The following is a 223,344-nucleotide window of genomic DNA, read 5'->3' as shown; positions in this document are numbered from 1 at the left end:
TGCGCCCCTGGCCCTCGAATGGGACAAGGCAAAGACTTTCCCCGCCGACGTGATCCGCGAAACCGGCCCGCTCGGTTTCGGCGGCCTCTATGTACGCGACGATGTCGGCGGCTCGGCGCTCAGCCGGCTCGATGCCGTCCTCGTCTTCGAGCAATTGGCGCAAGCCTGCCCCGGCTTCTCGTCCTTCATCTCGATTCACAACATGGTCGCCTCTATGATCGACCGGTTCGGCAGCGAAGAGCAGCGGCAGCGCTTCGTGCCGAAGCTGGCGTCGATGGAATGGCTGGCAAGCTATTGCCTGACCGAGCCGGGTTCGGGTTCGGACGCAGCGGCACTGCGCACCCGCGCCGTTCGCGACGGCGACCACTACGTCATCAATGGCGCCAAGCAGTTCATCTCCGGCGCCGGCGACAGCGACATCTACGTCGTGATGGTGCGTACGGGGGCCGATGGGCCCAAGGGCATCTCGACGCTGGTCGTGCCCAAGGACGCGCCCGGTCTTTCCTTCGGCGCCAACGAGCACAAGATGGGCTGGCACATGCAGTCGACGCGCCAGGTGATCTTCACCGACTGCCGCGTGCCGGCCGAAAACCGCCTGTCCGACGAAGGCGCCGGCTTCGGCATCGCTATGGCCGGGCTCGACGGCGGCCGACTCAACATCGCGGCCTGCTCGCTTGGTGGCGCCCAATCGGCGCTGGACAAGGCACTTGCCTACACGGCCGAGCGCAAGGCATTCGGCCAGACCATCGACCGCTTCCAGGCGCTGCAGTTCCGCCTTGCCGACATGGAGACCGAGCTTCAGGCCGCCCGCCTGTTCCTCTATGCCGCGGCCTCCAAGCTCGACCGCAAGACGCACGACGCCTCAAAATGGTCGGCCATGGCCAAGCGCTTCGTCACCGACACCGGCTTCGACGTCGCCAACAATGCGCTGCAACTGCTCGGCGGCTACGGCTACCTGCACGACTACGGCATCGAAAAGCTGGTCCGCGACCTGCGCGTGCACCAAATTCTCGAGGGCACCAACGAGATCATGCGCGTCATCATCGCCAGGCATCTGATCGGAAGATAGCGAATAGGGGGTAGCGAATAGCGAGTAGAAGGCTGGCCTTTCGGGTTCGTCCTTCGCTGTTCGCTCCATCCCGTTCCTTGTTCGCTATTCGCTACTCCCTATTCGCTATCCCGGAGGAACCACCAAATGACCATCATCGCCTTCATCGGCCTGGGCAACATGGGCAATCCCATGGCTGCAAACCTCGTCAAGGCTGGCCACGCCGTCCAGGGCTTTGACCTAATGCCTGACCATCTCGACACCGCGCGCGACAATGGCGTCACAATCATGGCGAATGCGGTTGCGGCAGCCAAGGATGCCGACGTGGTGATCACGATGCTCCCGGCCGGAAAACACGTGCTTTCCGTCTACGAGGACATTGCCCCGAAGGTGAAGAAGGGCGCGCTGCTGATCGACTCCTCGACCATCGACGTCGATTCGGCGCGAAAGGCACATGCCATCGCAGCCAAGCACGGCCTGCTTTCCGTCGATGCGCCCGTTTCCGGAGGCACCGGTGGGGCCGCGGCCGGCACGCTGACCTTCATGGCCGGCGGCTCCCAGGCAGCCTTCGACAAGGCCGAACCGATCCTCAGGCCGATGGCGGGCCGCATCGTCCATTGCGGCGACGCCGGCGCAGGCCAGGCCGCCAAGATCTGCAACAACATGATCCTCGGCATCTCGATGATCGGCGTCGCCGAAGCCTTCGTGCTTGCCGAGAAGCTCGGCCTTTCGCATCAGGCGCTGTTTGACGTCGCTTCGACATCGTCGGGCCAGTGCTGGTCGCTGACCTCCTATTGCCCGGTGCCTGGTCCCGTGCCCAACTCGCCGGCCAATCGCGACTACCAGCCCGGCTTTGCCGCAGCCCTCATGCTCAAGGACCTGAAGCTATCGCAGGAAGCCGCCCAGCAGGCAGGTGCCGTCACCCCGCTCGGGGCCGAGGCAACCCAGCTCTACGCGCTCTATTCGGCGCTCGGCCATGGCGGTGCGGACTTTTCCGGCATCATAAGATTTCTGCGGGGCGAGCAGTCCTGAAAAAGCACTTCCCTCAATACTTTAAGTCAAAAAAGTCTAAAATTTAGAATTGATTAAGCTCTCGCTAACCACGCGGTAACGATGTCCGGTTAAAACGGTTTGCAAGGGCGGTCGTCGCAGCCGCCCGGCGCTCCGGATCAGGTCTTGCGTACCGGAGCCGTAACCTTCGCCAGTCAAGCGTTGCGAAGGGCCATGCGTTCAAGTGGCAAAGCCGCGTTCCCATCAGGGGCGCGGTTTTTGCGTTTTACCCCCCCGTTCAGCCCAACTTGCCGCCAGCCTTCGTCGCCAACCTACGAAAATTGGCCTTCACGCGCCGGCCTGCCGGACGCAAGGCCGCTGTGGCGGACCGCTGCACCGCCGCGCCGTTCAGCATCGAAGGCATGTGTCCCGACAGGATTTCTGGCCAAAACAACATTGCCGACCGGAAATAGGCCATCTGCGCGGCGAAAACCCCTTCGGCAAGAGCCGTGGCTTTTTCCGTGACCGCGGTCAGTCCTTCCCCGCGCAAGATGGAGTCGCCGTTAGCTTCCATTGCAATCAGGGGCAGTCGCATCGCAATGACCATCGGCGCCAGCATCAGATTGCCGGCAATGGCAGTGGATTGGCGCGAGGCCCTGAGCATTCTCCGACGTGTCATGCAAAGGCGCTCCCTGCCTGGGAATCAGAGCCACATCGGCCGACAACTGCAGCCGGCATCTATTGTGCGGCGCAAAATGTACGTCGCAGGCGTGTCATGAACAAGCAGGAAGCGTTCAGCCCTTTGGCTCGAACGCCGCGTCCACCGGCGGGCGCAGCGCATTCGCCAGCCGGTTGGTCTCGTTGGCCATGCCGACGACGGCGAGCAGTTCCATCAGTTGCGCCTCGCTCATGCCCTTGGCCCGCGCTGACGCCGTGTGGGAAAATGTGCAGTACTCGCAACCATTCGTCGCCGAAACGGCGATGTAGATCAGTTCCTTAGTGAGCGGATCGAGCGCGCCCGGCGCCATGACGTCGCGCAATGTTTCCCAGGTCCGCTTCAGGTGCGCCGGATCATGCGCCAGCACCTTCCAGAAATTGTTGATCCAATCGACTTTCCGGGTCGCCATGATGTCGTCATAGACGGCGCGGACGACATCGCTCGCATCGTCATACTCGATCAACGGCACGATCGGCCTTCCGCTCATCATGTCCTCCCTTCGAAAAAAGCCGGGCAGGATCACCCCTGCCCGGCCTGAAGTCGTCAGACTTTCCTGAGATCGGCCTCGGCCAGGTCGAGCGCTTTGAGGATGCGGTCGCCGGCCATGTCGATGGTGTCGCGCGTCCAGATCAGCGGCGGCGACAGGATCATCGAGTCGCCGGTCGCACGCATCATCATGCCGTTGGCGATGGCATGATCGCGCACGATCACGGCGGCGCTACCGCCTGGCGAGAAACGCTCCTTGGTCGCCTTGTCCTTGACGATCTCGATTGCGCCCATCAGGCCGACCGAACGCACCTCACCGACGAGGTTGTGGCCCGAAATCCGCTCCTTGAGCATCTGGGCGAAATACGGGCCCGTATCGTTCTTGACCCGCTCGACCAGCCCTTCGCGTTCGATGATCTCGAGGTTCTTGAGCGCCACCGCGCAGGCCACAGGGTGACCGGAATAGGTGTAGCCGTGGTAGAACTCGCCACCCTTTTCGACCAGCGTCGCGGCGATACGATCGCCGACCAGAAGTGCCGACAGCGGCTGGTAGCCCGAAGTCAGCGCCTTGGCGGTGGTGATCGTGTCGGCTTCGATGCCGAATGTCTGGGCCGCGAACCATTCGCCGGTACGGCCATAGCCGGTGATGACTTCGTCGAGCATCAACAGCACGTCGTATTTGCGGCAGATGCGCTGGATCTCCGGCCAGTAGCTGGCCGGCGGAATCTTGACCCCGCCCGCCCCCATGATCGGCTCGCCGATGAAGGCCGCGACATTGTCCGCTCCGGCTTCCAGGATCGCGTCTTCGACAGCCTTGGCGGCGCGCAGGCCGAAATCGTGGTCGCTCTCGCCCGGCATGGCCAGTTCATAGGCATAGGGCATCATGACATGGACGATATTGGGCACCGCCCCGCCGAGCTGGTGGTGCATGCCATCCATGCCGCCGAGCGAGGTGCCGGCAACCGTCGAACCGTGATAGGCCATCTGGCGCGAGATGATGCGGTTCTTCTGCGGCTTGCCTTCGAGCGCCCAGTAGTGGCGCACGAGCCGAAGGGCCGTGTCGTTGGATTCCGAACCCGACGAGCCGTAGAACACCTGGTTGATGTTTTTCGGAGCCAGTTCGGCAAGCTTCTTGGACAGCAGCACCGGTGTCGGCGTCGAGCATTTGAAGAACGAGTTGTAGTAGGGCAACTCCTTCATCTGGGTGTAGGCCGCTTCCGCCAGCTCGTTTCGGCCATAGCCGACATTGACGCACCACAGCCCGGCCATGCCGTCGAGCAGTTCGGCACCTTCGGAATCATAGATGAACGGCCCCTCGGCGCGGGTGATCATGCGCGAGCCGATTTCGCGCAACTCCTTGTGGTCGGTGAAGGGATGGAGATGATGCGCGGCATCGATCTGCTGAAGCTGCTTCAGCGAATAGTTCTGATAAGTCATTGACTTGTGCCTCTCTCTTGAATCAATCCGGCAGGGGCCGGGGCGAATTCAGAGATGGCTGGGCGGCGAGTAGCCAATACGCGCGCAAAGCCGCAGAAGCTCGGTATGCCGCGTGCGCGGCGACGGCTTCGAGGCAGCTTCCTGCAACCGGATATGGGCGTGAGATGCGCTCATGGCCGCACTCTAACCCGGAGCTTCGGGCGACGACAAGCGCCAAGCGATTTCATCGCCCAATGCAATGGGAACACCGCCCCGCAACGACCGTTATGGAGGCGTGCGCCGGCATCTTGCGCCCGGCCACTGCAAAAGGGAGCGATCATCATGAGAACGATACTCTCAGCATTTGCAGTTTTGCTCGCGAGCTCGATTTTTTCCCTGGCTGCCGAACCCGCCAAGGTGATGGACACTAAGGACGGGAAGGTCTTCACCACCGACGAGGGCATGGTGCTCTACACCTTCGACGAGGACGGCAAGGACAAGTCCAATTGCAGGGCGACCTGCACCGAGACCTGGATCCCCTTCAAGGCGCCAGCGGATGCCGCGGCGGAGGGTGACTGGTCTATCGTCACGCGAATGGACGGCTCAAAGATGTGGGCCTACGACGGCAAGCCGCTCTACAGATTTGCCCTCGACACGAAGCCCGGTGAGATGAACGGCAACGACATGGGCGGAAAGTGGCACGTCCTCAAGGCTGAATGACTACCCCCTCGCTGCGCCGACCCAACATCGACTCTACGGTGGAGACCCGAACCACGGCACGTTGCCATGCATTGGTGCTGAAGGTGGACGAGTGTGGGCATTTCCGCCATGCGTGATGTCGCTTCCTTCGCGCTACTGGTCGCCGCCACCGCAATGAGCGCAATTTGCCCGGTCCATTATGCCCGCGACATTCGCCCTTGCCGTGAGGATTCCCATGACCGTGGCCCCGCTTGCGACCGAACCGGCACCCGCTGACGACCGAACCCGCCGCGGCGGCCGTGCCGGCAAGCGGGCGGGAGCATCGTCGGCCTTCGAGCAGCCGCCCTTCCGCCAACTCAAGATCCCGTTTCCGCCAACCAAGCTGATTTCCGACGACGAGCTTGAATCGATCCATCTCGCTTCGCTCAGGGTTTTGAAGGAGATCGGCGTCGACGTGCTGCACGACGAGGCACGCCGCATCATGAAGGCGCATGGCGCGGACGTGCGCGACGGCTCCGAGCGGGTCCGCTTCGATCCCGACATGATCCTCGAGCTGATTTCGCATGCGCCGGCGGAATTCACGCTCCATGCCCGCAACCCCGCGCACAACGTCCGCTTCGGTGGCAACAATGTGGTCTTCTCGCAGATGGCCTCGGCGCCCAACTGCTCCGACCTCGACCGTGGCCGGCGACCCGGCAACCAGGCCGACTACCGCAATTTCCTGAAACTCGCCCAGATGCACAACATCCTGCACACCACGGGCGGGTATCCGGTCGAGCCGGTGGACATCCACCCCTCGATCCGCCACCTCGAATGCATCCGCGACCTCGCCACGCTGACCGACAAGGTGTTCCACATCTACTCGCTCGGCAAGGAACGCAATGTCGACGGCATCGAGATCGCCCGCATCGCCCGCGGCATTTCCCGTGAGCAGATGATGGAGGAGCCCTCGGTCTACACCATCATCAACACCAACTCCCCGCTCAAGCTCGACGTGCCGATGATGGAAGGCATCATCCAGATGTCGTCGATGGGCCAGGTGGTGATCGTCACCCCCTTCACGCTTTCAGGTGCCATGGCACCAGTGACCATTGCCGGCGCGCTGGTGCAGCAGAACGCCGAAGCGCTTTCGGGCCTGGCCTTCACCCAGATGGTGCGCAAGGGCGCGCCCGTCGGCTATGGCGGCTTCACTTCCAATGTCGACATGAAGTCTGGCGCACCCGCCTTCGGCACGCCGGAATACATGAAGGCGCAGTTGATCGGCGGCCAGCTTGCCCGGCGCTACAACATTCCCTACCGCACCTCCAATGTCTGCGCCGCCAATGCTGTCGACGCGCAGGCGGCCTATGAAAGCGTCTTTTCGCTTTGGGGTGCGATTCAGGGCGGCGCCAACTTCATCCTGCATGGCGCCGGTTGGCTCGAAGGCGGCTTGCGCTGTTCCTACGAGAAGACGATCCTCGACATCGACCTGTTGCAGATGGTGGCGGAGTTCCTGACCCCGCTCGACCTGTCCGAGGACGCGCTCGCCATCGACGCCATCCGCGATGTCGGCCCGGGCGGCCATTTCTTCGGCACCCGGCACACGCAGGACCGCTACAAGAACGCCTTTTATCCGCCTGTTATCTCCGACTGGCGCAACTTCGAGACCTGGGCCGAGGCCGGCTCCCCCACTGCAGTGGAGCGCGCGAACCGTATCTGGAAGGAGCGCCTGGCGTCGTACGAGGAGCCATGGATGGACCCGGCGATCCGCGAAGAGCTCAACGCCTTTGTCGACAAGCGCAAGGCCGAGGGCGGCGCGCCGACGGATTTCTAGGGAGGGCTATATGCACAAGCGCGAAATCAACTCGCCCGATGCGCCGGCACCCGCTGGCGGCTACGCTCAAGCGATCGAGGTGACGAACAATGCACGCACGCTGTTCATCTCGGGCCAGATCCCGGTAGCGAAAGACGGAACCGTTCCCGCCGATTTCGAAGGCCAGTGCCGACTGGCCTGGCAGAATGTCGAGGCCCAGCTACACGCCGCCGGCATGAACCTCGACAATCTGGTCAAGGCCACGATCTTCCTGTCCGACCGCGCCCATGCGCTCGACAACCGGCGCATTCGCGCCGAGGTGCTCGGCGACCGCAAGATCGCGATGACCGTCATCATTACCGGCATCTTCGACGAAGCCTGGCTGCTGGAAATCGAAGCCGTGGCGACCGCCTGATTCAATCACTGAACTCCTTGATTCATTTTTGACACGACTGGACCTAAGCTGATGAAATCCCATGTGAAAGCAGTTGTCATTGGTGGCGGCGTGGTGGGCTGCTCGGTGCTGTTCCACCTCGCCCGCGCCGGCTGGACCGACGTCATGCTGATCGAGCGTTCGGAGCTGACTTCCGGCTCGTCCTGGCATGCCGCCGGTGGCTTCCATACGCTGAACGGCGACCCCAACGTCGCCAAGCTGCAGGCCTATACGGTTCAGCTCTACAAGGAACTGGAGGAGATCTCCGGCCAGTCCTGCTCGCTGCACCTGACCGGCGGCGTCATGCTCGCCGACGGCCCGGAACGCATGGACTTCCTGCGCCTTGCACATGCCAAGGGACGCTATCTCGGCATGGACACCGAACTGATCACGCCGTCCGAAGCCAAGAAGATGTTCCCCCTGATGGACGAAAAGCACTTCGTCGGCGCCATGTGGGATCCGGTCGAGGGGCATCTTGACCCATCCGGCACCACCCATGCCTATGCCAAGGCGGCAAAGAAGCTCGGCGCCGAAATCGTGCTGCGCAATCCGGTCAAGGAGCTGACGCAAGACCCTGACGGCACCTGGAACGTCATCACCGAACTCGGAACGGTAAAGGCCGAGCACGTTGTCAACTGCGGCGGCCTGTGGGCGCGCGAGGTTGGCCGCATGGTCGGCGTCGAGCTGCCGGTGCTCGCCATGGAGCACATGTATCTGCTCACCGAGCCGATGCCCGAGGTCGAGGCCTTCAACCGCGAGACCGGCCGCGAGATGATCGGCGTGCTCGATTTCAAGGGCGAGATCTACACGCGCCAGGAGCGCAACGGCATCCTGCTCGGCACCTATGAGAAGGCCTGCAAGCCATGGTCACCTGTTAACACGCCGTGGAATTTCGGCCACGAACTTCTCGCGCCGGACCTCGACCGCATCGCCCCTTCGCTGGAGATCGGCTTCCAGCACTACCCCGGCATCGCCAATGCCGGTATCAAGCAGGTCATCAACGGCCCCTTCACCTTCGCCCCCGATGGCAATCCGCTGGTCGGACCGGTGCAGGGCCTGACCAATTTCTGGTGCGCCTGCGCTGTCATGGCCGGCTTCAGCCAGGGCGGCGGCGTCGGCTTGGCACTCTCCAACTGGATGGTCCATGGCGATCCCGGCTTCGACGTCTGGGGCATGGATGTCGCGCGCTGGGGCGAATGGGCAAGCCTGCGCTACACCAACGCCAAGGTCCGCGAAAACTATTCGCGCCGCTTCTCGATCCGCTTCCCCAACGAAGAGTTGCCGGCGGCACGCCCGGCGCAGACCACGCCGCTCTACGACACCATGGTCGCGCAGAACGCCGTCATGGGCGACAGCTGGGGACTGGAAACACCGCTCTGGTTTGCTCCGCAAGGCACGGAACCCAAGGATGTCGTCTCCTTCCACCGCTCCAACGACTTCGAGCACATCGGCAACGAGGTCCGCGCCACGCGCGAGCGCGTCGGCGTCACCGAAATCGCCAACTTCGCCAAATATGAAGTCTCCGGCGCGGGTGCGGAAGATTTCCTCAACCGACTGATGACCAACCGCATGCCGAAGAAAGGCCGCATCGTGCTGACGCCGATGCTCAACGAGTTTGGTAAACTGATCGGCGATTTCACCATAGCCAGGACCGGCGACGACAAGTTCATGATCTGGGGCTCGTCGGCGGCGCAGAAGTACCACATGCGCTGGTTCGAAAAGCATACGCCTAAGAATGGCCCAAGGGGGGCAGAGGTGCGCATCCACCGCTTCGACCAGACGCTGGTTGGCCTGTCGATCGCCGGTCCGAAGTCGCAGGCGCTGCTGCAAAAGCTGGTCGACGTCGACGTGTCGAGCAAGGCCTTCCGCTTCATGGACTTCCGCGAGATGGCCGTCGGCGGCGCACCCTGCATGGTCAACCGCATCACCTATACGGGCGATCTCGGCTACGAAATCTGGATGCAGCCGGCCTACCAACGCCTTGTCTACAAAGCGATCAAGGACGCAGGCGAAGAGTTCGGCATCATCGATTTCGGCATGCGGGCGCTGCTGTCGATGCGGCTTGAAAAGAATTTTCCAACATGGTTCCGCGAACTCCGTCCGATCTACGGGCCGTTCGAAGGTGCGATGGAGCGCTTCATCAAGCTCGAGAAGAACGACTTCATCGGCCGTGAGGCGGCGGCCAGGGAACACGCCGAGGGTCCGAAGCTGCGCCGCGTCTCCTTCATCGTCGACGCGACCGACGCCGACGTGATGGGCGACGAGCCCATCTGGGCGAAGGTCCCGACCGACTACGGCACCGTCGAGAAGCCACATGGCTATGGCGCGCCGAGATTCGACGAAACCGGCAAGGAGGTCTCGGGCTCCATCGCGGCCGAGGGCGCGTCGGCGGTGCGCGGCATCGTCGATGGCGAGTGGCGCGTCGTCGGCTGGGTCACCTCGGGCGGCTATGCCCACTACGTCGGCAAGTCCATGGCGCAGGGTTATGTGCCGGCGGCACTGGCCGAGAACGAGACGGGCGGCCTGTTCGAGATCGAAATCCTCGGTCATCGCCGCCCTGCCCGCATCAATGTCGAACCGCCCTTCGATCCGTCAGGCGAAAAGATGCGGGGCTGACGGCGCCGTCCGACGCCCCGATTGATGGTGAAAAGAAAACGCCGGGGACGGGCCCCGGCGTTGTCATGTCGGCTATGGCAGCGGCTCAGGCCTTCTGCGTAGCGGTTTCCTGCTTCACGTCGGGCTCTTCCATGCGCGAAAAATAGTTGGCCACTAGCGCGCCCGAGATGTTGTGCCAAACGCTGAACACCGCGCTCGGCACTGCCGCAAGCGGCGAGAAATGCGCGTTGGCAAGAGCTGCGCCCAGGCCGCTGTTCTGCATGCCGACCTCGATGGCGATCGCCTTGCGCTTGGCGAGCGAGAGGCCGGCGGCGCGGGCAGCGAAGTAGCCCAGCAGCAGACCGAGGCCATTGTGCAGTACGACCACGGCGAAGATCACCAGGCCCGACTGCGCGATGTTGGCCTTGTTGACGGCGACGACTGCCGACACGATCAGCACGATGCCGACGACGCTGACCAAGGGCAGCATCGGCTCGGCTGCCTTGACCAGCGACGGCGCGAGTTTCTGCAGGATGAAGCCGAGTGCCAGCGGAACCAGGATAACCTTCACAATCGACAAGAACATGCTCATGGCATCGACAGGCAGGTACTGGCTGGCGAACATCCACACCAGGAACGGCGTAACGATCGGTGCGAGCAGCGTGGTCACGCTGGTGCAGGCGACGCTCAGCGCCACATCGCCCTTGCCGAGATAGGTCATCACATTGCTGGCGGTGCCGCCAGGGCAGCAACCGACGAGGATAACTCCGGCGGCTACTTCCGGCGACATCGGGATCAATTTTGTCAGGATAACTGCCAGCAGCGGCATGATGATGAACTGGCCGAGCACGCCGATGGTTACATCAAAGGGACGGCGAGCGACCTCGGAGAAATCCTTGGCCGATATCGTAAGGCCCATGCCGAACATGATGATACCAAGCAGCACCACGATCCATGGCGCAAAGATGCTGAAAGTTGTGGGGAGCACGAAGCCGAGCACGGCGAACACGATCACCCAGATGGCGAAACTGCGGCCGATGAAGTTGGAAAAAGCAGCAATGGTTTTCACGAAGGACGTCCTTGGGGGGATTCTTATTGGGAAATGGCTTTCGCCGCGGCGCGACAGAAAGTTGCGCGCTTGTCCCTCTAAATTAGCAAATCCGCAATCAAAAACGCCGGGTTGCGACTTTTTAACAATGACGCAACGTTAGGAAAATCAAGAACTTGGAGAGTGAACGAAACACTCCGGCGGCACCGAAAGCGCCGCGATGTAGGGCAATCCCTTGCGCTTGGCAGTCCAACCGACGACAGTGAGTTCGTCGGCAGCCGGCTCGAAGCGTTGCGCCAGGTGCCAACTGCGGCAGTCGATGGTCGCAACATCGGCGCGGCCCTCGGCGATGGCCACGATCGAGGCGCGATGGCCGCCGCTCTCGATGCGTTCGGAGAACATTTCCAAGCCTTCGCCCAAGCTTGCCAGATCCCTGGAAATGCCGAGATAGCCGGACATGGAATCGTGGCTGTTGAAGACAAGGCGCTTGCCGCAGATCAGATCGCGCGGGATCGAGGGGGCATTGTCTGCGGGGGCTACGGCATGCCTCGAGGCAATGTCGCTACGTCGCATGACGATGGCGCTGGAATAGAGTTCGCCCCGCCCGCCCTCAACGTCGTCATAGCTCGGCTGGCCGATGACGCGAACCAGCGGCGCAAGCCCCGTGGTCTCCATGGGGCCCCAGCAGGTCTGGCCAAGCAGCAGTTTGGGGTGCCGCCAAAGCGTCGGCAGATCGAACTCGTCGGGCGGTAGGGTGGACGGATCCGGCGCAATCACCCTGCCCACAGCATCGCGAATGCCGCCCGGCACTGCCGGCACGTCGGCATTGCGCCGGACGAGCGTTTCTGGCGCGTCCACGCCCGCCTTCCGCAGGGCGCCGCACAGCTTTGCCCATTGCGCATCGACCTGATCGCGCAATTCCGGCCAGTCATACATGGGCAGCGCGGCAATGAAATCGCTCATGGCGTCACTTCAACTGGGACAGCATGGAAGCGCAATCGGACAACGGCTATTCTTTGGGTGGCTCAGCTGGCACCGGCGCGGTGCCCAGGCCGTTGACATTGCGGGCCCGGATGCGCGGCGCAAATGCCCTGCCCGGCTCCGGCGCCCGGCGCAACACCGGATGCACCACCGGTTCCTTGACCCGGAAGGCATAGGCGCGGACGAGCGCGAAATAGTTCGGATAGGCATAGCCCTTGTTCATCCTGAGCCATTCGCCGCGACGTTCGCGAAACAGCGCCGGCAGCCTGTACCACGCCACCGTCGGGCTCTTATGGTGGACGAAGTGCAGGTTGTTGTTGAGGAACAGCAGCGACAGCGGCGAGCGCTCGACGATGATGGTACGCCCCTCCGGATGCTCCGACCATTGATGCTCGGCAAAGGTGCGGATCGCAATCAGCGACTGTCCGAACCATACGGGCCCCAAGACGTAGAGCCACAGCGGCAGCCCGAAGCCGAAATGCACGAGCGGCAGCACGATGAGAAGACCCGCGCCATGCAGGATCCAGGCTGTCCTTATGGCCTTGTTGCCGGCACGGATCGCCCTGAAATCACCAAGGATGAAGCCGACGGATGACAGCAGAGGTCCGATCACGAAGCGGCCGGCCATGGTGTTATTGATCCGCAGCATCAGCCTCATCGCTTCGGGAAGGCCCTCATGCTGCCATAGCGCGCAATAGTAGCTTTCGGGATCATCCAGCGGATCGGTCAGGCGCTCGTCGGCATGGTGGCGCAGATGCAGGGCCTTGAAGCGGCGATACGGCCAGACGAGGCCGATCGGAAGCGATACCAGCGCCTCGTTGACATGCGCATTGCGCGTCGGGTGCCCATGCAGAACCTCATGCACCAGCGACGACTGCAGCGCCACCGTCAGAGTCATTACCGCAAGTGCAATTACCGGCCACGCCGGCCAAATTACCAGCCCCGCGACGAGCCAGGAGCCGTAGCAGGCGACAATGAGAAACACTGTCGGCCATTCGACCGCCATGGTCGTGCCGCGTTTGTTTCCCCGCTTTGCCATGCTGTTTGTCCCATGCCCCCTGGAACGCGACGGTTCCTGACATAACGTTGTCAGTAATCAAACGATACTTCAACGCGACAATGCGCACATAGCGTTTACATTGCGCCGCATGGACATCAAACGTTGTACTTAGTAAACACGTGAGGCGATCTGTTGGTCCTGGTGCACCAAGTTGCCGCCAGGGCAATCCGAACCCGGACAGCTGACCATGGACAAACGCGACCTATCGGAAGTCTTCAGGGAACGTCTCAAGGCGCTTGTGCAGCGTTCCGGCCTGAACCAGTCGGCATTTGCGGCGTCGGTCGGCATCGATCGATCCGCCCTTTCGCAATTGCTGTCGGGCGCCACGACCAGGCTGCCCCGCGCCGAAACGCTTCTGACCATCGCCTCCACCCGCAATGTGTCGCTCGACTGGCTGCTCGGCCTCAGCCAGGATGAAGGGGTTACCGGAGAGATCCGCGAAAGCCTGGAGATCGAGGAGGCGTCAGGCGGCTTCGAACGCACGCTGCTTGCCAAATGGCATGCCGAGGCAGCCGGCACCAAGATCCGCTACGTTCCCGCCGGCATTCCCGACCTTCTGAGAACGGAGGTTCTGGTCGACTACGAGGCCGACATCTCGAACCGCAACCGCGAGACGCAGGCAGGCGAGACGCAATACCGGATCGACTACAATCGCCGGCCCGAGACCGACATGGAGGTCTGCATGCCGCGCCACACGCTTGAGATTTTCGCGCGCGGGCTGGGTGTCTGGTCGGGCTTGCCCGATCGCGAACGAAAGCAGCAGCTACACCACATGGCCGACCTGCTCGACGACCTCTACCCCACCTTCCGCCTGTTTCTCTATGACGGCCGCATGCGCTACTCGGTGCCGTACACGATATTCGGCCATCTTCGCGCCGCCATCTATGTCGGCGACATGTATCTCGTCCTCTACGCCACCGAACCGATCCGCACGCTGACGCGCCATTTCGACAATCTCATCCGCGCCGCCGACGTCAACGCCCACGAGGCGGCAGCCTATGCCAGAGGCCTGGCGGAAACGCATTTCGCCACCTGACACAACCACGCCGATTGACCGGATATAAAGAGTTCCTTATATCTTTATCTATCCTCTTCGCTGAAGGCCCCCTGATGAACAACCCGATCGATACCCTGCTTGCCGAGAAAGGCATCCTGCTCGCCGACGGCGCTACCGGCACCAACCTTTTCGGCATGGGCCTCGAGGCCGGCGAAGCGCCGGAGCTGTGGAACGAGAGCGCGCCGGAGAAGATCACGGCGCTGCACCAGAAATTTGTCGAGGCCGGCGCCGACATCATCCTGACCAACTCTTTCGGTGGGACGCGCCATCGCCTCAAGCTGCACCATGCGCAGGACCGCGTCCACGAGCTCAACAAGCGAGCCGCCGAGATCGCCCGCGCGGTTGCCGACAAGGCAGGGCGCAAGGTTGTCGTCGCAGGCTCGGTGGGGCCGACCGGCGAGCTTCTGGTTCCGCTCGGCGCGCTGACATATGGCGAGGCGGTCGACGCTTTCGCCGAGCAGATCGAGGGCCTGAAGGCCGGCGGTGCCGAAGTCGCCTGGATCGAAACGATGTCCGCACCCGACGAGATCCGCGCCGCTGCTGAAGCCGCGATCCGCGTCGGCCTGCCCTACACCTATACCGGCTCATTCGACACAGCCGGCCGCACCATGATGGGCCTGCTGCCCAAGGACATCCACGGCGTTGCCGAGGGCCTTGCGGAAGCGCCGCTCGGCGTTGGCGCCAACTGCGGCGTCGGCGCCTCCGACATCCTGGCTTCCCTCCTCGACATGACCGCGGCGAAGCCGGAGGCAACGGTCATCGTCAAGGGCAACTGCGGCATCCCCGAATTCCGCGGCACCGAGATCCACTATTCCGGCACGCCTGAACTGATGTCGGACTATGTCCGCCTCGCGGTCGATGGTGGCGCCAGGATCATCGGCGGCTGCTGCGGCACCTCATTCGAGCACCTCGCCGCCATGCGCAAGGCGCTCGACGGGCATGTAAAGTCGTCGCGCCCGACGGTCGAAACGATCGTCGAGCGTATCGGCCCGATGCGCAACAAGCTTGCCGACGCCAATGCAGGCGAAGGCGAAGCTCGCCGCGAGCGCCGCCGCCGGTCCTGACCGCAATGCCGGAACGAACAAGGCCGACGAGGTGCTCCTCGCCGGCCTGTTTTTTTGCGACAGAAGTTCGCCAGCTAAGCCACCGGCAATGTTCAGCTATTCGCTGTTTTCCGCATAGATTGCGCGGGCCGATTGGAAATCGGTACCCCCTCCATCGACACGGCGCATCAACATCATCGCATCGGATGTGCCGACGTCGCTCAGTTGCTCCAGCACATGCCGGAAACGCTCATTTTTTAGCGCCGACCATGCTGTCTGGTGGGCATTTTCGACATCCTTGTCGACCGTCCTCGACGAATTGGCAAAGCCGAGCGTTGCTCCAGACGCTCCGCGCGCGGCAAATGCAGACTCCTTGGACGGCACGTGAATGTGGCTCGGACGCTGCGACGGCCCCTGTGGTCCAACATTCGACCCTACTTGCGACGCGGCAGGCGACACGACTGCCTCGACCGCGCGTACTGTCTGACCGGTTCCCGAGGCCAGACTTCCAATATGCATCATCGACTCCAGTCACATTACATTCCAACCGGGCGTAGCAGCGACCTCTTACGATCTTGTTCCCGGTCAGGATCACAATTTACATAAATCTTACGGATTTGCCGTGCGAGCTTACAAATGACAGCTTGGATATGGGCAACACCAGACTGCAAGCCACTTTAGTAACAGCTTTCTTTGAAAACATCAGACTGTTTGCCCGGCCGCCCAGCCGGAAGACCAGGCCCACTGGAAATTGTAACCGCCGAGCCAGCCGGTGACGTCGACGACCTCGCCGATGAAAAACAGGCCTGGTACAGATCTCGCCTGCATCGTCTTCTGGTCGAGCGCCTTGGTGTCGACTCCGCCAAGTGTGACTTCCGCCGTGCGATAGCCTTCCGAACCGGCCGGCTTGATGCGCCAGGCGTTGACAGCGGCGTCGATCATTTTCAGCTGGGCATCGCTGAGGTCGGCAAGGTGCCCTTCAAACCCAGCCCGCTCGGCGACCAGTTGCGCCAGCTTCTTCGGCAGATGGGGTGCCAGCGCGGTCTGCACCGCCTGCCGCCCGTTGCTGCGCCTGGCATCGCGCAGCAGGCCGAGCACATCCGTTCCCGGCAGCATCGAAATGCTGATCTCGTCGCCCTCGCGCCAGTAGGACGAAATCTGCAGGATCGACGGCCCGCTGATGCCACGATGGGTGAAGAGCATGGCCTCCGAAAACCGCGTCTTGCCGCAGGCGACTTCCGCATCGACCGCGACACCAGCCAAGGGCGTCAACCTCTCCAGCGTGTTCGCGTCGAAGGTCAGCGGCACAAGCGCGGGGCGCGTTTCGACGACAGGCACGCCGAACTGCGCAGCAAGCTCGTAGCCGAAGCCTGTCGCCCCCATCTTGGGGATCGACTTGCCACCACTGGCTACGACGAGCGATTGGCAGGCGATCCGGCCGGTGCCCAATTGAAGCTCGAACCCGGCCTCGGATTTGCCGACCCTCTCGACCTTGGTCGCCAGACGCATCTCGACGCCAACGCCGCGCATTTCCTCGACCATCATGTCGATGACCTGGCGCGCCGAACCATCACAGAAGAGCTGGCCGAGCGTCTTCTCGTGATAGGCAATGCCGTAACGCTCGACGAGCGCAATGAAATTCCGCTGCGTGTAGCGGCTCAGCGCCGAGATGCAGAAATGCGGGTTCTGCGACAGAAAATTCTTCGGGCTGGCATGGATATTGGTGAAGTTGCACCGCCCGCCACCAGAGATACGGATCTTTTCACCAGGGGCTGCGGCATGGTCGAGGATCAGCACTGAGCGGCCGCGCTTTCCGGCTTCGGCGGCACACATCATGCCGGCCGCGCCGGCACCGATCACCACGACATCATAGGATTGCATTTCGGACTTGTACCCGCAGTCGACTGGCGACGCGCGGTTCCCTGCTTTTCGGCTGGACTGCTCGCATGCCTGATAACCGACCCAGCACGAATGGCAAGATGCGGCTCTAGCCTAGCGTTTCGGCAAAAAGCGTCGTCAGCCGCTTCCAATGACGTTCCGCACCGGCTTCGTTGAAGACTCCATGGTCGGGCACGCACCAACCGTGCCCCATGCCGACATAGTTCTCGATGATGTGGTCAACTTCCGCCGATCGCAGCGATGCGGCAAGCAATGCGGACTGTTCCGGCGGAAAGCTGCCGTCGACGCCGGCGCAGCCGACATAGACGCGCGCCTTGATCTGCGCTGCGCTCCGATGCGGGCTGTCGGGCGCATCGCTGGCGAGATTGCCACCATGGAAGCTCGCGGCCGCAACGATCCAGTCTGGATAGGCTGCGGCCGCGTTGAGAGCACGGGCGCCGCCCATGCAGTAGCCGACCGCGCCGATCGGACCCGAGATGCCATGCGAGGCTAATGCGGCAATGAACGCGCCGCTATCGCGCATGGTCATGCCCTGTGTCGTTTCAGCGATGATGGCGCGCAGCTCGGTGCGGGTCTTTTCCACCGCAAATGCGGTCTTGGCATCGAACGGCCCATAGGCACCGTGCCGGTAAAACAGGTCCGGCACCAGCACCGCATAGCCATGCCCGGCCAGCCGCTCCGCCATATCGTCCAGGGCCGGGCGCGGCCCGAAGGCGTCCATGTAGAAGATGACCCCAGCCCGCGCGCCCGGTTGACCAAACAGCCCCGCCTCGGCAACGCCGTCAGGGGTCTTGATCTCGATCTGTCGCTTGGTTGCCACGGGACGTCTCCTTCCTGCGTTTCAGGCGAGAAAATAAGGGTTTCGCCGGCCGCTGCAATACCAGGTGCGGCACCCGTCAGCTGTCGCCCTCAATCCGGACGGTCCTTGCCCCAACATGCAGCGCACGGCCAGCACCAATCCCCATGACCGCAGCTACAAGGCCTAGCCCCACGAACAGGAACGCCGTGGCGGCGAAGCCACCGGTCCAGCCGCGGATCAACCCGACAACCAGCGGACCGAATGCCGCCAGCACATAGCCGACGCCCTGCGCCATGCCGGACAGATGTGCTGCGACATGCGAATCCGGCGAACGCAGTACGATGATCGTCATGGCCACCGCAATCAGACCGCCCTGCCCGATGCCTTGCAGGATTGCCCAAAACAGCACCGTCGAAGTCGGCGCGAAGAGAATACCAAGCAATGCGATAACGGCCGCGGCGACCGAGGCGACGGTGACGCCACGCTGGTCCTTGCAGCACACTGCGAAAGAAGGCACCGCCAGGCAGGTCACCACCTGCGCCATCACCGACACAGAGACGATGGCTCCGGCAGTGGTGGCATCAAAGCCGCGCTCGCGCAGGATCGGCGCGAGCCAGCCGAAGACACAATAGGCGAGCGCCGACTGGAAGCCCATGAGCAACGTGATCTGCCAGGCCAGGCGATCCCGCCACAGGCCGACAACGCGAAAGCCGCTATGGCTCGCCTGCCTCCGACTGCCAAGCGCCTGCGGCGTCCAGATCATCAGCACGATCATCGCCGGCACGGCCCAGGCAGCGAGCGCACCGGACCAGGAACCGGTCAGATGGTGTTCGATGGGCAACGTCAGGCCGGCGGCACTGGCAGCCCCCGCGCACAGCGCCATTGTATAGAGCCCCGTCATGATGGCCGCCTTGTCGGGGAAGTCGCGCTTCACCAGGCCCGGAAGCAGCACATTGCCGATGGCAATTGCGCCCCCCGCCATGAAGGTGGCGAGGAAAAGCAGCGGCACAGATCCGAACCCGCGCAAGCCCGTCCCCACAGCCAGCAGAAACAATGCGCCGAGCAGCGTGCGTTCGGCGCCGTAACGCTGGGCCAGCTTCGGCGCGAAAGGTGCAAACAGGCCAAGGCAGAGCACCGGCAGCGTCGTCAGCAGGCTGGCACCTGCGGTGGAAAGCCCGGTTTCCTGCATCACCTCCGGCAACAACACCGACAGGCTGGAAAACAGCGGCCGGAGATTGAAGGCGATGAGCACAAGACTTGCGCCAAGCACGAAACGCGCACTTTGGCTGCGCAAGGCGGGTGGTTGCGGCTCGGGCAGGCTGTCGGCTTCAGCGTCGACGAGTTGGCCGTCCAGTCCCTGAACGGTTGTGTGGCGAGCCGTCGGCTCCGATTGACGAAAAGTCTGGTTCATTGCGCAAGAAGCCGATCAAGTTCGAGTAGTACCGGCGCCATGAAGGCGCGGACGGAGGCGGCGGCACGGTCGGGGTCGCCCGAAGCGACCGCCTCGACGATTGCGACGTGGGCGTTCTGGTCCGGTTCGGGCAGATCGCCGCCGAGCGTGGCCTGGATGGCTTCGGCTATGGCGGCGGTGAAGAAGTCGTAGATCTCGATCATCGCCCTGTTGCCGGACGCCTCGACGACCGATCTGTGAAAGGCGATATCGCGACGAATGAAAGCGTCGCTGCCGATGTCGGCCACCGTGCCGCGTGCGTCGAGCAAGCGGCGCATGTTCTCGAGATCGGCGGGCGTGTGGCGCAACGCTGCAAGCCGTGCGGCCTCGACGTCCAGCGCCGCACGCGCCTCCCACTGATCGCGCAATCCGGTGCGCTTGACCCGTTCGAGGGCTGCGGTGGGGTCTACTGCGGAACGAACATAGGTGCCAGAACCCTGCCGGGTCTCCAGAAGCCCTTGCGAGACCAGCGCTCGCACTGCCTCGCGCACGGTGCCGCGACTGACCGACAGAAGCTCGGCGAGCGCCGCTTCATTGGGTATGCGCGCGCCGACGGCCCAGCGGCCGCTGACGATTTCGGCGCGCAGGCTAGAGGCTGCGCTGTCGGCAAGGTTTATGCGGGTAGCAGGCTGCATCGGCCTATTCATCAAGTCATCGGATGACTTGATGAATAGTCTGGCGAGTGGTTGCGGTCAATGGGGCAGTTTGAGGTGGCAAGGCAACACAGGACAGAACAGCGGCCCGCACACTGCCTAGATCAGCCTGCTGCGGCCGCAAAACTTGCCATATGGAAAGCCTGCACGTCGGCCGGATAGCGATAGGCCGCGCCATATGGACAGGCGTTGCGATCAAGGCAACCACCGCCCCGGCAGGCTCCGCCTTGCGGCCCACGCACATGGCCGAGACAGGCCTGATAGGCGAATCCGGTTTCGGTGTAAGCGTCCACCGGACAGGCTTTCAGACAAGGTTTCCCGGGACATAGGTCGCAAAGGTGAATCGGCTCGTGAGGAACCTGAAACGGAATTTCGACGTCGAACAGCAGCGCCCCGCGATAGGCGTGCCACAGGCCGTATTCGGAGTGCATGAGGATGCCAAGCGGCGACGGCTTCAGCCTCTCCGCCCGCCTCGCCCATTGCTGGAACGGCATGTAGGGCCTGTCCGAAGGTGAGACGGCACAGGCACCGAATTTTTGCGCCACTGCCCCGATGACCTCGCGCGACCAGCTATCGAGCGGATTTTGCAACTCCGCCGGCTGAGTTTTCCGCCAGCGCTGAAAATGCGGCCATGGCGCCGCTCCCGCCTGCCCGACCAACAGCACCGACCTGGCCGGCAAACCGGATGGACCGGGTGGAGCGTCGTCGGCTTCCCCGAAAGCAAAACCGCCGCGCTGAATGAGCCCATGCCCGGCCAGCGCGGCGGAAATATCTTCAAGCTTGAAGAGCGACAAATGTCACCCCTTCGGGCCCGGGTCGGAGAATGCGCTCCGCCAGACTTCCTTGTGAATTATGTTGGCGACTTTAGCCCCGCCTGTCACGGGCTCCTTTCAAGTGAAGGCGTCGGGCATCGACGCCTTCTTGCTTGCCATGAAGTCCTTCAGGCCGTCATCGATGCTCGGATCAAGATATGGCGCCTCATAGCTTTCGAGCCAGCGGCGGGCCAGTTCGTTGGCGCGCTGGGGAGCCGTCTTCTGGCCCTCGGCGAGCCATTGCTCGTAGGAATTGTTGTCGGCGATGTTGGAACGGTAGAACGCCGTCTGGAAATTCGCCTGGGTGTGATCGCAGCCGAGGAAGTGGCTACCCGGGCCGACTTGGCGGATGGCGTCCATCGCCTGGCCGTTTTCGGAGAGGTCGACGCCTTCGGCAAACCGCTGCTGCATGCCGAGCTGGTCGATGTCCATCATGAACTTTTCATAACAGGAGGCGAGACCGCCCTCGAGCCAGCCGGCCGCGTGGAGCACGAAATTGGTGCCGGCGAGCAGCGTCGAGTTGAGCGTGTTGGCGCTCTCATAGGCCGCCTGCGCGTCCGGTACCTTGGAGGCGCAGAGCGAACCGCCGGTGCGGAACGGCAGCCCGAGACGACGGGCGAGCTGGGCGGCACCGTAGGAAACCAGCGACGGCTCCGGCGTGCCGAAGGTCGGGGCGCCCGACTGCATCGAAATCGACGAGGCGAAGGTGCCGAACAGGACGGGCGCGCCCGGCCGGATGAGCTGGGTGAAGGAGGCCCCGGCCAGAACCTCGGCCAGCACCTGCGTCAGCGTGCCGGCGACCGTCACCGGGCTCATCGCGCCGGCCAGGATGAACGGCGTGACGATGCAGGCCTGGTTATGGCGCGCATAGACCTTGGCCGCCCCCAGCATGGTCTCGTCGAAGACCATCGGCGAGTTGGCGTTGATCAGGCTGGTCAGCACGGTGTTGTTTTCGACGAAATCGTCGCCGAACACGATCTTGGCCATGGCCACCGTATCTTCGGCGCGCTCGGGTGCAGTCACCGAGCCCATGAACGGCTTGTCCGAATATTTGATGTGGCTGTAGACCATGTCGAGATGGCGCTTGTTGACCGGAATGTCGACCGGCTCGCACACCGTTCCACCCGAATGGTGGATCGACGGCGCCATATAGGACAGTTTCACGAAATTGCGGAAATCCTCGATCGTCGCGTAGCGCCGGTTACCGTCAAGATCTCGCACGAAGGGCGGGCCATAGACCGGTGCGAAGACCGTGGCATCGCCGCCGATCTGCACCGAACGCTCGGGGTTGCGCGCATGCTGGATATAGGTCGACGGCGCGGTCTTGAGCAGTTCGCGGCAAAGGCCTTTCGGGAAGTGCACGCGCTCGCCCTTGACGTCGCAGCCGGCCTCTTTCCACAGCTGCAGCGCTTCAGCGTCGTCGCGGAACTCGATGCCGATTTCCTCGAGCACCGTATCGGCGTTCCGCTCGATGATGGCGAGGCCCTCTTCGTTGAGCACCTCATAAACATTCACCTTGCGCTTGATGTAGGTGAGCTGGGTGCCGGGACCGCCGCCCGAACGCGCCGCACGTCGTGCTGCCGCCCCACCGCCGCGGTCGCCGCGCGCCCGCCTGCCGCCTGCCTGTTCCTGATCGACTGACGGGTTATCGCCCATGGCCGTTTCTTCCCTGAATCGCGTGTCGGCCGCCTGTACGGCCTCTCGCCGGATCGTAGCCATGCACCCGAAGCGAAACGGCTTGCCAGCGCCAAGACCTGTCGCAATTTCGACAAGAAACCACGCGCGGATGTCGGTCGCTTTCGTCGCGCAGGAAGTCGCAAATCAGCTATGGATTTGCGACACTTGCACGCTAGGAATAGCATAGAAGCCGCACGCCGCTGACGGGTGCAGCCCTAGGGAGCCTGCGAAATGTCCGACGACGAAATCATCCTGTCCGAGCTTTCCGACGACGAACTCGTGCAGCAGATGCACGACGACCTCTATGACGGGCTCAAGGAAGAGATCGAGGAAGGCACCAACATCCTGCTCGAGCGTGGCTGGATACCCTACAAGGTGCTGACCGAGGCGCTGGTCGAAGGCATGCGCATCGTCGGCGAGGACTTTCGCGACGGCATCCTGTTCGTTCCCGAAGTGCTGCTCTCGGCCAATGCGATGAAGGCCGGCATGTCCATCCTGCGCCCACTGCTCGCCGCCACTGGTGCGCCCAAGCAGGGCAAGCTGGTCATCGGCACGGTCAAGGGCGACATCCACGACATCGGCAAGAACCTCGTCGGCATGATGATGGAAGGTGCCGGCTTCGACGTCATCGACCTCGGCATCAACAACCCGGTCGAGAACTACCTCAACGCCATCGAGGAGCATCAGCCCGACATCGTCGGCATGTCGGCGCTGCTGACCACGACCATGCCCTATATGAAGGTCGTCATCGACACGATGAAGGAAAAGGGCATCCGCGACGATTTCGTCGTGCTGGTCGGTGGCGCGCCGCTCAACGAGGAGTTCGGCAAGGCCGTCGGTGCGGACGCCTATTGCCGCGACGCGGCAGTCACGGTCGAGACCGCCAAGGACTTCATGAAGCGCAAGCACAATCTGCGCGCTTCGGCCTGAGACTAAAAGGCCGCGCCTCGCAGCGCGGCCCCTTTGATACGATTTGGAATGGCATGGTCCGCCCCTAGCGGACGGTATCCTGGATGGCGTGTGCCGTGCCTTTGACATCCTGGCCGACGCCGCGGATCGTGTTGGCGCATGAGGCAAGCGCCAGCGCGCAGGCAATGACGGCGATCGGCGCCAGACGTGACAGTTTCATGGACGGTGTATCCCTCACTCCGTAGACTCGCCCCCTAACCCCTGCCGGACTGGGTCGCATGAGCGCGCCGCAAAAACAACGAGACAAAAACGCCGACAGGCTGCTGGTCATCGGCTGCGGCATGATCGCGCGCGAGATTCTGGCGGTCAAACAACAGCTTGGCCTCGACCATCTTGAACTGACCTGCCTACCGGCCGACTTCCACTTCCGCCCCGACCGCATCGCCCCTGCCATGGACAAGGCGATCGCCGAGGCCAAGGCTGAAGGCTACCAGCACATCTATGTCGGCTATGCCGATTGCGGCACCGGCGGCCTGCTCGACCGCGTCTGCGAGAAACACGGCGTTGAACGTATCGCCGGCCCGCATTGCTTCGCCTTTTACCAGGGCGCCGCTGCCTACGCGAAGGTCGGCGAGGCCGACATGATGTCGTTTTACATGACCGACTTCCTGTGCCGGCAGTTCGACGCCTTCTTCATCAAGCCGCTCGGCCTCGACTGTCACCCTGAACTGGTCCACGACTATTTCGGCAACTACGAGAAGCTGATTTACCTAGCCCAGACCGACGATCCGGCGCTCGACAAGGTTGCCGAGGATGCAGCCAGGATGCTTGGGCTTGTCTATGAGCGCCGCGCCACGGGCTACGGCGACCTGCCGGCAGTCCTTGCCAATGCTGCAGCCGCTGCGGCAGATCACGAAAGCGCCTGATTCCGCCTGCGGTACAAATCCAGGCTGGACATTGTGAACTTCCGGCGCTGACATTGCATTCGGCGTCCAGCGACATCACATTGCAACCCTCCGGCGCCATCAATGGTTAACCTGACCGTCGCAATCTGCGACGCGGGCATCATGGTGCCGGTGCAGAGGCAGATGAGCCGGGAGCTTCATGAAACAGGACGCGGACGGGTTCGAGGACGACAAGGGCAATCAGGCAGGTCCGAGCCCCCGGCGCGGCCGTCGTTTGTCGGAGATTTTCGCCAAGCTCGCCCGCGAAGCCAAGGACGACATATCCATAGGCGATATCAGGGACGCGCTTGGTAATCGCAGCTTTGCGCCGTTGCTCGTTCTGTTTGCAGCCTTCAACCTGCTGCCGCTGCCGCCCGGTGCGTCAGCCGTGCTCGGCCTGCCGCTGCTGATTGTGGCAGCACAGATGGCGTTCGGCAGCAATAGGGCATGGTTGCCAGCCTTCATCAGCAGGCGCTCGCTCTCGCCCGAGCAGTTTCGTACCGTCACCGACTGGACCGTTCCCAGGCTGATACGCCTCGAAGAGGTGATCCGGCCGCGCTACTGGCCTTTCTGGCGTAGGCAGGGCGACCGCGTCGTCGGCTTCATCGCTCTTATCCTGTCCGTGTCGATCACGCTTCCCATTCCTCTCGGCAACTGGCTACCGGCCTTTGCAACCGCACTTTTGGGCCTGGCACTCTCGGAACGAGACGGCATCCTGTTTGTCGTGGGCAGCATGGTCGGCGTGGCTTCGCTGGCCGTGATCAGCGTCGTGGTGGGCGGCGCGGGGTTTGCGACACATGCCTTCATGGTCTGGCTGGGCTAGCCTGAATAGACCGTTGGCCCAGCAGCTTTGCCAGACGCGTCCGCCAGGCCTCCCCTCGCTCCACCCTGTCTTTTGCGCGACAGCCTGCCGCGTCGTTTTTGAAGGCGCGCGCGTCGTCCCATAACAAGCGGCACCCCTGTGGTTACGGCAATGCTCAGCCAACTGAAAGCGAGAGCGAAATGGCCGACCTGATCATCGTCTACTGGCGCGACATCCCGGCACAGGTGATCGTCAAGAAGGGGCGCCAGAACGCCAAGCGCGAACTGCCGCTGCGCTTCACCGAGGCGATCGACATGTGCGCGATGCGCACCGGTGCCGGTGACACCGACGCCTATCTGGCAGAGTGGCGCAAGGCGGACCCGGTTCCGGTCGGCGACGACCTCGAGGCCGAGGCCGACAAGGCCATGGCCGAGATCGATGCGAAGTTCACCCGGGAGCGCCTGGTCGCTCTCGTCAAGGCAGGCGGCAAGGCAGATGGTTGATACCCAGCCGACGGTAACCCAGGCAACGCTGGTCAAGAAGGCCGCGCCCAAAAGCGACTACAAGCCGGCCGACGTATCGCCGCAGCGGCGCGTCCAGCGTTCCTTTGCCGTGCGGCTTTGGTCGGTCCGCCATTCGCGCGCACTGGAATGGGTCTATTCGCGTTTCGCCGACGCGTTCCTCACGCTGCATCCGCTGTGGAAGAAGATCGGCTACGGCCGCGTCGAAGCCCCGGTGAAATTCGTCGAAAGGCACGTCAAGGGCTTCATGTTCGACTGCCGCATGTGTGGCCAGTGCGTGCTTTCCTCGACCGGCATGTCGTGCCCGATGAACTGCCCCAAGCAATTGCGCAACGGGCCCTGCGGCGGCGTGCGCGCCAACGGCAATTGCGAGGTCGAACCCGATATGCCCTGCGTCTGGGTCAAAGCCTGGGAGGGTTCGCGCAACATGGTCCATGGCGACGCCATCCTCAACGTGCAGAAACCGGTCGATCAGTCGCTGCGCGAAACCTCGGCATGGCTGCGCGTGACCGCACAAGCCGCGGCCGCCCGCGAAACCGCCAGCAAGGAAGTCGCATGACCCCGCCGCGCCCGCGCCAACAGGATGAAAATCCCGCCGGCATCGACCTGCCGCTCGACCCCCTGCCCGGCCATTCGTCGCGCGGACGGCTTGAGCGCGTCCTTCGTCGCGGCGAATTCGCCGTCACGACCGAACTCAATCCGCCCGACAGCGCCGATCCCGAAGACGTCTACAACCGCGCCAAAATTTTCGATGGCTGGGTCGACGGTATCAACGCCGTCGATGCCTCAGGCGCCAACTGTCACATGTCCTCGGTCGGCATCTGCGCGCTGCTGACGCGCATGGGCTACGCGCCGATCATGCAGATCGCCTGCCGCGACAAGAACCGCATCGCCATCCAGGGCGATGTGCTGGGTGCCGCTGCCATGGGCGTCGCCAACATCCTTTGCCTCACCGGCGACGGTGTGCAGGCTGGCGACCAGCCCGGCGCGAAACCGGTATTCGATCTCGACTCGATGTCGCTGCTCGAAACCGTCCGCATCATGCGCGACAACGGCAAGTTCCTGTCCGGCCGCAAGCTGAGCACCCCGCCCCAGCTCTTCCTAGGTGCCGCGGTCAACCCCTTCGCGCCGCCCTTCGATTTCCGGCCGGTTCATCTCGGCAAGAAGATCGCCGCCGGCGCGCAGTTCGTGCAGAGCCAATACTGCTTCGACGTGCCGATGTTCCGCAGCTTCATGGAGCGGGCACGCGACCTCGGCCTGACCGAGAAGGTCTTCATCCTGTGCGGTGTCGGCCCCCTCGCCTCGGCCAAGACAGCCAAGTGGATCCGCTCCAACGTGCCCGGCATCCACATCCCGGACGCAATCATCAAGCGGCTCGAAGGTGCTCAGGACCAGAAGAAGGAAGGCAAGCAGCTCTGCATCGACATCATCAACGAGGTGAAGGAAATCCCCGGCGTGTCGGGCGTCCATGTGATGGCCTACCGCCAGGAGGAATATGTCGCCGAGATCGTCGATGAATCGGGCGTGCTGAAAGGACGCCGGCCATGGAAGCGCGAAGCCCGCGCCGACGATCAACTGGTCGCCAAGCGGCTCGACCATATCCTGCATGACAACGTGACCGAGTCCCAGGTCGACATGGTCAAGACCGCGCACTGAACGAAACACTGATAACGGCACAGCATTCCTTATATCCCCACGGAGAGGATTTATGACCCGCACGATCGTTGCCTCGGCAACCAAGGAAATCATCATCGGCTTCGATCAGCCCTTCTGCGTGATCGGCGAGCGCATCAATCCGACCGGCCGTAAAAAGCTGGCGGCGGAGATGGTCGCCGGCAATTTCGACACCGTCATCAAGGACGCGCTCGAGCAGGCCGCCGCAGGCGCAACCATGCTTGACGTCAATGCCGGCGTGACCGCCGTCGACCCCAACGCCACCGAGCCGGCACTGCTGGTGCAGACGCTGGAGATCGTGCAGAACCTCGTCGACCTGCCGCTGTCGATCGACAGCTCGGTGACGGCGGCGATCGAAGCCGCGCTCAAGGTCGCCAAGGGCCGCCCTCTGGTCAACTCGGTCACCGGCGAAGAAGAGAAGCTTGAAGCCATCCTGCCGCTGGTGAAAAAGTACAACGTCCCGGTGGTCGCCATCTCCAACGACGAGACCGGCATCTCGATGGACCCGGACGTGCGCTTCGCCGTTGCCAAGAAGATCGTCGAGCGCTGCGCCGACTACGGCATTCCCGCGCATGATGTCGTTGTCGATCCACTCGTGATGCCGATCGGCGCGCTCGGCGACGCCGGCCGCCAGGTCTTTGCCTTGCTGCGTCGCCTGCGCGAGGAGCTCAAGGTCAACACCACCTGCGGCCTGTCCAACATTTCCTTCGGCCTGCCGCACCGCCACGGCATCAATGCCGGTTTCATTCCGATGGTCATCGGCGCCGGCATGACATCCGCCATCATGAACCCGGTGCGACCGCAGGAAATGGAAGCGGTGCGCGCTGCCAACGTGCTCAACGGCACCGACGCCAACTGCACCAACTGGATCAAGACCTACAAGGACTACAAGCCGGGCGAGCATGCCGCCCCGGCTCCCGTAGCGGTTACCTCACCCAGCGAAGGCGCGGCCAATGGCGGCCGCCGGCGTGGCGGGCGTGAAGCCCGGATGGCAAGGGGGTAGAGAATTGGTGCGTCCTTCGAGGCTCGCTGCGCTCGCACCTCAGGATGAGGATGGTTTGCGCGTGCCCGCATTGCTGAACTGCTTTCGCTCGGGCATACGGACTCCGAAGGACGCCGACCGCCGAAATACCTTGGATCAAAGAGGCCTCCGCCCGACGTGTCGAATTGTCGGACGTCGTCGCACATACATCCCTCATCCTGAGGTGCGAGCGCAGCGAGCCTCGAAGGACGCACGACCATGAACTCTCCCGCCAACATCACCGACCCGCTGGTCCTGTTCATGCCCTCGGGCAAGCGTGGGCGGTTCCCGGTGGGAACTCCGGTGCTCGATGCGGCGCGCCAGCTCGGCGTCTATGTCGAGAGCGTATGCGGCGGGCGGGCCACCTGCGGCCGCTGCCAGATCGAGGTCCAGGAAGGCAACTTCGCCAAGCACAAGATCGTCTCTTCCAACGACCACATCTCGGCCAAGGGCCCGAAGGAGGAGCGCTACGATCGCGTGCGCGGACTGCCCGAGGGACGGCGCCTGTCGTGCTCGGCGACCATCCTGGGTGATCTCGTCGTCGACGTACCGCAAGACACCGTGATCAACGCGCAGGTGGTGCGCAAGGCTGCCGTCGACCGCCATATCGAGCGCAATCCCGCCGTCCAGCTCTGCTTTGTGGAAGTCGAACAGCCCGACATGCACAAGCCGCTCGGCGACCTCGACCGGCTCAAGGCCGTGCTCGAGAAGGACTGGGGCTGGAAGGACCTCTTGGTCGCCCCGCACCTGATCCCGCAAGTGCAAGGTATCCTGCGCAAGGGCAACTGGGGTGTCACCGCCGCGATCCACCGCGACACGGAGTCTTCGCGCCCCTTCATCATCGGCCTGTGGCCGGACCTCAAGAACGAAGCCTATGGCATTGCCTGCGACATCGGCTCGACCACGATCGCCATGCATCTGGTGTCGCTGCTGTCGGGCCGCATCGTCGCCTCCTCGGGCACGTCGAACCCGCAGATCCGCTTCGGCGAAGACCTGATGAGCCGCGTGTCCTACGTGATGATGAACCCGGACGGACGCGAGGCCATGACCAAGGCCGTGCGAGAGGCGGTCAACTCGCTGATCGGCAAGGTCTGCGAGGAAGGCGGCGTCGACCGCCACGACATCCTCGATGCCGTCTTCGTTGCCAACCCGATCATGCACCACCTGTTCCTCGGCATCGATCCGACGGAACTTGGCCAGGCGCCGTTTGCGCTCGCCGTCTCGGGCGCACTCCAATATTGGGCGCATGAGATCGACATCGACGTCAACAGGGGCGGCCGCGTCTATCTCCTGCCCTGCATCGCCGGCCATGTCGGAGCCGACGCCGCCGGTGCGACGCTGTCGGAAGGCCCCTACCGCCAGGACAAGATGATGCTGCTGGTCGATGTCGGCACCAATGCCGAGATCGTGCTCGGCAACAAGAACCGGGTCGTCGCGGCGTCGTCCCCCACCGGCCCGGCATTCGAAGGTGCCGAAATCTCGTCGGGCCAGCGCGCCGCACCCGGCGCCATCGAGCGCGTGCGCATCGACCCTGATTCACTGGAACCGAAATTCCGCGTCATCGGCGTCGACAAGTGGTCGGACGAGGACGGTTTCGCCGAAGCCGCCAAAGCTGTCGGTGTCACCGGCATCTGCGGCTCGGCCATCATCGAGGTCGTGGCGGAGATGTATCTCTCCGGCATCATCTCGGAAGACGGCGTCATCGACGGTGCGCTGATGGCCAAGAGCCCGCGCATCATCCAGAACGGCCGTACCTTCTCTTATCTGCTCAACGACGGCGAGCCGCGCATCACCGTCACCCAGAACGACGTGCGCGCCATCCAGCTCGCCAAGGCAGCCCTCTATGCCGGCATCAAGCTTTTGATGGAAAAACAGGGTGTCGAGGCCGTCGACATGATCCGTTTCGCCGGTGCCTTCGGCACCTTCATCGATCCGAAATACGCCATGGTGCTCGGGCTCATCCCTGATTGCGACTTGGCCGAGGTCAAGGCGGTCGGCAATGCCGCCGGCACCGGCGCGCTCATGGCGCTGCTCAATCGCGGCCATCGCCGCGAGATCGAGAAGGAAGTCGGCCGCATCGAGAAGATCGAGACCGCGCTGGAGCCGCATTTCCAGCAGTTGTTCATCGACGCAATGGCGCTGCCCAACAAGGTCGATCCGTTCGCCAAACTCGCCGAGCAGGTCAAGCTGCCGCCGCGCAAGGCAACGAGCGCCGAGGGCGAAGCCGCGGACGCCTCCCCGCGGCGACGTTCGCGCGAGGAGCGTGCCGCCCGCCGCGCCCGCGATTGATTTAGAGCCTTTCATTCGATTTTTGGCGTCACCGGTGGAGCACATCCTGCTCCGCTGGTGGCTGATTCGTAGTATGATTTCGCGTTTCGGCTGTGTTTCCATCGCGTAACCGATCTACTTGCGGTTGCTGTACGAACGAACTCGATGCGAAACACAAGCGAACTATCTTTCATCGATCGAAACCACCGCTTGCGGAGCATTTCCGCTTCGGCCGAAGATGAAAGGAACACACCAATGTCGATCATGGGTTCGATCGGCCGCTATGGTGCGGCCATCCGGAAAGCGCATCGCAATGCGAGATCCATCCGCCATCTCAACAGCCTCCCGCCAGAGATCCAGAAGGACATCGGCTGGCCGGTGGAGAATGATGCGCGCGCAAGATCGCTCTATTCGACGGTCCTCCCGGGACACTGAGCCTGCCGCCACAACCCGTTCTGTGTTTCCGGGCGCATCCCAACTTGAAACAAAATCGCGTCGAAGCGGGATCAAACTGAAACACAAGCGAAGGTAAATTGCGCACTGGCCGGCGACGCATCAAGTCTCGCGTGGCGTTGCCGGCCCATCACTCCCAGGAGACGACCATGTCCATCATCGGAGAGTTCCATCAGTTCGGAGCCGTGCTCAGGCATGCGCGCCGCGACAGCCATATCGAAAAGATGATGGATGGCCTGCCGCGCGAACTGCAGATCGAACTCGGCTGGATCGACGGGCCCAATCCGCATGGCTCGGGCGTCGCCGGTCAGTTGCACAAATACGGCCGCGTCGCACTGCTGATGAACAAGCTGCCGCTCGACATCCAAGTCGAACTCGGTTGGCCGGTTGGTCCGCTGGCATCGATGAACAATGTGATTGCATTCGACCGGCGGAAGCTTCGCTGCGCATGACCCTCGCAAGGGCTACTCGCCGACTTGGCACCTCCTCGGTTCCGGCTGGCCGAGTGCAGCCGACCGGCACGATTGCTCGTTCCCCATGGTATCGCAACGCACTGGCTGACCTGCAAATTCACGACTATTGACGGAAGAGCACGATGCCACTTTTCGACGATCTCGGACGCATCGGCGCGCGCTACAGGCTGGCGCGCAGCGCCCGCAGGACGGCGCGCATCATGAACGCGCTGCCGCCGGAGATCCAGCGCGACCTCGACTGGAACCCGCCTCCTTCGCTGATGGCCAAGGTCTACCGTTGGATGGCCTATTCCGTGCGTCGCTGACGCTTAGAGCGCCGCGCGTCCATTCGGACGCGCGGCGCTCTAACACTTTGAATCTGCGCATCGTGCTTGCCGAAAACCGATTCCGATTTTCGGGCCGATGCGCTAGCGTCAGGCAATCTCCATGTCGAAGCAGAAGACCCCGTCCAGCCCGCCTTGCGCGGCGGCCAGCAACCGCTCGGTGATCGGCAAATGGTCCGGATGGGTGTTGTAGGCGCTCTGCACCGCGGCATCGCGAAAGTCGATGATGAAGCCTTCATCGAACCCCCAGGCCAGCCTTTCGGTATTGACGTTGGGACCGGACCAGACACCATCCAACCCGTCGATTTTCTGCTTGAGGCCGCGTAGCGCCTCATAGATCGCTTCTCGCTCACTCCGCGAAACCTCGGGGCGAAACTGGACGAACACGCAATGCCTGATCATTGCTCCTCCAATCCGCCCGCGACGCCTGCACGCAGATGGGCTCCGGAAGGCAAACGAGCGCGTAAGAGCAATATGGAACGGCTCAGCTCAACTGCAATCCGCGACCGCAGCCAGCCCTGCTATTTTATTGCTCAGAACTTGCCGGTCGCGCTGAAGGTCTCGAAGGCAGCGCGGATATGGTCGGCAGCCGCCTTGACCGGCGCGCTCGCCTCCGGCGCCACGATCATTGCGAGGCTGTAGTTGCCGATCTCCGGCATTCCGTCCTTGGGGCCGAGTTCCACCATTTCCTCGCCGAGGAACGACTTCGGCAACGGAGCCACGGCCAGATCGGCAAGGATGGCCGACCGCTGGCCGGTCGTGTGCGCGCTCATATAGGCGACGCGATAATTGCGTCCATCGCGCCCCAGCGCCTCGAGCGCTCCTGCCCGCCAGGCGCAGCCTTCCTCCCATATCGAAACAGGCAAGGGTTCGCGCATGTGGGCGCATCCACCCTTTGCGCCGGCCCAAACGATCGGCTCGGTCAAAAGCACTTCCGCACCCGCCGCGACCGCCTTGCAGGAATTGGTCAACAGCGTGATGTCGAGTGCGCGGTCGTCCATCCGGCGGCGCAGGTTGGTGCTCTGGTCGATGATGACGTCGACGGCGATGGACGGATGGGTCTGGGCGAAGCGCTTGAGCACATGCGGCAGGACGCGTTCGCCGAAATCGTCAGGCGAACCCAGGCGCACAACACCCACGATATCAGGAATGATGAACTTCGACACCGCCTCGCGATTGATGGCAAGCATCCGCCTGGCATAGCCGAGCAGCATCTCGCCATCGGTCGTCAGCGCCACCGAACGGGCATCGCGCAGGAAAACGGAGCGGCCGAGAATGTCCTCGAGCTTCTTGATCTGCATCGAGACGGCCGATGGCGTGCGGTACACCGCATTGGCCGCCGTCGTGAAACTGCCGGTCTCGGCGATGGCCACGAAGGTGCGGAGCACGTCGAGATCGAGCAATGGAAGGGGATGATTGAGCGGTGCGTTCATGGTCTCATCCTTCAATATTTCTGATCGACGCAATCACTTCATTTCGTTTGATTGAATCTCATCCATGCGCGATAGTCAACGGCATCGAAGCAGGCGTCATTTGCCGCTTCCAACGGCCCGGAATGCAAGCGCATCGGGTTGCGCAAAACGGTTGAAACCAGCGGTGCCCACCGGGCGAGCACCTCAAGCCGACCCTGACCGGCAAGCAGGAAAGGAAACCGCAATGTCCATTTTATCGACCATTGGGCGCATCGCCAACGAATTCAGCGCCGCCCGCGCCCGCTACCAGACGGAGCGTTCGATCCGCGCGCTGCCGCTCGAACTGCAGAAGGACATCGGCTGGCCGGAGGCACTCGACTCCAGGACGGAGTATCGCAGCGGCCGCGGCTAGTCGACCATGGATTGCGCAACGGGCCTGCCGCAAAGGCAGGCCCATTGCACGTCTTTGATGTCACATGATCGCGACTGCTGGCGATCGCGCGCGGTGTCGCATTCAAGGCGTGGCACTTCGCTTTTGCAGCACACCAAGCCCCGCCCAATCACTATATCCGCCACAGAAACGAGCTGCCCACTCCACCACGCGAAGGCACCCCGTGTAGCTGGGATGCATGGAGACGTGTCATGAAGATTTTCGCCCGCCTGTTCGGATTGCGCCGCGACGCGTCGCTGGCCACCGTGATCGAACGCCAGCGCCTTGCCAGGACCATGCCCGGCCAAACCGCAGCTATGGCCGCCAACCGGCTCGGCATGCTGGTCAGCTGAACTCGTCCCGGCCACACCACACGGCCAGGTAGTGTCGGGCATGTCGCGGATAAAGTTCCAGAGACAGCCGTAACCCCATTGACAGCAAACGATTTTACTGATGTCGCTATGCTATTAGCGACATCATGTCGCGCCATTTGCCGTCAACGTGAGGCTTACTTGAACGCCATCAACCATCCGATCAAAAGATCGCTTGTGTTCTTCCTCGTCCCTGATTTCACAATGGTCGCATTTGCGACGGCGCTGGACCCGCTGCGCATCGCCAACCGGATGCTGGGCTACGAGGCCTACAAATGGCGGCTGGCAAGCTACGACGGCAAGCCGGTGCGTGCCTCGAACGGTGTCGAATGCGCCGTCAACACCTCGCTCGAGGACGAGCGCAAGAAGATGGCAGGGCCCGATCGCCCCTCGATGGTCATCGTCTGCACCGGCATCAATGTCGAGACCTATGCCAACAAGTCGGTCTTTGCCTGGCTGCGCGAGGAGTACAATCGTGGCGTCGCCGTTGGCGGACTGTGCACCGGCGCATATGTGCTGGCCAATGCAGGTCTGCTCTCCAACAAGCGCTGCGCCATCCATTGGGAGAACCTGCCGGGCTTTGCCGAGGCGTTTCCCAAGGCCAATGTCTATGCCGATCTCTTCGAGGTCGACCAGAACATCTACACCTGCGCCGGGGGCACCGCAGCGCTGGACATGATGCTCAAGCTCATCGGCGACGATTTCGACGACCATCTGGTCAACCGCATCTGCGAGCAGGTGCTGACCGACCGCGTCAGAAGCCCGACAGACCGCCAGCGTTTGCCTCTGAGGGCACGTCTCGGCGTGCAGAACTCCAAAGTGCTCACCATCATCGAACTGATGGAGGCAAACCTTTCCGAGCCATTGTCGCTGATCGAGATCGCCGACCACGTCGGGCTGTCGCGGCGCCAGATCGAACGGCTGTTCCGCACCGAGATGGGGCGTTCCCCTGCCCGCTACTATCTCGAGATCAGGCTCGACCGCGCCCGCCACCTGCTGATCCAGTCGTCGATGCCGGTCGTCGAAGTCGCGGTCGCCTGTGGCTTCGTCTCGGCCTCGCATTTCTCGAAATGCTACCGCGAGCTCTACGCCCGCTCGCCGCAGCAGGAGCGCATCGATCGCAAGCAACTGATCGCCGCGTAATTTGCCCTGCGCCGCAGAGTCTGCGCAGGTCACGCCGGGGCGCAGCGAAGCCTGCTCACCTGTTTTCCCAAAGCCATGTCCGGTCGCGCCACAGCTTCTCACCGATCAGGCAATCATATTTCGGCTTGTCTTGGGCGTGGATCACCGGCGGATGGGCCGCCTCCATGGCTGCCCATTGCCGCGAACTCGGACCGGCGAGTTCGAGCACCAGCTTGCGCCGGATCGCTTCCGGAAACTGCGACCAGTCATTGACCGGAATCATGAAGGCGCCCGGTCCGCCGATGACGCAGTCGGCGTAGTAGCGGTCGAGATCCGCAACCTCGTAGCCGTTGCCGAACCCGCCATTGGTCATTAGCGGCAGGCCGTTGATGGTGATGCCCTGGGCAACCACCTCATTACGGATGACATCGATCGGCGGGCCCTGATTGTTGGGACCGTCGCCCGAAATGTCGATCACCCGCTTGGCGCTGGTAAAACTGCTTTCGACAAACAGGTCTCTGCCAAAGTCGAGGGCGCTCGAGATCGACGTCCGCCGGGCACTGTTGGGCGGCTTGGCCGACAGTTGCTTGACCACGCGTTCCGCATCGGTGCGATTGGCTATGACTGTCCAGGGCACGACGACGATCTGAGAGGTCGTGCCGGCCCACTCGACGTAAGTGACGGCGATCTTGCCGTAGACACCTTCAGCTATCGCTTCCAGAACACGGTCGTCGGTCAATGCGGCGGCATAGCCATGGCGTTGGATTTCGAGTTCGTCGGGCGACATCGACAGCGACACGTCTACCGCCAGCACAAGTTCGACATCGACCTGTTCCGCCGCCATCGACCGAACCGCCAGCCCAAGCACCAGCGCCAAACTGGCGCTGCCTGCGAGGAGAGCTTTCGTCACGGCAGACATGCCGCAAGGGTAAGCGACAATGGCGCGGTTCAAAAGAAAAGCCCGGCCACAAAGCCGAGCAAGTCATTCACAATTTCGGGAACGTCGGCGATGGTCAGCCCAATGGCCTGCAATACCTGCGAACCGCCAGGATAAGAAAGTCGCCTTGTCGCGGGACGTCAGCTCCGCGGCTTGAGGTTCTCCGGATCGTAGAGCGGCTTGTAGCCGATGCTCGCCACTTCCACGGGGTAGGTCTCGCCAAAATATTCGACCGTGAGCTTCCGACCCTCCTGGCAATAGGACCAGGGCAGATAGGCGAGCGCGATGTTCTTCCCGATCGTCGGGCCGTAAGCAACCGAGGTCGTGAAGGACCGGCGGCCAAGTTCGTCGACCAGCGTCTCCCCCGTATCTGGGTCCATCACCGGCATGATACCGACCGGGTAGCGGGCAACGCCCTTGGGGTCGACATTGTCGGTCATGACGAGCGTGCAAAGCATCGCCGGCTGATTCTTCCGCGCGCGGTACTCCTCATGCTTGGCTTTGCCGCGGAAATCGGCCTCCTTGACCTTCGGACGCGCGAGATCGGCCTCCAGGAGATTGTACTCGGTCAACAGGTCCGCGTTCTGCAGGCGCAGGCTCTTCTCCATGCGGCGGCTGTTGGCATAGGTCTCGACGCCGAAGGCCATCACGCCAATCGCCCGCAACGCGTCCCAGACGGCAAGCGCATCCTCGTAGCGCATGTGCAGTTCCCAGCCCTGCTCACCCACATAGGAGATGCGGAAGGCAGTGACGTCCTTGCCGGCGATCCGGATCGGCTTGATTGCAGCGAAGGGGAAGCTTTCGGGCGAGAGCCCATCGGGGGCGTCCACGACCTTCTGCAGTGCCGCGCGCGCGTTCGGCCCCCAGATGCCGAGGGTGACGTACTTCTGGGTGACATCCGTGATCGTGACGTCGAAGCCTTTGTCCTCAGCCACCCGGCGCATGTAGTGGAAGTCGCGCGGGCCGGCGTCCGCCCCGTCGATCACGCGGCAGCGGTCGGCCATGCGGATCACGGTCAGGTCGGCACGCACCATGCCCTCGTCGTCGAGGAAATGGGTGTAGATGCCCTTGCCTATATTGGCATCGCCGCCGATCCTGGCAGCGCACAGCCACTCCATCAGCGCGACATGGTCGGGGCCTTCGACGTCGATGATCGCGAAATGCGACAGGTTCACCATGCCGCAATCCTCGCTCATGGCGAGATGCTCGGCATTGGAGACGCGCCAGAAATGGCGGTTGTCCCACTCGTTTTCGCGCACCGGCACGCGGTCGCCGTACTTTTCGAGCAGGTGCTCGTTGGCAGCATAGCCATGGGCGCGCTCCCAGCCGCCAAGCTCCATGAAATAGCCGCCAAGTTCCTTCTCGCGCTCCCAGAAGGGCGAATGGCGCACGTCGCGGCCGGTCGCATAGGGCTCACGCGGATGAACGGCCGGATTGTAGATCTTCTGTGCGGCCTCGCCGCAGCGGCCCTCCACGAACTTTTCTTCCATCTGGTGCGGATAGAAGCGCGCGTAGTCTATTTTGGCATGGTCGATCCCGGTGCGCCCGTCCGTCATCCAGTCGGCGATGAGCTTGCCCATGCCGGGGCCGTCCTTGACCCAGATGGCAACGGCATACCATAGCCCGCGAACCTTCTGGCTCTCGCCGATCGAAGGTCCGCCATCGGCCGTCACCTGCAAGAGGCCGTTGAAGGAATGGCTTTCGTTGTAGCCGAGTTCGCCCAGTATCGGCGTCAGTTCCATGGCCCGTTCGAGCGGCGCGATGATCTGCTCCATATCGAGGTCGCGCTGCGAGGGGGACAGACGCGCCTCGTGCTTTTCGAGGAGCTCGCGCGGATGGCAAAGGCGCGGATTGGTCTCTTCGTAGTAGCCCCACTCGATCTGTCCGCCTTCGGCGGTCCTGGGGTCACCGGTGTCGCGCATATAGGCCGAGTTGCCCTGGTCGCGCAGCAGCGGCCAGCCGATCTCCTTGCCGGTGCCGGCGAACTCGTTGTAGGGGCCGAAGAAGGTGAGCGGATGGTCGACCGGCATGACCGGCAGGTCCTCGGCCGCCATTTCGGCGATCAGGCGACCCCACAGGCCAGCGCAGACCACCACGTGGTCGGCCATGATAGTGCCGCGGTCGGTCACCACACCCTTGATGCGGCCGTCTTCGATGATCAGCGACTTGGCCGGCGTGTTGGCGAAGGCCTGCAGCTTTCCGGCAGCAATCCCCTGGTCGACCAGCTTGCCGGCGACGGTCTGCGAGCGCGGAATGACGAGGCCGGCATCCGGATCCCAAAGACCGCCCTGCACCAGGTGCTCTTCGATCAGCGGGAATTTCTCCTTGATCTCGGCTGGTTCGATCAGGCGCGCGCGCGTGCCGAAAGCCTTTGCCGAGGCAACCTTGCGCTTGATCTCCTCCATACGGGCGTCGTCGCCCACGCGGGCAACTTCAAGACCACCGACGCGGGCGTAGTGGCCCATCTTGTCGTAGAACTCGACGGAATAGAGCGAGGTCCAGCAGGACAGGAAGTCGTGGCTGGTCATGTAGCAAAAGTCGGAGGCGTGTGCCGTAGATCCGATGTCGGTCGGGATTCCGGACTTGTCGATGCCGACGATATCGTCCCATCCGCGCTCGATCAGGTGATGGGCAACCGACGCGCCCACAATGCCACCCAACCCGATGATGACGACCTTCGCCTTTTGCGGAAACCCTGCCATTGCCCACGACTCCGAGATGATATTTGCGGGCAGACTATAGGGCGCTGCGATGCGATTGCAGCCTGTTTGCGACATTGCCAAAAAGCCGCGCGACCTCACGAAAATCAGTTTGCGGAACATGGAAAAGGCCGGGCATTGCCCGGCCTTCGAACATAATCGCAGCCTCGTGCCGGACTTACTTGATCCGGGCGGATCCGCCTGAGATCTCTACCGTTTCCGAACCGGACAGAGCTTCGCGGTCGCCGTTGGGCAACGTGACGAAGCAACCGCTCGAGCAGAACTCCACGGTTTCGCCGGCCGCTATCGCGAGTTCGGACTTGGAACCGCCTTCCGTCACGATCAGTGTACGCGGTTCGGAGTCGCGGTTTACCGCGCTCGCGGCAAAAGCCGCGCCCGACATGGCCAGGATTAGCGCGCCTGAGGCGACAAGGAACCTGTTCATTGCGTAATCGGTGTTTCCACCGCCTCTGTTCAAATTCACGTGGCATTCTCGCCCGTTGCGACAACCTTATATGACTTCGAAGCTGAACGGCAACTGAACGCCTTGTTCATGCCACAATCGAGCCTAGCTCGGGTGAGGCTTGCGCCGTCGCGCCTTGGTCTTTGCCTGTTCTTCTTCGGCTGCCTTGATCCTGGCTACTTCCTTCTCGGCGTATTCGGCCTCGGCCTGTTCGTCGTCCACCGGCCAATTTCCGGCCGGCTTGTCCCCAAGCACGCGGATATTGCGTTGTGGGAATGGAATATCGATGTGCTCGCGCGCGAAAGTGTCGAGAATGGCAAAGCGCAGATCGTTCTGCACGGTGGCGCTGTTGCCTACATCGGCAAGGAACACCCTGATCTCGAAGTTCATCGACGACTCAGCGAACGCCTGGAACAGCACAAACGGTTCAGGATTTTTGAGGACCAGGGGATGACTGCGCGCGATTTCGAGCAGCAGGGCGTGCACGCGTTTGGCATCAGAGCCATATGCAACACCGATCGGCACCTCGATGCGCCCGAGCTTGTTTCGGTGGGTCCAGTTACCGACCGGATTGTTGATCAGCTCCGAATTGGGCAGGATCACGGACTGGCGCTGGAACGTCTCGATCTCGGTCGCGCGCACGCTGATCTTCTTGACCGTACCCGACACCGCGCCAGCGACGATCCAGTCGCCGACCTTGAACGGCCGCTCGGCGAGCAGGATCAAACCCGAGACGAAGTTGGACACCACGTTCTGCAGGCCGAAACCGATACCTAGGGAGAGAGCACCGGCAACCAGGGCGAGGTTGGACAGGTTGAGCCCCGCAGCCGAAACCGCCATCAGCGCGGCGAGCGCTATGCCGGCATAGCCTACGGAAAGCCGGATCGAATTTCGTACGCCAGCATCGACCTTTCCGCGCGCCATGACCGAGCCGTCCAACCAGCCTTGGAACCAGCGCGTAAAAAAGTAGAGGACCGTAAAGACGAGGATGCCAGAAAGGATGCCGGTCGGTGAGAATGTGAAGGTTCCAATCTGGAAGCCGCCGGCAATCTTGTAGAGCCAGGTCATCATGTCGCCCGGCCGGAATCCCCACTGCATCAGGATCAGGGGGACGCCGACGACAAGCACCAGAAGGTTGATGACGATGCTGGTGGCAAGACCAAGCTGGTCGAGCGTGGTGTCGTCGAGATTGAAACGCCGCTGCAAGCGCCTCCCCACAGTCGTCTTGGCGAAGGCATCGTCCTCATTCATCGCTTGGGACGACAGGAAGCCGATATATATCGTGGTGAGGATCGCGCCGGTCACCACGATCTGCTGCGACACGAAACGTGCGAGCCCGACATAACCCAGCAGGGCCGCAAGGGTGGTGACCCCACCGAGCAGGAACAGAACGTAGCGCAAAAGCTGCGGCCACGGCTTCGGCTGACCATCTTCGCCGACGAACGGCTTGACCAGTCCGATCAGGATGACAAGCAGGCCGATGATGACGGTCGAGACCAGTGCCTCACCCACGGTCAGCGAAAGCGGTGCCCCTAGGACCTTGTAGACAGAGCTCAGGAAGTGATCGAGGCCGGTGAAGAAAGCCGTTGCGATGATCAGCATCACCAGCCAGCGCGCCGCGCCGCTTTCGACAGGAACAAGGCGCCAGTTGGGAAGCCTCGGCGACAGCACTGCCGTGGCCAGACGGGAAACGAAGAAGACAATAGCTATGACGTAGAACAGCGACGACAGCATCTCGCCGATGTCGCCACGCAGCACCTCGAAATAGTCGAACAGATAATAGGTGATGCCGAGGAACACGACGACCGCGCTCGTCTGCATCAGCGTCAGCCAGAATGCGACGGAGATCCTGCTGAGATAGGACGGTTCCTGCACTCTTGGATCGGGAATGAACAACCGCCCGAACATGCGCCGGCCGCCGATGATGATGACAGCAGCTGCGGCAAGGGCGAAGAAGGTCACCGCCAGCATCGACTTGAGCTTGAAGCTGACGACAAATCGCATCCAGGATGAAACGGCGCGATACAGATCGCCCATTTCGGACCTGAAGGCCTGCATGATTTCCGATGCCAGCGCGAAATTGATTTCGTAGCGCTTGGTCAGCACGTTTTGAAACAGCTGGCGACGTGTTTCGGAGATCTGCTCCACCAACGTATTGATGCGGATCGACTGATTTTCGGCCACCCCGAGCATGGCATTGATCTCCGCCTTCTCGGAGGCGAGAGCGTCGCGCTCGGTGGTGACGATCGCTGCCTCCGGCGGCTGGCCTTCAGCCGGCGGCTTGCCAAGTTGCTCCAGGCGCGTGTTGATCTCTGTGAGACGCGGACGGAACGCGACGCCGCTGTGCAAAAGCTCGCGCGACAATTGCTCGAGCTGAAGGCGGATGTCGACGAGGTGGGCATCGTCGTCCTGCCCTTGCTCAACCTTCTTTTGGAGATCGTCGATCTTTTGAGTGACCTTCGCGATCACCTGCTGCTGATCGGCGACAACGCCGGCCGGCGCCTTGCCGAGATCTTGCGCGGCGGCCTGCGCGACAAACGCGACCGCGATGAGGACCATCGATATGACGAGGCGCCGGACTGCGAATTTGAACATGAAAAATCTACGACTCACGGTCAGGATGGATTGCGCGAAGGCATCCCATTGATAAAGACGCGCCTTCGGACGGACAAGATGGGCTGAACCGGCCCATGGAAAAGTCGGCCTAGCGAAAGGCCATGGCGGAATATTGGCCTTGAACCATTGATGCTGCTTATAGTGTCGCCGATCAGCCCATAGGATGTTTTCACGATGGCGGAATATTCGGCCTTTTCGCTGCTCAGGAACGCGCTCTCGGGAAACCGCGACTGGAAGCCGGCATGGCGCAAGCCGAACCCCAAGGCCTCCTACGACGTGGTGGTGATCGGCGGCGGCGGGCATGGGCTTTCGACCGCCTATTACCTCGCCAAGGAGCACGGCATCACCAATGTCGCCGTGCTGGAAAAAGGCTATCTCGGCTCCGGCAATGTCGGCCGCAACACCACTGCCGTGCGTTCGAACTACCTGCTGCCGCAGAATACACGCTTCTACGAGCACTCGATGAAGCTGTGGGAGAATCTCTCCCATGATCTCAACTACAACGTCATGTTCTCGCAGCGCGGTGTGCTCAACCTGGCCCATACGCCCGGTCAGCTCGACGATCTTGCCCGCAGAGGCAACGCCATGCGCCATCTCGGCGTCGATGCCCACCTGATGACGCCGGCGGAGATCGGCCGCCGCGTGCCTGGTCTCGACATGTCGCAATCGGCGCGCTTCCCGATCTTTGGCGGACTGATGCAGGAACGCGCCGGCACCGCCCGCCATGACGCCGTCGCCTGGGGTTATGCGCGCGGTGCCGATCGGCGCGGCGTCGACATCATCGAGAATTGCGAGGTCACCGGTTTTCTGGTTGACGGTGACCGGGTCACGGGTGTGACCACCAGCCGCGGCGAGATACGGGCAAAGAAGGTGGCTGTCGCGGTTGCCGGCAGCACCGGTCGGGTGATGCAGCTCGCCGGCATTGAACGCATGCCCATCGAAAGCCACGTCCTGCAGGCCTTCGTGTCGGAATCGCTGAAGCCATTCCTCAACACGGTGGTGACCTTCGGCATGGGCCATTTCTATGTCGGTCAGTCCGACAAGGGCGGGCTGATCTATGGCGGCGACCTCGACGGCTACAATAGCTATGCCCAGCGCGGCAACCTGCCCATCGTTGAGGAAGTGATGAGCGAGATGCTGGCACTGTTCCCGAGCCTGGCGCCAGTGCGCGTGCTGCGCTCCTGGGGCGGTGTCTGCGACATGTCGATGGACGGTTCGCCCATCATCACCACCGGCCCCTTGCCCGGCATGTATCTCAATTGCGGCTGGTGCTACGGCGGCTTCAAGGCAACGCCGGCATCCGGCTGGTGTTTCGCCTACACGATCGCCAAGGACACGCCGCACGAATTCAACGCGCCATTCACACTGGACCGTTTCAGCCGCGGTACCGTCATCGACGACAAGGGCCAAGGCCCGACGCCGCGGCTGCATTAGGGGTTCGAATTCATGCTGATCACCTGCCCCTATTGCGGCCCACGCGACGTCTCCGAATTCAGCTACCAGGGCGACGGCAACCGGACGCGGCCCGATCCCGCCTCGACCGATCTTGAGGCCTGGAACGCCTATGTCTACGACCGGCAGAACCCGGCCGGCATCCACAACGAAATCTGGCAGCACGCCGGAGGCTGCCGCGCCCATCTGGCAATCGTGCGAGACACGCTGACCCACGAGATATCGAGCGTGCGCTTCGCCCGCGAACATGGCGCGCCGAAACATGGGCGTCGCAAGTCGGGAGCCAATGCATGAGCCCGCGCCGCACAGCGTCGGGCGGCCGCATCGACCGGCTCCGCACCATCCGCTTCACCTTCGACGGCACGGCCTATACCGGGCACCAGGGCGACACGCTGGCCTCGGCGCTGCTGGCCAATGGTGTTTCGCTCTTCGGCCGCTCGTTCAAGTATCACCGCCCGCGCGGCGTGCTGACCGCTGGCGTCGACGAGCCCAACGCACTGGTGACGGTTCTGCGCGGCGAGGTACGTGAGCCCAACATTCCGGCGACTATGGTCGAGATCCACGACGGGCTCGTCGCGGTCAGCCAGAATCGCTTCCCGTCCCTTGCCTATGACGTTGGCGCCCTCAACCAGATCGGCGGCAAACTTATCTCCGCCGGCTTCTACTACAAGACTTTCATGGGCCCGGTCATCGGACCGCTCAAGGGCACGCGCTTCTGGATGATGTGCGAGCACATCATCCGCCGCGCCGCAGGCCTAGGCCGCGCCGGAAGCACCCCGGACAACGCCCGCTACGAACGCATGAACGCCTTTTGCGACGCACTGGTCGTGGGCTCCGGGCCCGCCGGCCTTGCCGCGGCGCGCGAAGCAGCGGCATCCGGTGCGCGCGTCATCCTGGCGGAGATCGATCCGCAGTTCGGCGGCTCGGCCAACTGGTCCGGCGAAACCATCGACGGCGAACCGGCCGCGGCATGGGCAGCCGACATCGTCGGTGAGCTCAAGGACCAGGCGAATGTCCGCCTGCTCAAGCGCACCACCGTCTGGGGTTATTATGACGGCAATACTCTTGCCGCTATGGAGCGCGTCAGCGACCACAAGGCATCACCTTCCAAGGGCGCCCCGCGCCACCGCCACTGGACGATCCGGGCCAGGAAGGTAGTGCTGGCTACCGGTGCCTTCGAACGACCGCTGGTGTTTCCCGGCAACGACCGTCCCGGCGTGATGATGGCAAGTGCCGCCATGCGCTACGCCAACCAGTATGGCGTGCTGCCGGGCGACAAGATCGCCGTCCTTGCCAATAACGACAGCGCCTATCGCGCTGCGGCCGCCCTCGCCAAGGCCGGCGCGACGATCGTGGCCATCGCCGACCTGCGCCCTGATATCTCGGACGCCTGCCGCAAGCTCGGGCTGGAATGCGGCGCCGAGTTGCTCACCGGCCATGCGGTGGTCGGCACCGAAGGCGGCAAGAAGCTGACCGGCATCAAAGTCGCTCAGTTCCCGGTCGCAGCCGACGTATCGGCAGGCACCACGCGCAACATCGAGGCCGATTGCCTGATCATGTCGGGCGGCTGGTCACCGACCATCCACCTCGCCAGCCAGGCCGGCGCCCGACCGGTCTGGGACGCCGACCTGCAGGCCTTCCTGCCGCCTGAGCCCGAAAAGGGCTGGTGCGGTGCCGGCGCCTTCAAAGGCACATTCTCGACCGCCGACGCCATTGCCGAAGGCTTTGCAGCCGGCTGCAAGGCAACGGACCAGCCGGCGCTCGAGATCGAGACCTTGCCAGATGTCGTCCCCGTACCGCTCGATCCACGCCCCGCACCGGTCTTCGAGATCAAGGCCAAGGGAAAATCCTTCGTCGACTTCCAGCACGACGTGACATCAGACGACGTGCGGCTGGCGCATCTGGAAGGTTTTGTTTCCGTCGAGCACCTCAAGCGCTACACCACGCTCGGCATGGCCACCGACCAAGGCAAGGGCTCCAACGTGCCGGGTCTCGCCATCATGGCCGAGGCGGTAGGCAAGCCGATCCCCGAGGTCGGCACCACCCGCTTCCGCCCGCCTTTCGCCCCGGTTTCGGTCGGCGCGCTGGCCGCCGAGCGGTTCGGCCATCTCAAGCCGGAGCGGCTGACGCCAATGCATGACTGGCATCTGGACAACGGCGCCACGATGTATCCGGTGGGGCTGTGGTTCCGCCCGATGATCTATGGCGAACCGGGAGAGACCGTCGAGCAGGCTTATGTGCGCGAGGCCCAGACGACGCGCGAGACGGCGGGCATCGTCGATGTGTCGACGCTCGGCAAGATCGCGGTGCAGGGTCCCGACGCCGCCGAATTCCTTGACCGCGTCTACACCAACGTCTTTTCGACCCTGCCGGTCGGCAAGGCGCGCTACGGCCTGATGTTGCGCGAGGACGGCCTCGTGCTCGACGACGGCACGACCTGGCGGCTCGGCGAGAACGATTTCCTGATGACCACGACGACAGCCAATGCCGGCAAGGTCATGCAGCATCTCGAATATTTCCTCGACATCGTCTGGCCGGAACTGAAGGTCCATCTGACCTCCGTCACCGACCAGTGGGCGGGTGCCGCCATCGGCGGACCCAACGCGCGGCAGATCCTCGAGACGGTCGTGAGCGGCACCAGGGTCGACAACGAGACGCTACCGTTCATGGGCATCGTGCATGGCGAGATCGCGGGCGTGCCGGTAATGATCTGCCGGTTGTCCTTCTCGGGCGAAATGGCCTTCGAGGTCTACTCGGGCGCCGGTCACGGCACGCGAGTCTGGGAAGCACTGACCGAGGCGGGAAAGCCCTTCGGCATGGTGCCATACGGGCTGGAAGCGCTCGGCACGCTGCGCATCGAAAAGGGCCACGTCACCGGCGCCGAGATCGACGGCCGCACCTCGGCGCACGACCTCAACCTGCAATGGATGCTGTCGAAGAAAAAGCCCTTCATCGGCTCCGCCATGATGGACCGCGAGGGGCTTGTCGCCCCCGACCGTCTCGAGTTGGTAGGGTTAGTTTCGCTCGATGGACGCCCGCTGAATGGCGGCGCTCACATCGTCACTGTTGCCGATCCCGAAAACCCGCACGACTCGCTCGGCCACATCACCGGCGCCTGCTTCTCGCCGGCGCTCGGCAGATATATCGCGCTGGCGCTGGTTTCGGGCGGCAAGGCCCGCCACGGCAAGCGAGCCTATGTCTCAGATCCGTTGCGCAACCGCTTCGGCCCGGTCGACATCGTCAGCCACCATTTCTTCGATCCCGAAGGGAAGCGCATGCATGGCTGACCAGCTTTCACCGCTAGAGCCCGCATTCCGGCCCGGCTCGCACGGCAACTTCGCCCACGGGCACGGCGTCACGCTATCGGAACTCGCACCCGGCTCGATCGTCCAGGTCGCCGCCTGGCCGGGCGAGGAAAAGAAGCTGATCGCCGCCATCGCTGCCGTCACCGGACTCAAGCTTGCCGATGGCGCGGGCGCTGGTGTCGTTTCGGATCGCTACGCGGCATTCGGATTTGCACCGGGCAAATTCCTGGTCACCGACACATCGGAGGGCCTGGCGACAAGCCTCACCAGTGCCGTCACTGCCGATATCGGTACGGTCACCGACCTTTCGCATGGCCGCACGGCAATCCGCATCGCCGGTCCAAAGGTCGAGTGGGTGCTGGCGAAACTTTTCGCGGTCGACTTTTCGCTGGCCGCCTTCCCCGAGGGCTCCGGCATCTCGACCGCCCATCACGATATCTTCGCCCAGATCCAGCGCAGCGGCCCCGACCGCTTCGACATCTACGTCTTCCGCTCGTTCGCGCGCTCGTTCTGGAAGATGCTGTGTCACGCCTCCGACGAGGTCGGCTACGAGCTGAGGTGAGCAGCCGGCCGGCTACTTCAGGAACTGCACCCACTCTTCGAGCGGGGCGCGATCGGTGCGGAAAGTGTTTTCCGGCTTGGATGTGTCTTCATGGCCAAGTGCCATGCCACAGACCACGACCTCCTCGTCGGGAATGCCCAGGATCGGCCTGATCTGCCGGTGATAGGGTGCGAACGCCGCCTGCGGGCAGGTGTGCAGACCCCTCGCCCGTGCCGCGATCATGATGTTCTGCAAAAACATGCCGTAGTCGATCCACGAGCCCTGGTTGAGCCGGCGATCGATGGTGAAGATCATGCCGACCGGCGCATCGAAGAAGACGAAATTGCGGTCGTGCTGGGCGCGCATGCGGTCGACCTCGCGCCGGCCGATGCCAAGCGCGCTGTAGAGACCGAAGCCGTTGGCGCGGCGGCGTCCGAGATAGGGCTCGAAGAACTGGTCGGGATAGTATTTGTACTCGTCCCACACGGCCTTTTCGGCGCGGACGCCTGAATTGAGGATGGCGTCGCCGATGCGCTGCCGGGTCTCACCCGTGGTCACATAGACCTTCCACGGCTGCATGTTGGTACCTGAAGGCGCGCGCGCGGCGACATCGAGGATGTCGCGGATGACGGCTTCCTCGACAGGAATTGGCAGGAAGGCACGCACCGACCGGCGCGAGATGATCGCCTCGTCGACGATATCCGTCTCGTCCAGATCCTGTGGCTTGTTTTCCGGCGCCAGCATTGGCTGTCCCCATGGCATCGTTTCGGTTTCGGATCGCCCCCACCGCCCGTGCGAACCGAGCCTTTGCACTCTCGCCAGCAGTCTCGCAAGAGAAACTTGCTGGACCATGAAAATGCACTTGATGTTTTCATAGCCATGCCGCCTCATGAAATTCGCAAACAAAATTTCACGAGAAAGCCCATTTGAGTCCAATCGCAAACACTTCAGCGCGCAAGGAAAGCGGTGTGGCCGGCGATCTGCTCGCCGCCGACCTGCGCGCGCTACGCAAATCGCGCGGGCTGACGCTTACCGAGATCGCGCTGAAGCTCGGGCGCTCGGTCGGCTGGGTCAGCCAGGTCGAGCGCGGACTATCGGTTCCCTCCATCGGCGACCTCAGGGCCTTTGCCGATCTGTTCGGCGTCCCCGTCAGCCTGTTTTTCGCCCATGAGGCGCCCAGCGAGGCCGAGCGCGGCGCGATCGTCCGCGCTGGCTTGCGCAGGACACTTGGCACAAGCGATTCAGGTCTGGTGGAAGAGCTTCTGTCGCCGGATCTCGGCGGAAGTTTCGAAATGCTGCGCTCGATCTTTGCGCCGGGCGCCGAGTTGCGCGAGCCGGCACTGCGGCCCACCGAGGAAGCTGGCTACGTCGTGACAGGGAGCTTCGATATCGAGATCAACGGCACCTGGCACAGCCTTGGCGAGGGCGACAGCTTTCGCTTCGACCACAAGCCGTTCCGGTGGAGGAACCCGGGTACGGTTCCTGCGGTGGTCATCTGGGTGGTGTCGCCGCCGGTCTATTGAGCGGCTTTTGGGGAGGAAATGATGGCTGATCTGCCGAGCACGGCGCGCGTGGTGATCATCGGCGGAGGCGCGGTCGGCGTCTCCAGCCTCTATCACCTCGCCAAGGCCGGCTGGACCGACTGCGTGCTGCTCGAAAAGAACGAGCTGACCTCGGGCTCGACCTGGCATGCGGCGGGCAATGTGCCGACGTTTTCGTCGTCCTGGTCGCTGATGAACATGCAGCGTTACTCGACCGAGCTCTATCGCGGGCTGGCGGCCGAGGTCGACTATCCGATGAACTATCACGTCACCGGCTCGATCCGGCTGGCCCACACAAAGGAACGCATGCAGGAGTTCCAGCGCGCCAAGGGCATGGGCCGCTACCAGGGCATGGACATCGACGTGATCGGCGTCGACGAGATCAAGCGCCGCTACCCCTTCATCGAGACGCACGACCTCAAGGGTGCGCTTTACGATCCGAGCGACGGCGACATCGATCCGGCCCAACTGACCCAGGCACTGGCCAAGGGCGCACGGGACATGGGGGCGAAGATCATTCGCTTCTGCCCGGTGACATCGGTCCGCCGCGAAAATGACGAATGGTCGGTGAGCACCTCGCAAGGCGAGATCCGCTGCGAAAAGGTGGTCAACGCATCAGGCTATCGCGCGGCGGAGGTAGGAAAGATGTTCGGCCGCGACGTGCCGATGATGGTGATGAGCCACCAGTACATATTGTTCGACGAAATCCCTGAACTGGCTGCATGGTCGAAAGAGGCGGGCAGAAAACTGCCGCTGCTGCGCGACGTCGATACCTCCTACTATCTCCGCCAAGAGAAGAACGGGATGAATCTCGGCCCCTATGAGCGCAACTGCCGCGCCCATTGGGTAACGCCAGATGACCAGATGCCGGCGGACTTCTCCTTCCAGCTCTATCCTGATGATCTCGAGCGGCTGGAATGGTATCTCGACGACGCCGTCCGCCGCGTGCCGATCCTCGGCACGGCAGGACTTTCCAAGGTCATCAACGGCCCGATCCCCTATACACCCGACGGCAATCCGCTGATCGGGCCGATGCCCGGCGTGCCCAACGCCTTCGAGGCCTGCGTCTTCACCTTCGGCATCGCGCAGGCGGGAGGTGCCGGCAAAGTTCTGGCCGAATGGGTGACGCAGGGCGAGACCGAATGGGACATGTGGTCCTGCGACCCGCGCCGCTTCACCGCCTTCGCCTCGGCCCCCGATTGCGCGATTGCCAAGGGCAAGGAGGTCTATGGCCACGAATATGCCATCCACTTCCCGCGCCACGCCTGGCCGGCGGCGCGCAACCGCAAGCTCTCGCCCATCCACGACCGAATCGCCGCCCTCGGCGCGCAGTTCAACGCCTACAATGGCTGGGAGCGCGCAACATGGTACGCCCAACCGGGTGATGACACGTCGGAGGAAGCGACCCAGACCTTCGCCCGCTCCGGCCCTTGGGAGAAAAGAATCCGCGAAGAATGCCTCGCCGTGCGCGATGCCGCCGGCATTCTGGATCTGCCCGGCTTCAGCCGCTTCAATCTCGACGGTCCGGGCGCTGCTGAATGGCTGGAAACGCAGATCACCGGCGGCGTGCCCAAGGTGGGCCGCATCGGCCTGTGCTACTTCGCCGACGACAAGGGCCGCATCGTCACCGAAATGTCAGTGGTGCGCCACTCCGAAGACCTGATGACGCTGATCACCGCTGCCGTTGCACAATGGCATGATTTCGAGTGGCTCAAGTCGCACATGCCCGAAAAGGCCAGCTTCAAGCTGATCGACCGCACCGAGGAATATTCGACCCAGATCCTCACTGGGCCCCAGTCGCGGAAAATTCTGACCGAGGTCTGTGAGGCCGATCTTTCCAAACCGTGGCTAACCCACCAGGAGACCACCATCACCGGCCGCTGGTCCAAGCTCGTGCGCGTCTCCTTCGCCGGCGAGCTCGGCTGGGAAATCCACACCAAGGTTGCCGACACGGCCACGGTGTTCGACGCCATCTGGGCGGCAGGGCAGCGGTACAGCCTGAAGCCCTTCGGCATGTTCGCGCTGGATTCGCTCCGGCTGGAAAAGGGCTACCGCGCCTGGAAGGGCGACCTTTCCACCGACTACACCATCCTTCAGGGCGGGCTCGAACGCTTCGTCAAATGGGACAAGCCCGAATTCCGCGGCAAGGGGGCGTTGCTCAGCGAAAAGCAGCAAGGTGTGAAAAAGCGCTTCGTCACACTTGTGATCGACAATCCGGGCGAATGCGATGCGCCTTACATGTCGACGCTCTGGCACAATGGCCAGATTGTCGGTGAGACCACGTCAGGAGGCTGGGGCCACAGGGTGGACAAATCGATTGCGCTGGGCATGCTGCGGGCCGATCTGGCCGCGCCGGGCACCAATGTGGAAGTCGAGATTTTCGGCGAACGTTTCAAGGCGGCGGTCCAGGAAGACAAGCCCTTGTGGGATCCTGAAAACGAAAGGCTACGTTCCTGATGACCCTTCCCTTCCCTGATCGAGCTTTCGACGCCTTCATGTTCGACATGGACGGCACCATCCTGAGCTCGATCGCCGCCACCGAACGCGTCTGGACGACCTGGGCGATAAAGCATGGGCTCGAAGTCGAAACCTTCCTGCCGACCATTCACGGCGTGCGAGCGTACGAGACGATTTCGAGGCTGAATCTTCCTGGTATCGATCTGATGACCGAAATCGAGGAGCTGACCCAGGCCGAATTCGACGACGTCGATGGCATCGAATCCATCCATGGCGCCGCCACCTTCCTCAACGCTCTGCCTGCCGATCGCTGGGCGATCGTGACGTCTGCGCCGCGCAGGCTGGCGATCCGCAGACTTGAAGCGGCCGGCCTGCCGATTCCGCAGTTGATGGTCACTGGCGAGGACGTTGCTAACGGCAAGCCTGCGCCCGACTGCTTCCTGCTTGGCGCCGAACGGCTCGGCCACAAGCCGCAGGATTGCCTCGTGTTCGAAGATGCGCCGGCCGGCATTCGTGCGGCGGAAGCTGCGGGCGCGCATGTGCTGGTTATCACCGCCACGCACAATCATGCCGGCGGCACCCCGCATCCTTCCATCTCCGGCTACGGTGCGCTGACACCCCGGCTCGACAGCTCAAGCAGGCTGACGCTCGCCCGTCTCGCGGCCCTGCAGGATGCGGGAGCCTAACATGCCCAAACCATCCTCTCGCATCTCCGGCATCGTTCCCTCCGGCAAGGATGGCTGGGAGGTGCACTTCGCCGCCATGACGCGCAAGCAGGCCGGCGAGGACATCATCATGCTGTCAGTCGGTGACCACGACTTCGACACGCCGTCGGAGACGGTCGAGGCCTGTGTCGACGCTGTCCGTGCAGGCTACCATCACTACACACAGTTGCCCGGCCTGCCGCGCCTGCGCGCCGCCATGGCCAAGGTCTCTGCCCGCTGCACCGGTGTCGATACGGCACTCGCCGAGATCATCGCCACGCCAGGCGGACAGGCCGCTCTCTACGCCGCGGTGCAGGCGACGCACGATCCGGGCGACCACGCCGTGGTGGTAGCGCCCTATTATGCCACCTACCCCGGCACGTTCCGCGCGGCCGGCACCAGCTACACGGTGGTCGAGGCCCACGCCGCCGACGGTTTTCAGCCCCGAGCCGAGGAGATCGAGAAGGCGCTCAAGCCCAACACGCGTTCGATCCTGATCAACACGCCCAATAATCCGACCGGCGCCGTCTATTCCAGAAAATGCCTGGAAGACATTGCCGAACTTTGCATCCGGCGTGACCTGTGGTTGCTGTCGGATGAGGTCTACTGGACCCTCGGCGGCGGCGAGCACATGTCCCCGCGCGCCCTGCCCGGCATGGCCGAGCGCACGCTGGTCATCAACTCGATGTCCAAGAGCCATGGCATGACAGGCTGGCGCATCGGCTGGCTGACCGCACCCGCCGACCTCGTCTCGCTGATCATCAACCTCAACCTCGTCACCACCTATGGCTTGACCGATTTCGTCAGCCGCGCGGCGATCGAGGCGCTGGAGAACGAATTCGGTGTCGAGCAGATCGCCAGCACCTATGCCGGCCGCCGCACGCTTTTCGTCGACCAGATGCGTGGTCTCAACAACGTCACCGTGCGCGGTTCGGAAGGCGGCATGTATGTCATGCTCGACGTCAGCGCCATCGAGCCCGACTGCGAGAAATTCGCCTGGAACCTGCTCGAACGCGAGAAGGTCGCGGTGATGCCCGGCATCAGCTTCGGTGATGCCGCCGCCGGCCACATCCGCATCAGCCTGTGCCAGCCCGATGATGTGCTCAAGGAAGCAGCCGGCCGCCTGAGGCGCTTTGCCAACAGCTACGGGAGATCAGCCGCATGACCGAAATCCCCGCCCGTGCCCGCGCCGTCATCATCGGCGGCGGCGTGTCCGGCTGTTCCGTCGCCTATCACCTGGCGAAGCTAGGCTGGACCGACATCGTGCTTCTGGAGCGCAAGCAGCTCACATCAGGCACGACTTGGCACGCGGCGGGACTGATCGGGCAATTGCGGGCTTCCCAGAACATGACGCGGCTCGCCAAATATTCTGCCGACCTCTACGTCAGGCTCGAGGCCGAGACTGGTGTCGCCACCGGCATGCGTCAAGTCGGCTCGATCACGGTCGCACTGACGGAGGAGCGCAAGCACGAGATCTACCGCCAGGCCTCACTGGCACGCGCCTTCAATGTCGACGTGCGCGAGATTTCGCCCAACGAAGTCAAAGAGATGTACCCCCATCTCAATGTCTCTGACGTGGTCGGCGCCGTGCATCTGCCGCTCGACGGCCAGTGCGACCCGGCCAATATCGCGATGGCGCTCGCCAAGGGCGCACGCCAGCGCGGCGCGAGGATCGTCGAAAACGTCAAGGTCACCAAGGTCCACACCAAAGATGGCCACGTCTCGGGCGTGTCCTGGGCGCAGGACGGCGAACAGGGCATGATCGCGACCGACATCGTCGTCAACTGCGCCGGCATGTGGGCACGCGAACTCGGGCAGCGCAACGGCGTCACCATCCCCCTGCATGCCTGCGAGCACTTCTATCTCGTCACCGAGGCGATCCAGGGCCTCGGCCGCCTGCCGGTGCTGCGCGTGCCGGACGAGTGCGCCTACTACAAGGAAGACGCAGGCAAGATGATGCTCGGCGCCTTCGAGCCGGTGGCCAAGCCCTGGGGCATGGGCGGCATCCGCGAGGATTTTTGTTTCGACCAACTGCCCGAAGACATGGACCATTTCACGCCGATCCTCGAAATGGGCGTGAACCGAATGCCGATGCTGGAAACTGCCGGCATCCATACCTTCTTCAACGGTCCCGAGAGTTTTACGCCTGACGACCGCTACTATCTCGGCGAAGCGCCCGAACTCGGTGGCTACTGGGTCGCCGCCGGCTACAATTCGATCGGCATCGTTTCGTCAGGCGGCGCCGGCATGGCGCTGGCGCAGTGGATCCACGACGGCGAGGCGCCGTTCGACCTCTGGGAGGTCGACATCCGCCGCGCCCAGCCGTTCCAGAAGAACCGGCGCTATCTCAGGGAGCGTGTGTCCGAAACGCTCGGCCTGCTCTACGCCGACCATTTTCCCTATCGCCAGATGGCAACTTCCCGCGGTGTGCGACGCTCGCCGCTGCACGAGCATCTGAAAGCGCGCGGCGCAGTCTTCGGCGAAGTCGCCGGCTGGGAGCGCGCCAACTGGTTTGCCAAGTCGGGCCAGGAGCGCGAATACAAATACTCCTGGAAGCGGCAGAACTGGTTCGACAACCAGCGCGACGAACATCTGGCCGTGCGCAATGGCGTCGGCCTGTTCGACATGACCTCGTTTGGCAAGATCCGCATCGAAGGCCGCGACGCGCTTGCCTATCTGCAGCGCCTCTGCGCCAACGACATGAACGTCGAGCCGGGCAGGATAGTCTACACCCAGATGCTCAACCAGCGCGGCGGCATCGAAAGCGACCTGACGGTAACGCGGCTTTCGCCAACGGCCTTTCTGGCCGTTGTGCCTGGTGCCACGCTGCAGCGCGACCTCGCCTGGCTGCGCAAACATCTTCGCGACGAGTTCGTCGTCATCTCCGATGTCACCGCTTCTGAAAGCGTACTGTGCTTGATGGGGCCGAAGTCGCGCGAACTGATTGGGAAGGTCAGCCCCAACGATTTCTCCAATGACAAAAATCCGTTCGGCACGTGGCAAGAGATCGAGATCGGCATGGGCCTCGCCCGCGCCCACCGTGTCACCTATGTCGGCGAACTCGGCTGGGAACTATACGTGTCGACCGATCAGGCCGCCCATGTCTTCGAAGCCATCGAAGCGGCTGGGGCGGAGATGGGGCTGAAGCTCTGCGGCCTGCACAGCCTCGATTCCTGCCGCATCGAAAAGGCTTTTCGGCACTTCGGCCACGACATCACCGATGAAGACCATGTGCTGGAAGCCGGGCTCGGTTTCGCGTTGAAGACTGCCAAGGATAATTTTCTCGGCCGCGACGCCGTGCTTCGGAAGAAGGAGGCCGGTCTCGATCGCCGGCTGGTCCAGTTCCGCCTTACCGACCCGGAACCGCTACTCTTCCACAACGAGGCCATCGTCCGCGACGGCAGGATCGTCGGAACCATCACCTCGGGCAACTACGGCCACCACCTCGGTGGCGCCATCGGCCTCGGCTACGTGCCGTGCAGGGATGAAACCGAAGCCGAGATGCTCGGCTCGCGCTACGAGATCGAGATCGCCGGTGAGCGCTTCGCGGCGGAGGCGTCGCTCAGACCGATGTACGATCCTAGGGCCGAACGTGTCAGGATGTAGCCGCCCCTTACAAAAGGGACCACGCTGACATATTCAGTCGAATGCGGATTTCATTTGGCGAGGCCTGATTGTGACGAAACAGAACCGACGCGTCTGGTGGGGTGACTTCAAGGCGGGCGATTTCACCGGTCTCGATCCCGAAGCGACGATTGCCGTCATCCCGGTCGCAGCCATCGAGCAGCACGGCCCGCATCTGCCCGTCTCGACCGACGCTGCCATCATGGAGGGCATGCTTTCGGAGGTTTTCTCGAGGCTGCCCGAAAATCTCGACGCCCGCTTCCTGCCTATCCAGGCCGTCGGCAAATCCGACGAGCACATCTACGCGCCGGGCACGCTCAGCCTGCCTGCCAATATGCTGATCGACTGCTGGACGGAGCTCGGCGCCTCAATTGCCCGCGCCGGCATCCGCAAATTCGTCTTTGTCACCTCCCATGGCGGCAATGAAGAGGTGATGGGCATCGTCTCGCGCGAACTGCGCGTGCGCTTCGGCGCGCTGTCGGTGCGGTCAAGCTGGGGCCGTTTCGGCACTCCCGACGGCCTCTACCCTGCCCGCGAAATCCAGCTCGGCATCCATGGTGGCGATGTCGAGACCTCGCTGATGCTCCATTTCCGGCCCGAACTGGTGGACATGGCGCAGGCCGAGGATTTTGCCTCGAGCTTCACCCGGGCCGAGAGTGGATTCGAGCTTTTGCGGCCGCACGGCCCGCATGGCTTCTCGTGGATTGCGTCCGACCTCAACCCGCATGGCGTGGTCGGCAATGCCGCCATCGCCACCGCCGAAAAGGGCCGCCTGACCGCAGCCCATCAGGCAGACGGCTTCGTCAAGCTGCTGCAGGACATCCGCAAGGCAAGTCTCCCGGAGTGGCTGGCCTAGATTTCCAACCCGAACGGCACGCCCTCGAAGCAATCCGCTCCCCGGCCAATTGCCTGGATCGCCGCGATCATCCGGCCGCTGCGCCCAAGAATCTGGTCGGCGACCGCGATCAGCCGCGGATTGGGCGTTGCCGTCGGCGAAAGTCGGCGCAGCGTTGTCGCGAGTTCCGCCTCGTCGCGCGATGGCGAAAGGGCCGCGGCGATGATGTAGGCCGAGGCCGTCGAGCGGCTGACCCCCGCGTAGCAATTGATCGCCAGCGGCCGTGCCCGGTCCCAGCTATCGGTAAAACCGAGCAACTGCCACACATGCGCCTCACCGGGCAGGGTCATGCCGTCCTGCTCGACAGCAATGTCGTTCATCTTGATGAAAAGGTGGTTTTCGGCGCGAATGGCGTCCGGCCGCGTCATTTCGGTGCCAGCCGACAGCAGCGTGATCAGCCGCTCCGCTCCAACGCGCGTGACCGTGTCGCCGACCTTGGACAGCGGGCAGACATGGATCATCGCTTGGCCCCCTTCGCCGCCTGTCGGTCCTGCGCCCAGTCGCCCAGTGCCACATCCAGCCGCCGCCACTCGACTTCCGTGCCGGGCAGGCCACAGCGCAGCTGCGTCGGCCGGTCGGCGAAGCTGCGCACCAGAATGCCTTCGCGGCCGAGCGCCGCAAACAGACTTGCGGCGTCCTCGATATCGACATGGCGGAACAGCGATGTGCCGCCGGTGACGATGACGCCGGCGCGGGCAAAAGCCTGGTCCAGCCGGTGCGCCGCTTTCGTGAGGGTCGCCCGCATCTCCGTATGCCAGGCGGTGTCGGAAAGCGCCTTGATGCCATACTCGAGCGCCGGAACCGCGACCGCCCACGGCCCGAGTTCTTCTTCGAGCCGCTCCGCAATTGCCGGCTGTGCAATCGCAAAGCCAAGCCGGATTCCCGCCAGGCCAAAGAATTTGCCGAAGGAGCGCAGCACCACGATGCCGCCCAGGTCGACATCGCCGGCAACACTTTCGGCACGCGGACCGACATCCATGAAGGCCTCGTCGACGACCAGCAAGCCACCCTTGGCGCGCAATCGGGTGGCCAGGTCTAGCAGGTCGGCGCGCGACACTACCCTCCCGTCCGGGTTATTGGGATTTACCACGACGGCGAGGTCGGCCTCGAAAAGCCGCTCGAACGAACGCACCTCGGCCACCTCATGCCCGGCAATCGCGGCTGCGCGCGCGTGCTCCTGGTAGGTCGGCCCAAGCACGAATGCGCGGCCAGGCCGCACCAGCGAGGCGATGCGCGACAACAGGATCTGCGTACCCGGCGCTGGTACCACATTGGCTGCCGAAGGTGCGCCATAGGCTGTGGCCGCCACTGCAGCGAGGTCGCGTGCGCGTCCCGGCTCGGGCAGGCGCGACAAGGCGGTGGCAGGCAACTCGAAAAGCGGATAGGAGTGCGGGTTGATCCCGGTCGACAAGTCGACGAACGGCTGGGGCGCTTTCGGAAACAGCGCCCTCGCCCGTTCCAGGCTGCCGCCGTGGTCGATCGTTCCAGTCCTTCGTCCATCAAGAAGCGTCATGTTCGTTCCGCTCGCCTTCCTGTCGCTTCTGGTTGAACTCGGTCTCGGCTACCCCGACCGGCTGGTGCGGGCCATCGGCCATCCAGTGATCTGGATCGGCAAGCTGATATCCTTTCTCGACGACCGCCTCAACCGCGCCACCGATTCCGACGCCACGCGGCGTATTTGGGGCGTGGTCGCACTCGTCGTCCTCGTCTCCGTGCCCGCAGCAATCGCCTTTGCCGTCGAACGGCTTTTCGGGCTTGTGCCCTTCGGCATCTTCCTGACCGCCATCGCCGCCTCCAGCCTCGTTGCCCAGCGCAGCCTCGGCAGCCATGTGAAGGCCGTCGCCGACGCGCTCGACAGCGGCGGCATCGTCGCCGGGCGCAAGGCCGTATCGCAGATCGTCGGCCGTGACCCCGAACGCCTCGACGAGGCAGGCGTCTGCCGCGCGGCAATCGAAAGCCTGGCCGAGAATTTTTCCGACGGCATCACCGCACCCGCCTTCTGGCTCGCCATCTTCGGCTTCGCCGGTGGTGCCGCCTACAAGGCTGCCAACACCGCCGATTCGATGATCGGCCATCGCACCAAGCGCCACGAGGCCTTCGGATGGGCTGCGGCCCGGTTCGATGACCTCATCAACCTGCCGGCCTCGCGCCTCACCGCACTGTCGATCGTCCTCGCCGCTTTCCTCGTCCCCGGCACCGATCCAAAAGGCGCGTGGAAGGCAGTCTTGCGCGACGCTCGCAAGCATCGCTCGCCCAATGCCGGCTGGCCGGAAGCGGCTATGGCCGGCGCACTGGGCCTGGCTCTTGCCGGCCCGCGCGCCTATGGCGGGGTGATGGTGGACGACGCCTTGATGGGCGACGGCGGCCGGCGCGAGGCAAATGCCCGGGACATCCGCGCCGCACTCAGGCTCTACTGGACGGCAGACGCGTTGCTTGTCGGCGGCATGGGGCTGATTGCCCTGGCGCTGATCGCTTGAGTTCGAGCTAGAACTCGATTCCCTTCTGCGCTTTCACCCCTGATGCAAAGTGGTGCTTGGTCGCGCCCATCTCGGTGACGAGGTCTGCAGCCTCGACCAGCGCCGGCTTGGCATTGCGGCCGGTTACCACGACATGCAGCCCCTCGCGGCGCCCCTTGAGCGCTGCGACCACGGCGTCAAGATCGAGATAGTCGTAGCGCAACGCGATGTTGAGCTCGTCGAGCACCACAAGCGCGATCGTCGGATCGGCCATAAGCTCCTGCGCCTTGGCCCAGGCGGCCTCGGCGGCGGCGATGTCGCGCTTGACGTCCTGTGTTTCCCAGGTGAAGCCCTCGCCCATCGTGTGCCAGACGACGCGGTCGCCAAAGGCGGCGAAAGCATCCTGCTCGCCCGAATGCCACGCGCCCTTGATGAACTGGACGACGCCGACACGGTGGCCATAGCCGAGCATGCGCAATGCGAGCCCGAAGGCGGCCGTCGACTTACCCTTGCCGGGGCCGGTATTGACGATCAGCAGGCCCTTTTCGACGATGGTTTTTCCCGCCACTTCGGCGTCCTGCACCGCCTTGCGCTTGGCCATCTTGGCACGGTGGCGCTCGGCTTCGCTGTCGTTGATTTCCTTCATCTCACTTCACCTTCATCGGCAGGCCGGCGACCATGAACAGCACCTCGTCGGCAGCAGCCGCAACGCGCTGGTTGAGCCGCCCGGCGGCATCGCGGAAGCGGCGGGCCAGTGCATTGTCAGGCACGATGCCGAGCCCGACCTCGTTGGCGACGACGAACCATGGTCCGCGCGGCCGCGACAGGACATCGACGAGACGTGCACTTTCGGCTTCCACGTCATGTTCGGCAAGCATGTGATTGGTAAGCCACAGCGTCAGGCAGTCGATCAGCACCGGTTCGCCATCGGCGACGCTGTCGAGCGCGGCGACGAGATCAAGCGGCGCATCTAGTGTCCGCCAACCATCGCCACGCCGCGACTGGTGGATAGAGATGCGCTCGCGCATCTCCTCGTCATAGGCCTGAGCCGTGGCGATGTAGGTCCACGGCGCAGGAAATTGCGTGATCCGCTGCTCGGCATGCGCGCTCTTACCGGAGCGCGCGCCACCGAGCAGGAAGGTCAGCTTCTCAGGCAAGACGGCCATGCAACGCTTCAGGCTGCGCCCCCATAAAGCGGCTGCGCACCATGCCAGCGACAGCGCCAAGCACCACCCAGAACACCAGATTGGTGATCGTCACCGCAACGACGAAGCTGTGGTGCAGGTCGGCTGGCACAGGCGAATCGTGGCTCTCGGGCTGCGGTGCGCCCAAGATATGGGGAGCAACGATCAGCGCGACGCCAAGAATGGCCAGCGGCAGCGACTGCTTGAAGGCGATCAGCGCCAATCCGGCCGCAGTGGCTACCACCGTCATCGTCCACCAGATCTGGCGGGCACCGAGATCAGCCGCCGGCATCGCCGGCAGTTCGGGTGGCAAGCCCAGGCCCGGTGCCAGGGTAAAGACGGCAAAGCCGGCAAAGCCCCAGAACACGCCCTGGCGCCAGTTGGCGATGCCGCCGGCAAACTCCGAAGCAGCAACCAGGATCAGCGCAAAAGCCACGCCACTGATGATGTTGGCGAGAGCCGAATAGGCAAAACGCTCGAAGCCATCGGCAGGTCCCCAAGCTTCTTGCTCTTCGACTGGTGCGGCCGTTGCTGCCGCAGCCGGGGCAGTCGCCTCGGCTGTAGCCACTGGCGCGGCACCATGGTCATGGCCGCCGCCGGCATTTTCATAGGTTTCGGCCTTGAGGATCAGCGGAACGGTTGCATAGGTCTGCAGCGCGGCAAGGATCACGCCGGCCAATAGGCCGCTGATCGCCGCGATGAACACGACGTTACGAAAGACAGACATGGCGAAAACCCTACGTCAGTGGCAGGGGAAAGCCATCGAGTGGCGATAGTCGTGGGCAGCATTGTGCACCACTTCCATGTGCGAGAAGCCGAGGAAGCCGACGACGAAAAGGCCAAGCAGAGCAGCCAGGGAAAGCTGCATGGCGCGCGACTGCGAGGAAACGCCGGCACCGATTGCGGAAGAAACAGTGTTCATATCAATGTCCTTTCGCCCTCCACCCGAGGGCATAGAGAGTACTACTTGTCGCCGGCAGGTCTCCTGGCTTGCGGATCGACACCCTTCCCCGCCTTCCCGAAGCACGCTTCAGTGGCATTTGGGGAGAGCTAGCCGCACACAGTTGCGGGGGCAGCCGCGGCTTCGGGCAAAAAACACCCTCACCGCATTCCCTCTTGATTCCAAATGGAACCGACGACGGTCGCGACTATAGAAACAAAAGGCTCATGCGGCAAACCAAATTCCGACGCCGCAGCGCCAGAATGCGTCAAGTCCGCGCTGCCATTCGTTCTGCGACCAAATGCTGAAGCCGCCACAGATGCCGGTCGTGGATGCCGCATTCTTCGAGATTCGTTCGTCAGCGACTGGCGCGGCCAATCATGTCCCTGAACCCTGTGCATGACGGCAGCACTTCCCTCTTCTGCCCCGCTTCAACCATGATAGTGCTGCATGGGCGGCGCAACACCCGAAAAGACGAGCCATGGCCACGACGATGCATTCGACATCAGAGGACGTTCAAGTTTCCCCGCGGCGCGTGGCAGTCATCGACATCGCCCGCGGCATAGCCCTCGTCGCCATGGCGATCTATCATTTCACTTGGGACCTCGAATTCTTCGGCTATGCCGATCCGGGCATGACCGCCTATGGCAACTGGAGACTGTTTGCGCGCTGCATCGCTTCGAGCTTTCTGTTCCTGGTTGGAGTCAGCCTGGTGCTCGCGCACGCCAAGGGCATCCGTTGGCCGGGCTTCTGGCGCCGGCTGGCCATGGTGGTGGCTGCCGCGCTGGCAATCACCGCTGCAACCTGGGTCGCCACGCCAGACAGTTTCATCTTTTTCGGTATCTTGCACCAGATCGCTCTCGCCAGCGTGCTCGGCCTCGCCTTCCTGCGCCTGCCGCCGCTGCTGACGCTGGCCGTTGCCGCCCTGGTCATCGCCGCGCCGAACTATTTGCGTGCGGACTTGTTCAACCATCCGGCTCTATTGTGGATCGGCCTGTCCACGTTCAACCCGCGCTCCAATGACTTCGTGCCGCTGTTTCCATGGTTCGGCGCCGTACTTGCCGGCATTGGTGCTGCGGGACTGGCCTCGAGGGCCGACCTTTTTGGCAAGCTGGCGCAGTTGCAACCGGGCCGCTGGTCACGGCCGGTCGGCTTCTTCGGCCGCCACAGCCTCGCCTTCTACCTGATCCACCAGCCGGTGCTGATCTCGCTGGTCTGGGCCTATGCGCAAATCTTCCCCGCCACAATCGAAACCCGCGAAACAGGTTTCCTCCGATCGTGCCAGGTCTCCTGCGAACAGAGCCGCGACACCGATTTCTGCTCGCGCTACTGTGTCTGCATGCTCGACGACTTGCAGAAGGATAATTCGCTCGATCGCATCTATGCTGGTGACAAGAGCACGGACCTGAGGGCGCATATCGGCGACACCGCCCAGATGTGCACCGCACGGACCGACGGCGAAATGCCAATGGGAGGAGCGCAATGACCAATTTCCACGTCGCGCCCAACAGGGTGCCATGGCCGCCGATCATCTATCTGGCGGCGATCGCGGTGGCTGTCGTGCTGGGACTGATCTACCCGCTGCCATGGATCACGGAGCCGATTTCGGACCTGCTTTTCGCCGCCGGCTGGTTGGCGGTGGCGGGCGTGGTGGCCATCGAAGTGTCGGCGATGCGCGCACTCAAGCGCGGCAAAACGACCATACGCCCCGACAGGGCCTCCGACCATCTCGTCACATCAGGCGCATTCTCGTTTACGCGCAATCCGATCTATTTCGGCAACACGCTGCTGATGATCGCCATCGGGCTGATTGCCGGCAGCGTATGGTTCATCATCATGGCGCTGGTCGCCGCCTTCGCCACGCAGAAGCTCGCCATCGAACGCGAGGAAAAGCACCTGCAGGCCCGCTTCGGCAAGAAATACCTCGACTATGCGAGAAAGGTGCGTCGCTGGATCTGAGCACTCAGGTCGTGACGCCGAGCTCGACTAGCCGCTCGACGCAGGATTCTTCTGCCTGGTCCAGTTCGGCAAGTGTCTCTTCCAGATCGCGCCGCTTCTGGCGCAGATTTTCGCGCTTTTCCTCGATGCGCTTGATCATCAGCTTGAGTTGCCCCACCTCGCCGGGCGGCTCCTTGTACATCTGGATGATCTCGCGGATCTCGTTGATCGAGAAACCGAGCCGCTTGCCACGCATGATCTGACGTATGAGATGCCTGTCCGACGGCCGGAACAGCCGGGTGCGGCCGCGGCGGACCGGCTGAATCAGCCCCTCGTCCTCGTAGAAGCGCAGCGTCCGCGTCGAAATATCGAATTCGCGGGTCAGCTCGGTAATCGAATAATATTCCCGCATTGTTGCTCCACCCGACGGGCGATGCGCCGCCGCTTCCAAATACCGCCGAGGCATGAGCCGAGACGGCAACGCCATACGGCAGGCAATGCCGCGCAGCCAACGATATCCTCACGATTCCGTGTAAAGTCTCGCACGCGACTTACGTAAAAGTCAATTGACACTGCCGAACGCACCGGCTCGGAAATCGGAAACGATTCCCACACGAAACAACGTGCAGTTTCAATGGCATAAAGCGTCCGTTCTGACGCTGCGCCCTATCCGGCAGCCGCACCGAGATGCAGCCACCAGGTAGCCAGACCGAGAAAGGCCAGAAAGCCGATGACGTCGGTAATCATGGTCGTGAAGATCGACGAGGAAATCGCCGGATCGGCGCCGAATTTATCAAGCAATAGCGGAATGAGAATGCCGCCGAGCGCGGCAGCCAGCATGTTGAGGACCATCGCCGCGGCTATGACGAAGCCGAGATCGGGGTTGTGGAACCACAGGCCAGCGACCAGCCCGAGGATCGAGGCAATGATCGTACCATTGAGCAGCCCGACCATCACCTCGCGGCGGATGACGCGGCCGGCATTGTAGATGTCGAGATCGCGGGTGGCGAGTGCGCGCACCGTCACCGTCATGGTCTGGGTGCCGGCATTGCCGCCGAGCGAGGCGACGATCGGCATCAGCGCCGCAAGCGCCACCATTTCCTCAATGGTCGCGCCGAACTGGCTGATGACCGAGGCCGAGATGAAGGCGGTGGCGAGGTTGACGAGCAGCCACGGCACGCGGGAACGAGAGGTGGCGGCGACCGTGTCTGACAGCTCTTCGTCGCCGACGCCGCCCATGCGCAGAAGGTCTTCCTCGGCTTCCTGCTGGATGACGTCGACGACGTCGTCGATGGTCAGAACGCCGACCAGCCGCTCGTTCTCATCGACGACGGCAGCCGAGAGAAGGTCGTACTGCTCGAATTCGCGCGCCGCCTCCTCCTGGTCCATGGTGGCCGGGATGGCATGACGGGTCTCGTGCATCACCTCGTCGATCTTGACTGCGCGCTTGGTGCGCAGGATCTGATCGAGATCGACCGCGCCAAGCAGCTTGAAGGTCGGATCGATGACGAAGACCTGGCTGAAGCGGTCGGGCAGGTCCTTGTCGTCCCGCAAATAATCGATCGTCTGGCCAATGGTCCAGAACGGCGGCACCGCGACGAACTCGGTCTGCATGCGCCGGCCGGCCGATTCCTCAGGATAGTCGAGCGAGCGGCGCAGCCTGATGCGTTCGGTGAACGGCAGTTGCGCCAGGATCTCGTTCTGGTCCTCGGCGTCGAGATCTTCCAGAATGTAGACCGCGTCGTCGGAATCGAGTTCCTGGACGGCCTGCGCGATCTGCTCATTGGGCAGGTTGTCGACGATATCGAGACGGATCGCCTCGTCGACCTCTGTCAGCGCCGAGAAGTCGAAGTCCGACCCCATCAGTTCGACCAGGGCCAGGCGCTGCTCCGGCAGCAGCGCAACCAGCAGATCGCCGAGCTCCGACTGGTGCAGGCCCGAGACGTCGCGCTTCAGTGTCAGCGTGTCGCGGTCGGCGATCGCTGCGCCAATATGGGCAAGAAAAGACGCAAGGATGACCCCGTCGTCGCCGTAGATTTCGGCGCCGGTGGCGGTGGCGGCGTCAGCGCCGTGGATGTGGTCGTGCTGGGCTTCCATCGGCGCGTCCCGCTTGCGGCGTTCGGGATTCGAGATGGGTTACCCCTAGCCCGCAAAGCGCCGAAATATCAAATGAAATGCGCCCGCCCTCGGGCCCGCGACACAGGCATTCTCCGCATGTTTCAATCAGGCCACATGCTCGCTGGCACAATTGCTATGGTCGGCAAGAACTTCGATGATGCGGCAGTCGCAGATGCGGCCATGGCCGCATTCGTCGATCATGCGCGCCAGCTCTTCGCGCAGGGCCTGGAGCCGTTCGATGCGGCGGTCGACCTCGCGCAGATGTGCCTTGGCGATGCTGTCGGCCTGATGGCAAGACGCCTGCGGCTCCTGCGACATGGCCAGCAATTCGCGGATGTGATCGACCTCGAAGCCGAGTTCACGGGCATGGCGGATGAAGTTCAGCCGGTCGATCTCCGCCTTGCCGTAGCGGCGCTGGTTGCCCTCCGTGCGCGGTGGCGCTGCCAGAAGCCCTATCTGTTCGTAGAAGCGAATCGTCGGCACCTTCACGCCTGTCCGCCGCGCCAGTTCGCCGATCGGAATATTCATCGCAAGCCCCCTTGATCCTCTAGTGGCTAGAGATTCTAGCATTGCATCAAAGTGGATGAAAGGACCTGACATGAACGATGCCAGCACAGGCAAGACGCGCTTTCGCGTCGGTGGCATGGACTGCGCCTCCTGCGCGACCAAGATCGAGAACGCGGTAAGCCGCCTGCCCGGCATCACCGATGTCGGCATTTCGGTTTCTGCCGGCACGATGACGGTTTCTCATGAGGGCGCGGTCCCCTCGGGCGAGATATCGCGGCAAGTGAAGGCGCTGGGTTATTCAGTCGCCATGCTTGGCACGGCCCGCCAGCAGGATCGCCACGGCGACAAGCACGAACACGGGCCGTCCCGCAGCCATGATCACGCCGACCACGCTCATGGACATTCCGCCGGACATAGCCACGGTAGCGATGACGCGCGCGCAACAAACGCTGGGCACGACCATTTCGACCTCGATGACGGCCCCTGGTGGCAGTCGCGCAAGGCCAGGCTGACGATTGCTTGTGGCGTCGCGCTCGTGGCGGCTTATGCCATCGGGCTGTTGCTGCCGCAGATCGGGCACTGGGCGTTCCTGGCGGCGCTGGCGGTCGGGCTGGTGCCGGTAGCGCGCCGCGCCTTTGCCGCCGCCCTGACCGGCACGCCCTTTACGATCGAGACGCTGATGACCATTGCGGCAGTCGGTGCGGTCTTCATCGGCGCCACCGAGGAAGCGGCTATGGTCGTGCTGCTGTTCCTCATCGGCGAACTGCTGGAAGGCGTGGCTGCGCGCCGCGCCCGCGCCAGCATTCGCGACCTCGCCGACCTGGTGCCCAAGACGGCCCTGGTCGAAGAAGCTGGCGCGACACGCGAAGTGCCCGCTGATTCGCTCCGCATCGGCTCGCTCATCCTCGTCCGCCCGGGCGACAGAATAGCCGCTGACGGCGTCATCATCGAAGGCTCGAGCGCGCTCGACGAAGCGCCGGTGACCGGCGAGAGCGCGCCCAAGACCAAGGGCGTCGGCGATGCCGTCTTTGCCGGCACGATCAACACCGATGCCGTGCTCAAGATTCGCGTCACCGCCGCGGCTGCCGACAATACCATCGCCCGCGTCATCAAGCTGGTCGAGGAGGCCCAGGAGAGCAAGGCGCCAACCGAGCGCTTCATCGACCGCTTTTCGACATACTACACGCCGCTGGTTCTCCTCGTCGGCGCACTGGTGGCAACTGTCCCGCCCCTGCTCGGCCTGGGCCAATGGTCGGACTGGATCTACAAGGGCCTCGCCATCCTGTTGATCGGCTGCCCTTGCGCGCTGGTCATCTCGACGCCCGCTGCCATTGCCGCCGGCCTTTCCGCCGGCGCCCGCCGAGGCCTGTTGCTCAAGGGCGGTGCGGTGCTTGAGGGCATGCGCCGGGTTACCACCGTCGCCCTCGACAAGACGGGTACGCTGACCGAGGGCAAGCCTGTGGTTACCGACGTGATCGGCGTCGGCCGTCCAGAGGCCAAGGTACTGTCGCTGGCAGCAGCATTGGAGACAGGCTCCAATCACCCGTTGGCGCTCGCCATTCTCGCTCGCGCCAAGGCTGACGGCGTCCCCGTGCCGCCGGCGAGTGCCGCGAAGGCGGTCGCCGGCAAGGGCGTCACCGGCAAGGTCGGCGGCGAGGACGTCTTCCTCGCCTCGCCTGGCGCGGCCGGAGAGATGGCCACTCTGTCCGCCGAACTGAAGGACCAGATCGCTGCCTTCAATGCGGACGGCAAGACCGTCTCCGTACTGGTGGCAGGCAAGGAAGTCGCCGGCATCATCGCCATGCGCGACGAGCCGCGTCCCGACGCGGTTGCCGCGCTCGCAGAACTCAAGGCTCAGGGCATCGGCACCGTGATGCTGACCGGCGACAACGAAGCAACCGCGCGCGCCATCGGCAAGGGCCTCGGCATTTCGGTGCGGGCCGGCCTGATGCCCGACGACAAGCAGCGAATCGTCCGCGAACTGCAGCAGCTGGGTCAGGTCGTCGCCAAGGTCGGCGACGGCATAAACGACGCCCCTGCCCTTGCCGCGGCAGATTTCGGCATCGCCATGGGCGGCGGCACCGATGTCGCTCTGGAAACCGCCGACGCAGCGATCCTGCACGGCCGCGTCACCGACATTCCAGCCATGATCGCCCTGTCCAAGTCGGTGATGGGCAACATCGCCCAGAACATCACCATGGCACTCGGGCTCAAGGCGGTTTTCCTGGTGACAACGATTGCCGGCATTACCGGCCTGTGGCCGGCGATTCTCGCCGACACCGGCGCCACCGTGCTGGTGACCGCGAATGCCATGCGGCTGCTCGCCTGGCGCGGCCGCTGACCGACGCCAGCGCTTTCGAGAGGCCACCAACTCAAAGTCTTGCCGCGCCGCGTGTCCGACGGGATGCGCGGCGTTCTTTCATCTGCGCCCCACATGTCGGGCACATTGCCGCCAAGCGCCGAAACGCGCCGGCCCGACGACAAGAACAGTTGCGCAGGCCCACTTCAGCAAGTCTGCGTAATCCTCTGAAAAATCTTTGGAATTTGGCAGGCGTGTCGCTGAGGCCAAACAATGTCCCACCCCGGGTGGAACGCCTTACGCAGATGACTGGTGCTCATCTGAAACGACTGGTGCGGTCGAGAAGACTCGAACTTCCACGGGTTGCCCCACAGCGACCTCAACGCTGCGCGTCTACCAATTCCGCCACGACCGCACGCCGTGTAAGGGCCGGTCCGAACCGGCTCGCGGCATGTAGCAAATCGTTTTCAGGGAAACAAGCGCCCTGAACGATATTCTCCAATCATTCTTGCATACCGCAACGGAAGCTTGGCGGAAGGAGCCCAATAATCGACCCTAAAAGGCCGTCGCACTGGACCTTTCGGCCCCAAGCCGCCATATCAAACCGAAGAACGGACCAGAAAAATGACCGAACGCAGCCAGATCGCCACGTCTTTTCTTCCCATTCCGGGCTCAGCCCCTGTCGAATGGCGAATCGAATCGGGCCTTACCCCTTACGATCAGGCGCTTGCCTTCATGGAATCACGGGCTGACGAGATTCGCCGAGGCACAGCCGGCGAGATGGTCTGGCTGGTCGAGCACCCGCCGATCTACACTGCCGGCACCAGCGCCCGGCTGGAAGATCTGGTCGACCCCGACCGCTTCCCGGTGTTCAACACCGGCCGTGGCGGCGAATACACCTATCATGGCCCCGGTCAGCGCGTTGCCTATGCCATGCTCGACCTCAAGCGTCGGCGTGAGGACGTCCGCGCCTTCGTCGCAGCGCTCGAGGCGTGGATCATCAAGGCACTGGGCACCTTCAACGTGAAGGGTGAGCGGCGCGAGGATCGCGTCGGCGTCTGGGTGGTGCGGCCCGACCGCCCGCACCTGCCCGACGGCACGCCGGCGGAAGACAAGATCGCAGCCATCGGCATCCGCCTGCGCCGCTGGGTCAGCTTCCACGGCATCGCCATCAATGTCGAACCGGAGCTCGGCCATTTCTCCGGCATCGTGCCGTGCGGCGTCACGGAGCACGGCGTGACGAGCCTGGTCGATCTCGGCCTGCCGGTGACCATGGCCGACCTCGACGTGGCGCTGAAAGCTGCCTTCGAGGAAATTTTTGGACCGGCCAGCGCGACCACGCTACCACTCCACAAGACCACTTAGGTTCCCGCACCTCGGCAGCTTGCCGCGCCGAGGCCAGAAATGGACTGAGCGCTCCGGCAGTGCTGCCTGCAGCGCTCGCAGGACCTATTGGAGCGCTATGCGCCCATATGGACGCACGAGAGACGCCCCAACTCTGTCGAGCATCGTGCCGTCCGAGAACCGATTCCGGATTTCGCCTCGCAGAAGTTCGATTCGTGCCGATGCGCTAGATGCCGGCCACCCTTTGTGTCGCAAGCTTCGCTCGCGACACGCTTCATTCATCAACTGAAATAGCTTTTCTGAAATCGGTCTTCGCAGGCGAGACCAGGACGGGCACCCATATCAGAGCGCGCCAATCCACATAGCCATCGTGACAAGAAAGGCGCTCATGCACACCATCGAGACGACATCCTGGATCAGATCGGTCATAACTCGCTCCCGTTTTCAATATGTTCTCAATTTGTTCTAATTTTGTTCAAATGTCAACGAGGCCCATTGCACTCCTGCCAAAGGCGGAGGCCACAAGCGAATCGACGGTAAACGAAGGATTTATGCGGACATGCAGCTGCGGCCGCCCGTTAAGAATGGCGGCATGAGCTAAGGCAATATCCTGTCTGGGAACAACGGCGGCCGGAGGACGGCCGCGCACGCCGTATAGGCCCAGGGACGGCGCGACAGGCTGCTAGCGCAGCGTGACGACCTTGCCCTCGGAGAGCGTGACGCGACGGTCCATTCGTGCAGCGAGCTCGTGGTTATGCGTGGCAATCAACGCCGCAAGTCCCGACTGGCGGACGAGTGCCGAGAGGGCGTCGAAAACGTAGCCCGCCGTCACCGGATCGAGATTGCCGGTCGGCTCGTCAGCCAACAGCACCAGCGGCGCGTTGGCAACGGCACGCGCGATGGCCACGCGCTGCTGCTCGCCGCCGGAAAGTTCGGACGGACGGTGCTGGGCACGTTTGCCGATCTTCATGTAGTCGAGCAGCTGGGCAGCGCGTTCGCTCGCCTCCGATGGCTTCAACCCCTTCACCAATTGCGGCATCATCACGTTCTCCAATGCCGTGAACTCGGGCAGGAGGTGATGGAACTGGTAGACGAAACCGACGTCGTTGCGGCGGATCGCCGTGCGCTCGTCGTCGGAGAGGCGGCCACAAGCGCGCCCGTTGAGGATGACGTCGCCGGCATCAGGCCGCTCAAGCAGGCCTGCCGTGTGCAGCAGCGTCGACTTGCCGGACCCTGACGGCGCCACCAGCGCCACCATCTCGCCTGCCTTCAGCGAAAAATTGGCGTCGTTGAGGATCGTCAGCTTGCGCGATCCCTGTTCGTAATGGCGCTCGACGCCCTTGAGTTCGATGACAGCAGCAACCATCACTCGTACCTCAAGGCTTCGACCGGATCGAGCTTGGCTGCGCGCCATGCCGGAAACAGGGTCGCCAGGAACGACAGCACCAGCGCCATCGCCACCACTGAAATCGTTTCGCCGATGTCCATCTTGGCCGGCAACTGGCTGAGGAAATAGAGCTCGGGATTGAACAGAACCGTACCCGACAGCCAGGAGAAGAACTGCCGGATGCGCTCGACATTGAGGCAGATGACGACGCCGAGCAGCACGCCCGCGATCGTGCCGGTCATGCCGATCGCCGCACCGGTCATCAGGAATATGCGCATCACCGCACCGCGCGTCGCTCCCATGGTGCGCAGGATCGCGATGTCGCGGCCCTTGTCCTTCACCAGCATGATGAGGCCCGAGATGATGTTGAGCGCCGCCACCAGCACGATCAGCGTCAGGATCATGAACATGACGTTGCGCTCGACCTGCAGTGCCGAGAAGAAGGTCTCGTTGCGCTGGCGCCAGTCGGTCAGGAAGATCGGCCGCTGCGCCGCCTCCTCTACCTTGGGCTTCAGCGCGTCGATCTTGTCGGGGTTGTCGACATAGATCTCGATCGACCCGACCTTGCCTTCGGAATTGAAATAGAGCTGAGCTTCATTGAGCGGCATGAAGACGATCGATGAATCGTATTCGGACATGCCGACTTCGAAGATGCCGGTAATCTCATAGGCTTTCGCCCGCGGCGTCGTGCCCATCGGGGTAACGTCGCCATCAGGAGAAATCAGCCTGATCGAGTCGCCCAGCACCAGCCCCATGTTCTCGGCCATGCGCCGGCCGATGACCACGCCCTCCCCATCGTCGAAGCCGACGAGGGAACCCTGCTTGATGTTGTTGGCGACCAGCGTCACCTTCGCTAGGTCCGCGCCCCTGATGCCACGCACCAGCGCCCCGGAACCTGCCCCGACATTGCCCTGGGCCAGTACCTGGCCTTCGACCAGCGGGATGGCATATTTCACGCCGGCTACACCGTTGATGCGGTCGGCGACGGCGGCATAGTCCTCGAGCGGCGTGTCGATCGCCGTCACGATCAAGTGGCCGTTGACGCCGAGAATACGCGTCAACAGTTCGGCGCGAAAACCGTTCATCACCGCCATCACCACGATCAGCGTGGCAACGCCCAGCATGATGCCGAGGAAGGAGATCGAGGCAATGACGGAGATGACCGTCTCCTTGCGCTTCGACCGCAGGTAGCGCCACGCCACCATACGTTCGAAGACGGAGAACGGCCCAGCGCCTGCCGGTTTCGCCGCCGCTTTTTGGTTCATGCCTTGGCGCCCAGCTTGGCGAGCGCCTGCGCCACCGGCATCGTCTCGCGTTCGCCGCTCTTGCGGTTCTTGATCTCGACTTCGCCAGCAGCAGCGCCGCGCGGGCCGACGATCACCTGCCACGGCAGGCCGATCAGATCGGCGGTGGCGAACTTGCCGCCGGCGCGCTGGTCGGTGTCATCGTAGAGCACGTCCTTGCCCGCCGCCTCGAAGGCCGCGTAGAGCTCGCCGCAGATACGATCGCAATCGGCGTCGCCGACCTTCATGTTGATCAGGCCGACATCGAAGGGCGCAATCGACTCCGGCCAGATGATGCCGTTCTCGTCATGGCTCGCCTCGATGATGGCGGCGATCAGGCGGCTCGGGCCGATGCCGTAGGAGCCCATCGACACATAGTGTTCCTTGCCGTCAGGGCCGGTCACCTTGGCATTCATCGGCTTTGAATATTTCTCGCCGAAGTGGAAGATATGACCGACCTCGATGCCGCGCGCCGAAACCTGGTCGGCTTCAGGCACCGCAGCCCAGGCGGCATCGTCATGCATCTCTTCGGTTGCCGCGTATGGAGTCGTCCATTCCTTGACGATGCCGGCGATTTCGCCGTCATTGCCGAAATCCGTGTCGGCGCCCGGCACCGGCAGGGACAGGAAATCGCGGTGGCAGAACACCTGGCTTTCGCCGGTTTCGGCCAGGATGATGAACTCGTGGCTGAGGTCGCCGCCGATCGGGCCGGTATCGGCACGCATCGGGATCGCCTGCAGGCCCATCCGCGTGAAGGTGCGTAGATAGGATACGAACATGCGGTTGTAGGCGGCCTTGGCGCCCTCGTAGTCGAGGTCGAAGGAATAGGCGTCCTTCATCAGGAATTCGCGGCTGCGCATGACGCCGAAGCGCGGGCGCATCTCGTCGCGGAACTTCCACTGGATGTGGTAGAGGTTCAGCGGCAGATCCTTGTACGACTTGACGTAGGAGCGGAATATTTCCGTGACCATCTCTTCGTTGGTCGGACCGAACAGCATATCGCGCTCATTGCGGTCCTTGATGCGCAGCATCTCCTTGCCATAGTCGTCGTAGCGGCCGCTTTCGCGCCACAGCTCAGCCGACTGGATGGTCGGCATCAGGATTTCGAGCGCACCTGCCCGGTCCTGTTCCTCGCGCACGATGCGGCAGACCTTGTCGAGCACGCGCTTGCCCAGCGGCAGCCACGAAAAGCTGCCCTGCCCTTGCTGCCTGATCAGGCCGGCGCGGAGCATCAGCCGGTGTGAAACGATCTCCGCCTCGCGGGGATTTTCTTTCAGAATGGGCAGGAAATAGCGCGACAGACGCATCGAGTGTTCCATGAAAACGATGAAGCCGGAATCGGCGAACTAGAAAGGCTTGCTTGAACGCGCTTCATAGCCATTTCATGGCCGAATGGAAACCCGCGCGCATAGGTTACAGCGTCGCGCGTCGCTCAGGACGCACAAAGGACGCTGCAACACTTTGAATCCATGAAGGGTGCATCAGCCCCTCTGAAAGCCCTTCCTGATTTTCCGAGCCTTACAGTAGCCTAGCGCCAGAATGCCCTGCCTGGTTGATGCGCATGAGCTGCCAATCAATTGTGCATTGCAGCACACGAATGCCCGCTTGGAAGCAAAATTCCGCGTGACATTTCATTTCGGCTTAGTCTAATGTGCTCTGATAACCGAGAGGGCGGAGCAAAAATCCGTTCTCCTACGCGGTCAAAGTCTTGGGAGGATGCGATCTAGGCGCGATTACTCGCTGCCGCCGGTTACCGGAAAGCAGATCGGACGCGTTTAAATTGCAAGGCCTCGCGCCTTGCATTTTTTTTGGGCAAACAACAGCTGACTTTCGCTACCCGAAGGCGCTTTCAACACCGTTCAACTGGCACGGGGAAGGAAGTTCGGTATATCGTCGAAAGTAAATCCGAGCCCCCTGGTAACGCCATAGAACACGGCCATCACCAGCGCAGTGATCAGCGTCGTCCACAGCATCGCCCGCAGCATATGCGGCCCGCGCGGCGCACTCGCCTCGGTCCCCAGCGTCACGTTACCGTCATCGTCTTGCGTCTTCAGGCCAAACGGCAGGATGGCGAACAGCGTCAGCCACCAAAAGACGAAATACATCGCGGCGAAAGAAATCCAGTTCATGCCTGCTCCAATTCGACCAGCGTACCCTGGAAGTCCTTGGGGTGGAGAAACAATACCGGTTTGCCATGCGCGCCGATCTTGGGATTGCCGTCACCGAGCACCCGAGCGCCCGATGCCTTGAGGTGGTCGCGGGCGGCCAGGATGTCGTCAACCTCGTAGCAGACGTGGTGCATGCCCCCCGAAGCGTTCTTCGCGAGGAAGGCCGCGATCGGCGAGCCCTCGCCCAGCGGTTCGAGCAACTCGATCTTGGTGTTGCCGACGTCGATGAACACAACAGTCACGCCATGTTCGGGCAGTGCCTGCGGCTCGGTCACCTTGGCGCCGAGCGTATCGCGATAAACAGCGCTCGCCGCCGCGAGATCCGGCACGGCGATGGCAACGTGATTGAGGCGTCCGAGCATTGTTTCAAATCCTAGCGAATAGCGAATAGTGAGCAGGAAACAGGAAGAGACGACCTGACAAACAGTCCATTCGCTATTCGCTACTCCCTATTCGCTCACCTGGTGACGAAAACGGTCACCAGAGGTTTCTTGCCCCAGGCTTCGTTGGCCGCTCCGCGCACCGCGCGCCGAACCGCCTCCTGCACCAGGTCGAGGTCTTTTCGGCGCGCACGGGGTATCGAGTCTACAGCGCCTATTGCCGCATCGAGCATCAATTCCTCGAGCGCCTCGCCGCTGGCATCAGCCTCGGCCACGCCAATCGCCACCAGATCCGGGTCGCCTGAGAGTTCGTATTTGTCGTCAAGCACAACGTTAACGGCGACGTGGCCGGCAAAGGACAGCTTGCGCCGGTCGCGGATGCCCATCTCCTCGTCGCTGCCGATGAGCTTGCCATCCTTGAACACGCGGCCGAACGGCACCTGATCGATGATCTCAGCAGCACCGGGCCACAGCCTGAGCATGTCGCCGTCGCGGATCTGGGCCACTTCGGGAATGCCACACATCGCCATCAGCGAGCCCTGTCCGACTAGATGGGCTGCCTCGCCATGCACCGGCACGCCGATGCGCGGACGAACCCATTCGTACATGCGCTTGAGTTCGCTGCGGCGCGGGTGGCCGGAGACATGGACCAGCGCATCGCCGTCTTCGATGATCTTCATGCCCTGGTCGATGAGCAGGTTCTTGATCTCGAGGATCGCCTTCTCGTTGCCGGGGATCGTGCGCGAGGAAAACACCACCGTATCGCCGGGCGACAGCGCCACTTGTTTCATCTCGTCGCGCGCCAACTTGGCCAACGCTGCGCGCGGCTCGCCCTGGCTGCCGGTGCAGATGACGACGAGATTTTCACGCGGGATGTAGCCGTAGTCCTCTTCCGAGACGAATTCAGGCAGACCGTCCATGTAGCCGAGTTCGGTCGATACATCGATAACGCGCTTGAGCGAACGGCCCATGACCAGCACCTGGCGGCCGGCATCGCGCGCGGCTTCCGCGATCGAGCGGATGCGACCGACATTGGAGGAGAAGGTGGTGACGGCAACGCGCCCCTTGGCTTCCTCGATAACCTGGCGCAGTCCCTTGCCGACCTGTTGCTCGGAAGGCGAGTCACCATCGCGCAGAGCGTTGGTGGAATCGCAGATCAGCGCCAGCACGCCCTCGTCGCCATAGGCACGGAAACGCTGCTCGTCGGTCTTCGGCCCGATCGCCGGCTCCGGGTCGATCTTCCAGTCGCCGGTATGAATGACCGTTCCGGCCGGCGTCGTGATCGCAAGCGACATCGGCTCGGGGATCGAATGGGTGACCGGGATCGCCTCGATCTCGAACGGCCCGATCGTGAACTTCTCGCCGCCGCGGTAGACCGTCACTGGAATCTTCGGCGCGCCCTGCTCCGACTGCCGCTTGGCCTCGAGCAGGCCGGCGGCAAAAGGCGTCATCCACACCGGAGCCTTGAGTTTGGGCCAGGTGTCGAGCAACGCGCCATAGTGGTCTTCATGGGCATGGGTGATGACGATGCCGCGCAGATTCTTCAGATCGTCTTCGATGAAGCGCGTGTCGGGCAGAACGAGGTCGACGCCGGGCAATGTCGCGTCGGGGAACGTCACACCGACGTCGATGATGATCCACTCGCGTGCATCCGCCGGACCAAAACCGTAGAGAGCGAAGTTCATACCGATCTCGCCGACGCCGCCAAGCGGCACGAATACGAGCTCAGCGCTTTGCGCTTTCGCCATACCAGAAATCCTTTCAGGCCACTCAGGCCGCGCCGGCCGAAGCGACCGCGCCGAAATGCACATCGCCAGCGGCGATCTTAACCGTTTCACCATTGGCGTCACGGATTACGAAACGGCAATCCTCGTCGATGGTCTCGAAGACACCGCGCACGACATTACCTTCCACCCGCACAGCCACTTCGCTGCCCAGGCCCGCAGCACGCGTCAACCACTTCTTGCGGATGTCCCCCAGGCCTCGTCCCCCCGCCCACAAGCGCTCATTCTCGCTCCAGGCATCTGACAACGCGAGAAACAGCGTCTCGGCGTCGACGCCAGCGCCGAGGCTGGCAAGCGAGGTTGCCGGATAAGGCAGATCATCAGGATGGGCGACGACATTGACGCCGATCCCGATGGAAATCGCCAGCCGCTCCTGCGACAGCAGCGTCGATTCGAGCAGGATGCCGGCAAGCTTTGCACCGGACGCCAGGACGTCGTTCGGCCACTTCAGTTCGAAGCGCTTGACGCCCTGTCCGCTGCCGCCGTCGACACCCACAGAAAAACGCGCGTTGGGGGCGACCGCATCGAGCGCATCGGCCAGGGCGAGCCCGGCGACAAAACCGAGCGTCGCCGCACGCTGCAGATCGCGCTCGAGCACCATCAGCAGGGTTGCGGCCAGATTGCCCTCGGGCGTCGCCCAGACGCGGCCGCGTCGGCCGCGACCGCTCTCCTGCTTCTTCGCGACCACCCAGAGCCTGCCGGGGTCGCCGGCGACGGCGCGTTCCAGCGCCAGCGCATTGGTCGATCCTACCGTATCATGGGCTTCCAGGCGGAAGCCGTGAGCGTTGGCAGTCGGTGCGAGTTGGAATCCCATACCGTCAGAAGAAGGTCTTGGCAGCAGCTTCCGCCATCTGCCCGATCGGGCCGCCAATCAGGACGTAGAACAGCACGAACGCGCCGGACAGGCCAAGCACCAGGCGCAACTCGCCCGCCATCGGCTGGAAGCCGCCGACCGGCTCGTCAAACCACATGATCTTGATGACGCGCAGGTAGTAGTAGGCGCCCACCACCGACGACAGGACACCGATCACCGCGAGTGCATAGAGATTGGCGTTGATGGCTGCGAGGAAGACGTACCACTTTCCCCAGAAGCCGGCGAGCGGCGGGATGCCTGCCAGCGAGAACATCAGGATGGTGAGGATGGTCGCCATCATCGGATTGGTGCTCGACAGGCCAGCCAGATCGCTGATCTGCTCGACATTGCCGTCCTTGCGGCGCATGGCCAGGATGAAGGCAAAGGTGCCTAACGTCATCACCAGATAGATCAGCATGTAGATGACCACGCCGCGCACGCCGGCTTCGCTGTTGGCGGCAAGGCCGACCAGCGCATAGCCCATGTGACCGATCGACGAATAGGCCATCAGGCGCTTGATGTTGCGCTGTCCGATCGCGGCGAACGAACCGAGCACCATCGAAGCGATGGAGATGAAGACGATAATCTGCTGCCAGTCCAGGCCTATCGGCTCGAACGCGCCCATGGTGACACGCACAATCAGCGCCATCGCCGCCATCTTGGGGGCAGCGGCAAAGAACGCCGTCACCGGCGTCGGTGCGCCTTCATAGACGTCGGGCGTCCACATGTGGAACGGCACGGCCGAAATCTTGAAGCACAGGCCGGCAAGCACGAAGACCAGACCAAACACCAGCCCAAGCTGCCGCTCGCCGCCGGAAAGGGCTGCTGCGATCGCCTCGAACGAGGTGTGGCCGGTGTAGCCGTAAACCAGGGTGATGCCGTAGAGCAGCATGCCCGAAGACAGCGAACCAAGGACGAAATACTTGAGGCCCGCTTCGGTCGAACGCACGTTCTCGCGGTTGATCGCCGCAATGACGTACAGCGCTAGCGACTGCAGTTCGAGCCCGAGATAGAGCGCAAGCATGTCGTTGGCCGAGATCATCAGCAGCATGCCAAGCGTCGCCAGCATGACCAGCACCGGGAATTCGAACTTGTCGAATTTCTCGGCCTTGGCGAAGCCGACCGACATGATCAGCGTGACCACCGAGCCGAGCAGCGTCAAAAGCTTCATGGCGCGGGCGAAGGGATCGGAGACGAAGGCCGAGCCGTAGGCCTGACCGTCATGGCCGAACACCAGCATCCAGCCGCCGGCTGCGATAAGCAGCGCAACCGCCAGGCCGGTCACGGTCGTATTGGCCCGCTCCCCAGAGAAAACGCCAACCATCAGCAGCGCAAGAGCACCGACGGCAATGATCAGCTCCGGAGTGGAGAGCGAGAGGCTCGAAAGGAGTTCGGGCGTCATGGTTCGCAAAACCCCTGTCAGTTCGCCGCCGCGGTCTGCGCGGCGTCGATCGATACGGTTAGGTTGTTGATCAGCGCCTGCACCGACGTCGACGTGACGTCGAAGATCGGCGACGGGTAGACGCCATAGAAGATGACCAGGATGATCAGCGGATAAAGCACGACCTTCTCGCGGCCCGACAGGTCGAACAGACCCTTGAGGCTTTCCTTGGTCAGCGCGCCGAAGACCACGCGGCGATAGAGCCAGAGCGCATAGCCAGCCGACAGGATCACGCCGGTGGCGGCGAAGAACGCCACCCAGGTGTTGACCTGGAAGATGCCGAACAGCGTCAGGAACTCACCGATGAAGCCGGAAGTGCCGGGCAGACCGACATTGGCCATGGTGAAGATCAGGAAGACGACGGCATATTTCGGCATGTTGTTGACCAGACCGCCATAGGCCGCGATCTCGCGAGTGTGCATGCGGTCGTAGACCACGCCGACGCAGAGGAACAGCGCGCCGGAGACGAGGCCGTGGCTCAGCATCTGGAAGATCGCGCCCTGCACGCCCGCCTCGTTCATCGCAAAGATGCCCATGGTGACGTAGCCCATGTGGGCAACCGAGGAATAGGCGATCAGCTTCTTCATGTCCTCCTGCATCAGCGCCACCAGCGAGGTGTAGATGATGGCGATGACCGAGAGCGTGAACACGAACGGCGCGAAGAAATCCGAGGCCAGCGGGAACATCGGCAGCGAGAAGCGCAGGAAGCCGTAACCGCCCATCTTCAGCAGGATGCCCGCAAGGATGACCGAACCCGCTGTCGGCGCCTCGACGTGTGCATCCGGCAACCAGGTATGAACAGGCCACATCGGCATCTTCACCGCAAACGAAGCGAAGAAGGCGAGCCATAGCCATGTCTGCATGTTGGCCGGGAAGTCATGCGCCAGCAGCGTCGGGATGTCGGTCGTGCCGGCCTGCCAGAACATCGCCATGATGGCGAGCAGCATCAGCACCGAACCGAGCAGCGTGTAGAGGAAGAACTTGAAGCTGGCATAGACGCGACGCTTGCCACCCCAGACGCCGATGATAATGAACATCGGGATCAGGCCGGCTTCGAAGAACACATAGAACAGCACGATGTCGAGCGCGCAGAATACGCCGATCATCAGCGTTTCCAGGATCAGGAACGCGATCATGTATTCCTTGACGCGCTTCTCCACCGACTCCCAGCTTGCGAGGATGCAAAGCGGCATCAGGAAGGTCGTCAGGATGACGAACAGCATGGAAATGCCGTCGACGCCCATGTGGTAGGAGATGCCGGAGTCGAGCCAAGCGGCCTTTTCCACGAACTGGAAGCCGACTTCCGTCTTGTCGAAATAGATCCAGATCAGCAGCGACACCGCGAAGGTGAACACGGTGGTCAGAAGCGCAACATTGCGGATGTTGCGGCGCGCAGCGTCACCATCGTCCCTGATCAGCAGGATCAGGAACGCGCCGACCAGAGGCAGGAAGGTGATGAGCGAAAGAATGGGAACGCCAGACATCAGAAGGTGCTCCCGAGCATCATCCAGGTAACGAGGGCAGCCACGCCAATCAGCATGGCGAAGGCATAGTGATAGAGGTAACCGGTCTGCAGCTTGACGACCCGGTTGGTCACGTCGACGACGCGCGCGGAAATCCCGTCGGCACCGAAGCCGTCGATCAACCAGCCGTCACCCTTCTTCCACAGGAAGCGGCCGAGCCACTTGGCCGGGCGCACGAAGAGGAAGTCGTACAGCTCGTCGAAATACCACTTGTTGAGCAGGAAGGCGTAGAGCCCGCGGTGGCGCTGAGCCAGGTTCCTCGGCATCTCCGGCGAGCGGATGTAGAACAGGTAGGCCATGCCGAAGCCGATGATCATGGCGGCGAACGGCGCGAGCTTCACCCACATCGGCACGTTGTGGAAGTCGTGCAGGATATGGTTGGTGTCGAGCGTGAACAGCGCGCCCTTCCAGAACTCGGCATAGCCCTCGCCGATGAACTGGTCGTGGAACATGACGCCAGCAAACAGCGCACCAACCGCAAGGATGAACAGCGGCACCAGCATCACCGGCGGCGATTCATGCACGTGATGCATGACGTCAGCGGTGGCGCGAGGCCTGCCGTGGAAGGTCATGAATATCAGGCGCCAGGAATAGAAGCTGGTGAAGCAGGCGGAGATGACCAGGGCGATGAAGGCGAAAGTCGCGACCGCATTGTGGCCAACGAACGCGCCTTCGATGATCGCATCCTTGGAGAAGAAACCGGCCGTGCCGATGATCGTCGCGGGGATACCGACGCCGGTCAGCGCCAGCGTACCGATGACCATCATCCAGTAGGTGGTCGGGATCAGGGTCCTGAGGCCACCCATCTTGCGCATGTCCTGCTCGTCGGAAACGGCATGGATCACCGAGCCGGATCCCAAGAACAGCAGCGCCTTGAAGAAGGCGTGCGTGAACAGGTGGAAGATCGCCGCCGAGTAGAAGCCCATGCCGAGCGCGACGAACATGTAGCCAAGCTGCGAGCAGGTCGAATAAGCGATGACGCGCTTGATGTCGTTCTGGACCAGGCCGACCGTCGCCGCGAAAAATGCGGTGAAGGCACCGATGAAGGTCACGACGGTCAGCGCCGAGTGCGACAGCTCGAAGACCGGCGACAGGCGCGCCAGCATGAACACGCCGGCGGTGACCATGGTGGCCGCGTGGATCAGCGCCGACACAGGCGTCGGGCCTTCCATGGCGTCCGGCAGCCAGGTGTGCAGCGGCACCTGCGCCGACTTGCCCATGGCACCCATGAACAGCAGCAGGCAAACAACTGTGACCGCGACATGCTTGTCGAGTGCGTAACCGAGGAAGGTCAGGACGGTGTCGCCGTGCTCTGCGCCCTCAGCCGGCAGATATCCTGCGGCATTGGCGAAAATCGTGCCCAGATTGACCGAGCCGAACAGCACGAAGATGCCGAAAATACCGAGAAGGAAGCCGAAGTCGCCGACGCGGTTGACGACGAAGGCCTTGATGGCGGCGGCATTGGCCGAAGGCTTCTTGTACCAGAAACCGATCAGCAGATAGGACGCGAGGCCCACGCCTTCCCAACCGAAGAACATCTGGACAAGGTTGTCCGACGTTACCAGCATCAGCATCGCGAAGGTGAACAGCGACAGGTAGGCAAAGAAGCGCGGCCGGTGCGGATCGTGATGCATGTAGCCGATCGAGTAGATGTGAACCAGCGCCGACACCGTGTTGACCACGACCAGCATGACCACCGTCAGCGTGTCGATGCGCAGGGCCCAGTCGGCCTGCAGGCCGGCAACGTCCAGGAAGCGCAGCACCGGCACGGTGAACGCCTCGACGCTGCCGAGGCCGACCGTGATGAAGGCCACCCACGACAGAACGGCGGACACCACCAGCAGGCCGGAGGTGACATATTCGGATGCTTTCGCCCCGATCGAACGGCCGAACAAGCCGGCGATCAGGAAGCCGAGAAGCGGAAGGAAGACGATAGCCTGATACATTTTTGTCCCGTCAGCCCTTCATCATGTTCACGTCTTCGACCGCGATGGAGCCGCGGTTGCGGAAGAATACGACCAGAATGGCAAGACCGATCGCCGCCTCGGCAGCGGCCACCGTAAGCACGAACAGCGCAAACACCTGCCCGACCAGGTCGCCGAGCTGGGCCGAGAACGCCACGAAATTGAGGTTGACCGAGAGCAGGATCAACTCGATCGACATGAGGATGACGATGACGTTCTTGCGGTTCAGGAAGATACCGAACACGCCGAGCGTGAACAGGATCGCCGAAAGCGTGAGATAATGCGCAATACCGACAACCATGGTCAGATTCCCTTGCCCGTCTCGACCTTCTTGACCTCGATCGCGGTAGCCGGTGTGCGAGCGACCTGAGCGGGAATGCTCTGGCGCTTGACATTCGGCTTGTGGCGCAACGTCAGCACGATGGCGCCGATCATGGCGACCAGCAGGACAAGGCCGGCGATCTGGAAGAAGTAGATGTAATCTGTGTAAAGGATGTCGCCGAGCGCAGCAGTATTGTGGCGCGTAGCGATATCAGGTGTCGGCTGCGCGACCGCCGTTGCGAGCTTCGGTGCGAATGCATAACCGCCTGCCACCACGATCAGTTCAGCCGCCAGGATCAGGCCGATCAGCGCGCCGATCGGAGCGTATTGCAGCGCGCCCGACTTGAGTTCTGCGAAGTCGACGTCGAGCATCATGACGACGAACAGGAACAGCACCATGACTGCGCCGACGTAGACGACGAGCAGGATCAGCGCCAGGAACTCGGCACCCGTCAACAGGAACAGGCCCGCGGCGTTGAAGAACGTCAGGATCAGGTAGAGCACCGAGTGAACCGGGTTGCGCGCCGAAATGACCATGAAGGCCGACGCCACCGCGATGAAGGCGAAGAGGTAGAAAAATACCGCTTCAAGTCCGTTGAGCATGGGTTCCCCCGGGTTTCCTTTCGGGCAGTACGCCTTTGCGCCCTGCCCTGTTCACGTCCTTGCTCCGCCTTCGAAGCCGGCCGCGCGTTCCTTAGACGAGCCGACTTGGCCCGTCCATTGTTCAAGCGTCAGCGATACGGCGCATCCATAGCGATGTTGCGCGCGATCTCGCGTTCCCAACGGTCGCCATTCGCCAGGAGCTTTTCCTTGTCGTAGTAAAGCTCCTCGCGCGTTTCCGTCGCGAATTCGAAGTTCGGCCCTTCGACGATGGCGTCGACCGGGCAAGCTTCCTGGCAGAAGCCGCAATAGATGCACTTCACCATGTCGATGTCGTAGCGCACCGTGCGGCGGGTGCCGTCGTTGCGGCGCGGGCCGGCCTCGATGGTGATGGCCTGCGCGGGGCAGATCGCCTCGCACAACTTGCAGGCGATGCAGCGCTCTTCGCCGTTGGGATAACGGCGCAGCGCATGCTCGCCACGGAAGCGCGGGCTGACCGGACCCTTTTCATTCGGGTAGTTCAGCGTCTCCTTGGGCGCGAAGAACTGGCGCATCGACAGGAAGAAGGCGCCGACGAAGTCCTTCAGCAGCAGCGACTTGGCGGCTTGAGCGAGAGCGGACATCAGGCGGCTCCGGTAAGCTTGAGTACGGCAGCGGTGGCCACGACCATGAACAGCGAGATCGGCAGGAACACTTTCCAGCCCAGGCGCATCAGCTGATCGTAGCGGTAGCGCGGCACGAAGGACTTCACCATGGCGAACATGAAGAACACCATGCAGACCTTGAGCACGAACCAGATCACGCCCGGCACCCAGGTGAAGGGCGCGAAGTCGAAGGGCGGCAGCCACCCGCCGAGGAACAGGATCGTCGTCAGCGCGCACATCAGCACGATCGCCACGTACTCACCGAGGAAGAACAGCAGGAATGGCGTCGACGAATATTCGATCATGTGACCGGCGACGAGTTCCGACTCGGCTTCCACCAGGTCGAAGGGCGGGCGGTTCGTCTCGGCGAGCGCCGAGATGAAGAAGATCACGAACATCGGGAACAGGACGAGCCAGTTCCAGTCGAGGAACGAGTTGGGCAGGCCAACATGCGTGCCGATGCCGCCCTGCTGCGACATGACGATGTCGGTCAGGTTGAGCGAACCGGCAGTCAGCAACACGGTGACGATAACGAAGCCGATCGACACTTCATAGGACACCATCTGTGCGGCCGAACGCAGCGCGCCGAGGAACGGGTATTTCGAATTCGATGCCCAGCCGCCCATGATCACGCCATAGACCTCGAGCGAGGAAATGGCGAAGACATAGAGGATGCCGACATTGATGTTGGCAATGGCCCAGCCTTCGCTGACCGGGATCACCGCCCAGGCCGCGATTGCCAGCACCGCCGAGACGACCGGGGCAAGCAGGAACACGCCCTTGTTGGCGCCTGAGGGGATCACCGGCTCCTTGAAGACGAACTTCAAAAGATCGGCGAAGGCCTGCAGCAGGCCCCACGGGCCGACGACGTTCGGGCCGCGGCGCAGCTGCACGGCCGCCCAGATCTTGCGGTCGGCATAGAGGATATAGGCGACGAAGATCAGCAGGACGACGATCAGGACGACCGACTTCAGCAGGATGATCAGCGCCGGCAGGACGTAGAAGGAGAAAAAGGTATCCATGACAGCCCTTACTCCGCCGCCTGCTTGAAGCCGTTCTTGGCCAGTGCCGAACATTCGGCCATCACCGCCGACGCCCGGGCGATCGGGTTGGTGAGGTAGAAATCCTTCACCACGGAGGTGAAGGCGCCCTTGTTCAGCCGGCCGCCGAGCTTGGCGACCTTTGCGATGTCATCATTGTCGCCGGCATCGATGTGGTCGATGCGGGCAAGATGCGGGAACTCCGCATAGAGCTTGGCGCGCAGCTGCTGCAGCGAATCGAAGGGCAGCTTGTGGCCGAGCACGTCGGACAGAGCCCTCAGGATCGCCCAGTCTTCCTTGGCCTCGCCCGGCGCGAAGCCGGCGCGGTTCGTCTGCTGCACCCTGCCCTCGGTGTTGACATAGGTGCCCGACTTCTCGGTGTAGGCAGCCGCCGGCAGGATGACGTCAGCGCGGTGGGCGCCTGCGTCGCCATGCGTGCCGACATAGACCACGAAGGCATTGCCGGTCTTGGCCATGTCGAGTTCGTCGGCGCCGAGCAGGAACAGCACGTCGGTGTCGCCGAGCATCGCAGCCACGTCCATGCCCCCCTCGCCCGGCACAAAGCCGATGTCGAGGCCGCCGACGCGGGCTGCCGCGGTGTGCAGCACGGCAAAGCCGTTCCAGTCCGGCCGGCTCGCCTTGACGGCGTCGGCGAGCTTGGCCGCCTGGCCGAGCACGGCAGCACCGTCCGAACGCGCGATCGCGCCCTGGCCGACGATGATCAGCGGATGGGAAGCCTTCTTGAGAACCGAGAAGAACTTGCCGTTGCCTTCGACGAGATCCTTCAGCGTTTCCGGGCCCGAGCCCAACTGCTCGTAGTCGTAGCGCGTGTCGCCGATCTCGCCGATGACGGCGACCGGTACATTCGCTGCGCGCCAGTGCTTGCGGATGCGGGCGTTGAGCACTGAAGCCTCGAAGCGCGGATTGGCGCCGATGATGAGGATGGCGTCGGCTTTCTCGATGCCCTCGATGGTCGGGTTGAAGATGTAGCTGGCACGGCCGAGCGACGGGTCGAGCGCGGCACCATCCTGGCGGCAGTCGACGTTGTTCGAGCCGAGCGAGGTGATCAGGCCCTTGAGCGCATACATCTCCTCGACGGTGGCCAGATCGCCGGCAATCGCGCCGATACGGTCGGCCGAGGTCTTGGCAACAGCGCCCTTGATCGCCGCGAAGGCTTCAGCCCAGGTCGCGGGTGCAAGGCGGCCATTGTGGCGCACATAGGGGCGGTCGAGGCGCTGCGTGCGCAGGCCGTCCCAGATGAAACGGGTCTTGTCGGAGATCCACTCCTCGTTCACCGCCTCGTTGATGCGCGGCATGATGCGCATCACTTCGCGGCCTCTGGAGTCGACGCGGATGGCCGAACCCACGGCATCCATCACGTCGATGGATTCGGTCTTGGTCAGCTCCCACGGACGCGCCTGGAAGGCATAGGGCTTCGAGGTCAACGCGCCGACCGGGCACAGGTCGATGACGTTGCCCTGCAGCTCGGAGGTCATCGCCTGCTCGAGATAGGTGGTGATCTCGGCGTCTTCGCCGCGGCCGATCAGGCCGAGCTCGGAAATGCCGGCGACTTCGGTGGTGAAACGGACACAGCGCGTGCAGTGGATGCAGCGCGTCATGATCGTCTTGACCAGCGGACCGATATACTTGTCCTCGACCGCGCGCTTGTTCTCATTGTAGCGCGAACCATCGAGGCCGAAGGCCATCGCCTGGTCCTGCAGGTCGCATTCGCCGCCCTGGTCGCAGATCGGGCAGTCGAGCGGATGGTTGATGAGCAAGAACTCCATCACGCCTTCGCGGGCCTTCTTGACCATCGGCGTATTGGTGAAGATCTCGGGCGCCTCGCCATTCGGGCCGGGACGCAGGTCGCGCACGCCCATGGCGCAGGATGCCGCCGGCTTGGGCGGTCCGCCCTTCACCTCGACAAGGCACATGCGGCAGTTGCCGGCAATCGACAACCGCTCGTGGAAACAGAAGCGCGGCACTTCCGCGCCAGCCTCTTCTGCCGCCTGCAGCAGCGTATAGTGGTCGGGTACCGAAATCTCTTTCCCGTCGACCTTAAGCTTTGCCATAGCGCCTCAAATCCCGCGGATGATCCGCATTCCGTCCTGCAGAAAGCGCAGCTTGCGCTGCGCCCTCAAATCCTCAGTTCACTTGCCTGCGGCAAGTTTGGCCGCCTGCCCTATCCAGTCATCGCGTCCGATCCGGCCCTTGAAGCCGAGATAGTCGTCCGCCCAGGCAACCTCTTCATCCGTCCAGGCCGCGATCTGGCCATAAGTCCAGATGCCCTGCCCGTTCAACACCTGCTCCAGCTTCGGCCCGATGCCGGCGATCGCCTTGAGATCGTCAGGCGCTTCCGGCTTCGCAATCGCCGGCGGCTGCCTGAAATCCTCGGGCTGCAGCACCGCTGCTCCCTTGGCTCCCGCACCAACGGCGGCCTTCTTCCTGGCCTCGGCCGTCTCCAGCCTGCGTGCCAGCGTCTTGACCTCGGCGATCAGCGACGCTGCCGTGACCTCGGCCTTTTTCGACGCCGAGCGCTCCAACGGCTTCACGTCAAAAGCACCGGCGAAATCGCCGAAGTCCTGCGAGAGCATCCGTTGCGCTGTCCCGGAAACGCCGGCGACAGCCCCCATCCACACGCCCATGGCGTGGCTGGCAAGGCCGAAGCCGAGTGCAGAAGCGGCAGCGACGCCGGCAGCAGGGTGCGCCAGGAGATTTGCCGCTCCGGCAAGCTCCTTCGGCAGCATCGCCGCGAAGTCCCTGTTCATCTGCTCCAAACGTTCCATTTCAGACACTGCAACTTCGGGAATGGAAAATGTCGACATCGGTAGCCCCTTGTCGCCTTCGCCGTTCGCCTTTGCCTCGTCGTTTCCTGTTTCGCCTCGGGCCTTAGGCCCGCACTTTCTGTTTCCGTTTACTCTGCCGCCACAAGCACCGGCTCGGCGCGATGCGCGTTACGCGAGAACTCGTCGATGCGCCGCTCGATTTCCGGGCGGAAGTTGCGGATCAGGCCCTGGATCGGCCATGCGGCCGCGTCACCCAGAGCGCAGATCGTGTGGCCTTCCACCTGCTTGGTGACGTCGAGCAGCATGTCGATCTCGCGCTTGTGCGCTTCGCCGCGCACCAGACGCTCCATGACCCGCCACATCCAGCCGGTGCCTTCACGGCACGGCGTGCACTGGCCGCAGCTCTCGTGCTTGAAGAAGTAGCTGAGACGCGCGATCGCCTTCACGATGTCGGTCGACTTGTCCATGACGATCACGGCTGCCGTGCCGAAGGACGACTTGCGCTCGCGCAGGCCGTCGAAATCCATCGGGCAGTCGATAATGTCCTCGGCCTTGACGACCGGGCAGGACGCGCCGCCGGGGATGACCGCAAGCAGGTTGTCCCAGCCACCGCGGATGCCGCCGCCGTGCTTTTCGACCAACTCGCGGAAGGTGATGCCCATGGCCTCTTCGACCGTGCAGGGCGTGTTCACATGGCCGACCAGCATGAACAGCTTAGTGCCGACATTGTTCGGCCGTCCGATGGACGAGAACCAGGCCGCACCGCGACGCAGGATGGTTGGGGCGACCGCAATCGACTCGACGTTGTTGACCGTCGTCGGGCAGCCATAGAGGCCTACGTTCGCCGGGAATGGCGGCTTGAGGCGCGGCTGGCCCTTCTTGCCCTCGAGGCTTTCCAGCAGCGCGGTTTCCTCGCCGCAGATATAGGCGCCGGCGCCGTGATGGACGTAGATTTCGAAGTCGTAGCCGTTCTTGTTGTTCTTGCCGATCAGCTTGGCGTCATAGGCCTCGTCGATGGCCCGCTGCAGCGCCTCGCGCTCGCGGATGAACTCGCCACGCACATAGATGTAGGCGGCAACCGCGCCCATGGCGAAACCGGCAAGCAGGCAGCCCTCGACCAGCGTGTGCGGGTCGTTGCGCAGGATGTCGCGGTCCTTGCAGGTGCCGGGCTCGGATTCGTCGGCATTGACGACGAGATAGGACGGCCGGCCGTCGCTGGTCTTGGGCATGAACGACCACTTGAGACCAGTCGGGAAGCCGGCGCCACCACGGCCGCGCAGGCCCGACGCCTTCATCTCGTCGATGATCCAGTCACGGCCTTTTTCGATGATGCCGGCGGTGCCATCCCAGGCGCCACGCGACATCGCCCCAGCCAGCGACTTGTCGAAGCGGCCGTAGATGTTGGTGAAAATGCGGTCCTTGTCCTCAAGCATGTTCTTGCTCCTCAGACCGGCTTCTTGCCGGGGGCCTTGGCCTTTGCCGGCGCGGAATCAACAAGCTGCGACGCGGTTGCAGCCGGAGCGGTCGCGGCAGCCTTCGCAGCCTTCGACGCGGCCTTGGCATCCTTGTCACGGGTGCTCTTCAGGACCGACTTTTCGTCCACGAGCGAGGTGAACCCGGTCAGCGGCGCGGAATAGAAGCGACCGGTCTGCGGACCCGGCTTCACCTGGTCGCCCTTGCCCGCCTCGAACAGGTCAATGATCTCGGCCAGGCGTTCGGGGGTCAGGTCCTCGTAGGTGTCCTTGAAGATCATGACCATCGGCGCATTCACGCAGGTGCCCTGGCACTCGACCTCTTCCCACGACAGCGTGCCCGCCGCGTTGGTGTGGAACTGGTCGTGATGGATCTTGGAGCGGCATACATCGATCAGCTCTTGCGAGCCGCGCAGCATGCAAGGCGTGGTGCCGCAGACCTGCACATGGGCGCGCGTGCCGACCGGCTGTAGCTGGAACTGGGTGTAGAAAGTCGCCACTTCCAGCGCGCGGATATAGGGCATGCCGAGCATGTCGGCGACGTGCTCGATCGCCGCCCTGGTGACCCAGCCTTCCTGTTCCTGCGCCAGCATCAGCAGCGGGATCACCGCCGACTGTTCGCGGCCCTTGGGGTACTTCTTGATCCAGGTCTTGGCCTGCGCCGTGAACGCCTTGTTGAAGGCGAATGAGGCGGGCTGGACGCTGGCTTCTGCGAGACGGCGGACTGACATTTAGCGGTCGACCTCACCAAACACGATATCGAGGGAGCCGAGAACGGCCGAGATATCCGCCAGCATGTGGCCGCGGCACAGGAAATCCATCGCCTGGAGATGGGCGAAGCCCGGTGCGCGCAGCTTGCAGCGGTACGGCTTGTTGGTGCCGTCGGAAACCAGATAGACGCCGAATTCGCCCTTGGGCGCCTCTACGGCTGCGTAAACCTCGCCGGCCGGAACGCGATAGCCTTCGGTGTAGAGCTTGAAGTGATGGATCAAGGATTCCATCGAACGCTTCATCGCGGCGCGCTTCGGCGGAACCACCTTGCCGTCCATGTTGGAGACGGGGCCGGTGCTTTCCTTGCCGAGCAGAAGATCGACGCACTGGCGAATGATCTTTGCCGACTGGCGCATCTCTTCCATACGGATCAGATAGCGGTCGTAGCAGTCGCCGTTCTTGCCGATCGGAATGTCGAAATCCATCTCCGAATAGCATTCGTAGGGCTGGCTCTTGCGCAGGTCCCAGGCAGCGCCCGAACCGCGAACCATCACACCCGAGAAGCCCCAGGCCCAGGCGTCATCGAGCGACACCACACCGATGTCGACGTTGCGCTGCTTGAAGATGCGGTTCGGCGTCAGGAGATCGTCGAGATCATCGACCGACTTGAGGAACGGATCGACCCACTTGCCGATGTCCTCAACCAGCTTCTGCGGCAGGTCCTGATGCACGCCGCCCGGGCGGAAATAGGCCGCATGCATGCGCGAGCCGCTGGCGCGTTCGTAGAACACCATCAGTTTTTCGCGCTCGACAAAGCCCCAGAGCGGCGGCGTCAGAGCACCGACGTCCATGGCCTGCGTCGTCACGTTGAGGATGTGCGACATGATGCGGCCGATTTCGCTGTAGAGAACGCGAATGATCTGGCCGCGCTTCGGCACCTCGACGCCAAGCAGACGCTCGACGCCAAGGGCAAAGGCATGCTCCTGGTTCATCGGCGCGCAATAATCAAGACGGTCGAGATAGGGCACGGCCTGCAGGTAGGTCTTGGCCTCCATCAGCTTTTCGGTGCCGCGGTGCAGCAGGCCGATATGCGGATCGACGCGGTCGACGACTTCGCCATCCAGCTCGAGCACCAGGCGCAGCACGCCGTGCGCCGCCGGATGCTGCGGGCCGAAGTTGATGTTGAAATTGCGGACGGAGGTTTCAGCCATTTCGGCGCCTCAATTCGTCTTGGCTTTTTCGTCGCCCGGAAGCACGTATTCGGTGCCTTCCCAGGGAGACAAAAAGTCGAAATTGCGGAATTCCTGCTTGAGCTCGACCGGCTCGTAGACGACGCGCTTCTGCTCGTCGTCGTAGCGAACCTCGACGAAGCCGGTGAGCGGGAAGTCCTTGCGCAGCGGATGGCCTTCGAAGCCGTAGTCCGTCAGCAGGCGACGCAGGTCCGGATGGCCGGAGAACAGGATGCCGTACATGTCATAGGCTTCGCGCTCGAACCAGTCGGCGCCCGGATAAACCGAAGTCACCGACGGCACCGGAGTGTCTTCATCCGTGCTGATCTTGATGCGAATGCGGAGGTTCTGGCGCGGCGACAAGAGATGATAGACGACATCGAAGCGCTTGCGGCGCTGCGGATAGTCGACACCAGCCACATCAATGAAGGAAACGAACTGGCACTGCACGTCGTCGCGCAGGAAAGTCAGCACATCGACGATGTCGGCAGCCTTCACCGTCAGCGTCAACTCGCCATAGACGATGACGCTTTCTTCGATGTCGGCATCGAGCTTTTCCGCAATGTAAGCGGCAAGGTCGTTCAGGGCTTCACTCATCTGGGATCACCGCTCGATGGTGCCGGTGCGGCGGATCTTTTTCTGCAGCAGGAGAATGCCGTAGAGAAGCGCCTCAGCCGAGGGAGGGCAACCGGGAACATAGATGTCGACAGGCACGACCCGGTCGCAGCCGCGCACCACGGAATAGGAATAGTGATAGTAGCCGCCGCCATTGGCGCACGAGCCCATGGAGATGACGTAACGAGGCTCCGGCATCTGGTCGTAGACCTTGCGCAGTGCGGGAGCCATCTTGTTGGTCAGGGTGCCGGCAACGATCATGATGTCGGACTGGCGCGGTGAAGCGCGCGGTGCGATGCCGAACCGCTCGCTGTCATAGCGCGGCATGGCCGAGTGAATCATCTCGACCGCGCAGCAAGCCAGACCGAAGGTCATGTACATCAGCGAACCGGTACGGGCCCAGGTGATGAGCGCCTCGGACGAGGTAACGAGAAAGCCCTTGTCGGCCAACTCGTTGTTGATCTCGCCGAAGAAGGCGTCGTCAGAACCGATGGGCTTGCCGGTGTTCGGATCGATGATGCCTTTCGGCTTCGGTGCGATCAGGGTGCCGGAGGCGTCGTTCAATCCCATTCCAGCGCTCCCTTTTTCCACTCATAGATAAAGCCGATGGTCAGCACGGCCAGGAAGACCATCATCGACCAGAAGCCGAGCATGCCGATCTCGCCGAAGGACACAGCCCACGGGAACAGGAAGGCAACTTCGAGGTCGAAGATGATGAACAGGATGGACACCAGGTAGAAGCGGATGTCGAACTTCATGCGGGCATCGTCGAACGAGTTGAAGCCGCACTCGTAGGCAGACAGCTTTTCCGGATCCGGACTGCGGTAGGCAACCAGGAAGGGCGCCACGATAAGGGCTATGCCAACCACGAGCGCCACACCGATGAAAATCACGATGGGCAGATACGAACTCAAGAGAGCGTTCATGCTGCGAATTCCGTTGGTGGCCAATCCACCCAGAATTACAGCACGGGGTCCGTTTCCGGAAGCGCGACGCAAGATCGTCGCCTCGGACGAACGGTCGTGCTGCAACGCGGCGACGGTTAGCGCAGGCGGTCGGGCGAAGCAAGCCCAACCTTGTCCGAAAGGTGGCAAAGCGCACCGCTGGACCAAAATCCTGCGTGGATGACTCGCGTTTTATTTCTTTCTATTTTTACTCCACTTTACACTCCTGACAAGTCCTGGACCGCGGTCCTGCTAGCATCTGCAGCAAGAACTGATTCCACTGCCCTTGCGTCATCCACCTTGAGACTGCGATAGCTTGCCGCAATGAAGGAAAAACTCTCGCTTTCCGCCGCCCGCCGCGTTGCTTTGGCGGCCCAGGGTTTTGCCGACCCACGCCCTTCGGGTGCCATCACCCGACGGCACCTGCAGCGCGTGCTCGACCGAACCGGCCTGTTCCAGATCGACTCGGTCAGTGCCGTGGTCCGCGCACACTACATGCCGCTTTATTCGCGCCTCGGGCCCTACCCCATGGCGCTGCTCGACGAGGCGATGCAGTCGCGCAAGCGCCTGACATTCGAATACTGGGCGCATGAAGCCTCGCTGCTGCCGCTCGACACCTGGCCTCTGATGCGCTGGCGCATGGAACGCGCCGCCAATCACGACGGCATGTATGGCGGCCTGACCAAATTCGGCCGCGACAACAAAACCTATATCGACGAGATTTTTCGCCAGGTCGTCGATCGCGGGCCGATCGCCGCGTCCGACATAGAAGGAGCGAAAGGCTCCGGCGGCTGGTGGGGCTGGAGCCGCGAAAAACACGCCTTCGAATGGCTGTTCTGGGCCGGCCGCATCACCACCCATTCGCGCCGCGGCTTCGAGCGGCTCTATGATCTGCCCGAGCGCGTGCTGCCGGCGGCCATATATGATCGCCCCGTTCCTGCCCCGGCCGATGCCCAGCGCGAACTGCTGCGAATCTCCGCCCGCGCCCATGGCGTGGCGACCGCCGCCTGTTTGCGCGATTACTTCCGCCTGTCCCCAGCCGACATGAAAGGCCGCATCGAAGAACTGGTCGATTCGAGCGAACTGATTCCCGTGCGCGTCGAGGGCTGGGACAGGCAGGCCTATCTGCATGCCGAGGCGCGCATTCCGCGCAAGGTGCAGGCACGCGCGCTACTCGCGCCATTCGATCCGCTGGTCTTCGAACGTTCCCGCGCCGAAAGCCTGTTCGGCTTCCGCTATCGCATCGAAATCTACACGCCGGCGGAAAAGCGCCAGTACGGCTATTATGTGCTGCCGTTCCTGCTCGGCGAGCGCATCGTCGCCCGTATCGACCTCAAGGCCGACCGGCCGGCAGGCGTCCTGCGCGTCCATGCCGCCTATTCAGAGCCCTGCGCCCCATCGGAAACGGCTGCCGAACTCCATGAAGAACTGGAGCAGATGCGCGCCTGGCTCGGCCTCGAACGCATTGAGGTAACGCCAGCCGGCGACCTCGGGCCGGCGCTTCGCGACATTGCGGGTCGCTCGCTTGCGTTGACTCCTCCCCTCACGAAAGCCTAAATCGCCATCAGACGGTCCTTCGCCCGCAACGGCGGAGGCTAAGAGGGAATGCGGTGCGGCGCTTTGGCGTCAAATCCGCGGCTGTCCCCGCAACTGTAAGCGACGAGCCAAGGCCGGTAACCACTGGGATGTACTCCCGGGAAGGCGGTGCGAAGGCGACGACTCGCGAGCCAGGAGACCTGCCGTCTGCAACATTGATCCGATCGCCTGGCGGGTGTCCCAGGCAAGGAGCCTGGTATTTTGGAACTCGACGACAATCCCTCGGTCGAAATTGGGGACGCATCCAGCGGTGACGCCGACACGCGCGCAGCTGCGGTGACGATTCTCGTCTGCTCGTCCTGCCGCGACGAAACCGGCTCGGATGCGCATCCCCGCGCCGGCACCCGACTGGCCGAAGATGCCAGGCTTGCGGCCAGCGGCGAAAATATCGCCGTGCGCAGCGTCGAGTGTCTCGGCAATTGCAAGCGCCGCCTGAGTGCGGCCCTCATTCGCAATGGTTCGTGGAGCTACGTCTTCGGCGATCTCAGGGTCACATCGGGCGAAGACCTCGTCACCGGGGCAAAACTCTTTTCCACCTCGACCGATGGCCTGATCCCGTGGCGCGGCCGTCCCGACAGTCTCAAGCGCGGCCTCATCGCGCGCATCCCCCCACTTGCACTCATCAAGGAAAACAAATGACCGCCTCCGTCGAACGCGTTCCCTGCACCGTCGTCACCGGCTTTCTCGGCGCCGGCAAGACGACGCTGATCCGCAACCTGCTCGAAAATTCGAAGGGCAAGCGCCTCGCCATCATCGTCAACGAGTTCGGCGATGTCGGCATCGACGGCGAAATCCTGAAGGGTTGCGGCATCGACACCTGTCCAGAAGAAAACATCGTAGAACTGGCCAATGGCTGCATCTGCTGCACCGTGGCTGATGATTTCGTGCCCGCGCTCGACCAGATCCTGGCACGCACGCCGCGCGTCGACCACATCCTGATCGAGACCTCCGGCCTCGCACTGCCCAAGCCGCTGGTCCAGGCCTTCCAATGGCCGTCCGTCAAGAGCCGCGTCACCGTCGACGGTGTCATCGCCGTGGTCGACGGTGCAGCACTCGCGGACGGCAAGGTCGCTTCCGACATGGACGCGCTCGCCGCCCAGCGTAGCGCCGATGATTCGCTCGACCATGACGATCCGGTCGAGGAGGTGTTCGAGGACCAGGTCGCCTGCGCCGACCTCATCATTCTGTCGAAGAGCGATCTGCTCGACGCCAACGGCCATGCCCGCGCCAACGCCATCATCGGCGAGCACCTTGCGCGCGCGGTCAAGATCGTGCCGACAGCACTCGGCAAGGTCGATCCCTCCGTTCTGCTCGGCCTCGGCCTCGCCGTCGAGGACGACATCGAAAATCGCAAGACCCATCACGACGGCGCTTTCGACCACGAGCACGACGACTTCGACACCTTCGTCATCGATATCCCCTCGATCGCCCATCCCGATGAACTGGCCAAGCGCGTCGCCACCGCAGCCGAAGAAGAAAACGTGCTGCGCGTGAAGGGCTTCGTCGAGGTCGGCGGCAAGCCGATGCGCCTGCTGGTCCAGGCCGTCGGCCCGCGCGTCAACCACTATTACGACCGCGCCTGGACGGCCGAGGACGACCGCCGCTCGCGCCTGGTCGTGATCGGTCTCAAGGGGCTCGACCGCCCGGCCATCGAGCGCATTCTGGTAGGCTAGGCCGGATGCACATCCTCACCACCACCTCCGCCTCGCTCGACGATCTCATCGAGCCAGTCGATCTGCGGCAGCAGCCGGCGGATGTGGTGGCGCTGTCCTTCACCGACAGCGACCTGGCCGGCCTCGCCAGCGCCTGGAAGGCTGACGCCGAACGCCTCCCCTCGATGCGTCTCGCCAGCCTGCGCGACCTCAGGCATCCAATGTCGGTCGATCTCTGGATCGATAGCGTGGCTGCGCACGCCAAGGTGATTCTGGTTCGCATCCTCGGCGGCTATGACTGGTGGCGCTACGGCTGCGACCGGCTTGCCGCAATCGCGCGTGAAAAAGGCATCGCGCTCGCCCTGTTGCCCGGCGAAAGCCATGTCGCCGATATCAGGCTGATCGAGGGCTCGACCTTGCCGCACGCCGAACTCGACGCGTTGCTTGGCTATTTCCGACAGGGCGGGCCGGAGAACATGAAGGCGCTGGTCGCGCGGCTCGCGGGGCTGGCTGGTGGCAGCTGCACCGCAGTCGCGCCGGTGTCCGTGCCGAAAGCGGGTTTCTACGGTCCGGCCCGGGGCGTGATCGAAGCGCCAGCCCTTTACCTCCCCTCTTGTGGGCAGGGTAACACCCCTATCGTCCCGATCATCTTCTACCGCTCGATGTTGCTGGCCGCCGATGTCGCGCCCATCGATGCGCTGGTCGAAGCGCTGAGGGCACAAGGCCTGCGCCCTGCTCCGATCTTCGTGTCGAGCCTGAAAGACAAGGAATCGCTCGCCTTCGTCGAGAAGGCGCTTTCGCAACTCGCCCCCTCGGCCATCGTCACCGCCACAGCCTTCGCGGCAGGCGCCGAGCCTAGTGCCGAAACCCTGTTCGACCGCGCCGGCGTCCCCGTGTTCCAGGTTATCGTCGCCACCACCCGCCGCGAGGCATGGAAGGGCAGTCCGCGTGGGTTGGCCCCCGCCGATCTTGCCATGCATGTCGTCATGCCCGAACTCGATGGCCGCATCCTTGCCGGCGCCATCTCCTTCAAGGCGGAGAGCGAACTCGATCCCGCACTTGGCTTCCGCGCCGTCGTCAACCGACCTGAGTTGGACCGCGTAGAGCAGGTCGCTACCCGCATCGCCGCCCACCTGCGCTTGCAGCGCGCGCCGCGCGACAAACGCAAGCTCGCGATCCTCATCCCCGACTATCCCAGTGCCCCCGGGCGCACCGGCTACGCCGTAGGCCTCGACGTGCCCAATAGCGTGCTGGCCATGCTGCACGACCTGAAGGAAGCGGGTTATGCGGTTGAACGGATTCCCGAAACTCCGCGCGCACTGCTCGACCTGATCGAGGCCGGCGGGCATGGCCTGGCGCTTGAAGACTATGAGGTCATTTCCTCGGAATTGCCCGCCGAAGCACGTGAGACCATACTGTCCGCTTGGGGCCCGCCGAAGGCGGAGGCAACGGACAATATGTTTCCCTTCCGCGCCGCGACCTTCGGCAATGTCACGGTGGCCCTTGCCCCCGATCGCGGCCGCTCGGCCGACCGCCGCGCCGATTACCACGACCCGTCGCTGCCGCCGCGCCATACGCTGCTCGCCTTCGGACTGTGGCTGCAGAAGTCGCTCGGCATCCACGCGATCATCCATGTCGGGGCGCATGGCACGCTCGAATGGCTGCCGGGCAAGACGGTCGCTCTGAGCCAGACCTGCTTCCCCGAGATCGTCACCGGTTCACTGCCGGTGATCTATCCCTTCATCGTCTCCAATCCTGGCGAAGCCGCCCAGGCCAAGCGCCGCATTGCCGCCGTGACCCTCGGCCATTTGCCACCGCCGCTTACCGCTGCCGGACTCGACGAAAACCAGCACAGGCTCGAGCGACTGGTCGACGAATATGCCCAAGCCGACGGTCTCGACCGTCGCCGCCGCGACCGGCTGGCCAGGCTGATCGTCGAGACGGCGGCACAAACCGGCCTTGCCGCCGAGGCCGGCGTCGCCAGGACCGACGCACCTGACGAAGCGTTGCGCCGCATCGATGCCTGGCTCTGCGACCTCAAGGATTTCGCCATCAAGGACGGCCTGCATATCTATGGCCGCGCCATTGACGGCGAGGCCGACGCGATGCGCCGTCTGAGTGCTGCTGGAGAACGGGATGGGCTGATCGCCGCCCTCGACGGTCGCCACGTCAAGGCCGGGCCATCAGGCGCGCCAGCACGCGGCCGCACCGACGTTCTGCCGACGGGGCGCAACCTGTTCACCTCCGACCCGCGCACCATGCCGACGCCGACGGCTTTCGATCTCGGCAAGGCAGCCAGCGACGAGATCATGCGCAGCTATCTGCAGGGCCACGGCGAATGGCCGCGCGCACTGGTCATCGACTTGTGGGGCAGCGCCTCCTTGCGCACCGGCGGCGAGGAGATCGCGCAAGGGTTGGCGCTGATGGGCTGCCGGCCGCAATGGGACGCCGCCACCGGCCGCGTTACCGGCATCGAAGTGCTGCCGCCGGCAGCGCTCGGCCGCCCGCGCGTCGACGTTACCTGGCGCATATCTGGCCTGTTCCGCGACATGTTCCCGACCCAGATCGCATTGATCGACGCCGCTGCGCGCGCAGTTGCCGCCCGCGACGAGGACGATTCGGAAAACCCGCTCGCCGCCAGCGCCCGCGCAGCCGGCAGGATCGAGCCGCGCATCTTCGGCTCCTCGCCCGGAACTTACGGCGCGGGCCTCGAAGACCTGCTTTCCAGCGGCGACTGGAGCGCGCGGGAAGACCTCGGCCGCGCCTACCTCGACGCAGCCTCTCATGCCTATGGCGGCGCCGAGGGCGAAGGCATCTCCGCGCCGGGCGCCTTTGCCGGCCGTATCGCCGAAGCCGATCTTTTGGTCCACACCGGCGACGACCCCGGCCGCGACATCCTCGAGGGCTCGGCCGACGTCGCCTTCATCGGCGGCTTTTCAGCCGCTGTTGCCGCACTCGGCAGGAACGCCGACGTCATCGTGCTCGACACCACGGACCCGCAAAGGCCCCGCCCCCGCTCGGTGACCGAGGCCGTCGGCCGAGTCGTGCGTGCCCGCGCCATCAATGCCCGCTTCATTGAGGGACAGATGCGCCACGGCCCACGCGGCGCCTCGGAGTTCGCCGAGACCGTCGACAGACTGATCGGCTTTGCTGAAACCACCAATGCCATTCCAGGTGCCCTGATCGAGGCCGTCCACGAAGCCTATGTCGGCGATGAAGCCGTGCGCGCCTTCATGCTGCGCGAGAATCCGGCGGCAGCGAAATTCATCGCCGAGCGTTTTGCAACCGCCCGTCGGCGCGGCCTGTGGCATCCCTTGCGCAATTCGATCGATGACGATCTCGCCGCCCTGATCGCCGAAGCCTCGGCAAAGGAGGTCGCGGCATGACGACCTTCTCACGACGCGGTGCCTGCCCCGCGCTCTCGGCGCCGATGCAGACCGGCGACGGCCTGCTGGTGCGGCTCAATCCTCTGACTGGCGAAATCGCGCCCAAAACACTGATCGGGTTGTGCGAATCCGCCCTTCGCCACGGCAACGGCATCGTCGAGGTCACCGCGCGCGGCAGCATCCAGATCAGGGGCCTGACGGCTGAAAGTGCAGCGCTGCTCGCCGCCGAGGTCGATGCACTCGGCATCGCCGTCCGCACCGGCGTGCCCGTGGATACGAGCCCGCTCGCCGGCATCGATCCGGCAGAGATCGCCGATCCGCGACCTTTGGCGGAGACGATCCGGGCCGGCATCGCCAAGGCCGGCCTCGTCGAACGTCTCGGCCCGAAGGTCTCCGTGGTGGTCGATGGTCGTGGGCAAATCGGGCTCGGAGCTGTGATGGGCGATGTCCGGCTGGTGGCCGCCGACGCCATGCGCTGGCGGCTGTCAGTTGGTGGCGACGAGAAGGCCGCGACGTTTGTCGGCGAATTCGATGCCGATGCGGCCGCTACCGCCACGCTCGATATTCTGAAGGCCGTCGCGGAATTGGGGCGCCAAAGTCGTGCCCGCGATGTCGGCCTAGCAACGGTACATTCGGCAATTGAAGGGTCTGAGAGGTCTCATTCCGTCCCGCCCCCCTCTGTCCTGCCGGACATCTCCCCCACAAGGGGGGAGATCGGCAGCTTCGCCGGTTCCGCTTGTCTTGGAACTTTGCCGATAGGCGAAAGCGCAGATGCAGGCCTGATCTCCCCCCTTGTGGGGGAGATGTCCGGCAGGACAGAGGGGGGCGCGAATGAACTCAACTTCACCGACACGGCCACTCTCAAAGCTACTGATTCAAATTCTGAGCACTCTCCTGCAACCGATTCATCCCCCATCGGAATCCTCCAGCTAGGCGATAGCCAAATCACCCTCGGCATAGCCCTGCCCTTCGGCTCCGTCGACGCCGCAACGCTGGTTGCCTTCTGCGAATGCGCCATCGAATGCGGCGCAACCGGCATCCGCCCTGCACCGGGCAGAAGCCTGCTCCTCGTGGGCCTCGACCAGCCTGCCGCAGAAGCCCTGACTGACACGGCAAACAACCTCGGCCTCGTCACCGCCCCCACCGATCCGCGTATCCGCATCGCTGCCTGTCCCGGCGCGCCGGCCTGTGCATCCGGCATGATCGCCGCCCGCGACGTCGCCGCTGAAATAGCACAAACGCTCGGCCCAGCCCTCGACCCGACGCTGTCGCTACATGTCTCCGGCTGCGCCAAGGGCTGCGCCCATCCTGGGGTCGCCGCCCTCACCATCGTCGGTGACGAAAAAGGCGCGGCATTTGTCGTCGGCGGAACGGCGAAGGGACTTCCGGCAACCTACACCGCAGGATATGAAGCCGCGCAAGGCGTTCGCCGACTTGCTGCACTCGTCGCCGCCGAGCGCCAACCGCACGAGGATGCCACCGCCTGCCTCGCCCGGCTTGGCGCCAAGCGCCTGGCGCAAGCGTTAGTACAAGGATGATCATGGCCGCCTACGACTATATCCACGATGGCATGGCCATCTATGAGCGCTCCTTCGCCATCATCCGCTCGGAAGCCGACCTTTCGCGCTTCTCCGAGGCGGAAGCGGATGTCGCGGTGCGCATGATCCATGCCTGCGGGCTGGTCGAGGCAGCACAGCATTTCGTCTTCTCGGAAAATTTTGTCTCGGCGGCGAGCAACGCGCTCAAGGCTGGCGCGCCGATCTTCTGCGACGCCGAGATGGTGGCGCGTGGCGTCACCCGCGCCCGCCTGCCTGCCGACAACGAGGTGATCTGCACGCTGCGCGACCCGCAGACGCCCGAGATCGCGCAAAGGATCGGCAACACCCGCTCGGCGGCGGCGATCGACCTGTGGGCCGAAAAGCTCGCGGGTTCCGTTGTCGCCATAGGCAACGCCCCGACCGCTCTCTTCTATCTGCTCGAAAAGCTGCACGACGGCGCGCCAAAGCCTGCCGCCATCATCGGCATGCCCGTCGGATTCGTCGGTGCTGCAGAATCCAAGGATGCGCTGGCCGAGAATTCTTACGGCGTGCCTTACGCCATCGTGCGCGGCCGCCTTGGCGGCAGCGCCATGACGGCGGCCGCACTCAACGCGCTTGCGAGGCCGGGCCTGTGACGACTGCTCCCAAAGGCCGCCTGATCGGCGTCGGCACCGGCCCGGGCGACCCCGAACTGTTGACCGTCAAGGCCGTGCGCGCGCTGGCCGAAGCCGACGTGATCGCGCATTTCGCCAAGCGCGGCAACAACGGCAACGCGCGCACCATCACCGACGCGCATTTCCGCGCTGATGTCATCGAACTGCCGCTGCTCTATCCGGTGACGACCGAGATCGACAAGGATCACCAAGACTATCGCGCGGCGATCACCGGCTTCTACGAAGAGTCGGCCCAAGCGGTAGCCGCCCATCTCGACCAGGGTCGCACTGTCGCAATCCTGTCCGAAGGCGACCCGCTGTTCTACGGCTCCTACATGCACCTGCATGTGCGCCTGTCGCATCTCTATCCGACCGAGGTCATCCCCGGCGTCACCGCCATGTCGGGCTGCTGGTCGCAGACCGGCGTGCCGATCGTGCAGGGCGACGACGTGCTATCGGTGCTGCCGGGCACCATGAACGAGTTCGAACTGACCCGCCGCCTCGCCGACACCGACGCCGCCGTCATCATGAAGGTCGGGCGCAACCTGCCCAAGATCCGCAAGGCGCTGGAAGCCACCAGCAAGCTCGACCGCGCCATCTATGTCGAGCGCGGCACCATGCCCGCCACGCAGCACATGAGGCTCGTGGACAAGGTCGACGACAAGGCGCCCTATTTCGCCATCGTGCTGGTGCCCGGCTGGGCCGGCAAGCCGGGAACAGAGAGATGAGCGGCCGTCTCCTTGTCATCGGCCTCGGGCCAGGCAATCCGGATCAGGTCACGCCGGAAGCCAGCAGAGCCGTCGCGGAAGCAAGCTTCTTTTACGGCTACAAGCCCTATCTCGACCGGCTGGAGCTACGCCCCGACCAGACCCGCGTCGCCTCCGACAATCGCGAAGAGATTTCACGCGCACAGGCAGCGCTTGAAATGGCAGCAAGCGGCCACAAGGTTGCAGTCGTGTCCGGCGGTGATCCCGGTGTCTTCGCCATGGCTGCGGCTATTTGCGAGGCCATCGAGGCCGGCCCCCGAGAATGGCGCGACATCGAGCTGTCAGTCGTGCCCGGCGTCACCGCCATGCTGGCAGTCGCCGCGCGTGTCGGCGCCCCGCTCGGCCATGATTTCTGCGCCATCAACCTGTCGGACAATCTGAAGCCGTGGGAGTTGATCGAGCGCCGGCTGATTGCCGCAGCCACCGCCGGCTTCGTCATTTCGCTGTATAACCCGATCAGCAAGGCGCGGCCTTGGCAGCTCGGCAGCGCGTTCGAGACGCTGCGGGCCCACCTGCCCGCTTCAACCCCTGTGATCTTCGGCCGCGCCGCCGGCCGGCCCGACGAGCGTATCGAAATATATACGCTGGCCGAAGCCGACGCGGCCAAGGCCGACATGGCGACCTGCGTCGTCATCGGCTCGCCTGAGACCCGCCTCATCGAACGCAACGGCAAGCGTCCTCTGGTCTACACGCCGCGCTTTTCCGCCGGAGCGAGCTGATGATCGACCATGGCGAGCAACGCGGCAACGGTGGGAGCGGAAGGCACGTCGGGCAGTTCCGGGCGGCGGAACAGGATCACTGCGATGCCCAACTCCCGCGCCGCCGCGATCTTGCCGTAGGTCGCCTGCCCGCCGCTGTTCTTGGAGACAATGGCGTCGATCTTTTGCGCCTCGAGCAGCGCCCGTTCATCGGCTTCGGCAAACGGCCCACGCGAAAGAATGTAAGCGGCATCGGGCACGCCGAGCGGCGGCTCGATCGGGTCGACGCTGCGGATGACATAGGCATGCTGCGGCGCGGTCGCGAAGGCGGCCACCTCCTGCCGGCCGAGCGCGAGGAAAACACGGCGCGGGTTGGCACCCAGCGCAGCCACGGCCTCGTCGGCATCGTCGACCAACGTCCAGTTGTCGCCAGCAACCGGCTCCCAGGCCGGGCGACGCAACGCCAGGATCGGCACGCCAGAAATGCGCGCCGCCTCCGCGGCATTGGCCGAGATGCGCGCCGCGTAGGGATGCGTCGCGTCGATCAGCAGATCGATCTTTTTCTCACCCAGCCAATCCGCCAAGCCTTCGGCGCCGCCGAAGCCGCCCACGCGCACCGGCACAGGCTGCTCGACCGGGTTTTCGGTGCGGCCGGCCATCGACAAGGTGATGTCGAGATCGGCACGCACAGCGAGCTTCGCCGCCAGCTGCCGCGCCTCGGTGGTTCCGCCCAGGATCAAAATGCGGTGGGTCATCATGCCTGCTGAGTTCAACGCGCCGGTGGAAAAATGGCTGACCGTGGTCGGCATCGGCGAGGACGGTGTAGCGGGTCTCGGCGACGAGGCCAAGCGGGCGATTTCGGCAGCGGGTCATGTCTTTGGCGGCAAGCGTCATCTGGCGCTCGCAAGCGATCTCATCCGCGGCAAAGCTCGCCACTGGCCGACGCCGTTCGACAGCGAGATGCGTGACCTGGTCGCCCTGCGCGGTGAAAACGTCTGCGTTCTAGCCTCGGGCGATCCGTTCCTGCACGGCGTCGGCGTTACCCTCACCCGCGCCCTGCCATCAACAGAGATGCGCGTGCTGCCCGCACCTTCCGCCTTCTCGCTCGCTGCTTCGCGGCTGGGCTGGGCGCTGCAGGACATCGAGACGATTTCGCTGCACGGCCACGCCATCGATCTCATCCGCCCGCTGCTGCAGCCCGCCGCCCGCATCCTTGCCCTTACATCAGATGGTGACGCACCCGCGGCTATCGCCCGCCTGATTGCCGAAGCCGGCTTCGGCGTGTCGCGGCTGACCGTGCTCGAAGCCCTCGGCGGCGAAAATGAATACCTGCGTACCTCGGTCGCGGCCGCCTTCGATCTCGAAAACATCAATCCCCTCAACGTCCTGGCTGTCGAGGTTGAATCAAGTTCAGAGGCAAGAGTCCAGCCGCTGGCCTGCGGCCTTGCCGACGATCTGTTCGAACACGACGGCCAGATCACCAAGCGCGAGATCCGCGCGGTCACCCTGTCCACGCTCGCCCCGCGCCGTGGCGAACTGTTGTGGGACATCGGGGCCGGCTCGGGTTCGATCTCGATCGAATGGATGCTCTGCCATCCCTCGCTGCGCGCCATCGCCATCGAAACCAATGCCGAACGCGCCGCCCGCATCGCGCGCAACGCGAGCGCCTGCGGGGTGCCCGGCCTGAGCATCGTGCATGGCGCGGCCCCCGCAGCTCTGGCCGGCCTACCTGCCCCACACGCCATCTTCATCGGTGGCGGCGGGAGCGAACCGGGCGTGTTCGACGCCGCGATTGCAGCCCTGCGCCCCGGCGGCCGCCTCGTAGCCAATGCCGTCACGCTCGAAATGGAAACCCTGCTGCTCGCGCGCCATGCCGCACTGGGTGGCGACCTCATCCGTCTTCAAGTCTCCCGCGCCGCCCCTGTTGGCAACATGACCGGCTGGCGGCCGGCGATGCCGGTCACGCAATGGAGTTGGGTGAAGCCATGATGATTGCAGGCATAGGCTGCCGCAAAGGTGTCGCCCCCGAAGACATCCTTTCGGCCATAGAAACAGCACTTGAAGCCCACGGGCTCGCCGTCACCGCGCTGTCGGCGCTCGCCACCGCATCTATCAAAAGCGGTGAACAGGCAATCCTTGCCGCCGGGCACCGGTTCGACCTTCCCGTCCTTGTCGTCGACGACGCCTCGCTCGCGGCCGCGGCATCCCGAACGCTGACTCGCTCCGAAGCATCGATCGAAGCCACCGGCTCGCCGTCCGTCTCCGAAGCTGCAGCGCTCGCAGCCGCCGGCGAAGGTTCGACTTTGATCGGGCCGCGAATCGTCGTCGGTCCGGCCACCTGCGCCATCGCCATCAGTGGAGCCCGCATTTGACCGTCCATTTCATCGGCGCCGGTCCCGGTGCGGCCGACCTCATCACCGTGCGCGGCGCAAAGCTACTGGCCGCCTGTCCGGTCTGCCTATATGCCGGCTCGATCGTCTCGCCGGAACTGTTGAGCTATTGCGCGCCCGATGCGAGGCTGATCGATACGGCCCCGATGTCACTCGACGAGATCGAGGCCGAATACGTTGCCGCCCACGCCGCCGGCCACGATGTCGCCCGCCTGCATTCGGGCGACCTTTCTGTGTGGAGCGCTGTCGCAGAGCAGATCAGGCGTCTGGAAAAGCACGGCATTCCCTACACGCTGACGCCGGGCGTGCCCTCCTTCGCCGCTGCAGCTGCAGCACTCAAGCGCGAACTGACCATTCCGGAAGTCGCCCAGAGCCTGGTGTTGACCCGCACCTCCGGCCGCGCCTCAAAAATGCCGCCCGGCGAGACGCTGGCCGGTTTCGGCCGCACCGGTGCGACGCTGGCAGTTCACCTGTCCATCCACGCCATTCACCAGGTCGTGGCAGAACTGACCCCGCACTATGGCGCGGAGTGCCCGGTGGCCGTTGTCTTCCGCGCATCCTGGCCGGATGAACGCATTGTCAGGGGCACGCTGGCGACCATTGCGGCAGAACTGGTCAAGGATCCGATCGAACGCACCGCCATCATTTTCGTCGGCCAGTCGCTGGCAGCGGAGGATTTTCGCGAAAGCTCTCTCTACGACGCCTATTATCAGCGCCGCTTCAGGGGCCGCGACGGGTTATGAGACGAGGCGAAGGGCGCATATCCCATCAACTCACCCTCACGGTTGAAGACGAGGATTTCGAGCGCGATATCGGGAGCGTTGAGAGCGTCCGCGGCCGTGCGCCAGGCCGCCTTGGCGATTGCATCGCCGATGCCAATGCCCGCCTTGTTGGCCTCGATGAAGGCTTCCGCCACAGTGTTTGCGCCACGGATACGCGTGGCAAGCGCCTCGTCCGCGCCGGCCTCGACCGCCACGGCTGCCAGCCCTTCAAGGTCGGCCGATCCCCGGCTCGAATGCACGTCGAGCAGGCCTTGCGACAGCTTGGTCATCTTGGCGACACCACCGGCGATGGTCACCTTGGGCACCGGATGGGCGCGGATGTATTTCAGCATGCCGCCGACGAAGTCGCCCATGTCGATCAGTTGCACCTCGTGCAAACCGTGGAACTTCTGCACCGCCATTTCGGAGGCGTTGCCGGTCGAGCCGGCGACATGGTCAAAGCCCATGGCGCGCGCCACGTCGACACCGCGATGGATGGAGTGAATCCAGGCAGAGCAGGAATAGGGAATGACGACGCCCGTCGTCCCGAGGATCGAAATGCCGCCAAGTATGCCGAGGCGCGGGTTCAGCGTCTTGAGCGCCATCTCCTCGCCGCCGGCGACGGAGATCTCCACCTCGAAATCGGCCCCCTCGCCGAAAACCTCGGCAACGGCACCAGCGATCATCTTGCGTGGCACCGGATTGATCGACGCCTCTCCCGGCGGGATCGGCAGGCCCGGCCGCGTCACAGTGCCGACGCCCTTGCCCGCCTTGAAGGTAATGCCGCTGCCTGGCCTGCCCGGACGCACCGTGCTCATCACCAGCGCGCCGTGAGTCACATCGGGGTCGTCGCCGGCGTCCTTGACGATGCCTGCCATCGCGGTGGCGTCCAGAATTTCGTTCCGCGCCAGCGCAAAGGCAACCGTGTTGCCGCCCGGCAGTACAATTTCCACCGGATCGGGATACGCGCCCGTCTTCAATGCGATACACGCCGCCTTGGTCGCGGCGGTTGCGCAGGCACCGGTGGTCCAACCACGACGCAGGGGAGCTTCTTCGGAGGGTGCTTGTTCGGCGGTCATGGCGCAACCTATAGGCTTGGCGACGCCCCGCGTCATCGTCGAAAGCGGCATTCATGAGTCTCGAAAAAGCCATCGCACGTCTCAACCTCGAGCCGAAGGTGCTCGAACCCGGTCATGTCTGGCTGGCGGGTGCCGGGCCGGGCGATCCCGGCTGCCTGACGCTCGACGTGCTGTCAGCACTCGCCCAGGCCGATGCGCTGGTCCATGACGCGCTGGTGTCGCCCAAAATTGTCGCCGTCGCCGAACAGGCGGAAAAATTCTTCGTCGGCAAGCGCGGCGGCAGGCTCTCGATCCCGCAGGGCGAGATCAACGCCCTTCTGGTCAAGCTGGCTCGAGAAGGCCGCAAGGTCGTGCGGCTGAAAGGCGGCCATCCCTTCGTCTTCGGCCGCGGCGCAGAAGAAGCATTGGTGCTGACGCGGGAAAACATTCCCTGGCGCGCCCTTTCCGGCATCACCTCGGCGTTCGGCGGCCTGACCTCTGCAAATATCCCCGCGACCATGCGCGGGGTGAACGGCGCGATCATCCTTGCCACTGGCTTCGCCGCTGTCAGCGACGACCGCCCCGACTGGGCAGCGCTTGCCCGCACAGGCCAGCCCATCGTCATCTATATGGGCCTGACGCAAATGGCGGACACGGTCGCGGAACTGCGGGCGGCAGGCCTGCCCGCAGATACGCCGGCGGCATTCGTCGAGAACGCCTCGATGCCGCAGGAGCGCACGGTCACCACATCGCTTGGTACGCTGGTGGAAGCCGCCGCGCTTGAAAAAGTCGTTTCCCCTTCCCTCATCGTCATCGGCGGCATCGTTTCACTGCGCGCCGAACTCATGGGGCAAAAATGACCGCGCGCGGGCTGATCATCGGCGCACCGCGCTCCGGCTCGGGCAAGACCAGCGTCACCATCGGCCTGCTGCGCGCGCTCGCCCGGCGCGGTCTGCGCGTGCGCGGCGCCAAATCCGGCCCCGACTATATCGATCCCGGCTTCCATCGGGCAGCCACCGGCCTGCCCGGCGTCAATCTCGACAGTTGGGCGATGGCGCCTTCCCTGCTCAATCAACTCGCAACAGACGCTGCGACCGACACCGACCTGGTGATCATCGAAAGCGCCATGGGCCTGTTCGACGGCATACCCTCGGAGAAAGGCCGCTCCGGCTCGGCCGCCGATCTCGCGCGGCTCTACGGCCTGCCGGTGCTTCTGGTGCTCGACGTGTCCGGCCAGTCGCAAACATCGGCCGCCATCGCCAAGGGGTTTGCCACCTACGATCCCGATGTGCGCATCGCAGGCGTCGTGCTCAACCGGCTCGGCAGCGACCGCCACCGCCGCCTCGCCGGCGATGCCATCGAAGCGCTCAGCCTGCCGGTCGTCGGTGGCATTCTCCGCGACCCATCCCTTTCCCTGCCCGAGCGCCATCTCGGCCTCGTCCAGGCCGAGGAACACGCCGATCTCTTCGCCCATATCGACAAGCTCGCCGACATGGCCGAGCGCTCGCTCGATCTCGATGCAATCGTGGCACTCGCAACGCCGCTTGCGCCAGCCGGCGGCGACCAGAGCTTCGCTCTTTCGCCGCCCGGCCAGCGCATCGCCCTTGCCCAGGACGCCGCCTTCACCTTTCTCTATCCGCACGTCGCCGCCAATTGGCGCGCCATGGGTGCCGAACTGGTGCCTTTCTCGCCGCTCGCCGACCAGGCACCCGATCCTTCCTGCGACGTCTGCTGGCTGCCCGGCGGCTACCCGGAACTGCATCCCGGCCGGCTTGCTGCCGCCTCGAACTTCCTTTCCGGCACCCGCCGCTTCGCCTCGACAAAACCTGTCCATGGCGAGTGCGGTGGCTTCATGGTGCTCGGCGAAACCATCGAGGACGCCGATGGCGTCACGCACCCGATGCTCGGCCTGCTCGGTCACGCGACCAGCTTTGCCAAACGCAAGATGAACCTCGGTTACCGCCAGGCGCGGCTGTCGGCACCCTGCCCGCTCGGGGCCAAAGGCAGCGTCATCCGCGGCCACGAATTTCACTACGCCCAGACGATCAGCCAAGGCACCGACGCGCCGCTCGGCGAGATCGCCGACGGCCAGGGCAATCCGCTCGGCACGTTTGGAGGTCGGCGCGAGCACGTCAGCGGCACCTTCTTCCACGCGATCGCGCGAGGCTGAGCCATGGCCTCGCCGGCGAGCATCTTCGACGACATCCGCATCGGGCTGGTCTTCTTCACACGGTTGCCGCTGCCGCATTTCGAGGTGCGCGACCGGACCTTGGCCGACGCCATCTGGACCGCGCCGCTGATCGGGCTGCTCGTCGCCCTCATCGCCTGGCTGGCTTACGCCATCGCCAGCCTGCTTGGACTCTCTCCCGGCCTCGCCGCCGCGATCGCCATGGCTGCGGCGATGCTGGCTACCGGCTGCCTGCACGAGGACGGGCTGTCCGACACGGCAGACGGTTTTGGCGGCGGGCGCACACGGGAGAAAAAGCTCGAGATCATGCGCGACAGCCGCATCGGTACCTACGGCGCCTGTGTTTTGGTCGTTTCGATCCTTGCGCGCTGGAGCGCCATTGCCGAACTTGGCAACCCTGCCCACGTTCTTGTCGGGGTCGTCGTCGCCCATGTCGCCTCGCGTGCGCTCATCCCCACCTTCATGCAGATGCTGCCGCAAGCGCGCGTCGACGGGCTGGCGGCGGGTGTCGGTATGGTGTCCGATAGTGTCGTTCTGAGCGCACTGGGTATCGGCGCACTGGCACTGCTCTTGCTCGGCCTCAAGGGCGCAGTCGCCGCCGCCCTCTGCCTAGGGCTGCTGTTCTTCGCATTTCGCAAGCTTTGCCTCGCCCAGATCGGCGGCCAGAGCGGCGACACGATCGGCGCCCTGCAGCAACTGGCGGAAATCACGCTTCTGTTCGCCACATGCGCCATCCTTGCCTGAATCACTTTCGGAGACTTCGCAGCCATGGCCTTCAAATCGCTTGATGAATTGCGCGCCGCCTGTATTGACCTGCCGGCCGGAAACGGCCCCGCGGCGCAAGCCGTCGCCAACCGCCAGGAGACCCTGACCAAGCCGCGTGGCAGCCTCGGCAAGCTCGAATCCATCGCCGCCTGGCTGGCGCGCTGGCAGGGCCGCGACATGCCGAAGCTGGACAAGGTCAAGGTCATCGTCTTTGCCGGCAACCATGGCGTCACAGCCCAAGGCGTATCCGCCTATCCCTCCGAAGTGACGGTGCAGATGGTGGCAAATTTTGCCGGCGGCGGTGCAGCCATCAACCAGCTTGCCCGCGTGGCCGGCGCCGAACTGGCGGTCATCCCGCTCGAACTCGACCGCCCCACCGGCGATTTCACGCAAGGCGTGGCGATGGGCGAGGCCGACTTCCTTGCCGCTGTTTCATCGGGCTATGATTCGGTCGACCGTGACCTCGACCTCGTCTGCTTCGGCGAGATGGGCATCGGCAACACCACGCCAGCTGCGGCAATTGCCGCAGCACTGTTCGGCGGCACGGGGCGCGACTGGGCCGGGCGCGGCACCGGCGTCGACGATTCTGGTCTCTCCCGCAAATTCGCCGCCATCGACGCCGGCCTCGCCCGCCATGCAGCCAGCCTCACCGACCCTCTGGCGGTTGCAGCTAGCCTCGGTGGCCGTGAACTCGCCGCCATCTTTGGCGCCACCCTCGCCGCCCGTCATCTCAACGTGCCGGTTCTGCTCGACGGCTTCGTCGTCACCGCGGCCGCAGCCCCGCTGGCGAAACTGCACCCAGAGGGTCTCGCGCACGCGCTGTCCGCCCATGTCTCGGCCGAGGCAGGCCACCGGCAGCTGCTCGAAGCACTTTCACTGTCGCCGTTACTAGACATGGGCATGCGGCTCGGCGAAGGTTCCGGCGCCTGTCTCGCGGTCAACATCGTCCGTTCCGCGCTTGAGTGCCATGCCCGCATGGCGAGCTTCGCCGAGGCCGGCGTCACCGACAAATAGTCGGGATTTTCCGGTTCGACAGAGACACAACTGCCGAACCGGAAAACGATTTCTCCAGAAAGACTGCAGAGAGAGAAAAATTCTCCCGCTCTCGCCGGAGACGACCTGCCTCTGCCTCCCCGGCCTGCAGCCTCCCGACTATCTTGCGGCTCACTTTAGCCATTTGCCGCATGTCTCAGGAGAATGCCCCCATGAAACGCTTCCTTCTCGTCGGCGCAGCGCTCGCCGCGATCCTCGCCGGCCCGCTGCAGGCCCAGGCAGCCGACAAGCTGCTCAACGCCTCCTATGACGTCGCCCGCGAGCTGTTCGCGGCGGAGAACGCGGCATTCATCGCCGCCCATCCGGGTGTCACCGTCGACCAGTCGCATGCCGGCACCTCCAAGCAGGCGCGTGCCATCGTCGAGGGACTGGAGGCCGACGTCGTCACCTTCAACCAGGTCACCGACATCGAATTCCTGGTCAAGAACGGCTTCGTCTCCGACGACTGGAAGAAGGATTTCGCCAACCAGGCCTCGCCCTACTATTCGCTGCCATCCTTCCTGGTCCGCGCCGGCAATCCCAAGAACATCAAGGACTGGTCCGACCTCGTCCGCGACGACGTCAAGGTGATCTTCCCCAACCCCAAGACCTCGGGCAATGCGCGCTACACCTATCTGGCCGCCACCGCCTACGCCAAGGAGGCGTTCAAGGGTGATGATGCCAAGGTGAAGGAGTTCGTGACCAAGCTGTTCGACAACGTGCCGGTGTTCGACACTGGCGGCCGCGCCGCCACCACCACCTTCGTCGAGCGCAATATCGGCGACGTTTTGATCACCTTCGAGGCAGAGACCCGCTCGATCGCCAAGCAATACGGCTCCGACAAGGTCGAGAGCGTCATCCCCTCGGTCAGCCTGCTCGCCGAATTCCCGGTCGCCATCGTCGACAAGGTCGTCGACAAGCGCGGCTCGCGCGATCTGGCAAAGTCCTATCTCGACTTCCTCTACACGCCTGAAGGCCAGCGCATCGCCGCGCAGCACGGCAACCGTGTCCACGAACCGGCGGTCGCTGCCGAATTCAAGGACCAGTTCCCCGAAGTCCGCCTCGTCACCGTCGAGGACGTCTTTGGCGGCTGGGACAAGGTGCAGGCCGAGCACTTCGCCTCGGGCGGACTGCTCGACCAGATCTACGGCTCGCGTTGATCGTAGCCATCCATTGCCGTTGAAAATTGGAAAGCCGGTCAACACCGGCTTTCCTCATTGAAAATCTCCAGGAAGGCATATCAGTGGCGCGCCGCATTTTGCCGGGCTTTCCCCTCGCACTGGGGATAACCCTCGTCTACGTCTCGATCATCGTCGTGCTACCGCTCGGCGCGCTCGTCTTCAAGGCGGCGAGCCTCGGCTTCGAGGACTATTGGCGCATCGTCTCTTCGCCGCGCGCCGTCGCCAGCTATCGTGTCACTGCGCTTTCGGCACTTGCCGCTACCGTCTTCAATCTGGTCTTCGGCATGGCGCTCGCCTGGGTGCTGGTGCGCTACCGCTTTCCCGGCCGCCGCCTTGTCGATGCACTCGTCGACCTGCCCTTTGCGCTGCCGACCGCTGTCGCCGGCATAGCGCTGACGACGTTATTTGCCGAAAACGGCTGGTTCGGGTCGGTCCTTGCGCAAGCCGGAATCAAGGTCGCATACACCCCACTCGGCATCATGGTCGCCATGGCGTTTACCAGCCTGCCCTTCATCGTCCGCACCGTGCAGCCTGTTCTGGAAGATCTGGACCCCGCCCTTGAGGAAGCAGCGCAAACGCTTGGCGGGAGCGACCGTTCGATCTTCCTGCGCGTGATCCTGCCGCTGCTTATGCCCGCCCTGCTTGCCGGCCTGTCGCTGTCCTTCGCCCGCAGCCTCGGCGAGTTCGGCGCCATCATCTTCATCGCCGGCAACCAGCCGATGTCCACCGAAATCACAGCGCTCCTCACCTTCATCCGGCTCGAGGAATACGACTACCAGGCCGCCGCGGCGATTGCCTCGGTGCTGCTCATCGCCGCCTTCCTGATGCTGGCGGCCACCAACATCCTGCAGGCGCGTGCCCTGCGCTACACGGCGAGAGGCTGAGATGAGCGTTCCCGTCAAAGTCCGCCCGCCCCGCGTCGGCGACGCCCCGCTGTTCCGCCGCGCCCTCATCGGCATAGTGCTTGCGCTGGTCGCCATCGTCATTGTCGCGCCGCTGGCCGTCATCGGCGTCCAGGCCTTTTCGCAAGGCCTTAACGCCTACGCTGCCGCCATCGCCCACCCCGACACGCTGCACGCCATTGGGCTCACGGTAGTTACCGCGTTGATCGCCGTGCCGATCAACACAGCGTTCGGCGTGGCCGCTGCCTGGGCGATCACCAAGTTCGATTTCCGGGGCCGCCGCTTCCTGCTGGTGGTGATCGAAATACCGTTCTCGATCTCGCCCATCGTCGCGGGCGTTGCGTATCTCTTCGTCTATGGCCTGCAGGGTCTGTTCGGCCCGGCACTCGAATCCGCCGAGATCAAAATCCTGTTTGCACTGCCCGGCATCGTGCTCGCCTCGATGTTCGTGACCGCACCCTTCGTCGCCCGGGAGCTGATTCCGCTGATGCAGGCGCAGGGGCGCGATCTCGAGGAAGCGGCCACCTCGCTCGGCGCTTCGGGCTGGCGCACCTTCTTTTCGGTGACGCTGCCCAACATCCGCTGGGCGCTGCTCTACGGCGTGGTGCTGTGCAATGCCCGCGTCATGGGCGAATTCGGCGCCGTCTCGGTCGTCTCGGGCAACATCCGCGGCCAGACCAACACGCTGCCGCTGCATATCGAGCTGCTCTATCACGATTACCAGACCGCAGGCGCCTTTGCCGCCGCCTCGATCCTGGCGCTGCTGGCCGTCGTCACGCTGGTGGCAAAAGTCCTGCTCGAACGCCAGGGTGCCGGCCGTGGGCGCCGCCGCCCAGCCCTTGCGGCTCCCGCCACTGCCCCCAGAACCGCTTCCGCTGAGGTCTCGTCATGAAAATCCGCCTCGACAACGTCGCCAAAACCTTCGAGACCTTCCGTGCCGTGCGCGGCGTCTCTCTCGACATCGAAAGCGGCGAACTGGTCGCCCTGCTCGGCCCCTCCGGCTCAGGCAAGACCACCATCCTGCGCATGGTCGCCGGCCTCGAATATGCCGATGGCGGCCATATTCATTTCGGCGAAGAGGATGCCACCGACATCCCCGTGCGCGATCGCGGCGTCGGGTTCGTCTTCCAGCATTATGCGTTGTTCCCGCACATGACGGTTGCCGAAAACATCGCTTTCGGCATGAAGGTCTCGAAGGTGCGCCGCGACAAGGGCGCCATCGACACCCGCGTCACCGAGCTTCTGCGCCTTGTCCAGCTCGACGGGCTGGGCGAGCGGTTCCCCGGCCAGATCTCGGGCGGCCAGCGCCAGCGCGTGGCCCTCGCCCGCGCGCTTGCCGTCGACCCCAAGGTGCTCCTGCTCGACGAGCCATTTGGCGCGCTCGACGCCAATGTCAGGCGTGACCTGCGGCGCTGGCTGCGGGAGATCCACCAGGAACTCGGCATCACCACGCTGTTCGTCACCCATGACCAGGAAGAGGCGCTCGACCTCGCCGACCGCGTCGTCATCCTCGACAAGGGCAAGATCGTCCAGCAGGGCACGCCTGAACAGGTGTGCCGCAACCCGGCCTCGGCCTTCGTCATGAATTTTCTGGGCGACACCAATCGCTTTACCGCGACCGTTTCGGGTGGCCATGCCCGCCTGGGCGACGCGAAGATCCCGGCTCCCGGCATTTCCGACGGGCCGGCCGAGGTCTTCCTGCGCCCCAGCGATCTCGGCTGGAGCAGCGCCGGCGAAGGCATCCCCGCCACTGTAGCCCGCGTCATCGACCGGCCCGCCGGGCGGCGGATACTGGCCGTCACGGCCTCTGGCGAAGCAGTGGAACTCGACGTCGCCCCCGAAACCGAAGTCAACGCCCGCGAGCGAGGCATCATCACCATCGAACGGGCACGGGTCTATGCCGCAGCGTGATTTGGCGACAAAGTCCCAAGTCTTGCGGAAACCCAATGCCTTTCGGCTTGTCTAACCAGTCGCTGGCTTCTATCTCAGGTGAAAGCCGGAATGCGATGGGGACGAATCGTCATCCTGGGCCGTCTGCAACATGCTGCTACTGGCAGCCAAAGCCGGTGACACGTTCGCGCCATGCTGACTAAAAAAGGCAAATACGGCCTCAAGGCCCTCGTCTATCTGTCGCATCTGCCGTCCGGCCAACTCGCCTTTGTCGGCGACATCGCGACGGCCAACAACATTCCGAAGAAATTCCTCGACGCCATCCTGGGCGAACTGCGCAACGCCGGCTTTGTCCAGAGCCGCAAGGGCAAGGACGGCGGCTACCGCCTCGCCAAGCCGGCCGCGGAGATCAAGATCGGCCATGTCGTACGCGTACTGGACGGCCCGCTGGCACCCATCCCTTGCGCCAGCCGCACCCAGTACCAGCCTTGCGACGACTGCGACGAGGCCACCTGCCAGATCAGGCACATGATGCTGGAAGTACGCCAGGCGATTGCCGGCGTACTCGACAACCGTAGCCTGGCCCAGGTGCGCGACGCCGCCAATGACGACGTCCTTATCGAGGCGCTGCACCACGCCTGAGGCGGCTCCCGCATTCCTGGGCGCGGTGCCCTGCCCCAACGGGACTGATCGAATTCGCTGAATAGCCTTCTTGGGGATTGGAGACAGCGTCTGCTCTAGCCGATCAGTCCAAGCACCAGCGCCACGGTGAAGCCGAACGACGCCGCAAAGATGACATAGCAGGCGAGCTGGGCAAGGCTCACAGGCCGTGCCGGCGCTGCTGCATTCTGCGTGGCGCCGCCATTCGAGAGATACTGGGTCTGTGCCATCGCAATCTCCATCATTCCCATAGTCTATAAAACTAATAGACTTTGTCGATTGCTTTTTTCGTCGAAGGCCCGGATTCCTGTCCTGCGACCGCTAGCCGGCGCAGCATCTTATTCCATTCAGGCAGACCGGAGCGACTATTCTCCTCACTTGCCGCCTATTTCATCGGCGCGGCCCATTCATCGGGCCTCATCCTCGGTTTTCGTGCCTTTGCAGCGACAACCTCAAAGGCGCGGGCGCGCCTTTGAGGTTGTCAGAAATTCAGGCGTTGCGGCCGATCAATAGTAGCCACCGCGCGGGCAAGGCGCGATGTAAACCCGACCGTAGCGGTCGCGGAAGCGGCACTGATTGGGCTCGTTTGCCCGGCCGATCAGGGCACCGGCCACCGCGCCCACTGCACCTCCAACGAGTGCGCCTTCGGCCCGATTTCCAGGGGCAGCCACGGCGCTGCCGATCGCCGCCCCACCAAGACCGCCAATCGCAGCCCCCTGCTCGGTCTGCGAACACGCAGCCAAAGGCAGCAGCAGCGCAAGACTCAGAATCAGTTTCCTCATTATCGTCACTCCGAAACGATGAAGCGCCCGCCGGACCTACAATGCTCGGCGGCGCGATTCGATCCATCGCACCATCAGATGCGGGATCTCCATGTCCCTTCGAAGCGTTGGATGCACCGTCAATCAGGCTGCAATCGGGCGGGCGTGGACCGAACGGCTCAGCCGCTGGTCATGCGCTTCATAATCCCGGTCTTCCAGTAGAACTGGTGGATGACGGCGGCGCCGACATGCGAACAGATCAGAACCCACATCAGCGCCTTCAGCGGGCCGGAATGCACGAAGCCGGCGGTTTCCGAACCGAAATAGTATCGGGCGATGCCGGTCAGCGGCAGAATGAAGAAAAGCACATAGAAAGCGATATGCCCGATCCTGGCGGCAAGCTTGAGAACCGGCGGTTCGCCTTCGGGCTCGGCGGGCGCGCCCTGCAACAGCCGAAGGCCCAGGCGAAGGATCGCAAGCGCCAGCACCGCAATGCCGACATAGGCGTGGATGTTGGCCGACGCCACCTGGTCCGGCGTCGGGACCTGGCCCTGCCTGAGCAGATGGGCCCATTCGTTCATGCCGTCTGGCAGCAGCAGGTTGAAGACGATCAGAGCAGCCATCGTCCAGTGGACGATTCGCTGGGACAGGCTGAAGGCTACAGGCATTTCGCGCATACTCTTCTCCAATCGCGCAGCAAGCCGCGCCACTTCGAACCACGTCAAGAAATGATGTCGAATCTTCGACCGAACCGTCCGACGGTAGCACGCCTCAAGCGTAGCCAATCTTCGCCAAGCGCGTATGCCAGCGCGCGACGCGTTCGGCCCAGATTTTCGGAGAACAGTTCACGCTCTGAGCTTACGCAGGGCGATACAAGGACGCCCTTTAGTTCAAGAGACCAGCGGAACTATATGATCATTCGGGATAATTTGGTGGGTGCGACAGGGATCGAACCTGTGACCCGCTGATTAAGAGTCAGCTGCTCTACCAACTGAGCTACGCACCCACGCGATCGATGAGACGACCGTGGCCGCATATAGCCATACATTTTCGCGCTGTCCACCCCAACACCATCAGGAAGACGTCACGCGGGCCCGAAAAGAATGCCGACAATCACGGCGATGGCGGCGAACATCGGAGGGGCCGCCCACGGATGCCGCAGGCTCGCAGTTCGGCGACCCGAATCTGGAGTTTCGGATACGCTGTAAAATTGAATCAGCGGGTCGGAGCCTTGGCATTTCGCCATGCGACTCGCCTCTGCAGCGATCGGTGAATCGAATCTCCGCTCCTGCTCGCAGACGTTGCCGTCAAAGCCCCAGATTGTCGACGATCAGCTGCATTCGCAGCGCGAGGAATGCAGATTGCGCGGCCACCAATCCAGTGCACCAATCGGGCATAGCATTGAGCGGGAATTACAGGGCCGCTGTCAAAATTGACGACTTCCGTATAGACGAAATACTATTGTCTCAGCCAACAGAGCAAATATTTCAGGGGAATTAGTGGTGGGTGCGACAGGGATCGAACCTGTGACCCGCTGATTAAGAGTCAGCTGCTCTACCAACTGAGCTACGCACCCACACAGTCGTTTCAGCGACCGTGGGCGGCATATAGCCAAGCGATTTTGCGCTGTCCACCCCATCTGCCGCTTTTTCTTCAAGTCGGCAAAAATTCCTTCCTTCAGACCAGGAGAACGCCTTCGGATACCCTCACCGCGTGCCCCCCGACGCGCGCCGCAACCAGAATTCCGCCGGAAATGTCGAGCTCGAGCCTGATTCTCGAGGGGCGGCCCATTTCGATTCCCTGTTCGATCCAGAATCGCTGCCCGCCATCGGTCGGCCGATCGAAATGCATGATGGCGCCGGCAAAGGCGGCGGCGGCCGAGCCGGTGGCCGGATCCTCATAGGAGGGGCTGCCCGGCACGATCATGCGGGCATGGAAGGAACTTGTGTGGTCGACCGTCTCGCGGCTGTAGACATAGGCGCTAGCCACCGCGACATCGCTCTTGCGCGGCGCCAGCTCCATCCACGCCTCGTTGTCGAGCCGCACCTTGGCGGCGGCGTTGATATCGGCGACGGGCACGATGACATAGGGAACGCCCGCCGACCACAGCGACACGCGGTGATTCTCGAAGCCGATTTCGTGCGGCCCAAGCCCCAATGCCGCGCCGATCGCCTCGTCATCGGCCGACAGAGACAACTGCTCCGGCAATTTCGGCAGATCGAACTCGGCAAACAGGCCGTTGCCGAGCTTGTTCACCGCGCAGCGCACCAAGCCGATATTTTCCTCCAGCACGAAGATACCGGCGAGATCGTTGTCCGCGCCCATCTCTGAAAGGGCAATCGCCGTACCCACGGTGGGATGGCCGGCAAATGGCATTTCGTAGTCGGGAGTGAATATTCGAACCCTGGCTTTGTGAGCCGGATTCTTCGGAGGCAGCACAAAGGCCGTTTCAGACAGGTCGAATTCGCGCGCGATAGCCTGCATCGCCGCCGAATCCAGCCCGTTGCAATCCATCACCACAGCGAGCGGATTTCCAGCAAGCCTCTTTTCCGTGAAGACGTCATAGATGAAATACCTGCGTCCACGTGCCATGGCTGCTCCTTCCGGCTTCGGCGATGGTGAAGCTCACCGCCGATTTGCAATCCTAGAAGGATTTTGGGCGACCTTCAAAGGGAACTGGCTAAAGCGCAGCCTTGCGCGCAGTAACTGTCCCGGCGCAGGGCCACGCACCGAGCGATCACGGTGCGGCGCGTTCGGAGAAATGCCACTCCACCAGCGACCGCATGTGCGGCATCAGGCCTTCAGGCAGGTCGTGCATGCCGCGGATCACCACGGGCCCTTCGATCTCGGGATCGGGGTCTTGCGCCACGAACTGCCGAATCTGCTCGGCCAAGCCGTCGGCGGTCTCGGCCATGCGATAGCAGCGCACGATGACCGTGCCACTTTCAACCGACAGCGCATGGCACCGCGCCTCGCGGTGTGCTTGGCCAAGATCGAGACCGGTCTCCTCGCGCACCTCGCGCGCCATGTTGTAGTCGAGGTCGACCAGACCATCGCGAAAGTCCTCCGGCTCGAACGAGCCGGCGGCAAAATAGACCTTGCCGGCATTTGCCGTATGCGCGCCCATGCGGATCGCCACCAGCGCATTATCGCTCGAAATCAGCATGGCGTGCGCGAAGGCATGTTCAGCGCTCGTCACCGGCTTCAGCTTCCGCCACAGCATGAAGGTGGAATATCGGATGGCATGGCAGCGCCCCATTAGGCTGTTCTCCGCGTAGGCCAGTTCCGACAGCAGCACCATCGTGCCATCGAACAAGGCCGGTCGCGCGGCCTTTTCGGCCGCCCAGTTGGCCGCGATCGCCTCGGCATTGTCGCGTTCGAACGGATGCGGCCCCGAATCGAGCCTCACATCGACGACATCGACCGGCAGGATCACATTGCGAGGTATGTTGAAGGCCACGGTGTACTCTCTCAGGCGATATCGAGGGTGAACGCCACCGGGCAATGGTCGGAGGCTTTCGGACGGTCCCAGCCGGCACGCGGATAGCGCTCGACCTCTTGCCCCGGCGGAAAGATGGTGCGCCAAGGCTGGCCGCGGCGGACGATCTCGGGCATGGCCTGCACATTGGTCCGCGCCAGCGCCGGCGACAGCAGGATGTAGTCAAGCTGGCACAGATGCCGCTCCTGGGGGCCGCGCGTGTGATACAGCGTCCAGCGCTCCAACTCCGGCAGCCGTTCGACGACATTCTCGGCAAAACCATCGCCGAGCAGCACGTCGAGGCAGGAATTCGCTTCACTGACCGGCGTGAAGTTGTAGCCCTGATGCGAGTCACCCGCGATCAGTACCCTTTGGCGATAGTCGTTCATGTCGCCGCAGATCACCCAGCGCTTGTCGGCAGTGTGGTCCTTGCCGAAGCGGTCCTCGATGATGCGCCGCACCGCCTTCGCCTCGGCCATGCGGATCGGCATCGTGGCATCCCGACCGTTGAGGCCGTTGCGTGGCGAGCCCATCGACTTGAAATGCACCGAATAGACCGTCAGCGGCTTGCCGCCGATCTTGACGTCGATCTCCAGGCAGTCGCGCCGGAAAATGCGCTCGAACGGCTCCTGGCCAAGGGCCGCGAGTTCCGGCGTGTGCAGCCCGAAATCATCGAATGTGACATGCGCATGGCTGGTCATGCGTACGAACTCGATCGGCTGGCCGTGCGCGGTCTCCGCCCGCATCATCACCGCCACATCGATTCCGCGCGAGTCGTTGCCTGATGTCGTGTATTTCTGCTGGTAGCCCTGCCCCACCATCTTGAACAGGTAGCCATACTCGAAAGCCTTCAGCGCCTCGATATTGTCGACCTCCTGCAGGCAGATGATGTCAGCACGGGTGTCGGCAATCGCCAGCGCGGTCAGCTGCCGCATGTCGTCGGCGTGCGCGATGGCCCGGGCCTGCTCGAGCAAGCGGTATTCGGCCTCGCTGCGGATGTCGAACAGGGCGAGTGTCCGATCCTCGTTGAGCTGGTTCCGGTAGCCCGAAAAATCGAACCTGTTCATCAGGTTCTCGACATTGAAGGTGGCAAGGCGCAGCGACATGGCCGCGAGCATTGCCTTCATGTCAGGACAAACACAAGGCCCGGCGGCAGGCAAGGTCGGAAGGTGCTGTAGCTGGAACGTATCTATCCACGACGCGTTTATCCTCATCGTCGAGTCGCAGGCAACGCTACAGACCCAAACTGCATCGACGCGTTTTCCCTTGGAGACTTCCCTGGAGACCGCAGATGAAACCGAACCTGACAGGACTCGCGCGCTCGGGATTGATTGTCCTTGGCACGCTCGCCGGTGCCTCGTTGCCGGTGACCGCTGGCCCGATTTCGGTGCCACCCTTCAATTTTGCGCCTGCGCCTGCCCAGGCGCCGAATGTGCAGAACGCCCTTCTCACACACCCGTCGGGGAACGGGTATGACGGCATGGTACAACTCGTCGGCCGCGGTGGTGGCCGCATGATGCGCGGCGGCGGTGGCCGCCATGGAGGCTGGGGTGGTGGCGGCTTTCGCGGCGGCGGCTGGCACGGTGGCGGAGGCCGGAGTTTTCGTGCGAGCGCCTGGAGCGGCGGCGGCGGCCGCCACTGGAACGGCGGCGGCTTTCGCGGCGGCGGCTGGCACGGTGGCGGAGGCCGGAATTTTCGTGCTGCCGCCTGGAGCGGCGGCGGCGGCCACTGGAATGGCGGCGGGGGCCGCTGGCATGGCAACAACTGGCACGGCGGCTGGCGTGGTAACAACTGGCATGGCAATCGCTGGCATGGCAATAACTGGAATGGCAATAACTGGAACTGCTGGAACTGCGGATGGGGCGGCGGCTGGGATGATTCCTGGGCGGCCTGGGGTCTGGGCCTCGGTGTAGGTTCGGCATTGGCCTACAACAACTACAACAACTACTATGACTCTGGTCCCGGCTACTACGACTATGGCCCGTACTATACCTCGAGCTACACCCAGTCGGGCGGACATGTTCAGTGGTGCTACAACCGGTATCGTTCGTACCGGTCTTCGGACAACACGTTCCAGCCCAACAGCGGCCCGCGCCGGCAGTGCGTGTCGCCTTACGGCTGAGTGCGTCCAAGGCAATTGTCGCTGCGGCGCATTCATGCCGCCGCAGCGATACTCAGCAACATAACATGATGTTTACGACTGGCTCGTATGTGGTCGACGCGTGCGGACAAGTGCCTGCACAAGTGGACTGGAACGATGACCGAAGACGCCCCTAAGAACACGCCCCGCGAACACCGCAATCGCGTTCTCAAGGGAGCCTCCATCATCACCGGCGTCAACAATTCCGAGATTTCCTGCACCATCCGCAACATGCATCACAACGGCGCCGAGTTGCGCGTTCCGGTCGACGCCCGCATCCCCGAGCGTTTCCTGCTCTATGTCCCGGTGGACGGCATCGGCTACCGTGCGGTTGTCCGCTGGCGAAAAAGCGACCGCGTCGGTGTGCAGTTCGAAGGCACGGCGCCCAAGCCCGCCTGGCACTACGGCTGAGCGAACTGAAAAGGCCGGCGGATCGCTCCACCGGCCTTTTTTGTCTCGAAAGCCGAGCCAATTCCCCCTGCCACGCCAGATGGCCGGCAGGGTGAAACTGAAGCGATCGCCTTAGTTCTTGGCCTTGTCGACCAGCTGGTTCTTGGCGATCCCCCCGCGCGCCCGCAGGGCGAAGCCCGAGGACGCGCAGAAAGACAGGCGTGGAGCGCCCTTAGTTCTTGGCCTTGTCGACCAGCTGGTTCTTGGCGATCCACGGCATCATCGCGCGCAGCTTGGTGCCGACTTCCTCGATCTGGTGAGCGTCGTTCATGCGGCGGATGCCCTTGAAACGGGCTGCGCCCGAACGGTATTCCTGCATCCAGTCGGAGGTGAACTTGCCGGTCTGGATGTCGTGCAGAACGCGCTTCATCTCGGCCTTGGTCTCGGCGGTGATGATACGCGGACCCGTGACATACTCGCCCCACTCGGCGGTGTTCGAGATCGAGTAGTTCATGTTGGCGATGCCGCCTTCATAGATCAGGTCGACGATCAGCTTCACTTCGTGCAAGCATTCGAAATAGGCCATCTCGGGGGCATAGCCACCCTCGACCAGCGTCTCGAAGCCGGCGCGGATCAGTTCGACTAGGCCACCGCAAAGCACGGCCTGCTCGCCGAACAGGTCGGTCTCGCACTCTTCCTTGAAGTTGGTCTCGATGATGCCCGAACGGCCGCCGCCGACGCCGCATGCGTAGGAGAGCGCGAGATCGAGCGCGTTGCCCGAGGCGTCCTGATGAACGGCGACCAGGCAGGGAACGCCGCCGCCCTTCTGGTATTCGCCGCGCACGGTGTGGCCCGGGCCCTTCGGCGCGATCATGACGACGTCGACGGTCTTCTTCGGCTCGATCAGGCCGAAGTGAACGTTGAGGCCGTGAGCGAAGGCGATGGCAGCGCCATCACGGATGTTCGGAGCGATCTCGTCGCGGTAGATGTCGGCCTGCAGTTCGTCAGGCGTGGCCATCATCATCAGGTCGGCCCACTTGGCGGCTTCCGCAACCGTCATGACCTTGAGGCCGTCGGCCTCGACCTTCTTGGCGGTAGCCGAGCCGGCCTTGAGACCGACGACCAGTTCCTTGGCGCCCGAATCCTTGAGGTTCAGCGCGTGCGCGCGACCCTGGCTGCCGTAGCCGATGATGGCGACCTTCTTGCCCTTGATCAGATTGAGATCGGCATCACGATCGTAATAGACACGCATTGGTGGGTTCCTTCCCGTTTGCAGTCAAAGGGCCTTCGGCCCGGTTTTCGCTCCATATAGAGCCAGAAACTGCTGCGTCGCGCGCACGGCGTCGCCGTCGATCTCCGCATCAGCCAATTCGAGTCGGTCGCCGAGCAGCAGACGGATCTGCACGTCTCGCGCCACCAGTCCGAAGAACGTCCGGAACGCCGTCTCGGCGTCCTCGAAATCAAGAAAACCCGCTTCGCGGCCGGCCTCCAGCACCGGCTTCAGCCGCCGGCCGAGTGCGAAGCGGCCGCGCTCGAGCACGATGGCGCCAAGGTCGCGCTTGTCGGAACCGGCATGCACCACCGCCACCCGGTTGAGCGCAATCGATGTATCGCTGGAAATCACCCGCAGCCAGTCCGAAGCATAACGCTCCAGGCTCGCCGTGAGCGAGGCGAGGTCCAGCCCCTTGCGGTCGACCGGCGGCACACGCACCTTCGAGGCCTGCCACTGCACGGTGGCGCTAAGCAGGCCATCGCGGTCGCCGAACCACTTGTAGAGCGTTTCCTTCGAGCAGCTCGCGCGCCGCGCAACCGCCGTCATGGTCAACCGGTCGCCGTCCTCAACGAGCAGGCGCAGCACGGCATCGAGCACGTCCTGCTGACGCGCCGTCGGCCCCTCGCCTTCCATCATTTCAGACACTGCCTGCAGCATCGTTCCCGGCCACGAATCTCGGCTCGGCATCGTTCTCTTGTGCCGTACCGTACGTTACGGTTCGGCTTATCGCGCAAATCGCGATGCCCCGCAATGGACAATTTCAGCATCTTACGCTTTTGACGAAACAGGTGCGCGCAGCTTGCCCAGGATCGCCGTGAGCATCCCCACTTCGTCCTCGGACAACTTGTCCTCGAACAGGCTTGCGATAGCCAGCCCGTAGACTGCCCAGATCCTGCGGCGCATTTCGCGACCTGCCGGCGTGATGCGCACGGTTTGGCCGCGCCCGTCGCTTTCGACCATCAGCTTCTCGATCAGGCCATTGGCCTCCAGCCGCGCCAGAAGCCGAGAGACATTGTACTGCTGGAGCAGAATCCGCTCCGTCAGCTGGAACGGCCGCAAGCCACCCTCGCCTGCCTCGGCAAGTTCGTGCAGCACGTCATACCAGGCCAGTGCCGGCAGGCCCGCTGCCTTGAGCTGCTCCTCCACCGCATCCACCAGCTGGCGCGATACGCGCACAAGGCGCGCCCAGGCATTGATCGTCTCGGGTCCAGGCATCGCCAGAGGTATCGTCATCATGGCTGCACGCTACCACTTCGATGCACCTGCATCAACATTGACTCTACATGCATCTGCATCTATATCAATGCAACTGCATCGATATCAGGAGACGACGATGAAACACCAACTTTGCAGAATCGACGACATTCCCGAGACGGGCACGCTGCTGGTGCCGTTCTTCGGCCGCGAGGTCCACGTCTACAAAGTGCAAGGCAGAATCCGCGCTGCCGCGAACACCTGCCTGCATTTCGGCGGCCCGCTCGAATGCCGGGATGGCAGGCTGGTCTGCCAATGGCATGGCGCATCATTCGACCCGGCATCGGGCGATCGCCTCAAAGGTCCGGCACCGAAGGGTTCCAGGCTGATGTTCCTGTCGACCCGCGTCGACGGCGACGTGCTCAACTATGTCTGGGGAGAGTGAGATGTCCGGCCCCCTCACTCTCGTCAGCCACCACCTCTGCCCCTATGTCCAGCGCGCGGCGATCGCACTTGCCGAAAAGGCAGTGCCATTCGAGCGGCTCTACGTCGACCTCGCCAACAAGCCGACCTGGTTCCAGGCCATCTCGCCACTCGGCAAGGTGCCCCTTCTCAAGGTCGAACCGGCGGACGGCGACCCGGTCGTCATCTTCGAGTCGGCCGTGATCCTGGAGTTCCTGGAGGAAACGCAGCAAAACCCGCTGCATCCGCGCGACGCTTACGCCCGCGCCCGCCATCGAGCCTGGATCGAGTTCGGCTCGGCGACGCTTAACGCTATCGGCCGCTTCTATTCGGCGCCGACCGGTGCCGATCTGCGCCAGGAGGCCATGGCGCTATCGGCCATGTTCGAGCGGATCGAGGAGGAGCTTGCCAGCCGGGCTCAGCAGCCGGGGCCTTGGTTCGGCGGAGACGCATTCTCGCTGGTCGACGCCGTCTGGGCACCGATCTTCCGCTATTTCGACATGTTCGACGAGATCGGCGACTTCGGCATTCTCGGCGGAAAGCCGCATCTTGAGCGCTGGCGGGCAGCATTGTCGCAGCGGCCCTCCGTCAGGGCTGCAGTCAGCCCGGACTACCCGCAACGCCTGCGCGCCTTCCTGCGCGCCAAGCGCTCACATCTGTCCGAGCGTCTATTAGCGGCCGATCTGGCCATGGTCCCAGCCTGACTAGCAACTCTTCAACGCAGGTGCCGATCAGATCGTTACCTGCGTGCCAACTTCGACCACGCGCCCAGTCGGGATCTGGAAATACTCGGTCGCATCTGCCGCCGTCCGCGCTAGGCCGATGAACAGCCTGTCTTGCCACACCGGCATAGCGGACGTGGGCGACGCCTTCAGCGAACGCCGCGACAGGAAGAACGACGTCGTCATGATGTCGAACTTCCAGCCCTGCTTGCGGCAGATGGCAAGCGCCTTGGGAATGTTCGGCTGCTCCATGTAGCCGAACTTCAGTTTCACCCGCATGAACAGGTCGTTGACGGTCTCCATCTTGACCCGCTCGCTATCGGGCACCACCGGCTGCTGCGCCGTCACCACCGACAGGATGACATTCTGCTCGTGCAGCACCTTGTAGTGCTTGAGGCTATGCATCAGGGCCGTCGGCGCGCTGTCGGGATCACTGGTCAGGAACACCGCCGTGCCGGGCACCAGCTGCGGCTTCTTCTTGCTCAGATTCTCTGCAAGGAAATTGAGCGGGATCTCGTTCTTGCGTGTCTTGTCGAAGAGACAGCGGCTGCCGCGCACCCAGGTCCACATGATCGTCACGATGGCGAAGGCCACCAGCAGCGACGCCCAGCCACCCTCATGCACCTTGACGATGTTGGAGGCAAAGAAGCCGATGTCGATCAGGAGGAAGACGGCGATCACCGCCACGACGGCAGCCACCGGCCAGCGCCAGATGCGCAGCATGACGATCGACAGCAGCAGCGTCGTCACCAGCATGTTGCCGGTCACCGATATGCCGTAGGCGGCCGCCAGCCTGCTCGATTCTCCGAAACCGACCACCAGCATCATCACCACCAGCGCCAGTATCAGGTTGACGCGCGGCATGTAGATCTGCCCGAGCGTGGTTTCCGACGTGTGAAGGATCGCGAGGCGCGGCAGCATGTTGAGCTGTACTGCCTGCCGGGTCAGCGAATAGGCGCCGCTGATCACCGCCTGGCTGGCGATGACGGTGGCAGCCGTTGCCAATACGACCATCGGCACCAGCATCCAGCCTTCGTTCATCTCGAAGAACGGATACCCAACCGTGCCGCCATGCGACAGCACGAAGGCGCCTTGGCCGGCATAGTTGAGCAGCAGGCAGGGAAACACGATCGACAACCAGGCGAGCACGATCGGACGGCGGCCAAAATGGCCAAGATCGGCATAGAGCGCTTCCGCGCCCGTCACCGCCAGGAAGATCGCACCGATGGTCACGAAGGCCACTTCCGGCTGGTTGGCGAGAAAATTGTAAATGTAGATCGGGTTCACCGCCCAAAGGATCTGCGGATCGTCGGCGATATGGACGATGCCTGAATAGCCAATAGCCAGGAACCAGACCAGCGTGATCGGCCCGAACACGATCGCCACGCTGCCGGTGCCAAAGCGCTGAACGGAAAACAGGATCGCCAGAATGACCAGCGTGAGCGGCACCACATAGGGCTGGAATGTCGGGGTCACGACATTCATGCCCTCGACCGCCGACAGAACCGAGATCGCCGGCGTGATGACCGCGTCGCCGTAGAAAAGGGAGGCGCCGACCATGCCTAGCGCGAGGATCAACCCCGACCGCTTGGGCAGGCTGCGGCGCGCCAGTGCCATCAGCGACAGCGTGCCGCCCTCGCCCCGGTTGTGCGCCCTGAGCACGAACATGACGTATTTGATGGTGACTATGATCGTCAGCGCCCAGAATATCAGCGAGAGTACGCCGAGAATGTCCTCGCGCGATGCGACCTGCCCACCCGCCGACGCGACCAGCGCTTCGCGAAAGGCATAGATCGGGCTCGTGCCGATGTCGCCGAAGACGACGCCGAGCGCCCCGACCATCAATATCCTGATGTCTTGGGAATGGCCGTCCTTCTGGACTGCTAGCCCGCCTGTATCCGACTTACCAGCGCCGGTATCGGCCATGAACGACTCTCCGTGAAGCCGCGGGGCTCTACGCTTGCCGTATCGTAAAAGCAACAGCCATCTTGCGACAGCCCATGTTCAAGCCATGCGAATACGGATGGCCAGCTACCATCCGCAGGCCTTGAGGTAACGCGTGACCGTGCCGGCCATGCCGTATTCCAGCGCATCCGCCGTCAAGCCGTGGCCAATGGAAACCTCAGCCAAACCTGGGATGCGGCGCAACAATTGCGGCAGGTTGTCGACGACGAGGTCATGCCCGGCATTGACCTGAAGCCCAGCCGCGAGCGCGGTTTCGGCGGTCTTGCCGAGCTTCTCCAGTTCCATCGCCGCCTTTGCCGGGTCGGAATGGCATGCGCCATAAGGGCCGGTGAACAGTTCGATCCGGTCCGCGCCGGTGTCGCGCGCCGCAGCAACGCCGGCCGGATCGGCATCCGAAAACAGCGACACCCGGAAACCGCTCTTCTTGAGCCGGGCAACGACCGGCTTGAGGAAGGCGACCTGATTGACGAAATCCCAACCGTGGTCCGAAGTCGCCTGCGCTGGGTCGTCGGGCACCAGCGTCACCTGTTCGGGCTGGTGTCTTTCGACCAGTTGCAGAAAGTCCTCGCTGGGATAGCCTTCGATGTTGAACTCGGCCTGCGGAAACTCGTCGTCGATCAGCGCCCGGATTTCGGGCAGATCGGAAAAACGGATGTGGCGCTGGTCGGGGCGCGGATGCACCGTCAGCCCGTGGGCGCCGGCGGCAAGCGCAATGCGCCCCAGGCCGGTCACGCTCGGCCACGGCAGATCGCGCCGGTTGCGAAGCATGGCGATGGCGTTGACGTTCACGGAAAGCTTGGCAGGCATGGCAACTCGAACCGGTTATTCGCTACCATGCACCTATCATGGCTTTGGCGGGAACAGAGAGGCCTTTTATGTGTTCCAGGCAAATGCGGCCGCGCCGGATTCAGAAATCGACGCAGCGCCAGAAGTTCAGGAATGAAATCCATGGAAAACCCACCGGCCTTCCAGCGCATCGACACCGACAATAGCGAGGTTTACGCCTTTGAGATCGCAGGCCACTTCACCGCAGCCGACATCGAAAATGCCTATGGCCTGCTCGACGCCGCCTATGAAGGCCACGACAAGATCGACGTCCTGCTGCGTGCCACGGGCTATGACGGCTTCGACTGGTCGGCCCTGTTCGACGCGACCACGTTCAAGGGCAAGACGAAAGCGCTGCATCACATCCGCCGCTATGCTCTCGTCGGCGGGCCGATCTGGATGGGCCCGATGGTCGGCCTGATCGCTCCCTTCACTTCGATCGAGACCAGGCACTTCGCCGCCGCCGACGAGGCCAAGGCTTGGGAGTGGCTCGGAGCGAAACCGGCGGACGCATAGGATCTGCAGCCACAACGCAAGATCAGACGAAGCGCGGCTTCAGATTGCGTAGATTGCGGCGGAACCTGCGGAGTTGGCATTTGGCTACGACGCTCAACGGCGGCCGCAATGTAAATCTCGACAGATGCTTGGCCCAACGATCGCTGTCACCGGCCGAGTGGTCGTCATGATCGCCTTCCGGAGCAGGCAGAATAGCGAACCGTCGCCCCGGATGCACCTGTTCGATCAGTTCGGCTATCTCCTCCATATGCTCGGGCGGAATGGGTTTGCACAGAACGAAGAGCGTCGAGAGCCCGTTTCTCAAGGCACCTCGCGTGACCTTGCAGAATAAGTCGTGCCTTGCTCTTGCAAGTGGATAGAGTTCATCGAGAAGGCTCTCCGCCAATCCCTCGGGAAAGGCGTGCCTGTGCGAAGTGCCGAACCGCCGATTGCGAACAAATCTGTCTTCGATGACCAGGTCGCACCGTTCGAAAAGGCCCTGAAAATCGCGTCGGAGATATTCGATCACGGCGCCACTCGGAGTGCCCTGCCAATCAAACACGCCACGCTTCGCTTTGTATTTGCCGAGCAGGTTGTCGATATGGAACCGCGCCCGGCAATTCGGACCGAGGCTGATCACCTGCTGGAATTCGTTGCTCGTCATGACGCGACCGCCGAATGGCTGTTGGAACAGCCAATCTGCCACGAGCAACAGGGAATTCAACCAAGACAAGCGCCGATCGCACCGACGCTCGCTCTGATTGCATCAAAAAGTCGCGGCCTTGTGCCGACGCGCTATCTGACGATCGTCAGCCGCTCGGCGGCGCGGGTGATCGCTGTATAGAGCCAACGCTGGCGGGTGTCCTTGAACGCGTAGCTCTCGTCGAACAGCACGACGTTGTTCCACTGCGAACCCTGCGCCTTGTGCACCGTCAGGGCATAGCCGTAGTCGAAGTCGTCGAAGCGCTTCTTGGTGCCCCACGGGATTTCTTCGTCGGGGTTTTCGAACACCGCCTTGAGCAGCTTGATCTTGGCCACGCCGCGGTCGGGATCATCCTCTTCCGGCGAGACCAGAAGATTGATGCCCGGCTTCACCGTCTCGCGCGACGAGGTCATCACCTTCCACAACGAGCCGTTGAGCAGGCCCTTGGCCGGGTCGTTGCGCAGGCACACCAGCTTGTCGCCGGCCTGTGGATAGCCTGCGGTAAAGCCCTTGAGTTCGCGCAGCCTCTGATTGTAGCGCTTGCGCGTCCGGTTGGTACCGACCAGCACCTGGTCTGCATCCAGGACCAGGTCCTGGGTCACGTCTTCCTTGCCGATCACCTGGGCGGTGCCGTAGTCGCCGCGCATGAACTCGCGACCCTCGCGCACGTCGAGCGCCAGCCTGAGGATCGGATTGTCGCGCGCCTGGCGATGAATCTCGGTCAAAAGGAAATCGGGCTCGTGCTCGGTAAAAAAGCCACCGCCGGAGATCGGCGGCAACTGTGCCGGGTCGCCCAGCACCAGCACCGGCGTGCCGAAGGTCAAGAGGTCGCGGCCGAGCTGCTCGTCGACCATCGAGCATTCGTCGATGACCACCAGCTTGGCCTTGGCGATCGGGCTCTGGCGGTTGAGCGAGAAGGTCGGCGACATCGACGTCTTGCCGGTTGTCTCGTCCTCGACCGCTTCCTCGCCCTTCGGCCGGTAGATCAGCGAGTGGATGGTGCGCGCGTTGGTCGCGCCCTTGGAGCGCAGCACCTGGGCCGCCTTGCCGGTGAAGGCGGCGAACTGAACCTGTCCGTCGACATGCTCGGCGAAATAGCGCGCCAAGGTCGTCTTGCCGGTGCCGGCATAACCGAACAGGCGGAAAAGCTGCGGCTTTCCGGATTTGAGCCAGCGCGCCACGGCCTGCAGCGCATCGTCCTGCTGAGGAGAGAATTCCATAGGCCTGACTGACAGGATTCGGCGGTGAAGGGCAAGGGATTTGGCTCAATGGCGCGCCCATGTCCGCCTCGCATAACGAGCGGCAGGCAGCAGCCTCGCCCGGACCATCAGTAATCGTTTTTCAATCGGGAATGCCTATGGACAAACAATGATGCGTCGATCGCCCATTTTGCTTGCAGCAACAATCCTGCTTCCCTAGGCCGGCTGCAAAGCTTTTGAGCGAAATCACCATTTGAGTTTCGCGCCCTGCGGTATGGGGGTCGGCAGTATTGACTATGTCGCCGAAAAGACATGGGGAATCGGATTACCCAGCGATAACGAGACGGGTGTAATCGTCTACAATCTCCCTGAGGACGCTGTTAAGGCCATCGCCTCTCGAGGTATCGACTATCTTCGGCAACTACCCTGCAAAAAAGACAATCGTGATTCGCGTGGGCGCTATCATGCTTGGAAAGAGACGCCAATCCCGGCGGAGGGGAATTGGGCGGAATCTGCAGGCGGGGAAAAATCTGCGCTGCCAGAGGTTTCCAACTACCTGGATAAATATGGTTTCGGCATACGAATCTCCAAGTCAGTGGAAACCACTATAGGCAACGCAATCTCCGCGCCCGGAAGTTTCTTCGCATACGGTCGGAGTGGAGCAATGCTGGTCGTGCCCAGCAAACGCCAGGCATTCTACGTATATGCAGGCTGAATTTCACCCCGAAGGTACGCTGGGGCTCACGAGATGCTAGCTCGTCGCGGATCATTCTCCAACAGGATCGGCATGCCATGCGGCGTGGCATGCGCCGCCCTCTCCCAGGCTGCGGCCAGCGAATCCACTTCATCCTGCCCGGCAAAACCCTTTTCGGCCAGCAGGCGCTCTAGCGCGGCCAGCCAGCGCTCGTAGTAGTCGCTGCCGTCGACTGCGGCATCAGGCTTCTTGACCTCCGCCGAAAGCCGTTCGGCCCACTCCGCCCAGGTGAACAGGCCGCGCTCATGCAACGCGACCACCATGGCAAAGGCTTCTGCCTGCCACGGCTCGGAGAACACCGGCTCATCCAGGCCGGCCGGTAGTTCATGCCGGCTCAAGATAGCTCTCCCAGGCGTCGATGCTGACTTCCAGCGTCGGATCGGCGCCCTCGCCCCACAGTTCGGCTGCTGAAAAGACCACTGTGTAGACCCATCGCGGATTTTCGCCCTCGCCGTGCGCGTTGCTGTCAGGAAATACGAACCCCTCGCGCACCGCGTCGATCACGCCTTCCTTGCCGCGGGCATAGCGCGGCAGCCGCGTATGGCCGGTGGGGTGGAAATTCCTGGTCCGCACCCGCTGGCCGGCAACGAACCGCGCCGGCGAGGCCACCGGCCGATTGCAGGGCCCACCCTTGGCAAGCGCCGCCGGTACGTTTTCCGCCTTCAGCACCCGTTTGGGCGTAGCAGCCGGATCGACGGCGTCGCCCTCGGCCAGATCGCGCGTCGTGACAAAATCATGCCGCTTCAGCAGCGTCTCCAGCGCCTTGATCCAGATCTCGTAGTAGCTCGAGGCGTAATAGTCGGCCGGATGCAGGCTTTCACGCGCATGCCGGCTTTCGTCAATGTTCCAGGCACCCATGGCGCCGGCGCACAGGGTTACGCCCAGGGCGCGCTTTTCCCATTCGGCATGGAAGTAAGGCTCGTTTGTCTCGGGCGCTATCGGCCCGAAACCCATCTGGCCGCCGAGGTCCTGGGGACCGTTCATGTAGCCTCCCGCGCCAGGCCTGTGCCGATCATCGAATCGCGTGTCACCAGATCGGCCAGCCGTTCGTCGCTCCAGCCCTCGGTTCCCGCCGGCCGTTGCGGCACCACGAGATAGCGCAACTCGGCGGTCGAATCCCACACCCGGATCTTCTTGTCGCCGGGCAGAGTGAGCCCGAATTCCTCGAGCACGCCGCGCGGATCGATCACCGCACGCGACCGATAGGGCGGCGCCTTGTACCAGACCGGCGGCAGGCCGAGCACCGACCACGGATAGCAGGAGCACAGGGTGCAGACGACGAGGTTGTGGGTCTCGTCGGTGTTGAAGACCGCCTGCATGTGCTCGCCCTGGCGACCGGTGAAACCGAGCGAGGCGATGGCCGCCGTCGCATCCCGCTTCAGCCAGTCGGCAAAGGCTGGATCACTCCACGCCTTCGCGACCACGGCAGCGCCGTTGCGCGGGCCGACCTTGGTCTCGTAGGTGTCGACGATGACGTCGATTGCCGCCGGGTCGATCAGGCCCTTCTGCGTCAGGATCGTCTCCAGCGCCCGCACCCTTGCGGCCATTGGATCGAGTTCATTGTCATGGTCGTCGTGGTGATGATCGTGCGCCATGGCGGAAAGCTATGCTTGCATGCCCTGCTACGCAAGCAGCCGGCTTTGGGCCAGCTGGGATTTGCTCCGCAACCCCAAGGCTCGTTATCGTCGCCCGATGCGGGTTCTGATTCTAGGCGGCAACGGCTTCATTGGTGCTACGGTGGCGAGGATGCTTGTAGGGCACGGCCATTCCGTCACGGCGCTTGCGCGCGAGACCAAGGTCGCGATGCGCCGAAATCCCGACATAGACTGGGTTCGGGCCGACATTGCCAACCTGTCGCGACCTGAGGACTGGCGGCCGCTGTTGTCCGGCATCGATGCGGTGGTCAACTGCGCCGGAGTACTTCAGGACGGTGCGCGTGACGATGTAGCCGCCGTGCAGCTTACCGCCATGACAGCGCTCTACGAAGCAGCGCCCCCCTCCCTGTGCATGTTCGTCCAGATTTCGGCGCGGATCGATGGTGTGGCTGCCGAAAATCCGTTCTTCGCCACCAAGCGGCGAGCCGATGCAGCGCTCACGACGTCCGGCCTGCCATTTGTGATCCTGCGTCCGGCCGTGGTCGTCGGACGCACGGCCCATGGCGGCTCGGCGCTACTGCGCGCCCTTGCAGCATTTCCTCTCGTCACACCTTTGGTGTTCGGCCAAAGCCGGATGCAGTTCGTCTCACTCGATGATGTCGTCGAGGCCGTGCGTGAAGCGCTTGACGGAACGATTCCTGCAGGCAGCGACCTTGACCTTGCTACCCCGGAAACGCTGTCGCTCGCCGAAGCGGTTAGCCTCCATCGCCGATGGCTGGGGCTGCCGCCGAGCAGGATCCTCAATCTGCCTGGCTTCTGCGCCCGCCTGGCAGCCGGCGCCGCCGACTTCCTCGGTCATCTCGGTTGGCGCTCGCCCCTGCGCTCGACAGCGCTCGAGGTTGCGGCCGGCGGGGTATCCGGCCATTCGGCTGGCTACAGCCGAAAGCTTGCCGCGCTCGACGCCACCCTCGCCAAACACCCGGCCGGCTTACAGGAGTTGTGGTTCGCCAGGCTCTACTTGCTCAAGCCTGTCATATTCGCCACGCTTTGCCTCTTCTGGCTGCTCTCCGGCATCATCGCCCTCCTGCGCTTTGACGCTTCGACAGCGCATCTGGTGGATGCAGGCGCGCCCGTGGCAATCGCCCCCGCCATCACGCTCGCCACCAGCCTGGCCGACATCGCCCTGGGTGTCGGCATAGCCTTTCGCCGCTACGCCCATTTGGCACTGAAGGGCATGGTCGGTCTGTCGCTTGCCTATCTCGCAGTTGCCACGGCGCTTAGCCCAGCACTTTGGGCTGATCCGCTCGGTGCGTTGGTCAAGGTACTGCCGTCGATCGCTCTGGCCTTTGTCGCTCTTGCCATATTGGACGAGCGTTGACCCATGGAAGAACTGCTCCGCCTCGCCCACGTCATAGGCGCCACAGTGTTGCTCGGAACCGGCGCCGGAATCGCCTTCTTCATGGTCATGGCGAACCGGACGCGCAATGCCGCCACGATCGCCCATGTCGCCGGCACCGTCGTTGTCGCGGACACCCTGTTTACGGCGACCGCCGTCATTCTCCAGCCGATCACTGGCGCGTGGCTCGCCAATGAAGTCGGCTGGTCGCTGGGCGAAGGATGGATTGTCCTGTCGCTCGCGCTCTATGTCCTGACGGGGCTGTTTTGGTTGCCCGTCGTTTTCATCCAGATCGAGTTGAGAAACCTGGCCCGCACCGCAGCCCGCGAGAGCAGGCCCCTGCCGACACGCTACTTCCACCTTTATCGCATCTGGTTTGCATGCGGATTTCCGGCTTTCTTCAGCGTCATCGCCATCTTCTGGCTGATGCTGACAAAGCCGGCGATCGAGTTGTTCTGACTATTTCAGCATCGGCCACAGCGTCGCGGCAAGCAGCAGGCCCATCGCGATGTTGAACCATTTCAGCCGAACCGGATCAGCTAGGAAGCCGCGCAGCGCCATGCCGAAGCCGGCCCAGGTCGAAACGCTCGGCAGGTTGACCAGCGCAAAGGCCCCCGAGATCAACAGCACCGACAGGAACGGTGCTTCCGGGCTCGTGTAGACTGCCATGGCGGTGACCGCCATCACCCAGGCCTTCGGATTGACCCACTGGAACGCGACTGCCGCAAGGAAATTCATCGGCCGCGTCTGCGCGGCGCCGTCCTTGCCGAGCGAACGCGACATGCCGACACGCCAGGCGAGGTAGAGCAGATAGGCGCCCCCGGCGATCTTGAGCAGCGTATGCAGCGCCGGTAGAGCCATCAGCAGTGCGCCCAGGCCGAAGCCGACGCCGAGCAGAAGCGACAGGAAACCGAACCCGATACCGAGCATATGCGGGATGGTGCGCACGAAACCGAAATTCACACCTGAGGCCAGAAGCATGAAGTTGTTCGGCCCTGGCGTGATCGACGTCACGAAGGCGTAGACCAGCAATGCCAGAAATGCGTCATGAGACATCGTTCTTCGCCCTCGTTTTACGTCAGCATTATTGACCTTATTTACCCGGCTCCGAAAAATCCAGAACCCGGTGATGGAATGGGCCAGCCAAGCGCAAAAGTAAGCGTCATTCTCGAATCTCGCCTGTCGGTTGCCGTATTGACCGCAGACGGAACACGGCATAATCGAAGTACATGGCCCGATGACCACTCGTGGTTTCATCCGGCAAGATTGCAGGGCAAACAGCGATTCGTTGCAGATCGCGGGAGGGTGGAAGATGTCAGCAGTTGCCAAAGCAGAGCCAAGCAGCCTCGCGCGGGAACTCATCAGCCACGCGGTCGCCAGCATCGAGGCGGCCGACCGCTTCTCCGTGCCCTTCCCTCACATCTTTTTCCGCGACTTCTTCCCGCAGGATTTTTACGCCGACCTGGTCAAGTCGATCCCCAATAAAGGCTACGACCCGATCACGACCACGGGCACACGGATGGCTTTGCGCCTCTACGGCGACAATGTCGCCAAGATCGACGCCGAACTCCGCAACATGTGGGCGGCGGTCTCTGAAATGCTGACCTCATCCGAGATCGAGGCGGCGATCCGTCGCCAGCTTCACGAGGGCCTCGAAATCCGCGCCCGCGGCGACAAGGTCGCCAGCGTGGACGAACTCAGGCTGGTGGCCAAGCCGGTCCTCTACAACGACAAGGACGGCTACCAGATCAAGCCGCATCCCGACGCGCGCAAGAAGGTCGTCACGATGCAGCTTTACTGCCCACCCGACGAGAGCCAGCGCGATCTCGGCACGACGCTCTACCAGGCATCGCTGAAGGGCCTGCTGAATGTCGGCTCCTACTGCCTCGAGCCGGTCAAGACCCTGCCGTTCCTGCCCAATGTCGGCTATGCCTTCGTCGTCCTGAAGGCCTATCACTCGCTGACGAAAATGAGCTGGCACGGCCGTCCGAAGATCAAGACGACCATCGAGCATCCGCGCATTTCGCTGCTCAACACGTTCTACATCAACGAGAACGTCGGCTTCTGACGACCCGCTGGCATCGGCCCATAAACTGCAAAAGCCGCCATGCAATGCATTGGCGGCTTTCTTGTTCGCCCGAAGGGGAGATTACATCCCCTGCGGGCCGCGGTTCATCGCCGCCACACCGGTCCTGCAGACCTCGACCAGGCCAAGCGGCTTCATGATGGCGATGAACTGCTCGATCTTCGACACCTTGCCGGTCAGTTCGAAGATGAAATGTTCGGTGTTGGCGTCGATCACCTTGGCGCGGAACGCCTCGGCCAGACGCAGCGCCTCGACGCGGGCCTCGCCGGTGCCGGCAACCTTGACCAGCGCCAGTTCACGCGCAAGCGCGCCACCGGTGCCCAGTTCCTGCGCCATGACCGTCAGGTCGACCACGCGGTGCACCGGCACAATGCGTTCGAGCTGGTGCTTGATCTGCTCCAGCACATGCGGCGTGCCGCGCGTCACAATGGTGATGCGCGACAGATGCTTCTCGTGCTCGGTCTCCGAGACGGTCAGGCTCTCGATGTTGTAGCCGCGGCCGGAGAACAGGCCGATGACGCGGGCAAGCACGCCCGGTTCGTTGTCGACCAGCACCGACAGCGTATGGTTTTCCGGCAGCGCCGTTTCCTTGGCAATGAAGTAGGCCGATCCGGTGGGTTGTAGCTGTGCGTTCATAAGATGATCTCGATCTCAGGCGTTTGCGCCAACTCGTTGATGGTGCGGCGCTTCGGCCGCACGCTGTTCGTCACACCAGTTCGCGGCCCTTGGCGTCGATGGCGTTGGCCACCGCCTCGTCGGTCGCCTCGTCGGGCAGCAGCATCTCGTTGTGCGCCTTGCCCGAGGGAATCATCGGGAAGCAGTTGGCGAGCGTCGCCACGCGGCAATCGAAGATCACCGGCTTCTTCACCGCAATCATCTCCTTGATCGCATCGTCGAGCTCGTCCGGCTTGTCGCAACGAATGCCATGCCCGCCATAGGCCTCCGCCAGCTTGACGAAGTCGGGCATCGCTTCGGTGTAGGAGTGCGACAGGCGGTTGCCATGCAGCAGCTGCTGCCACTGGCGCACCATGCCCATGTAGGAGTTGTTGAGGATGAAGACCTTGATCGGCGCGCCGTACTGGATCGCCGTGCTCATCTCCTGGATGCACATCTGCACCGAGGCGTCACCGGCAATGTCGATGACGAGGCTTTCCGGATGCGCGATCTGCACGCCAAGTGCTGCCGGCAAGCCGTAGCCCATCGTGCCCAACCCGCCAGAGGTCATCCAGCGGTTCGGCTTCTCGAAGCCGTAGTGCTGGGCTGCCCACATCTGGTGCTGGCCGACCTCTGTCGTGATGTAAGTGTCGAGGTGCTTGGTCAGCTCATACAGCCGCTGGATCGCGTATTGCGGCATGATCACTTCATTGTTGTGCTTGTAGGCGAAGCTGTCGCGCGCGCGCCACTTGGCGATCTGCTCCCACCACGGATAGAGCGCCTTCTTGTCGGCCTTTACGGTCGCCCGCCACAACCTGACCATGTCTTCGAGCACGTGACCGACATCGCCGTGGATCGGCACGTCGACATGTACGTTCTTGTTGATCGACGACGGGTCGATGTCGATGTGGATCTTCTTCGAATTCGGCGAAAACGCATTGAGGCGGCCGGTGATGCGGTCGTCGAAGCGCGCGCCGATGCACACCATGACATCGCAGTCGTGCATCGCCATGTTGGCTTCGTAGCTGCCATGCATGCCCAGCATGCCGAGCCAGTTCTTGCCCGATGCCGGATAAGCGCCCAGGCCCATCAGCGTCGAGGTGATCGGGAAGCCGGTCAGGTCGACCAGTTCGCGCAGCAAATGGCTCGCCTCGGGCCCGGAATTGACCACGCCGCCGCCGGAATAGATGATCGGCCGCTTGGCGGTCGCCATCAGCGCGACAGCTTCCTTCACCTTCTCGAGATCGCCCTGGACCTTGGGCTGGTAAGAGGTGCGCGGCGCGGTCTGCGGCGGCGTATAGATGCCCTTGGCAAACTGCACGTCCTTGGGGATGTCGACAACGACCGGACCGGGACGGCCGGTCGTGGCGACATGGAAGGCCTCGTGCAGAATCGCCGCCAGGTCGTTGACGTCCTTCACCAGCCAGTTGTGCTTGGTGCAGGGCCGGGTGATGCCGACGGTGTCGCATTCCTGGAAGGCGTCGGAGCCGATCAGCGAGGTCGGCACCTGGCCGGTGATGCAGACCAGCGGGATCGAGTCCATCAGCGCGTCCTGCAGCGGCGTCACCGCGTTGGTGGCACCGGGACCCGACGTCACCAGCATCACGCCGGCCTTGCCGGTCGAGCGCGCATAGCCTTCGGCGGCGTGGCCTGCACCCTGCTCGTGGCGGACGAGGATATGCTGGACATCGTCCTGCTGGAACAATTCGTCATAGATCGGAAGGACGGCGCCGCCCGGATAGCCGAAAAGGTGCTTGACGCCATTGTCCTTCAGCGCCTGCACCACCATCTCGGCGCCCGTCATTTCGCGTCGTCCGCTGTCACTATGTCCGCTCATCGGTCCGTTCCGTCTTTCCTGCGCCGTTCTCGGCGGTTACTGGTCGTTTAGTCCTGTTTCGGGCAATAAAAAAGGCCCCGAGGGAGCCTTTGCATCTGCGCATGGGGGGATTTCGCCCGGCGGTTACACCGCCTTGCCCATGCGCAATCCTACTACGAGAATAAGTATCGTGTTCATGGCGCGGACGTTAAAGCGCAAGAAGGCACGCTGTCAACCGGCGCATACAGATTTTCCGCAGCGTCAGCCGATGTTCGATTGTTCGAATATTCCTCGTGTCCTTAACACTTACGACACCATCCGACCTCACCCCACCTTAACCGCCATGCGCTAGGCTTCACGACCAGGGGAATTGGGGAACCATGGCCATGTTCGTCGAACGCCATATGACCGGTGGCGAAGCCACCAACCAGGAACGGCGCGATCCGGAGCAGGACGACGCCCGCATTCTCGGCAATGTCGTGCAGTGCGATGGCGCGCGCGCCGTCATCAGCGCCTATGCCGACAACAGCACCGGTCCGGCCGGCCAATGGACCGTCGGCAAGATGATCTCGGTCAATCTCGGCGAAACGCGCACCATCGGGCTGGTCTACTCGATCACCAAGTCGGATCGTTCGTGGAGCAGCGAAGGCGACAACCCCATCGAAGTCGCAATCGAGCTGATCGGCGAGGTCCGCGATGCCGGGCCGGACAAGCGCCCGGTTTTCGATCGTGGCATCACCGCATATCCGCATATCGGCGCACTCGCCCATCGCATCCGCAGCCGGGACCTGCAGGCCGTCTACGATCTGGCCGGCCGCCACTCCGTCACCATCGGCCACCTGTCCCAGGACGAGAACATCGACGCCTGCATCGCCATCGACGAGACGCTGGCGCGCCATTTCGCCGTCGTGGGCACCACCGGCGTCGGCAAATCCACGGCGGTGTCGCTGCTCTTGCGCAAGACCATCGCAGCACGCCCCGACCTGCGCGTCCTCATCATGGACCCGCACAATGAATTCGCCGCCTCGCTGCCCGAATTCTGCGTCAAGGTCGACACCAACACGCTCGACCTGCCGTTCTGGCTCTTCCGCCTGGAGGAGTTCGCCGAGGTCCTGTTCCGTGGACGCGAAACCGAAGCCGAAGAGATCGACATGCTGCGCGACCTCATACCGGTCGCCAAGAACCTGTACCGCAACCCGCATGGCGGTGCGTTCCTGCGCCGCGGCGTAGATGCGTTGACAGCCGATACGCCGGTACCCTACCGGATCGCCGACCTCATCAAGCAGATCGACGAACGCATGGGCATGCTCGAATCCAAGAACGAGCGGCCGATCCTGAAATCGCTGAGGACGCGCATCGAATCCGCGCTCGCCGACCCGCGCTACCGCTTCATGTTCCATTCGCGTCTCATCGAGGACACCATCCACGAGACCATCGGCAACATCTTCCGCGTGCCCACCAATGGCCGCCCGGTCACCTGCTTCGAAATGGCCGGCATGCCCTCGGAAGTGGTCAATTCGGTCTGCTCGGTGCTCGCGCGGCTCGCCTTCGACCTCGCGCTGTGGAGCGAGGGCCGGTTGAAGCTGTTGCTGCTTTGCGAGGAGGCGCACCGCTATATGCCGGCCGACCATCGGCTCGGCTTCGCGCCGACCCGGCACGCACTGTCGCGCATCGCCAAGGAAGGCCGCAAATACGGTTGCTACCTCGGCGTCATCACCCAGCGCCCAGGCGAACTCGACCCGACCATCCTGTCGCAATGCTCGACGGTGTTCGCCATGCGCCTCGCCAACGAGCAGGACCAGGCAATCATCCGCTCGGCCATCGCCGATTCCTCCGCCTCGACCCTTTCGTTCCTGTCGTCGATGGGTCAGCGCGAGGCCATCGCCTTCGGCGAAGGCGTTGCCACCACCATGCGACTGAAGTTCGAGAAGCTTGCGCCCGAACTCATCCCCGGCACCGGCAAGCGGGCAGCGGAAGCGGCATCCGGCAACGGCGACGATGTCGACCTTGCGGCTGTCGTCGAGCGGCTGCGCAACGTGCCCAAGCCGCAGGCAGCAGCACTCGGCTTTGCCGAAGTCGTCGATGCCCAGCGCCAGGCCGGCGACAGCGACTACCGCAAGCCACCGGCCAAGCCGCAGCCAGACGACGATTTCGACACCCGCTTCGGCCTGCGCCCCACCACCTTCGGTGGTCGTACCAGCGGCTGAGACCGCCCAAGGGCGCTGGAAACGAAGGTCGGCATCACCTGAAGCGTCAGATGCCGCCCCATCGGAACAGATCCGCCGGACCATAAGAGTAGTTAGCGGATACGACGAAGGGCTGGAAAGGCCTCTTGTGCCAGCCCTTTGCCCACGCTCCGAACATCAAGCGACTTGATTGGACACAGCGCGTCTGTGGTGCGAAAATTACTCACAATGCCAATTCTGGGGGGACCAGCGCGCAACACTTCATAGCGATCAAGAGGAAGGTTTCATCATGGCAACCTGGCAACCTGATCCTTCATTCTATCCCTCGCCAAGAATGGCCGCGAAGGCCCCGAAAGAGACACTGGCCTATGTCGCCGCCTTCGACCCGGACCGCAAAATCCCCGACGCGATAGCCGTCGTCGACGTGAACCCCCAATCCCCCTCCTATTCCCAGATCGTCGGCAAGGTCGACATGCCGAATGCCGGCGACGAGTTGCACCATTTCGGCTGGAATGCCTGCTCGTCATGCCTCTGCCCCAACGCGCCGCACCCCCATATGGAACGGCGCTACCTGGTCGTGCCGGGCTTGCGATCGTCGCGGTTGCACATCATCGACACCAAGCCGGATCCCACAAAGCCGAAGATCGTAAGGGTCATCGAACCGGAGGAGATTGCGGAGAAGGCAGGCTATTCGCGGCTGCACACCATCCATTGCGGCCCTGAAGGCATCTACGTCAACGCGCTCGGCAACGCCGAGGGCAAGGCGCCCGGCGGCATATTCCTGCTCGATTCCACGAGCTTCGACGTGCTCGGCCAATGGGAGATCGACCGGGGACCGCAGCAGCTTGCCTATGATTTCTGGTGGCATCTCGGACACGACACGATGGTGACGAGCGAATGGGGAACGCCCGATACATTCGAGAACGGGCTCGTTCCGGAAGTCCTGCTGGGCAGCAAATATGGACGCAGGCTGCACTTTTGGGACCTGCACGAACGCAAGCACCTGCAAGAGATCGATTTCGGCGAAGAACACCAGCTCGTCTTCGAATTGCGCCCGGCGCATGATCCGACCAAGGCCTATGGCTTCGTCGGCTGTGTCATCAGCCTCAAGGACCTCTCGGCTTCGATCTGGACGTGGTATCGCGACGGCGACAAATGGGCCGTGAAAAAGGTGATCGAGATTCCGGCGGAACCGGCGGATCCGGCCCTTCTGCCCCCCGTGCTCAAGGGCTTCGGCGCAGTTGCTCCGCTGGTGACCGACATCGACCTGTCGATGGATGACCGTTTCCTCTACGTTTCCTGCTGGGGCACTGGAGACATGATCCAGTACGACGTGTCGGACCCATTTGCCCCGAAAGAGACCGGCAGGGTCCGCATAGGCGGCATCGTGTCTCGGGCAACCCACCCAAAGGCCAACAATGGCGCGCTCAATGGCGGCCCGCAAATGGTCGAGATCAGCCGGGATGGAAGGCGGGTCTACTTCACCAACTCTCTATACGGCGCCATCGACCCGCAGTTCTATCCCGAGGGCATCGACGGGTGGATGGTGAAGCTCGACGTGGGAGAAAATGGCGGCATCAAATTCGACGAGAATTTCTTCGTCGACTGGCCGAAAGGCCATCGGCCGCATCAGGTACGTTTGGAGGGAGGCGATTGCTCGTCCGATTCTTACTGCTACCCCTGAAGGTACAGGCATCCTCGCACAGAGTAGCCGGGTAGAATGATTTCCATCTCGCCCTGGCTGGTGCTTGCTGGCCTTGGTGCTTACCATGGCCTCAACCCTGCCATGGGTTGGCTGTTTGCGGTCGCATTGGGCCTGCACAGGCAAAGCAGACGGATCGCGCTGCAGTCCCTGGTCCCCATCGCCCTTGGGCATGCGGTTTCGATCGGTGTCGTTGCATTGGCGGTGTTGGCGCTCGGCCTGATCATAGATGAGCGCTTGCTGGAAGTGGCTGCCGGCATGGTGCTCATCGGCTGGGCCACGTACCAGGCCACATACGGCCATAGTCATAGGGTCAGGATCGGCATGAAAACAGGAATGATCGGGCTTGGCGTCTGGTCGTTCCTCATGGCGACCGCCCATGGCGCCGGGCTCATGCTGGTGCCGGTGCTGATACCGCTGTGCCTTTCGGGTAGCCCGGCGGGCGAGCTGACAGCGACTGGATCACTACCCATCGCGCTGGCCGCGATCGGGGTTCACATGGGCGCCATGCTTGCAGTGATCCTGATTGTCACTGTTTGCGTCTATGACTGGGCGGGACTTGCGTTCATTCGCCGCGGCTGGATCAATTTCGATCTCATCTGGATTGCAGCACTCGCGATCACCGGCATCATTCTGATTGTTTGAAATCGGGCGGCTGACCTCAGGAACTCAGTGATCGTGCTTCAGGCGCAAACACGGTTGCGGCCCATCCGCTTGGCTTCATAGAGCTGCTTGTCGGCGCGGCGATAGAATTCTTCTGCGGTCTCTTCGCGATCCCAAAGCGCCAGGCCGACGCTGGAAGTCACGTTGAGCTGGGTGCTGCCGGCGTCGATCGGCAGCATGGCGATCGCCTTGCGCATCCGATCGGCGAAACGCTTCAGAAGCTCCAGGTCCATGTTGGGCGCGACGATGGCAAATTCCTCACCGCCCAGCCGTGCGACGACATCGTGGTATCGCGTCATGTTCTTCAAGCACTTGGCGACCGACCGCAACACCTCGTCGCCGACATCGTGGCCGTAAGTGTCGTTGACCCGCTTGAAATGGTCGAGATCGAGGATCATCAGCCCGACGGGCCTGTCGATGCGGCGGAATTCGCCTAGATATTCCTTCAGCGCGTCGTCGAAATAGCGGCGGTTCTGCATGCCGGTCAGACCGTCCGTCAGAGCCGCCCTTTCGAGGTTGCGCGAGCGCGCGCTAAGCGATGCAGTCATCTCGCGCAGCTTGCCGCCTTCCCTCACCTGCGTGCGTATCTCAGGAAAGATGAAGAGCAGCCCGAACACCAGCGTCCCGGTCAAGATTGCTGCGGTGGTGAGCAACAGCGTCTGGAGGGATCCCAGCGTCTCGACCCGGCCTGGCATGTAGAGATCATCGGCCAGCCCCTCGAGCAGGCTCCAGCCATAGAAGATCGCGAGTGCGACCATGAAAATCAGCGCACTGAAAACGAAGAACGCGGCTTCAGCTTTGTGAAAGCGCATGGCGACCCTGGTTACAACTCCACCGAAATGATGCCACGCGGCGCCTTACGAGGAGTTAACCGATTATTGCAAATCCCACCATTCGGCACCTGCCCCGGCCAGTCCACCAGCTTCGCCGCCGATCCTGCGCCATTCGGATCCGAACTGGTTGCGAAACCACGTCGACTGCCGCTTGGCATATTGGCGCGTGGCGATCTTTGCCCGTTCGATCGCCTCGTCGAAGCTCATCTCGCCCGCCATTGCCGCCGCCAGCTCGCGCACGCCGATCGCCTTCATCGCCGGCAGCTCCGGGGCAAGCCGCATTGCGGTGATCGCCTTGACCTCGTCCAGCGCGCCCGCCTCGATCATCTTGTCGAAGCGCGCGTCGATCCGCCTGATCAAAAGTTCGCGCTCCGGCTCGATGACGATGAAGCGCGCCGTGGCCAGATCGATCACCGGGTGACCCCGGTCGGCCTGCCATTTCAGGATCGAGCGTCCCGACGCCTCCAGCACTTCGAGCGCACGTACGATGCGCTGGCCATCGCTGGCCTTGAGACGCATCGCCATCTCGCTGTCCACTCGCATCAACAGCCGGTGTAGCCTTGGCGCGCCTTCCTCGTTGAGGCGCCAGCGCCAGCGGTCACGAATCTCGGCCGGAATGTCCGGCATCGCCGAAATGCCTTCCGCCAGCGCGCGGAAGTAAAGTCCGGTGCCACCGACGAAGATCGGCGGCTTCTCTTCGAACAGTCCGCTATCGGCCAGCCTTGCCACGTCACGCAGCCAGGAGCCGGTTGAGTAGGCAATCGCCGGCGAGACATGGCCATAGAGAAAATGGCGCACCCGCCCGAGATCCTCTGCGCTCGGCCGTGCCGTCAGCACGTCGAGCACGCCATAGACCTGCATGGAATCGGCATTTACGATCAGGTCGCCGTCGCGCTCGGCCAGCTTCAGCGCCAGCGCCGACTTGCCGCTGGCGGTCGGCCCGGCTATCAGGGTCGCATTCTTGATGCGTCCCTCGCCTTGCCCGGAATTTACGATGCCGCTCGTTGCCACGCTGATTTCCCATCCGGACCGCGCACTGCTGGCTCCGTCACTTGCCGATAAGGCCTCCCGCGCCCTCGGTGCAAGCTCCATTGTGTGGCTAGATGCCGACATTGCCTGCGATCTCGCACTGCCATCAGGTCTTGCGGCCGAAGAGGGACAGGCAGCCCTTGCCGAAACGCTCAGCAGTGAAGCCGTCGATTTCGTCATCCAGGATAATGCCACCAGGCGAAAGAAGATCCTGATCGCCGACATGGATTCGACCATGATCGACCAGGAATGCATCGACGAACTGGCCGACGAGATAGGCGTCAAGGATCGCGTGGCCGACATCACGGCGCGCTCGATGAACGGCGAGATCGCCTTCGAACCCGCCCTGCGCGAACGCGTCGCCCTGCTCGCCGGCCTCGACGCTTCGATCGTCGACAGCATCATCAAGAACCGGCTGACACTCGCCTCTGGCGGCAAGGCGCTGGTCCGAACCATGAAGGCGCAAGGTGCCTACACGGCGCTCGTCTCAGGCGGTTTCGACGTCTTCACCTCCCGCATCGCCGCCATGTTGGGCTTTGACGAAAATCGCGCCAATCGCCTGATCGAAGCCGAAGGACGGCTCACCGGTGAGGTCGCCGAGCCGATCCTCGGCCGGGCCGCCAAGGCCGAGGCTCTTCACGAGATTTCCGCCCGTTTCGGCCTCACGCCCGCCGATGCGATTGCCGTCGGCGACGGCGCCAACGATCTCGACATGATCCGCCTCGCCGGATCGGGCGTGGCCCTCCACGCCAAGCCATCGGTGGCGGTGCAGGCGAAGATCCGCATCGACCATTCCGACCTCACCGCCCTGCTCTATCTCCAGGGCTACAGCCGCGCCGAGTTTGTCTGATGAAACCGATCCGCACCGAGCGCCTGATCCTGCGCAACTGGGAAGAGCGCGACCGTGCACTCTACCACCGCATCAATTCCGACGACACGGTGATGGAGTTCTTCGCCGTTCGGCGCAACCGAGCCGAGAGCGACGAGATCTTTGACCGTGTCCGCGACGCGATCAACCGCGACGGCTTCGGCTGGGCGGCGGCCGAGATCGCCGAGACAGGCGAGTGTATCGGCTTCGTCGGCATCAACCGCACCGACCTCGATCCGTTCATCCCCAAAGGCACGCTCGAGATCGGCTGGCGCCTGGCCCCCGAATACTGGGGCAAGGGCTATGTCACCGAGGCGTCCGAGGCCTGGCTCGCCCAAGCATTCGACGTCGTCGGCAACGACGAGATCGTCTCCTTCGCCGTTTGGAACAATCATCGTTCGACCGCCGTCATGCAGCGGCTGGGCATGCGCCACGATGCGGCCGGCGACTTCGACCACCCGCGCGTGCCCGACACGCACGCCCATCTCAGGCGCCACGTGCTCTACCGGCTCACGCGGAGCGAATGGCAGGAACGAAAAAAGGCGGCTGAGTAGCCGCCTTTTTCTTTGATCTCAACTAGATGTCGCCGTTGCCTGACTCAGTCCATGCGGATGGTGACGAACCGCAGCTCGCCGGTCTTGGAGGCCAGCATCAGCAGCGCGTTCTTGCGGCCCTGCTCCTTGAGCGCTGCGATCCGGTCCATGACATCTTTCGGCGTCGCCACCGATTCCTGAGCGATCTCGGTGATGACCTCGCCAACGACGATGCCGCGCTCGGCGGCAGCCGAATCCTTGGCGACGTCGGTCACCACCGCACCCGAAACGTCCGCCGCGATGCCGAACTTGGCGCGGGTTTCATCATTGACCTCGGCCACCGTCATGCCCAGCACGCTGGCCGTCGCCACCGCAGCACCCTTGTCGGCGCCTTCGTCCGCCTTGCTGCTCTCGCCCGCGGCCAGTTTCTCGCCGTCCTCGAGCCGGCCGAGCGTCACCTTAACCGTCTGCTCGACGCCCTTGCGCACGATCACCACGTCGACGGCCTTGCCGACCGGGCTCTCGGCCACGACGCGCGGGAGGTCACGCATCTCGACGATGTCCTTGCCGTCGAACTTGGTGACCACGTCGCCGGGCTGGATGACGCCGTCATCGACGGGCCCACCCTTGATGATGCCGGCGACCAGCGCGCCCTTGGCGGTCGTCATGCCGAGGCTCTCGGCGATGTCGTCGGTCACCGGCTGGATGCGCACGCCGAGCCAGCCGCGGCGGGTCTCGCCGAACTGCTTCAACTGGTCGACCACGCCGGCCGCGATTTCGGAAGGAATGGAGAAGCCGATGCCGATCGAGCCGCCCGACGGCGAAATGATCGCCGTGTTGATGCCGATGACCTCGCCTTCCATGTTGAACAGCGGCCCGCCCGAGTTGCCGCGATTGATCGCGGCGTCGGTCTGGATGAAGTCGTCATAGGGGCCGGAATTGATGTCGCGATTACGCGCCGAGACGATGCCGACGGTGACCGTGCCGCCAAGACCGAACGGATTGCCGATCGCCATGACCCAGTCGCCGATCCGCATCTTGTTGGAATCGCCGAACTTGACCGCCGTCAGCTTCTTGCCCTTCGGATCGATCTTGAGAACGGCAATGTCGGTCTTGGTGTCGGTCCCGACGAGCGTCGCCTTCAGCTTCGAACCGTCGGAGAAGTTCACCACGATCTCGTCGGCGTCGGCGATGACGTGGTTGTTGGTCACCACGAAACCCTGCTCGGCATCGACGACGAAGCCGGAGCCCAGCGACTGTACCTTCTGCGCCGCGCCATTGTCTTGGCCTTGGCGATTCTTGAAGAAGTCGTCGAAGAAATCCTGGAACGGCGAGCCTTCCGGCAGTTGCGGCATCGGAACCGCCTTCTCGCCTTCGATACCCTTGACGTTCTGAGACGTGGAGATGTTGACGACGGCCCCGAGCAGGCCCTCTGCCAGGTCGGCAACCGATTCAGGCCCCTGGGCGAAGGCTGGCGCGACGAAGGAGGGGGCAGCCAGCGCGCCGATCATCAGTGATGCGGTCGCTGCCAGAGAAGCCTTTCGCAGGGTGCGCAAAAGGGACGTGGAACTCATCTGGAAGCCTCCCGGGCTGCATTGGCGTTCATCGCGCCGGGCATTCCGGACGCGAGCGTCATGATGAAAATAAATAAGGCCTGTTTGCGGCTATTGCTACCGAAAGGGAATAAATCATCCGTTATCCCCTGATGAGCCAGACGATGCCGACGCCGATGGCAACGGCCACCAGCCCGAAGACCCGTAAAACGCTTTCCGGGATATCGGCCATCTGGGCCGCAAGTCGCTTCATCTGAACAGGAAAGCCGCCATAGACCAGGCCCTCGATGACGAGGACGAGGCCTATGGCGACGATAAAGTCCTGCACCTTTAATTGCTGGTGCTAGGGGCAGCGCCGGCCTGCGGGGCGGGCGTTGCCTTGGGCGCCTGGGCGGCGGCGCCGTCCGGGCTGCGGAAGTAGCGGAAGAACTCCGATTCCGGCGACAGGACCATGGTGGTGCCGTCGGCGTTCAGGGCGGTTCCGTAGGCGCTCATCGACCGATAGAAGTCGAAGAATTCCGGATCGCGCTTGAAGGCGTCGGCGAACACGGCGTTGCGCTCGGCTTCGCCCTGACCGCGGAGGATTTCCGACTCTTTCTGCGCTTCGGCAACGATCTCGACCACTTCACGGTCGGCTCGGGCGCGGATGCGCTGTGCCGCCTCTCGGCCACGTGCCCTCAGCCTTTCGGCTTCGGCCAGACGCTCGGCCTTCATGCGGTCGTAGGTCTGCTGCGACACTTCGGCGGTCAGGTCGGTGCGGCGGATACGGACGTCCTCGATCTGCAGGCCGAGCGCATTGGCGTCCGACTGCAACTGGTCGCGGACCTCGCGCATCATTGCCGCGCGCTCTTCCGAGAGCGCCGATTCAAAGCCGCGCACGCCATAGGCCCGACGCAGCGCCGCGTCGAAGCGGGTGCGCAGGCGCTGCTCGGCCAGTTCGACACTGCCCGACACCGTCTGGCGGAACTTGCGCGCATCGTTGATGCGATAGGCAATGAAGGCATCGACGTCGTAGAACTTGCCGCCCGAAACCTGGACGCGGATGTCGTCGAGGTCGAGCCGCAGCACGCGGTCCTCGATGAGTTGCACGTTGTCGGCCTCGAACATCGCGAACGGCGCCTTGAAGTAGATGCCGGGCTCGGTCTTGACGTCGACGATCTCACCGAAACGCAGAACGATCGCCTGCTGGCGCGCGTTGACCACGAAGATCGACGACCAGATGAGAAACAGGATGATAGCGGCGAAGATGCCGATGATGGGAAGACGATTGGACATCAGTTGCCTCCCGTCGCCGGAGCGCGCTTCTGCAATTCAGGCAGCGGCAGATAGGGCACCACGCCCTGGCCGTTGCCCTGCTCGACGATCACCTTGCCGGAGCCCTGGAGCACCTTCTCCATCGTCTCGAGATAAAGGCGCTTGCGGGTCACGTCGGGCGCCTTGGCATACTCGTCATAGACCGAGATGAAGCGCTGCGCCTCACCTTGGGCCTCCTGCACGACGCGGTTCTTGTAGGCTGCCGCCTCTTCGCGGACCTGCGCCGCCTGGCCGCGCGCCTGGCCGAGCTTCTGGTTGGAGTACTGGTTGGACTCCTCGACGAAACGGTCCTCGTCCTGCTCCGCACGCTGAACCTCGTCGAACGCATCGGCCACCTCGCGCGGCGGAGCAGCGTCCTCGATCGAAATGGCGTTGACCGAGAGGCCTGCGCCATACTGGTCGAGCGTCGCCTGGATGATGTCGCGCACACCGGCGGCAATGCCCTGGCGGTCATCACGGAAGACGTCCTGCGCCGGCCGTCGCCCGACGACCTCGCGCATCGCGCTTTCGGCGATCTGGCGAACCATCACGTCCGGTTCGGCGACCTTGAACAGATACGCGTTGGGATCGGTGACCTGATAGGCGACGGAGAATTTCACGTCGACGATGTTCTGGTCACCCGAAAGCATCAGGCCGGAAGACGTGCTGCCACGCACTTCGCCTATGTTGACCAGCTTTTCAGCAGTGTTGACCTTTTCCACCGTCTCGATCGGCCACCAATGGAAGTGCAGGCCAGGCTGCGACAGCTCTTGCTTGGGATTGCCGAAGCGCAGTTCAACGGCAAGCTCGTCAGGCTGCACGGTGTAGACGGCCTGGTAGGCCCAGAGCGCCACCAGACCCGCGGCAACCAGACCGAAAAGCAGAGCGCTCGAGCCGCCGCCACCCGGCAGCGCGCGCTTCAGCTTGTCCTGGCCGCGACGGATGATGTCTTCCAGATCGGGAGGCGAACCTTGCGGTCCGCTTGGCCGCGGGCCTTGTCCCCAGGGGCCACCGCCCCCGCCACCGCCGCCGCCGCCCCACGGGCCGCCGCCGCCTCCATTTTGATTGTTCCAGGGCATGAATGTCCTTTCGACTACGAAACCACGGCGACCGAGCCTGAGACGATCGCGAATTTACTGCCACCATCTATAGGGATGCAATCGCGCGCTTTCAACGCGATGCCGCCTGATCAGCCTGATTTCACTACATTGTATGAGAACTATCTTAATGCCGGCCGCTGCGTCTGCGGTAAACTGTATAGCGTGTCGCATGGCTGTCCTTTTCTCCAGCCGAGAAATCCTGCGAAGTTTCCACCACCCATTTGTCGGGCTCGATCTCAGGAAAACGCGTGTCGCCGTCCAGCGAGGCAAGCACATGGGTGACATGCAAACGGTCAGCCAGCGGCAACGCCTGCCGATAGATTTCACCACCGCCGATCACGCAGATTTCATCGGCACCCGGCATGCAGCGCGCCTTGGCAGTCGCCAGCGTGATGGCGTCTCCCACCGACTGCGCCGTTTCCGCGCCTTCTATCCTGTAGGCCGGATCACGGCTCACCACGATGTTGAGCCGGCCTGGCAACGGCTTGCCGATGCTCTCGAACGTCTTGCGCCCCATGATGATCGGCTTGCCCATCGTGTCGGCCTTGAAGCGCTTGAGATCGCTCGACAGCTTCCAGGGCAGACCGTTGTCGCGTCCGATCACGCCGTTTTCGGCTATCGCCACATAAATCACGACGTCCATTCTCGCCCTTCCCTGTTCCGGGCCGATCCGCCCGACCATTTTCGATTGCCAGCACCGCAGGGCTGCAGGATCAGAAGATCGATATCGCGCTCGGGATAGCAGGCCTCGTCCGCCATCCCAGCCGGTATCGCCGAGGACCGGGACGCAGGAGCATCACCGCGCCCGGTCAGACCGCAATCGGCGCGCGGATCGTCGCGTCGGCGACGTAGTTCTCGAGCCTGAAATCCTCGAAGCGGAAAGCAAAAAGGTCGTCGACCTCGGGATTGATCCACATGGTCGGCAGCGCCTTCGGGGCACGCGAAAGCTGCTCGCGCGCCTGGTCGAAATGATTGTGGTAGAGATGTGCGTCGCCCAGCGTATGGACGAATTCGCCCGGCTTCAGTCCGGTCACCTGCGCCACCATCATGGTCAGCAGCGCATAGGAGGCGATGTTGAAGGGTTTTCCGACATCATCAATCCCGGTTATTTTTGGTACCATCACGTCTTGTCACATGCCTCGCCATTGGAAGAGGTCGATTGGCCGAGTCAACCTGCCTTAGCGATCCGCATATCGTGAGCCGCTGACTAGGTGTTCACATCGGGCAGACTCATTACCCTATACCGGGCAACCTTGCGAACTGGAATGGCGCATCGCCGAGCATGCGGGGACGGCGCGTCCCTCAATAACGCCGTAGCCGTCCCCGCTTGCGACTGAAGCGCCGCCCAGGGTCTCCAGCTTGGGTTCAAACAGGTTCCCTTTTCGGGCCGAGCTTGGAAGGTGCGGTGGCAGCGCTGCAAATAAGGTCGTGACGCCTTGAACCGCTCTGACATCAGTAGAGCACCGGTTCCTGGCTCGAACTTATTCCGTCGATTTCGACTTTCGAAGCGCAATTGCAGGGCCGTGCTCGGCCGTTGACGGTAAGAACACCACTCCAGCTTTCTCCAGGGTTGTTCGGACTTTAGCGACGACGTCGAAGGCAACTCCCCTGCCGCCCGCTTCAATCCTGACAATGGTTTGACGGCCGACGCCTGCTCGCTCCGCCAATTGCTCTTGGCTGAGTTCCAGCATTGCTCGTGCAACGCGCATCATCCGGATTGTGTCGGAAAGGGAGTCCATTGCGCAACGGAGCAATTGCTCGGGACCCATTGTCAACTCGTGGTACATTTAGTACCAGAAAGAAATCAGAAGGATTCGCATATGATGCAGAACGAACATTGTCATTGTCGGCGCTGGGCTGCCGAATCGATGATTCGGCCGTACGGCAGAGCGAAATTGGTCGCCTCAGGTCTCATCTCGAAGATTGAAGAGTGCACGGCTTGAGTGACTGGCGTTCGAACTATGACCCTTTCCCTCTGTGCATTGCCCAACGCCTGTTCGACGATCGCATCATTTTTCTAGGATGCGATGCTTCACCGGCGTGTGAAGATTGCGGTTGAGGATTCGCGCGGGGCCCCGCTGTTCTGATCCTCAGGACTCGATGAGTGGCAACAGCGTCTCCGACGGACCTGATCCTTACGACAAGTCGACGGCGTCAGGTGCCCCCTAGCGACATCTTTTATCTCCGATCTGCAGATCGACACCTTGCAAATCACCGGATTCGTTCGCGCGGATCCTTGCCCTATTCCAGACAGAGACCTGCCAATGCTGCTGTTCACCCCGAGAGACCACCACCCAAGTGAAGCATTCGTCTGCGAGACCGAACGGCTGGCGCGACTCGTTGCCGACATGGAGCGCATCCGGCACGGCGACTTGCCGCAGGTACTGGCGGGTGGGGAGGATGCCCCGATCCTTGACCGCTGGACCCTTAGCCATCGACCGGCGCTCTGCTTGGCTGGGCTTTCGACCGGCCATCCCCGGCTCGCTGGGGTAAACCGGGCAATCGCAACGTCGGACGTGTGGCTGATGTCGGAAGACCGGACCTGGGCGCGAACGCTGTCACGCTGGTACCGGCTTGGCCGGCCGGCCGAGCAGTCTGGGCCGGATGCCTGAGCGGCGCCAAGATGACAGCCGAGGAACTTTCACAGCGCCGGCATTTCAGGCGCCGCCAGGATGCCGCGCGCGCCGGCCGCCACCTGCCGACCGAAGAAGAGCTGCTGCGTGGCATGGGCTTCTTCCGGGGCGAGCTCACGGCAGACATCCGCGAATATGCCGCGCGGCTGTTGGACTGGATTAGCAAGCGCCCCCACCCGACACTGGCAGCCCTTGCCGCCGCGCTGGACGAACTGACCATGGAGCCGAGCGAACATGCCGTCCAGAGCCTGGCGACCGTTCTTGCCGCGACGGAGGGCAAGGAGCATGCTGCGGTGGAGTCTGGCCGGCTCCGCTGCGAGTTCTACCTCGCCAACTTCGGCGATCCGGATTCGATGGCCCGGATTGCCGGAGAGATGGCCACGCTGGCGCTTGCCGATCTCCACGAATGCGATGAAGTTGAGCTGCTGTGGCGCGCGCTCGGCTGGAGCGCGCACTCTCGCTCGATCGCCCAGATGCAGCGGAACGACAGCGACCGGGATCGACAGACTGGATCGTTCTGGGAGCTGGACGGCCTGGAAAATCGGTTCAGGATGGCGATCGAGGGACAACAGTTGCTAGGCGCGGCGGTTGGCCCGTCCGCCAGCGACCTTGAATCCGGCGACGCGGAGACGCGGACGCAAGAAGCCGCCTCGCCGGGCGGGACTGCCGTCGTGTTTCGGAGCATCGGCAACGAAACCACCACCGAAGGCAAGAGAGTCCTCAAGGAGTTCGGGAACCTGTTCTGGCAGCCGCTACCACTTCCCCGCATGCCGAACCTAACGATCGTGCGGGCGCGGTTGGTTGCGGAATTTCCCCATGCGACCACGGTCATCGACGCCTTGCTGCAAAAGCTGGCCGGCAGGGGACACGTGCATTTGCGGCCGACCATTCTTGTGGGGCGACCCGGTGGCGGCAAGTCGCGGTTTGCACGCCGCTTGCTAGAGGAACTCGGACTTCCCTATGAGATGGTTCCCTGCGGCGGCATCGGCGACAGCTTCATCGGCGGCACGCCGCGACGCTGGACCACCGGCGAGCCGAGCATCGCGGTGATGGCCGTCCGTCGACACAGATGCGCTGGCCCGGCGATCGTCCTCGACGAGATCGAGAAGGTCGCGACCAGCCGGCACAACGGCAACGTCCATGACGTGCTGGTCGGTCTTCTCGAGGCGGAAACCGCCTCGCGCTGGTTCGATCCTTACGTCGAGGCCCATTGCGACCTTTCGCATGTGTCCTGGCTGATGACCGCCAACGAGGTCGAGAGCGTTCCTGCCGTGCTGCGCGACCGATGCCGCATTCTGCGCTTTCCTCAGCCCGGCCCCGATCAACTTACGGTGCTGGCCGCTCGCATCCTCGAGCGGCTCTATGTCGAGCTTGGCCATGATCCGCGCTGGGCGACGCCGCTCGACCCGGTCGAGATCGATGCGCTCAACGCCGCCTGGCCGGGTGGATCGATCCGCACGCTGCAGCGCCTCGTGGAAGGGCTCTTCGAGGCTCGGGAAGACGGCCGAGCGCGACAGTGAAGCACCGCCGACTGGATGGGGCAGACATGAGACGATGAGCCCCGGAAAGCGCGCTCCATTATGACCGCTTGGCATGAAGCGGCCCTCGAATGAACTCGGACAGGATCAAGGTGGTTCGCTCGAACGAAAGCGGCGCCGCATCACCGTTGCAGGGAATGCGAGCCAAGGATTCCTGCAAGTACCCAAGCACAACAAGAAAGGACGGCCATTGGCACAGTCAAATGATCACGCAGGCACGACGGGGCGGCTTTGCCAGGGATGCGGTCGATACCACGCGAGGGTGCACTCACCATCAAATCACCCCGAGGGTGATAAAGCGCGGCCACAAGGACCCGAAACGCCAGGCGGTTCGGCCGACCAATGCCTGAACGACGGCACCCCGCCGCTACGGTCGCTGTTGCTGGGGCAGCGCCTGGCAGTTCATCAGGCTGCCCATGCCGTGGGATGGCTCTGTCTCGGCCTGGGCACGATCGAGAAAATCACCCTCGAGCCCCCGCAAGGCGGCCTGGCCGTCGGAAACAGGGAAGAATTTGGCGATCTGACCGAGGAACTGCTCACTACGATGCTCGTATGGACCCTGAGCGGCCGCGCCGCCGAACAGGAACTCCTCGGCTCGGTCGCGGCCTGTTGCGTCGCGGAAACGCACGATGACGTCGAACTGGCGAACGAATTCGCCTTCGTCATGGCGGCAACGCCGAACTTCGCCCGCAAATGGCCTCTGTTCTATCGCCAGAAGGCCAATCGCACTCTGCTTCTCACGCTTGATCCTGCCCTGAGGAGCTTGGTCAATGCCCGGATCGACACGGCTTACGACGCTGCCCGCCAGCTGGTCGCTCGCCAGCAGGCCGCCATCGAGTTCCTGGCCGGAATACTGCTTGCGCGAAAGACCTTGGAGGGGCCGGAGCTCGAGCGTCTGTTCGAGGAAGTCAAGCGACACATGGCGCCGTAGGCGAACGAATCGTTGCAAAGACTCGAATAACGTCCGGGATTTATGCGCGGGCCAACAATCAGCCGCACGAGGAAGGTGCCACGCAGCAACGCGGCGAACCTAGCAACGCGGCGAACCTAGCAACGCGGCGAACCTAGCAACGCGGCGAACCTGACGCGTCACCGTACCTTGCTCAGCGTCAAGATAAAAATGTCCGGGCGCTGACCGGCCCGGGCGCCCCTCGTCCCGCTCTCATCTGGTTCACGATCGTGATACGTGAACCAGATGAGCTGGCGATGTTAGCTCAACCTACGATCGCCTTTGGCTCGAGGAATGCCTCCAGGCCGAATGAGCCGAATTCGCGGCCGATGCCCGAATGTTTGAAACCACCGAAGGGCACGGAATAGTCGCCTGCTTCGTCGTTCAGAAGCACACGCCCAGCCTCGAGCCGACGGGCAACCCCACGCATGCGCTCTTCGTTTGCTCCGAGCACATAGGACTGCAAACCATACTCGGTGTCGTTCGCAATCCGAACAGCATCATCCTCGTCCTGATAGGCAATCACGCTTAGCACGGGCCCAAAAATCTCTTCGCGGGCAATACGCATGTCGTTGGTCACATCGCCAAAGACAGTGGGTCTTACGAACCAGCCGCGGTCGAGGCCATCGGGTCAGCCCTCGCCGCCGGCGATAAGCGTAGCCCCTTCATTGAGCCCGAGGCGGATGTACGACTGGACCCGCTCCCACTGCTTGGCGCTGACCATCGGTCCGATGTCTGAAGACGGATCGCTTGATGGTCCGGCCTTCATCGAAGACACGGCCTCACCCAAACGCGCATTTACCTCGTCTAGCCGACTTGCCGGAACCAGCAGCCGGGTGCCTGCAATACAGGCCTGGCCGCTGTTGCGGAAAGCGGCCGCGGGATGTGCGGGAGCGCGTCGTCGAGATTGGCGTCGTCCAGCAAGATTTGCGGTCCCTTGCCGCCCAGCTCGAGCGTGACACGCTTGAACGTCTCGGCTGCAGCGCGAAGGATTGAGCGGCCTGTTCCAGTTGAGCCAGTAAAGGTGATCTTGGCAACATCCGGGTGCTGACTGAACTCAGCGCCCACCGTATTGCCATAACCATTCACGACGTTCAGCACACCGCGTGGGAGCCCTGCCCCATGTAGAGCCTCCAGCAAGGTTTGCGTCTGGATCGCACTCATCTCCGACGGCTTGATGGCGATTGTCGTACCTGCAGCGACGGCCATGGCCAGCTTCGAGCAGATGAACCCGTTGCTAGCATTCCACGGCGTGATGGCTGCGACGACTCCGAAAATGCACTGCGTCCCGGCTCCTCCGAGCTCGATCCCTCCATCCGCCCGATCAGCTGCAAATGGTGGTCGACGGCCATGCGATCGATTGTCGAAAGAGGAAGGTTGATGAAGGCCGTGATGCGGTTCTTCATGAAACGGGCCGCCGTACTGAGTGCACGCTCCTTCTCAATATCGCTTCCCGCGACTCTGGTCGGATCTTCGATGCCCCAGTGGGCTGTTACTGGCTGTCCCGGCCAGACCGGACAGCACTCCTCCGCGGCATCATCACAGACCGTGAAAACGAAATCCATTTCTGGAGCATCTGAAGCCGCGTATTCATCCCACGACTTAGATCGGAATCCGTCTGTCGGGTACTCCAGAGCAGCAAGCACCTTTATGGCCAAGGGATCGATGGTGCCCTTTGGTTGGCTTCCCGCCGAGAAGGCGCGGAATCGCCCAGCGCCCTCCTTGCGAAGGATACTCTCGCCGAGGATAGAACGCGCTGTGTTGCCCGTACATAAGAACAGAACATTGTAGACGCGCTCAGCCATCTGACAGCCCTACAGCATATGCAGGCATCATACCCGAAGAAGCGCACGTTGCGAACGCACATCCCGCACTTCCGGCGCAACTAAAGACTGACGTCCCAGACAACGGCGACCTAGCTACCGGCACTTGATCGTAGATGGTGCCGTCATCAGACGGTCTAGTGACGGTCACGGCCTAGTCCTGACGACGCAGCGACCTAATCTATTGTGCTCCATCGGGGCTGAAGTGGCGGCCGAACCGACCGCCCACCCGATCTGTGGGAGGCAGAGAATGTTCAAATCCATCCTCGCTCTCGGGCTGCTGGCTTTCGCCGCGCCGGCCATCGCCCAGGTTCCCGACTTTCCGGCCTCGTTCAAGACCCAGGAGATCACGACCAACGGCGCGACGATCCATGTCCGCGTCGGCGGCAGCGGGCCAGCCGTGGTCCTGCTCCACGGCTATGGCGAAACCGGCGACATGTGGGCGCCGATGGCGACCGAGCTTGCCCGCGATCACACGGTGATTGTCCCGGACCTGCGCGGGCTCGGCCTCTCGTCGAAACCGCAAGGCGGCTTCGACAAGAAGACCCAGGCCGGTGACGTGAGCGGCGTGCTCGATGCCCTCGCGGTGGAACGCGCCGATCTGGTGACGCACGACATCGGCAACATGGTGGGTTTTGCCTTCGCGGCTCAGCACCCCGACCGGGTCAAGCGCTTCGTGCTGATCGACGCGCCCGTTCCGGGTATCGGTCCATGGGAGGAAGTCCTGAAGAACCCGCTGCTGTGGCACTTCCGCTTCGGCGGACCGGACATGGAACGCCTCGTTGCCGGGCGCGAGCGCATCTATCTCGACCGCTTCTGGAACGAATTCTCGGCTAATCCAAGCCGCTTCAGCGAAGCCTCGCGTGAGCACTACGCCGGGCTCTACGCTTTGCCTGGCGCCATGCACTCGGGCTTTGCCCAGTTCGCCGCCTTCGATCAGGATGCGATCGACAATCGCGCCTTCCTCGCTAGCGGCGGCAAGCTGACGATGCCGATTCTGGCGATTGGTGGCGAGAAGTCGTTCGGCCCGATGATGGCCGCCGTGATGCGGGCGGCGGCAACCGACGTGACCGAAGGCGTCGTCCCCGATTCCGGGCACTGGATCATGGAGGAAAACCCCGAAGCCACGACCGAGATGGTCCGTGCCTTTCTCGACAAGGGCCAATAGTGGTGCGGCACTCGGGTCTGTCGGCGAGTTGGAGGCGGCATTCGGGCAGCAAGGTGTAAGAGCCCACTCAAGAATGACCACTCATTCGCAAGATTGAATGCCCGGTTCTGTTCGCAATGCAACCTTCCAACAAAGACGCTGGCCATTCCGCTCCGCAATTTTGCCTGGGTCCACTACGGCCCTGGAAGAAATAATTTCGGTCGTGCCCTTGTCCTTCAAGTAACCAAACACAGATTCGAGCGAGCGATGGTGTGGTCCGTTCGGCCGCTTCGCGGTCATCCTGCCAGTGCGCGTGGCCGGTGGCTGCAGCCAAGGATGGATCCGGGGCATCCTTTCGGACAAGTCGCGGCTTGTGTTAGCGTTTCTTGCACGTGGCAACTGATCGTCTGGACCCATGTCTAGTCCCGCCAAGGCAGCATCAGCCCAGAACCCCGTCGCGGCAGCAGTCGGTCTGCCGGATGCGCCCGTGCTGACCACACGTGCCGCTCGCGGAACCGGTATGGCGTTCCTCGAGCTCAATTGCGAACGGCGCAATGCCGGATTGACCCAGCCTGTGCGCGAAGACGCGTTCCTGATCGCGCTCCAGATGAAGACGTGCCCCGATTTCGACTTGTACGCAGACGGCAAGGCGATACCGCCAAGGGACTTTGACGCCGGCGTCGTCGCAATATTCGACCTGAGGATGAACTTATCTACCGAGCTGCGGGACCCGTTCCATGCCATAAACTTCTACATGCCCCGCAAGGCGCTCCTCGCCATGGGTGACGAAGGAGATGTGCCAAGGCACATCCAGGAGCTTCGTCACACGGTTGGCTGCACCATGCGGGATCCGGTCGCCCGCGACTTGCTGCTGTCCATGCGCTCGGCCCTTGCTAGGCCGGAGGAAGCTCCCGAACTATTCGCCGATCACGTGGCCCTGGCTCTTTCGATCCACCTTGCCCGCAAATATGGCGACGTCGCGCAGTTGCCGCGGCAATGGGGAGGCGGACTCGCGCCGTGGCAGGAGCGCCGGGCCAAGGAACTCATCGACGCCAACATGGACTGCGGCCTCACCCTTGAGGTCCTTGCGTGCGCCTGTGACCTTTCGAAACGGCACTTCACGCGCGCCTTTCGCCAGTCGACCGGGATGGCGCCTCATCAGTGGCTGCAACACCGGCGGATAGACAAGGCAAAGCAGCTCTTGGGGCGATCCGCCATTTCGCTCAGCGCCATCGCTTTCGAGTGCGGTTTCGCAGATCAGAGCCATTTCACGAGAGCATTTTCGCGCGTAGTCGGCCTCACGCCACGGCAATGGCGTCGCACGAAGCTTGAATAGTTTTGGCCGGATCGTTCCACGTTTGGCCGTTTCATTCACGACCCACGAGGGCGCGCTTCATAGCATCCTGGCTGCCAAGGTTCTGAAAGGAGAACTCCAGATGTCGAGTTTGTTCACTTTGCTTGCCGCCGCCTCCGCGCTTGCATTGGGCGTCGGCGCAACAACAACCAAAGCTCATGCCGCCGATGTGAAATCCGTGGTGCTCGTGCACGGCGGTTTCGTCGACGGCTCCGGATGGCAGGGCGTCTACGATATCCTGACGAAGGACGGGTACGACGTGACGATTGTCCAGAACCCGACGACCTCGCTGGCGGATGACGTCGCCGTCACCAGGCGCGCCATTGCCGCGGCACCCGGTCAGGTGGTCCTCGTGGGGCATTCCTACGGCGGTGTCGTCGTGTCGGAGGCCGGCACCGATCCCAAGGTTGCGGCGGTTGTCTACATCGCGGCCTTTGCGCCCGATGCCGGGGAGTCGGTTGCGAGCCTGATCGCCAACCCGGCGCCGGGCGCACCGGTGCCACCGATCCTGCCTCCGGTCGACGGCTTCCTGTTCCTGGACAAGGCAAAGTTTGCCGCTTCGTTTGCGGCCGACGTTCGGCCGGACATCGCATCCTTCATGGCCAACTCGCAGGTGCCGTGGGGCGTGGCTGCCCTTGAGGGCAAGGTCACGGCCCCCGCCTGGAAGGCGAAGCCATCCTGGTACCTCGTTGCGACGGAAGACAAGATGATTCCGCCCGAGGCGCAGCGCGCGATGGCCAAGCGTTCCGGCGCCACGGTCTCCGAGGCGAAGGGCAGCCATGCGGTTTATGTCTCGAAGCCGCAAACGGTGGCTGCGCTCATCGAAAACGCCGCGAAGGGTGCACAAACGGCGGCACAGTAGATGCGGGTGCCCCGTCCTGAAGGGTCAGATTATTGAGGAGAGCGGGCAGAAATGCTGCCCGCTCTCCAGCCAGTGCTGACCACCAGTTCCTTGTGAATGTTTGAACTGCGAAGCCACGGCGACCAGTATTCCGGCAGCCAGGCCTTGCAGCGGCCGTCCGTCAGGGGCGTGCAGCCGGCGTGACGGTCACCTGGCTGACTCCGGATCGGCTGACCACCGCAAACAAGCATCCATCCCAACGCTTTCCGATGGAGAAACCGAAATGCCTCCCACCTCGCCAGCAGAGAACAAGGCACTCGTGCTCGAAGCCTTCGACGCGCTGTTCAACAAACGCGACTATACCGCCGCGGAGCGCTACTGGTCGGACCGCTACATCCAGCACAGCGCCCATATTCCGCCTGGCCGCGATGGCCTGTTCAATCTTGTTCGCGGCCTGCCCAACACACTCCGCTATGAACATCGCGTGATCCTTGCCGAAGGCGACTACGTCATCGTCCACGGGCGCTTTTCAGGCCACGGTCGCCCCGCGGCCTGGATCGCCGCCGATATCGTGCGCGTCGAAGGTGGCAAGCTCGCCGAACACTGGGACGTTCTTCAGGACGAAGCAACTGAAGCGGATTCAGTCAGCGGGCTGCCGATGTTCGGTGACCGTTTTCCGGCGTAGCAGTCAATGGCGGCTGGTCTCTGCCGCGCGGAACGCGGGAGCAAGAGTAACTGCCGGGCACAAGGGTTAGCTGGCGCTCGTCGGCTTCCCTGAACTCGACCAAGAAGTGCACCGCGCCTCGCCCGTTCCGGCCTGGCCGCCGGACTTTGCCAATACCATAACCGCGCCGAGTGAGGTCGGAGTCCCGGACCGAACCCATCTGACGTTGGACCGGCGCTGGCCCGAACTACAGCAATCCTTGTGCGCTCATTATTTCGGTGCGCATCTTGCCGACGACGGCATCGATGAACGCGGAAACTGCCAATGGCAGGTGGGCCCGGTTGGGGTAGACGACACTCATCGAGAGGTTGCGGCGCATGTATTGGGGCAGCACCGGCGCCAGTCGGCCGGCCGCGAAGTCGGCCGTCCCCAGTATCGGAGTCAACGCGATGCCGAGGCCTGCAATCGCCGCCTTTCGGATCGCTTGTGCGGTATTCGCCATCACGCGGCCGGTGACGGTCACCTCCTCCTCGACACCGTCGGGGCCTTGAAGGCGCCAAGTCGCATAGTCCCTCGCCTGGGGCACAAACAGACAGTCATGACGGGTCAGGTCCTGCAACGTGGCTGGCGTCCCGCGCGCGGCGAGATACGAAGGACTGGCAACAAGTCCGATCGTCCGGCTTTGGATTTTGCGCACGACATAGTTCGGGCTACGCGTTTGTGTGCCTCGAAAGGCGACATCGATCCCCTCTTCGATGAGATCGACCGTAGCGTCGCTTAGCACGAACTCGATGCGCACTTGCGGGTGCGAAGCCAGAAATTCGGCGACCCATTCCATCTTGTAGAAATCGAAGAAGTCGGCAGGCATGGCCACGCGTATCAGTCCCCTGGGTACCCGCGCGCCGGCAATCAGATGCTCTCCCGCTTGTTGCAGTCCGTCCACTGCCGCGGCGCTGCTTCCGTACAGTTCATAACCGGCATCCGTGAGCTTCAGCTTCCGGGTCGATCGCTGCATGAGCCGGGCGCCGAGCTGCTCTTCCAGTTCTTGGATGCGCCGGCTGATCGTATTGGCAGGAACCCCCAGACGCCGCCCAGCCTCCGCGAAGCTGCCGAAGCGCACAACCTGCACGAACAGGCCGATATCGTTCAGGTCGAGCATCGTCGGCATTCCTTCGAAAAATGGGGGAATTAAATCCGATATCCCCGTCTAGTCAATCAAACATGCGGTGATCATTTTTAGGGACAGCAGGAATGCATCTGGTCCCGATTGTTCGATCAACCTGAAAGGGAGCGTCCCACATGTCCAAGAACCCGCATATCGGCATCGTTGTCGGCTCGACGCGACAGGGGCGCTTCAGCGAGCGCGCGGCCTCGTGGTTTCACAAAACCGCGGTTCGGCGCACCGATCTCAGCTTCGAAACTGTCGACCTGCGCGACTACCCAATGCCGTTCTTTGATGAACCGGGGTCTCCGCTCTGGATGCCTCCCAGGGACAACACGGCACAGCTCTGGGCCGCGAAGCTGGCCCAGTTGGATGGGCTCGTCTTCGTCACGCCCGAATACAATCACGGATACAGCGCAGTGCTAAAAAACGCACTGGACTATGCCTATCAGGCATACAACCGCAAGCCAGCTGCCTTCGTCGGGTATGGTGGCGTCGGCGCAGCACGCGCCATAGAGCAACTGCGCATGGTTGCCATCGAACTTCAAATGGCGCCGATCCCCAAATCCGTGAACATCGGCATGGCCGAGTTCCTTGGCATCTGGCAGCAGGGCAAGGATTTCGCGGATTTTCCACATCTCGAACAGGCGGCCGTCGCTCTGCTCGATGATCTGTCCTGGTGGAGCCACACATTGCAAGTCGGACGTCAGGCCGCATCCGCGCAGGCGTTAGTTGACTGAGTGTTCTGGGCCGTCCCTCGGCCCATTGAAACACTCCGATGCTTCATTCCAACCGCGTGGTGCCCCCGCAACACGTCAAGTGAAAGGAGATTGGTCATGAGTAGGAAGCTTACCGTCGTCGTCATCGGAGCCACGGGCCAACAAGGTGGCGCGGTGGCGAAGAACCTGCTCGCGCGCGGTCACGAGGTTCGCGCCGTCACGCGCAATACCGATTCCGCCAAAGCGAGGGAACTCGCAAACGCAGGCGTCACCCTCGTGCGCGCGTCAGTCGAAGACACGGCCGCGCTCGCGAAGGCGCTCGAAGGAGCGACCTCGCTCTTCGCGATGACGACGCCATTCGAAAGCGGTCCGGAATCGGAGGTGCGACAAGGCGTCTCCGCTGCGGACGCGGCAATGGCAGCAGGCGTACACCTCGTCTTCAACTCGGTAGGCTCCGCCAACCGGCAGACAGGCGTGCCGCACTTCGACAGCAAGTACGAGGTCGAAATGCACATCGCCAAGATCGGCGTGCGCGCCACGGTGCTCGCGCCAGTCTATTTCATGGAGAACCTCTATTTCGGCAAAGGGCAGCTCGCGAAAGGCGTCTACGCCACGCCGCTCGGGCCGACGAGGCAGCTTGCGCAAGTCGCGGTCGCGGACATAGGGGCTGTCGCCGTTCGCCTCCTCGAGGATCCTGGCCGCTTCGCAGGCAAGCGCTTCGACCTCGGGAGCGACGAACTCACGGGCAATGAGGTTGTCGCCATCCTCTCGCGTGTCACCGGCCGCCAGTTCAGCTACTTCCAGGTCCCGATGGATACCATCCGCCAGCGCATGGGTGAGGACAACGTCAAGATGTACGAGTGGTTCGACCGCGTCGGCTACACGGTCGATCGCGCAGCACTGCGCCGAGAGTTCCCGGACGTCGCCTTTCACGACTTCGAGGCGTGGGTGAAGACACAGGACTGGCACGCACTTCTCCAAGGCGCATAGGACGACCGCGTTCGATACATTCAGCAACTTGTGAATGAGGTGATATCGATGAGCCGGATCCCTACTCACACGGTTGAGAACGCACCGGCAGCGTCGCAGCCGCTCCTGCGAAAGATCGTTCAAGCCACCCCCGGCGGACGACCAGCGAACCTGCACGCCCAGATGGCGCACTCTCCGGCGGTCCTGACGGCGTACACGTCGCTACGCGCCGTACTTACCGATCAGAGCACCTTCACTCCGAAGATGGGTGCGGCACTGACTCTTGCAGCGGCGGCTGGGCTCGGCAACGACTACATGGTCCGTATTGCCAGTCGGCTCGCCCAGATGAACGGCTGGTCCGGCGACCAGGTCACTGCCTTGACGACGGGCACTTCGACGAACGACGCCAAGACCGACGCGCTGGCCGGCCTTGTCAGGGAAGCGGCTGCCAATTCGGGAAACGTTGCCGATGCCACTTGGAACGTCGCCCGGCAAGCCGGCTGGAACGATGAATATCTGACCGACGCGTTCGTTTACTTGGGGGCGACCGTATTCACCGCATACTTCCTAAACTATGCGCAAACGAACCTAGACATCTGAAGTCGATTTTCCTCTATGAAGGCCGCTTGCCATTAATGACGGTCCTTCGGCAGAACCGAGGGGCCGCCAGGGTAGTAATCCTTCATCATTTGGCGGCCTTGATCAATTCGGCCGCGCGGCCGCCGATCATGAAGGCTGGGGCATTGGTCGGCCCCGAAATGATCGACGGCATGACGGACGCGTCGGCCACACGCAGGCCGCGAAGGCCGTGGACGCAAAGTTCGCTGTCAACTACGGCATCGGGATCGGCACCGCTGCCAATCCTCGCAGTACCCACTGCATGCCCGAAACTGGCAGCAGCTGTCCGCGCGAAGTCGATCAGGTCCTGCCGACTGGTGGCCTTGGGGCCTGGTACGACCTCTGCTGCACGGACGCCGTCGAGCGCAGCCTTGCTGCCGAGTTCGCGGGCCGCTTCGATCGCCCGCAATATTGCGGCGAGATCTCGGTCGGTACCCAGATGATTGCCTTCGATGATGGGCGCATCGCGCCAATCCGAGCTGGCCAGCCGCACATGGCCGCGGCTGGTCGGCTGAACAAGCGCGGGGGCGATCGTGAAGCCTTCCGTCGGGGGCGCGCCGAAACGGGCAGCCGCCTCCGGTGTTGCGAGCGGAAGCTGCTCCAGCACAAGGTTGATATCGGTCGGATGACTGTCGACGCCGCTCGACAGGTAGACCTCGGCCTCCACCGCATTGCTGTCCGCGGGGCGCTCCGGCATCTTGCCCTTGTATTGGTAGACGACGCCGGAGACCAGGACATGATCCTGCAGGTTCTGGCCGACTCCCGGCAAATTCGCGACCGGCTCGATGCCGAGTTTTCGAAGCTGCGTGGCGTCACCGACGCCAGACAACATGAGAAGTTTCGCGCTATGGATCGTGCCGGCCGCGAGGACCACTTCACGACTTGCCCTGACGCTTTTGGCACCATCGGCGGTGACAAGTTCCACGCCACTTGCACGATCGACCTCGAAGACGACCTTGGTGACGGTGCTGTTTAGGAGCAGAGTGAGGTTGGGACGGTCGAGGTTCGGCTGCAAGAAGGCGCGCGACGCGCTCACCCGTGAACCATCAGCGGCGATATTCATATTGATATAGCCGGCCCCAGCGCGCATCGGGCCGTTCATGTCATCGATGATGGGAAAACCCATCTGACGCGCAGCCTCCAGAAAAGCTGGGGCCGTCGGATGGGGATCGCCGGGTATCCGGATGTGGACGGGTCCGCCGACGCCGCGCCATTGGTTCGCGCCGCCTTCCCAGTCCTCCTGGGCTTTGTATGTCGGCAAGACGTCCTTGAAGCCCCATCCCTTCGCGCCGCTTGCCTCCCAAGCGTCGTAGTCGCGCTCCAGGCCGCGCGACCACACCATCGCGTTGATGGAGCTGCCACCGCCCAGCACACGACCGAGCGCCATGCTGAACTGTCGGTTGTTCAATTGGGGAACGGGTGCGATCGGTAGATTCCAGTCCAACGGACCGCCGACATTGTAGAACCAGATACTGGGGTTGCTAATTGTGGGTGCCGTATCAGCGCCGCCCGTTTCAATGACCAGAACTTTCGCGCCGGTCTTCGACAACTCGCCGGCAACGATCGAGCCCGAGGCGCCTGCGCCCACGACAATGTAGTCGTAGGCGCCCTCGAGCTTGACTTGTTTGGCCGCCTGATTGTCGCCGGCGTCGAACGCATGATCTGACATGGCGGGCGAAAGCCCGGGGGTAAGACCGGCAGCACTGGCGACGCTCAGGAAACGGCGCCTGCTCAGTCGCCCGCTTGCCACCCGGTCTAGACGGACCTGCATCCGTTCACTGGCATTAGTCATCTTGAGTCCTCCATCTTGGCGGCCGAGCCTAGCGGCGGCCGCAACGGGTTCGGGACTTTACGGACTCGCATGCGTGTGGAGCTTATCGGCCAGGAAAGCTGCGATGGCATCTAGCGCCTGTGCTGCCGCCTTCAACTTTCCGAAGCTACCGGGAAATCCACGTGGCATCCCCATCCACAGACCGAGCCGGGCGTCGATGCCCGCGGCGACTGCGCGCGCGGCCTATCGGAGCGAGTCATCCAGCAGCACTTCGTTGTTCGTGAATGCGGACGGGAGGCAAATGGCGTCAGAGATAACTGCGTCTTCGGGATCGTGGGGGTGCACGACGACAGAATCCAATTCGCTGTTCGCCAAGCCTTGCATGGCCAGCTCCTAACTATCTCGCACGGCAGGCACGACCCGTCCGGAGCTTTCCGCAACTCCGGACGGTCTGACACGATTCAATGCCTGAAGGCCGCCTCGAGATTCATCAACACACCCAGCTGTGCCAGAAGAATGGGAACCGCGACGTAGCAGTGAAATGAAGTGACCTTCCCACCTTCCACATGGAAGACGTCGCAGCACGGGGTGTGCATTTCTTTTCCAGTCGGGGGAATTGTCCCAGCCGGCATCACCAGATCACCCTTATGCGTGCCATTCAGCGACAATTCGACGATGACCACATTGTCGGAGAAATAGAGGGTGTTGAGCTCCCTGTGCATGTCGGGGAAAGCGGCGGCATAGACGTCGACCGTGATGCCGATGTCGGAGCCGTAGTACTTCTTTCCGCCGGCCACGTCATAGAAGTAGCCGCCGTCTGCAAAGAGCGAAACAAATTTCGGCGTGTCTTTGGAGTCAGCCTCTGCGTAATGGTACAGGCTGCGGATCAGCTGCTCATTGCGGACTTGTTCTGCAGTTTTGACGTTCATCTTCCACCTACCAAAACTCGATACGACCTGAAGAAGGGGGAAAGCTTGAAGCGGCCAATCGCTGTTCCGCGGGTATCGCGGGATGCAACGGCTTCCGCTCGATCTGAGTTTATGGACAGCGGCTCATTTTAGAAATAGAAACTATCGAAACCCAAGGTTTCGAAGTTTATCATCATGGCCAGGCTGCCGGACCTTGAAGGGCTCGCCATTTTCGCGAAGGTTGCGGAGTGCCGCTCCTTCGCTGACGCAGCCGCTGAGCTGAGGCTCTCAAAAGCGACCGTGTCAAAGGCGGTCAGAAGGGTCGAGGCGCGGCTCGGCGCGCGGCTGATAATCCGCACGGCTCGCCGCTTCGTGTTGACAGATGCCGGACGACTGCTCGTAGGCCGCGCTGCCCATATCCTTTCCGAGGGGGAAGCTGCCGAGGATGTTGCCAAGGCCCAGGCTAGAACTCCGAGCGGATTGGTGCGTCTGACCGCTCCCATGTCCTTCGGCATGTTGCGCGTGGCACCACTGCTGCCAGAGTTTCTTTCCGCCTTCCCCGAAATATCGATCGATCTCCATTTGAGTGACGCGATGATGGATCTGATCGGGGAAGGTTTCGACGCTGCGATCCGCATCGCCGTCCAGCCCGGCGCCTCGCTCGTTGCGCAGCGGTTGTTCGAAATGCCGCGCTACCTGGTCGCCTCGCCCGCTTACCTGGACAAACATGGGAGGCCGCAACACCCGCTCGACCTCTTGCAGCATCGCTGCATCTGCTACAGCTATACCATGGCCACGGAGGTTTGGCGCTTCATGAGGGGCAGCAAATCCGCCAGCGTGCGCCCCTCGGGTCCTCTACGCGTGAATAACGGAGATGCCATGATGCCGGCGCTGATCGCGGGCACCGGCGCTGGTATCTTGCCGGAGTTTTTCCTGGGTGAGGCATTTCAGTCCAATCAACTTGAGCGATTGCTGCCGGATTGGTCGATCCCGCCCGGCGCTGTCTACTGGGTGACACCGCCCGAGGGGCCGTTGCCGAACCGCACAGAAGTCCTCGGCAACTATCTGATCGATAGGCTATGCCGAGCCACAGTCGCAGAAAATCCTGTGCGCGTCTGACCGATCGCCGCATCAACCCTCCAACAGCCTATCGAGCACTTGAAGTTTCTCGGGTGGCATATCTTCGCTGAACGCTTTCTCCGCCCGCAGGCTCGCGATCGCGCGCCGAATGTCGCGAAATGGCGCCCTGTGCGACACTGCTGAAGGATTGGTCTTGGCGGAATTCCTTTGGATGTGAAGGATTGACACGTTGCGGACCTCCTAGAACTCGTTCTGCTATCCGGATAGCGGGCGTTCAGCTGAACTGGCCATTCTGATCCGTTCCGGACGTTTGGCCGGCGTCAGCCAATAAACCCTAGGACTTCGGCATTGGCAAAGATCCGCCCGTTGCGGCCATCACCTCATTGTGAAACTGCGTGGTTGACCCATCGGATGAGGCGATGTCTGATGGACCAACACGGGCGCTACGCATAAGACGGAGGCTCATCTCATGGTCAGTTTCACCCTCAACGGTCAGGCGAAAACGTTCGACGGCGACCCCGATACGCCGCTTCTTTGGGTCATCCGCGACTTCGAGAAATTGACAGGCACAAAATACGGCTGCGGGGTCGCGCAGTGTGGCGCGTGCACTGTGCATCTCGACGGCATGACGCGGCGCTCCTGTGTCACGCCCATATCCAGCGTCGAAGGTCTCGAAGTGACCACGATCGAGGGATTGTCCGGCGTGGAAGCGGAAGCCGTGCGGAAGGCCTGGGTGGCGATCGACGTGCCGCAATGCGGCTATTGCCAGTCCGGCCAGATCATGTCGGCGGTGGCGCTGCTGCAGATCACGCCAAAGCCGACCGACGAGGATATTGACAGCGCAATGACCGGCAACATCTGCCGCTGCGCCACCTACCAGCGCATCCGGCAGGCGATCAAAGACGCTTCGGCGATGATCTGAGGGAGGGCTGAACGATGACCATTCACGCATTCCGTCCTTCGCGCCGCGCCTTCCTCGCCGGCGGCGGCCTCGTCATCGGCTTCGCCTTCGCGCCCGCGGTCTTTGCGCGCGCGCTTCTGGGCGTGCCGGCCGGCGGCGGCAGCGACCTTGTGGCCATGAATGCCTTCGTCAAGATCGGGGTGGATGACACCGTCACGGTCCTTTCGAAGCACATCGAGTTCGGACAGGGCCCGTTCACCGGGCTCGCCACGCTGGTGGCCGAGGAACTCGACGCCGACTGGTCGCAGATGCGCGCCGTGCACTCGCCCGCCGACGACAAGGTCTACGCCAACCTCATGTTCGGTGTGCAGGGCACGGGCGGCTCGACGGCGATCGCCAATTCTTACGAACAATTCCGGACCGCCGGCGCCACGGCGCGCGCCATGCTTGTGGCGGCGGCGGCCGAGGAATGGAAGGTGCCGGCGGGCGAGATCACCGTTGCCGCAGGCCGCATCAGCCACAAGGCGTCGGGCAAGGAAAGTGGTTTCGGGGCCCTCGCCGATAAGGCGGCCAGGCAGGCGCCGCCGGATCATCCGGTGCTCAAGGATCCGAAGGATTTCGTGCTGATCGGAAAGGAGTTGCCGAAGCTCGATACGCTGGCAAAATCGACCGGCCGGGCGGTGTTCACGCTCGACGTGGTCGCCGACGACATGCTGTACGCCGTTGTCGCACACGCCGATCACTTCGGCGCTGCGGTGAAGTCGTTCGACGATACCGACACGCGCAATGTCGCCGGCGTCGTCGACGTCAGGCAAGTGCCGCAAGGCGTGGCGGTCTACGCCAACGACACCTATTCGGCGCTGAAGGGCCGCGCGGCATTGAAGGTCGAGTGGGACCTGTCCAAGGCCGAGACGCGCTCCTCTGACGCGTTGGCAGCTGATTTTGCCAGGAAGCTGGGCGAGAAAGGGCTGGAGGCGACGAATACCGGTGACGTCGACAAGGCATTCGCCGGTGATGGCGTGCGCAGCCTGGAGGCGGAGATCGTCTTCCCGTTCCTGGCGCATGCGCCGATGGAGCCGCTGGATGCGGTGTTCGTCAAGGCCGACGACGGCGTGCTTGACATCTACAGCGGGTCGCAGCTTCCCGGCATGGACCACATGGCGGCAGCCAGGATTCTGGGACTGGACCCGGCCCGGGTGAGGCTCAACACCCAGCTTGCCGGCGGCAGCTTCGGACGCCGCGCGCAGTTCGGCTCGCCCTATATGAGCGAGGCGGCGGAAGTCTATAAGGCAAGCGGCGGCGTGCGGCCGGTGAAGCATATGTGGACCCGAGAAGATGATCTGCGCGGCGGCTACTACCGGCCGATGTATGTTCACAAGATGCGCGGCGCGATCGACAAGGAAGGCAAGGTCGTCGCCTGGGACCAGGCCATCGTCGGTCAGTCGATCTTGGCCAAGGCCGATCTGGACGAAACCTCGGTCGAAGGCGCTTCCAACCTGCCCTATTCGATCGGAAACCTGCGCGTCAAGGCGCACAATGTGTCGCTGGCCGTGCCGCCGCTGTGGTGGCGATCGGTCGGCCATACGCATACCGGCTTCGCGGTCGAAACCTTCCTCGACGAGTTGTTGACGATGGCCGGCAAGGACCCGGTCGAGGGACGCCTGGCGATGTTCACGGATGCGCGCTTCGCCGGCGTGCTCAAAAAGGCGGCCGAGATGGCCGACTGGGGTGCGGCCGTGTCGGAGGGGCGCGAGCGGGGCGTCGCCGTGGTGAAGAGTTTTGGCACCTATGTCGCGCAGGTGGTCGAGGTGTCGCGCAACGCCGACGGCACGCCCAAGGTGCACAACGTCTGGTGCGCGACGGACTGTGGCGTGGCGATCAACCCCAACATCATCAGGGCGCAGATGGAAGGCGGCGTCGGCTATGGACTTGGCGCGGTGCTCTTCGACGAGATCACGCTGGGCGAAGGCGGCAAGATCGTGCAGTCCAACTTCCACGACTACCGCTCACTGCGCATCGGAGAGATGCCGCATGTCGAGGTCGAGGTGATCGCATCGACGGAAAAGCCGTCCGGCGTGGGCGAGCCCGGAGTGCCGCCGATCGGTCCGGCCGTGGTGAATGCCTGGCGCAAGCTCACCGGGCAAGCTGTAAGGCGTCTGCCCATCGTTCCGGGAGGGGTTTCCTGATGATGCGCCAGAGTGCGTTTTCTGTCCGCGCGGCTGGTGCGGCGGCAGGAGCTGTCCTTGCACTGTTTGCACTGGGTGCTGTGGCTCAGGAAGCGGCGGCCCCCGGCACGCTTCGCGATGCGGCTTCCTTCGATTCGATTGCCGACAAGACGGCGCGCTCGGTGGCGCTGTTCGAGGAAGCCGGCAAGGTGATCCAGCATCCACGCTGCGTGAACTGTCACCCCGCCGGCAATGTCCCGCTGCAAGGCATGGCGATGCGCCCGCACCAGCCGCCAGTCGCACGCGGCGCAGGCGATATCGGCATGCCGGGCATGATGTGTGGCACGTGCCACGGAGCGACGAATGTCGACGTGCTTGGTCAGGCCGAGACGCTCAGGAGTATTCCCGGTCACCCGCAATGGCACCTGGCGCCGATCGAGATGGCATGGGCCGGCAAGCCGCTCGGCGAGATCTGCGAGCAGATCAAGGACCCAGAGCGCAATGGCGGCAAGAGCCTTGAGGCGATCGTCGAGCACATGGTGCATGACAGTCTCGTCGGATGGGGCTGGGCCCCAGGCGCAGGGCGGGCGCCCGTGCCCGGTACGCAGGACGTATTCGGCGAACTGATCCGCAGATGGGCGTCGGATGGCGCCGCTTGCCCGAAGGCATGATGCGCGTTGAACGTCGAATCCTTCAGCTGAGACCAAGAGTGGACTTGCTGCCTGGTTGTCCGGTGCGGCGCGAGCTTACATTTCGTGAAGAAGGTTGCGCCCTTGCGCCAGTCAACTCGCCTACGCTGTAATTCACACGCCTAGACGCTGAACGGACGTTTTCGCGTCGAAAAGCTGCCTTCCAAGAGGATAAGGCCGAATGGTCTGCCCCCTGAAAAGTGGTCCTCCCTTATGTATGGCTTTTGAGCCGATGGAGGACTTAGGAAATGGCCAGGAAGAGACACAGCGCGGAAGAGATCGTCACGAAGCTGCGGCAGGTTGATGTTCTGACTTCGCAGGGCAAATCGGTTGCGGAAGCGGTCCGATCGATAGGTGTGACGGAAGTTACATATTATCGTTGGCGGTCGGAATACGGAGGCCTGAAGGGCGATCAGGTCAAGCGGCTGAAGGAACTTGAGACGGAGAATGCGCGGCTTCGGCGCGCCGTCTCCGACCTGACCCTGGACAAGATGATCCTGGCGGAAGCTGCGCGGGGAAACTTCTAAGCCCCGCACGTCGCCGGGCCTGCGTGGATCATGTTGTTGCCGAGCTTGGCGTCCGCGAACGACGGGCGTGCCGGGTTCTTGGTCAGCACCGCTCCACGCAGCGCAAGGTTCCAACGACACCGGATGATGAAGCGGCTTTGACTGCCGACATCATCGCGCTTGCCATCCAATATGGCCGCTACGGTTATCGCCGCATCACGGTGATGCTGCATCGTGCGGGCTGGGTGGTGAACGTCAAACGGGTCGAGCGGATCTGGCGGCGTGAGGGGCTGAAGGTTCCGCAAAAGCAGCCCAAACGAGGCCGTCTGTGGCTGAATGACGGTTCCTGCATCCGGCTGCGGCCGGAGTATCCCAACCATGTCTGGTCCTACGACTTCGTCGAAGATCGCACCCACAACGGAAGGAAATTCCGCATGCTCAACGTGATCGATGAGTTCACAAGGGAATGCATCGCAATCAAGGTGAGCCGGAGGTTGAAGGCCGTCGACGTGATCGACGCTCTGTCCGACCTGTTCATCCTGCGCGGCATCCCTGGCCACATTCGATCCGACAATGGCCCCGAGTTCATCGCCAAAGCCTTGCGTGAATGGATCGCCACCGTCGGTGCCAAAACTGCCTACATCATGCCCGGCAGCCCTTGGGAAAATGGCTATTGCGAGAGCTTCAACTCGAAGCTTCGTGATGAACTGCTCGATGGAGAAATCTTCTACACGCTGAAGGAGGCCCAGATCGTCATCGAAGGCTGGCGGCAACATTACAATACGGTGCGACCGCATTCATCGTTGGGCTACAAACCGCCTGCGCCGGAAGCGATCCTGTGGCCGGCTGCGCAACCCGGACCAGCTTCGCCGGCCACCCCGGCCATAGCGCCAAGACCCATCATGCACTAAAATTGAACCCGGACCACCTGAGGGGGGCAGGCCACTCTCACTCGCCCAAAAGGCCCACCTTGTATTTAGGGCAAACAGAGCAAAGGGACCGCGTCGCGCGCCAGAGCCCGCAACCACGCCCTGCTTTCGCGAACAGCGGTTAGCGAAGATCCGTTCTGCTGCCATGCCGAATGGAGTAGGCGCGGGTAAGTTCGGCCCCAAAAAGGAATATTTGCGAAGAGTAATAGACCCAGAGCAGCACCACCAGCAGCCCGCCAGCAGCGCCGTAAGAGGAGGCGATCGCGCTAGTGCCGATGTACCAGCCGACCAATGATTTGCCGATGGTGAAAAGTGCCGCCGTCACCACAGCCCCCCTGGCCACATCGCGCCATGTAAGATTCCGATCGGGCAAAACCTTGTAGATCGCCGCGAACATGATCGTCACGAGCGCAAAGGACACAACGCCATTGATCGTGCTCAGGATGACCGTTCCGAACGGCAGGTGGGCGTTGATGATCCCGCTCATCGCAGAAATCGCCGCACTGGCGATAAGCGAGACGAGCAACAGGAAGCCGAGGGCGGCGACTAGACCGAGGCTTGCCGCTCGCGCCCGCACCAGGCGCGACACGGAGGTGGCCTTCGGTTCGACCTTCCAGATGACGTTCAATGCCGTCTGCATCTCGCCGAACACCCCGGAGGCCGTCACCAACAAGGCTACAAGACCGATGAGTGTCGCCCATGTCCCGGTCGTCGTGGCAGACGCGCTCTCAAGCACCCCCCGGAACAGGTCGGCGCTCTGCGGCCCCATGAGACCGGAAACCTGGGCTGACAACGCTATTTGCGCTGCCTCCTGGCCGAAGCCGATGCCCGCGAGGGCAACTACAATGAGGAGAATTGGCGCCAATGATGTCGCCGCGTAAAACGCCATTGCGGCCCCATGGCTAAGGGCATTGTCGTCGATGAAGGCGAACGTGCTGTCTTTCACCAGATTGCAGGCGTCCGCGATTCCAATTCGTATCACCGCCCTTTCCCCTTTCCAGATGAGATAGGGCCCGCTTAACGGCAATCGAGAGGGTACTTGCCCAACGAAGGAACTGACGGCGGCATATCGCGTTTCTGGCAATCCGCGGGTCTTCCTTGCCCGTTGCTCTGAAAGGACCTGACATGTCACGCTTCAAAGCTCTCGCAATCGCATTGACGATGGGCAGCGTCATGCTTGTCGGTGGCCCATCGATGGCAGAGACAATGAAATTCAAGGCGGATCTCAAGGCTGCCAGCGAAGTCCCGCCAACAGACAGCAAGGCAACGGGCACGGCTGATGTGACGGTGGACACGGCAACCAAGAAACTGTCCTGGAAAGTCAACGCCGGCGGTCTGACAGGGGACGCAACGGCGGCTCATTTCCATGGCCCGGCCGCAGTCGGCAAAAATGCGCCACCTATGGTCGACATCTCGTCCAGCGTTGCCAGTGGTTCGGCTGACATTACCGATCAGCAGCTCGCCGATCTGCAGGCTGGGAAGTGGTATCTGAACATCCACACCCAGAAGTTTCCCGACGGTGAAATCAGAGGCCAGGTCGAAAAAGCCCGATAGAACTAGGGCACCGAGCCGGGCGTTCGCGTCACGCTAGGGCGCAAGGGCGAATGCCCGGCTCAGTGCATTTGTTAGGGCTGGCCGCTTTGGGCTCAATGAAGGTTGGACCTTTTCTCCGCCTGAACGATAAGGCCGGCGAGGCAGCTTAGGATTGCTACAACGACGTCAGGCGACGGCCATTCAAGCATTGATTGATCGGACTCTGTCGCGTCAAGGATGGGGAATATACAGACCCCATGCTGAACCCGCTTGGCACCAGGCGGTTGCAGGGTCAATTTCATATCGGGGAAACGGAGGCCCAAAGCCTTTGCAATCTTGCGCTGTTTTGACAGAGCATCGAAGAACTCCCCCTCGGGGAGAAGTAGCACAAACTCTCGGGTCTCGTCGGCTTGCGATCGGATAGAAGGCATCACCCAGCCTCACTGCTCGTGCGGGATTTGTTGCAAGAAGCAGGCATTCCGCCAATCATATCTTGGACAGCCCGCATGCAGGAAGCGTGTCGACTACTTTGTTGGGCCTAAGGGGCCATACGTTCAAAGTGTCATACCTTCGAAGATAGCTACGCTCGGCGATACGAACCTCAGCGGATGACATGCATTAGAACCGGGAGGAACGAGCGCGTCTGCTCAGCGCATTTCGCTTCGCCTAATAGACGTACTCCGGCATCGCTCTGAGTTGATCTTTCGTAAATGAGGTGACGGCATGAACTTCGCCGCCCTCGCCACGCATGAACTCGAGCTGGTGTGCCGTAAGAGCAATCGACTTCGCGCCAATGCCCAGGAAGCCGCCGACATTGATGATGACCTGAGCGGTGCTTCCGGAGCCGTGGACATGCGAGACCGTTCCGATGTCCTCATCGTCTGGTCCGAAGACCGAAACATCCTGAAGCACATCGGGAGTTAGCTCTGCCCCGCTGAGGCGGCGGTGGTTGCTGTGATCCATTGCTGGTCTCCTCTGGAGGTATGACTTCCTCAACACCACAACCAGCCTTCTGTTCCGAAGGAAGTCAGGCCATGGGAGCCTCCTGACCACTCGACAGATAGGTCTGCACCGGCGAGGACCACGCATCATTGCACAGCCGGTGGCCCCGCAGCATGAAAGTGTACAGTGGATCGAGCGCAGGGGTAAATTTCGGGCCTATGGCGCGCCTTTGATCGCTAGCCAGACTAGCCCCAACACGCCGGCGATTCCAAGTCGGGGGGATCATGCAACGTGCCGATACCGAAATGCGACAGGAACGCGCTTCTGGCCCGACGTCAAACAGCATGTCCACTTCTGCTGATCCACCGAAACGCACTGAATGACCGAGATGGGGCGCGTTGCCGCCCCGGCAGCTCGGGGGCCGTTTCCCGCCTGTCCGCTTTCGGAACCAATGCGCGCAAAGCTGCCGTTCGCACTATGAAGTGTGGACGTCAATCCTTCACGTTCAGAAGGATTCCGGTCAAACGAATCCTTCCCCCCGCCGGGTCGCAGAGCCGCCAGAAACCGCCCTTCGAACCGGTGACCATGGAGTTCATTTCTTGAAGTATCGGCTCCGCGAAACTTGACAGTCGCGGTGAAGGGGGCATTGCGCCCCCGTTCTATCATGGGCAATGGGGCGTTGCCCCCCTCGCTTCAAAACTTGCCGTTCTGGTTCTTCCATTCCGATTGCGCGGGAATGGCTTCGATCGTGTCCCAATGCTCGACGATCTTGCTGTCCTGGACGCGGAAGAGGTCATAAAATGAGGTGTGCTTGCCGGCAAAGCTGCCCTCGCTCACCGTCAGCACGAAATTGCCTTTGCCGAGAACCTGGTGAACCTTGTCATACTTCACGGTCAGCCCGGCGGCGGCCATAGCCTTCAATGCCTCGTCAAGCCCCGACAACCCGTCGGCAATATGGGGATTGTGCTGCGTGTAGGCATCGCCTTCGATGTAGGTGCCGAGTTGCTCCATGCGCCCATTGACGAGAATGCCGTCGACGAAAGCGGCGACGAGCGCCTTGTTGCTGGCGGTCTTGTTGAGATCGGTTGCTTCGGTCGGCCCATCCGTCATGCTGTGACCGCTCGAATTGGGGCCGGCCGTCTCCTGGAGGTTGTCCCAATGTTCGACGATCCTGCCGTTTTCGAAGCGGAAAATATCGAAGCCGATTTTTGGGCCGAAGAAATTATAGTCAGTGTGAGCGACCACGTAATCGCCGTCCTGAAAGACGCGGATGGTGTCCACCTTGGCCGACCCCTTCGGCAACGCGGCGAGAAGCGCACCGAACCCCTGCAAGCCATCTACGGCCGAAAGATTGTGCTGGGTGTATTTTTCCGGATTGATGACGGCAACCGGCTCAGCGGCGCCCGTTTCGATGGCCTTGAGAAGGTCGATGACCTGTTGTTCCTGCATGGTCATTTTGGTCTCCATTTGTGCGAAAGCGCCACAGGCGGTCAGGACTGCCGCTGTGACGGCGAGGAGCAAGCGGCGGGAATATTGCATGATGTGCAACCATTCCTGTAACAGACAAGTATGTATCTACTGCAGTCACATATATCTGTAAAGAGGTTCACGGAGAAAATCGCGTCTCCGCGTTCAGCGTGCGAGATTGGCTTTCGAAACGTCCTGCGCCAGGTCCGCTATCGTCGTACGGGCAAGTTCGGCCTCCATGGCCTTCTCGACATCCGAAAGCCGCCGGCGCAAGACGCCATTGATCTGCCTTCCGACCGGGCATTGCGGGTTCGGTTCCTGGTGCAGCGCGAAAAACGTGCTTTCCTCACCCATGGCCCGGTGCACATGGAGAAGCGTGATGCGGTTGCCGGGCCGTGCAAGCAATGCCCCACCCCCGGTGCCCATCTGCGATGTCGTAAGTCCCGCCTTGGCAAGCTGGGACAGCAACCGGCGGATCAGCGTCGGATTGGTACTGACGCTGGACGCAATGAGTTCGGACGTCGCGGGCCGTTCTCCCTGCGTCTGAAGAAAGGTCAGGATATGCGTGGCAACGGCAAAACGGGTGTTCATCGAGCGTCCTCTATATGTACTTGATATAGGCACATATGAGGCTGATGCCAATCCACTTGGGCCCCCAAGGGCCAGTCGTGATAGTGTGAAGATGTCTGAATCGGCGCGTCACTGGTCTTCTTGATCACTATGGCCCGGTAACGCGCCGGCGACATGCCTGTCCTGCGCTTGAAGAAATGGCTGAAATTTCCCGGATCGCGAAAACCAAGGCTATAGGAGATTCTCGAACTTCGATCTTAAGCCTTTGCTTTGCGAGGAGAGCGCGTCGCGAGCTGTTTGGCAGCCGGCTTCCTGCCAAGCCCAAGGCTCTTCGCGAGTTGCGAGCGCTGGACGGAATAATTCGGCGCCGTCATCGGATAATCTCCGGGCAGGCCCCATTTTGCACGATACTCGTCCGGGGTCAGACCAAAGACTGAGAGATGCCGCTTCAACGTCTTGTACCGTTTGCCGTCCTCGAGACTGATGAGGTAATCAGGCGTGATCGTCTTTTTGATCGGCATCCGTGGCGTCTGTTGCTCTTCCACCTGGGATTCCGGGCTGTTCAGCTTGGCAATGCTGGCGTGGACCTGCGCGATAAAAGCCGGGAGTTCTCCGACAGGTACTGGATTGTTGGAAACATAGGCGGCGACGATCTCGGCTGTGAGTTCAACGAGTTGATGGTTCGGCTTGGGCAATACTTCGGTCATATACTTGCTCCGGCAATAACTCCCCCCGCAACGGGGCAGTGCACAGTGCCAGAGAGCAAAATCCGGCACCAGAGGAATCGCGTTAGCGTACGAATGATTGAGATGGCACTGCCTTGGCGCACGGAAGCTTCTAGTGTGCCCAGGAGTTCCGGTGACTGGCTAGTCGACCGACTCGAGAATGTGAGGTGTATCGTTCGGTGTTGGTGCGGCCTTCCGGCCCCTTGCCTGGCACGATCCTCGCGATGCTGACGTCCGACCCAAAGCTGAAGGCCGTGGCTGGCCTCGCTGCATCTTTGCATCGCTCATCTGCAAACATTGACAAGGGTCCCTCGAAGCGGCCGTTCAAGGCTGTACCGGGGTGCATCGATCCTATTGCGTTGGAACTGGCCAGCCTCTCCGACGTTTGAACGAGTTCAATGGAGTTCAATGGAACGACCGCAGTGTCGGCATAGTCGAATGACGCTGCCCGCACCCCAAGCTGAACATCTGACTTAGCCTCGAGAGACATGACCGGTCGCAGATCATCGCGCTCGCACCAATCAGAGGAGATGACAGTGACGAAACCAAGTATCGTTTTCGCTCATGGCCTTTGGGCCGACGGCTCCTGCTTCAGCAAATTGATCCCGACGCTACAGGCCGACGGCCACGACGTGATGGCATCCCAGCACGGTCTCGACTCGCTAGCGAGCGACGTCGCCGCTGTGAAGGCATGCCTGGCTCGCGTCAGCAGCCCCGTGATCCTCGTTGGGCACTCCTACGGGGGCACGCTCATCACGCATGCGGGGACCGACCCGCGCGTCGCCGGTCTCGTCTATATCGCGGCCTTGGCACCGGACGCCGACGAGACCTCGCAAAGCCTGCAGGCCAAGTTCCCAGTGACCGACGTCTTCTCGCACATCGAGGTGACGGACGGACGGGTGTGGCTCAGTCCTGGTGGGGTCCCCTGCTTCGCGGGAGACCTGCCTGAGGCGGAGCAGAAGCTCGTCTACGCGACGCAGGGGGCGCCAGTGGCCGACCTGTTCACCCAGAAGGTCGAAGACGTGGCATGGAAGACAAAGCCGAGCTGGTACATCGTGGCCACTCAGGACCGCACCGTCCATCCCGACCTGCAACGCTTCGCGGCAAAACGAATGGGAGCCACCACTTTCGAATTCGAGAGCAGCCACGTTCCGATGCTTTCCAAGCCCAGCTTGGTCCTTGACGTGATCCGCAAGGCCGCTGGCGCGGTTCAGAACAACTAGGGGCAACTGCGCGTCGGGTTCAAAATGGGCATTGTCGGCGACCGAAGCACTTCCAGGCCTCATCGTCCCGGCCAAACCCGTCACTCAGACGAGCGTGTGTCGGGAAAAGAAAGGAGTTTCCTATGAAGGCCGTCAGATTGCACACATATGATGGACCACTAGCATTTGACGTGATTCCACTACCGGTCATCGCCGACAACGAGGTCTTGGTGAAGATCCAGAGCACTGCGATCAACCACCTTGATCTTGTTGAAGCCTCCGGCGTTGCCAGAAAGGCCTTTCCCATCGATCTGCCGTGGACTCCGGGACATGAGTTCTCTGGCGTCGTCGAACGGGTCGGCAAGGATGCCAGCGGCTTTGCCCCGGGCGATCCTGTGTTTGGAAACAGCACGTCTGGCGCCTTCGCGGAGTATTTGGCCGTCAAGCCGGCCGCGATCGTTGGGAAGCCTCTCAACCTGTCGTTCGACGAAGCTGCGTCAGTTCCCGTCGCCGCACAGACGGCATGGCAAGGCATCTTCACCCATGGCCATCTCCAAACTGGGCAGACCATCCTGATCCACGGCGGTGCGGGCGCTGTCGGAGCCTATGCGGTTCAATTTGCCGCTCGAGCCGGCGCCACCGTCGTTGTGACGGCAAGCGGTGACGATGAAGCCTATCTGAAGGCGATAGGCGCCAACCGCGTCATCGATTACCGAACGTCCAAATTCGAGACGGAGCTAGCCGACAAGGTAGACGTCGTGTTCGACTTGATCGGCGGCGACACCCAGCAACGCTCGTTTCAGGTACTCAAGAAAGGCGGTCACCTAGTTGCAGCCAACCAGCCCGTGTCGCAGGAGGAAGCCGCCAAGCACGGCGTGACAGGCACAATGATGAACCTCACGCCGTCCGCAGAGCTCCTGGGCCGCATCGCCACCATGCTTGAGGATGGCCGCCTCCGGACGGATGTCGCGACCGTTTATGCGCTCGCCGACGTGGCTCAGGCTTGGAGTGCTATGGCCGGAGGTCCAGCGTCCGCAGCGAAGACACGTCCGCGACACGGCAAGGTGGTCCTTCGCGTTGCATAAGATGGCGCGACTGTGAGTATTTCGTCGTCCATTACCTCCTCCTCTAGCCCGGCGACTACCGCAATTGGCACGATGGATGTTGCTCTGCTGAACATGCCCCCACCATGACGGATGGATCATCTGTTCGCAGTAAACGCCTGCGTCTCCAGGCGTCTCATGAAGCGGCCGGGCGGCAGGCCGACATGGCGGCTGAAGGCTGTGCTGAACGTGCTTGCAGAGCCATAGCCGGTGCGTCTGGCGACCTCGTCGAGCGCCATCCCTCCGTCGCGCAACAGGTTCTTGGCGACGGCCATGCGCCAGGAGAGCAAATACTCCATCGGACGAACCCCGACCATGCGGAGGAAGCGGTCGAAGAAGGCGGAACGGGACATGCCCGCCTCGCGCGCAAGATCCGGGATGGTCCAGGACCGTTCGACATCGCCGTGCATCCGGCGCAGGGCGGCGGCGATGCGGGGATCGGCCAAGCCGCGCAGGAGGCTTGCCTGGGCTTCTTGCACGGGGGCGGCCCGAAGGGCCTCGATCAATAGGACTTCCACGAGGCGCTCGAGGATGAGGTCGCGCCCGATGTTGTCGCATGCCGCCTCTTCGCCGACCAGACGCACCAACTGGGTCAAACGCGGAATGCCGCGGATGTGGATCATGCGCGGCAGGAGCGAGACCAGGAGTGCCGCGTCGGGAGAGCCGAAGGAGAAATAGCCACCGAATTGCCGGACGTCTGGTGGACCCGCCTGCCGACCGTGGCGGATCTCCGCCTCGGGTGGCGCTGCTGACTTCGGGTCAATGCGCAATGGAGGCGCGGGGTCGAAACCGGACATGGTGAAGGCCGGTGTGGCAGGCAGCAGAACGAAGTCCCCCTCTTCGAGGACGACCGGCGCCTCGCCATCGACGGAAAGGCGGCATCGCCCCTCGATCACAGCGCAAAAGCCCGGCTGTCCGAACTCGGCATAGCGCACCGCCCAGCGACCGGCGCCGCTGATCCCTTTCGAGAACACGGCGCGGGGTCGCAGAAGCTGGATCACCTCGGAAAGCGGATCGGCCATCTCGGACTAACGCCAACAGAATTTGGACTGCTGATTGAGGATAGTCCTGATGATGCCCGTAAGATCGGACGCGTCAACTTCAAACACAGGAGACCGACATGAAGACCGTCCTTATCACCGGCTGCTCGTCTGGTTATGGGCTGGAAACCGCCCGTCACTTCCACGCGCGTGGCTGGAGCGTCATTGCCACCATGCGCAACCCGCGCCAGGCAGGGCTTCCCCAATCCGAGCGCGTCCGCATCCTGCCGCTTGACGTCACCAGCCCTGAAAGCATCGCGGCGGCGATCGAGGCGGCGGGGCCAATCGACGTTTTGGTGAACAACGCCGGCATCGGCGTGGTCGGGGCATTCGAGGCGACGCCGATGTCGCATGTGCGCAAGGTGTTCGAGACCAACACCTTCGGCGTCATGGCGATGACACAGGCGGTGATCCCGCAGATGCGGGCACGCCGTTCGGGTGTCATCGTGAACGTCACCTCCAGCGTGACGCTTGCATCAATGCCGCTGGCGGCAGCCTATACGGCCAGCAAGCAGGCGATCGCTGGCTTCACCGGATCACTGGCGCATGAACTGGGCGCCTTCGGTGTGCGGGCCAAGCTGGTTGAGCCCGGCTATGCGCCGACGACGCGGTTCACGGCCAACACCGATATTCCTGTTGTGGAGCTGATCCCCGAGGCCTATGCGGATTTCGCGCGCCCCATCTTTGCCGAATTCGCCCACCCGGCGCTGACGACCAAGGAAAGCGACGTGGCCGCGGCGGTGCTGCAAGCAGCCACGGACGCCTCGGACCGTCTGCACTATCCGGCAGGCCCCGACGCCGTTGCCCTCGCTCATGTGGCCTAAAGTGCTTTGGCACCGATCATCTAGGTGTCGCTTTGATCGGTGCCCCGAAGCCCTCCCGTTTGCTGCTGGACCAGCGCTCGGCCAGCATTGCCCAATCGCCTCGGCGACAATTCCCGTGGGTCGCGCTCGCGCCAGAAACTGTCCGCAGCGGCCTGGCTGGGAATGACATCTGCCGGGATGCCATCCTCGTCACCCAAGGCGGAGCTTTATGCAGCGCCAGCCTGCGTTCTCGCCTAAGGTGATTGGAACAATGCTTTTGAACAGTGCCCACTCTTCCAGGGGTGACGCGGCGCGCTACATCTCTTCGTTGGGACTTTAAACCCGAAAGGGAGAACGACCATGGCCAAACTGCTGTCCGAAAGTCTCGCCGAGATGTCTGCACATGCGAAAGAGGCCGAAGACCATATTGCCGCCGCGCAAAAGGAAGCCCACGACAAGATCGTCGCTCGCAGGGAGCAATCGCGCGCCACCGTGGAGGCCTCGATAGCGAAAGTGAATCAGGACATGCACGCCGTCGGCAGCGCCCTCGCCGAAAAATGGAAGGCGGTGCAGGCGAAGATCAACGCGGACAAGGCGGCCCTCAAGGCGAACATTGCCGAACGAAAGCATGAGATGGACGTCAAGCACGCCGAAAATCACGCCAAGGCATTGGAAATGGAGGCTTCGCTGGCAATCGACTACGCCGTCGCATCGATCGACCAAGCCGAACTGGCCGTCTACGACGCCATTGTTGCCCGCGCAGAGGCAAACAGGGCAAAGTCTTAGCCTGCAAACTGTCACGCTCGCCGCCCAACAGGGTTGTCGCGGCCAGTCCCCAAGACCTAGTCCAGCGCTTTCGGACCATCCACTGGACGCCAATACGTTCGGGCGCGCCAACTGACACTCGAGACCAAAGCGACTGACCAGGTGGGAGTCGATGGACCCTCCCTGTTCAGCCTGCAGGGTAGTCATCGGAAACCGTTGGTTCAGTGGATTGACCTCGCGGCCTTGATGATCACGTCGGCCATTTCGCGCGACTTGGTCCTGGCGATGACGTGGCTGCCCTGGAGTTCGGTGGTGTCCGCGTGGATAGCAGCCGACATCGTTACGCGGAGGCGCAGCTCGCACGGGCATCCAGTTTGGCGCGCAGTAGGAAGTGATTGCTTCCTTGCCTGATTGTCATAGCGCCGCGCGGCACTAGTTGCAGTGCTACTTTGACCGCGCAGGAGGATGATATGTCAGCAGCTTCGCTTTCTCCTACCCGCCGCGAACTCCTCGCCGCCGCAGCCACCGCCGGCGCCATCAGCTTGGTCCCCGGAGCACTACGCGAGGCACTGGCCGACAAAGCGATCCGCCCCTTCACGGTCAACGTCCCGCAAGCCGAGATAGATGAACTTCGTCGGCGCATCGCTGCCACACGTTGGCCCGAGCGCGAGACCGTCGGCGACCAGTCCCAGGGCATTCGGCTCGAAAAGCTCAAGCCGCTCGTCGAATACTGGGGCACCAGCTACGATTGGCGCAAGGCGGAAGCCAAGTTGAACTCGCTACCACAGTTCATAACCGAGATCGACGGCCTCGATATCCACTTCATCCATATCCGCTCGAAGCATCCCAAAGCCCTGCCGCTGATCATGACGCATGGTTGGCCTGGCTCGGTGTTGGAGCTTCTCAAGGCTGCCGGCCCGCTCACGGACCCGACTGTCCATGGTGGAGCCGCCGTAGACGCATTCGATCTCGTCTTGCCATCAATGCCTGGCTATGGCTTCTCCGGCAAACCGACGGCCGCCGGCTGGGGTGTCGACCGCATCGCAAAGACCTGGGTGGAGTTGATGAACCACCTGGGCTACACCCGCTACGTCGCCCAGGGTGGCGACTGGGGCTCTCCTGTCTCCGGCGCCATGGCGCGCCAGGCCCCCGCTGGTCTGCTTGGCATCCACATCAACCTGCCGGCGGTCGTGCCGCCTGAGATCGCCACAGTGCTCGCGGCCGGCGGACCGGCACCTACGGGGCTATCCGACAAGGAACGGACAGCGTTTGACGCTCTCAGTTCAGCCGCCAGAAAAGGCAACAGATCCTACGCCGTCATGATGGGCAGCCGGCCTGAAACGATCGGCTATTCGATAACGGACTCGCCAGCTGGGCTCGCGGCGTGGATGCTCGGCCATCCAGGCTTCACGAATTGGACATACGACAGCAGCGATCCCGAAAAATCGCCGGATGAGGTGCTGGACGACATCACGCTCTATTGGGTGACTGGCACTGCGACCTCGGCGGCACGGCTGTACTGGGAGCACGCCGGGGCAAGCCCCATCTTTGCGGCCGCTCAGAAGACGTCCGAGATTTCGCTGCCGGTTGCCATCACAGTCTTTCCGGGCGAGAGCTACCAGGCCCCTGAGACCTGGGCCCGGCGCGCTTATCGCAACCTCAGTTATTTCCACGAGGTCGACAAGGGCGGCCACTTCGCCGCGTGGGAGGAGCCGGAGCTCTTCTCGGCTGAGCTGCGGGCGGCCTTCCGGCCACTGCGGTAGCCGAAATGAGATGAGTTGAGCGGTCCGTCGCCGGCTCATATTGGCTGATCTCACCACCCAGCGGAGGAGCCATGTCACCCGCAATCAACGACGAACCCAGCGGGCGCGAACGGGAGCTGCGAGGCCAAACAGTTGTCGTCATCGGGGGCAGCTCCGGTATCGGGCTTGAAACTGCGAGGCGCGTTCGAACTGAGGGTGCCGATGTCATCGTCACGTGGCGCGATCGCCAACGACTGGAGCAAGCGGCGCGTGCGGTCGGCACTGAGCACGTCGCCGCATTCGACGCCAACGATGCGCCTTCCCTGCAGTCATTCTTCCACAATCTGTTTGGGGGTTTGGCAAGCGCTACGAGGCTCCCATCCGTTCGCTTGGATGGATTGATGAGAAGGTAGGGAGAGCGAGACGGGGCAGCGCAAGCCGGACTCGGCACCAAACGGAGAAAAGCCATGTCTCACACGGTATCGACCTTGTTGCTTCGCAATCTCCACGACGTGTTCGGTGAGATTGACCCCGTGCGTCGGCGCGCAACGATCGATGAGATCTTCCACGAAGACGCTGTGTTCTACGACCCCAACGATGGCATTTACCTAGGCCGCGACGAGATCGACCGCATTGCGGGCGCGATCAAGGCTACTCATCCTGACTTCCGGTATCAGCCGCTTTCGCCGCCTGAAGAGAGCGGCGACGGCGGTCGGGTCCGTTGGGTGTCGGGCAGTCCTGGCAAGCCGCCGGCTTACGCCGGAACCGATTTCATGATCGTCCGGGACGGCAAGATTGCCGCCATCTATCTCTTCTTTGACGAACTTCCGCGGCCTGAGCATGGCTAAACACCCATACCGGAACCGCCCTGCTCGGCCTCGGGATCCAAGTATCGACTTCACGGCCAAGGTAAAGCTAGGCGTGCTTGGCCCCCACGGCGCCCACTGCGCGCAGATCGCCCGCATTCCGTACCTCGAAATCTTTCGCGCTAGCGTGCATGGAAGTGCATCGATTGAGGGCGTGACACAATCCAATCCCATGCCATCCGAAGGTCCGACCAAAGCTAGTAGAAGCGCGGGATCGGGCCGTTCTGCGCTGTGGTGCGGTCACCGAGGTCGATGAACACCTCGTCGACATAGCACCACCCCCAACCTTCCGGCGGGTCGTAGCCCTCAATGATCGGATGGCGGGTCGCGTGAAAATGCTTGGTGGCGTGTCGGTTGGGCGAGTCGTCGCAGCAGCCGACATGGCCGCAGCTACGGCAGATCCGCAAATGCACCCATGCCGATCCGCTCTTCAGGCATTCCTCGCAGCCGAGTGCGCTCGGCGTGACGTCCTTGATGTCTCTCGTATGCCTGCATTCATCCATCACGGTCTCCTCGCCACTTCGGGCACAACGGTGCGGCCGCCGTTCTGCGCAAGATAGGCATGCAGCGCCACCACCACCTGGGCTCCTTCGCCGACGGCGGCAGCGACACGCTTGATGGAGCCGCAGCGGACGTCGCCGATGGCAAACACGCCACGACGGCTTGTCTCCAGCAGGCCGGTCGTCGGCGTCAGATCCGGTCCGGTGCGCACGAAGCCCTTGGCGTCGAGTGCCACGTCGCAGTTCACCAGCCAGTCCGTGTTCGGGTCGGCGCCAATGAACAAAAAGACATGACTTATGGCGCGTGTCGTTTCCCTCCCGGTGGCATGGTTGCGCCAGCGCACCTTGTCGAGACTGCCGCCATGACCTTCAAGCGCCTCGATCTCGGTCTCTGTTAGTACCTCGATGTTCGGCTGTGCCGCGATCCGCTCGACCAGATAGCGGGACATGGTTTCATCGAGACTGCCGCGGCGCGCCAATAGCGTCACCTTCTTCGCATGGCTGGCCAGATAGACAGCCCCCTGACCGGCCGAATTGCCGGCGCCGACCAGGGCCACTTCCCTGCCCTCGCAAAGCCGTGTCTCGATCGGCGAAGCCCAATAGTGCACCGACGCCCCCTCGAACTGCGCCAGGTTCGGGATCTCGAGGCGACGATAGCGTGCCCCGCTGGCGATCACCACGGTGCGCGTCCGCACGGTCTCGCCGTCACCCACATCGAGCGCGTAGCGGGCGCCTGATTTCTCGGCAGCGGCACTGAGCAGCTTCACCTCGTCGGGTATCACCAATTCGGCGCCGAACTTCTGTGCCTGGTTGTAGGCGCGCGCCATCAGCGCCATTCCCGAAATGCCGGTCGGGAAGCCAAGATAGTTTTCGATGCGCGAGGAAGCGCCTGCCTGCCCGCCGAAGGCGCGGCAGTCGAGCACGATCGTCGAAAGCCCTTCCGAGGCCGCATAGACCGCGGCTGCCAGCCCCGCGGGGCCTGCGCCGACAATGGCCACGTCATAGACTTTGTTGGCATCCACCGGCCGCAGCAGGCCGAGGCAGCGGGCGAGGTCGTTGTCGCGCGGATTGTGCAACAGCTTGCCGTTTGGCGAGAGCACGATCGGCAGGTGGTGCGGATCGATGTGGAAGCGCTCGATCAGGGTCTTGGCGCAAGGATCGGTGTCGGAATCGAGGGCACGGTGGGGCAAGCCGGTGCGGGTCAGAAAGCCCTGCAGCCGCAGCACATCGCCGTTGCCGTGCGGGCCGATGATGATCGGCCCGCTGATGCCACTCTCCAGGAGGCCGACGCGGCGCAGGATCAGGGCTCGCATGACGCGCTCGCCGAGACTGGCCTCCTGCACCATCAGGTCCCGTAGACGCTGCGACGGAATGACAACGGCGTCGACTGGTTCGGTTGCCTCGGCATTTACCAACGAGGGGCGGTCCGAAAGCTGCGCCAATTCGCCGATGAAGTTTCCCGGGCCGCAGGTGATGATCGCTTCGCGCTGCCCTAATCCGCCATCCTGCGTGAGGTCGGCCCTGCCCGACAGGATGACGATCAGCCCGGGCGACACCTCGCCGGCCGTGACGATACGTTCACCGGCTGCATAGGATCTGGCCTCGCCAAAGCGGCGCATGCGCTCGACATCCGCATCGGCCAGAACGGGAAACATCTGGTCACGACGGGCGTCGATGGTCGAGCTTGCAGCAGGAGCCATGTGACGATCGTACCGCTACAGTGGCGAGGTTTGAAGTGGCTTGTTGTCGCCATCGGTGGGGGGCGGGAGCGCCGGCTCTCGCCGACCGTCCACGCAACCGTCTCTCGTTCAGTCGGCGACGGGGTAGGATTGAGGAGCGCAGGCAGCATTATTGCCCGCTCTCCTCAATAATCTGACCCGCATCTAGGATGGGTTCGCCGCCGTTTTTCTTGGCGTTCTGTGGGGAGAACTCGTGCCCGAGCAAAATCCCAATCTCGCCATCGTTTGGTATCACCGCGCCATTGCTTACTTCCCCGCCTACGCAAAGGCGCGTGTGCACCTGGCGGAAATCTACGCAAGCCAGGGTCAACCCGCCAATGCGGAGGCGTTGCTCATCCCGGCGCTTTCGAGCCGCGACCCGGAGGTTGATTGGCGTCTTGCAGACGTGCTGATCGCGCAACAGCGCTTCGAAGAAGCTGAGATCCAGCTTGAGACTGCTCGGTCGGGCTTCGAACACCTTCTGGAAAGACACTTATACGCCTTTGCCGACCATGCCGCGGAGTTCTACGCCGGTATCGGCAAAGATCGAAGGCGCGCGCTTGAACCCGCACGCGCGAATGTCGCCAATCGTCCAACACGCCGTGCGGTCAAGCAGGTGCAGGCGATCACGTCGCAGTGCGCAGAGGGAGAGAGAACGCGTCAGGAACCTTCCTGTTCGAGCCGGGGCGCCTAGTCGCCGAGAACGTTTGCCAATGCATCGCGGCTTGCTGAAGGCCGCGACGCACTTTCCCGGGTGTGGATTATGGCACTCGGGAACGATCTTCAAAGACGGCGCATCAACCCTTGATGAAGGCGAGCAAATCGGCGTTTGTCGTTTCAGCCTCGGTGGTCGGCATGCCGTGTGGGAAGCCTTTGTAGGTCTTCAAGGTGCCGTTCTTCAGCAGCTTTGCCGACAGCGGGGCGGAATCGGCATACGGCACGATCTGGTCGTCATCGCCATGCATCACCAGCACCGGGACGGTTATCTTCTTCAAGTCCTCGGTGAAGTCGGTCTGAGAGAAGGCGACGATGCCGTCATAGTGTGCCTTGGCGCCGCCCATCATGCCCTGGCGCCACCAATTCCAGACCACCGCCTGTGAAGGCTTCGCACCAGGCCGATTGTAGCCATAGAACGGCCCGGCCGCGAAATCATAATAGAACTGGGCCCGGTTAGCGGCCACTTGCGCCTGGAGGCCGTCGAATACATCTTTCGGCAAGCCGCCAGGATTGGCCTCCGTCTTCACCATGAGCGGCGGCACGGCGCTCAGGATCGCGGCCTTCGCCACCCGGCTTTCGCCATGGCGCGCTATGTAGTGGACGACTTCGCCGCCTCCGGTGGAGTGGCCGACATGGATGGCATCCTTGAGGTCGAGATAGGCGGTGAGTGCTGCCAGGTCATCGGCGTAGTGATCCATGTCGTGGCCGTCGCTGGTTTGTGTCGAGCGACCATGGCCTCGCCGGTCGTGAGCTATCACGCGGAATCCCTTGCTGAGGAAGAACAGCATCTGCGTGTCCCAATCGTCGGCCGAGAGCGGCCAGCCATGGCTGAAGACGATTGGCTGACCCGTGCCCCAGTCCTTGTAAAAGATCTCCGTGCCGTCACTGGTCGTGATCGTGTTCATTTCGCGCCTCCATTGCGGTTCAACCGGCCTGTTGCAACATCTGAGGATCGACCGGCATCTTGCGCAGACGCTTGCCGGTCGCGGCGAAGATGGCATTGGCGATCGCCGGGACGATCAACGAAGTCCCGGCCTCGCCCAATCCCCCGGGAGGCTCCTCGCTTTTGACGACGTGCACTTCGATCGCCGGGGCCTCGTTGATGCGGAGCATCTGGTAGGTGTCGAAGTTGGTCTGCTCGACGCGCCCGTTCTTCAGGGTGATTTCGCCGTAGAGCGCCGCGGTGGTGCCGAACATGATCCCGCTTTGGACCTGCGCCTGTACGGTGTCGGGATTGACGGCTGTGCCGGTATCGACCGCGCAGACCACGCGATGAACACGAACCGCGCCATCCTGCGACACCTCGACTTCGGCGACCTGGGCCAGGTAGCTGCCGAACACGAATTGCAGCGCAACGCCCCGCCCTCTTCCCTTCGGCATTACCTCCCCCCAGCCAGCCTTTTCCGCGGCGAGATCGAGGGCCGCCTTCGCCCGCGGCGAGTTGGAAAGAAGCGCCCTGCGATAGGCGACCGGGTCCTGCTTCGCCGCCGCCGCCATTTCGTCGATGAAGCTCTCGGTGACGAAGACATTGTGGGAGGGACCGACGCTGCGCCAGAAGGCCGTCGGGATGCCTGGCGGTTCGACGCGCACATATTCGACATGGAAGTTCGGCAGGTCATAGGGCAGATCGATGGCGCCTTCCGTCGTGTCGGGATCGAGGCCGCCCTTGAAGCCGGGGGGAAGCCATCGCGCGATGACCGAGGACCCGGCGAAGCGATTGGACCAGGCAACCGGCCTGCCCTCCCCGTCCAGTCCTGCGGAGATCCGATCGAACCAGTAGGGCCGATACATGTCGTGCTGGATATCTTCCTCGCGGGTCCACACGATCTTGACGGGGCCGTCGACATGGCTGGCGATCTGGACGGCGCGGACAGCGCCGTCCGCCTCCAGGCGACGTCCGAAGCCGCCGCCGATCAGGTGATTGTGGACGATGACCTTGTCCTGCGGCAGGCCCAGGGCCTCGGCGGCCATACGCTGGACACGGGCCACGGCCTGGCTGCCGATCCAGATTTCGCACTCGTCCTTGCGAAAATGCACCGTGCAGTTCATCGGCTCGAGCGCGGCGTGCGCCAGAAACGGCACCTCATAGCTCGCCTCGACCTTGGTCACGGCGCTCGCCATTGCCTTTGCGACATCGCCGATATTCTGCGCCACGGCGCCGGACCCGAGCGTTGCCTGTTCGAGCTGACGGGCAACCTGCTCCGTGTCGAGCCCGGCATTGGGGCCATCGTCCCACTCGATCTTGAGCGCTTCCAGGCCCTTCTTCGCGGCGCCCATGTGATCGGCGACGACGGCCACCGCATCGTCGAGCCGGACGACCTGATGCACGCCCTTGACGGCCTTGGCCGCCGTATCGTCGACGCTCTTCACGCGGCCACCGAAGGCTGGCGACTGCGCCAGGGTGGCGACCTTCACGCCCTCCGGACGGACGTCGATGCCATAGACCGCCGTCCCATCAACCTTGCCCGGCGCATCCAACCGTCTGACAGGGGTGCCGATCAGCTTGAAATCCCGGGGAGCCTTGAGCGGCACATTTTCGGGAACGGGCATTTTTGCCGCCTCGGCGGCCAGGTCGCCATAGCGAAGACGGCGGCCCGTCTGCACATGGATCACCTCGCCGTCCTGCGCGCGGCAGGCCGCCTGATCGACGCCCCAGCGCGCGGCTGCCGCCGCGACCAGCATTGTCCTTGCGACCGCACCGGCCTCGCGCATGGCTTTCCAGGCGCCGCGTATCGCGTTCGAATTGCCGGTCGCCTGCACGCCGAGCAACGGGTTGGCATAGAGCTTTTCGTTCGGTGGGGCATGCTCCAGGCGAACCTGCGCCAGGTTGACCTCGAGTTCCTCCGCAATCAGCATCGGGATCGCGGTGTAGGTGCCCTGCCCCATCTCGACGTAAGGCATGGTCATGACGACTTCGCCATCGCGACCGATACGAATGAACGCGTTGGGAACGAAATCGGCCGAACCAGCGGCTTCCCCCCGGCCAAATGGCAGCGCGAGACCAAGCATCAGCCCGCCACCGGCGGCAGCGCTGATCACCAGGAAGTTGCGGCGGGACAGATTGTGGTCGTCGGAGGGTGTGCGAGCGCGAGCCATGATCAGCCTCCATTCTTGCCGGCTTGCGCGGCGAGCTTGATCGCCTCGCGGATGCGGACATAGGTGCCGCAACGGCAGATATTGCCGCTCATCGCCTCGTCGATGTCGGCATCGCTCGGATCTGGATTACCCGCCAGCAGTGCCGCCGCCGACATGATCTGCCCGGACTGGCAATAGCCGCATTGCACGACCTGGTGATCGAGCCAGGCCTTCTGGATTGCGGCCCCGGCAGGGGTCGCGCCGATGGCTTCGATGGTCGTCACTTTCGACCCGCCGATGCTGTCGACTCGCGTGATGCAGGACCTGGTCGCGACGCCGTCGATATGTACGGTGCATGCGCCGCACAGCGCCATTCCACAACCGAACTTGGTGCCGGTCATGCCGATCACATCGCGCAGCACCCATAGCAATGGCGTGTCATCGTCGACATCGACGCTGTGCGGCTTTCCGTTGATCTCGATGGTAAAGGCCATGCTGTTTCCCTTTCCATTCCGCGTGGGTCCGGTGGTCACCGGTTGGTGCCCCCTTGGTGGTGCTAACAATCGGTGTCGACGTCGATCACCGCCTCGGCGAAGGCCTGGGGCGCCTCCTGGGGAAGGTTGTGGCCGATGCCGCCGGTGATGACGCGGTGCGCGTATCTGCCCGAGAACATCCTGGCATAGGCGCTCGCGTCCGGATGCGGCGCACCATTGGCGTCGCCCTCCAGTGTGACCGTCGGCACGCCGATGACAGGCCCCTGGGCGAGCCGCGCCTCCAGTCCGTCGAATTGTGCCTCGCCTTCGACCAGTCCAAGACGCCAGCGGTAGTTGTGGATGACAACCGCCACGTGATCCGGATTGTCGAAGGCGGCGGCGCTGCGCTCGAAGGTGGCGTCGTCGAAGTTCCATTGCGGCGAGGCCAGTTGCCAGATCAGCCTGGCAAAATCGCGCGTGTATATCGCGTAACCGGAGCGGCCGCGGTCGGTGGCGAAGTAATATTGGTACCACCACTGCAGCTCGGCCTTCGGCGGCAGCGGCACCTTGCCAAGCTGCTGGCTGCCGATGAGATAGCCGCTCACCGAGACCATCGCCTTGCAGCGCTCCGGCCAAAGCGCGGCCATGATGTTGGCCGTGCGGGCGCCCCAGTCGCAGCCGCCAATCGTGGCTTTGCCGATCTCGAGCGCGTCCATCAGCGCGATGATGTCGGCAGCGACCACCGACTGCTGACCGTTGCGCATCGTCGCGGCCGACAGGAAGCGCGTCATGCCGTAGCCGCGCAGATAAGGCACGATGACGCGGTATCCCCTCGACGCCAGGATGGGCGCGACATCCGCATAGGTGTGGATGTCGTAGGGCCAGCCGTGGAGCAGGATGACCGGTGGGCCATCGGCCGGCCCCAGATCAGCATAGCCGACGTTGAGCACGCCGGCGTCGATCTGCTTCAGCTGCCCGAACGACGTGTCCGAACCCGGCCCGGCCCGCGGGGACGTGGGCTGCACGGCGGCGGGCTGAGCACTCGCGGAAGCCATTCGCTCGAGCTGGACGGCCGCAAGCGCCGCTGCGGCATGCCCGAAGAAGCGGCGACGGTCGATGGGATCGGAAATCATGCGCATTTGCATATCTTCCCAGGTCTTCGCCGCGGGGCGGATCAACCGAAGGTGAAGGCAAACACCTCCACGCCTGGATCGAAAAACTCGATCTCGACTTCGCGGTCGCCGATCGGTGGCGGCTGCCTGATCAACTGGTACAGTCGCTGCTCGCTCGCGGTGCCAACGCCTTGCTCGTCGACATCGTTTCCATGGGCCGGTCCCGGCGGACCACCATCGATCAGCACGCGGAACCTCACGGGGCTTCCCGATGCTGCCGGTCCCATGACGAGATGAAGATCGCGGGCGTGGAAACGGTAGGCAATCTTGCCGCGAGCTCCATTCGACAGGGCGGCATCCTTCCTAATCGTCCAGTCGCCGGAAAGCCCCCATCCGTTCAGCGGCAGCTTTGCCGGCAGATCGTAGACGCGCGGCTTGTCCCTGGTCGCCGCACCGGGCGAGGTAAAATTCTGGGCCTTCTCGTAGCCGACGTAATTTTCCGGCGACATCAGGTTGCGCCAATCGGCGGCCACTTCCAGGCCCTGCGGATTTACCGAAACCGGGGTCCGGTCCAGTCCTGTGGCTCCCGCTTCGGTCAGCAGTGCCTGGATGACCATTTCCGACTGTTCGTATGAGCCCTCGCCGAAATACTGGTGTCGCAGGCGGCCCTGGGCGTCGATGAAGTAGAGCGCCGGCCAGTACTGGTTGCTGAAGCCATCCCAAATGCGATGGTTGCTGTCGACGGCGACCGGATAGTCGATTCGCATCGCCTTGACGGACGCGCGGACGTTGTCGACGCTCTTCTCGAACGCGAACTCCGGCGCATGGACACCGACCACCACCAGCCCCTTGTCCTTGTACTTGTCGGCCCACGCCCGGACATAAGGAAGCGTTCGGCGCCAGTTGATGCAGGTCAGGGTCCAGAAATCGACCAGGACGACCTTGCCGCGCAGATCGGTTTCGGTCAGCGGCGGCGAATTGATCCAGTCGTTGGCGAGATCGAGAGAGGCCAGTTCGGACCGACTGGCAGCCCGACCGGCGAAGAGCCCATGCAGGAACGGAACTCGTATCCCGGCGGCTGGCGGCGGCCGCGGCGCGCTGCTTTCGGCAGCAAAGCCGGCCGTTGGTGCCGCGATCGCCATGACGACCATCGCGGCGAGCAAGAGGTGGTCGATCTCCATGCGGGATCCCTTCTGCTATGGATGCTGCTGCTCGAAGGCGGAGCTCGACGCGCCGAGCCCTCGGAACAGTCAGCGCAGCGGCCGAAACGCGGTTCGCAACTCGGTGGCGGCCACGGGCCGGCGCAGTTCGATGAACTCCTCCTATGGGTTTTCGGCGGTGAACGGGCGAATTGAATTCTGTTCGGCTGCAGTGGCCTTCCCTGCGGACAGGCTGGCACCTCCAGGGGCAGCGGCAAACGCTTCGCGCTGCGTAGCCGCCATGGATGTGGAAGTTATGACGTACTCCTCTTCGAGTAGTCTCTCCCGTTGCTGGCTGAAGTTTCCGGTGTGGTCGACTGCGTCGCCGCGGCTCAGGCGATGTTTTCAGCCCAAGCCCTCCATGGTTCCGTCCATGGAAATACCTATGGGGAGAATACCACAACGGACGGCTGGACGACAGGGTGCACGGCTCACACTGCAAGGTCCCCTCATCTTGCCGAGGAACGCCCCGACCTGCCGGCACTGTTCGGGCATCAATGTCCTGATCCGGTTGGGCGGCGCGATCGAACAGGGTTTCCCAGCGCTGTCCTCCCTGGCCTTCCAGGTGAGTTCAAACAAGGGTCGTCTCCGTCGATCGCGCCGACATCCCGATCATCTTCGTCACCGGCTATGGCGACGTGCCGATGACGGTCAGTGGGATGAAGGCCGGGGCCGTCGAGTTCCTGACCAAGCCGTTCAGCGACGAGATCCTGCTGGGTGCGGTAGAGTTGGCACTGGAGCGCAGCCGGACCGCACTCGCCCTGGACATGGAGATGCAGGCGCTTCGTGACCGTCACGCCTCACTCAGCCGCCGCGAGCAGGAGGTCATGGCGCTGGTGGTCACCGGCCTGTTGAACAAGTCGCATTCCGTCATCGCCCGGGCGCGGTTCCGAAACCAGCCATGTCAGCTTTCAGGAAGCTAGAAAGCTGATCTCTAGGACCGATTTGGGGCGCAAACTGCTTGGCAGCTTGGGGGCCGGTTCCGGACCGTCCGCTGCTGGCCAGCAAGAGCGGATAGCTGCCGTTCCGCAACCGACCCCATCACGGCCGTTCCACGACCTACTGTCGCTTCCCGAAAGCGGTCGTTCGTGAAAGCCGAAGTTCGCAGCGTCGCGGTGCAGCCCTACAACAGGAATATGTGGGCGTCCTCTACCTGGATAACCTTACCATTGAGGGGACCGCAATCCGAATGATTTCCAGTTTTTCGGCGGCGGGACATCTCATTCCTCGTCGCCCCCATGCCCGGAGATTTGCCAACGAAAAAGGGCGGAGAAATGGAGGGTGCCCCTTTGGCGGCACCCCGGGTCGGGACGGGTATCATGCCCTCGGCATGCCGGCCGGGCGGATGTGGCGCTTCTGCGCGGCGATGCGGAAGGGCGCGTTCGGCGCGCCGTAGCCCTGATAGCCGCCGCGGCGCTCGATGATCTCGAAGAAGAAGAAGCCTTCGCTGAAGGCGGGGCCGTAGAGCTGGAAATATTCGCCGCCGTCGCCGTCGCGGTCGTAGAGGATGTTGAGCGCGCGCAGCCTTTCGGCCAGCGCGGCGTCGAGGCCGTGCCGGGCTTCCAGGTCGTCATAATAGTTGGGCGAGATCGCGAGGCGCTCGAAGCCCAGCTTCTCGAGCGCTTCAGCGGTCGCGAAGATGTCCGCGCTCTCGAAAGCCAGATGCTGGACTGAGGAGCCGAAACTCTCGGCGATGAAATGGCCGGCCAGCGTCTTGCGGTTTTCCGCGCCATTGAGCGTCAGGCGCAGTCGAGCGTCGTCGCCCTCGATCACCTGGCTGCGCACCAGGCCAGCGGGATCCACCACATCGACCATCGGCGATTTGCGCGCCCGAAAGATCGACGTGTAGAAAAGGATCCAGGTCAGCATCTCCTCATAGTTCATGGTCTGCGCGATATGATCGATGCGCATTAGCCCGGCATCCGCGGCCGGGTGCGTCGGAAGCGGCTCGAACTCGACATCCCAGACATTGGCCAGCGCCCCGTCGATGAAATAGATGACGCCGCCACCCACGCCACGTATCGCCGGGATCGGCAATTCGCCTGGCCCGCGCGTCTGCTCGAAGATCTCCGCGCCAAGTGCCCGGGCGCGGGCGACGGTCGCCGGGGCGTCGGCTACCCTGAGCCCGATGGCATAGGCATTGGTGCCGTGAACCAGATAAGAGGAGTGCGCAAAGCCCTCCTGTTCGGTGTTGACGACCAGGTTGATGCCGCCGGCGGCCGAGCCCTGCCGCCACAGCGTCACCTCCTTGGAGCGGTGACGCGCCGCCGGCGCAAAGCCCATGCTGGACAGAACCCGGCCGAGTTCGACGGCCTCGTCCTCGCTTGCGACGAATTCCACGAACTCGACGCCCTCGACCGCGATGCGGTCCGGCATCTGCGGCACCTGGATTTGCAGCGCTGGCTCGGCGCGGCGAACCTGATCCATCAGGTTGACCAGCGAGCGGCGGCCGTCGACGGAGATCGAGCGCGGTGAGCCGCCACGGAACTGATCGTTGAAGATCTCGAGCGACAGCGGGCCGTCATAGCCAGTTGCCGCCACCGCGCGCATGAAATCGACGACCGGCAGGTCGCCCTGGCCGGGCATGTTGCGGAAATGGCGGCTCCAGTAGAGCAGGTCCATCTCGATCAGCGGCGCGTCGGCAAGCTGGACGATGAAGATGCGGTCACCCGGAATGGACCGGATGGTTTCCACGTCGGTCCGGCGCGCCAGCGTGTGGAAGGAATCGAGGATCAGCCCGATCGAAGGGTGGTCGGCGCGGCGCACCACCTCCCAGGCGTCGCGGTGGTCGTTGACATGCCGGCCCCAGGCCAACGCCTCGTAGCCGACGCGCAGGCCGCGCTTTGCGGCGCGCTCGCCAAGCTCGCGGAAATCGGCGGCGGCGCGGTCGATGCCGCCGAGCGCTGCCGGCGAAACGCTCGAACAGACCAGCATCAGATCGGTGCCCAGTTCGCCCATCAGGTCGAACTTGCGCTCGGCCCGGTCAAGGGCGCGCATGCGCTGCGGCTCTGGCAGGCCCTCGAAATCGCGGAAGGGCTGGAAGAGTGTGATTTCGAGCCCATGGTCGCGGATCATGCGCCCGACATCGCGCGGGCTGCCGTCAAAGGCGAGGAAGTCGTTCTCGAAGATCTCGACGCCGTCGAAGCCGGCGGCGGCAATCGCCGCCAGCTTCTCGCGGAGCTCACCGCTGATCGAAACCGTCGCGATCGAGGTCTTCATGATTGTCTCCAATGCTCAAAATGCGACACGAAATTCCGGCCTGCCTCGGACGCCTGCATCGAGGACAAGCACGTTGCCCGCCAGCGGTTCCGCCCGCCGCTGCTCCGCCGAAAGCGGTTCGATGGCCGAGGTCACGTAAAGGCGGTCGAGGTCGGGCCCGCCAAAGCAGCAGCAGGTCGGGTGGCTCACCGGCAGGTCCACGACGCCCGAGATATCGCCCGAAGGGCTGTATCGTACCAGGCGCCCGCCGGCATATTCGGCATTCCAGAGATGGCCTTCGGCATCGATGCAGCTTCCGTCCGGCCGTGCCGGCGCGTCGGTGGTCGCGAAAGTCCGTCGTTCGCCGAGCGTCCCGCTTTCGGCATCGTAGTCACAGGCCCAGATCGTATAGGCACGCGTGTCGGCGAAATACATGCGGCCGCGCTCCGGATCGAATGCGAGCGAGTTGGGAATGGCGAGTTCCTGTGCCGCCATGGTGACCGAAAGGTCCGGTGCTACGCGGTAGAGAACCCCCACCGGGGCATAGTCGGTTTCCCGCAAGGTGCCGATCCAGAAGTTGCCGGCGGCGTCGGCGCGGCCGTCATTCTTGCGATGGCCGACGGCACCGGGCTCGGGATCGACCAGCAAGGTTTGCCGCCCTGTGGCCGGGTCGTAGGCGAAGAGGCCGTTGTCGCAGGCGAGAACGAGCCCTCCCCCTTCCCGCAGCGCCAGCGATCCTATTCGCCGGGCCTCAACCGGGTGACGCGTGCAGGCGCCCGTTGCCGCGTCATGGCTCCATAGCGCCGGCTCCAGCACGTCGACCCACCACAAAGTTCCAGTGCGCTCGCACCAGAGCGGGCATTCGCCCAGCCTGGCAACGACGGTGGAGAGTGGCTCAGCTCGCATGGCCCGCAGCTTCGACATGGCCGCCGAGGAAGAGCTGGCCGACGCGTGGATCGGCAAGAAGGCTGGCCGCCTTGTCGTGCATCCGCGTCTGGCCGAGTTCGAGCACCAGGCCGTAGTCGGACATGGCCAGCGCCGCCTTGGCGTTCTGTTCGACCATCAGGATCGTCACGCCCTGGTCACGCAGCCGGATCAGCGTCTGGAACACTTCCTGAACCAGATTGGGCGAAAGGCCGATCGACGGCTCGTCGATCAGGATGAGCTTGGGATCGAGCAGCAGGGCGCGCGCCACTTCCAGTTGCTTCTGCTGGCCGCCGGAAAGCTCGATCGCCTTGCGGTCGCGAAACTGACGCAGCATGGGGAACTGGTCCATGACCTGCTCGATGCGCTGGCGCACCTTGGCCTGGTCCGGCGCGGTGATGCCGCCGAGCTCGAGGTTGTGGTAGACCGAGAGCTGCGGCACGACATTCCGCCCCTGAGGCACGTAGGTCACGCCATGCGCGATCATCTGCCGGGGCGTCTGCCGGGTCACGTCCTTGCCGTCCAGCAGTACCTGGCCGGAATGGATGTTGAGCAGGCCGAAGATGGCCTTGAACACGGTCGATTTGCCGGCGCCGTTGGGGCCGATCACCGTGGTGATCGAGGCCTGTGGGATGGCGAACGAAACCCCGTTCAGGATCGTGATCTTGCCGTAGCCGCCGTAGACGTCTTTCAGTTCGAGCATGTTCAACCTCCGAGATAGGCGTCGATCACGGTCTGGTTCGACCTGATCTCGTCGGGCGTGCCTTCCGCGATGATGCCGCCTTCGGCGAGCACGATGATGCGGGTACACAGGCTCATCACGAACTCCATGTTGTGCTCGATCACGACGAAGGTCGTGCCGTGCTCGGCATTGTAGGCGACGAGCCGCTCCTTCAGGTTCGCCAGCATGGTCAGGTTGACGCCGCCGGCCGGCTCGTCGAGCAGGACGAGGCTCGGCCCGGCCATGAAGGCCATCGCGGCGTCGACCAGTTTTTGTTGTCCGTAGGACAAAGAACCGGCCAGCGTGTCACGCAGATGCGTCAGGCGAAAGAACGAAATGAGCCTTTCCGCTTCGGCCGTCAGGCCGCCATCGGACGGCCCGAAAAGGCGCGACAGCATGGTGCCGCGATGCTCCTGCCCCGCCAGGATGATGTTGTCGAGGACCGACATCTTCGGGAACACCGACAGTTGCTGGAAGGTGCGGCCGACGCCGAGCTTGTTGAGGTCGGAGGCGCGCATGCCGGAAACGTTGCGGCCGTTCACCTCCACCTGCCCGGCTTCGAGCGCGAGTTGGCCCAGAATGCAGTTGAACAGGGTCGACTTGCCCGAGCCGTTGGGGCCGATGAGGCCGAGAATCTCGCCCTTGTGGACGTCGAAGGAAACGTCGCGGACCGCGCGTATGCCGCCGAAACTCTTCTCGATATTGCGGACTGAAAGCACCGGCGTGTTCATTTCAGGCTGGCTCCCTCGGTCATGTCGGCCCGGATCTGTTGGCGCGGCCAGAATCTCTCTCGGATCCTGGCCCATACGCCGATCAGGCCGGACGGTACGAAGACCAGCATCAGGATGACGAGTGCCGAGTAGATGATGAGATAGTAGCCCTCGGTGAAGCGCAGGAACTCCGGCAGCAGGATCACGACGGCAGCCCCGACGAAAGGTCCGAAGAAGAAGCCGGATCCGCCCACCACCACCATGAGGAGGATGCGCAGGGAGTGCACGACCGAGAATGACCCGGGTTCGATGAACTGCACAAGCGGCGTGATGAGCGCACCGGCCAGTCCGCCATAGGTCGAGCCGATGGCGAAGGCGAGCAGCGTGATGCGGCGGGTATCGACGCCCAGGCTCTCGGCACGGATCGGATTCTCGCGCAACGCCTTGAAGGCACGGCCCCAGGGCGACCGCACGATACCCCACATGGCAAGGCCAGCGACAACGGTGACCGCGAGCGTGAGGTAGTAGAAGTGCAACTGCTTCATGGTCGAGAACAGACCGAAGTCCGGCCGCGGCATGCCGACGAGGCCATAGCTGCCGCCGGTGAGCCATTCTTCATTTCGCAGCACCAGGAAGACGAGCGTATTGAAGGCGAGCGTCACGAAGGCAAGGAAGTGTCCCTTCACCCGAAGCGCCGGATATCCGAGCACGAGCCCGACAACGAAGCAGGCCAAAAGCCCGAGCGGCATCGCCAGCACCCAATGCCAGCCGACGAGCGTGAGCAGCGCGGTGACATAGGCGCCGATCGCCATGAAGGATGCTTGCGCCAGCGAGATCTGGCCAGCGTAGCCGAGCGTCAGGTTGAGCCCCATGGCGGCGATGGAAAAAATCAGCCACGAGGTCATGACGTAGATGATGTAGTTGCCCTGCCCGATCGGCGCCACGACAGCGAGCGCAATCAGCAGCAGGATCAAGATGTTTCGGGTACGGTTTTGCATCAGACCGTCCTCCCCTCGGACGTCCCCATGATGCCCTGGGGGCGCACGAGGATAATCAGGATGAGCAGCACCAGCGGCAGCGCGGCTCTGTACTCGAGCGTCACGTAGGCTGCCGTCAGATTATCGAGGACGCCGATCAGCAGCCCTCCGACAAGCGCGCCGCGGATCTGGTTGAAGCCGCCGACGATGGCGGCGATGAAGGCGATCAGGCCAAGCGTCTCGCCATTCGAGAATTTTGCGAGATAGACCGGCGTGATCAGGAACGAGGCCAGCGCTGCGAGAGCAGCGTTAATCAAGAAGGTGTAGAGCACCATGCGCTTGACGTTGACGCCGAGGATTTCCGCCACCGCCGGATTTTGCGCTGAAGCCTGCATGCAGCGGCCTGTGCGCGTCCGGTTCAGGAACAGCGTCAGCAGCACCACGACGCCGAGCGAAATGCCAAGATTGAACAGATCCTGGAGCGAAACCACTGCGCCGAAGATATTGATCGGATCGGTCGGGAACAGCGCCGGAAATGGTTGCGCTTCGGCGGCATAGAACTCCTTGACGCTCTCCTTGAGCAGGATGCCGAGCGCCATCGTGGCGATAATCAGTGTAATTCCCCCGTGCGGGAGGATCGGCTCGACGATCAGTTTCTTGAAGACTGCACCGAGAATCAGGACCGACAGTGCAAGACCGAAAAGCAGCGCAAGCCAAAGCGGCATGCCGAAATAGCTCACGCCGACGAGCACGAAGAAGGCGGGAACCATGACGAACTCGCCCTGGGCGAAATTCACCGTCTGGGCCGCTTGCCATACAAGCGTGAAGCCAATCGCAACCAGCGCATAGATGGAGCCGGTCGCGAGACCGGATAACAAGACCTGCAGGAACTGGGACATCGCGCGTCTTTTCGGGTTATGGCCGCGGCGGCGACCGCCGCGGCATAGTGGACGAGTGGACGATCAGTTGGCCGGAACGGTGCCGATCACGACCGGTGCGCCACCCTTGACCTGGACCATGAAGCTCGGACGGGACATCTCGCCGCGCTCGTCCCAGCAGGTGTCGAGCAGGATCTTCGGATGGTCCGCGACCTTCAGGCAGAGGCCGTGCATCTTGTTGGCGAAGGCTTCACCGTCAAATGCGCCGACCAGTTCGGTGACGTACTTGGTCGTCCAGGCGCCGACGTAGCCCTTGATCGCGTCATGCGTCGGCTTGCGCTTGAAGGTTTCCTCGAACTTCTTGGCGAAGGCGCCGATGCCGGGGACGTCGGTTGCCGTGGCGGTCACGCCAACATGGGCGATGGCGCCTTCTGCTGCGTCTCCGGCGAGTTCGATGACCTTGGCCTCAGTCAGCGTGACCTCGCCGACGAGCGGCATCGAAAGGCCCTGCTTCTTGGCTTCGATCAGAAAGCGCGCGGACTCTTCCTGGTTCATGTAGACGAAGACTGCTTCGGGGTTCGCAGCCTTGAGCTTGGAGACGTCGGCGGCGTAGTCCGTCTGAGCCTGTTCGGAAGCCACGTCGGCAATGACCTCGATGCCGGCCTTCTGCATTTCGGCCACGAAGACGTCATGACCGCCCTTGCCGAACTCGTTGTTGATCCAGGCCACGCCGACCTTCTTTGCCTTCAGCGTGTCGGTGAAATAGGCCGTCAGCGCGGGAACGCCCTTCTGCGCGCCGGACGAGGTGCGGAAGATGAAGGGGTTGCCCTTCTCGACGACGGCCGGCGCTTCCGAGCCGACGAACTGCGGCGTGGAGTTTTGCTGCGCAACCAGCATGTTGACCATGGTCGAGCCGGAATAGATCGTGCCCAGGACTGCAAAGACGCCTTCGTCGATCGCCTTCTGCATGAGCGCGCGCGAAACCTGCGGATCCGTCTGGGTGTCGTATTCGGGGACTTCGACCGCCTTGCCCAGAATGCCACCTTCGGCATTGATCTCCTCAACGGCGATCTTGATGCCGTCGCGCCAGTTGGTGCCCGAAGGAGCGCCGGGGCCGGACAGTTCGGCAATCATGCCGATCTTGACGGTTTCCTGTGCCTGGGCCGCGCCCAGGCCTGCCCACACAGCGGTCGACATTGCCAGCAAGTATTTACGATACATAAGGTCCTCCCATAAACGTCAATTGGGCTATTGCAGCACCGTCTCCATGAAGTGCCACCCAACAAAGTCAATCTGTTAGGAGACGAAACTACGCCTCTTCCACGAGAATCCGTCCTCCCCAACCATATCCGAGGAGAAAGTCGGCGAGCGTCTCGGCCTGGGCGTCGAACATGCCCGTACCCGTCATGGTCGGACAGCCGAGGCGACGAGCTTCGGCGATCAGTGGCGGGACTGCCGGCTTGGTGACGACGCAGGCGACGAACTGCCACGGCTCGAGCATCGACACATCCACCGGCAACGGGTCGTCCCGATTCATGCCCATCGGCGTGGCATTGGCGACGAGAGCGAAGCCCGTCGGGTCGGCGCTTCCGGCGACGACCAGGCCGGGGAAGCGCTCCGACAGTCTTTCGATAACTTCGTCTCGCCGCGCGAGGTCGATGTCGTGCACGGCCAGTTGCGCTGCTCCGCGCTCCAGAATCTCCAGGGCGATTGCCGCGCCCGCACCGCCGCAGCCGACGAGCAGGGCCCGCTTCCCCCTGACAACAAAACCCTCCCGCTCGATGCCATCCAGATAGCCCTGGCCGTCGGTATTGTCGCCGTGCCAACCGTCATCGGTCCGGCGTACGACGTTTACGGCTTGGACGAAGCGGGCGCGGTCGGTCACGGACGCGCAATGCGAAAGCGCGGCGTGCTTGTGCGGCACGGTTACCAGTGCTCCGCTCAGATTTTGAACCTCGTATATGGCCGACAAGACCTGGCAAAGGTTCGGAGGAGAAACATGCATTGGAACGACCACCGCATCCTCGCCACGTGCAGCCAGTATCGACGTAATGACTTCGGGCGAGCGCACCTGCGCGATCGGATCCCCCACGACCGGAAACAACCGGGTACCACCAGACGGAATGAAGCCAGTCATGTGCCGGACGTTCCGACAGCGACTGCCTCGCGCGCGGCGGGCAACCGGGCAGCCATCCAGTCTCGAAATCGAGGCAGTCTGATGCTGCTATCGCGTCGCTGTTCGCGCATGCTCCCCCAACCAAGTTTCGACATTTCTCTTGGTTGAACGTTAGCGAAGCCCGGCAGGAATATCGCCTACCAATATCTGCGACATACATAACATGATGTTACGGGTGTCGGGATCGCCGATGTGTCGGCTTGGCGTGACCTCCGATTGAACTCACGCTCATCATTTCCTTTCTGAGCGTCGCCAGAAACTGCTCGGCATAGACCGACAACGGCAGGTCGTTGCGGTACGCGGCGTAGGTGTGAAATATGCTCTCGGCATCGATCTCGATGCACTTCAGGCCGGGAACGGCCCCATGCGCCACCGTGAACTCGTCGATGATGGCGATGCCAAGCCCGGCAGCCACCAGGCTACAGACCGTGGTGCCAAAGCGGGCCTTGATGTTCATCCGGTATTCGATGCCCGAATTGGTGAACATCGCGGCCATGATGGCACCATAGGGGTCCTTGGGATTGATACCGATCAATGGATGCTCCGACATCTCCTGCGGCGTTATCTTCTTGCGCGATGCCAATGTGCTCGTCTCCGGCACGATGCAGAGCAGCCTGCCGCTCGCCAACAGCTCAAAGTCGATCAGTGGATGTTCGAAGCGCGAAGAAATCGCCACGATCTCGCCGCGTCCCAGCAGGAGATAGTCAATGGCCTCCTCGATCTTGAGGATGTTGATGTCGAGGTCGAGATCCGGATAGCGGCGTCGCAATCCTGCGATTGCACGCGGCACCATGACATTGGCGATGCTGGGAACCGAAGCGATGCAAAGTTCCTGGCTCTTGCCGCGCCCCAGGTCTGCAACGGCTGATTGGAGATCATCGATCTTGCGGTGCACCGTGTCGAGCAGGTCGAAGATGTTGCGAGCCTGTGGCGTCGGCACATACCGCCCCGCTCGGCGATCGAAGAGCCGGACTCCGAGAGAGTCTTCCGAGTACTTCATCAAGCGGCTGATTCCCGGCGCCGCGACATTGAGCAACCGGGCAGCCCCGGCGATGCTGCCGGTCACCATGATGGCCCGAATGACCTCGATCTGGCGCAGTGTCAGCATGAGCCGCGTTCGCTTCCTTGGCTATTCCGATCGTTCTCGATTACTACGCGGTGCCTTCAATGCAAATGGTCCGGCCGCGAAGCATGGCACAGGTCTGCGCCAAGCACCCGGACGCGGGTGTCGCCCTCAACCTCCCGACGACGGGGCGCCAGCAATGACTGCTTTTGGTAGACGATCGAGACCACCGGAATGGCTGGCATGGGGCGCATTGCTGACTGGCGGTTTGGGGGCCGAATTCGGACTGGCAGCTTTCGGCTATGGATATTCAAAGAGCGGACATTCGGGTGACGCGGACGTTGTTGAGACCTGACCTGTTGCAGTAATTCTTGTTGCGGTCATTCTAGAACACGCATCGAGTGGCCGCTGACCACAAGAGACATTGCAGCCCGCTCTGGTACGGATATCCGCCTTCGCAAACGTGATGACCGCATGTTCGCGAGACGTGCTATGATTCCGCTCACTAGGCTGCTCTCGGCCAGGATGAGCGCATGCCAAGTGTTCCTCCACGCCGCGAAATGATAGCGCGGGCGCTCAATATTCTGCGTGCGCCGCACCAAACAAACCACATGATCGGATCGCTCAATGGCGCATCCCCTCGCAGAACCGATTGTAGGAGCTTCGCGAAGGGCTGACGACGAATGGAGGAACCTCAAGAGTCAGCTCGAGCCTGCCGCACAAGCCTTCATCGACAGTCTTGCCGGCGCAGCGCCCAGCTATACTCTCTCGCCCGAGCGGCGCGCAACGTGCTCGCCGGCGCCCAGCGGATGCCGGCCGAATTGCGATCGCCGGCGACGGCCGTGGTCGCGCTGCTCGCGGTGCATGGTGACGTTGATCAGGCGTCGGCATTTCTGCGTGAGCTCTTCGCAGGTTGATGGCCCTCAGAGCAATACCAGGCCGCCCGCCACCGAGCGGCATGGCGGCTGACGGAAGCACAGCGGCCCGCGAACTTGCCGACCATCGTCGACAAGGGAGGATGAACCTATGAAGATCGTCGTCATTGGCGGCACTGGCCTGATCGGCACGAAGACTGTCGCCATTCTGCGTCAGGGCGGCCACGAGGTCGTCGCCGCCTCGCCCAGCAGCGGCGTTAACACGATCACCGGCGAGGGCCTCACAGAGGCCATGGCGGACACGCAGGTGGTGATCGACCTCGCCAATTCACCCTCATTTGAAGACAAGGCAGTGCTTCAATTCTTCGAGACCTCTGGTCGCAACCTTCTCGCGGCGGAGGCCGCGGCGAACGTCCGGCACCATGTCGCGCTGTCAATCGTCGCAATCGACCGGACAGATAATGGCTATTTCCGCGCCAAGGTATCCCAAGAGAAACTGATCAGGGCCTCCGGCATCCCATACACCATCGTCCGCGCGACCCAGTTTCTAGAATTCCTCGGCGGCATCGCCGATTCAAGTGCGGATGGAAGCATTGTCAGGATCCCGCCTATCCTGTTCCAGCCCATTGCGGCGGACGACGTTGCCGCCGTCGTTGCCGATGTGGCAATCGCGCCGCCGCGACGCGGCATCGTCGAGATCGCCGGCCCGGAACGAGCGCCGTTCAACGAATTCGTCGCCCGCTATCTTAAGGCGGTTGGCGACCCGCGTCAGGTCGTGAGCGACACCGAGGCCGGATACTACGGCGGCCGGGTCGAAGAGCACTCGCTGGTTCCGTTGGGTGAGGCGCGCCTCGGCCGCATCGGTCTCGACGAATGGCTCCGCCGCTCACAGGCACCTGCCTGATCCCTTATCGGAGGCATGCCCAGTCTGTCCGAGGGGGGCGGGCAAGGAACGAAAGAGGCGATTATGACGATCAAACTCGTTGCGTTGGTTCTTCTGTGCCTCATGACCGGCACGGCGATGGCTCAGGAGCCCAAGGTCACGTCACTCATGTCCATGGATCTTCCGGAGAGTCCCGGCAGGGAAGCCCTAATGATCATAGTCGAGCATGCGCCCGGCGGGTCGAGCGCTATCCACCGACACAATGCACATGCGTTTGTTTACGTGCTGGAAGGTTCCGTCGTGATGCAGCTGAAGGGCGGACAACAGGTGACACTGACACCAGGACAGTCCTTCTATGAAGGACCCGACGATATTCATGTCGTCGATAGGAACGCAAGCGCCACCCAGCCGGCGAAATTCCTGGTGCTGTTGATCAAGGACAAGGGCGCGCCGGCGGTCACGCCCGCGCAGTGACGGTTGCCATGTGGCGGTCGACGGCGACGTCTTTCGATGGGTACCGGGTCCCTGGGAATACTGACCGCTTGTTGGGTTAGGGCCGAACTAGGACGTGTACTCATAAAACGGAATGGCGCAACTCGCGCGCTGGTCAGCGCTGCTTGAACTCAGCGGCATGGAGCTTTACGAAGTCACGCATGTTCGTCGGTACTTCGCCAGTGAGCTTGCAGACGGTGTCCGTCATGCGGTCGTAACGCCCCTGCCTGGTCAACTCGGCCATGGCCGAGAGATGCCTGACGAGGTGTTCAGGAAACCGCGCCTGACGAAGGCTTTCGCTCCACGCCGGGAGTGGGACGTCGCGATATCGGATGCGCCTGCCAAGCGCCTCGGAGAAGACGCGCGCATAGTGGTCCAGATCGGCTGATTCTGGCCCCGTCAGATCGTAGATTTGTCCGATATGCGGTGGGGGGTCGTCGAGGATCACTGCTACCGCACGCGCCACGTCGACCGCCGAGATCGGCGAGGTCTTACCGCCGCCCATGGGCAGCGCCAACTCGTCGGAGGCCCGCACGCCGGGGGCGGCGAGTTGAAGAAAGAAGCCCTCGAGGAAGACTGTCGGCCGCACCGTGACGACCGGCAGTCCCGACCAGGACAGAGCCTGCTCCGCCAGCCAGTGCAGCTTGTGTTGCGGGCTATCGGTGGTCTCGCTAATGCTCATTTGCGTGACTGTCATCTGCGACATGTTCACGAAAGCCTCGACGCCGTGGTGGCGCGCCACCGCGGCGGTGTTGATCGTGGCCTCCAGGTAGGCGGCCGAGACAGACATTCCGAAATAGATGCGCTCGCAACCTTCGATGGCGCGGTGCATCGAGGCGAGGTCCGTCAGGTCGCCCTCTACGACCTCTGCACCGAGCCGCCGTAGGGCTTCGGCGCGCTCGTCCTCACGCCGAACCAAGGCGCGCACCTTGTGCCCCCTTGCGAGCAGGAATTTGGTGAGGTTGCGGCCGATGCCGCCCACAGCGCCGGCTGCTCCGGTCACGAGGATCGGAGTGTCGTGTTTATGTTTCGTCGTCATGTCGCTGACCATGGGTTACATTCAAAAAGACGAACTGGCGACGCGGCGAGCGCGCCGCTACCGGCGTGCATTTGCGAGTAAATCGAGAAATTGACGCCGCTTCATGCGTCCCCCGGCTACGAGAAAGACATCGTAGCGGCTGAAATGAACGGTTGGTCGCAGCATGAAGCTCTCCGGTCCGTGTTGCAGCCAATGTTGCTGCGCCCCTCCAGAAAGTGGCGGCGACCATTACTCTCGATCATTGGAACACCTCGAGGTTACGCTTGGCCCCGCCCGAGGGGGAATCTCTTTAAGGTGCGTTTGCCGCTTCTTCGATGACCTTAGCCACAGCCTTAGAGTGCGAAATCATCACGACATGCGAGGCGCCCTTGACGACCACCGTTTCGCGCGGATGGGCACGGTCGGCCATCCACGCATGCAGCTTCGGCGGGATCGCGGTGTCGTGGTCACCGTAGACAAACCAAGACGGGATGGTCTTCCAAGCGGGCTCGCCTGCCACTTCGCCGAAGGCAATGTCGGTGATCGGCCGTTGTGCCGCCGCCGCCAGTTTCGCAGCGGCCACGGGCAGGTCGGGCGCGAAGGCTTCGTGGAACTTCTCCTGTCGGACATAGAGATCGCTGCCGCCACCTGCCAAGGCCACCGGCTGTGCCAGCGTGTCAGGGCCGATCAGGCTACCGGGAAACTTGGCATTGAGGCCGCCGGCACTCTCTCCCGCCTCCGGCGCGAAGGCTGCGACATAGACGAGCGCTTTGACGTTCGCCTCGCCGTTCGCCGCAGCGCTGATCACCATGCCACCATAGGAATGCCCGACGAGCACGATAGGCGATTTGATGGTGGCAACCAGACTACGGACCGTGTCGGCGTCGCCCTTCACGCTGCGTAGTGGATTTGCGACGGCGACAACGGGGTAGCCAGCCTTCTCCAGTATGCCGATCACACCGTACCAACTGGACGAGTCGGCGAAGGCGCCGTGCACAAGCACGATGGTCGGCTTGGCCGGCTGCGCCATTGCCACTAAACCTGTCAGCAAGAAGCCAGCCAATGCGAGGACAGCCGTGAGCATTTTCATGTCAACTTCCTCCTTTCGATCAATGGGAATCCCTCGCTAACGAGCGCGGCGCATTCATCGGAGCTCCAGGCGCGTCCTTCCTTGTGGTCTCGGGCAACGAGCACGGCGCCCCCCATGGCGCGCGCCGTGTTCCTTTCACTTCGACTCGCGCAGCGGCCTGAAGGATTCGCGCATCTCCGACACGAAGAACTCGGGCTGCTCCCAGGCCGCGAAGTGGCCGCCCTTCGGTGCCTTGTTGTAGTGGATCAGCTTCGGATACGCCTTCTCGGCCCAGCTCCGCGGAGCGGTGTAGATCTCGTCCGGGTAGGCGGTCACGGCCACGGGGATCGTGATGCCCCTGATGTCAAAGAAACCGCCCGTCGGATGGTGCGCGTTGTCCCAGTAGAGCCGCGCCGAGGAGATGGCGGTGTTCGTCAGCCAGTAAAGCGTGACATTGTCGAGCACGTCGTCCTTCGACAACCCCTCGCTCTGGCCGGCGAAGACGCGGGCGATCATCTTCTGGCTTCGGTCGTCGTGATCGATCATCCATGCCGCCAGGCCAACGGGGGAATCTGCGAGCCCGTAAAGGGTCTGCGGCCGGTTGTTCATCTCGATCGCGTAGCCGAGACCATTCTTGTTGAAGAAGTCGAGCTGATCCCAGGCGTTGCGCTCGTCCGGCGTGAGGCCGGCGGGCCGCGTGCCCACCGCGAGCGAGTGGTTAATCTCGGGCGAAACCGTAGCTGGCATGTTGGTATGGATGCCGAGCAGGCCGGGCGGCTGTTGCAGCGCCATGTCCTCGGTAACGGCATTGCCCCAATCGCCACCCTGCGCCACGTAATTCGAGTAGCCGAGGCGCTGCATCAACTCGGCCCAGGCTTTCGCGATACGGGGGGGATTCCAGCCGACAGCTATCGGCTTGCCGGAAAAGCCATAGCCGGGCAGCGAGGGAATGACGAGGTCGAAGGCATCCGCGGCGCTCGCGCCATGTGCCGTAGGATCGGTCAGCGGCGCAATGATCTTCATCTGCTCGACGATCGAGCCCGGCCAGCCATGCGTGACGATCATCGGCAGCGCGTTTTCGTGTTTTGAGCGCACATGAATGAAGTGGATGTCGAGACCGTCTATCTCGGTGATGAAATTAGGCACGCCATTCAGTCTGGCTTCGCACTTGCGCCAGTCGTGCTCCGTCGCCCAGTGCTGCGCGAGCTGCTGCATCGTCGCCAGCTGAACACCTTGCGTCGTGTCCACCACCTGCTCCCTGTCAGGCCATTTGGTCGCCTGCACGCGGCGGCGAAGGTCGGCCAGGTCCTCGTCTCGGAATGAAAACTGGAAAGGCCGAATGACATCGTTGCCCGCAGCGACAGCCGCGTTCCCAGGCAGCACCCCGGCTGCCCCCATCGCCGCGGCAGTGGCCAGAACCTTTCGTCGAGTCGGATTTTGAACCGATGACATGGTCATCCTCCTGTTCAATCGGACATTGCGAGCGAACGCATCGCGAACAGGAAAGTTCCTCAGAACCGGACGTTCTTAGGGCACTTCAGGAAAGTCCCCCGTCCGGGACAATGTCAACGGGTCACGACGTGGAACCAAACTGAAGGCGCGCCTCTCGGGCTATCGGTCGAACTTTGCGGCGACGCGTCCCGCCAAGCAGAGCTATCAGGTCAAGAAATTGGCTCACGCCACGTCCGAGTCACTTCTTGCAGCGCCTCGCTCTTCAGTCGGCGGATATCGACGGAAATTGTCGCCATCAGGCGCTCGCGGTGCCTGTGTGCGCTTGGGCTAGGTAGCTTGTATCCGCCAGTTCCTACCATGTCGTCATGTCGATCCTGTTGCGTCCCTGCCTTCGGGACGCAGCCCTGCCGTCAGGAAGGCGGTTCTTAAGACTGCGCTAGGATTTCTATTGCCTTTCTTGCAGCGCATCGATGATTGCGGCCGCTCTTCCGAGTGCGGCCCGTGCTGCCTTCAGTCCAATGATGAGCTCGATGCCTTCCCGGTCGGCTAGCCTGAGGATGGCTCTCATAATTGAATCGGAGTTGCGGGCAAGAAGGATTAGGTGCCGTCCCCCAGGGCCGTAGTCTCCACTGAGCCAATGCCTCGCACTTCGCTCACACACACTCGTCCAACGCATCACCGTCTTCGCAGCCAGATGAGTGGAACCCGCGTCGTCAACGAGCGCCGCAGCTATGCCGGGCGGGGGTGAGGCCGGGCCCACAGGATTCAAAATTCCAGCCGCCCAGTACGTTCGGATGTCGACCGAGCATCAAAAATACTCGACCGACAACCAGATGTCAGCAATCAGTCGATATGCGGAAACTCGCGGCTTTGAGATTGTCCGGACATACGCGGATGCGGGCAAAAGCGGTTTGCGCCTGGTCGGTCGAGACGCTCTTCAAACGCTGCTGAGCGACATAGAGCATTCGTCGAGCATTCGTCGCCAGGATTCATGGCAGTTCTGGTATATGATGTCAGCCGTTGGGGACGTTTCCAAGATCCGGACGAAGCTGCAGCCATCGAATTGAGGTGCAAGCATGCGGGTGTGAGCGTGCACTACTGCGCTGAACAATTCGAGAATGATGGCAGCATGGGTTCCTCGATTGTCAAAACGGTCAAGCGGGCAATGGCGGGAGAGTACAGTAGGGAGCTGTCTGTAAAGGTGTTTGCCGGGCAGTCGCATCTTGTCCGCCTCGGCTTCAGGCAAGGAGGATCAGCTGGATTTAAGTTCAAGGCGATTGAGCAGGACTATGGCCGCGATCACCTCGACGTCGTGCTGGCGATAGGCTACGTTAGCCGTTTGCTTGAGAGGGCGAGCATCGTCAGGTACATGGCGCAAAATTATCCCGACATTCTTTCCGAATTCCAGAAGATCGCGGAAATGCAAAAGGTTGCCTAGTTACCTTCGCAACCCAAGTTCCTGCGCCCCTCACAGACATCCATGTTGCGCACGGTAAGGTAAGACTTTGTCGCGGCCGGATCATTTCGGAACAAGTTCGTCTAGCTGCTCAAGAACTTCCCGCACGACCTCTCGGGCTTCAGCGTGCCTGCTCTCGCCAATCAGCCTGGCAGCAGCGGCCAATCCGGCGTGATGTTTGAAGCGACTGGCTGTCTGACGAACCAGATCATCAACAGCACGCTCTCTAGCCTCGATTGAACGTGGGTGCACCTTGCCATCTTTCGTGGCACGGCGCTGCAGAATTTCGTTGAGATATGGCACCAGCGATATCGGATGCGAATGTCCCATCAACTGCGTGGCCATCACCAGCACCGTTTCCTGCCAATTCGAGGTGGGATCAACATCGACGCCTCCCTCGGCCAACCGATCCAATTGGGACTCGATCACCTCGGTGATGTACTTCGCACGGAGGCGATGGATGTTCGCCTTTTTGATCCCGACTTTCCTGAAGAAGTGACCGAAAATGCGAGTGACGCTATCTGTTGTGAGCGCACTACCAGTTTTCTCGGAAAGGAAGACAAACCTGTCGTTTGTGCATGCGCCATTAAGACGAGCAGCAATGATTTTTTGCCTATCCTCGTCGCAAGCCAGGTACTCAACCGTACGAAGAACCAGGTCAATAGGAGCCCGCAGCAAGCTGCGCCCACGGTTCTTGCGCTCCACCCACACCTCATAATTCGCGCCGTTGCTGCCCTCGCCAAAAAGCTCGCCGATGGAGTTCAGCCCTGGAAAGTCGCTTTCCTTGATCTGAACGATTTCGCTGACCCGAGCCCCGCAGCACAGCGCCCAGTCCATGATTAGTTTGTTGCGCACGCTGTTACGTTGGTGCAGCTCGACCTCGTCACCTAACCTCAGAACTTCCGCTGATGTCGGTGTATGCCGCATGCCGTATGTGTGGTGGTGGCGGCCGCCAGTCAGTGTCGAAACCCATTTGGCGTAAGACTGCCCGTGCCTGCCCCGAACCATGACCTGCGTACTGGAGATCGGAAAAACGTAGTCCTCGGAAAGGTCCTTGTACTCGTGCCTCGCCGCCATCTGAATGTGGTTCTTCAAGAGTCCGCGATCCTCGGCCCATTTGAAAAAATCGTGGACCGTCGAGATGCATTCGTCCCTGCGCCTCTCGGACGATCGCGGCGAGCTCGCCATCGCGCCCTGCCAAGCAAGCAGAAAGTCATCATTCACGTGCTCGAAGGGGACGCGAAGTTCGTGCTGGAACCGCCGGAAAATCCGGAGTTTCTTCACGACCTCCTCTACGCTGGAGTAGGCTAGCTTTGACGCGAAGCGAAGATGGCGCGCGTAGTCGCCAACCCACTCGTCGAGCCCCTCCTCCCAAATCAGCGTCGGAACTTCCAGAGTCTGCCCCTTGATGGAGCGACTTACGGTCACAGGAATTCTGAAGATTTGGCCTGCTGTCGGTTTCTTCTTCCCGAGGAAAGCTACATTGGTGTCATCATCCTCTGCACGCCGAGCCGTGCTCACCATATCTGACCGGTGCTTTCTCTCCCACGCTTCCAGCACACTTCGCAGCCGATAACTGGTCGTCAGCGTTGATGGCGAGCAACCAATCTGGTCGGCAAGCCATTTGCGGGAAGGCCGGGAATTGTAGGCAGGTATCTGTGCGGGGTTGCAAGTTTCAAAGATTTGGCAAAGGCGCTGAAGAAACAGATCGCTTTTTGACTGGTTGGAGATAACTGCCGTTTCTCCCTGAGCCGCATCCTTCGGAATGCGTCTAACCTCCATCAGGGCTGCTCCACGATATGCAGGATGCCGTTTCTCGTCACCAGCAGCCGCTTGAGTTGAGCGTTGTCCTCCTGGAACTTCGCGTTCTCACGCCTCAACTCCGCGGCGCGCTGAAGTTCAACCTTAAGGTCGCGTTCGAGGCTTGCCAGCGTCTGCCGCGTTTCTTGGAGTTGCGTGAGGGTGTTCTCAAGCATCGCTCGGTAGTGAGCGGTTTGATCCTCCGCAGCAAAGCGCCTCTCTTTCTGGGTCCGGTAGCCGCGCGCCGCCTCGACCTTGCCATTGTTGCGCTTGAGCGTGCCAACTTCTTCGACGGGCTTGAGCTTGGCGATAAGGTCCTTTATTTCCTTTACGATCGTGCCGTGTTCGGGGCTGGTCGTTCTGAAATCGCGTCTCGAACCGACGCCCTTTATCCCGAATTGCTCACAGGACCATCCCACGGCACCACTCTGAGTTTTCGGATACCTGATGCCAGTGGGCACGCCGGCTACGGCCCAGACCTCGAACAGAGCCTTAATGGCCTTGAATTCTGACTCTACTGACAACCTCTCGCCTCCCCTGCGGTCTCAATCGTGGATCAGTAATCCGTTAAGCGAGCTTTAGGTCGTCCCTGAACCCGCTAAGCGCGACAACATTGGCGGCTTGCAGTTCCGCGAAGATTGTCATTTCGCGCCCAGACGCAGCATTCACTGACATGGCCTCAAGCTGCTCATCGATGTACACGAGGTTCTCGGGCCCAATGAGCGCCCATGGGCATTCTGGGCAAACCGTGGGGCCGGCCGCCGAAAAGTCTGGCCCGATGTCGTTGCCGTCGAACCCAGCAGACTTCCTGCATGCCGCTTTCTCGCAGCCCTTGCGGTTGCGCGGACATGTGCAGGTCACCCAGAGTTTAGGTGTCAGCACGAGTTGGTTCTTCTTCATCTGACGGATTAGAGCTTTTGCTATGATGTCAGACACTACCAGCACGGACGTTGAGAACTTGTCGCGCAAGCGCTTGGCCAGCTTGCTCAAGCGCTTCCCCATCGGACCAGAATAGACTGAACGTCCGCTGACCAGATCGCGGGCAACTTCAACCTGGTAGTTCCATACCTCTTGGGTCCAGACCCTTGCATTATCGGGGTCGAGCGTGACGTAGTCGTTCGTCATCTGCAGATTGAAATGCCGCAGGTGGTGCGCAAGGGTCTCGAGCCTTCCGTTGTAGCGATAGAAAAACAGAACCGCGAAGAACCGTCGAAATTGACGTGTGACCCAGTTCCAGGTCTCCATCTTCTCGCTGTTGTCATTGGCGTACTCGCGCGCTCCGATCGATTCAGCGAACTCATTGAGCAACCGTTCTGGACCCAGGTCGCTGTATCTGTTTGTCACCGGATCCAGATGTTCGAACAACAGTCTGCCCGGCTCGCCTTCTCCACCACGTGCGAGGGCGCGGAGCACCTGGACCGAGCGGGCAACAATGCCCGGAATCGGAATCCATGTGCGTTGGCGCTCTGTCTTCTCGATGTAGACTTTCATCCACCAGCCATCGAGATCGTTGCCCCCGACGCAGTCGCACTCAAGTAGCTTGATTTCTTCGCTCCTTCTCGCAGTGAATGCAGCAATCACGATGTAGCAGGCCACTCCAAGGCTGCTGATTTGTGGCCGGAGCGCCTCTGCCCTCTCACGGTCCCAGGCCCCGTGCTTCCGCGCAGCCACAATTGTCCGGTGGCTAGCGAGAATATGGTCGCTATGTTCGACGATGTAGCGTGTCGAATTCTCCATCAACCGCAGAGCAAGCTCGGGCGGAGGGACTGGCGTGCGGTTGCTGGCGCTACCTAGGTCCGCCGCCCGCTGGGCGGCGCCCTCCGGGAAAGGTCGGAAAGCGATGGCCGTCGCCTCGATGAAGTGACGCAACGCAAACAGCGCCTCGAAGATCATCGTGACAGTTTGAATGTTCTGCTGGGTGATCGGATGCTCTCTAACATCGGCAACTGAGGCGATTTTGACACCCTTCAGGCGCGCTGTCGCGACCTGCAGTTCTGATCCCAACTCCTTTCTCGCCCAGGTCGGCGGAAGATTGAATGCATCCACCACAGCTTTGAGGTCGAAAGCCCCGTCCTTGATCAATGATCGCGGGACATCCTTCCAAGTGTCATATGGAGCGAGTGAATTCCTTAAGAGCTTTGACGCTGCAGTAAGGCCGTCCACGCCGAACGCTGCCTCCTCACAGATTAGGTCGATGTCGATGGAGGTGAGCGCGGCAAACGAAAAGTGGCCTCTCGCCGTCAGCCCGTAGCAAATGCGCAGCATTGCATGGCCGTATTGCTTATGGCGGTTTGCGTCATCAAACCGGGTGTAGGTGCCGGCGCGGATCCAGAATAAAAGTTCCTTCGCAGTGGCATAAAGATCGGCGTGTTCAAGCAGGGATCGACCATCCGCCATCCGAAAGTCGAAGTTGATCGTCTCCTCCTTTCCCAGTCCTTCGGTGTCACTTACGGTCCACCGGGAGTTCTCGTATGCATCCAGCCAAGAGCGTCTACGGCTCTCTGGATCGATTCCGTGCTTCTTAAGCGGCCTCACACTCAGTCTTGCAGCCATCAGAACAATCTCATCGGATGAAAATTGGGGGCAGAAAGTATCGTCTCTGAAATTTTTGTGGCTTCTCGCCACACCGACGCGAACGACTGCCGCATCTTCACTTCCACCGCATCAACGAAACACAACCAGGGGAGCCAAACCCTTTCCCACCGCTCAGGTTGGTCGCGGATCCAGTCCCCTTCGACAAGCCGGAGCGAGTGTTGCCAGACCTGAAGGATGGCAACCTCTTCCTTCTTGGCGATCACGACGAGCTGGGGACAGTCGTTCCAGCAATCGACGGACTTGCAAGCAGCCCCCTCGTTTCCTGGTCGACCGTTTCGGTTTCGGCACAAAGTACCCAAGCCGGTCTTCATAACGGCCTCGACGCGGCGCCCCATGCTGCCTGCGTCGACCCCAAGGGCCACATGTGCCGCTTCAAGGCCGCTGATAACCACGGTCTCCATGGCGTGCTGGAAGTGCCGGATCTCGGTATCGCGCAAATAGCGCATGGGATACTTGTTGACGTAGCCCTCATGAACGTCCCGTCCATGCTGACCGATCGCCATTGAAAGTCGGGTGCGACCGTCGGACTCGAGAGCCGCCTTCAAGAGGACAGACGGCCGCAGCATGTTTGGGGTCAGCCCTAGGTTCGCAAGTTCCGGTATCGACGCAATCAGCCGCTTGAAGTGGTTCCGATAAGTGTCCTCTTCAATGAGCTTGACCGTGCCAGCTGTCTTGGAGATGAAAAGCTGCCGCCTGGTTTCGCTATCGACATTCGGTATCCGACCGACCGCTTCCCGGAGCCATTTCATGGCTCGAATGGCGTCGCCTTTGTCCTCTAGGACCACAAAAATCGGTTTGCCACCAGCGCGAGCTTTGTAACCGGTGACCTTGCTGTGATGAGGTTCCTCAGTAGTCTCGATGCAGTCGAAATAGAGGGTCCGGCCGACGGACACGTTGCTGCCTGACTCAAGCAGGTAGAGCGTCAGCACTGCGGCAACGCCCCCCGGCGAAGGCACAAGGTACCCTTGGAGCTTTGTGGCCCCGCCATATTCCAGCGCCCGCTTCTCGAAGAATTGGCCCTCCGGACGGCTAGCCTTCTCGCTACCGGGATAGAGATAGTCATACCGCTGAGCGACAACCTTAAGCAGGTTAGCGATCCCCTGCTCCCTATCGTTATCGACAGGAAAGTACTTGCGAAGAAGCTCCCGACGTTGCGTCCGACCGACATCAATGGCGTTAATTTTGTCCAGATCATTGCCGGGATCCTGGCCGCGCTCAAGCAACGCGTCACCCAGGTCCAGATCCGTGCGGCCGACCTGGACCAACGCTGCCGCCGCCTGCTTGATGAGACCGAGCCTCCGATCAAGGATTCTCAGGATCAAGCTCGCTGGATTGTCTGTTGCTGTGAAACCCTCCGACTCGAGCTCCTCACGCAGGACACTGGTAAAGTCGCCTTGCTCCTTCGCGTTGACCTCGATCTGGCGCACTTCGGCAGCCTGCTTAAGCATCGAGGTCGCAAACGCCAGGTAGTCGTCCACGGACGTCGTCCGTTTCTGAACCGTGCTGCCCGTCACTTCGGCAATCGAGCGGAGGTGGATCTTCCGGTTGCTACGAAACCCGATAAGCGCGAGCTCCAACGGAGGCAGCACAGAGTCAGCACTGAGGTAGCGGATGACGGCATTGGTTGTCGTGACCTTGCCATTTCGAGTGCCGACATTCTCGTACAGCGCGCCTAGACGATCGCGATACTCCTGCGTGGCAACGGTGAAGTCGCGTGCCAACCCCTGAGGGGGGACGCTGGTCGCAATCCCCTCTCGAAGTGCCCGACACGATTGTGAATCGTTGCTCGCAAAGAACGAAAGCAGATCGGTGAGGGCGGCGAAGTGGGTCTTGGCGTGCCCTTTGTTGCCACAGGCACGTTCGAAACACCGCCTTGCACGAATAGCGAACGGTCGCGGCCACCCTTGCTCCACAAGGCGGGCGAAGTTGAAAATTCGACCGTTCGCGAACGCGATCAGCTTATCTTCCCTCAGAGCCTTACTGAGCTTCTCTTGGGCACTGGTGATGAGTGAAACGTATGGTGGACGCGAAAGGGATTGCGGCGGCAAACCCAGCGCAATTTCGATTGCCCTCTTGCCGATCCTTTGGCCGTCCTTGGCGATCGGCGGGTCACCTTTCAGAATGGCTTTCAGCTCATCGAGTTTCCCCGCCACATCGCTCGGCTGGTAGCCATCTGCCAGAACCTTCTTATCGAACTCCTCGACAAGCGCCGCGACCCTTGGATAGCGGGTGAATGCGGATCCAGGCAGACCAAACTGCTTGTAGAACTGATCGCGGCCGACTTTGCCATCTCGGATTTGAAGTGTTCCTCCCAACATCTGCCTGTCAAACCATTCCCGCATGGCTGGAATCTTGGCTTCTGTGGCTGACTCCCTACCACCCACCGCCTCTTCATAGTCCTCAATAATCCGGACGTATGCCGTGGCAATTCCCCTCGTACCAAGTTGGTCCGCGATCCTGTTACGGCTGATCTTGCCGCCTTGGCTCCTTTCGAGACCGCCACTGACGATCTGGTCATTCAGAATTTGAACGACTTTCTTGGCGCGGCTTTCCGACGGGTAGTGCTGGTGCTTCAAGACGTCCGGATAAAGGGACGCAACTTGCCGCGCCGCGTCATCCAGGGGATCAAAAGCTCCAGGTTTCGCCCCGAATTGCGGTTCGGGAAGCGAAGAAAGCGGCTCGATGAACTCCAAGACTGCTTCGTAGTCTCTGAGGATGTCCATAGACTGCAACATGTTCGATGGAGTGACGCCTAATAGATTGGCGAAATGCACCCGGCTGATTTGAGTGCGGTTCCTAGATCTAGGAACTCGCTTTTTGTCCAGACACTCATTGAGCATGAGGACGAGCCGCGCCCTAGTAGAACCTGGCTTGTAGGCCTGGTGAACACGCAGCGATGGAAAACCCTGCACCAACCCGCCTTCTGTGACAGGAGCTTCCATCCACCCTTCCTCGAAGCTGGCCACCGCCGCCGTTCCAAGACTTTGGCTCGTGGCAACCGGGCCTTCCTGACGCAGTATTGCGTCCTCGACAGGAGAGAATGGTGACGCTTGCACCAGGTCCTCTTCGTGTGCGGGCGCCTCGTTCTGACGTCTATTTCTCAAGTCGAGCATCTTCGCCTTCCAGTCGCCTGATGGCGTTCGGTTTGCTTCTCGCCATTTGACGGCAACAGTGCCTCTCAGCGTTACGTTCAACTCAGTTGAGCATCCCCCCCGCTCAGTCCCTAGTCAGTTCGGAAACGCTGATCTCCGCTGCACGTTCTCCCAAGCCAAGGTGGCCGCCAGTGTCTGTTGCCAGATCAAGGGCTGCGCGGCCGCGATGGCCTTCACACCCTGTTCACTGCCTTTCCATCGGTCAGTGGCGTACTCGGCCATCGCCCGCAGCCACCATTCGAGGCTCGTCTGGTCCATCCCGGTGACGGTGTGTCTAAGTGGAATAACCATTCCCTGAAGGGCCAGGTAGAGCCGGGCGCAGTTGCGCCCACCGGCGCAGTTTGCAGTTTCGCCGGTGGCAAACTCCAGGATCGTCGGGGCGATGCTTGGCTCGCTGCCATACGTGGCCAGCGATGAGATCATTAAGGTTCCCTGCCCGTTCGCCAACATTTCAAGGGATTTTGCCATCGCCTTAATCGGACCGGGCGGAATATCCCTCGACGAAACCAGCCCCTCTTCCCGGGGCACGTATCCGATAGCGAACGGTTCCCTCCTGCACTTTGTCATGCCCTTCCTTTCCGTTCTCCGGCGACACCAAGGCCCCCAGAACTCGTGTATGAAATGACAATAATATAACTTTCGCGCGGTCAAGTGGTTATATGATACTTTTTTCTGTCATAATTGATGACAATTAATCGCCTGCAGGAAATTCTGCCTCATTTATGTGGTGCATTATGTCAACAATACATGGATTTAGATTACGAGAACGAATACTTCTACGACTCCTTTTATTTACACCACACTCCGCACACGACTATTGCTGACTTGAAGGATCCAATCCTTGCAGGAGGGATTCATTCGGCTCGAATAGGCCGCTTCTCGGGTTCCGCCATGCATGCACGATGGGGATCCTCGAATCCTTGCAAGTCGCGCGCCGAGCGACGCTTGGTCGGACCGACTCAAGATTCGCCGGAAAGGCTTCCATCGCCCGCCTTGCTACCGGATCACTTTATTGTGATTGGCATACTACTCCGAAACATGCCTCAAGCGGCGATTCGCTCAATGACGTCCTGAGAGGTCCGCTCGGCATCCAACCATTCATTGAGATGTGACAACTTCATCGACGAGGCTGCTCGGCCGTGGATAGCGATCCCTTTATCGGCGAGCCTTGTGCCGACCTGCTTGGCACGCTTCAGCAAACCCAGCGCTCGCACTTGCCGTCGGATGTCTGCGTCCAGCCTTAATCGTCGGTCCCGGCAACAAGAATTCGGGGGCAACACAAAGAGATCGTTAGTGCTGCAAGACGCTCAGCCGAGGGTATTCACCCCCAGCACAACCTTTGGTGGTCGATTCTTGATGTCGAGAGCAGGGGCTAACGTCAGGCGACGTTAGTGAACGCCGCCCCTATTCCAATCCGTAAGCCGCAACTAAACTTGGAAAATGCCTTCCAAATTGTTCAAATATGGTCGATCAGACAGCCACAGGTGCTTCAATGGCCGGATACGGATCGTAGCCAGTTACTTCGAAGTCTTCGATCCGATAACCGTCAATCGTATCTGGCCGCCGAATTAACCGCAGCTTCGGGAAAGGCCGCGGCTCCCGCGATAGCAGCGTCTTCGCAAGGTCAAAGTGGTTCAGATAGAGATGGACATCTCCGC

215 protein-coding genes, 3 tRNA genes, 5 pseudogenes and 2 riboswitches (2 of these 225 running past the window's edge) are annotated in these 223,344 nt (G+C 62.7%); of the genes and pseudogenes, 101 read left to right on the top strand and 122 right to left on the bottom strand.

Annotated features, from left to right (window positions below):
• Positions 1–1,069 carry the 3' portion of an isobutyryl-CoA dehydrogenase gene (locus ABSY17_RS11560; protein ID WP_378950442.1) on the top strand. It extends 98 nt beyond the left edge of the window, so only the last 1,069 of its 1,167 coding nucleotides appear in the window; its start codon lies beyond the left edge, outside the window; the stop codon is at positions 1,067–1,069.
• Positions 1,070–1,195: 126 nt separating this feature from the next.
• A complete protein-coding gene (gene mmsB, locus ABSY17_RS11555; protein ID WP_378950439.1) occupies positions 1,196–2,080 on the top strand; it encodes a 3-hydroxyisobutyrate dehydrogenase in 885 nt (294 codons plus the stop codon).
• Between the two features lie 256 nt (positions 2,081–2,336).
• Here the strand turns inward: mmsB and ABSY17_RS11550 are convergent, their stop codons facing one another.
• The 3 genes from ABSY17_RS11550 to ABSY17_RS11540 form a co-directional block, all read right to left on the bottom strand.
• Positions 2,337–2,702, bottom strand: coding sequence for a hypothetical protein (locus ABSY17_RS11550; RefSeq protein ID WP_378950436.1), 366 nt, complete (start codon positions 2,700–2,702; stop codon positions 2,337–2,339).
• 130 nt (positions 2,703–2,832) lie between these two features.
• The gene (locus tag ABSY17_RS11545; protein WP_378950433.1) at positions 2,833–3,246 is read right to left on the bottom strand and encodes a carboxymuconolactone decarboxylase family protein; all 414 of its coding nucleotides are present in this window, start codon (positions 3,244–3,246) and stop codon (positions 2,833–2,835) included.
• A gap of 53 nt (positions 3,247–3,299) precedes the next feature.
• A complete protein-coding gene (locus ABSY17_RS11540; protein WP_378950430.1) occupies positions 3,300–4,679 on the bottom strand; it encodes an aspartate aminotransferase family protein in 1,380 nt (459 codons plus the stop codon).
• Between the two features lie 321 nt (positions 4,680–5,000).
• On the opposite strand from ABSY17_RS11540, the gene ABSY17_RS11535 reads away from it, so the two are divergent.
• From ABSY17_RS11535 to ABSY17_RS11520, 4 genes are all read left to right on the top strand, one after another.
• Entirely contained in the window at positions 5,001–5,378 is a 378-nt protein-coding gene (locus ABSY17_RS11535) for a hypothetical protein (protein ID WP_378950427.1), read from the top strand.
• A 214-nt stretch (positions 5,379–5,592) separates the two neighbouring features.
• Entirely contained in the window at positions 5,593–7,170 is a 1,578-nt protein-coding gene (locus tag ABSY17_RS11530; protein WP_378950424.1) for a trimethylamine methyltransferase family protein, read from the top strand.
• A gap of 10 nt (positions 7,171–7,180) precedes the next feature.
• Complete coding sequence (locus ABSY17_RS11525) at positions 7,181–7,564, top strand: RidA family protein (RefSeq protein ID WP_378950421.1); 384 nt, start codon at positions 7,181–7,183, stop codon at positions 7,562–7,564.
• Positions 7,565–7,615: 51 nt separating this feature from the next.
• Positions 7,616–10,198, top strand: a complete 2,583-nt coding sequence (locus ABSY17_RS11520; protein ID WP_378950418.1) for an FAD-dependent oxidoreductase — start codon at positions 7,616–7,618, stop codon at positions 10,196–10,198.
• An 85-nt stretch (positions 10,199–10,283) separates the two neighbouring features.
• Here the strand turns inward: ABSY17_RS11520 and ABSY17_RS11515 are convergent, their stop codons facing one another.
• From ABSY17_RS11515 to ABSY17_RS11505, 3 genes are all read right to left on the bottom strand, one after another.
• Complete coding sequence (locus tag ABSY17_RS11515; protein WP_378950415.1) at positions 10,284–11,246, bottom strand: bile acid:sodium symporter family protein; 963 nt, start codon at positions 11,244–11,246, stop codon at positions 10,284–10,286.
• 147 nt (positions 11,247–11,393) lie between these two features.
• A complete protein-coding gene (locus tag ABSY17_RS11510; protein WP_378950412.1) occupies positions 11,394–12,188 on the bottom strand; it encodes a phosphate/phosphite/phosphonate ABC transporter substrate-binding protein in 795 nt (264 codons plus the stop codon).
• A 46-nt stretch (positions 12,189–12,234) separates the two neighbouring features.
• The gene (locus ABSY17_RS11505) at positions 12,235–13,245 is read right to left on the bottom strand and encodes a fatty acid desaturase (RefSeq protein ID WP_378950409.1); all 1,011 of its coding nucleotides are present in this window, start codon (positions 13,243–13,245) and stop codon (positions 12,235–12,237) included.
• A 208-nt stretch (positions 13,246–13,453) separates the two neighbouring features.
• On the opposite strand from ABSY17_RS11505, the gene ABSY17_RS11500 reads away from it, so the two are divergent.
• Together ABSY17_RS11500 and bmt are read left to right on the top strand one after the other, a co-directional pair.
• The gene (locus tag ABSY17_RS11500; protein ID WP_378950406.1) at positions 13,454–14,302 is read left to right on the top strand and encodes a helix-turn-helix domain-containing protein; all 849 of its coding nucleotides are present in this window, start codon (positions 13,454–13,456) and stop codon (positions 14,300–14,302) included.
• 74 nt (positions 14,303–14,376) lie between these two features.
• Positions 14,377–15,387 (top strand): betaine--homocysteine S-methyltransferase, encoded by a 1,011-nt coding sequence (gene bmt / locus ABSY17_RS11495; protein ID WP_378950403.1) that lies wholly within the window; start codon positions 14,377–14,379, stop codon positions 15,385–15,387.
• Positions 15,388–15,483: 96 nt separating this feature from the next.
• Here bmt and ABSY17_RS11490 read toward each other — a convergent pair whose 3' ends face one another.
• From ABSY17_RS11490 to ABSY17_RS11460, 7 genes are all read right to left on the bottom strand, one after another.
• Entirely contained in the window at positions 15,484–15,888 is a 405-nt protein-coding gene (locus tag ABSY17_RS11490; protein ID WP_378950400.1) for a hypothetical protein, read from the bottom strand.
• 180 nt (positions 15,889–16,068) lie between these two features.
• The gene (locus ABSY17_RS11485) at positions 16,069–17,247 is read right to left on the bottom strand and encodes an NAD(P)/FAD-dependent oxidoreductase (RefSeq protein WP_378950398.1); all 1,179 of its coding nucleotides are present in this window, start codon (positions 17,245–17,247) and stop codon (positions 16,069–16,071) included.
• Between the two features lie 106 nt (positions 17,248–17,353).
• On the bottom strand, positions 17,354–18,085 hold the full coding sequence (locus ABSY17_RS11480) for a dienelactone hydrolase family protein (protein ID WP_378950395.1): 732 nt from the start codon (positions 18,083–18,085) through the stop codon (positions 17,354–17,356).
• Between the two features lie 76 nt (positions 18,086–18,161).
• Positions 18,162–19,475 (bottom strand): CynX/NimT family MFS transporter, encoded by a 1,314-nt coding sequence (locus ABSY17_RS11475; protein ID WP_378950392.1) that lies wholly within the window; start codon positions 19,473–19,475, stop codon positions 18,162–18,164.
• Positions 19,472–20,149, bottom strand: coding sequence for a FadR/GntR family transcriptional regulator (locus tag ABSY17_RS11470; protein WP_378950389.1), 678 nt, complete (start codon positions 20,147–20,149; stop codon positions 19,472–19,474). The genes ABSY17_RS11475 and ABSY17_RS11470 overlap by 4 nt, the downstream gene beginning before the upstream one ends.
• A gap of 122 nt (positions 20,150–20,271) precedes the next feature.
• Complete coding sequence (locus tag ABSY17_RS11465; RefSeq protein WP_378950386.1) at positions 20,272–20,961, bottom strand: hypothetical protein; 690 nt, start codon at positions 20,959–20,961, stop codon at positions 20,272–20,274.
• 96 nt (positions 20,962–21,057) lie between these two features.
• Positions 21,058–22,635, bottom strand: coding sequence for a trimethylamine methyltransferase family protein (locus ABSY17_RS11460; RefSeq protein WP_378950384.1), 1,578 nt, complete (start codon positions 22,633–22,635; stop codon positions 21,058–21,060).
• A 252-nt stretch (positions 22,636–22,887) separates the two neighbouring features.
• Here ABSY17_RS11460 and ABSY17_RS11455 point away from each other — a divergent pair, with 252 nt between their 5' ends.
• Positions 22,888–23,586 (top strand): corrinoid protein, encoded by a 699-nt coding sequence (locus ABSY17_RS11455; RefSeq protein WP_378950381.1) that lies wholly within the window; start codon positions 22,888–22,890, stop codon positions 23,584–23,586.
• Positions 23,587–23,650: 64 nt separating this feature from the next.
• Here ABSY17_RS11455 and ABSY17_RS11450 read toward each other — a convergent pair whose 3' ends face one another.
• Positions 23,651–23,785 carry an entericidin EcnAB gene (locus tag ABSY17_RS11450; protein ID WP_378950378.1) on the bottom strand — a complete coding sequence of 45 codons (135 nt, stop codon included), beginning with the start codon at positions 23,783–23,785 and terminating at the stop codon, positions 23,651–23,653.
• 58 nt (positions 23,786–23,843) lie between these two features.
• Here ABSY17_RS11450 and ABSY17_RS11445 point away from each other — a divergent pair, with 58 nt between their 5' ends.
• The 10 genes from ABSY17_RS11445 (at position 23,844) to ABSY17_RS11400 (ending at position 32,026) form a co-directional block, all read left to right on the top strand.
• Complete coding sequence (locus ABSY17_RS11445) at positions 23,844–24,491, top strand: DUF1638 domain-containing protein (protein WP_378950375.1); 648 nt, start codon at positions 23,844–23,846, stop codon at positions 24,489–24,491.
• Between the two features lie 178 nt (positions 24,492–24,669).
• Entirely contained in the window at positions 24,670–25,332 is a 663-nt protein-coding gene (locus ABSY17_RS11440; RefSeq protein ID WP_378950372.1) for an exopolysaccharide biosynthesis protein, read from the top strand.
• A gap of 179 nt (positions 25,333–25,511) precedes the next feature.
• Complete coding sequence (locus ABSY17_RS11435; protein WP_378950369.1) at positions 25,512–25,814, top strand: virulence factor; 303 nt, start codon at positions 25,512–25,514, stop codon at positions 25,812–25,814.
• Complete coding sequence (locus ABSY17_RS11430) at positions 25,807–26,391, top strand: methylenetetrahydrofolate reductase C-terminal domain-containing protein (RefSeq protein ID WP_378950367.1); 585 nt, start codon at positions 25,807–25,809, stop codon at positions 26,389–26,391. The genes ABSY17_RS11435 and ABSY17_RS11430 overlap by 8 nt, the downstream gene beginning before the upstream one ends.
• Positions 26,388–27,488, top strand: a complete 1,101-nt coding sequence (locus ABSY17_RS11425) for a methylenetetrahydrofolate reductase (RefSeq protein ID WP_378950364.1) — start codon at positions 26,388–26,390, stop codon at positions 27,486–27,488. The genes ABSY17_RS11430 and ABSY17_RS11425 overlap by 4 nt, the downstream gene beginning before the upstream one ends.
• Before the next feature lie 52 nt (positions 27,489–27,540).
• Positions 27,541–28,509 carry a methyltetrahydrofolate cobalamin methyltransferase gene (locus tag ABSY17_RS11420; RefSeq protein WP_378950361.1) on the top strand — a complete coding sequence of 323 codons (969 nt, stop codon included), beginning with the start codon at positions 27,541–27,543 and terminating at the stop codon, positions 28,507–28,509.
• A gap of 237 nt (positions 28,510–28,746) precedes the next feature.
• Positions 28,747–30,816 carry an ASKHA domain-containing protein gene (locus tag ABSY17_RS11415; protein ID WP_378950358.1) on the top strand — a complete coding sequence of 690 codons (2,070 nt, stop codon included), beginning with the start codon at positions 28,747–28,749 and terminating at the stop codon, positions 30,814–30,816.
• 234 nt (positions 30,817–31,050) lie between these two features.
• Entirely contained in the window at positions 31,051–31,230 is a 180-nt protein-coding gene (locus ABSY17_RS11410; protein ID WP_378950355.1) for a hypothetical protein, read from the top strand.
• Positions 31,231–31,397: 167 nt separating this feature from the next.
• Positions 31,398–31,700 (top strand): hypothetical protein, encoded by a 303-nt coding sequence (locus ABSY17_RS11405; protein WP_378950352.1) that lies wholly within the window; start codon positions 31,398–31,400, stop codon positions 31,698–31,700.
• 143 nt (positions 31,701–31,843) lie between these two features.
• Positions 31,844–32,026, top strand: a complete 183-nt coding sequence (locus ABSY17_RS11400) for a hypothetical protein (protein ID WP_378950350.1) — start codon at positions 31,844–31,846, stop codon at positions 32,024–32,026.
• A 108-nt stretch (positions 32,027–32,134) separates the two neighbouring features.
• On the opposite strand, the gene ABSY17_RS11395 is transcribed toward ABSY17_RS11400, so the two are convergent.
• Both ABSY17_RS11395 and ABSY17_RS11390 read right to left on the bottom strand, forming a co-directional pair.
• Positions 32,135–32,446, bottom strand: a complete 312-nt coding sequence (locus ABSY17_RS11395; RefSeq protein ID WP_378950348.1) for a Dabb family protein — start codon at positions 32,444–32,446, stop codon at positions 32,135–32,137.
• Positions 32,447–32,577: 131 nt separating this feature from the next.
• Positions 32,578–33,477 (bottom strand): LysR substrate-binding domain-containing protein, encoded by a 900-nt coding sequence (locus ABSY17_RS11390; protein ID WP_378950345.1) that lies wholly within the window; start codon positions 33,475–33,477, stop codon positions 32,578–32,580.
• A gap of 223 nt (positions 33,478–33,700) precedes the next feature.
• Here ABSY17_RS11390 and ABSY17_RS11385 point away from each other — a divergent pair, with 223 nt between their 5' ends.
• The 3 genes from ABSY17_RS11385 to ABSY17_RS11375 all read left to right on the top strand — a co-directional run bounded on the left by ABSY17_RS11385 (position 33,701) and on the right by ABSY17_RS11375 (position 35,400).
• Positions 33,701–33,868 carry a hypothetical protein gene (locus ABSY17_RS11385; RefSeq protein WP_378950342.1) on the top strand — a complete coding sequence of 56 codons (168 nt, stop codon included), beginning with the start codon at positions 33,701–33,703 and terminating at the stop codon, positions 33,866–33,868.
• A 230-nt stretch (positions 33,869–34,098) separates the two neighbouring features.
• On the top strand, positions 34,099–34,239 hold the full coding sequence (locus ABSY17_RS11380; protein ID WP_378950339.1) for a hypothetical protein: 141 nt from the start codon (positions 34,099–34,101) through the stop codon (positions 34,237–34,239).
• A gap of 222 nt (positions 34,240–34,461) precedes the next feature.
• Complete coding sequence (locus ABSY17_RS11375) at positions 34,462–35,400, top strand: GlxA family transcriptional regulator (RefSeq protein WP_378952604.1); 939 nt, start codon at positions 34,462–34,464, stop codon at positions 35,398–35,400.
• Between the two features lie 55 nt (positions 35,401–35,455).
• Here ABSY17_RS11375 and ABSY17_RS11370 read toward each other — a convergent pair whose 3' ends face one another.
• The 4 genes from ABSY17_RS11370 to ABSY17_RS11355 form a co-directional block, all read right to left on the bottom strand.
• Positions 35,456–36,298, bottom strand: a complete 843-nt coding sequence (locus tag ABSY17_RS11370) for a DUF1194 domain-containing protein (RefSeq protein ID WP_378952601.1) — start codon at positions 36,296–36,298, stop codon at positions 35,456–35,458.
• A gap of 158 nt (positions 36,299–36,456) precedes the next feature.
• Positions 36,457–39,018 (bottom strand): FAD-dependent oxidoreductase, encoded by a 2,562-nt coding sequence (locus ABSY17_RS11365; RefSeq protein WP_378950336.1) that lies wholly within the window; start codon positions 39,016–39,018, stop codon positions 36,457–36,459.
• A gap of 175 nt (positions 39,019–39,193) precedes the next feature.
• A complete protein-coding gene (locus tag ABSY17_RS11360; RefSeq protein WP_378950333.1) occupies positions 39,194–39,460 on the bottom strand; it encodes a hypothetical protein in 267 nt (88 codons plus the stop codon).
• 123 nt (positions 39,461–39,583) lie between these two features.
• A complete protein-coding gene (locus ABSY17_RS11355; protein WP_378950331.1) occupies positions 39,584–41,842 on the bottom strand; it encodes a mechanosensitive ion channel family protein in 2,259 nt (752 codons plus the stop codon).
• Between ABSY17_RS11355 and ABSY17_RS11350 the strand changes: the two genes are divergently transcribed.
• The 5 genes from ABSY17_RS11350 to soxG all read left to right on the top strand — a co-directional run bounded on the left by ABSY17_RS11350 (position 41,843) and on the right by soxG (position 47,413).
• Positions 41,843–42,160 (top strand): hypothetical protein, encoded by a 318-nt coding sequence (locus ABSY17_RS11350; RefSeq protein WP_378950328.1) that lies wholly within the window; start codon positions 41,843–41,845, stop codon positions 42,158–42,160. It begins immediately after the preceding gene.
• A 108-nt stretch (positions 42,161–42,268) separates the two neighbouring features.
• Entirely contained in the window at positions 42,269–43,528 is a 1,260-nt protein-coding gene (locus ABSY17_RS11345; protein WP_378950325.1) for a sarcosine oxidase subunit beta family protein, read from the top strand.
• 12 nt (positions 43,529–43,540) lie between these two features.
• Complete coding sequence (locus ABSY17_RS11340; protein WP_378950322.1) at positions 43,541–43,840, top strand: sarcosine oxidase subunit delta; 300 nt, start codon at positions 43,541–43,543, stop codon at positions 43,838–43,840.
• Positions 43,837–46,833: a sarcosine oxidase subunit alpha family protein gene (locus ABSY17_RS11335; protein WP_378950319.1), complete on the top strand. Its 2,997-nt coding sequence runs from the start codon at positions 43,837–43,839 to the stop codon at positions 46,831–46,833. The genes ABSY17_RS11340 and ABSY17_RS11335 overlap by 4 nt, the downstream gene beginning before the upstream one ends.
• A complete protein-coding gene (gene soxG, locus ABSY17_RS11330; RefSeq protein ID WP_378950316.1) occupies positions 46,826–47,413 on the top strand; it encodes a sarcosine oxidase subunit gamma family protein in 588 nt (195 codons plus the stop codon). Before ABSY17_RS11335 ends, soxG begins: the two co-directional genes overlap by 8 nt.
• 12 nt (positions 47,414–47,425) lie before the next feature.
• Here the strand turns inward: soxG and ABSY17_RS11325 are convergent, their stop codons facing one another.
• Positions 47,426–48,136: a nitroreductase gene (locus tag ABSY17_RS11325; protein WP_378950314.1), complete on the bottom strand. Its 711-nt coding sequence runs from the start codon at positions 48,134–48,136 to the stop codon at positions 47,426–47,428.
• Between the two features lie 182 nt (positions 48,137–48,318).
• Between ABSY17_RS11325 and ABSY17_RS11320 the strand changes: the two genes are divergently transcribed.
• The 6 genes from ABSY17_RS11320 (at position 48,319) to ABSY17_RS11295 (ending at position 56,574) form a co-directional block, all read left to right on the top strand.
• Positions 48,319–48,915: a helix-turn-helix domain-containing protein gene (locus ABSY17_RS11320; RefSeq protein WP_378950312.1), complete on the top strand. Its 597-nt coding sequence runs from the start codon at positions 48,319–48,321 to the stop codon at positions 48,913–48,915.
• A gap of 21 nt (positions 48,916–48,936) precedes the next feature.
• The gene (locus ABSY17_RS11315) at positions 48,937–51,390 is read left to right on the top strand and encodes an FAD-dependent oxidoreductase (RefSeq protein ID WP_378950310.1); all 2,454 of its coding nucleotides are present in this window, start codon (positions 48,937–48,939) and stop codon (positions 51,388–51,390) included.
• Positions 51,390–52,076 carry an HAD-IA family hydrolase gene (locus ABSY17_RS11310; RefSeq protein WP_378950308.1) on the top strand — a complete coding sequence of 229 codons (687 nt, stop codon included), beginning with the start codon at positions 51,390–51,392 and terminating at the stop codon, positions 52,074–52,076. The genes ABSY17_RS11315 and ABSY17_RS11310 overlap by 1 nt, the downstream gene beginning before the upstream one ends.
• A 1-nt stretch (position 52,077) precedes the next feature.
• Complete coding sequence (locus ABSY17_RS11305) at positions 52,078–53,259, top strand: pyridoxal phosphate-dependent aminotransferase (protein WP_378950306.1); 1,182 nt, start codon at positions 52,078–52,080, stop codon at positions 53,257–53,259.
• The gene (locus ABSY17_RS11300; RefSeq protein WP_378950304.1) at positions 53,256–55,700 is read left to right on the top strand and encodes an FAD-dependent oxidoreductase; all 2,445 of its coding nucleotides are present in this window, start codon (positions 53,256–53,258) and stop codon (positions 55,698–55,700) included. The genes ABSY17_RS11305 and ABSY17_RS11300 overlap by 4 nt, the downstream gene beginning before the upstream one ends.
• A gap of 70 nt (positions 55,701–55,770) precedes the next feature.
• Positions 55,771–56,574 (top strand): creatininase family protein, encoded by an 804-nt coding sequence (locus ABSY17_RS11295; RefSeq protein ID WP_378950302.1) that lies wholly within the window; start codon positions 55,771–55,773, stop codon positions 56,572–56,574.
• Here the strand turns inward: ABSY17_RS11295 and ABSY17_RS11290 are convergent.
• Positions 56,571–57,074, bottom strand: coding sequence for a tyrosine phosphatase family protein (locus tag ABSY17_RS11290; protein ID WP_378950300.1), 504 nt, complete (start codon positions 57,072–57,074; stop codon positions 56,571–56,573). The two genes, ABSY17_RS11295 and ABSY17_RS11290, sit on opposite strands and share 4 nt — an antisense overlap.
• Complete coding sequence (gene cobD / locus ABSY17_RS11285; RefSeq protein WP_378950298.1) at positions 57,071–58,126, bottom strand: threonine-phosphate decarboxylase CobD; 1,056 nt, start codon at positions 58,124–58,126, stop codon at positions 57,071–57,073. Before cobD ends, ABSY17_RS11290 begins: the two co-directional genes overlap by 4 nt.
• Between cobD and cbiB the strand changes: the two genes are divergently transcribed.
• Positions 58,125–59,090 (top strand): adenosylcobinamide-phosphate synthase CbiB, encoded by a 966-nt coding sequence (gene cbiB, locus ABSY17_RS11280; protein WP_378950296.1) that lies wholly within the window; start codon positions 58,125–58,127, stop codon positions 59,088–59,090. The two genes, cobD and cbiB, sit on opposite strands and share 2 nt — an antisense overlap.
• Positions 59,091–59,097: 7 nt before the next feature.
• Here the strand turns inward: cbiB and cobO are convergent, their stop codons facing one another.
• Genes cobO through ABSY17_RS11260 form a run of 4 tightly spaced genes read right to left on the bottom strand, consistent with a single transcriptional unit; the run spans position 59,098 to position 61,175 of the window.
• Positions 59,098–59,715, bottom strand: a complete 618-nt coding sequence (gene cobO / locus ABSY17_RS11275; protein WP_378950294.1) for a cob(I)yrinic acid a,c-diamide adenosyltransferase — start codon at positions 59,713–59,715, stop codon at positions 59,098–59,100.
• A gap of 1 nt (position 59,716) precedes the next feature.
• Positions 59,717–60,235 carry a bifunctional adenosylcobinamide kinase/adenosylcobinamide-phosphate guanylyltransferase gene (cobU, locus tag ABSY17_RS11270; RefSeq protein WP_378950292.1) on the bottom strand — a complete coding sequence of 173 codons (519 nt, stop codon included), beginning with the start codon at positions 60,233–60,235 and terminating at the stop codon, positions 59,717–59,719.
• Positions 60,219–60,980, bottom strand: a complete 762-nt coding sequence (locus ABSY17_RS11265; RefSeq protein WP_378950290.1) for a CbtA family protein — start codon at positions 60,978–60,980, stop codon at positions 60,219–60,221. Before ABSY17_RS11265 ends, cobU begins: the two co-directional genes overlap by 17 nt.
• 15 nt (positions 60,981–60,995) lie before the next feature.
• Positions 60,996–61,175 carry a CbtB-domain containing protein gene (locus tag ABSY17_RS11260; protein ID WP_269929724.1) on the bottom strand — a complete coding sequence of 60 codons (180 nt, stop codon included), beginning with the start codon at positions 61,173–61,175 and terminating at the stop codon, positions 60,996–60,998.
• Positions 61,176–61,210: 35 nt separating this feature from the next.
• Positions 61,211–61,405: riboswitch (cobalamin riboswitch) on the bottom strand.
• Between the two features lie 269 nt (positions 61,406–61,674).
• Between ABSY17_RS11260 and ABSY17_RS11255 the strand changes: the two genes are divergently transcribed.
• Both ABSY17_RS11255 and ABSY17_RS11250 read left to right on the top strand, forming a co-directional pair.
• Positions 61,675–62,679 (top strand): DUF1624 domain-containing protein, encoded by a 1,005-nt coding sequence (locus ABSY17_RS11255; protein WP_378950288.1) that lies wholly within the window; start codon positions 61,675–61,677, stop codon positions 62,677–62,679.
• Positions 62,676–63,152, top strand: coding sequence for a methyltransferase family protein (locus ABSY17_RS11250; RefSeq protein WP_378950286.1), 477 nt, complete (start codon positions 62,676–62,678; stop codon positions 63,150–63,152). Before ABSY17_RS11255 ends, ABSY17_RS11250 begins: the two co-directional genes overlap by 4 nt.
• 4 nt (positions 63,153–63,156) lie before the next feature.
• On the opposite strand, the gene ABSY17_RS11245 is transcribed toward ABSY17_RS11250, so the two are convergent.
• From ABSY17_RS11245 to ABSY17_RS11235, 3 genes are all read right to left on the bottom strand, one after another.
• Positions 63,157–63,543, bottom strand: coding sequence for a MerR family DNA-binding transcriptional regulator (locus tag ABSY17_RS11245; protein WP_378950284.1), 387 nt, complete (start codon positions 63,541–63,543; stop codon positions 63,157–63,159).
• A 254-nt stretch (positions 63,544–63,797) separates the two neighbouring features.
• Positions 63,798–65,228: a magnesium transporter gene (gene mgtE / locus ABSY17_RS11240; RefSeq protein ID WP_378950282.1), complete on the bottom strand. Its 1,431-nt coding sequence runs from the start codon at positions 65,226–65,228 to the stop codon at positions 63,798–63,800.
• A 126-nt stretch (positions 65,229–65,354) separates the two neighbouring features.
• On the bottom strand, positions 65,355–65,777 hold the full coding sequence (locus ABSY17_RS11235) for a helix-turn-helix domain-containing protein (protein WP_378950280.1): 423 nt from the start codon (positions 65,775–65,777) through the stop codon (positions 65,355–65,357).
• 70 nt (positions 65,778–65,847) lie between these two features.
• On the opposite strand from ABSY17_RS11235, the gene ABSY17_RS11230 reads away from it, so the two are divergent.
• Positions 65,848–68,097 (top strand): heavy metal translocating P-type ATPase, encoded by a 2,250-nt coding sequence (locus ABSY17_RS11230; RefSeq protein WP_378950279.1) that lies wholly within the window; start codon positions 65,848–65,850, stop codon positions 68,095–68,097.
• Positions 68,098–68,385: 288 nt separating this feature from the next.
• On the opposite strand, the gene ABSY17_RS11225 is transcribed toward ABSY17_RS11230, so the two are convergent.
• Positions 68,386–68,470 (bottom strand) — tRNA-Leu (locus ABSY17_RS11225).
• Positions 68,471–68,679: 209 nt separating this feature from the next.
• On the opposite strand from ABSY17_RS11225, the gene lipB reads away from it, so the two are divergent.
• Positions 68,680–69,420 (top strand): lipoyl(octanoyl) transferase LipB, encoded by a 741-nt coding sequence (gene lipB, locus ABSY17_RS11220; protein WP_378950277.1) that lies wholly within the window; start codon positions 68,680–68,682, stop codon positions 69,418–69,420.
• A 661-nt stretch (positions 69,421–70,081) separates the two neighbouring features.
• Here the strand turns inward: lipB and ABSY17_RS11215 are convergent.
• From ABSY17_RS11215 to ABSY17_RS11110, 22 genes and pseudogenes are all read right to left on the bottom strand, one after another.
• Positions 70,082–70,765 carry an ABC transporter ATP-binding protein gene (locus tag ABSY17_RS11215; protein ID WP_378950275.1) on the bottom strand — a complete coding sequence of 228 codons (684 nt, stop codon included), beginning with the start codon at positions 70,763–70,765 and terminating at the stop codon, positions 70,082–70,084.
• Positions 70,765–72,051 carry a lipoprotein-releasing ABC transporter permease subunit gene (locus tag ABSY17_RS11210; RefSeq protein ID WP_378950273.1) on the bottom strand — a complete coding sequence of 429 codons (1,287 nt, stop codon included), beginning with the start codon at positions 72,049–72,051 and terminating at the stop codon, positions 70,765–70,767. The genes ABSY17_RS11215 and ABSY17_RS11210 overlap by 1 nt, the downstream gene beginning before the upstream one ends.
• Entirely contained in the window at positions 72,048–73,376 is a 1,329-nt protein-coding gene (gene proS, locus ABSY17_RS11205; protein WP_378950271.1) for a proline--tRNA ligase, read from the bottom strand. Before proS ends, ABSY17_RS11210 begins: the two co-directional genes overlap by 4 nt.
• 552 nt (positions 73,377–73,928) lie before the next feature.
• Positions 73,929–74,198 (bottom strand): DUF1467 family protein, encoded by a 270-nt coding sequence (locus tag ABSY17_RS11200; protein ID WP_378950269.1) that lies wholly within the window; start codon positions 74,196–74,198, stop codon positions 73,929–73,931.
• The gene (gene mce, locus ABSY17_RS11195) at positions 74,195–74,599 is read right to left on the bottom strand and encodes a methylmalonyl-CoA epimerase (protein WP_378950267.1); all 405 of its coding nucleotides are present in this window, start codon (positions 74,597–74,599) and stop codon (positions 74,195–74,197) included. The genes ABSY17_RS11200 and mce overlap by 4 nt, the downstream gene beginning before the upstream one ends.
• A gap of 95 nt (positions 74,600–74,694) precedes the next feature.
• Entirely contained in the window at positions 74,695–76,365 is a 1,671-nt protein-coding gene (locus ABSY17_RS11190) for a ribonuclease J (RefSeq protein WP_378950265.1), read from the bottom strand.
• Between the two features lie 22 nt (positions 76,366–76,387).
• Positions 76,388–77,215: a biotin--[acetyl-CoA-carboxylase] ligase gene (locus tag ABSY17_RS11185; protein ID WP_378950263.1), complete on the bottom strand. Its 828-nt coding sequence runs from the start codon at positions 77,213–77,215 to the stop codon at positions 76,388–76,390.
• 4 nt (positions 77,216–77,219) lie between these two features.
• Positions 77,220–78,656 carry an NADH-quinone oxidoreductase subunit NuoN gene (gene nuoN / locus ABSY17_RS11180; RefSeq protein WP_378950261.1) on the bottom strand — a complete coding sequence of 479 codons (1,437 nt, stop codon included), beginning with the start codon at positions 78,654–78,656 and terminating at the stop codon, positions 77,220–77,222.
• Positions 78,657–78,673: 17 nt separating this feature from the next.
• The gene (locus ABSY17_RS11175) at positions 78,674–80,179 is read right to left on the bottom strand and encodes an NADH-quinone oxidoreductase subunit M (protein ID WP_378950259.1); all 1,506 of its coding nucleotides are present in this window, start codon (positions 80,177–80,179) and stop codon (positions 78,674–78,676) included.
• Positions 80,179–82,164, bottom strand: a complete 1,986-nt coding sequence (gene nuoL, locus ABSY17_RS11170; RefSeq protein WP_378950257.1) for an NADH-quinone oxidoreductase subunit L — start codon at positions 82,162–82,164, stop codon at positions 80,179–80,181. The genes ABSY17_RS11175 and nuoL overlap by 1 nt, the downstream gene beginning before the upstream one ends.
• Positions 82,165–82,174: 10 nt before the next feature.
• Positions 82,175–82,483: an NADH-quinone oxidoreductase subunit NuoK gene (nuoK, locus tag ABSY17_RS11165; RefSeq protein WP_378950255.1), complete on the bottom strand. Its 309-nt coding sequence runs from the start codon at positions 82,481–82,483 to the stop codon at positions 82,175–82,177.
• A gap of 2 nt (positions 82,484–82,485) precedes the next feature.
• Complete coding sequence (locus ABSY17_RS11160) at positions 82,486–83,106, bottom strand: NADH-quinone oxidoreductase subunit J (RefSeq protein ID WP_378950254.1); 621 nt, start codon at positions 83,104–83,106, stop codon at positions 82,486–82,488.
• 128 nt (positions 83,107–83,234) lie between these two features.
• Positions 83,235–83,726 (bottom strand): NADH-quinone oxidoreductase subunit NuoI, encoded by a 492-nt coding sequence (gene nuoI / locus ABSY17_RS11155; protein ID WP_378950252.1) that lies wholly within the window; start codon positions 83,724–83,726, stop codon positions 83,235–83,237.
• Positions 83,726–84,769, bottom strand: a complete 1,044-nt coding sequence (nuoH, locus tag ABSY17_RS11150) for an NADH-quinone oxidoreductase subunit NuoH (RefSeq protein WP_378950250.1) — start codon at positions 84,767–84,769, stop codon at positions 83,726–83,728. The genes nuoI and nuoH overlap by 1 nt, the downstream gene beginning before the upstream one ends.
• Before the next feature lie 8 nt (positions 84,770–84,777).
• Positions 84,778–86,859 (bottom strand): NADH-quinone oxidoreductase subunit NuoG, encoded by a 2,082-nt coding sequence (gene nuoG / locus ABSY17_RS11145; RefSeq protein WP_378950248.1) that lies wholly within the window; start codon positions 86,857–86,859, stop codon positions 84,778–84,780.
• Positions 86,860–86,937: 78 nt separating this feature from the next.
• On the bottom strand, positions 86,938–87,555 hold the full coding sequence (locus ABSY17_RS11140; protein WP_378950246.1) for an NADH-ubiquinone dehydrogenase: 618 nt from the start codon (positions 87,553–87,555) through the stop codon (positions 86,938–86,940).
• A gap of 146 nt (positions 87,556–87,701) precedes the next feature.
• Positions 87,702–89,006 carry an NADH-quinone oxidoreductase subunit NuoF gene (gene nuoF, locus ABSY17_RS11135; RefSeq protein ID WP_378950244.1) on the bottom strand — a complete coding sequence of 435 codons (1,305 nt, stop codon included), beginning with the start codon at positions 89,004–89,006 and terminating at the stop codon, positions 87,702–87,704.
• 29 nt (positions 89,007–89,035) lie between these two features.
• Positions 89,036–89,776: pseudogene (nuoE, locus tag ABSY17_RS11130) on the bottom strand (NADH-quinone oxidoreductase subunit NuoE); the annotation flags it as partial.
• Positions 89,777–90,967, bottom strand: coding sequence for an NADH-quinone oxidoreductase subunit D (locus ABSY17_RS11125; protein ID WP_378950242.1), 1,191 nt, complete (start codon positions 90,965–90,967; stop codon positions 89,777–89,779).
• A 9-nt stretch (positions 90,968–90,976) separates the two neighbouring features.
• Complete coding sequence (locus ABSY17_RS11120) at positions 90,977–91,582, bottom strand: NADH-quinone oxidoreductase subunit C (RefSeq protein ID WP_378950240.1); 606 nt, start codon at positions 91,580–91,582, stop codon at positions 90,977–90,979.
• Positions 91,583–91,588: 6 nt separating this feature from the next.
• Positions 91,589–92,170 carry a NuoB/complex I 20 kDa subunit family protein gene (locus ABSY17_RS11115; RefSeq protein WP_378950238.1) on the bottom strand — a complete coding sequence of 194 codons (582 nt, stop codon included), beginning with the start codon at positions 92,168–92,170 and terminating at the stop codon, positions 91,589–91,591.
• Positions 92,161–92,526 carry an NADH-quinone oxidoreductase subunit A gene (locus tag ABSY17_RS11110; protein WP_378950236.1) on the bottom strand — a complete coding sequence of 122 codons (366 nt, stop codon included), beginning with the start codon at positions 92,524–92,526 and terminating at the stop codon, positions 92,161–92,163. Before ABSY17_RS11110 ends, ABSY17_RS11115 begins: the two co-directional genes overlap by 10 nt.
• Before the next feature lie 342 nt (positions 92,527–92,868).
• On the opposite strand from ABSY17_RS11110, the gene ABSY17_RS11105 reads away from it, so the two are divergent.
• The 8 genes from ABSY17_RS11105 (at position 92,869) to ABSY17_RS11070 (ending at position 102,855) form a co-directional block, all read left to right on the top strand.
• Positions 92,869–94,101, top strand: coding sequence for a winged helix-turn-helix domain-containing protein (locus ABSY17_RS11105; protein WP_378950235.1), 1,233 nt, complete (start codon positions 92,869–92,871; stop codon positions 94,099–94,101).
• A riboswitch (cobalamin riboswitch) is annotated at positions 94,097–94,303 on the top strand. It overlaps the preceding gene by 5 nt.
• A 38-nt stretch (positions 94,304–94,341) precedes the next feature.
• Positions 94,342–94,779, top strand: coding sequence for a DUF1636 family protein (locus tag ABSY17_RS11100; protein ID WP_378950233.1), 438 nt, complete (start codon positions 94,342–94,344; stop codon positions 94,777–94,779).
• Positions 94,776–95,813: a cobalamin biosynthesis protein CobW gene (cobW, locus tag ABSY17_RS11095; RefSeq protein WP_378950231.1), complete on the top strand. Its 1,038-nt coding sequence runs from the start codon at positions 94,776–94,778 to the stop codon at positions 95,811–95,813. Before ABSY17_RS11100 ends, cobW begins: the two co-directional genes overlap by 4 nt.
• Before the next feature lie 5 nt (positions 95,814–95,818).
• The gene (gene cobN / locus ABSY17_RS11090) at positions 95,819–99,178 is read left to right on the top strand and encodes a cobaltochelatase subunit CobN (protein WP_378950229.1); all 3,360 of its coding nucleotides are present in this window, start codon (positions 95,819–95,821) and stop codon (positions 99,176–99,178) included.
• On the top strand, positions 99,175–100,716 hold the full coding sequence (gene cobG, locus ABSY17_RS11085) for a precorrin-3B synthase (RefSeq protein ID WP_378950227.1): 1,542 nt from the start codon (positions 99,175–99,177) through the stop codon (positions 100,714–100,716). The genes cobN and cobG overlap by 4 nt, the downstream gene beginning before the upstream one ends.
• 2 nt (positions 100,717–100,718) lie before the next feature.
• Positions 100,719–101,351 (top strand): precorrin-8X methylmutase, encoded by a 633-nt coding sequence (locus ABSY17_RS11080; RefSeq protein WP_378950225.1) that lies wholly within the window; start codon positions 100,719–100,721, stop codon positions 101,349–101,351.
• Positions 101,348–102,097: a precorrin-2 C(20)-methyltransferase gene (locus ABSY17_RS11075; protein WP_378950223.1), complete on the top strand. Its 750-nt coding sequence runs from the start codon at positions 101,348–101,350 to the stop codon at positions 102,095–102,097. The genes ABSY17_RS11080 and ABSY17_RS11075 overlap by 4 nt, the downstream gene beginning before the upstream one ends.
• Positions 102,094–102,855, top strand: coding sequence for a precorrin-3B C(17)-methyltransferase (locus ABSY17_RS11070; RefSeq protein ID WP_378950221.1), 762 nt, complete (start codon positions 102,094–102,096; stop codon positions 102,853–102,855). Before ABSY17_RS11075 ends, ABSY17_RS11070 begins: the two co-directional genes overlap by 4 nt.
• Here the strand turns inward: ABSY17_RS11070 and ABSY17_RS11065 are convergent.
• A complete protein-coding gene (locus ABSY17_RS11065; RefSeq protein ID WP_378950219.1) occupies positions 102,822–103,589 on the bottom strand; it encodes a cobalt-precorrin-6A reductase in 768 nt (255 codons plus the stop codon). The genes ABSY17_RS11070 and ABSY17_RS11065 overlap by 34 nt on opposite strands.
• Position 103,590: 1 nt before the next feature.
• Here ABSY17_RS11065 and cbiE point away from each other — a divergent pair, with 1 nt between their 5' ends.
• Genes cbiE through cobM form a run of 3 tightly spaced genes read left to right on the top strand, consistent with a single transcriptional unit; the run spans position 103,591 to position 105,967 of the window.
• Entirely contained in the window at positions 103,591–104,823 is a 1,233-nt protein-coding gene (gene cbiE, locus ABSY17_RS11060; RefSeq protein WP_378950217.1) for a precorrin-6y C5,15-methyltransferase (decarboxylating) subunit CbiE, read from the top strand.
• Complete coding sequence (locus ABSY17_RS11055; protein WP_378950216.1) at positions 104,820–105,206, top strand: cobalamin biosynthesis protein; 387 nt, start codon at positions 104,820–104,822, stop codon at positions 105,204–105,206. The genes cbiE and ABSY17_RS11055 overlap by 4 nt, the downstream gene beginning before the upstream one ends.
• Positions 105,203–105,967 (top strand): precorrin-4 C(11)-methyltransferase, encoded by a 765-nt coding sequence (gene cobM / locus ABSY17_RS11050; RefSeq protein ID WP_378950214.1) that lies wholly within the window; start codon positions 105,203–105,205, stop codon positions 105,965–105,967. Before ABSY17_RS11055 ends, cobM begins: the two co-directional genes overlap by 4 nt.
• On the opposite strand, the gene ABSY17_RS11045 is transcribed toward cobM, so the two are convergent.
• Entirely contained in the window at positions 105,934–107,064 is a 1,131-nt protein-coding gene (locus tag ABSY17_RS11045) for a cobalt-precorrin-5B (C(1))-methyltransferase (protein WP_378952598.1), read from the bottom strand. The genes cobM and ABSY17_RS11045 overlap by 34 nt on opposite strands.
• Before the next feature lie 53 nt (positions 107,065–107,117).
• On the opposite strand from ABSY17_RS11045, the gene cobA reads away from it, so the two are divergent.
• The 9 genes from cobA (at position 107,118) to ABSY17_RS11000 (ending at position 115,643) form a co-directional block, all read left to right on the top strand.
• The gene (gene cobA / locus ABSY17_RS11040) at positions 107,118–107,903 is read left to right on the top strand and encodes a uroporphyrinogen-III C-methyltransferase (protein ID WP_378950212.1); all 786 of its coding nucleotides are present in this window, start codon (positions 107,118–107,120) and stop codon (positions 107,901–107,903) included.
• Positions 107,900–109,213, top strand: coding sequence for a cobyrinate a,c-diamide synthase (locus ABSY17_RS11035; protein ID WP_378950211.1), 1,314 nt, complete (start codon positions 107,900–107,902; stop codon positions 109,211–109,213). Before cobA ends, ABSY17_RS11035 begins: the two co-directional genes overlap by 4 nt.
• A 3-nt stretch (positions 109,214–109,216) precedes the next feature.
• Positions 109,217–109,975 (top strand): adenosylcobinamide-GDP ribazoletransferase, encoded by a 759-nt coding sequence (gene cobS, locus ABSY17_RS11030; protein ID WP_378950210.1) that lies wholly within the window; start codon positions 109,217–109,219, stop codon positions 109,973–109,975.
• A 24-nt stretch (positions 109,976–109,999) separates the two neighbouring features.
• Positions 110,000–111,010: a nicotinate-nucleotide--dimethylbenzimidazole phosphoribosyltransferase gene (gene cobT, locus ABSY17_RS11025; RefSeq protein WP_378950208.1), complete on the top strand. Its 1,011-nt coding sequence runs from the start codon at positions 110,000–110,002 to the stop codon at positions 111,008–111,010.
• Positions 111,011–111,201: 191 nt separating this feature from the next.
• Positions 111,202–112,188, top strand: coding sequence for a thiosulfate ABC transporter substrate-binding protein CysP (gene cysP, locus ABSY17_RS11020; RefSeq protein WP_378950206.1), 987 nt, complete (start codon positions 111,202–111,204; stop codon positions 112,186–112,188).
• Positions 112,189–112,271: 83 nt separating this feature from the next.
• On the top strand, positions 112,272–113,093 hold the full coding sequence (gene cysT, locus ABSY17_RS11015; RefSeq protein ID WP_378950204.1) for a sulfate ABC transporter permease subunit CysT: 822 nt from the start codon (positions 112,272–112,274) through the stop codon (positions 113,091–113,093).
• 1 nt (position 113,094) lies between these two features.
• A complete protein-coding gene (gene cysW / locus ABSY17_RS11010; RefSeq protein WP_378950202.1) occupies positions 113,095–114,003 on the top strand; it encodes a sulfate ABC transporter permease subunit CysW in 909 nt (302 codons plus the stop codon).
• Positions 114,000–115,022, top strand: a complete 1,023-nt coding sequence (locus tag ABSY17_RS11005) for a sulfate/molybdate ABC transporter ATP-binding protein (RefSeq protein WP_378950200.1) — start codon at positions 114,000–114,002, stop codon at positions 115,020–115,022. Before cysW ends, ABSY17_RS11005 begins: the two co-directional genes overlap by 4 nt.
• A 171-nt stretch (positions 115,023–115,193) precedes the next feature.
• Positions 115,194–115,643 (top strand): RrF2 family transcriptional regulator, encoded by a 450-nt coding sequence (locus ABSY17_RS11000; protein WP_378950198.1) that lies wholly within the window; start codon positions 115,194–115,196, stop codon positions 115,641–115,643.
• Positions 115,644–115,738: 95 nt separating this feature from the next.
• Here the strand turns inward: ABSY17_RS11000 and ABSY17_RS10995 are convergent, their stop codons facing one another.
• The 8 genes from ABSY17_RS10995 to ABSY17_RS10960 form a co-directional block, all read right to left on the bottom strand.
• Positions 115,739–115,891 carry a hypothetical protein gene (locus ABSY17_RS10995; RefSeq protein WP_378950196.1) on the bottom strand — a complete coding sequence of 51 codons (153 nt, stop codon included), beginning with the start codon at positions 115,889–115,891 and terminating at the stop codon, positions 115,739–115,741.
• 276 nt (positions 115,892–116,167) lie between these two features.
• Positions 116,168–116,443, bottom strand: coding sequence for a glycine zipper domain-containing protein (locus ABSY17_RS10990; protein WP_378950194.1), 276 nt, complete (start codon positions 116,441–116,443; stop codon positions 116,168–116,170).
• Between the two features lie 158 nt (positions 116,444–116,601).
• Positions 116,602–117,099: a cytochrome b gene (locus tag ABSY17_RS10985; RefSeq protein WP_378950192.1), complete on the bottom strand. Its 498-nt coding sequence runs from the start codon at positions 117,097–117,099 to the stop codon at positions 116,602–116,604.
• Between the two features lie 253 nt (positions 117,100–117,352).
• Positions 117,353–117,428: transfer RNA gene (locus ABSY17_RS10980), tRNA-Lys, on the bottom strand.
• Between the two features lie 494 nt (positions 117,429–117,922).
• Positions 117,923–117,998, bottom strand: a tRNA-Lys gene (locus ABSY17_RS10975).
• A 101-nt stretch (positions 117,999–118,099) separates the two neighbouring features.
• Positions 118,100–119,014: a PhzF family phenazine biosynthesis protein gene (locus ABSY17_RS10970; protein ID WP_378950190.1), complete on the bottom strand. Its 915-nt coding sequence runs from the start codon at positions 119,012–119,014 to the stop codon at positions 118,100–118,102.
• Between the two features lie 145 nt (positions 119,015–119,159).
• On the bottom strand, positions 119,160–119,882 hold the full coding sequence (locus ABSY17_RS10965; protein ID WP_378950188.1) for a hypothetical protein: 723 nt from the start codon (positions 119,880–119,882) through the stop codon (positions 119,160–119,162).
• Between the two features lie 11 nt (positions 119,883–119,893).
• A complete protein-coding gene (locus ABSY17_RS10960; protein ID WP_378952595.1) occupies positions 119,894–121,006 on the bottom strand; it encodes an endonuclease/exonuclease/phosphatase family protein in 1,113 nt (370 codons plus the stop codon).
• Positions 121,007–121,191: 185 nt separating this feature from the next.
• Here ABSY17_RS10960 and ABSY17_RS10955 point away from each other — a divergent pair, with 185 nt between their 5' ends.
• Together ABSY17_RS10955 and ABSY17_RS10950 are read left to right on the top strand one after the other, a co-directional pair.
• Complete coding sequence (locus ABSY17_RS10955; protein WP_378950186.1) at positions 121,192–122,022, top strand: BA14K family protein; 831 nt, start codon at positions 121,192–121,194, stop codon at positions 122,020–122,022.
• Positions 122,023–122,157: 135 nt separating this feature from the next.
• A complete protein-coding gene (locus tag ABSY17_RS10950) occupies positions 122,158–122,451 on the top strand; it encodes a PilZ domain-containing protein (protein ID WP_378950184.1) in 294 nt (97 codons plus the stop codon).
• A gap of 211 nt (positions 122,452–122,662) precedes the next feature.
• Here ABSY17_RS10950 and ilvC read toward each other — a convergent pair whose 3' ends face one another.
• The 3 genes from ilvC to ABSY17_RS10935 form a co-directional block, all read right to left on the bottom strand.
• Positions 122,663–123,682, bottom strand: coding sequence for a ketol-acid reductoisomerase (ilvC, locus tag ABSY17_RS10945; RefSeq protein ID WP_378950182.1), 1,020 nt, complete (start codon positions 123,680–123,682; stop codon positions 122,663–122,665).
• Positions 123,683–123,706: 24 nt separating this feature from the next.
• Positions 123,707–124,360, bottom strand: a complete 654-nt coding sequence (locus ABSY17_RS10940; RefSeq protein WP_378950180.1) for a TetR/AcrR family transcriptional regulator — start codon at positions 124,358–124,360, stop codon at positions 123,707–123,709.
• Between the two features lie 111 nt (positions 124,361–124,471).
• On the bottom strand, positions 124,472–124,939 hold the full coding sequence (locus tag ABSY17_RS10935; protein WP_378950178.1) for a MarR family winged helix-turn-helix transcriptional regulator: 468 nt from the start codon (positions 124,937–124,939) through the stop codon (positions 124,472–124,474).
• Positions 124,940–125,036: 97 nt separating this feature from the next.
• Here ABSY17_RS10935 and ABSY17_RS10930 point away from each other — a divergent pair, with 97 nt between their 5' ends.
• Together ABSY17_RS10930 and ABSY17_RS10925 are read left to right on the top strand one after the other, a co-directional pair.
• On the top strand, positions 125,037–125,342 hold the full coding sequence (locus tag ABSY17_RS10930) for a Rieske (2Fe-2S) protein (protein ID WP_378950176.1): 306 nt from the start codon (positions 125,037–125,039) through the stop codon (positions 125,340–125,342).
• Position 125,343: 1 nt separating this feature from the next.
• Positions 125,344–126,063: a glutathione S-transferase family protein gene (locus tag ABSY17_RS10925; RefSeq protein WP_378950174.1), complete on the top strand. Its 720-nt coding sequence runs from the start codon at positions 125,344–125,346 to the stop codon at positions 126,061–126,063.
• Between the two features lie 27 nt (positions 126,064–126,090).
• Here ABSY17_RS10925 and ABSY17_RS10920 read toward each other — a convergent pair whose 3' ends face one another.
• Both ABSY17_RS10920 and ABSY17_RS10915 read right to left on the bottom strand, forming a co-directional pair.
• Positions 126,091–128,007 (bottom strand): potassium transporter Kup, encoded by a 1,917-nt coding sequence (locus ABSY17_RS10920; protein WP_378950172.1) that lies wholly within the window; start codon positions 128,005–128,007, stop codon positions 126,091–126,093.
• A gap of 105 nt (positions 128,008–128,112) precedes the next feature.
• On the bottom strand, positions 128,113–128,853 hold the full coding sequence (locus tag ABSY17_RS10915) for a pyridoxine 5'-phosphate synthase (protein WP_378950170.1): 741 nt from the start codon (positions 128,851–128,853) through the stop codon (positions 128,113–128,115).
• A 141-nt stretch (positions 128,854–128,994) separates the two neighbouring features.
• Here ABSY17_RS10915 and ABSY17_RS10910 point away from each other — a divergent pair, with 141 nt between their 5' ends.
• The gene (locus ABSY17_RS10910) at positions 128,995–129,387 is read left to right on the top strand and encodes an STAS/SEC14 domain-containing protein (RefSeq protein ID WP_378950168.1); all 393 of its coding nucleotides are present in this window, start codon (positions 128,995–128,997) and stop codon (positions 129,385–129,387) included.
• Positions 129,388–129,409: 22 nt separating this feature from the next.
• On the opposite strand, the gene ABSY17_RS10905 is transcribed toward ABSY17_RS10910, so the two are convergent.
• Both ABSY17_RS10905 and ABSY17_RS10900 read right to left on the bottom strand, forming a co-directional pair.
• Complete coding sequence (locus tag ABSY17_RS10905; RefSeq protein WP_378950167.1) at positions 129,410–130,030, bottom strand: hypothetical protein; 621 nt, start codon at positions 130,028–130,030, stop codon at positions 129,410–129,412.
• Positions 130,031–130,161: 131 nt separating this feature from the next.
• Positions 130,162–131,289 carry an ATP-dependent RecD-like DNA helicase gene (locus tag ABSY17_RS10900; RefSeq protein WP_378950166.1) on the bottom strand — a complete coding sequence of 376 codons (1,128 nt, stop codon included), beginning with the start codon at positions 131,287–131,289 and terminating at the stop codon, positions 130,162–130,164.
• 232 nt (positions 131,290–131,521) lie between these two features.
• On the opposite strand from ABSY17_RS10900, the gene ABSY17_RS10895 reads away from it, so the two are divergent.
• Entirely contained in the window at positions 131,522–131,983 is a 462-nt protein-coding gene (locus ABSY17_RS10895; protein WP_378950164.1) for a hypothetical protein, read from the top strand.
• A gap of 26 nt (positions 131,984–132,009) precedes the next feature.
• Here ABSY17_RS10895 and ABSY17_RS10890 read toward each other — a convergent pair whose 3' ends face one another.
• Genes ABSY17_RS10890 through nthA form a run of 3 tightly spaced genes read right to left on the bottom strand, consistent with a single transcriptional unit; the run spans position 132,010 to position 133,617 of the window.
• Positions 132,010–132,360, bottom strand: coding sequence for a nitrile hydratase accessory protein (locus tag ABSY17_RS10890; protein WP_378950162.1), 351 nt, complete (start codon positions 132,358–132,360; stop codon positions 132,010–132,012).
• Complete coding sequence (gene nthB, locus ABSY17_RS10885) at positions 132,347–133,006, bottom strand: nitrile hydratase subunit beta (protein ID WP_378950160.1); 660 nt, start codon at positions 133,004–133,006, stop codon at positions 132,347–132,349. The genes ABSY17_RS10890 and nthB overlap by 14 nt, the downstream gene beginning before the upstream one ends.
• Complete coding sequence (nthA, locus tag ABSY17_RS10880; protein WP_378950159.1) at positions 133,003–133,617, bottom strand: nitrile hydratase subunit alpha; 615 nt, start codon at positions 133,615–133,617, stop codon at positions 133,003–133,005. Before nthA ends, nthB begins: the two co-directional genes overlap by 4 nt.
• 97 nt (positions 133,618–133,714) lie before the next feature.
• Between nthA and ABSY17_RS10875 the strand changes: the two genes are divergently transcribed.
• Both ABSY17_RS10875 and ABSY17_RS10870 read left to right on the top strand, forming a co-directional pair.
• Positions 133,715–134,995: an SDR family oxidoreductase gene (locus tag ABSY17_RS10875; RefSeq protein WP_378950157.1), complete on the top strand. Its 1,281-nt coding sequence runs from the start codon at positions 133,715–133,717 to the stop codon at positions 134,993–134,995.
• 3 nt (positions 134,996–134,998) lie between these two features.
• Positions 134,999–135,472 (top strand): DUF2269 family protein, encoded by a 474-nt coding sequence (locus ABSY17_RS10870; RefSeq protein ID WP_378950155.1) that lies wholly within the window; start codon positions 134,999–135,001, stop codon positions 135,470–135,472.
• Here ABSY17_RS10870 and ABSY17_RS10865 read toward each other — a convergent pair whose 3' ends face one another.
• On the bottom strand, positions 135,473–136,069 hold the full coding sequence (locus ABSY17_RS10865; protein WP_378950153.1) for a LysE family translocator: 597 nt from the start codon (positions 136,067–136,069) through the stop codon (positions 135,473–135,475).
• Positions 136,070–136,325: 256 nt separating this feature from the next.
• On the opposite strand from ABSY17_RS10865, the gene ABSY17_RS10860 reads away from it, so the two are divergent.
• On the top strand, positions 136,326–137,081 hold the full coding sequence (locus tag ABSY17_RS10860) for a hypothetical protein (protein ID WP_378950152.1): 756 nt from the start codon (positions 136,326–136,328) through the stop codon (positions 137,079–137,081).
• An 81-nt stretch (positions 137,082–137,162) separates the two neighbouring features.
• Here ABSY17_RS10860 and ilvN read toward each other — a convergent pair whose 3' ends face one another.
• Positions 137,163–137,735 (bottom strand): acetolactate synthase small subunit, encoded by a 573-nt coding sequence (gene ilvN, locus ABSY17_RS10855; RefSeq protein WP_378950150.1) that lies wholly within the window; start codon positions 137,733–137,735, stop codon positions 137,163–137,165.
• 70 nt (positions 137,736–137,805) lie between these two features.
• Entirely contained in the window at positions 137,806–139,557 is a 1,752-nt protein-coding gene (locus ABSY17_RS10850) for an acetolactate synthase 3 large subunit (protein ID WP_378952592.1), read from the bottom strand.
• Between the two features lie 398 nt (positions 139,558–139,955).
• Between ABSY17_RS10850 and ABSY17_RS10845 the strand changes: the two genes are divergently transcribed.
• The 3 genes from ABSY17_RS10845 (at position 139,956) to ABSY17_RS10835 (ending at position 144,102) form a co-directional block, all read left to right on the top strand.
• Positions 139,956–141,776 (top strand): helicase HerA domain-containing protein, encoded by a 1,821-nt coding sequence (locus ABSY17_RS10845; protein WP_378952589.1) that lies wholly within the window; start codon positions 139,956–139,958, stop codon positions 141,774–141,776.
• A 268-nt stretch (positions 141,777–142,044) separates the two neighbouring features.
• Complete coding sequence (locus ABSY17_RS10840) at positions 142,045–143,439, top strand: selenium-binding family protein (RefSeq protein WP_378950148.1); 1,395 nt, start codon at positions 142,045–142,047, stop codon at positions 143,437–143,439.
• 102 nt (positions 143,440–143,541) lie between these two features.
• Complete coding sequence (locus ABSY17_RS10835; protein ID WP_378950146.1) at positions 143,542–144,102, top strand: hypothetical protein; 561 nt, start codon at positions 143,542–143,544, stop codon at positions 144,100–144,102.
• 38 nt (positions 144,103–144,140) lie between these two features.
• Here the strand turns inward: ABSY17_RS10835 and ABSY17_RS10830 are convergent, their stop codons facing one another.
• Positions 144,141–144,932 carry a GGDEF domain-containing protein gene (locus ABSY17_RS10830; RefSeq protein WP_378950144.1) on the bottom strand — a complete coding sequence of 264 codons (792 nt, stop codon included), beginning with the start codon at positions 144,930–144,932 and terminating at the stop codon, positions 144,141–144,143.
• Between the two features lie 63 nt (positions 144,933–144,995).
• Positions 144,996–145,964, bottom strand: a complete 969-nt coding sequence (gene miaA / locus ABSY17_RS10825) for a tRNA (adenosine(37)-N6)-dimethylallyltransferase MiaA (protein WP_378950142.1) — start codon at positions 145,962–145,964, stop codon at positions 144,996–144,998.
• On the opposite strand from miaA, the gene serB reads away from it, so the two are divergent.
• Together serB and ABSY17_RS10815 are read left to right on the top strand one after the other, a co-directional pair.
• Entirely contained in the window at positions 145,948–146,832 is an 885-nt protein-coding gene (gene serB / locus ABSY17_RS10820; protein ID WP_378950140.1) for a phosphoserine phosphatase SerB, read from the top strand. The two genes, miaA and serB, sit on opposite strands and share 17 nt — an antisense overlap.
• Entirely contained in the window at positions 146,832–147,404 is a 573-nt protein-coding gene (locus ABSY17_RS10815; protein WP_378950138.1) for a GNAT family N-acetyltransferase, read from the top strand. Before serB ends, ABSY17_RS10815 begins: the two co-directional genes overlap by 1 nt.
• A gap of 44 nt (positions 147,405–147,448) precedes the next feature.
• Here the strand turns inward: ABSY17_RS10815 and ABSY17_RS10810 are convergent, their stop codons facing one another.
• The 7 genes and pseudogenes from ABSY17_RS10810 to ABSY17_RS10780 form a co-directional block, all read right to left on the bottom strand.
• On the bottom strand, positions 147,449–148,957 hold the full coding sequence (locus ABSY17_RS10810) for a DegQ family serine endoprotease (protein WP_378950136.1): 1,509 nt from the start codon (positions 148,955–148,957) through the stop codon (positions 147,449–147,451).
• A gap of 121 nt (positions 148,958–149,078) precedes the next feature.
• Complete coding sequence (locus tag ABSY17_RS10805; protein ID WP_378950134.1) at positions 149,079–149,264, bottom strand: DUF2065 domain-containing protein; 186 nt, start codon at positions 149,262–149,264, stop codon at positions 149,079–149,081.
• A 2-nt stretch (positions 149,265–149,266) separates the two neighbouring features.
• Entirely contained in the window at positions 149,267–150,211 is a 945-nt protein-coding gene (hflC, locus tag ABSY17_RS10800) for a protease modulator HflC (protein ID WP_378950132.1), read from the bottom strand.
• Positions 150,211–151,308, bottom strand: coding sequence for an FtsH protease activity modulator HflK (hflK, locus tag ABSY17_RS10795; RefSeq protein ID WP_378950130.1), 1,098 nt, complete (start codon positions 151,306–151,308; stop codon positions 150,211–150,213). Before hflK ends, hflC begins: the two co-directional genes overlap by 1 nt.
• 145 nt (positions 151,309–151,453) lie before the next feature.
• Complete coding sequence (locus tag ABSY17_RS10790; protein WP_378950128.1) at positions 151,454–151,972, bottom strand: dihydrofolate reductase; 519 nt, start codon at positions 151,970–151,972, stop codon at positions 151,454–151,456.
• 166 nt (positions 151,973–152,138) lie between these two features.
• Positions 152,139–152,420, bottom strand: a pseudogene (thyA, locus tag ABSY17_RS10785) (thymidylate synthase); the annotation flags it as partial.
• Between the two features lie 390 nt (positions 152,421–152,810).
• Complete coding sequence (locus ABSY17_RS10780; RefSeq protein WP_378952586.1) at positions 152,811–153,068, bottom strand: helix-turn-helix transcriptional regulator; 258 nt, start codon at positions 153,066–153,068, stop codon at positions 152,811–152,813.
• Between the two features lie 525 nt (positions 153,069–153,593).
• Here ABSY17_RS10780 and ABSY17_RS10775 point away from each other — a divergent pair.
• From ABSY17_RS10775 to ABSY17_RS10765, 3 genes are all read left to right on the top strand, one after another.
• Positions 153,594–153,941, top strand: a complete 348-nt coding sequence (locus tag ABSY17_RS10775) for a DUF6634 family protein (protein WP_378950126.1) — start codon at positions 153,594–153,596, stop codon at positions 153,939–153,941.
• Between the two features lie 11 nt (positions 153,942–153,952).
• A complete protein-coding gene (locus ABSY17_RS10770; protein ID WP_378950124.1) occupies positions 153,953–155,482 on the top strand; it encodes an AAA family ATPase in 1,530 nt (509 codons plus the stop codon).
• 73 nt (positions 155,483–155,555) lie between these two features.
• Positions 155,556–156,431: a hypothetical protein gene (locus ABSY17_RS10765; protein WP_378950122.1), complete on the top strand. Its 876-nt coding sequence runs from the start codon at positions 155,556–155,558 to the stop codon at positions 156,429–156,431.
• A 283-nt stretch (positions 156,432–156,714) separates the two neighbouring features.
• Here ABSY17_RS10765 and ABSY17_RS10760 read toward each other — a convergent pair.
• Together ABSY17_RS10760 and ABSY17_RS10755 are read right to left on the bottom strand one after the other, a co-directional pair.
• Positions 156,715–157,721: pseudogene (locus ABSY17_RS10760) on the bottom strand (aldehyde dehydrogenase family protein); the annotation flags it as partial.
• 17 nt (positions 157,722–157,738) lie between these two features.
• A pseudogene (locus ABSY17_RS10755) lies at positions 157,739–158,254 on the bottom strand (arsenate reductase ArsC); the annotation flags it as partial.
• 268 nt (positions 158,255–158,522) lie between these two features.
• Between ABSY17_RS10755 and ABSY17_RS10750 the strand changes: the two are divergent.
• The 4 genes from ABSY17_RS10750 to ABSY17_RS10735 all read left to right on the top strand — a co-directional run bounded on the left by ABSY17_RS10750 (position 158,523) and on the right by ABSY17_RS10735 (position 162,299).
• Positions 158,523–159,440, top strand: a complete 918-nt coding sequence (locus ABSY17_RS10750; protein WP_378950120.1) for an alpha/beta fold hydrolase — start codon at positions 158,523–158,525, stop codon at positions 159,438–159,440.
• Positions 159,441–159,834: 394 nt separating this feature from the next.
• A complete protein-coding gene (locus ABSY17_RS10745) occupies positions 159,835–160,755 on the top strand; it encodes a helix-turn-helix domain-containing protein (RefSeq protein WP_378950118.1) in 921 nt (306 codons plus the stop codon).
• A gap of 100 nt (positions 160,756–160,855) precedes the next feature.
• Complete coding sequence (locus tag ABSY17_RS10740) at positions 160,856–161,635, top strand: alpha/beta hydrolase (RefSeq protein ID WP_378950116.1); 780 nt, start codon at positions 160,856–160,858, stop codon at positions 161,633–161,635.
• 262 nt (positions 161,636–161,897) lie between these two features.
• Complete coding sequence (locus ABSY17_RS10735) at positions 161,898–162,299, top strand: nuclear transport factor 2 family protein (RefSeq protein WP_378950114.1); 402 nt, start codon at positions 161,898–161,900, stop codon at positions 162,297–162,299.
• Positions 162,300–162,525: 226 nt separating this feature from the next.
• Here ABSY17_RS10735 and ABSY17_RS10730 read toward each other — a convergent pair whose 3' ends face one another.
• Positions 162,526–163,437 (bottom strand): LysR family transcriptional regulator, encoded by a 912-nt coding sequence (locus tag ABSY17_RS10730; RefSeq protein ID WP_378950112.1) that lies wholly within the window; start codon positions 163,435–163,437, stop codon positions 162,526–162,528.
• 140 nt (positions 163,438–163,577) lie between these two features.
• Between ABSY17_RS10730 and ABSY17_RS10725 the strand changes: the two genes are divergently transcribed.
• From ABSY17_RS10725 to ABSY17_RS10715, 3 genes are all read left to right on the top strand, one after another.
• Positions 163,578–164,180 (top strand): NADPH-dependent FMN reductase, encoded by a 603-nt coding sequence (locus ABSY17_RS10725; RefSeq protein ID WP_378950110.1) that lies wholly within the window; start codon positions 163,578–163,580, stop codon positions 164,178–164,180.
• Positions 164,181–164,276: 96 nt separating this feature from the next.
• Positions 164,277–165,149 (top strand): NmrA/HSCARG family protein, encoded by an 873-nt coding sequence (locus tag ABSY17_RS10720; RefSeq protein WP_378950108.1) that lies wholly within the window; start codon positions 164,277–164,279, stop codon positions 165,147–165,149.
• A gap of 48 nt (positions 165,150–165,197) precedes the next feature.
• Positions 165,198–165,728 carry a hypothetical protein gene (locus ABSY17_RS10715; RefSeq protein ID WP_378950106.1) on the top strand — a complete coding sequence of 177 codons (531 nt, stop codon included), beginning with the start codon at positions 165,198–165,200 and terminating at the stop codon, positions 165,726–165,728.
• Between the two features lie 85 nt (positions 165,729–165,813).
• On the opposite strand, the gene ABSY17_RS10710 is transcribed toward ABSY17_RS10715, so the two are convergent.
• Together ABSY17_RS10710 and ABSY17_RS10705 are read right to left on the bottom strand one after the other, a co-directional pair.
• Positions 165,814–167,496 (bottom strand): GMC family oxidoreductase, encoded by a 1,683-nt coding sequence (locus ABSY17_RS10710; RefSeq protein ID WP_378950104.1) that lies wholly within the window; start codon positions 167,494–167,496, stop codon positions 165,814–165,816.
• A 482-nt stretch (positions 167,497–167,978) separates the two neighbouring features.
• Positions 167,979–168,446, bottom strand: coding sequence for a nuclear transport factor 2 family protein (locus ABSY17_RS10705; protein ID WP_378950102.1), 468 nt, complete (start codon positions 168,444–168,446; stop codon positions 167,979–167,981).
• A 174-nt stretch (positions 168,447–168,620) separates the two neighbouring features.
• Between ABSY17_RS10705 and ABSY17_RS10700 the strand changes: the two genes are divergently transcribed.
• From ABSY17_RS10700 to ABSY17_RS10680, 5 genes are all read left to right on the top strand, one after another.
• Entirely contained in the window at positions 168,621–169,544 is a 924-nt protein-coding gene (locus ABSY17_RS10700; protein WP_378950101.1) for a LysR family transcriptional regulator, read from the top strand.
• Positions 169,545–169,974: 430 nt separating this feature from the next.
• The gene (locus ABSY17_RS10695) at positions 169,975–170,427 is read left to right on the top strand and encodes a (2Fe-2S)-binding protein (protein ID WP_378950099.1); all 453 of its coding nucleotides are present in this window, start codon (positions 169,975–169,977) and stop codon (positions 170,425–170,427) included.
• Between the two features lie 14 nt (positions 170,428–170,441).
• Positions 170,442–172,592, top strand: coding sequence for a molybdopterin cofactor-binding domain-containing protein (locus ABSY17_RS10690; protein ID WP_378950097.1), 2,151 nt, complete (start codon positions 170,442–170,444; stop codon positions 172,590–172,592).
• A gap of 2 nt (positions 172,593–172,594) precedes the next feature.
• Positions 172,595–173,242 (top strand): Isoquinoline 1-oxidoreductase subunit, encoded by a 648-nt coding sequence (locus ABSY17_RS10685; RefSeq protein WP_378952583.1) that lies wholly within the window; start codon positions 172,595–172,597, stop codon positions 173,240–173,242.
• A gap of 266 nt (positions 173,243–173,508) precedes the next feature.
• Positions 173,509–174,677 (top strand): IS3 family transposase gene (locus ABSY17_RS10680; RefSeq protein WP_378942677.1). Its coding sequence is split into 2 segments (ribosomal slippage): positions 173,509–173,773 and positions 173,773–174,677, totalling 1,170 coding nucleotides; the frame shifts between segments, so codons are not numbered across the junction.
• Positions 174,678–174,816: 139 nt separating this feature from the next.
• Here ABSY17_RS10680 and ABSY17_RS10675 read toward each other — a convergent pair.
• Positions 174,817–175,641, bottom strand: a complete 825-nt coding sequence (locus ABSY17_RS10675) for a YihY/virulence factor BrkB family protein (protein ID WP_378950095.1) — start codon at positions 175,639–175,641, stop codon at positions 174,817–174,819.
• 179 nt (positions 175,642–175,820) lie between these two features.
• Between ABSY17_RS10675 and ABSY17_RS10670 the strand changes: the two genes are divergently transcribed.
• Positions 175,821–176,249: a CHRD domain-containing protein gene (locus ABSY17_RS10670; protein ID WP_378950093.1), complete on the top strand. Its 429-nt coding sequence runs from the start codon at positions 175,821–175,823 to the stop codon at positions 176,247–176,249.
• Positions 176,250–176,894: 645 nt separating this feature from the next.
• Here the strand turns inward: ABSY17_RS10670 and ABSY17_RS10665 are convergent.
• From ABSY17_RS10665 to ABSY17_RS10645, 5 genes are all read right to left on the bottom strand, one after another.
• Entirely contained in the window at positions 176,895–177,191 is a 297-nt protein-coding gene (locus ABSY17_RS10665; RefSeq protein ID WP_378950092.1) for a PRC-barrel domain containing protein, read from the bottom strand.
• A gap of 672 nt (positions 177,192–177,863) precedes the next feature.
• Complete coding sequence (locus ABSY17_RS10660; protein ID WP_378950090.1) at positions 177,864–178,625, bottom strand: hypothetical protein; 762 nt, start codon at positions 178,623–178,625, stop codon at positions 177,864–177,866.
• 177 nt (positions 178,626–178,802) lie between these two features.
• Positions 178,803–179,228: an Rrf2 family transcriptional regulator gene (locus ABSY17_RS10655; RefSeq protein ID WP_378950089.1), complete on the bottom strand. Its 426-nt coding sequence runs from the start codon at positions 179,226–179,228 to the stop codon at positions 178,803–178,805.
• Entirely contained in the window at positions 179,225–179,449 is a 225-nt protein-coding gene (locus ABSY17_RS10650) for a helix-turn-helix domain-containing protein (RefSeq protein ID WP_378952580.1), read from the bottom strand. Before ABSY17_RS10650 ends, ABSY17_RS10655 begins: the two co-directional genes overlap by 4 nt.
• 15 nt (positions 179,450–179,464) lie before the next feature.
• Entirely contained in the window at positions 179,465–179,914 is a 450-nt protein-coding gene (locus ABSY17_RS10645; RefSeq protein ID WP_378950087.1) for a MucR family transcriptional regulator, read from the bottom strand.
• A 548-nt stretch (positions 179,915–180,462) separates the two neighbouring features.
• Here ABSY17_RS10645 and ABSY17_RS10640 point away from each other — a divergent pair.
• On the top strand, positions 180,463–181,155 hold the full coding sequence (locus tag ABSY17_RS10640) for an alpha/beta fold hydrolase (RefSeq protein WP_378950085.1): 693 nt from the start codon (positions 180,463–180,465) through the stop codon (positions 181,153–181,155).
• Between the two features lie 122 nt (positions 181,156–181,277).
• Positions 181,278–182,219, top strand: coding sequence for an NADP-dependent oxidoreductase (locus tag ABSY17_RS10635; protein WP_378950083.1), 942 nt, complete (start codon positions 181,278–181,280; stop codon positions 182,217–182,219).
• A gap of 116 nt (positions 182,220–182,335) precedes the next feature.
• Here the strand turns inward: ABSY17_RS10635 and ABSY17_RS10630 are convergent, their stop codons facing one another.
• On the bottom strand, positions 182,336–183,259 hold the full coding sequence (locus tag ABSY17_RS10630) for a cupin domain-containing protein (RefSeq protein ID WP_378950082.1): 924 nt from the start codon (positions 183,257–183,259) through the stop codon (positions 182,336–182,338).
• 98 nt (positions 183,260–183,357) lie between these two features.
• On the opposite strand from ABSY17_RS10630, the gene ABSY17_RS10625 reads away from it, so the two are divergent.
• The 5 genes from ABSY17_RS10625 to ABSY17_RS10605 all read left to right on the top strand — a co-directional run bounded on the left by ABSY17_RS10625 (position 183,358) and on the right by ABSY17_RS10605 (position 187,435).
• Positions 183,358–184,101 carry an SDR family oxidoreductase gene (locus ABSY17_RS10625; protein ID WP_378950080.1) on the top strand — a complete coding sequence of 248 codons (744 nt, stop codon included), beginning with the start codon at positions 183,358–183,360 and terminating at the stop codon, positions 184,099–184,101.
• A gap of 339 nt (positions 184,102–184,440) precedes the next feature.
• Positions 184,441–184,866 (top strand): hypothetical protein, encoded by a 426-nt coding sequence (locus ABSY17_RS10620; RefSeq protein WP_378950078.1) that lies wholly within the window; start codon positions 184,441–184,443, stop codon positions 184,864–184,866.
• A gap of 449 nt (positions 184,867–185,315) precedes the next feature.
• Complete coding sequence (locus ABSY17_RS10615; protein ID WP_378950076.1) at positions 185,316–186,608, top strand: epoxide hydrolase family protein; 1,293 nt, start codon at positions 185,316–185,318, stop codon at positions 186,606–186,608.
• 71 nt (positions 186,609–186,679) lie between these two features.
• Entirely contained in the window at positions 186,680–187,000 is a 321-nt protein-coding gene (locus ABSY17_RS10610) for an SDR family NAD(P)-dependent oxidoreductase (protein ID WP_378950075.1), read from the top strand.
• A gap of 54 nt (positions 187,001–187,054) precedes the next feature.
• Positions 187,055–187,435, top strand: a complete 381-nt coding sequence (locus ABSY17_RS10605) for a nuclear transport factor 2 family protein (protein ID WP_378950073.1) — start codon at positions 187,055–187,057, stop codon at positions 187,433–187,435.
• 215 nt (positions 187,436–187,650) lie between these two features.
• Here the strand turns inward: ABSY17_RS10605 and ABSY17_RS10600 are convergent, their stop codons facing one another.
• Positions 187,651–187,956, bottom strand: coding sequence for a UBP-type zinc finger domain-containing protein (locus tag ABSY17_RS10600; RefSeq protein WP_378950071.1), 306 nt, complete (start codon positions 187,954–187,956; stop codon positions 187,651–187,653).
• Entirely contained in the window at positions 187,956–189,653 is a 1,698-nt protein-coding gene (locus ABSY17_RS10595) for an FAD-dependent oxidoreductase (protein ID WP_378950069.1), read from the bottom strand. Before ABSY17_RS10595 ends, ABSY17_RS10600 begins: the two co-directional genes overlap by 1 nt.
• Before the next feature lie 232 nt (positions 189,654–189,885).
• Here ABSY17_RS10595 and ABSY17_RS10590 point away from each other — a divergent pair, with 232 nt between their 5' ends.
• Positions 189,886–190,365 carry a tetratricopeptide repeat protein gene (locus ABSY17_RS10590; protein WP_378950068.1) on the top strand — a complete coding sequence of 160 codons (480 nt, stop codon included), beginning with the start codon at positions 189,886–189,888 and terminating at the stop codon, positions 190,363–190,365.
• A 103-nt stretch (positions 190,366–190,468) separates the two neighbouring features.
• Here ABSY17_RS10590 and ABSY17_RS10585 read toward each other — a convergent pair whose 3' ends face one another.
• From ABSY17_RS10585 to ABSY17_RS10565, 5 genes are all read right to left on the bottom strand, one after another.
• A complete protein-coding gene (locus tag ABSY17_RS10585) occupies positions 190,469–191,293 on the bottom strand; it encodes an alpha/beta fold hydrolase (RefSeq protein ID WP_378950066.1) in 825 nt (274 codons plus the stop codon).
• 19 nt (positions 191,294–191,312) lie between these two features.
• On the bottom strand, positions 191,313–193,484 hold the full coding sequence (locus tag ABSY17_RS10580) for a molybdopterin cofactor-binding domain-containing protein (protein ID WP_378950064.1): 2,172 nt from the start codon (positions 193,482–193,484) through the stop codon (positions 191,313–191,315).
• 2 nt (positions 193,485–193,486) lie between these two features.
• Positions 193,487–193,957, bottom strand: coding sequence for a (2Fe-2S)-binding protein (locus ABSY17_RS10575; RefSeq protein ID WP_378950062.1), 471 nt, complete (start codon positions 193,955–193,957; stop codon positions 193,487–193,489).
• A 62-nt stretch (positions 193,958–194,019) separates the two neighbouring features.
• Positions 194,020–195,066 carry an alpha/beta fold hydrolase gene (locus tag ABSY17_RS10570; protein ID WP_378952577.1) on the bottom strand — a complete coding sequence of 349 codons (1,047 nt, stop codon included), beginning with the start codon at positions 195,064–195,066 and terminating at the stop codon, positions 194,020–194,022.
• A gap of 44 nt (positions 195,067–195,110) precedes the next feature.
• The gene (locus ABSY17_RS10565; RefSeq protein WP_378950060.1) at positions 195,111–196,229 is read right to left on the bottom strand and encodes a redoxin domain-containing protein; all 1,119 of its coding nucleotides are present in this window, start codon (positions 196,227–196,229) and stop codon (positions 195,111–195,113) included.
• Positions 196,230–196,891: 662 nt separating this feature from the next.
• Here ABSY17_RS10565 and ABSY17_RS10560 point away from each other — a divergent pair.
• The gene (locus ABSY17_RS10560; protein WP_378950059.1) at positions 196,892–197,170 is read left to right on the top strand and encodes a response regulator transcription factor; all 279 of its coding nucleotides are present in this window, start codon (positions 196,892–196,894) and stop codon (positions 197,168–197,170) included.
• Between the two features lie 394 nt (positions 197,171–197,564).
• On the opposite strand, the gene ABSY17_RS10555 is transcribed toward ABSY17_RS10560, so the two are convergent.
• The 9 genes from ABSY17_RS10555 to ABSY17_RS10515 form a co-directional block, all read right to left on the bottom strand.
• Positions 197,565–199,466, bottom strand: coding sequence for a bifunctional sugar phosphate isomerase/epimerase/4-hydroxyphenylpyruvate dioxygenase family protein (locus ABSY17_RS10555; RefSeq protein WP_378950057.1), 1,902 nt, complete (start codon positions 199,464–199,466; stop codon positions 197,565–197,567).
• A 15-nt stretch (positions 199,467–199,481) separates the two neighbouring features.
• Positions 199,482–200,351, bottom strand: a complete 870-nt coding sequence (locus ABSY17_RS10550; protein WP_378950055.1) for an SMP-30/gluconolactonase/LRE family protein — start codon at positions 200,349–200,351, stop codon at positions 199,482–199,484.
• On the bottom strand, positions 200,341–201,072 hold the full coding sequence (locus tag ABSY17_RS10545) for an ABC transporter ATP-binding protein (RefSeq protein WP_378950053.1): 732 nt from the start codon (positions 201,070–201,072) through the stop codon (positions 200,341–200,343). Before ABSY17_RS10545 ends, ABSY17_RS10550 begins: the two co-directional genes overlap by 11 nt.
• A 2-nt stretch (positions 201,073–201,074) precedes the next feature.
• Positions 201,075–201,821 carry an ABC transporter ATP-binding protein gene (locus ABSY17_RS10540; RefSeq protein ID WP_378950051.1) on the bottom strand — a complete coding sequence of 249 codons (747 nt, stop codon included), beginning with the start codon at positions 201,819–201,821 and terminating at the stop codon, positions 201,075–201,077.
• Positions 201,818–202,798 carry a branched-chain amino acid ABC transporter permease gene (locus ABSY17_RS10535; RefSeq protein WP_378950049.1) on the bottom strand — a complete coding sequence of 327 codons (981 nt, stop codon included), beginning with the start codon at positions 202,796–202,798 and terminating at the stop codon, positions 201,818–201,820. Before ABSY17_RS10535 ends, ABSY17_RS10540 begins: the two co-directional genes overlap by 4 nt.
• Positions 202,798–203,676, bottom strand: coding sequence for a branched-chain amino acid ABC transporter permease (locus ABSY17_RS10530; RefSeq protein WP_378950047.1), 879 nt, complete (start codon positions 203,674–203,676; stop codon positions 202,798–202,800). Before ABSY17_RS10530 ends, ABSY17_RS10535 begins: the two co-directional genes overlap by 1 nt.
• Positions 203,677–203,739: 63 nt before the next feature.
• Entirely contained in the window at positions 203,740–204,876 is a 1,137-nt protein-coding gene (locus ABSY17_RS10525) for an ABC transporter substrate-binding protein (protein ID WP_378950045.1), read from the bottom strand.
• Between the two features lie 88 nt (positions 204,877–204,964).
• Complete coding sequence (locus ABSY17_RS10520; RefSeq protein ID WP_378950043.1) at positions 204,965–205,792, bottom strand: shikimate dehydrogenase family protein; 828 nt, start codon at positions 205,790–205,792, stop codon at positions 204,965–204,967.
• A gap of 208 nt (positions 205,793–206,000) precedes the next feature.
• Positions 206,001–206,939 carry a LysR family transcriptional regulator gene (locus ABSY17_RS10515; RefSeq protein WP_378950041.1) on the bottom strand — a complete coding sequence of 313 codons (939 nt, stop codon included), beginning with the start codon at positions 206,937–206,939 and terminating at the stop codon, positions 206,001–206,003.
• A 981-nt stretch (positions 206,940–207,920) separates the two neighbouring features.
• On the opposite strand from ABSY17_RS10515, the gene ABSY17_RS10510 reads away from it, so the two are divergent.
• Together ABSY17_RS10510 and ABSY17_RS10505 are read left to right on the top strand one after the other, a co-directional pair.
• On the top strand, positions 207,921–208,673 hold the full coding sequence (locus ABSY17_RS10510) for an SDR family oxidoreductase (protein ID WP_378950039.1): 753 nt from the start codon (positions 207,921–207,923) through the stop codon (positions 208,671–208,673).
• Positions 208,674–208,736: 63 nt separating this feature from the next.
• A complete protein-coding gene (locus ABSY17_RS10505) occupies positions 208,737–209,126 on the top strand; it encodes a cupin domain-containing protein (RefSeq protein ID WP_378950038.1) in 390 nt (129 codons plus the stop codon).
• 133 nt (positions 209,127–209,259) lie between these two features.
• Here the strand turns inward: ABSY17_RS10505 and ABSY17_RS10500 are convergent, their stop codons facing one another.
• From ABSY17_RS10500 to ABSY17_RS10490, 3 genes are all read right to left on the bottom strand, one after another.
• Complete coding sequence (locus tag ABSY17_RS10500) at positions 209,260–210,183, bottom strand: SDR family NAD(P)-dependent oxidoreductase (protein ID WP_378950036.1); 924 nt, start codon at positions 210,181–210,183, stop codon at positions 209,260–209,262.
• Positions 210,184–210,472: 289 nt separating this feature from the next.
• On the bottom strand, positions 210,473–211,246 hold the full coding sequence (locus tag ABSY17_RS10495) for an alpha/beta fold hydrolase (RefSeq protein WP_378952574.1): 774 nt from the start codon (positions 211,244–211,246) through the stop codon (positions 210,473–210,475).
• A gap of 141 nt (positions 211,247–211,387) precedes the next feature.
• A complete protein-coding gene (locus ABSY17_RS10490) occupies positions 211,388–212,683 on the bottom strand; it encodes an epoxide hydrolase family protein (protein ID WP_378950034.1) in 1,296 nt (431 codons plus the stop codon).
• Positions 212,684–213,477: 794 nt separating this feature from the next.
• Between ABSY17_RS10490 and ABSY17_RS10485 the strand changes: the two are divergent.
• Positions 213,478–213,947: pseudogene (locus tag ABSY17_RS10485) on the top strand (recombinase family protein); the annotation flags it as partial.
• Positions 213,948–213,995: 48 nt separating this feature from the next.
• Entirely contained in the window at positions 213,996–214,121 is a 126-nt protein-coding gene (locus ABSY17_RS10480; RefSeq protein WP_378952571.1) for a hypothetical protein, read from the top strand.
• A gap of 81 nt (positions 214,122–214,202) precedes the next feature.
• Here ABSY17_RS10480 and ABSY17_RS10475 read toward each other — a convergent pair whose 3' ends face one another.
• The 6 genes from ABSY17_RS10475 to thyA (ABSY17_RS10450) form a co-directional block, all read right to left on the bottom strand.
• Positions 214,203–215,921, bottom strand: a complete 1,719-nt coding sequence (locus ABSY17_RS10475; protein WP_378950032.1) for a tyrosine-type recombinase/integrase — start codon at positions 215,919–215,921, stop codon at positions 214,203–214,205.
• Positions 215,921–216,463, bottom strand: coding sequence for a hypothetical protein (locus ABSY17_RS10470; RefSeq protein ID WP_378950030.1), 543 nt, complete (start codon positions 216,461–216,463; stop codon positions 215,921–215,923). Before ABSY17_RS10470 ends, ABSY17_RS10475 begins: the two co-directional genes overlap by 1 nt.
• Before the next feature lie 43 nt (positions 216,464–216,506).
• Positions 216,507–218,492: a hypothetical protein gene (locus tag ABSY17_RS10465; RefSeq protein ID WP_378950028.1), complete on the bottom strand. Its 1,986-nt coding sequence runs from the start codon at positions 218,490–218,492 to the stop codon at positions 216,507–216,509.
• Positions 218,492–221,647, bottom strand: coding sequence for a hypothetical protein (locus ABSY17_RS10460; RefSeq protein WP_378950027.1), 3,156 nt, complete (start codon positions 221,645–221,647; stop codon positions 218,492–218,494). Before ABSY17_RS10460 ends, ABSY17_RS10465 begins: the two co-directional genes overlap by 1 nt.
• A gap of 114 nt (positions 221,648–221,761) precedes the next feature.
• Positions 221,762–222,253 (bottom strand): hypothetical protein, encoded by a 492-nt coding sequence (locus ABSY17_RS10455; protein WP_378950025.1) that lies wholly within the window; start codon positions 222,251–222,253, stop codon positions 221,762–221,764.
• A 903-nt stretch (positions 222,254–223,156) separates the two neighbouring features.
• On the bottom strand, positions 223,157–223,344 hold the end of the coding sequence (gene thyA, locus ABSY17_RS10450; RefSeq protein ID WP_378950023.1) for a thymidylate synthase. 733 nt of this gene lie beyond the right edge of the window; 188 of the gene's 921 nt are visible here — the last part of the coding sequence; its start codon lies beyond the right edge, outside the window; the stop codon is at positions 223,157–223,159.

This window comes from Mesorhizobium sp. ANAO-SY3R2 (assembly GCF_042466635.1).
Classification (GTDB): Bacteria; Pseudomonadota; Alphaproteobacteria; order Rhizobiales; family Rhizobiaceae; genus Aminobacter.
The sequence above is the reverse complement of the archived record's forward strand: the minus strand, read 5'-3'. Positions and strand labels throughout refer to the sequence as shown.

What these genes read in the sequence shown, in the direction of transcription:
- mmsB (WP_378950439.1), top strand. Translation starts at nt 1,196, where the DNA reads ATGACCATCATCGCCTTCATCGGCCTGGGCAACATGGGCAATCCCATG.
- ABSY17_RS11550 (WP_378950436.1), bottom strand. Translation starts at nt 2,702, where the DNA reads ATGCTCAGGGCCTCGCGCCAATCCACTGCCATTGCCGGCAATCTGATG.
- ABSY17_RS11545 (WP_378950433.1), bottom strand. Translation starts at nt 3,246, where the DNA reads ATGATGAGCGGAAGGCCGATCGTGCCGTTGATCGAGTATGACGATGCG.
- ABSY17_RS11540 (WP_378950430.1), bottom strand. Translation starts at nt 4,679, where the DNA reads ATGACTTATCAGAACTATTCGCTGAAGCAGCTTCAGCAGATCGATGCC.
- ABSY17_RS11535 (WP_378950427.1), top strand. Translation starts at nt 5,001, where the DNA reads ATGAGAACGATACTCTCAGCATTTGCAGTTTTGCTCGCGAGCTCGATT.
- ABSY17_RS11530 (WP_378950424.1), top strand. Translation starts at nt 5,593, where the DNA reads ATGACCGTGGCCCCGCTTGCGACCGAACCGGCACCCGCTGACGACCGA.
- ABSY17_RS11525 (WP_378950421.1), top strand. Translation starts at nt 7,181, where the DNA reads ATGCACAAGCGCGAAATCAACTCGCCCGATGCGCCGGCACCCGCTGGC.
- ABSY17_RS11520 (WP_378950418.1), top strand. Translation starts at nt 7,616, where the DNA reads ATGAAATCCCATGTGAAAGCAGTTGTCATTGGTGGCGGCGTGGTGGGC.
- ABSY17_RS11510 (WP_378950412.1), bottom strand. Translation starts at nt 12,188, where the DNA reads ATGAGCGATTTCATTGCCGCGCTGCCCATGTATGACTGGCCGGAATTG.
- ABSY17_RS11505 (WP_378950409.1), bottom strand. Translation starts at nt 13,245, where the DNA reads ATGGCAAAGCGGGGAAACAAACGCGGCACGACCATGGCGGTCGAATGG.
- ABSY17_RS11500 (WP_378950406.1), top strand. Translation starts at nt 13,454, where the DNA reads ATGGACAAACGCGACCTATCGGAAGTCTTCAGGGAACGTCTCAAGGCG.
- bmt (WP_378950403.1), top strand. Translation starts at nt 14,377, where the DNA reads ATGAACAACCCGATCGATACCCTGCTTGCCGAGAAAGGCATCCTGCTC.
- ABSY17_RS11490 (WP_378950400.1), bottom strand. Translation starts at nt 15,888, where the DNA reads ATGATGCATATTGGAAGTCTGGCCTCGGGAACCGGTCAGACAGTACGC.
- ABSY17_RS11485 (WP_378950398.1), bottom strand. Translation starts at nt 17,247, where the DNA reads ATGCAATCCTATGATGTCGTGGTGATCGGTGCCGGCGCGGCCGGCATG.
- ABSY17_RS11475 (WP_378950392.1), bottom strand. Translation starts at nt 19,475, where the DNA reads ATGAACCAGACTTTTCGTCAATCGGAGCCGACGGCTCGCCACACAACC.
- ABSY17_RS11470 (WP_378950389.1), bottom strand. Translation starts at nt 20,149, where the DNA reads ATGCAGCCTGCTACCCGCATAAACCTTGCCGACAGCGCAGCCTCTAGC.
- ABSY17_RS11460 (WP_378950384.1), bottom strand. Translation starts at nt 22,635, where the DNA reads ATGGGCGATAACCCGTCAGTCGATCAGGAACAGGCAGGCGGCAGGCGG.
- ABSY17_RS11455 (WP_378950381.1), top strand. Translation starts at nt 22,888, where the DNA reads ATGTCCGACGACGAAATCATCCTGTCCGAGCTTTCCGACGACGAACTC.
- ABSY17_RS11450 (WP_378950378.1), bottom strand. Translation starts at nt 23,785, where the DNA reads ATGAAACTGTCACGTCTGGCGCCGATCGCCGTCATTGCCTGCGCGCTG.
- ABSY17_RS11445 (WP_378950375.1), top strand. Translation starts at nt 23,844, where the DNA reads ATGAGCGCGCCGCAAAAACAACGAGACAAAAACGCCGACAGGCTGCTG.
- ABSY17_RS11440 (WP_378950372.1), top strand. Translation starts at nt 24,670, where the DNA reads ATGAAACAGGACGCGGACGGGTTCGAGGACGACAAGGGCAATCAGGCA.
- ABSY17_RS11435 (WP_378950369.1), top strand. Translation starts at nt 25,512, where the DNA reads ATGGCCGACCTGATCATCGTCTACTGGCGCGACATCCCGGCACAGGTG.
- ABSY17_RS11430 (WP_378950367.1), top strand. Translation starts at nt 25,807, where the DNA reads ATGGTTGATACCCAGCCGACGGTAACCCAGGCAACGCTGGTCAAGAAG.
- ABSY17_RS11425 (WP_378950364.1), top strand. Translation starts at nt 26,388, where the DNA reads ATGACCCCGCCGCGCCCGCGCCAACAGGATGAAAATCCCGCCGGCATC.
- ABSY17_RS11420 (WP_378950361.1), top strand. Translation starts at nt 27,541, where the DNA reads ATGACCCGCACGATCGTTGCCTCGGCAACCAAGGAAATCATCATCGGC.
- ABSY17_RS11415 (WP_378950358.1), top strand. Translation starts at nt 28,747, where the DNA reads ATGAACTCTCCCGCCAACATCACCGACCCGCTGGTCCTGTTCATGCCC.
- ABSY17_RS11410 (WP_378950355.1), top strand. Translation starts at nt 31,051, where the DNA reads ATGTCGATCATGGGTTCGATCGGCCGCTATGGTGCGGCCATCCGGAAA.
- ABSY17_RS11405 (WP_378950352.1), top strand. Translation starts at nt 31,398, where the DNA reads ATGTCCATCATCGGAGAGTTCCATCAGTTCGGAGCCGTGCTCAGGCAT.
- ABSY17_RS11400 (WP_378950350.1), top strand. Translation starts at nt 31,844, where the DNA reads ATGCCACTTTTCGACGATCTCGGACGCATCGGCGCGCGCTACAGGCTG.
- ABSY17_RS11395 (WP_378950348.1), bottom strand. Translation starts at nt 32,446, where the DNA reads ATGATCAGGCATTGCGTGTTCGTCCAGTTTCGCCCCGAGGTTTCGCGG.
- ABSY17_RS11390 (WP_378950345.1), bottom strand. Translation starts at nt 33,477, where the DNA reads ATGAACGCACCGCTCAATCATCCCCTTCCATTGCTCGATCTCGACGTG.
- ABSY17_RS11385 (WP_378950342.1), top strand. Translation starts at nt 33,701, where the DNA reads ATGTCCATTTTATCGACCATTGGGCGCATCGCCAACGAATTCAGCGCC.
- ABSY17_RS11380 (WP_378950339.1), top strand. Translation starts at nt 34,099, where the DNA reads ATGAAGATTTTCGCCCGCCTGTTCGGATTGCGCCGCGACGCGTCGCTG.
- ABSY17_RS11375 (WP_378952604.1), top strand. Translation starts at nt 34,462, where the DNA reads ATGGTCGCATTTGCGACGGCGCTGGACCCGCTGCGCATCGCCAACCGG.
- ABSY17_RS11370 (WP_378952601.1), bottom strand. Translation starts at nt 36,298, where the DNA reads ATGTCTGCCGTGACGAAAGCTCTCCTCGCAGGCAGCGCCAGTTTGGCG.
- ABSY17_RS11365 (WP_378950336.1), bottom strand. Translation starts at nt 39,018, where the DNA reads ATGGCAGGGTTTCCGCAAAAGGCGAAGGTCGTCATCATCGGGTTGGGT.
- ABSY17_RS11360 (WP_378950333.1), bottom strand. Translation starts at nt 39,460, where the DNA reads ATGAACAGGTTCCTTGTCGCCTCAGGCGCGCTAATCCTGGCCATGTCG.
- ABSY17_RS11345 (WP_378950325.1), top strand. Translation starts at nt 42,269, where the DNA reads ATGGCGGAATATTCGGCCTTTTCGCTGCTCAGGAACGCGCTCTCGGGA.
- ABSY17_RS11340 (WP_378950322.1), top strand. Translation starts at nt 43,541, where the DNA reads ATGCTGATCACCTGCCCCTATTGCGGCCCACGCGACGTCTCCGAATTC.
- ABSY17_RS11335 (WP_378950319.1), top strand. Translation starts at nt 43,837, where the DNA reads ATGAGCCCGCGCCGCACAGCGTCGGGCGGCCGCATCGACCGGCTCCGC.
- soxG (WP_378950316.1), top strand. Translation starts at nt 46,826, where the DNA reads ATGGCTGACCAGCTTTCACCGCTAGAGCCCGCATTCCGGCCCGGCTCG.
- ABSY17_RS11325 (WP_378950314.1), bottom strand. Translation starts at nt 48,136, where the DNA reads ATGCTGGCGCCGGAAAACAAGCCACAGGATCTGGACGAGACGGATATC.
- ABSY17_RS11315 (WP_378950310.1), top strand. Translation starts at nt 48,937, where the DNA reads ATGGCTGATCTGCCGAGCACGGCGCGCGTGGTGATCATCGGCGGAGGC.
- ABSY17_RS11310 (WP_378950308.1), top strand. Translation starts at nt 51,390, where the DNA reads ATGACCCTTCCCTTCCCTGATCGAGCTTTCGACGCCTTCATGTTCGAC.
- ABSY17_RS11305 (WP_378950306.1), top strand. Translation starts at nt 52,078, where the DNA reads ATGCCCAAACCATCCTCTCGCATCTCCGGCATCGTTCCCTCCGGCAAG.
- ABSY17_RS11300 (WP_378950304.1), top strand. Translation starts at nt 53,256, where the DNA reads ATGACCGAAATCCCCGCCCGTGCCCGCGCCGTCATCATCGGCGGCGGC.
- ABSY17_RS11290 (WP_378950300.1), bottom strand. Translation starts at nt 57,074, where the DNA reads ATGATCCATGTCTGCCCGCTGTCCAAGGTCGGCGACACGGTCACGCGC.
- cbiB (WP_378950296.1), top strand. Translation starts at nt 58,125, where the DNA reads ATGTTCGTTCCGCTCGCCTTCCTGTCGCTTCTGGTTGAACTCGGTCTC.
- cobD (WP_378950298.1), bottom strand. Translation starts at nt 58,126, where the DNA reads ATGACGCTTCTTGATGGACGAAGGACTGGAACGATCGACCACGGCGGC.
- cobO (WP_378950294.1), bottom strand. Translation starts at nt 59,715, where the DNA reads ATGAAGGAAATCAACGACAGCGAAGCCGAGCGCCACCGTGCCAAGATG.
- cobU (WP_378950292.1), bottom strand. Translation starts at nt 60,235, where the DNA reads ATGGCCGTCTTGCCTGAGAAGCTGACCTTCCTGCTCGGTGGCGCGCGC.
- ABSY17_RS11265 (WP_378950290.1), bottom strand. Translation starts at nt 60,980, where the DNA reads ATGTCTGTCTTTCGTAACGTCGTGTTCATCGCGGCGATCAGCGGCCTA.
- ABSY17_RS11260 (WP_269929724.1), bottom strand. Translation starts at nt 61,175, where the DNA reads ATGAACACTGTTTCTTCCGCAATCGGTGCCGGCGTTTCCTCGCAGTCG.
- ABSY17_RS11255 (WP_378950288.1), top strand. Translation starts at nt 61,675, where the DNA reads ATGGCCACGACGATGCATTCGACATCAGAGGACGTTCAAGTTTCCCCG.
- ABSY17_RS11250 (WP_378950286.1), top strand. Translation starts at nt 62,676, where the DNA reads ATGACCAATTTCCACGTCGCGCCCAACAGGGTGCCATGGCCGCCGATC.
- ABSY17_RS11245 (WP_378950284.1), bottom strand. Translation starts at nt 63,543, where the DNA reads ATGCGGGAATATTATTCGATTACCGAGCTGACCCGCGAATTCGATATT.
- mgtE (WP_378950282.1), bottom strand. Translation starts at nt 65,228, where the DNA reads ATGGAAGCCCAGCACGACCACATCCACGGCGCTGACGCCGCCACCGCC.
- ABSY17_RS11235 (WP_378950280.1), bottom strand. Translation starts at nt 65,777, where the DNA reads ATGAATATTCCGATCGGCGAACTGGCGCGGCGGACAGGCGTGAAGGTG.
- ABSY17_RS11230 (WP_378950279.1), top strand. Translation starts at nt 65,848, where the DNA reads ATGAACGATGCCAGCACAGGCAAGACGCGCTTTCGCGTCGGTGGCATG.
- lipB (WP_378950277.1), top strand. Translation starts at nt 68,680, where the DNA reads ATGACCGAACGCAGCCAGATCGCCACGTCTTTTCTTCCCATTCCGGGC.
- ABSY17_RS11215 (WP_378950275.1), bottom strand. Translation starts at nt 70,765, where the DNA reads ATGGTTGCTGCTGTCATCGAACTCAAGGGCGTCGAGCGCCATTACGAA.
- ABSY17_RS11210 (WP_378950273.1), bottom strand. Translation starts at nt 72,051, where the DNA reads ATGAACCAAAAAGCGGCGGCGAAACCGGCAGGCGCTGGGCCGTTCTCC.
- proS (WP_378950271.1), bottom strand. Translation starts at nt 73,376, where the DNA reads ATGCGTCTGTCGCGCTATTTCCTGCCCATTCTGAAAGAAAATCCCCGC.
- ABSY17_RS11200 (WP_378950269.1), bottom strand. Translation starts at nt 74,198, where the DNA reads ATGAACTGGATTTCTTTCGCCGCGATGTATTTCGTCTTTTGGTGGCTG.
- mce (WP_378950267.1), bottom strand. Translation starts at nt 74,599, where the DNA reads ATGCTCGGACGCCTCAATCACGTTGCCATCGCCGTGCCGGATCTCGCG.
- ABSY17_RS11190 (WP_378950265.1), bottom strand. Translation starts at nt 76,365, where the DNA reads ATGGCGAAAGCGCAAAGCGCTGAGCTCGTATTCGTGCCGCTTGGCGGC.
- ABSY17_RS11185 (WP_378950263.1), bottom strand. Translation starts at nt 77,215, where the DNA reads ATGGGATTCCAACTCGCACCGACTGCCAACGCTCACGGCTTCCGCCTG.
- nuoN (WP_378950261.1), bottom strand. Translation starts at nt 78,656, where the DNA reads ATGACGCCCGAACTCCTTTCGAGCCTCTCGCTCTCCACTCCGGAGCTG.
- ABSY17_RS11175 (WP_378950259.1), bottom strand. Translation starts at nt 80,179, where the DNA reads ATGTCTGGCGTTCCCATTCTTTCGCTCATCACCTTCCTGCCTCTGGTC.
- nuoL (WP_378950257.1), bottom strand. Translation starts at nt 82,164, where the DNA reads ATGTATCAGGCTATCGTCTTCCTTCCGCTTCTCGGCTTCCTGATCGCC.
- nuoK (WP_378950255.1), bottom strand. Translation starts at nt 82,483, where the DNA reads ATGGTTGTCGGTATTGCGCATTATCTCACGCTTTCGGCGATCCTGTTC.
- ABSY17_RS11160 (WP_378950254.1), bottom strand. Translation starts at nt 83,106, where the DNA reads ATGCTCAACGGACTTGAAGCGGTATTTTTCTACCTCTTCGCCTTCATC.
- nuoI (WP_378950252.1), bottom strand. Translation starts at nt 83,726, where the DNA reads ATGTCCGCTCTCGCTCAAGCCGCCAAGTCGCTGCTGCTGAAGGACTTC.
- nuoH (WP_378950250.1), bottom strand. Translation starts at nt 84,769, where the DNA reads ATGGATACCTTTTTCTCCTTCTACGTCCTGCCGGCGCTGATCATCCTG.
- nuoG (WP_378950248.1), bottom strand. Translation starts at nt 86,859, where the DNA reads ATGGCAAAGCTTAAGGTCGACGGGAAAGAGATTTCGGTACCCGACCAC.
- ABSY17_RS11140 (WP_378950246.1), bottom strand. Translation starts at nt 87,555, where the DNA reads ATGAACAGGGACTTCGCGGCGATGCTGCCGAAGGAGCTTGCCGGAGCG.
- nuoF (WP_378950244.1), bottom strand. Translation starts at nt 89,006, where the DNA reads ATGCTTGAGGACAAGGACCGCATTTTCACCAACATCTACGGCCGCTTC.
- ABSY17_RS11125 (WP_378950242.1), bottom strand. Translation starts at nt 90,967, where the DNA reads ATGGCTGAAACCTCCGTCCGCAATTTCAACATCAACTTCGGCCCGCAG.
- ABSY17_RS11120 (WP_378950240.1), bottom strand. Translation starts at nt 91,582, where the DNA reads ATGAGTGAAGCCCTGAACGACCTTGCCGCTTACATTGCGGAAAAGCTC.
- ABSY17_RS11115 (WP_378950238.1), bottom strand. Translation starts at nt 92,170, where the DNA reads ATGGGATTGAACGACGCCTCCGGCACCCTGATCGCACCGAAGCCGAAA.
- ABSY17_RS11110 (WP_378950236.1), bottom strand. Translation starts at nt 92,526, where the DNA reads ATGAACGCTCTCTTGAGTTCGTATCTGCCCATCGTGATTTTCATCGGT.
- ABSY17_RS11105 (WP_378950235.1), top strand. Translation starts at nt 92,869, where the DNA reads ATGAAGGAAAAACTCTCGCTTTCCGCCGCCCGCCGCGTTGCTTTGGCG.
- cobW (WP_378950231.1), top strand. Translation starts at nt 94,776, where the DNA reads ATGACCGCCTCCGTCGAACGCGTTCCCTGCACCGTCGTCACCGGCTTT.
- cobN (WP_378950229.1), top strand. Translation starts at nt 95,819, where the DNA reads ATGCACATCCTCACCACCACCTCCGCCTCGCTCGACGATCTCATCGAG.
- cobG (WP_378950227.1), top strand. Translation starts at nt 99,175, where the DNA reads ATGACGACCTTCTCACGACGCGGTGCCTGCCCCGCGCTCTCGGCGCCG.
- ABSY17_RS11080 (WP_378950225.1), top strand. Translation starts at nt 100,719, where the DNA reads ATGGCCGCCTACGACTATATCCACGATGGCATGGCCATCTATGAGCGC.
- ABSY17_RS11070 (WP_378950221.1), top strand. Translation starts at nt 102,094, where the DNA reads ATGAGCGGCCGTCTCCTTGTCATCGGCCTCGGGCCAGGCAATCCGGAT.
- ABSY17_RS11065 (WP_378950219.1), bottom strand. Translation starts at nt 103,589, where the DNA reads ATGACCCACCGCATTTTGATCCTGGGCGGAACCACCGAGGCGCGGCAG.
- cbiE (WP_378950217.1), top strand. Translation starts at nt 103,591, where the DNA reads ATGCCTGCTGAGTTCAACGCGCCGGTGGAAAAATGGCTGACCGTGGTC.
- ABSY17_RS11055 (WP_378950216.1), top strand. Translation starts at nt 104,820, where the DNA reads ATGATGATTGCAGGCATAGGCTGCCGCAAAGGTGTCGCCCCCGAAGAC.
- ABSY17_RS11045 (WP_378952598.1), bottom strand. Translation starts at nt 107,064, where the DNA reads ATGACCGCCGAACAAGCACCCTCCGAAGAAGCTCCCCTGCGTCGTGGT.
- cobA (WP_378950212.1), top strand. Translation starts at nt 107,118, where the DNA reads ATGAGTCTCGAAAAAGCCATCGCACGTCTCAACCTCGAGCCGAAGGTG.
- ABSY17_RS11035 (WP_378950211.1), top strand. Translation starts at nt 107,900, where the DNA reads ATGACCGCGCGCGGGCTGATCATCGGCGCACCGCGCTCCGGCTCGGGC.
- cobS (WP_378950210.1), top strand. Translation starts at nt 109,217, where the DNA reads ATGGCCTCGCCGGCGAGCATCTTCGACGACATCCGCATCGGGCTGGTC.
- cobT (WP_378950208.1), top strand. Translation starts at nt 110,000, where the DNA reads ATGGCCTTCAAATCGCTTGATGAATTGCGCGCCGCCTGTATTGACCTG.
- cysP (WP_378950206.1), top strand. Translation starts at nt 111,202, where the DNA reads ATGAAACGCTTCCTTCTCGTCGGCGCAGCGCTCGCCGCGATCCTCGCC.
- cysW (WP_378950202.1), top strand. Translation starts at nt 113,095, where the DNA reads ATGAGCGTTCCCGTCAAAGTCCGCCCGCCCCGCGTCGGCGACGCCCCG.
- ABSY17_RS11005 (WP_378950200.1), top strand. Translation starts at nt 114,000, where the DNA reads ATGAAAATCCGCCTCGACAACGTCGCCAAAACCTTCGAGACCTTCCGT.
- ABSY17_RS11000 (WP_378950198.1), top strand. Translation starts at nt 115,194, where the DNA reads ATGCTGACTAAAAAAGGCAAATACGGCCTCAAGGCCCTCGTCTATCTG.
- ABSY17_RS10995 (WP_378950196.1), bottom strand. Translation starts at nt 115,891, where the DNA reads ATGGCACAGACCCAGTATCTCTCGAATGGCGGCGCCACGCAGAATGCA.
- ABSY17_RS10990 (WP_378950194.1), bottom strand. Translation starts at nt 116,443, where the DNA reads ATGAGGAAACTGATTCTGAGTCTTGCGCTGCTGCTGCCTTTGGCTGCG.
- ABSY17_RS10985 (WP_378950192.1), bottom strand. Translation starts at nt 117,099, where the DNA reads ATGCGCGAAATGCCTGTAGCCTTCAGCCTGTCCCAGCGAATCGTCCAC.
- ABSY17_RS10970 (WP_378950190.1), bottom strand. Translation starts at nt 119,014, where the DNA reads ATGGCACGTGGACGCAGGTATTTCATCTATGACGTCTTCACGGAAAAG.
- ABSY17_RS10960 (WP_378952595.1), bottom strand. Translation starts at nt 121,006, where the DNA reads ATGTCGCTGCGCCTTGCCACCTTCAATGTCGAGAACCTGATGAACAGG.
- ABSY17_RS10955 (WP_378950186.1), top strand. Translation starts at nt 121,192, where the DNA reads ATGAAACCGAACCTGACAGGACTCGCGCGCTCGGGATTGATTGTCCTT.
- ABSY17_RS10950 (WP_378950184.1), top strand. Translation starts at nt 122,158, where the DNA reads ATGACCGAAGACGCCCCTAAGAACACGCCCCGCGAACACCGCAATCGC.
- ilvC (WP_378950182.1), bottom strand. Translation starts at nt 123,682, where the DNA reads ATGCGTGTCTATTACGATCGTGATGCCGATCTCAATCTGATCAAGGGC.
- ABSY17_RS10940 (WP_378950180.1), bottom strand. Translation starts at nt 124,360, where the DNA reads ATGCTGCAGGCAGTGTCTGAAATGATGGAAGGCGAGGGGCCGACGGCG.
- ABSY17_RS10935 (WP_378950178.1), bottom strand. Translation starts at nt 124,939, where the DNA reads ATGATGACGATACCTCTGGCGATGCCTGGACCCGAGACGATCAATGCC.
- ABSY17_RS10930 (WP_378950176.1), top strand. Translation starts at nt 125,037, where the DNA reads ATGAAACACCAACTTTGCAGAATCGACGACATTCCCGAGACGGGCACG.
- ABSY17_RS10925 (WP_378950174.1), top strand. Translation starts at nt 125,344, where the DNA reads ATGTCCGGCCCCCTCACTCTCGTCAGCCACCACCTCTGCCCCTATGTC.
- ABSY17_RS10920 (WP_378950172.1), bottom strand. Translation starts at nt 128,007, where the DNA reads ATGGCCGATACCGGCGCTGGTAAGTCGGATACAGGCGGGCTAGCAGTC.
- ABSY17_RS10915 (WP_378950170.1), bottom strand. Translation starts at nt 128,853, where the DNA reads ATGCCTGCCAAGCTTTCCGTGAACGTCAACGCCATCGCCATGCTTCGC.
- ABSY17_RS10910 (WP_378950168.1), top strand. Translation starts at nt 128,995, where the DNA reads ATGGAAAACCCACCGGCCTTCCAGCGCATCGACACCGACAATAGCGAG.
- ABSY17_RS10905 (WP_378950167.1), bottom strand. Translation starts at nt 130,030, where the DNA reads ATGACGAGCAACGAATTCCAGCAGGTGATCAGCCTCGGTCCGAATTGC.
- ABSY17_RS10900 (WP_378950166.1), bottom strand. Translation starts at nt 131,289, where the DNA reads ATGGAATTCTCTCCTCAGCAGGACGATGCGCTGCAGGCCGTGGCGCGC.
- nthB (WP_378950160.1), bottom strand. Translation starts at nt 133,006, where the DNA reads ATGAACGGTCCCCAGGACCTCGGCGGCCAGATGGGTTTCGGGCCGATA.
- nthA (WP_378950159.1), bottom strand. Translation starts at nt 133,617, where the DNA reads ATGGCGCACGATCATCACCACGACGACCATGACAATGAACTCGATCCA.
- ABSY17_RS10875 (WP_378950157.1), top strand. Translation starts at nt 133,715, where the DNA reads ATGCGGGTTCTGATTCTAGGCGGCAACGGCTTCATTGGTGCTACGGTG.
- ABSY17_RS10870 (WP_378950155.1), top strand. Translation starts at nt 134,999, where the DNA reads ATGGAAGAACTGCTCCGCCTCGCCCACGTCATAGGCGCCACAGTGTTG.
- ABSY17_RS10865 (WP_378950153.1), bottom strand. Translation starts at nt 136,069, where the DNA reads ATGTCTCATGACGCATTTCTGGCATTGCTGGTCTACGCCTTCGTGACG.
- ABSY17_RS10860 (WP_378950152.1), top strand. Translation starts at nt 136,326, where the DNA reads ATGTCAGCAGTTGCCAAAGCAGAGCCAAGCAGCCTCGCGCGGGAACTC.
- ilvN (WP_378950150.1), bottom strand. Translation starts at nt 137,735, where the DNA reads ATGAACGCACAGCTACAACCCACCGGATCGGCCTACTTCATTGCCAAG.
- ABSY17_RS10850 (WP_378952592.1), bottom strand. Translation starts at nt 139,557, where the DNA reads ATGACGGGCGCCGAGATGGTGGTGCAGGCGCTGAAGGACAATGGCGTC.
- ABSY17_RS10845 (WP_378952589.1), top strand. Translation starts at nt 139,956, where the DNA reads ATGTTCGTCGAACGCCATATGACCGGTGGCGAAGCCACCAACCAGGAA.
- ABSY17_RS10840 (WP_378950148.1), top strand. Translation starts at nt 142,045, where the DNA reads ATGGCAACCTGGCAACCTGATCCTTCATTCTATCCCTCGCCAAGAATG.
- ABSY17_RS10835 (WP_378950146.1), top strand. Translation starts at nt 143,542, where the DNA reads ATGGGTTGGCTGTTTGCGGTCGCATTGGGCCTGCACAGGCAAAGCAGA.
- ABSY17_RS10830 (WP_378950144.1), bottom strand. Translation starts at nt 144,932, where the DNA reads ATGCGCTTTCACAAAGCTGAAGCCGCGTTCTTCGTTTTCAGTGCGCTG.
- serB (WP_378950140.1), top strand. Translation starts at nt 145,948, where the DNA reads ATGCCGCTCGTTGCCACGCTGATTTCCCATCCGGACCGCGCACTGCTG.
- ABSY17_RS10815 (WP_378950138.1), top strand. Translation starts at nt 146,832, where the DNA reads ATGAAACCGATCCGCACCGAGCGCCTGATCCTGCGCAACTGGGAAGAG.
- ABSY17_RS10810 (WP_378950136.1), bottom strand. Translation starts at nt 148,957, where the DNA reads ATGAGTTCCACGTCCCTTTTGCGCACCCTGCGAAAGGCTTCTCTGGCA.
- hflC (WP_378950132.1), bottom strand. Translation starts at nt 150,211, where the DNA reads ATGTCCAATCGTCTTCCCATCATCGGCATCTTCGCCGCTATCATCCTG.
- hflK (WP_378950130.1), bottom strand. Translation starts at nt 151,308, where the DNA reads ATGCCCTGGAACAATCAAAATGGAGGCGGCGGCGGCCCGTGGGGCGGC.
- ABSY17_RS10790 (WP_378950128.1), bottom strand. Translation starts at nt 151,972, where the DNA reads ATGGACGTCGTGATTTATGTGGCGATAGCCGAAAACGGCGTGATCGGA.
- ABSY17_RS10780 (WP_378952586.1), bottom strand. Translation starts at nt 153,068, where the DNA reads ATGGACTCCCTTTCCGACACAATCCGGATGATGCGCGTTGCACGAGCA.
- ABSY17_RS10775 (WP_378950126.1), top strand. Translation starts at nt 153,594, where the DNA reads ATGCTGCTGTTCACCCCGAGAGACCACCACCCAAGTGAAGCATTCGTC.
- ABSY17_RS10770 (WP_378950124.1), top strand. Translation starts at nt 153,953, where the DNA reads ATGACAGCCGAGGAACTTTCACAGCGCCGGCATTTCAGGCGCCGCCAG.
- ABSY17_RS10765 (WP_378950122.1), top strand. Translation starts at nt 155,556, where the DNA reads ATGAAGCGGCCCTCGAATGAACTCGGACAGGATCAAGGTGGTTCGCTC.
- ABSY17_RS10750 (WP_378950120.1), top strand. Translation starts at nt 158,523, where the DNA reads ATGTTCAAATCCATCCTCGCTCTCGGGCTGCTGGCTTTCGCCGCGCCG.
- ABSY17_RS10745 (WP_378950118.1), top strand. Translation starts at nt 159,835, where the DNA reads ATGTCTAGTCCCGCCAAGGCAGCATCAGCCCAGAACCCCGTCGCGGCA.
- ABSY17_RS10740 (WP_378950116.1), top strand. Translation starts at nt 160,856, where the DNA reads ATGTCGAGTTTGTTCACTTTGCTTGCCGCCGCCTCCGCGCTTGCATTG.
- ABSY17_RS10735 (WP_378950114.1), top strand. Translation starts at nt 161,898, where the DNA reads ATGCCTCCCACCTCGCCAGCAGAGAACAAGGCACTCGTGCTCGAAGCC.
- ABSY17_RS10730 (WP_378950112.1), bottom strand. Translation starts at nt 163,437, where the DNA reads ATGCTCGACCTGAACGATATCGGCCTGTTCGTGCAGGTTGTGCGCTTC.
- ABSY17_RS10725 (WP_378950110.1), top strand. Translation starts at nt 163,578, where the DNA reads ATGTCCAAGAACCCGCATATCGGCATCGTTGTCGGCTCGACGCGACAG.
- ABSY17_RS10720 (WP_378950108.1), top strand. Translation starts at nt 164,277, where the DNA reads ATGAGTAGGAAGCTTACCGTCGTCGTCATCGGAGCCACGGGCCAACAA.
- ABSY17_RS10715 (WP_378950106.1), top strand. Translation starts at nt 165,198, where the DNA reads ATGAGCCGGATCCCTACTCACACGGTTGAGAACGCACCGGCAGCGTCG.
- ABSY17_RS10705 (WP_378950102.1), bottom strand. Translation starts at nt 168,446, where the DNA reads ATGAACGTCAAAACTGCAGAACAAGTCCGCAATGAGCAGCTGATCCGC.
- ABSY17_RS10700 (WP_378950101.1), top strand. Translation starts at nt 168,621, where the DNA reads ATGGCCAGGCTGCCGGACCTTGAAGGGCTCGCCATTTTCGCGAAGGTT.
- ABSY17_RS10695 (WP_378950099.1), top strand. Translation starts at nt 169,975, where the DNA reads ATGGTCAGTTTCACCCTCAACGGTCAGGCGAAAACGTTCGACGGCGAC.
- ABSY17_RS10690 (WP_378950097.1), top strand. Translation starts at nt 170,442, where the DNA reads ATGACCATTCACGCATTCCGTCCTTCGCGCCGCGCCTTCCTCGCCGGC.
- ABSY17_RS10685 (WP_378952583.1), top strand. Translation starts at nt 172,595, where the DNA reads ATGCGCCAGAGTGCGTTTTCTGTCCGCGCGGCTGGTGCGGCGGCAGGA.
- ABSY17_RS10670 (WP_378950093.1), top strand. Translation starts at nt 175,821, where the DNA reads ATGTCACGCTTCAAAGCTCTCGCAATCGCATTGACGATGGGCAGCGTC.
- ABSY17_RS10665 (WP_378950092.1), bottom strand. Translation starts at nt 177,191, where the DNA reads ATGGATCACAGCAACCACCGCCGCCTCAGCGGGGCAGAGCTAACTCCC.
- ABSY17_RS10660 (WP_378950090.1), bottom strand. Translation starts at nt 178,625, where the DNA reads ATGACCATGCAGGAACAACAGGTCATCGACCTTCTCAAGGCCATCGAA.
- ABSY17_RS10655 (WP_378950089.1), bottom strand. Translation starts at nt 179,228, where the DNA reads ATGAACACCCGTTTTGCCGTTGCCACGCATATCCTGACCTTTCTTCAG.
- ABSY17_RS10645 (WP_378950087.1), bottom strand. Translation starts at nt 179,914, where the DNA reads ATGACCGAAGTATTGCCCAAGCCGAACCATCAACTCGTTGAACTCACA.
- ABSY17_RS10640 (WP_378950085.1), top strand. Translation starts at nt 180,463, where the DNA reads ATGACAGTGACGAAACCAAGTATCGTTTTCGCTCATGGCCTTTGGGCC.
- ABSY17_RS10635 (WP_378950083.1), top strand. Translation starts at nt 181,278, where the DNA reads ATGAAGGCCGTCAGATTGCACACATATGATGGACCACTAGCATTTGAC.
- ABSY17_RS10630 (WP_378950082.1), bottom strand. Translation starts at nt 183,259, where the DNA reads ATGGCCGATCCGCTTTCCGAGGTGATCCAGCTTCTGCGACCCCGCGCC.
- ABSY17_RS10625 (WP_378950080.1), top strand. Translation starts at nt 183,358, where the DNA reads ATGAAGACCGTCCTTATCACCGGCTGCTCGTCTGGTTATGGGCTGGAA.
- ABSY17_RS10620 (WP_378950078.1), top strand. Translation starts at nt 184,441, where the DNA reads ATGGCCAAACTGCTGTCCGAAAGTCTCGCCGAGATGTCTGCACATGCG.
- ABSY17_RS10615 (WP_378950076.1), top strand. Translation starts at nt 185,316, where the DNA reads ATGTCAGCAGCTTCGCTTTCTCCTACCCGCCGCGAACTCCTCGCCGCC.
- ABSY17_RS10610 (WP_378950075.1), top strand. Translation starts at nt 186,680, where the DNA reads ATGTCACCCGCAATCAACGACGAACCCAGCGGGCGCGAACGGGAGCTG.
- ABSY17_RS10605 (WP_378950073.1), top strand. Translation starts at nt 187,055, where the DNA reads ATGTCTCACACGGTATCGACCTTGTTGCTTCGCAATCTCCACGACGTG.
- ABSY17_RS10600 (WP_378950071.1), bottom strand. Translation starts at nt 187,956, where the DNA reads ATGGATGAATGCAGGCATACGAGAGACATCAAGGACGTCACGCCGAGC.
- ABSY17_RS10595 (WP_378950069.1), bottom strand. Translation starts at nt 189,653, where the DNA reads ATGGCTCCTGCTGCAAGCTCGACCATCGACGCCCGTCGTGACCAGATG.
- ABSY17_RS10585 (WP_378950066.1), bottom strand. Translation starts at nt 191,293, where the DNA reads ATGAACACGATCACGACCAGTGACGGCACGGAGATCTTTTACAAGGAC.
- ABSY17_RS10580 (WP_378950064.1), bottom strand. Translation starts at nt 193,484, where the DNA reads ATGGCTCGCGCTCGCACACCCTCCGACGACCACAATCTGTCCCGCCGC.
- ABSY17_RS10575 (WP_378950062.1), bottom strand. Translation starts at nt 193,957, where the DNA reads ATGGCCTTTACCATCGAGATCAACGGAAAGCCGCACAGCGTCGATGTC.
- ABSY17_RS10565 (WP_378950060.1), bottom strand. Translation starts at nt 196,229, where the DNA reads ATGGAGATCGACCACCTCTTGCTCGCCGCGATGGTCGTCATGGCGATC.
- ABSY17_RS10560 (WP_378950059.1), top strand. Translation starts at nt 196,892, where the DNA reads ATGACGGTCAGTGGGATGAAGGCCGGGGCCGTCGAGTTCCTGACCAAG.
- ABSY17_RS10555 (WP_378950057.1), bottom strand. Translation starts at nt 199,466, where the DNA reads ATGAAGACCTCGATCGCGACGGTTTCGATCAGCGGTGAGCTCCGCGAG.
- ABSY17_RS10550 (WP_378950055.1), bottom strand. Translation starts at nt 200,351, where the DNA reads ATGCGAGCTGAGCCACTCTCCACCGTCGTTGCCAGGCTGGGCGAATGC.
- ABSY17_RS10545 (WP_378950053.1), bottom strand. Translation starts at nt 201,072, where the DNA reads ATGCTCGAACTGAAAGACGTCTACGGCGGCTACGGCAAGATCACGATC.
- ABSY17_RS10540 (WP_378950051.1), bottom strand. Translation starts at nt 201,821, where the DNA reads ATGAACACGCCGGTGCTTTCAGTCCGCAATATCGAGAAGAGTTTCGGC.
- ABSY17_RS10535 (WP_378950049.1), bottom strand. Translation starts at nt 202,798, where the DNA reads ATGCAAAACCGTACCCGAAACATCTTGATCCTGCTGCTGATTGCGCTC.
- ABSY17_RS10530 (WP_378950047.1), bottom strand. Translation starts at nt 203,676, where the DNA reads ATGTCCCAGTTCCTGCAGGTCTTGTTATCCGGTCTCGCGACCGGCTCC.
- ABSY17_RS10525 (WP_378950045.1), bottom strand. Translation starts at nt 204,876, where the DNA reads ATGTATCGTAAATACTTGCTGGCAATGTCGACCGCTGTGTGGGCAGGC.
- ABSY17_RS10520 (WP_378950043.1), bottom strand. Translation starts at nt 205,792, where the DNA reads ATGACTGGCTTCATTCCGTCTGGTGGTACCCGGTTGTTTCCGGTCGTG.
- ABSY17_RS10515 (WP_378950041.1), bottom strand. Translation starts at nt 206,939, where the DNA reads ATGCTGACACTGCGCCAGATCGAGGTCATTCGGGCCATCATGGTGACC.
- ABSY17_RS10510 (WP_378950039.1), top strand. Translation starts at nt 207,921, where the DNA reads ATGAAGATCGTCGTCATTGGCGGCACTGGCCTGATCGGCACGAAGACT.
- ABSY17_RS10505 (WP_378950038.1), top strand. Translation starts at nt 208,737, where the DNA reads ATGACGATCAAACTCGTTGCGTTGGTTCTTCTGTGCCTCATGACCGGC.
- ABSY17_RS10500 (WP_378950036.1), bottom strand. Translation starts at nt 210,183, where the DNA reads ATGACGACGAAACATAAACACGACACTCCGATCCTCGTGACCGGAGCA.
- ABSY17_RS10495 (WP_378952574.1), bottom strand. Translation starts at nt 211,246, where the DNA reads ATGCTCACGGCTGTCCTCGCATTGGCTGGCTTCTTGCTGACAGGTTTA.
- ABSY17_RS10490 (WP_378950034.1), bottom strand. Translation starts at nt 212,683, where the DNA reads ATGTCATCGGTTCAAAATCCGACTCGACGAAAGGTTCTGGCCACTGCC.
- ABSY17_RS10475 (WP_378950032.1), bottom strand. Translation starts at nt 215,921, where the DNA reads ATGGAGGTTAGACGCATTCCGAAGGATGCGGCTCAGGGAGAAACGGCA.
- ABSY17_RS10465 (WP_378950028.1), bottom strand. Translation starts at nt 218,492, where the DNA reads ATGGCTGCAAGACTGAGTGTGAGGCCGCTTAAGAAGCACGGAATCGAT.
- ABSY17_RS10460 (WP_378950027.1), bottom strand. Translation starts at nt 221,647, where the DNA reads ATGCTCGACTTGAGAAATAGACGTCAGAACGAGGCGCCCGCACACGAA.
- ABSY17_RS10455 (WP_378950025.1), bottom strand. Translation starts at nt 222,253, where the DNA reads ATGACAAAGTGCAGGAGGGAACCGTTCGCTATCGGATACGTGCCCCGG.